This window comes from Selenomonas sp. oral taxon 478 (genome assembly GCF_001189555.1).
Classification (GTDB): domain Bacteria; phylum Bacillota; class Negativicutes; order Selenomonadales; family Selenomonadaceae; genus Centipeda; species Centipeda felix.
Genome location: NZ_CP012071.1, coordinates 1,604,007 through 1,834,692 on the forward strand (window position 1 = coordinate 1,604,007; position 230,686 = coordinate 1,834,692).

The 230,686-nt window shown below is 57.6% G+C and carries 216 protein-coding genes, 1 tRNA gene and 2 riboswitches (2 of these 219 only partly in view); of the genes, 204 read left to right on the forward strand and 13 right to left on the reverse strand.

Features of this window, described 5'->3' with window-relative positions; all coding sequences use genetic code 11:
- The 43 genes from infB to ADJ74_RS07695 all read left to right on the forward strand — a co-directional run.
- Window positions 1-2,536, forward strand: partial view of a translation initiation factor IF-2 gene (gene infB, locus ADJ74_RS07485; protein ID WP_050343158.1) — the 3' portion only. Its footprint begins 50 nt before the window's first position; only the last 2,536 of its 2,586 coding nucleotides appear in the window; the start codon falls outside the window, past its left edge; its stop codon occupies window positions 2,534-2,536.
- Between the two features lie 90 nt (window positions 2,537-2,626).
- Entirely contained in the window at window positions 2,627-2,998 is a 372-nt protein-coding gene (rbfA, locus tag ADJ74_RS07490; RefSeq protein WP_050343159.1) for a 30S ribosome-binding factor RbfA, read from the forward strand.
- Window positions 2,995-3,942: a bifunctional oligoribonuclease/PAP phosphatase NrnA gene (locus tag ADJ74_RS07495; RefSeq protein ID WP_050343161.1), complete on the forward strand. Its 948-nt coding sequence runs from the start codon at window positions 2,995-2,997 to the stop codon at window positions 3,940-3,942. Before rbfA ends, ADJ74_RS07495 begins: the two co-directional genes overlap by 4 nt.
- A 3-nt stretch (window positions 3,943-3,945) precedes the next feature.
- On the forward strand, window positions 3,946-4,818 hold the full coding sequence (gene truB, locus ADJ74_RS07500; RefSeq protein WP_050343163.1) for a tRNA pseudouridine(55) synthase TruB: 873 nt from the start codon (window positions 3,946-3,948) through the stop codon (window positions 4,816-4,818).
- A 120-nt stretch (window positions 4,819-4,938) separates the two neighbouring features.
- Entirely contained in the window at window positions 4,939-7,860 is a 2,922-nt protein-coding gene (locus ADJ74_RS07505; RefSeq protein WP_050343165.1) for an insulinase family protein, read from the forward strand.
- A gap of 78 nt (window positions 7,861-7,938) precedes the next feature.
- Window positions 7,939-8,826, forward strand: a complete 888-nt coding sequence (dapA, locus tag ADJ74_RS07510) for a 4-hydroxy-tetrahydrodipicolinate synthase (RefSeq protein WP_050343167.1) — start codon at window positions 7,939-7,941, stop codon at window positions 8,824-8,826.
- Between the two features lie 75 nt (window positions 8,827-8,901).
- Window positions 8,902-9,900, forward strand: coding sequence for a homocysteine S-methyltransferase (gene mmuM / locus ADJ74_RS07515; RefSeq protein WP_050343169.1), 999 nt, complete (start codon window positions 8,902-8,904; stop codon window positions 9,898-9,900).
- Window positions 9,848-10,468, forward strand: coding sequence for a GTP cyclohydrolase I (folE, locus tag ADJ74_RS07520; RefSeq protein ID WP_050343171.1), 621 nt, complete (start codon window positions 9,848-9,850; stop codon window positions 10,466-10,468). The genes mmuM and folE overlap by 53 nt, the downstream gene beginning before the upstream one ends.
- A complete protein-coding gene (folP, locus tag ADJ74_RS07525) occupies window positions 10,437-11,285 on the forward strand; it encodes a dihydropteroate synthase (protein ID WP_050343173.1) in 849 nt (282 codons plus the stop codon). The genes folE and folP overlap by 32 nt, the downstream gene beginning before the upstream one ends.
- A 1-nt stretch (window position 11,286) precedes the next feature.
- Window positions 11,287-11,652 (forward strand): dihydroneopterin aldolase, encoded by a 366-nt coding sequence (folB, locus tag ADJ74_RS07530; RefSeq protein ID WP_050343175.1) that lies wholly within the window; start codon window positions 11,287-11,289, stop codon window positions 11,650-11,652.
- The gene (folK, locus tag ADJ74_RS07535; RefSeq protein ID WP_050343177.1) at window positions 11,652-12,620 is read left to right on the forward strand and encodes a 2-amino-4-hydroxy-6-hydroxymethyldihydropteridine diphosphokinase; all 969 of its coding nucleotides are present in this window, start codon (window positions 11,652-11,654) and stop codon (window positions 12,618-12,620) included. Before folB ends, folK begins: the two co-directional genes overlap by 1 nt.
- Before the next feature lies 1 nt (window position 12,621).
- Window positions 12,622-13,317, forward strand: a complete 696-nt coding sequence (locus ADJ74_RS07540; RefSeq protein WP_050343179.1) for a uracil-DNA glycosylase — start codon at window positions 12,622-12,624, stop codon at window positions 13,315-13,317.
- A gap of 29 nt (window positions 13,318-13,346) precedes the next feature.
- Window positions 13,347-14,465 carry a peptide-methionine (R)-S-oxide reductase MsrB gene (msrB, locus tag ADJ74_RS07545; RefSeq protein WP_050343181.1) on the forward strand — a complete coding sequence of 373 codons (1,119 nt, stop codon included), beginning with the start codon at window positions 13,347-13,349 and terminating at the stop codon, window positions 14,463-14,465.
- 102 nt (window positions 14,466-14,567) lie between these two features.
- Window positions 14,568-14,808: riboswitch (cobalamin riboswitch) on the forward strand.
- Between the two features lie 200 nt (window positions 14,809-15,008).
- Entirely contained in the window at window positions 15,009-15,971 is a 963-nt protein-coding gene (locus ADJ74_RS07550; protein WP_050343183.1) for an ABC transporter substrate-binding protein, read from the forward strand.
- A complete protein-coding gene (locus tag ADJ74_RS07555) occupies window positions 15,961-17,010 on the forward strand; it encodes a radical SAM/SPASM domain-containing protein (RefSeq protein WP_172664523.1) in 1,050 nt (349 codons plus the stop codon). Before ADJ74_RS07550 ends, ADJ74_RS07555 begins: the two co-directional genes overlap by 11 nt.
- A gap of 24 nt (window positions 17,011-17,034) precedes the next feature.
- Window positions 17,035-18,039 carry an ABC transporter substrate-binding protein gene (locus ADJ74_RS07560; protein ID WP_050343185.1) on the forward strand — a complete coding sequence of 335 codons (1,005 nt, stop codon included), beginning with the start codon at window positions 17,035-17,037 and terminating at the stop codon, window positions 18,037-18,039.
- Window positions 18,040-18,199: 160 nt separating this feature from the next.
- A complete protein-coding gene (locus ADJ74_RS07565) occupies window positions 18,200-19,228 on the forward strand; it encodes an ATP-binding protein (RefSeq protein WP_050343187.1) in 1,029 nt (342 codons plus the stop codon).
- A gap of 22 nt (window positions 19,229-19,250) precedes the next feature.
- A complete protein-coding gene (locus ADJ74_RS07570; RefSeq protein WP_050343189.1) occupies window positions 19,251-21,161 on the forward strand; it encodes a VWA domain-containing protein in 1,911 nt (636 codons plus the stop codon).
- Between the two features lie 19 nt (window positions 21,162-21,180).
- A complete protein-coding gene (locus tag ADJ74_RS07575; protein WP_050343191.1) occupies window positions 21,181-22,284 on the forward strand; it encodes an adenosylcobinamide amidohydrolase in 1,104 nt (367 codons plus the stop codon).
- Entirely contained in the window at window positions 22,281-25,964 is a 3,684-nt protein-coding gene (gene cobN, locus ADJ74_RS07580; protein ID WP_050343193.1) for a cobaltochelatase subunit CobN, read from the forward strand. Before ADJ74_RS07575 ends, cobN begins: the two co-directional genes overlap by 4 nt.
- Window positions 25,965-25,982: 18 nt before the next feature.
- Window positions 25,983-26,795: an AAA family ATPase gene (locus ADJ74_RS07585; protein ID WP_050343195.1), complete on the forward strand. Its 813-nt coding sequence runs from the start codon at window positions 25,983-25,985 to the stop codon at window positions 26,793-26,795.
- Window positions 26,785-28,089 carry a nitrogenase component 1 gene (locus tag ADJ74_RS07590; protein WP_050343197.1) on the forward strand — a complete coding sequence of 435 codons (1,305 nt, stop codon included), beginning with the start codon at window positions 26,785-26,787 and terminating at the stop codon, window positions 28,087-28,089. The genes ADJ74_RS07585 and ADJ74_RS07590 overlap by 11 nt, the downstream gene beginning before the upstream one ends.
- Window positions 28,082-29,359 (forward strand): nitrogenase component 1, encoded by a 1,278-nt coding sequence (locus tag ADJ74_RS07595; protein WP_050343199.1) that lies wholly within the window; start codon window positions 28,082-28,084, stop codon window positions 29,357-29,359. The genes ADJ74_RS07590 and ADJ74_RS07595 overlap by 8 nt, the downstream gene beginning before the upstream one ends.
- A 93-nt stretch (window positions 29,360-29,452) precedes the next feature.
- A complete protein-coding gene (locus ADJ74_RS07600) occupies window positions 29,453-30,418 on the forward strand; it encodes an ABC transporter substrate-binding protein (protein WP_157040616.1) in 966 nt (321 codons plus the stop codon).
- Between the two features lie 15 nt (window positions 30,419-30,433).
- Entirely contained in the window at window positions 30,434-31,288 is an 855-nt protein-coding gene (locus tag ADJ74_RS07605) for an ABC transporter ATP-binding protein (RefSeq protein WP_050343203.1), read from the forward strand.
- Window positions 31,285-32,307 (forward strand): iron ABC transporter permease, encoded by a 1,023-nt coding sequence (locus ADJ74_RS07610; protein WP_050343205.1) that lies wholly within the window; start codon window positions 31,285-31,287, stop codon window positions 32,305-32,307. Before ADJ74_RS07605 ends, ADJ74_RS07610 begins: the two co-directional genes overlap by 4 nt.
- 1 nt (window position 32,308) lies before the next feature.
- Window positions 32,309-33,040 carry an energy transducer TonB gene (locus ADJ74_RS07615; RefSeq protein ID WP_050343207.1) on the forward strand — a complete coding sequence of 244 codons (732 nt, stop codon included), beginning with the start codon at window positions 32,309-32,311 and terminating at the stop codon, window positions 33,038-33,040.
- A gap of 44 nt (window positions 33,041-33,084) precedes the next feature.
- A complete protein-coding gene (locus tag ADJ74_RS07620; RefSeq protein ID WP_084708970.1) occupies window positions 33,085-35,061 on the forward strand; it encodes a TonB-dependent siderophore receptor in 1,977 nt (658 codons plus the stop codon).
- A gap of 204 nt (window positions 35,062-35,265) precedes the next feature.
- Complete coding sequence (locus ADJ74_RS07625) at window positions 35,266-37,290, forward strand: TonB-dependent siderophore receptor (protein WP_157040601.1); 2,025 nt, start codon at window positions 35,266-35,268, stop codon at window positions 37,288-37,290.
- Window positions 37,291-37,292: 2 nt separating this feature from the next.
- Window positions 37,293-38,264: a TIM barrel protein gene (locus tag ADJ74_RS07630; RefSeq protein ID WP_050343211.1), complete on the forward strand. Its 972-nt coding sequence runs from the start codon at window positions 37,293-37,295 to the stop codon at window positions 38,262-38,264.
- A 159-nt stretch (window positions 38,265-38,423) separates the two neighbouring features.
- A riboswitch (cobalamin riboswitch) is annotated at window positions 38,424-38,660 on the forward strand.
- A 286-nt stretch (window positions 38,661-38,946) separates the two neighbouring features.
- Window positions 38,947-40,869: a TonB-dependent siderophore receptor gene (locus ADJ74_RS07635; RefSeq protein ID WP_050343214.1), complete on the forward strand. Its 1,923-nt coding sequence runs from the start codon at window positions 38,947-38,949 to the stop codon at window positions 40,867-40,869.
- Between the two features lie 160 nt (window positions 40,870-41,029).
- Window positions 41,030-42,016 carry an ABC transporter substrate-binding protein gene (locus ADJ74_RS07640; protein WP_371257515.1) on the forward strand — a complete coding sequence of 329 codons (987 nt, stop codon included), beginning with the start codon at window positions 41,030-41,032 and terminating at the stop codon, window positions 42,014-42,016.
- A gap of 265 nt (window positions 42,017-42,281) precedes the next feature.
- Window positions 42,282-43,385, forward strand: coding sequence for a methyl-accepting chemotaxis protein (locus ADJ74_RS07645; protein WP_050343216.1), 1,104 nt, complete (start codon window positions 42,282-42,284; stop codon window positions 43,383-43,385).
- 119 nt (window positions 43,386-43,504) lie between these two features.
- Window positions 43,505-43,993: a GNAT family N-acetyltransferase gene (locus ADJ74_RS07650; RefSeq protein ID WP_050343218.1), complete on the forward strand. Its 489-nt coding sequence runs from the start codon at window positions 43,505-43,507 to the stop codon at window positions 43,991-43,993.
- Window positions 43,994-44,263: 270 nt separating this feature from the next.
- The gene (locus tag ADJ74_RS07655) at window positions 44,264-44,923 is read left to right on the forward strand and encodes an amino acid ABC transporter permease (RefSeq protein WP_172664524.1); all 660 of its coding nucleotides are present in this window, start codon (window positions 44,264-44,266) and stop codon (window positions 44,921-44,923) included.
- On the forward strand, window positions 44,916-45,635 hold the full coding sequence (locus ADJ74_RS07660) for an amino acid ABC transporter ATP-binding protein (protein ID WP_009442794.1): 720 nt from the start codon (window positions 44,916-44,918) through the stop codon (window positions 45,633-45,635). The genes ADJ74_RS07655 and ADJ74_RS07660 overlap by 8 nt, the downstream gene beginning before the upstream one ends.
- Window position 45,636: 1 nt before the next feature.
- Window positions 45,637-46,515, forward strand: coding sequence for a DMT family transporter (locus tag ADJ74_RS07665; protein ID WP_050343221.1), 879 nt, complete (start codon window positions 45,637-45,639; stop codon window positions 46,513-46,515).
- A gap of 11 nt (window positions 46,516-46,526) precedes the next feature.
- A complete protein-coding gene (locus ADJ74_RS07670) occupies window positions 46,527-47,507 on the forward strand; it encodes a cell division protein FtsZ (protein ID WP_009442792.1) in 981 nt (326 codons plus the stop codon).
- 32 nt (window positions 47,508-47,539) lie between these two features.
- Entirely contained in the window at window positions 47,540-48,325 is a 786-nt protein-coding gene (locus ADJ74_RS07675) for an HD domain-containing protein (protein WP_039981596.1), read from the forward strand.
- 31 nt (window positions 48,326-48,356) lie between these two features.
- Window positions 48,357-50,024 (forward strand): glutamine--tRNA ligase/YqeY domain fusion protein, encoded by a 1,668-nt coding sequence (locus ADJ74_RS07680; protein WP_050343223.1) that lies wholly within the window; start codon window positions 48,357-48,359, stop codon window positions 50,022-50,024.
- Window positions 50,025-50,078: 54 nt separating this feature from the next.
- Window positions 50,079-50,375, forward strand: coding sequence for a hypothetical protein (locus ADJ74_RS07685; RefSeq protein WP_050343225.1), 297 nt, complete (start codon window positions 50,079-50,081; stop codon window positions 50,373-50,375).
- Between the two features lie 33 nt (window positions 50,376-50,408).
- Window positions 50,409-51,695: an ArsB/NhaD family transporter gene (locus tag ADJ74_RS07690; RefSeq protein ID WP_050343227.1), complete on the forward strand. Its 1,287-nt coding sequence runs from the start codon at window positions 50,409-50,411 to the stop codon at window positions 51,693-51,695.
- A 158-nt stretch (window positions 51,696-51,853) separates the two neighbouring features.
- Window positions 51,854-52,780 carry a DUF1848 domain-containing protein gene (locus ADJ74_RS07695; protein WP_050343229.1) on the forward strand — a complete coding sequence of 309 codons (927 nt, stop codon included), beginning with the start codon at window positions 51,854-51,856 and terminating at the stop codon, window positions 52,778-52,780.
- Between the two features lie 77 nt (window positions 52,781-52,857).
- Here ADJ74_RS07695 and ADJ74_RS07700 read toward each other — a convergent pair whose 3' ends face one another.
- Window positions 52,858-53,439 carry a peptidase gene (locus tag ADJ74_RS07700; RefSeq protein WP_050343231.1) on the reverse strand — a complete coding sequence of 194 codons (582 nt, stop codon included), beginning with the start codon at window positions 53,437-53,439 and terminating at the stop codon, window positions 52,858-52,860.
- A gap of 166 nt (window positions 53,440-53,605) precedes the next feature.
- Here ADJ74_RS07700 and ADJ74_RS07705 point away from each other — a divergent pair, with 166 nt between their 5' ends.
- The 4 genes from ADJ74_RS07705 to ADJ74_RS07720 all read left to right on the forward strand — a co-directional run bounded on the left by ADJ74_RS07705 (window position 53,606) and on the right by ADJ74_RS07720 (window position 57,243).
- Window positions 53,606-55,120 carry a HAMP domain-containing sensor histidine kinase gene (locus ADJ74_RS07705; protein WP_050343234.1) on the forward strand — a complete coding sequence of 505 codons (1,515 nt, stop codon included), beginning with the start codon at window positions 53,606-53,608 and terminating at the stop codon, window positions 55,118-55,120.
- Window positions 55,092-55,784 (forward strand): response regulator transcription factor, encoded by a 693-nt coding sequence (locus tag ADJ74_RS07710; RefSeq protein ID WP_050343235.1) that lies wholly within the window; start codon window positions 55,092-55,094, stop codon window positions 55,782-55,784. The genes ADJ74_RS07705 and ADJ74_RS07710 overlap by 29 nt, the downstream gene beginning before the upstream one ends.
- Before the next feature lie 244 nt (window positions 55,785-56,028).
- Entirely contained in the window at window positions 56,029-56,325 is a 297-nt protein-coding gene (locus ADJ74_RS07715) for a zinc-ribbon domain containing protein (RefSeq protein WP_006689817.1), read from the forward strand.
- Between the two features lie 147 nt (window positions 56,326-56,472).
- On the forward strand, window positions 56,473-57,243 hold the full coding sequence (locus ADJ74_RS07720) for a basic amino acid ABC transporter substrate-binding protein (protein WP_050343238.1): 771 nt from the start codon (window positions 56,473-56,475) through the stop codon (window positions 57,241-57,243).
- A 62-nt stretch (window positions 57,244-57,305) separates the two neighbouring features.
- Here the strand turns inward: ADJ74_RS07720 and ADJ74_RS07725 are convergent, their stop codons facing one another.
- Together ADJ74_RS07725 and uraA are read right to left on the reverse strand one after the other, a co-directional pair.
- On the reverse strand, window positions 57,306-58,184 hold the full coding sequence (locus tag ADJ74_RS07725; protein ID WP_050343241.1) for an RluA family pseudouridine synthase: 879 nt from the start codon (window positions 58,182-58,184) through the stop codon (window positions 57,306-57,308).
- Complete coding sequence (gene uraA / locus ADJ74_RS07730) at window positions 58,181-59,440, reverse strand: uracil permease (RefSeq protein ID WP_050343243.1); 1,260 nt, start codon at window positions 59,438-59,440, stop codon at window positions 58,181-58,183. Before uraA ends, ADJ74_RS07725 begins: the two co-directional genes overlap by 4 nt.
- 347 nt (window positions 59,441-59,787) lie before the next feature.
- Between uraA and ADJ74_RS07735 the strand changes: the two genes are divergently transcribed.
- The 84 genes from ADJ74_RS07735 to ADJ74_RS08145 all read left to right on the forward strand — a co-directional run bounded on the left by ADJ74_RS07735 (window position 59,788) and on the right by ADJ74_RS08145 (window position 147,944).
- Complete coding sequence (locus tag ADJ74_RS07735) at window positions 59,788-60,753, forward strand: type I phosphomannose isomerase catalytic subunit (protein ID WP_050343245.1); 966 nt, start codon at window positions 59,788-59,790, stop codon at window positions 60,751-60,753.
- A gap of 106 nt (window positions 60,754-60,859) precedes the next feature.
- Complete coding sequence (locus tag ADJ74_RS07740) at window positions 60,860-61,762, forward strand: phosphatidylglycerol lysyltransferase domain-containing protein (protein WP_337956950.1); 903 nt, start codon at window positions 60,860-60,862, stop codon at window positions 61,760-61,762.
- A 31-nt stretch (window positions 61,763-61,793) separates the two neighbouring features.
- Window positions 61,794-63,461 carry a 2-isopropylmalate synthase gene (locus ADJ74_RS07745; protein WP_050344252.1) on the forward strand — a complete coding sequence of 556 codons (1,668 nt, stop codon included), beginning with the start codon at window positions 61,794-61,796 and terminating at the stop codon, window positions 63,459-63,461.
- Between the two features lies 1 nt (window position 63,462).
- Window positions 63,463-65,292, forward strand: a complete 1,830-nt coding sequence (uvrC, locus tag ADJ74_RS07750) for an excinuclease ABC subunit UvrC (protein ID WP_050343247.1) — start codon at window positions 63,463-63,465, stop codon at window positions 65,290-65,292.
- 118 nt (window positions 65,293-65,410) lie between these two features.
- Window positions 65,411-66,424 carry an extracellular solute-binding protein gene (locus ADJ74_RS07755; protein WP_050343249.1) on the forward strand — a complete coding sequence of 338 codons (1,014 nt, stop codon included), beginning with the start codon at window positions 65,411-65,413 and terminating at the stop codon, window positions 66,422-66,424.
- 268 nt (window positions 66,425-66,692) lie between these two features.
- Entirely contained in the window at window positions 66,693-68,387 is a 1,695-nt protein-coding gene (locus tag ADJ74_RS07760; protein ID WP_050343250.1) for a histidine kinase, read from the forward strand.
- Window positions 68,380-69,144: a response regulator gene (locus ADJ74_RS07765; protein ID WP_050343252.1), complete on the forward strand. Its 765-nt coding sequence runs from the start codon at window positions 68,380-68,382 to the stop codon at window positions 69,142-69,144. The genes ADJ74_RS07760 and ADJ74_RS07765 overlap by 8 nt, the downstream gene beginning before the upstream one ends.
- 124 nt (window positions 69,145-69,268) lie before the next feature.
- The gene (locus ADJ74_RS07770) at window positions 69,269-69,430 is read left to right on the forward strand and encodes a rubredoxin (protein ID WP_009442777.1); all 162 of its coding nucleotides are present in this window, start codon (window positions 69,269-69,271) and stop codon (window positions 69,428-69,430) included.
- A 341-nt stretch (window positions 69,431-69,771) separates the two neighbouring features.
- Complete coding sequence (gene putP, locus ADJ74_RS07775) at window positions 69,772-71,244, forward strand: sodium/proline symporter PutP (protein ID WP_050343254.1); 1,473 nt, start codon at window positions 69,772-69,774, stop codon at window positions 71,242-71,244.
- Window positions 71,245-71,338: 94 nt separating this feature from the next.
- Window positions 71,339-71,704: a VOC family protein gene (locus ADJ74_RS07780; RefSeq protein ID WP_050343257.1), complete on the forward strand. Its 366-nt coding sequence runs from the start codon at window positions 71,339-71,341 to the stop codon at window positions 71,702-71,704.
- A 64-nt stretch (window positions 71,705-71,768) separates the two neighbouring features.
- Window positions 71,769-72,632, forward strand: coding sequence for a response regulator (locus ADJ74_RS07785; protein ID WP_050343258.1), 864 nt, complete (start codon window positions 71,769-71,771; stop codon window positions 72,630-72,632).
- A gap of 3 nt (window positions 72,633-72,635) precedes the next feature.
- On the forward strand, window positions 72,636-73,100 hold the full coding sequence (locus tag ADJ74_RS07790; protein WP_050343260.1) for a chemotaxis protein CheX: 465 nt from the start codon (window positions 72,636-72,638) through the stop codon (window positions 73,098-73,100).
- Window positions 73,101-73,280: 180 nt separating this feature from the next.
- Window positions 73,281-73,751, forward strand: coding sequence for a DUF1934 domain-containing protein (locus ADJ74_RS07795; protein ID WP_009442772.1), 471 nt, complete (start codon window positions 73,281-73,283; stop codon window positions 73,749-73,751).
- Entirely contained in the window at window positions 73,729-75,387 is a 1,659-nt protein-coding gene (gene argS, locus ADJ74_RS07800; RefSeq protein ID WP_050343261.1) for an arginine--tRNA ligase, read from the forward strand. Before ADJ74_RS07795 ends, argS begins: the two co-directional genes overlap by 23 nt.
- 128 nt (window positions 75,388-75,515) lie before the next feature.
- Window positions 75,516-75,845: a DNA-directed RNA polymerase subunit delta gene (gene rpoE / locus ADJ74_RS07805; protein ID WP_009442770.1), complete on the forward strand. Its 330-nt coding sequence runs from the start codon at window positions 75,516-75,518 to the stop codon at window positions 75,843-75,845.
- 22 nt (window positions 75,846-75,867) lie between these two features.
- Window positions 75,868-77,475, forward strand: a complete 1,608-nt coding sequence (locus ADJ74_RS07810) for a CTP synthase (protein WP_050343263.1) — start codon at window positions 75,868-75,870, stop codon at window positions 77,473-77,475.
- On the forward strand, window positions 77,472-80,765 hold the full coding sequence (gene mfd, locus ADJ74_RS07815; RefSeq protein ID WP_050343265.1) for a transcription-repair coupling factor: 3,294 nt from the start codon (window positions 77,472-77,474) through the stop codon (window positions 80,763-80,765). The genes ADJ74_RS07810 and mfd overlap by 4 nt, the downstream gene beginning before the upstream one ends.
- Complete coding sequence (locus ADJ74_RS07820; protein WP_050343267.1) at window positions 80,758-81,453, forward strand: SAM-dependent methyltransferase; 696 nt, start codon at window positions 80,758-80,760, stop codon at window positions 81,451-81,453. Before mfd ends, ADJ74_RS07820 begins: the two co-directional genes overlap by 8 nt.
- Before the next feature lie 145 nt (window positions 81,454-81,598).
- Window positions 81,599-81,871 (forward strand): HU family DNA-binding protein, encoded by a 273-nt coding sequence (locus ADJ74_RS07825; RefSeq protein ID WP_050343269.1) that lies wholly within the window; start codon window positions 81,599-81,601, stop codon window positions 81,869-81,871.
- Between the two features lie 59 nt (window positions 81,872-81,930).
- Window positions 81,931-82,707, forward strand: coding sequence for an SDR family NAD(P)-dependent oxidoreductase (locus ADJ74_RS07830; protein WP_050343271.1), 777 nt, complete (start codon window positions 81,931-81,933; stop codon window positions 82,705-82,707).
- Between the two features lie 77 nt (window positions 82,708-82,784).
- Complete coding sequence (locus ADJ74_RS07835) at window positions 82,785-83,909, forward strand: glycosyltransferase (RefSeq protein ID WP_050343273.1); 1,125 nt, start codon at window positions 82,785-82,787, stop codon at window positions 83,907-83,909.
- A 9-nt stretch (window positions 83,910-83,918) separates the two neighbouring features.
- Entirely contained in the window at window positions 83,919-84,218 is a 300-nt protein-coding gene (locus tag ADJ74_RS07840) for a septum formation initiator family protein (RefSeq protein ID WP_050343275.1), read from the forward strand.
- Window positions 84,219-84,323: 105 nt separating this feature from the next.
- A complete protein-coding gene (locus tag ADJ74_RS07845; protein WP_039980977.1) occupies window positions 84,324-84,767 on the forward strand; it encodes a S1 domain-containing RNA-binding protein in 444 nt (147 codons plus the stop codon).
- A gap of 195 nt (window positions 84,768-84,962) precedes the next feature.
- On the forward strand, window positions 84,963-86,357 hold the full coding sequence (tilS, locus tag ADJ74_RS07850; protein ID WP_253271685.1) for a tRNA lysidine(34) synthetase TilS: 1,395 nt from the start codon (window positions 84,963-84,965) through the stop codon (window positions 86,355-86,357).
- The gene (gene hpt, locus ADJ74_RS07855; protein WP_050343282.1) at window positions 86,354-86,899 is read left to right on the forward strand and encodes a hypoxanthine phosphoribosyltransferase; all 546 of its coding nucleotides are present in this window, start codon (window positions 86,354-86,356) and stop codon (window positions 86,897-86,899) included. The genes tilS and hpt overlap by 4 nt, the downstream gene beginning before the upstream one ends.
- A gap of 11 nt (window positions 86,900-86,910) precedes the next feature.
- Window positions 86,911-88,905 carry an ATP-dependent zinc metalloprotease FtsH gene (gene ftsH, locus ADJ74_RS07860; RefSeq protein ID WP_050343284.1) on the forward strand — a complete coding sequence of 665 codons (1,995 nt, stop codon included), beginning with the start codon at window positions 86,911-86,913 and terminating at the stop codon, window positions 88,903-88,905.
- A 123-nt stretch (window positions 88,906-89,028) separates the two neighbouring features.
- Window positions 89,029-90,879 carry a glycosyltransferase family 2 protein gene (locus tag ADJ74_RS07865; RefSeq protein WP_050343286.1) on the forward strand — a complete coding sequence of 617 codons (1,851 nt, stop codon included), beginning with the start codon at window positions 89,029-89,031 and terminating at the stop codon, window positions 90,877-90,879.
- A gap of 46 nt (window positions 90,880-90,925) precedes the next feature.
- Window positions 90,926-92,491 (forward strand): glycosyltransferase, encoded by a 1,566-nt coding sequence (locus ADJ74_RS07870; RefSeq protein ID WP_253271686.1) that lies wholly within the window; start codon window positions 90,926-90,928, stop codon window positions 92,489-92,491.
- The gene (locus ADJ74_RS07875) at window positions 92,488-93,639 is read left to right on the forward strand and encodes an FkbM family methyltransferase (protein ID WP_157040602.1); all 1,152 of its coding nucleotides are present in this window, start codon (window positions 92,488-92,490) and stop codon (window positions 93,637-93,639) included. Before ADJ74_RS07870 ends, ADJ74_RS07875 begins: the two co-directional genes overlap by 4 nt.
- A 39-nt stretch (window positions 93,640-93,678) precedes the next feature.
- A complete protein-coding gene (locus tag ADJ74_RS07880; protein ID WP_050343290.1) occupies window positions 93,679-94,707 on the forward strand; it encodes a radical SAM/SPASM domain-containing protein in 1,029 nt (342 codons plus the stop codon).
- 12 nt (window positions 94,708-94,719) lie between these two features.
- Window positions 94,720-95,739, forward strand: a complete 1,020-nt coding sequence (locus ADJ74_RS07885; protein ID WP_050343292.1) for a radical SAM/SPASM domain-containing protein — start codon at window positions 94,720-94,722, stop codon at window positions 95,737-95,739.
- Window positions 95,736-96,746 (forward strand): radical SAM/SPASM domain-containing protein, encoded by a 1,011-nt coding sequence (locus ADJ74_RS07890; protein WP_050343293.1) that lies wholly within the window; start codon window positions 95,736-95,738, stop codon window positions 96,744-96,746. The genes ADJ74_RS07885 and ADJ74_RS07890 overlap by 4 nt, the downstream gene beginning before the upstream one ends.
- A gap of 297 nt (window positions 96,747-97,043) precedes the next feature.
- Complete coding sequence (locus ADJ74_RS07895) at window positions 97,044-98,108, forward strand: FkbM family methyltransferase (RefSeq protein ID WP_050343295.1); 1,065 nt, start codon at window positions 97,044-97,046, stop codon at window positions 98,106-98,108.
- Window positions 98,109-98,301: 193 nt separating this feature from the next.
- A complete protein-coding gene (locus tag ADJ74_RS07900) occupies window positions 98,302-98,898 on the forward strand; it encodes an HD domain-containing protein (RefSeq protein WP_172664525.1) in 597 nt (198 codons plus the stop codon).
- Window positions 98,899-98,910: 12 nt separating this feature from the next.
- Complete coding sequence (gene rfbC / locus ADJ74_RS07905; protein ID WP_050343298.1) at window positions 98,911-99,459, forward strand: dTDP-4-dehydrorhamnose 3,5-epimerase; 549 nt, start codon at window positions 98,911-98,913, stop codon at window positions 99,457-99,459.
- Window positions 99,460-99,470: 11 nt separating this feature from the next.
- Complete coding sequence (locus ADJ74_RS07910) at window positions 99,471-100,766, forward strand: glycosyltransferase (protein WP_050343300.1); 1,296 nt, start codon at window positions 99,471-99,473, stop codon at window positions 100,764-100,766.
- Window positions 100,763-101,629: an NAD(P)-dependent oxidoreductase gene (locus tag ADJ74_RS07915; protein WP_050343302.1), complete on the forward strand. Its 867-nt coding sequence runs from the start codon at window positions 100,763-100,765 to the stop codon at window positions 101,627-101,629. Before ADJ74_RS07910 ends, ADJ74_RS07915 begins: the two co-directional genes overlap by 4 nt.
- A gap of 52 nt (window positions 101,630-101,681) precedes the next feature.
- Window positions 101,682-102,470, forward strand: coding sequence for a glucose-1-phosphate cytidylyltransferase (gene rfbF / locus ADJ74_RS07920; protein ID WP_050343304.1), 789 nt, complete (start codon window positions 101,682-101,684; stop codon window positions 102,468-102,470).
- Between the two features lie 21 nt (window positions 102,471-102,491).
- The gene (locus ADJ74_RS07925) at window positions 102,492-103,847 is read left to right on the forward strand and encodes a glycosyltransferase (RefSeq protein WP_050343305.1); all 1,356 of its coding nucleotides are present in this window, start codon (window positions 102,492-102,494) and stop codon (window positions 103,845-103,847) included.
- 90 nt (window positions 103,848-103,937) lie between these two features.
- Window positions 103,938-104,909, forward strand: a complete 972-nt coding sequence (locus ADJ74_RS07930; protein WP_050343307.1) for a biotin--[acetyl-CoA-carboxylase] ligase — start codon at window positions 103,938-103,940, stop codon at window positions 104,907-104,909.
- A 58-nt stretch (window positions 104,910-104,967) separates the two neighbouring features.
- On the forward strand, window positions 104,968-105,735 hold the full coding sequence (locus ADJ74_RS07935; protein ID WP_009442753.1) for a type III pantothenate kinase: 768 nt from the start codon (window positions 104,968-104,970) through the stop codon (window positions 105,733-105,735).
- A gap of 5 nt (window positions 105,736-105,740) precedes the next feature.
- Entirely contained in the window at window positions 105,741-106,703 is a 963-nt protein-coding gene (dusB, locus tag ADJ74_RS07940) for a tRNA dihydrouridine synthase DusB (RefSeq protein ID WP_172664541.1), read from the forward strand.
- A 16-nt stretch (window positions 106,704-106,719) separates the two neighbouring features.
- The gene (locus ADJ74_RS07945) at window positions 106,720-108,108 is read left to right on the forward strand and encodes an aminopeptidase (protein ID WP_050343311.1); all 1,389 of its coding nucleotides are present in this window, start codon (window positions 106,720-106,722) and stop codon (window positions 108,106-108,108) included.
- A 159-nt stretch (window positions 108,109-108,267) separates the two neighbouring features.
- Window positions 108,268-109,464, forward strand: coding sequence for a pyridoxal phosphate-dependent aminotransferase (locus tag ADJ74_RS07950; RefSeq protein WP_050343313.1), 1,197 nt, complete (start codon window positions 108,268-108,270; stop codon window positions 109,462-109,464).
- A gap of 194 nt (window positions 109,465-109,658) precedes the next feature.
- Window positions 109,659-110,246, forward strand: a complete 588-nt coding sequence (locus tag ADJ74_RS07955) for a MotA/TolQ/ExbB proton channel family protein (RefSeq protein ID WP_050344256.1) — start codon at window positions 109,659-109,661, stop codon at window positions 110,244-110,246.
- On the forward strand, window positions 110,236-110,646 hold the full coding sequence (locus tag ADJ74_RS07960; protein WP_006691439.1) for a biopolymer transporter ExbD: 411 nt from the start codon (window positions 110,236-110,238) through the stop codon (window positions 110,644-110,646). Before ADJ74_RS07955 ends, ADJ74_RS07960 begins: the two co-directional genes overlap by 11 nt.
- Window positions 110,646-111,299, forward strand: coding sequence for an energy transducer TonB (locus ADJ74_RS07965; RefSeq protein WP_050343315.1), 654 nt, complete (start codon window positions 110,646-110,648; stop codon window positions 111,297-111,299). Before ADJ74_RS07960 ends, ADJ74_RS07965 begins: the two co-directional genes overlap by 1 nt.
- A 28-nt stretch (window positions 111,300-111,327) precedes the next feature.
- Complete coding sequence (locus ADJ74_RS07970) at window positions 111,328-112,524, forward strand: FTR1 family protein (protein WP_009442746.1); 1,197 nt, start codon at window positions 111,328-111,330, stop codon at window positions 112,522-112,524.
- A gap of 32 nt (window positions 112,525-112,556) precedes the next feature.
- Window positions 112,557-113,126, forward strand: coding sequence for an iron transporter (locus ADJ74_RS07975; RefSeq protein WP_009442745.1), 570 nt, complete (start codon window positions 112,557-112,559; stop codon window positions 113,124-113,126).
- Window positions 113,127-113,240: 114 nt separating this feature from the next.
- A complete protein-coding gene (locus ADJ74_RS07980; RefSeq protein ID WP_050343318.1) occupies window positions 113,241-114,506 on the forward strand; it encodes a DUF2318 domain-containing protein in 1,266 nt (421 codons plus the stop codon).
- 30 nt (window positions 114,507-114,536) lie between these two features.
- The gene (locus ADJ74_RS07985) at window positions 114,537-115,820 is read left to right on the forward strand and encodes an ABC transporter permease (protein ID WP_006691433.1); all 1,284 of its coding nucleotides are present in this window, start codon (window positions 114,537-114,539) and stop codon (window positions 115,818-115,820) included.
- A 3-nt stretch (window positions 115,821-115,823) separates the two neighbouring features.
- On the forward strand, window positions 115,824-116,957 hold the full coding sequence (locus tag ADJ74_RS07990) for an FtsX-like permease family protein (protein WP_050343320.1): 1,134 nt from the start codon (window positions 115,824-115,826) through the stop codon (window positions 116,955-116,957).
- 15 nt (window positions 116,958-116,972) lie between these two features.
- Window positions 116,973-117,632: an ABC transporter ATP-binding protein gene (locus tag ADJ74_RS07995; RefSeq protein ID WP_050343322.1), complete on the forward strand. Its 660-nt coding sequence runs from the start codon at window positions 116,973-116,975 to the stop codon at window positions 117,630-117,632.
- 2 nt (window positions 117,633-117,634) lie between these two features.
- Complete coding sequence (locus ADJ74_RS08000) at window positions 117,635-118,096, forward strand: FMN-binding protein (protein ID WP_006691430.1); 462 nt, start codon at window positions 117,635-117,637, stop codon at window positions 118,094-118,096.
- Window positions 118,097-118,207: 111 nt separating this feature from the next.
- Window positions 118,208-119,653, forward strand: coding sequence for a beta-Ala-His dipeptidase (gene pepD, locus ADJ74_RS08005; RefSeq protein ID WP_050343324.1), 1,446 nt, complete (start codon window positions 118,208-118,210; stop codon window positions 119,651-119,653).
- 166 nt (window positions 119,654-119,819) lie between these two features.
- Window positions 119,820-120,302 (forward strand): Fur family transcriptional regulator, encoded by a 483-nt coding sequence (locus ADJ74_RS08010; protein ID WP_006691428.1) that lies wholly within the window; start codon window positions 119,820-119,822, stop codon window positions 120,300-120,302.
- Window positions 120,299-121,804: a coproporphyrinogen dehydrogenase HemZ gene (hemZ, locus tag ADJ74_RS08015; RefSeq protein WP_050344257.1), complete on the forward strand. Its 1,506-nt coding sequence runs from the start codon at window positions 120,299-120,301 to the stop codon at window positions 121,802-121,804. The genes ADJ74_RS08010 and hemZ overlap by 4 nt, the downstream gene beginning before the upstream one ends.
- On the forward strand, window positions 121,804-123,069 hold the full coding sequence (hisS, locus tag ADJ74_RS08020; protein ID WP_050343326.1) for a histidine--tRNA ligase: 1,266 nt from the start codon (window positions 121,804-121,806) through the stop codon (window positions 123,067-123,069). The genes hemZ and hisS overlap by 1 nt, the downstream gene beginning before the upstream one ends.
- Before the next feature lies 1 nt (window position 123,070).
- Window positions 123,071-124,879 carry an aspartate--tRNA ligase gene (gene aspS, locus ADJ74_RS08025; RefSeq protein ID WP_050343327.1) on the forward strand — a complete coding sequence of 603 codons (1,809 nt, stop codon included), beginning with the start codon at window positions 123,071-123,073 and terminating at the stop codon, window positions 124,877-124,879.
- Between the two features lie 75 nt (window positions 124,880-124,954).
- Window positions 124,955-125,680 (forward strand): WecB/TagA/CpsF family glycosyltransferase, encoded by a 726-nt coding sequence (locus ADJ74_RS08030; protein WP_050343331.1) that lies wholly within the window; start codon window positions 124,955-124,957, stop codon window positions 125,678-125,680.
- A 67-nt stretch (window positions 125,681-125,747) separates the two neighbouring features.
- The gene (locus ADJ74_RS08035; protein ID WP_009442736.1) at window positions 125,748-126,380 is read left to right on the forward strand and encodes a phosphatidylserine decarboxylase; all 633 of its coding nucleotides are present in this window, start codon (window positions 125,748-125,750) and stop codon (window positions 126,378-126,380) included.
- The gene (pssA, locus tag ADJ74_RS08040) at window positions 126,377-127,090 is read left to right on the forward strand and encodes a CDP-diacylglycerol--serine O-phosphatidyltransferase (RefSeq protein ID WP_050343333.1); all 714 of its coding nucleotides are present in this window, start codon (window positions 126,377-126,379) and stop codon (window positions 127,088-127,090) included. The genes ADJ74_RS08035 and pssA overlap by 4 nt, the downstream gene beginning before the upstream one ends.
- 1 nt (window position 127,091) lies before the next feature.
- Complete coding sequence (locus ADJ74_RS08045) at window positions 127,092-128,366, forward strand: glycosyltransferase family 2 protein (RefSeq protein WP_050343338.1); 1,275 nt, start codon at window positions 127,092-127,094, stop codon at window positions 128,364-128,366.
- A 61-nt stretch (window positions 128,367-128,427) separates the two neighbouring features.
- Window positions 128,428-128,808 (forward strand): 6-carboxytetrahydropterin synthase QueD, encoded by a 381-nt coding sequence (gene queD, locus ADJ74_RS08050; RefSeq protein WP_050343340.1) that lies wholly within the window; start codon window positions 128,428-128,430, stop codon window positions 128,806-128,808.
- Window position 128,809: 1 nt separating this feature from the next.
- A complete protein-coding gene (locus tag ADJ74_RS08055) occupies window positions 128,810-129,541 on the forward strand; it encodes a 7-carboxy-7-deazaguanine synthase QueE (RefSeq protein ID WP_050343342.1) in 732 nt (243 codons plus the stop codon).
- 138 nt (window positions 129,542-129,679) lie between these two features.
- Window positions 129,680-130,507, forward strand: coding sequence for an amidohydrolase family protein (locus ADJ74_RS08060; RefSeq protein WP_050343344.1), 828 nt, complete (start codon window positions 129,680-129,682; stop codon window positions 130,505-130,507).
- A gap of 8 nt (window positions 130,508-130,515) precedes the next feature.
- Window positions 130,516-130,986: a peptide deformylase gene (gene def, locus ADJ74_RS08065; protein ID WP_039980968.1), complete on the forward strand. Its 471-nt coding sequence runs from the start codon at window positions 130,516-130,518 to the stop codon at window positions 130,984-130,986.
- Window positions 130,987-130,991: 5 nt separating this feature from the next.
- Entirely contained in the window at window positions 130,992-131,930 is a 939-nt protein-coding gene (gene fmt / locus ADJ74_RS08070; protein ID WP_172664542.1) for a methionyl-tRNA formyltransferase, read from the forward strand.
- Window positions 131,927-132,757: a DUF116 domain-containing protein gene (locus ADJ74_RS08075; protein ID WP_050343349.1), complete on the forward strand. Its 831-nt coding sequence runs from the start codon at window positions 131,927-131,929 to the stop codon at window positions 132,755-132,757. The genes fmt and ADJ74_RS08075 overlap by 4 nt, the downstream gene beginning before the upstream one ends.
- Window positions 132,758-134,107 carry a 16S rRNA (cytosine(967)-C(5))-methyltransferase RsmB gene (gene rsmB, locus ADJ74_RS08080; protein ID WP_050343351.1) on the forward strand — a complete coding sequence of 450 codons (1,350 nt, stop codon included), beginning with the start codon at window positions 132,758-132,760 and terminating at the stop codon, window positions 134,105-134,107.
- Entirely contained in the window at window positions 134,104-135,144 is a 1,041-nt protein-coding gene (gene rlmN / locus ADJ74_RS08085; RefSeq protein ID WP_050343354.1) for a 23S rRNA (adenine(2503)-C(2))-methyltransferase RlmN, read from the forward strand. The genes rsmB and rlmN overlap by 4 nt, the downstream gene beginning before the upstream one ends.
- Before the next feature lie 42 nt (window positions 135,145-135,186).
- Window positions 135,187-135,360 (forward strand): secretion protein HlyD, encoded by a 174-nt coding sequence (locus ADJ74_RS11605; protein ID WP_071844306.1) that lies wholly within the window; start codon window positions 135,187-135,189, stop codon window positions 135,358-135,360.
- A 48-nt stretch (window positions 135,361-135,408) separates the two neighbouring features.
- Window positions 135,409-136,152 (forward strand): FhaA domain-containing protein, encoded by a 744-nt coding sequence (locus tag ADJ74_RS08090; RefSeq protein WP_050343357.1) that lies wholly within the window; start codon window positions 135,409-135,411, stop codon window positions 136,150-136,152.
- Window positions 136,152-136,592 carry an FHA domain-containing protein gene (locus ADJ74_RS08095; protein WP_050343359.1) on the forward strand — a complete coding sequence of 147 codons (441 nt, stop codon included), beginning with the start codon at window positions 136,152-136,154 and terminating at the stop codon, window positions 136,590-136,592. Before ADJ74_RS08090 ends, ADJ74_RS08095 begins: the two co-directional genes overlap by 1 nt.
- 4 nt (window positions 136,593-136,596) lie before the next feature.
- Window positions 136,597-137,310, forward strand: a complete 714-nt coding sequence (locus tag ADJ74_RS08100) for a Stp1/IreP family PP2C-type Ser/Thr phosphatase (protein WP_050343361.1) — start codon at window positions 136,597-136,599, stop codon at window positions 137,308-137,310.
- A complete protein-coding gene (locus ADJ74_RS08105) occupies window positions 137,307-138,578 on the forward strand; it encodes an FtsW/RodA/SpoVE family cell cycle protein (RefSeq protein WP_050343364.1) in 1,272 nt (423 codons plus the stop codon). The genes ADJ74_RS08100 and ADJ74_RS08105 overlap by 4 nt, the downstream gene beginning before the upstream one ends.
- Window positions 138,575-139,978, forward strand: coding sequence for a penicillin-binding protein 2 (locus ADJ74_RS08110; protein WP_050343365.1), 1,404 nt, complete (start codon window positions 138,575-138,577; stop codon window positions 139,976-139,978). Before ADJ74_RS08105 ends, ADJ74_RS08110 begins: the two co-directional genes overlap by 4 nt.
- Window positions 139,979-140,031: 53 nt before the next feature.
- Window positions 140,032-141,789, forward strand: coding sequence for a Stk1 family PASTA domain-containing Ser/Thr kinase (gene pknB / locus ADJ74_RS08115; protein WP_050343367.1), 1,758 nt, complete (start codon window positions 140,032-140,034; stop codon window positions 141,787-141,789).
- Between the two features lie 10 nt (window positions 141,790-141,799).
- Complete coding sequence (gene rsgA / locus ADJ74_RS08120; protein ID WP_050343369.1) at window positions 141,800-142,669, forward strand: ribosome small subunit-dependent GTPase A; 870 nt, start codon at window positions 141,800-141,802, stop codon at window positions 142,667-142,669.
- A gap of 11 nt (window positions 142,670-142,680) precedes the next feature.
- Window positions 142,681-143,391 carry a ribulose-phosphate 3-epimerase gene (rpe, locus tag ADJ74_RS08125; RefSeq protein WP_050343371.1) on the forward strand — a complete coding sequence of 237 codons (711 nt, stop codon included), beginning with the start codon at window positions 142,681-142,683 and terminating at the stop codon, window positions 143,389-143,391.
- A gap of 20 nt (window positions 143,392-143,411) precedes the next feature.
- Entirely contained in the window at window positions 143,412-144,098 is a 687-nt protein-coding gene (gene queC, locus ADJ74_RS08130) for a 7-cyano-7-deazaguanine synthase QueC (RefSeq protein ID WP_050343373.1), read from the forward strand.
- Window positions 144,098-144,886, forward strand: a complete 789-nt coding sequence (folE2, locus tag ADJ74_RS08135; protein WP_050343376.1) for a GTP cyclohydrolase FolE2 — start codon at window positions 144,098-144,100, stop codon at window positions 144,884-144,886. The genes queC and folE2 overlap by 1 nt, the downstream gene beginning before the upstream one ends.
- Window positions 144,887-144,910: 24 nt before the next feature.
- Window positions 144,911-145,891 carry a lysylphosphatidylglycerol synthase transmembrane domain-containing protein gene (locus ADJ74_RS08140; protein ID WP_050343379.1) on the forward strand — a complete coding sequence of 327 codons (981 nt, stop codon included), beginning with the start codon at window positions 144,911-144,913 and terminating at the stop codon, window positions 145,889-145,891.
- A 409-nt stretch (window positions 145,892-146,300) separates the two neighbouring features.
- Window positions 146,301-147,944 (forward strand): methyl-accepting chemotaxis protein, encoded by a 1,644-nt coding sequence (locus ADJ74_RS08145; protein ID WP_253271687.1) that lies wholly within the window; start codon window positions 146,301-146,303, stop codon window positions 147,942-147,944.
- 68 nt (window positions 147,945-148,012) lie between these two features.
- Here ADJ74_RS08145 and ADJ74_RS11610 read toward each other — a convergent pair whose 3' ends face one another.
- Complete coding sequence (locus tag ADJ74_RS11610) at window positions 148,013-148,147, reverse strand: secretion protein HlyD (protein WP_071844307.1); 135 nt, start codon at window positions 148,145-148,147, stop codon at window positions 148,013-148,015.
- A gap of 106 nt (window positions 148,148-148,253) precedes the next feature.
- Here ADJ74_RS11610 and ADJ74_RS08150 point away from each other — a divergent pair, with 106 nt between their 5' ends.
- From ADJ74_RS08150 to ADJ74_RS08250, 22 genes are all read left to right on the forward strand, one after another.
- On the forward strand, window positions 148,254-148,706 hold the full coding sequence (locus ADJ74_RS08150) for a CtsR family transcriptional regulator (RefSeq protein ID WP_050343383.1): 453 nt from the start codon (window positions 148,254-148,256) through the stop codon (window positions 148,704-148,706).
- Window positions 148,707-148,759: 53 nt separating this feature from the next.
- Window positions 148,760-149,290, forward strand: coding sequence for a UvrB/UvrC motif-containing protein (locus tag ADJ74_RS08155; protein ID WP_009442711.1), 531 nt, complete (start codon window positions 148,760-148,762; stop codon window positions 149,288-149,290).
- The gene (locus ADJ74_RS08160) at window positions 149,280-150,350 is read left to right on the forward strand and encodes an ATP--guanido phosphotransferase (RefSeq protein WP_050343385.1); all 1,071 of its coding nucleotides are present in this window, start codon (window positions 149,280-149,282) and stop codon (window positions 150,348-150,350) included. The genes ADJ74_RS08155 and ADJ74_RS08160 overlap by 11 nt, the downstream gene beginning before the upstream one ends.
- A gap of 13 nt (window positions 150,351-150,363) precedes the next feature.
- On the forward strand, window positions 150,364-152,868 hold the full coding sequence (locus ADJ74_RS08165) for an ATP-dependent Clp protease ATP-binding subunit (protein ID WP_050343388.1): 2,505 nt from the start codon (window positions 150,364-150,366) through the stop codon (window positions 152,866-152,868).
- A complete protein-coding gene (locus ADJ74_RS11665) occupies window positions 152,858-152,989 on the forward strand; it encodes a hypothetical protein (RefSeq protein ID WP_009442708.1) in 132 nt (43 codons plus the stop codon). The genes ADJ74_RS08165 and ADJ74_RS11665 overlap by 11 nt, the downstream gene beginning before the upstream one ends.
- A 321-nt stretch (window positions 152,990-153,310) precedes the next feature.
- The gene (gene radA / locus ADJ74_RS08170) at window positions 153,311-154,684 is read left to right on the forward strand and encodes a DNA repair protein RadA (RefSeq protein ID WP_050343390.1); all 1,374 of its coding nucleotides are present in this window, start codon (window positions 153,311-153,313) and stop codon (window positions 154,682-154,684) included.
- Window positions 154,685-154,732: 48 nt separating this feature from the next.
- On the forward strand, window positions 154,733-156,436 hold the full coding sequence (locus ADJ74_RS08175) for a flagellar hook-length control protein FliK (RefSeq protein ID WP_050343391.1): 1,704 nt from the start codon (window positions 154,733-154,735) through the stop codon (window positions 156,434-156,436).
- Between the two features lie 20 nt (window positions 156,437-156,456).
- Window positions 156,457-156,981: a flagellar hook assembly protein FlgD gene (locus ADJ74_RS08180; RefSeq protein ID WP_009442705.1), complete on the forward strand. Its 525-nt coding sequence runs from the start codon at window positions 156,457-156,459 to the stop codon at window positions 156,979-156,981.
- 140 nt (window positions 156,982-157,121) lie between these two features.
- Entirely contained in the window at window positions 157,122-157,769 is a 648-nt protein-coding gene (locus tag ADJ74_RS08185) for a hypothetical protein (RefSeq protein ID WP_253271688.1), read from the forward strand.
- 129 nt (window positions 157,770-157,898) lie between these two features.
- Window positions 157,899-157,989: transfer RNA gene (locus ADJ74_RS08190), tRNA-Ser, on the forward strand.
- Between the two features lie 52 nt (window positions 157,990-158,041).
- Window positions 158,042-159,376: an NCS2 family permease gene (locus ADJ74_RS08195; protein ID WP_050343395.1), complete on the forward strand. Its 1,335-nt coding sequence runs from the start codon at window positions 158,042-158,044 to the stop codon at window positions 159,374-159,376.
- Between the two features lie 15 nt (window positions 159,377-159,391).
- Complete coding sequence (locus ADJ74_RS08200; RefSeq protein WP_050343397.1) at window positions 159,392-160,303, forward strand: ComEC/Rec2 family competence protein; 912 nt, start codon at window positions 159,392-159,394, stop codon at window positions 160,301-160,303.
- Window positions 160,300-160,500 (forward strand): DUF3006 domain-containing protein, encoded by a 201-nt coding sequence (locus ADJ74_RS08205; protein ID WP_050343399.1) that lies wholly within the window; start codon window positions 160,300-160,302, stop codon window positions 160,498-160,500. The genes ADJ74_RS08200 and ADJ74_RS08205 overlap by 4 nt, the downstream gene beginning before the upstream one ends.
- Window positions 160,501-160,548: 48 nt before the next feature.
- The gene (locus tag ADJ74_RS08210; protein WP_050343401.1) at window positions 160,549-161,589 is read left to right on the forward strand and encodes an N-acetylmuramoyl-L-alanine amidase; all 1,041 of its coding nucleotides are present in this window, start codon (window positions 160,549-160,551) and stop codon (window positions 161,587-161,589) included.
- 14 nt (window positions 161,590-161,603) lie between these two features.
- A complete protein-coding gene (locus ADJ74_RS08215) occupies window positions 161,604-162,185 on the forward strand; it encodes a GerMN domain-containing protein (protein WP_050343403.1) in 582 nt (193 codons plus the stop codon).
- A gap of 131 nt (window positions 162,186-162,316) precedes the next feature.
- Entirely contained in the window at window positions 162,317-163,606 is a 1,290-nt protein-coding gene (tig, locus tag ADJ74_RS08220; protein WP_050343405.1) for a trigger factor, read from the forward strand.
- Window positions 163,607-163,630: 24 nt separating this feature from the next.
- Entirely contained in the window at window positions 163,631-164,242 is a 612-nt protein-coding gene (clpP, locus tag ADJ74_RS08225; RefSeq protein WP_009442697.1) for an ATP-dependent Clp endopeptidase proteolytic subunit ClpP, read from the forward strand.
- Between the two features lie 14 nt (window positions 164,243-164,256).
- Window positions 164,257-165,522, forward strand: coding sequence for an ATP-dependent Clp protease ATP-binding subunit ClpX (gene clpX, locus ADJ74_RS08230; protein WP_050343407.1), 1,266 nt, complete (start codon window positions 164,257-164,259; stop codon window positions 165,520-165,522).
- 97 nt (window positions 165,523-165,619) lie between these two features.
- Window positions 165,620-167,938, forward strand: a complete 2,319-nt coding sequence (gene lon, locus ADJ74_RS08235; protein WP_050343409.1) for an endopeptidase La — start codon at window positions 165,620-165,622, stop codon at window positions 167,936-167,938.
- Between the two features lie 10 nt (window positions 167,939-167,948).
- Complete coding sequence (yihA, locus tag ADJ74_RS08240) at window positions 167,949-168,572, forward strand: ribosome biogenesis GTP-binding protein YihA/YsxC (RefSeq protein ID WP_009442694.1); 624 nt, start codon at window positions 167,949-167,951, stop codon at window positions 168,570-168,572.
- Window positions 168,573-168,693: 121 nt separating this feature from the next.
- Window positions 168,694-169,152 (forward strand): AsnC family transcriptional regulator, encoded by a 459-nt coding sequence (locus tag ADJ74_RS08245; protein WP_039980954.1) that lies wholly within the window; start codon window positions 168,694-168,696, stop codon window positions 169,150-169,152.
- Window positions 169,153-169,173: 21 nt separating this feature from the next.
- Window positions 169,174-169,662 carry an AsnC family transcriptional regulator gene (locus ADJ74_RS08250; protein ID WP_009442692.1) on the forward strand — a complete coding sequence of 163 codons (489 nt, stop codon included), beginning with the start codon at window positions 169,174-169,176 and terminating at the stop codon, window positions 169,660-169,662.
- A 222-nt stretch (window positions 169,663-169,884) separates the two neighbouring features.
- Here ADJ74_RS08250 and ADJ74_RS08255 read toward each other — a convergent pair whose 3' ends face one another.
- Window positions 169,885-171,045 (reverse strand): FprA family A-type flavoprotein, encoded by a 1,161-nt coding sequence (locus ADJ74_RS08255; protein ID WP_050343412.1) that lies wholly within the window; start codon window positions 171,043-171,045, stop codon window positions 169,885-169,887.
- Window positions 171,046-171,292: 247 nt separating this feature from the next.
- Between ADJ74_RS08255 and ADJ74_RS08260 the strand changes: the two genes are divergently transcribed.
- From ADJ74_RS08260 to ADJ74_RS08300, 9 genes are all read left to right on the forward strand, one after another.
- Complete coding sequence (locus ADJ74_RS08260; protein WP_050343414.1) at window positions 171,293-171,835, forward strand: 3'-5' exonuclease; 543 nt, start codon at window positions 171,293-171,295, stop codon at window positions 171,833-171,835.
- A gap of 29 nt (window positions 171,836-171,864) precedes the next feature.
- Complete coding sequence (locus ADJ74_RS08265; protein ID WP_102493724.1) at window positions 171,865-172,137, forward strand: cell-division initiation protein; 273 nt, start codon at window positions 171,865-171,867, stop codon at window positions 172,135-172,137.
- A 72-nt stretch (window positions 172,138-172,209) separates the two neighbouring features.
- Entirely contained in the window at window positions 172,210-173,091 is an 882-nt protein-coding gene (glyQ, locus tag ADJ74_RS08270) for a glycine--tRNA ligase subunit alpha (RefSeq protein WP_006691372.1), read from the forward strand.
- Window positions 173,088-175,133, forward strand: coding sequence for a glycine--tRNA ligase subunit beta (gene glyS, locus ADJ74_RS08275; RefSeq protein WP_050343417.1), 2,046 nt, complete (start codon window positions 173,088-173,090; stop codon window positions 175,131-175,133). The genes glyQ and glyS overlap by 4 nt, the downstream gene beginning before the upstream one ends.
- Before the next feature lie 236 nt (window positions 175,134-175,369).
- On the forward strand, window positions 175,370-175,981 hold the full coding sequence (locus ADJ74_RS08280) for a phosphoribosylanthranilate isomerase (RefSeq protein ID WP_050343419.1): 612 nt from the start codon (window positions 175,370-175,372) through the stop codon (window positions 175,979-175,981).
- A 133-nt stretch (window positions 175,982-176,114) separates the two neighbouring features.
- On the forward strand, window positions 176,115-176,900 hold the full coding sequence (gene trpC, locus ADJ74_RS08285; RefSeq protein ID WP_050343421.1) for an indole-3-glycerol phosphate synthase TrpC: 786 nt from the start codon (window positions 176,115-176,117) through the stop codon (window positions 176,898-176,900).
- 3 nt (window positions 176,901-176,903) lie between these two features.
- A complete protein-coding gene (gene trpB / locus ADJ74_RS08290; RefSeq protein WP_009442685.1) occupies window positions 176,904-178,091 on the forward strand; it encodes a tryptophan synthase subunit beta in 1,188 nt (395 codons plus the stop codon).
- Window positions 178,088-178,873, forward strand: a complete 786-nt coding sequence (gene trpA, locus ADJ74_RS08295) for a tryptophan synthase subunit alpha (RefSeq protein ID WP_050343424.1) — start codon at window positions 178,088-178,090, stop codon at window positions 178,871-178,873. The genes trpB and trpA overlap by 4 nt, the downstream gene beginning before the upstream one ends.
- Window positions 178,874-178,938: 65 nt before the next feature.
- Entirely contained in the window at window positions 178,939-179,625 is a 687-nt protein-coding gene (locus tag ADJ74_RS08300) for a fructose-6-phosphate aldolase (protein WP_009442683.1), read from the forward strand.
- 200 nt (window positions 179,626-179,825) lie between these two features.
- On the opposite strand, the gene ADJ74_RS08305 is transcribed toward ADJ74_RS08300, so the two are convergent.
- Together ADJ74_RS08305 and ADJ74_RS08310 are read right to left on the reverse strand one after the other, a co-directional pair.
- On the reverse strand, window positions 179,826-180,035 hold the full coding sequence (locus ADJ74_RS08305; RefSeq protein ID WP_009442682.1) for a hypothetical protein: 210 nt from the start codon (window positions 180,033-180,035) through the stop codon (window positions 179,826-179,828).
- Window positions 180,036-180,064: 29 nt separating this feature from the next.
- A complete protein-coding gene (locus ADJ74_RS08310; protein ID WP_050343426.1) occupies window positions 180,065-181,582 on the reverse strand; it encodes a type VI secretion protein ImpB in 1,518 nt (505 codons plus the stop codon).
- Window positions 181,583-181,703: 121 nt separating this feature from the next.
- Here ADJ74_RS08310 and rfbB point away from each other — a divergent pair, with 121 nt between their 5' ends.
- From rfbB to ADJ74_RS08455, 29 genes are all read left to right on the forward strand, one after another.
- Window positions 181,704-182,711: a dTDP-glucose 4,6-dehydratase gene (gene rfbB, locus ADJ74_RS08315; RefSeq protein WP_050343428.1), complete on the forward strand. Its 1,008-nt coding sequence runs from the start codon at window positions 181,704-181,706 to the stop codon at window positions 182,709-182,711.
- Between the two features lie 24 nt (window positions 182,712-182,735).
- Window positions 182,736-183,524, forward strand: a complete 789-nt coding sequence (locus ADJ74_RS08320; RefSeq protein WP_050343430.1) for an ABC transporter ATP-binding protein — start codon at window positions 182,736-182,738, stop codon at window positions 183,522-183,524.
- A complete protein-coding gene (locus tag ADJ74_RS08325; protein ID WP_050343432.1) occupies window positions 183,521-184,267 on the forward strand; it encodes an ABC transporter permease in 747 nt (248 codons plus the stop codon). The genes ADJ74_RS08320 and ADJ74_RS08325 overlap by 4 nt, the downstream gene beginning before the upstream one ends.
- A gap of 146 nt (window positions 184,268-184,413) precedes the next feature.
- Window positions 184,414-186,303 (forward strand): glutamine synthetase, encoded by a 1,890-nt coding sequence (locus ADJ74_RS08330; protein WP_050344261.1) that lies wholly within the window; start codon window positions 184,414-184,416, stop codon window positions 186,301-186,303.
- A 134-nt stretch (window positions 186,304-186,437) separates the two neighbouring features.
- Window positions 186,438-189,011 carry an ATP-dependent chaperone ClpB gene (clpB, locus tag ADJ74_RS08335; protein WP_050343434.1) on the forward strand — a complete coding sequence of 858 codons (2,574 nt, stop codon included), beginning with the start codon at window positions 186,438-186,440 and terminating at the stop codon, window positions 189,009-189,011.
- A gap of 265 nt (window positions 189,012-189,276) precedes the next feature.
- Entirely contained in the window at window positions 189,277-190,722 is a 1,446-nt protein-coding gene (locus tag ADJ74_RS08340) for a DUF438 domain-containing protein (protein WP_050343436.1), read from the forward strand.
- A 155-nt stretch (window positions 190,723-190,877) separates the two neighbouring features.
- Window positions 190,878-191,627, forward strand: a complete 750-nt coding sequence (locus ADJ74_RS08345) for a hypothetical protein (protein ID WP_050343438.1) — start codon at window positions 190,878-190,880, stop codon at window positions 191,625-191,627.
- 20 nt (window positions 191,628-191,647) lie between these two features.
- Window positions 191,648-193,048, forward strand: a complete 1,401-nt coding sequence (locus tag ADJ74_RS08350) for a TIGR02452 family protein (RefSeq protein ID WP_050343439.1) — start codon at window positions 191,648-191,650, stop codon at window positions 193,046-193,048.
- Between the two features lie 166 nt (window positions 193,049-193,214).
- Window positions 193,215-193,565: a YlxM family DNA-binding protein gene (gene ylxM, locus ADJ74_RS08355; RefSeq protein ID WP_050343441.1), complete on the forward strand. Its 351-nt coding sequence runs from the start codon at window positions 193,215-193,217 to the stop codon at window positions 193,563-193,565.
- 27 nt (window positions 193,566-193,592) lie between these two features.
- Window positions 193,593-194,969: a signal recognition particle protein gene (gene ffh, locus ADJ74_RS08360; protein WP_050343443.1), complete on the forward strand. Its 1,377-nt coding sequence runs from the start codon at window positions 193,593-193,595 to the stop codon at window positions 194,967-194,969.
- Window positions 194,970-195,001: 32 nt separating this feature from the next.
- A complete protein-coding gene (rpsP, locus tag ADJ74_RS08365) occupies window positions 195,002-195,277 on the forward strand; it encodes a 30S ribosomal protein S16 (protein ID WP_006691291.1) in 276 nt (91 codons plus the stop codon).
- A 90-nt stretch (window positions 195,278-195,367) separates the two neighbouring features.
- Window positions 195,368-195,595 (forward strand): KH domain-containing protein, encoded by a 228-nt coding sequence (locus ADJ74_RS08370; RefSeq protein ID WP_006306836.1) that lies wholly within the window; start codon window positions 195,368-195,370, stop codon window positions 195,593-195,595.
- A gap of 80 nt (window positions 195,596-195,675) precedes the next feature.
- Window positions 195,676-196,086 (forward strand): YlqD family protein, encoded by a 411-nt coding sequence (locus ADJ74_RS08375; protein ID WP_006691290.1) that lies wholly within the window; start codon window positions 195,676-195,678, stop codon window positions 196,084-196,086.
- The gene (gene rimM / locus ADJ74_RS08380; RefSeq protein WP_050343446.1) at window positions 196,058-196,567 is read left to right on the forward strand and encodes a ribosome maturation factor RimM; all 510 of its coding nucleotides are present in this window, start codon (window positions 196,058-196,060) and stop codon (window positions 196,565-196,567) included. The genes ADJ74_RS08375 and rimM overlap by 29 nt, the downstream gene beginning before the upstream one ends.
- Before the next feature lie 133 nt (window positions 196,568-196,700).
- Window positions 196,701-197,177 carry a tRNA (adenosine(37)-N6)-threonylcarbamoyltransferase complex ATPase subunit type 1 TsaE gene (gene tsaE, locus ADJ74_RS08385; RefSeq protein WP_006691286.1) on the forward strand — a complete coding sequence of 159 codons (477 nt, stop codon included), beginning with the start codon at window positions 196,701-196,703 and terminating at the stop codon, window positions 197,175-197,177.
- The gene (gene tsaB / locus ADJ74_RS08390) at window positions 197,158-197,880 is read left to right on the forward strand and encodes a tRNA (adenosine(37)-N6)-threonylcarbamoyltransferase complex dimerization subunit type 1 TsaB (RefSeq protein WP_050343448.1); all 723 of its coding nucleotides are present in this window, start codon (window positions 197,158-197,160) and stop codon (window positions 197,878-197,880) included. Before tsaE ends, tsaB begins: the two co-directional genes overlap by 20 nt.
- Entirely contained in the window at window positions 197,877-198,368 is a 492-nt protein-coding gene (rimI, locus tag ADJ74_RS08395; protein WP_050343450.1) for a ribosomal protein S18-alanine N-acetyltransferase, read from the forward strand. Before tsaB ends, rimI begins: the two co-directional genes overlap by 4 nt.
- Window positions 198,331-199,368 carry a tRNA (adenosine(37)-N6)-threonylcarbamoyltransferase complex transferase subunit TsaD gene (tsaD, locus tag ADJ74_RS08400; protein ID WP_050343452.1) on the forward strand — a complete coding sequence of 346 codons (1,038 nt, stop codon included), beginning with the start codon at window positions 198,331-198,333 and terminating at the stop codon, window positions 199,366-199,368. The genes rimI and tsaD overlap by 38 nt, the downstream gene beginning before the upstream one ends.
- Window positions 199,369-199,500: 132 nt before the next feature.
- Window positions 199,501-201,570: a transcription antiterminator gene (locus ADJ74_RS08405; RefSeq protein ID WP_050343455.1), complete on the forward strand. Its 2,070-nt coding sequence runs from the start codon at window positions 199,501-199,503 to the stop codon at window positions 201,568-201,570.
- An 84-nt stretch (window positions 201,571-201,654) separates the two neighbouring features.
- Window positions 201,655-203,553: a PTS mannitol transporter subunit IICBA gene (locus ADJ74_RS08410; RefSeq protein WP_050343457.1), complete on the forward strand. Its 1,899-nt coding sequence runs from the start codon at window positions 201,655-201,657 to the stop codon at window positions 203,551-203,553.
- A 12-nt stretch (window positions 203,554-203,565) separates the two neighbouring features.
- Window positions 203,566-204,717: a mannitol-1-phosphate 5-dehydrogenase gene (locus tag ADJ74_RS08415; RefSeq protein WP_050343459.1), complete on the forward strand. Its 1,152-nt coding sequence runs from the start codon at window positions 203,566-203,568 to the stop codon at window positions 204,715-204,717.
- Between the two features lie 262 nt (window positions 204,718-204,979).
- Window positions 204,980-205,999 (forward strand): aldo/keto reductase, encoded by a 1,020-nt coding sequence (locus ADJ74_RS08420; RefSeq protein ID WP_050343461.1) that lies wholly within the window; start codon window positions 204,980-204,982, stop codon window positions 205,997-205,999.
- A 216-nt stretch (window positions 206,000-206,215) separates the two neighbouring features.
- Complete coding sequence (locus tag ADJ74_RS08425; RefSeq protein ID WP_172664543.1) at window positions 206,216-206,857, forward strand: ATP-binding cassette domain-containing protein; 642 nt, start codon at window positions 206,216-206,218, stop codon at window positions 206,855-206,857.
- Window positions 206,814-207,470, forward strand: coding sequence for a heme exporter protein CcmB (locus ADJ74_RS08430; RefSeq protein WP_050343465.1), 657 nt, complete (start codon window positions 206,814-206,816; stop codon window positions 207,468-207,470). The genes ADJ74_RS08425 and ADJ74_RS08430 overlap by 44 nt, the downstream gene beginning before the upstream one ends.
- 12 nt (window positions 207,471-207,482) lie before the next feature.
- Entirely contained in the window at window positions 207,483-208,100 is a 618-nt protein-coding gene (ccsA, locus tag ADJ74_RS08435; RefSeq protein WP_050343468.1) for a cytochrome c biogenesis protein CcsA, read from the forward strand.
- A complete protein-coding gene (locus ADJ74_RS08440) occupies window positions 208,093-208,467 on the forward strand; it encodes a cytochrome c maturation protein CcmE (RefSeq protein ID WP_050343470.1) in 375 nt (124 codons plus the stop codon). The genes ccsA (ADJ74_RS08435) and ADJ74_RS08440 overlap by 8 nt, the downstream gene beginning before the upstream one ends.
- Complete coding sequence (ccsA, locus tag ADJ74_RS08445) at window positions 208,464-210,605, forward strand: cytochrome c biogenesis protein CcsA (RefSeq protein WP_050343472.1); 2,142 nt, start codon at window positions 208,464-208,466, stop codon at window positions 210,603-210,605. Before ADJ74_RS08440 ends, ccsA (ADJ74_RS08445) begins: the two co-directional genes overlap by 4 nt.
- Window positions 210,606-210,621: 16 nt before the next feature.
- Window positions 210,622-211,104: a NapC/NirT family cytochrome c gene (locus ADJ74_RS08450; protein ID WP_009442660.1), complete on the forward strand. Its 483-nt coding sequence runs from the start codon at window positions 210,622-210,624 to the stop codon at window positions 211,102-211,104.
- Complete coding sequence (locus ADJ74_RS08455; RefSeq protein ID WP_050343474.1) at window positions 211,097-212,401, forward strand: ammonia-forming cytochrome c nitrite reductase subunit c552; 1,305 nt, start codon at window positions 211,097-211,099, stop codon at window positions 212,399-212,401. Before ADJ74_RS08450 ends, ADJ74_RS08455 begins: the two co-directional genes overlap by 8 nt.
- Window positions 212,402-212,466: 65 nt before the next feature.
- On the opposite strand, the gene ADJ74_RS08460 is transcribed toward ADJ74_RS08455, so the two are convergent.
- Window positions 212,467-213,264, reverse strand: coding sequence for a sulfite exporter TauE/SafE family protein (locus ADJ74_RS08460; protein ID WP_009442659.1), 798 nt, complete (start codon window positions 213,262-213,264; stop codon window positions 212,467-212,469).
- A 236-nt stretch (window positions 213,265-213,500) separates the two neighbouring features.
- Here ADJ74_RS08460 and ADJ74_RS08465 point away from each other — a divergent pair, with 236 nt between their 5' ends.
- From ADJ74_RS08465 to ADJ74_RS08475, 3 genes are all read left to right on the forward strand, one after another.
- Window positions 213,501-214,937, forward strand: a complete 1,437-nt coding sequence (locus ADJ74_RS08465; protein WP_050343476.1) for a carbon starvation protein A — start codon at window positions 213,501-213,503, stop codon at window positions 214,935-214,937.
- A gap of 135 nt (window positions 214,938-215,072) precedes the next feature.
- The gene (locus ADJ74_RS08470; protein WP_050343478.1) at window positions 215,073-215,588 is read left to right on the forward strand and encodes a hypothetical protein; all 516 of its coding nucleotides are present in this window, start codon (window positions 215,073-215,075) and stop codon (window positions 215,586-215,588) included.
- A gap of 168 nt (window positions 215,589-215,756) precedes the next feature.
- Window positions 215,757-216,590 (forward strand): polysaccharide deacetylase family protein, encoded by an 834-nt coding sequence (locus tag ADJ74_RS08475; protein WP_050343480.1) that lies wholly within the window; start codon window positions 215,757-215,759, stop codon window positions 216,588-216,590.
- 120 nt (window positions 216,591-216,710) lie between these two features.
- Here ADJ74_RS08475 and ADJ74_RS08480 read toward each other — a convergent pair whose 3' ends face one another.
- Window positions 216,711-217,907, reverse strand: a complete 1,197-nt coding sequence (locus tag ADJ74_RS08480) for an acetyl-CoA carboxylase biotin carboxylase subunit family protein (protein WP_050343481.1) — start codon at window positions 217,905-217,907, stop codon at window positions 216,711-216,713.
- 123 nt (window positions 217,908-218,030) lie between these two features.
- A complete protein-coding gene (locus ADJ74_RS08485) occupies window positions 218,031-218,399 on the reverse strand; it encodes a YbaN family protein (RefSeq protein ID WP_009442652.1) in 369 nt (122 codons plus the stop codon).
- Window positions 218,400-218,576: 177 nt separating this feature from the next.
- Between ADJ74_RS08485 and ftsE the strand changes: the two genes are divergently transcribed.
- The 8 genes from ftsE (at window position 218,577) to ADJ74_RS08525 (ending at window position 227,080) form a co-directional block, all read left to right on the forward strand.
- Window positions 218,577-219,263 carry a cell division ATP-binding protein FtsE gene (gene ftsE / locus ADJ74_RS08490; protein WP_039980925.1) on the forward strand — a complete coding sequence of 229 codons (687 nt, stop codon included), beginning with the start codon at window positions 218,577-218,579 and terminating at the stop codon, window positions 219,261-219,263.
- A complete protein-coding gene (gene ftsX, locus ADJ74_RS08495; RefSeq protein ID WP_009442650.1) occupies window positions 219,253-220,140 on the forward strand; it encodes a permease-like cell division protein FtsX in 888 nt (295 codons plus the stop codon). The genes ftsE and ftsX overlap by 11 nt, the downstream gene beginning before the upstream one ends.
- A 3-nt stretch (window positions 220,141-220,143) precedes the next feature.
- A complete protein-coding gene (locus ADJ74_RS08500) occupies window positions 220,144-221,259 on the forward strand; it encodes a murein hydrolase activator EnvC (protein WP_050343483.1) in 1,116 nt (371 codons plus the stop codon).
- A gap of 38 nt (window positions 221,260-221,297) precedes the next feature.
- Window positions 221,298-222,443 carry a S41 family peptidase gene (locus ADJ74_RS08505; RefSeq protein WP_050343485.1) on the forward strand — a complete coding sequence of 382 codons (1,146 nt, stop codon included), beginning with the start codon at window positions 221,298-221,300 and terminating at the stop codon, window positions 222,441-222,443.
- A gap of 206 nt (window positions 222,444-222,649) precedes the next feature.
- Entirely contained in the window at window positions 222,650-224,038 is a 1,389-nt protein-coding gene (locus ADJ74_RS08510; RefSeq protein ID WP_157040603.1) for a TolC family protein, read from the forward strand.
- The gene (locus tag ADJ74_RS08515; RefSeq protein WP_050343487.1) at window positions 224,035-225,147 is read left to right on the forward strand and encodes an efflux RND transporter periplasmic adaptor subunit; all 1,113 of its coding nucleotides are present in this window, start codon (window positions 224,035-224,037) and stop codon (window positions 225,145-225,147) included. The genes ADJ74_RS08510 and ADJ74_RS08515 overlap by 4 nt, the downstream gene beginning before the upstream one ends.
- A gap of 12 nt (window positions 225,148-225,159) precedes the next feature.
- Window positions 225,160-225,876 (forward strand): ABC transporter ATP-binding protein, encoded by a 717-nt coding sequence (locus tag ADJ74_RS08520; RefSeq protein WP_050343489.1) that lies wholly within the window; start codon window positions 225,160-225,162, stop codon window positions 225,874-225,876.
- Window positions 225,866-227,080 carry an ABC transporter permease gene (locus tag ADJ74_RS08525; RefSeq protein WP_050343491.1) on the forward strand — a complete coding sequence of 405 codons (1,215 nt, stop codon included), beginning with the start codon at window positions 225,866-225,868 and terminating at the stop codon, window positions 227,078-227,080. Before ADJ74_RS08520 ends, ADJ74_RS08525 begins: the two co-directional genes overlap by 11 nt.
- Window positions 227,081-227,149: 69 nt before the next feature.
- Here the strand turns inward: ADJ74_RS08525 and ADJ74_RS08530 are convergent, their stop codons facing one another.
- Window positions 227,150-227,494, reverse strand: a complete 345-nt coding sequence (locus tag ADJ74_RS08530) for a cupin domain-containing protein (protein WP_050343492.1) — start codon at window positions 227,492-227,494, stop codon at window positions 227,150-227,152.
- Between the two features lie 113 nt (window positions 227,495-227,607).
- On the opposite strand from ADJ74_RS08530, the gene ADJ74_RS08535 reads away from it, so the two are divergent.
- Complete coding sequence (locus ADJ74_RS08535; RefSeq protein ID WP_050343494.1) at window positions 227,608-228,366, forward strand: YdcF family protein; 759 nt, start codon at window positions 227,608-227,610, stop codon at window positions 228,364-228,366.
- Window positions 228,363-229,703 (forward strand): MATE family efflux transporter, encoded by a 1,341-nt coding sequence (locus tag ADJ74_RS08540; RefSeq protein WP_050343496.1) that lies wholly within the window; start codon window positions 228,363-228,365, stop codon window positions 229,701-229,703. Before ADJ74_RS08535 ends, ADJ74_RS08540 begins: the two co-directional genes overlap by 4 nt.
- Window positions 229,704-229,769: 66 nt before the next feature.
- Here ADJ74_RS08540 and ADJ74_RS08545 read toward each other — a convergent pair whose 3' ends face one another.
- Window positions 229,770-230,582: an HAD hydrolase family protein gene (locus ADJ74_RS08545; protein ID WP_050343498.1), complete on the reverse strand. Its 813-nt coding sequence runs from the start codon at window positions 230,580-230,582 to the stop codon at window positions 229,770-229,772.
- Window positions 230,579-230,686 carry the end of an aminodeoxychorismate/anthranilate synthase component II gene (locus tag ADJ74_RS08550; protein WP_050343500.1) on the reverse strand. 468 nt of this gene lie beyond the right edge of the window, so the window shows 108 of its 576 coding nt (coding positions 469-576); the start codon falls outside the window, past its right edge — the gene reads right to left on this strand; its stop codon occupies window positions 230,579-230,581. The genes ADJ74_RS08545 and ADJ74_RS08550 overlap by 4 nt, the downstream gene beginning before the upstream one ends.

The window sequence follows — 230,686 nt, forward strand, 5'->3', positions numbered from 1 at the left end:
GGACAAAGGTACCATTATTGACATCCTGAAGAGCAAGAACTACAAAGTAAAAAATATGTTCAGTGCCGTCGGTGAGGAGGAGCGCGCAGCCGTCAAGGCGGAGCTCGGACGTACGGCGAAGCCCGTGCGTAAGGAGGCGCTGCCGAGCAAGGCAGCAGCGAAATCTGCGGCACCGAAGACGACTGCGCCAAAGAAGCCTGCTGAGAAGGCTGACGACGCGGAAAAGCCGGCAGAACAGCCGGAGGTAAAGGCTCCGAGTGCGCCCGCTGAGGAGAAGGAGCGCCCTGTTCTTCGTGCGCGTACGAAGGCGCCCGGCATCGTCATCGTTCGGCAGGCACCTGCCAAGACTGCGGCCGAGACGCCGCAGCGTCGGAGCAGCTCAGGGGCAGCAGGCAGCTCTGCGAGCCGCAGCTCTCGTCCGGCAGGGCGCCCCGGTGGTGCACGCCCGGCAGCGCCGGCAATGCCTGCGATGCCGCCGACGGAGGGCCGCGGTGAGAGCCGCAGACGCGGCGGCGGTCGCAGCAATGAAGGCGGTGCGGGCTCGGATCGCGGCCGCGGCGGGCGTGGCGGCGCGCGACGCGATCGTGAGGAGCGCAGCGATCTGCGTCAGAACGACCGCAGCCGCGGCGGCGCACGCAAGGGGCGCAAGGGGGGACGCGGCACTGCAGCGCCTGCTCCCGCAGCAAAGGTGGAGATCGCGCGGCCGAAGCACATCAAACTGCCGGAGACGATTGCCGTCAAGGATCTCGCCTCCAAGATGAGCTACACTGCATCGGACATCATCAAAAAGCTCATGCTCATGGGCGTCATGGCGAGCATCAATCAGGAGATTGACTTCGATACGGCAACGCTTGTGGCAGGGGAGTTTGGTGTCACCACCGAGGAACTGCCGCCGGATATCGATCCGACGCTGATCCCCGAGATCGTGGATGATCCGAAGACGCTGAAGGAGCGTCCGCCCGTCGTTACGGTCATGGGCCACGTCGATCACGGCAAGACGTCGCTGCTCGACGCCATCCGCAATACCTCGGTCAGCACGCATGAGGCGGGCGGCATCACGCAGCACATTGGTGCCTATCAGGTCGTCTGCAAGGGGAAGAAGATTGTCTTCCTCGATACGCCGGGACATGAGGCGTTCACGGCAATGCGTGCGCGCGGTGCACAGATCACGGACGTTGCGATCCTCGTGGTCGCGGCGGATGACGGCGTGATGCCGCAGACGGTCGAGGCAATCGACCACGCGAAGTCGGCGAATGTGCCGATCATCATCGCCATCAACAAGATCGATAAGCCCGGGGCAAATCCCGAGCGCGTCAAGCAGGAGCTGATGGAGTACGGGCTCGTCGCCGAGGAGTACGGCGGAGATACCATCATGGTGCCCGTCTCGGCAAAGCAGCATACGGGCATTGACGATCTGCTTGAGAACATCCTTCTCGTCGCTGAAGTTGAGGAGCTGAAGGCAAACCCGAACCGTGAGGCGCGCGGCGTCATCATCGAGGCAAAGCTCGACAAGGGACGCGGCTCCGTGGCGACTGTGCTCGTCCAGAGTGGTACGCTGCGCATCGGAGACTCTATCGTCGTCGGTACGGCGTACGGACATGTCCGCGCGATGATCAACGACCGCGGCGACAACGTCAAGAAGGCGGGGCCGTCGATGCCGGTCGAGATCCTCGGTCTCAACGATGTGCCCTCGGCAGGTGACATCCTTGCCGCCGTCGATGAGAAGCAAGCACGCTCCATCGCCGAGGCACGCCTTGGAAATCAGCGCCGCGACCTCATCAAATCGAAGAGCGTTTCGCTCGATGCGCTCTTCCAGCAGATTCAGGAAGGCGACATCAAGGATCTCAACATCCTTGTCAAGGCGGACGTGCAGGGCTCGGTCGAGGCACTGAACTCGGCCCTCCTCGGTCTCAACAAGAACGACGAGGTGCGTGTGAGCATCGTGCATTCGGGCGTCGGTGCGGTCAGCGAGTCCGACATCATGCTCGCCTCCGCATCACAGGCAATCGTCATCGCGTTCAACGTGCGTCCCGATGCGAACGCACGCCGCCTTGCTGATACGGAGAACGTGGACATCCGCACCTACCGCGTCATCTACGATGCGCTCAACGATGTCAAGGATGCGATGAGCGGCATGCTGAAGCCGAAGTACAAGGAAGTGATCCAGGGACGGGTCGAGATCCGTCAGGTCATGCGCTTTTCCAAGGCATTGGTCGCTGGTTCGTACGTCCTTGAGGGCAAGATCAAGAGCAACTCCAAGATCCGTATCCTGCGCGACAATGTCGAGCTGTTCGACGGAGAGATCGACTCCCTGCGCCGCTTCAAGGATGAGGTGAAGGAGGTCGCCGCCGGCTATGAGTGCGGCATCTCGATTGTCGACTTCCGCGACTTTGCCGAGGGCGATATCATCGAGGCGTATACGATGGAGGAGATCGAGACCTCCATTGCCGAGGCGAACAAGGCGGCAGAGCAGAAGCGTGAGGAACAGGCTGCTGCAGCTGCGGCAAAGGCAGAAGAGCACGCCGAAGAAGAATAATAACCGGCAGTCTGCTGCCCGCCGATGATGGCGGACAGCGGGCTGTCTTTGTATGGATTTTCCTGCGTTTTACCGGAGAGGAGGCGCACCTTGAGCAAGGTTCGCGTAGAAAAGGTTCAGGAGCTGATGAAACAGGAAGTCAGCGATATTATTTTCAACGAGTTAAAAGACCCCCGCATCGGCTTCGTGACGGTCACCTCCGTTGCGTGTACAGAGGATCTGCGTGAGGCGAAGATCTACGTCAGCGTCATGGGGGATGAGAAGAAGGCGCGCGATACACTGAACGGACTAAATAGCTCGCTCGGCTTTGTACGGCGCGAAATCGGCAAGCGCATCCGTCTGCGTTTTACGCCTGAGATCAGCTTTGCGCTCGATACATCACTGAATTACAGCGACCACATCCAGCGCCTGCTCAACGAGATCCATGAGGAGCAGCCAAATGGGAAGAAGGAGGACGTATGAAGATCACTATGGACGATGCGGCGCAGATGCTCCGCGATGCACAGACCGTCATTCTCACATCACACATCCGCCCCGATGGGGATGCCATCGGCTCGGCGCTCGGTCTCATGCACGTTCTGCGTGCAGAGGGCAAGGATGTGCGCGTCCTGATCGACGATGAGATCCCGCGCATTTTTAACGTTCTGCCGGATGTGGATCAGATCGAACGCCCCGTCAAGGGACAGCGGTACACTGCCGACCTGCTCGTCGTCTGCGATGTCGAGCTCGGGCGTACGGGGGAGTCAGTGCCCTCTGTGGACGCCGTGCGGCTGCTCAACATCGACCATCATGTGACGAACGATGAGAAAGCGGACTATCTCTATCTGGATCCTGATGCTGCCGCCACCTGCGAGATCGCCTACGACATCACACGCACGCTCGGCGTTACACCAACGCTCGACGCGGCGATCTGCTTTTATACGGGGATTGCAATGGATACGGGCTTTTTCCGATTCTCTAATACGACGCCGCATACGATGCGCGCGGCGGCGGATCTCATCGAGATCGGTGTGAAGCCGAACGTCGTCTCCGTGGCGATGGAGATGAAGTCGTACGATGAGGTCATGGCACAGGTCAAAGCGATCCGAAACCTTGAGATGTTTTTCGACGGCAGGGTTGCCGCCGTCTTTATCGACGAGGAGCGGGCGCGCGCGGTCACAACGACGGAGGGGCTGCTCGACAAGCTGCGCGTGATCGAGGGGACACAGGTTGTGTTCTTTATGAAATGGCTGGAAAAGAATACCTACCGCATCAGCATGCGCTCAAAGGGGACGAATGTCTCGCGCATTGCACAGAAATTTGACGGCGGCGGGCACATCCGTGCGGCGGGATGCACGATCCACGCGCCCTTTGCCGAGGCTCGTACGGCGATCCTCGATGCCATCGGGGAGGAGCTGAACGCGTAAACCGTGGACGGATTCATCAATATACTGAAGCCGACGGGGATGTCCTCGCACGATGTCGTCGATGTCGTGCGGCGCATCTTTCATCAGAAGCGCGTCGGCCATGCGGGGACGCTGGATCCTGCTGCGGCAGGGATTCTCCCTGTTGCCCTTGGGCGTGCTGCGCGGCTTGTGGAGTATCTTGAGGGGGCGGATAAGTCCTACCGTGCCGAGATTGCCTTTGGCTATGCGACGGATACGGGGGATGTCTACGGGGAGGTAACGGAGTGCGCAGAGTACCCCGTTCTGCCGTCGGCGGAGGAGGTCGAGGCGGTACTCGCACACTTTCGCGGGTGCATCACCCAGCGTCCCCCCGTCTACTCGGCAATCAAGGTCGGCGGGAAGCGCGCCGCCGATCTCGTGCGGCAGGGACGGGCGGTGGAGATTCCGACGCGCACGGTCACCATTCACCGATTGGAACTCCTGCACATTGATGCTGAGCGGCGGCGTATCCGCATCGACGTGGACTGCTCCAAGGGAACCTATATCCGTTCCCTCTGCGCCGACATCGGTGCGGCACTGCATCTGCCCGCGACGATGCGCTTCCTCCTGCGCAGCCGTGTCGGTGCGTTCACCCTTGCGGATACCTATACCCCAGAGGAACTTGCAGAGGCGGGGGAGGATGCCGTCTGCGCGGCAGACCGCGCCCTGTCGCTCCCATGCTACGAGCTGACACAGCAGCGTGTCAAGGCGTTTTACAGCGGGCTCTCAACCACGGAACGGCGCCCTCTCGCTGCAGGGCTTTATCGTGTCTATGCGGACGGCGTTTTTCTCGGTATCGGACGCTATGATGCCGATGCACAGGAAATGTACCCGGAGAAGGCGTTTCCACCGGTTTGAGATTTAGAGGAATTTATTCATATTTCCCTTGTTGGGCTGTCGTATCGACAGTCCTTTTGTTTTGAGAATCTCCCTCTCTATGGTATAATGGCAGGCGTAACGATAAGGAGGATACGTTTGATGAAAATAGATGATGTGATTCACGGGTTTCGTTTGCTTCGCTCGGAGCAGATTACAGAGGCAGAGGGAACGGCACGCACGTTTGTGCATGAGAAGACGGGAGCGCAGCTGTTCTTTTTAGAGACGGCGGACGACAACAAGGTGTTTTCGATCAGCTTCCGTACGCCGCCGGTCGATGATACGGGGGTGGCGCATATCGTGGAGCACTCCGTGCTCTGCGGCTCGCGCAAGTATCCGCTGAAGGAGCCGTTCGTGGAGCTCGTGAAGGGCTCGCTCAATACGTTCCTCAATGCGATGACGTTCCCCGATAAGACGATGTACCCTGTGGCAAGCCGCAACGACCGCGATTTTCAAAATCTGATGGATGTCTATCTGGATGCGGTGTTTTACCCGGCGATGCGTGAGAATCCGCAGGTACTCATGCAGGAGGGGTGGCACTACGAGCTTGAAAATACAGATGCGCCGCTGACGTACAGCGGAGTGGTCTACAATGAGATGAAGGGCGCGCTCTCCGCGCCGGATGATCTCCTCGGCAGCCGCATCATGGCGGCACTCTATCCTGATACAACATATGGCTATGAGTCGGGCGGCGATCCCGAGGCGATTCCCGCGCTGACGCAGGAGCAGTTCCTCGCGTTCCATGCTCGCTACTATCATCCGTCCAACAGCTATATCTATCTCTATGGAAATCTCGACATCGAGGAGAAGCTGGCGTATCTCGACCGTGCCTACCTCTCGCATTTTGACCGCATTCCCGTGCCGTCGCGCATTGATCGTCAGTCTGCATTCCCGGCGTGCGTCCGCAAGAATCATTTCTATCCCATCGGCGCGGAGGAGCCACTCGCAGAGAATGCCTTTCTCTCGCTTAGCTGGGTGATCGGCGATACGTCGGATATGAAGCGTGTCATGGCACTGCAGATTCTCGACCATGCGCTGCTGCGGATGCAGGGTGCGCCGCTGCGGCAGGCGCTCATCGACGCGGGGCTCGGACGCGATGTGGATTCGAACTACGAGAGTGACATTCTTCAGCCGTTCTTCAGCATCGTGGTCAGCAAGTCGGAGACGGCGCGCGCGGAGGAGTTCGCACGGGTTGTGCGGGAGACGCTGACGCAGCTCGCGGATGGGGGACTCAATCATCAGCTCGTACAGGCATCGCTCAATACGCTCGAGTTCCGCCTGCGTGAGTCGGACTTCGGCTCGTCACCCAAGGGGCTGATCTACGGGATTCGCCTGATGAAGACGTGGCTCTACGGCGGTGCGCCCGAGGACTATCTGCGCTATGAGGATACCCTTGCTGCTCTCAAAAAGGGTCTTAAGGACGGCTACTTCGAGCAGCTGATTCGTGAGGCGTTCCTCGACAATCCGCACGCCGCTCTCGTGACACTCGCGCCGAGCCGTACACTCGGTGCGGAACGGGCGGCAGTCCAGGCGGCGGAGCTGGCGGAGAAGAAGGCTGCGATGAGTGCAGACGAGGTTGCGGAGGTTATGCGCTCCTGTGCGGCGCTGAAGGCGGCGCAGGAGGCTCCTGACACGGAGGAGGCACTGCGCTCGATCCCTATCCTTGCACGGTCGGACATTCGCAAGGATGCGGAGCGTCTGCCGCTCGAGGTGCGCGATCTCGCGGGGACGAAGATGCTCTTTTCGGATCTCGAGACGAACGGCATTGTCTATCTGAATTTCTACTTCCCGATGGCGGCGGTTGCACAGGAGGATCTGCCGTATGCGTATCTGCTCGCAGAGATGTTTGGTGCGGTCGATACGGCGGCGCACAGCTATGCAGAGCTGGCGATGCTGCGCAGTCTCTATACGGGCGGCATCGGGGCGGACATTGTCGCCTATACGCGTGCGGGTGAGGCGGACTCACTCATGCCGCGCTTCAAGCTGCGCGCCAAGGTGCTGCGTGAGAATCTGCCGCGTCTGTTTGAGCTTCTCACGGAGATCATCGGCACGAGCGACTTCTCGGGCAGCAAGCGTATCCGCGAGCTGGTCGATGAGGAGAAGACGGGCATGGAGCTCTCGCTCCAGCGTGCGGCGAATCAGGTTGTCGCCTCACGCATTGCTGCCTATCTGACACCGGCGGGCGCCTATGCGGAGGTCGGCGGACTGCCGTTTCACGATTTTCTCTCTGCATTCAAGGAGAACTTTGACGCGGATCATGCGAAGATGCAAGCGGCATTTGCACGCATCCTGCCGCAGATCTTTAACCGCAATGATCTGATTCTCAGTGTGACGGCACCCGCCTCCATGTATGATGAGACGGCAGAGCAACTCGCCGCGTTCAGGGACACGCTCTCTGCGGCAGTGTTCCCGCCTGCGCTGTACACGTGGAACATCTGCGCACGCAACGAGGGACTGACGACGCAGAGCCGCGTGCAGTACGTGGCAAAGGGGGCGAATTTCCTCAAGCTGGGCTATCGCTACACGGGGACGATGCGCGTGCTCGAAACACTGCTCCGCTACGACTATTTCTGGACACGCATCCGTGTGCAGGGCGGAGCCTACGGCGCGATGACGCAGTTCAACCGCAACGGTTTCATGGTGTTTTCTTCCTACCGTGACCCGAACCTCGCCGAGACGCTGGATGTGCTCGATGAGACGGCGGACTATGTGCGCACGTTCGATGTGTCCGACCGTGAGATGGATAAATTCATCATCGGCACGATGAGCGGCGTGGATGCGCCGATGACGCCGCAGATGAAGGGGGATATTGCCGCAACGTTCCATCTGCGCGGCATCACGCAGGGGGATCGCCAGCGTGCGCGCGATGAGATTCTCACAGCACAGCAGGCGGACATCCGTGCGCTTGCACCGCTCGTTGCGGATGCAATGCAGGCGAATGTGCGCTGTGTGCTTGGCGGAGAGGAGAAGATCCGCGAAAATGCCGCGCTTTTTGATGCGGTGCGGCCTGCGCTGCGGATGTGACAGAGATCAACAAAGCTTTTGACTTTTCGCGCGGCACGTGGGATAATGATGACAGAATAAATAAAGGGGGAGCTTGCCATGAGAAAAGAGATTTTTCGCGGTGCGGGCGTTGCCATTATTACGCCGTTTACGGAGACTGGGGTCAACTACAACGAGCTTGGACGCATCATTGAGGATCAGATTGCGGGCGGGACGGATGCCATCGTTATCACGGGGACGACAGGCGAGTCCGCGACGATGACGGATGCAGAACATCGCGAGGCAATCCGCTATACTGTGGAGAAGGTGGGCGGGCGCATTCCCGTTGTTGCAGGTACGGGCTCGAATGAGACGTCCTACGCGATCGAGCTGTCGCAGTATGCCGAAAAGGTCGGTGCCGATGCGCTCCTCCTCGTCACGCCGTACTACAACAAATGCACGCAGAATGGTCTCGTTGCCCACTATATGAAGATTGCGGACAGCGTCGGCATTCCGGCGATTCTCTACAATGTGCCGTCGCGTACGGGTGTCGGCATTAAGACGGAGACGTATGCAAAGCTTTCGCAGCATCCCCGCATCGTCGGCGTGAAGGAGGCGAGCGGCGATCTCACGGCGATCCTGCGTCTGCGCGCCGCGACGGGCGATGATTTTGCGGTCTACTCCGGCAACGATGACCAGATTGTGCCGATTCTGTCGCTCGGCGGTTCGGGTGTGATCTCCGTGCTGTCGAATGTTGCGCCGCGCGCGGCACACGATATATGTCAGCATTATTTTGACGGTGATGTGCGCACGGCGGCAAAGATGCAGATCGACTATGCAGATCTCATCGATGCGCTCTTCTGTGAGGTCAACCCCATCCCCGTCAAAACGGCGATGCGCCGCCTCGGCTATGATGCGGGGCCTCTGCGCATGCCGCTTTCGGAGATGGAGCCGGTCCATGCGGCACAGCTCGATGCGGCACTGCGTAAGCATGGCCTGCTGAAGTGACCACATCTCTCGCTCTCCTGCCGCATGGGCTGTGTCCCGCGTGCAGGGGGGCATTTTTTGGCCTGGAGGGATGGGATGAATGTCTTAGAGGCGCGGCTTGCGGCGCAGGATGTGCTCGTCCTTGACGGAGCACTGGCAACGGAGCTGGAGGCGCGCGGTTTCTCCGTAGATGATCCGCTCTGGTCGGCAAAGGCGCTCTTTGAACGCCCCGACCTCGTGCGTGAGATTCATCTGGATTATCTGCGTGCGGGTGCAGATGTCCTGACAAGCGCAAGCTATCAGGCGACCGTCGCCGGTTTTATGCGGCGCGGTTTTACAGCGGAGAAGGCAGCAGAACTGCTGCGCCGCTCCGTCCGACTGGCGCAGGAGGCGCGCGATCTCTATCGGGCAGAGCGCGGCGGAGATGCCGCTGTGCCGCTCGTGGCGGCGTCCGTCGGACCGTACGGAGCATATCTTGCCGACGGTTCGGAGTATCGCGGCGACTATGAGGTGGATGAGGAGGCGCTCACGGCGTTTCACGCACAGCGACTGCGGATTTTCGCCTCCGCAGCACCCGATCTTCTCGCCTGTGAGACCCTGCCGTGCCTCCATGAGGCATGCGCCATCGTCCGCGTACTACGTGCGGAGGGGATCCGCATCCCCGCGTATTTCTCGTTCTCCTGTCGGGACGGTGCGCACATCAGTGACGGGACGGAGGTTGCGGCATGTGCGCGCGTGCTCGATGCCATGCCCGAGGCAGCGGCCATCGGTGTAAACTGCACAGCACCGCAGTATGTGAGTGATTTGATCCACACGATGCGACAGGAGACCAATAAGCCCATCGTCGTCTATCCGAATTCTGGTGAGTACTATGATGCAGCGACACAGATGTGGCGCGGGACGGCGGAGGATTTTGGCGCACGGTCGCGGGAATACGCAGCGGCGGGGGCACGCATCATCGGCGGCTGCTGCCGTACGACGCCGCGCGATACGGCGGCGATTGCGGCGTGGGTAAAGGGCGGCAGGAAATGGGGGGACGGAGATGGAGACAGAGCACACGGCGGATCTTCCGCGCGCTGCACGAGCGATGCGTGAATTTCTCACGGCACTCGGCGTCGACATTGTAGCGCAGGGGATGGAGGAGACGCCGCAGCGTGTTGCACAGCTCTATGCAGAGCTCTTTGCGGGACAGCATGAAGATACAGCAGAACTTTGGGTGGATGTCCTGACGGAGGAGACGGACGGTCTCGTTGCCGTACGTGCCATTCCGTTTTATTCGATGTGTGAGCATCATTTGTTGCCGTTCTTCGGCACGGCGCACATCGTCTACCAGCCCCATGCGGGCTGCGTGGCGGGCTTTGGCGTATTTGCACGGCTGGTCGCGTCGATGGCGCGCCGTCCTCAGCTGCAGGAACGGCTGACGGCTGATATCGCGCGTGAGGTCGAGCGCGGACTCGGGGCGGAGGGCGTGCTTGTCGTTCTCGATGCGCAGCAGCTCTGCATGATGATGCGCGGTGCACGAGCACACGGTGCACAGACAACGACGTCGGCGTCCTGCGGCATATTTCGCACGGATGCAGCATCACGGATGCAGGCATGGACGATGCTTGGGATGGAGAGAGGAGCACAGGATGACGGCGAATCGACACTATCGCTTTGCTGACGGGAAGGAACTGACCCTTGGCGGGCGGACGCTTGTCATGGGGATTCTGAACGTGACGCCGGACTCGTTTTCTGACGGCGGCAAGTGGAACACGCGCGACGATGCGCTCCGCCACATGGAGGAGATGGTGCGGGACGGGGCGGACATCATCGACGTCGGGGCGGAGTCCAGCCGTCCCGGCTTTGTGCCGATGAGCGCGGCGGAGGAGACGGAGCGGCTGCTGCCGTTCCTCGAAGCCGTTTTGCCCGCATGCCCCGTGCCCGTTTCCGTGGATACGTTCAAGGCGGAGACGGCACGCGCGGCACTGCGTGCGGGCGCGCATCTCCTGAATGATATATGGGGGCTTCAGTATGCCGAGGAGCCGGGGGCGATGGCGCGTGCGGCGGCAGAGGTTCATGCGCCCGTCGTCGTGATGCACAATCAGAACGGAACGGCATACGCGGGAGACATCATCGAAGCAATGCGGGATTTTTTCGCGCGTTCCTTTGCAGCGGCGGATGCGGCAGGACTGGCACGGGACAATCTCATCCTCGACCCCGGCATCGGCTTCGGCAAGACGGCAGAGCAGAATATGCACGTTCTTCGGCGCATGGACGAGCTCATTTCCTATGATGGGACAGACTATCCTGTGTTGCTCGGTGCGAGCCGCAAAAGCTTTATCGGGGCAGCACTCGGGCTGCCCGTCACGGAGCGCATGGAGGCGACGGGGGCGGCGTGCGTCCTTGGTATTCTGCGCGGCGCATCCATTGTGCGCGTGCATGATGTGAAGCCGATTGCGCGAATGTGCCGCATGACGGATGCGATATTGGGGGCGTAGCATGGATCGTATTTTTCTGCACGGTATGCGCTTCATGGCGTGTCATGGTGCCCTCCCTCATGAGCGGGAGGTGCCGCAGGCATTCGAGGCGGATGCGGAACTGAGGCTTGATCTGTGTGAGGCAGGGGAGACGGACGATCTTCGGAACACCGTGAACTACGCTGAGGTCTATGAGCTGATACGTCGGGTGATCGAGGGAGTGCCAAAGGCGTTGATTGAGGCTCTCGCGGAGGAGGCTGCGGCGCAGATTCTTGCGACATTCCCCCGCATCCGTTCCGTTACGCTCACTGTGCATAAACCTGCCGCTCCGATCGCGGGCATCTTTGCGGATGTCGGCGTCTCTATTACGCGGGACAGGGGACAGTGATGGTACGGACAGCGTATATCGGGCTTGGGGCAAATCTTGGCGAACGCGGTGAGACGATGCGCGCGGCACTGCGGCGGCTGTCGGAACTGGATGGCATTCGTGTGGAACGCGTCTCTGCATTTTATGAGACACCGCCGTGGGGAAAGACGGATCAGCCGTCTTTTTTGAATGCCGCCGCGTGCATCACGTTTGACCGTACGCCCGAAGACCTCCTCGCGGCGATGCAGTGCATCGAACAGGAACTCGGACGCGTGCGGCATGAGCATTGGGGCGCACGTACGATAGATCTCGATCTGCTCTATGTGGACGGCGTCACGTCTGTACAGAAGCGGCTGACTCTGCCGCATCCCTATCTGACAGAGCGCGCCTTTGTGCTCGTTCCGCTGGCGGAGATTGCACCGACGCTCTGCGTTGACGGCAGACCAATTTCCGCATGGCGGGAGGAGGCGGATGCGTCGGGGATTGTGCGTGCCCCCGAAGTATTTGCCCCGTATCCGCTCGAACTCATCACAGCAGTGGATGATGCGGGCGGCATCGGACGGGCGGGGCATCTGCTCACCGACTGCCCCGAGGATATGGCACATTTTCGCCGTATGACGATGGGCAGCATCGTCGTCATGGGACGGCGTACAATGGAGAGTCTGCCGGGGAGGCGTCCGCTCGCAGGGCGTGCGAATATCGTCCTCTCACGAACGATGCAGAAGATAGACGGATTCTATGCAGCAGCCGACATCTTGGCACTCTGGCGTCTTCTGGGGCGCCTGACGGCGGAGGAGGCGCGTCCGATCTTTGTGATCGGCGGCGCAGCATGCTACCGCCTGCTTCTGCCGTATGTATGGCGGGCGCATGTGACACGCCTTTCGGGCAGCTACGATGCAGATGTCTTTTTTCCTTCGCTGGATGGATTTTCCATGACGAGCAGCAGCACAGGGCAAGACTGTATATTTGAAGTTTACGAGAGAGTTTAGCATGGCAAAGGCAATTTTCCAAAACGATTGGCAGGAACTCCTTGCGGATGAGATGGCGCAGCCCTACTATCGTGAGCTGCGCGCATTCCTCATTGAGGAGTACCGTACACGGCGTGTGTACCCCGATATGTATTCGATCTTTAATGCACTGCACTACACAAGCTTTGCTGATACGAAGGTCGTCATTCTTGGTCAGGATCCCTACCATGGAGACGGACAGGCTCATGGGCTGTCATTTTCCGTGCAGGTCGGCGTTGACCCGCCGCCGTCGTTGCTGAATATCTACAAGGAGATGCAGGACGATATCGGGATCGTCCCGCCCGATCACGGCTGTCTCATCCCGTGGGCGCGGCAGGGCGTGCTCCTCCTCAACACCGTTCTTACCGTACGCGCTCATGCGGCGGCATCGCACGCGGGACACGGGTGGGAGCGGTTCACTGATACCATCATTCGCCTCCTCGGAGCACGTGAGAAACCGCTCGCCTTCATCCTCTGGGGCAGTCCTGCACGGAAGAAACGCAGCCTCATCACGAATCCGCGCCATCTCATCGTCGAGTCGCCGCATCCAAGCCCCCTCTCAGCGCACCGCGGCTTCTTCGGCAGTCATCCATTCTCGCGTGTCAACGACTTCCTCACGCGTGTGGGGGAGACGCCCATCGACTGGCAGCTCCCTCCGGCAAGTGAGATCAAGCCGTAATCTTTGATTCTTGCTGAAAGGAGATTATCATGAATGCATTACTATTGCGCGGTATCTGTGCCCTTGGCCTGCTCAGCTGCATCGGCGGCTGCGGTGCACCCGCATCGTCGTCGAGTGAGATGCCGCATGAGATCGTGCAGGAGAACCAAGCTGCCGCAGGACAGAAGGAGATCTATCTCGCCGGCGGCTGCTTCTGGGGGACGGAACTCTACCTCAGTCTGGTGCCGGGCGTTGTCTCTGCAGAGTGCGGCTATGCAAACGGTATGAGTGCCCATCCTTCCTATGCGGAGGTATGCAGCGGGAGCGGGCATGCGGAGGCGGTTCATGTTATCTATGACCCGCACATCATTTCGCTCGATCAGCTTCTGACCGCATTTTACGACTCCATCGACCCGACGGCAGTCGATCGGCAGGGCAACGACGTCGGGCGGCAGTATCGTTCGGGCATTTACTATGTGAAGGCAGACGGCGGCAAGGATGCATCGATCATCCGTGCGTCGTTGGACGCACTGCAGAATCGTCTCGGTCAGAAGACGGCTGTCGAGATGGGACCGATCGTGAACTTTTATCGTGCAGAAGACGATCATCAGGAGTATCTCGAGAAGCATCCCAACGGTTACTGCCATATCTCCCCTGCGCTCATCGCTGCGATGCGTGAGAAACGTGCGGAAGCCGAACCGATGGGGGAGAAGAAAAACGTGCGTCATGATGAAAAGCCGACAAAGGCTGAACTCAGAGAACGTCTCACGGATCTGCAGTACGCCGTTACCCAGGAGAAGGCGACAGAGCCGCCCTTCCGCAACGAATACGATCACGAGTTTCGTGCGGGTATCTACTGTGACATCACGACGGGCGAGCCGCTTTTTGTCTCCACGGATAAATATGACTCGGGCTGCGGCTGGCCGGCGTTCTCACGTCCGATCGATGCGGCGCTGATTGCAGAGCAGGAAGATCGCTCGCACGGCATGGTGCGTACCGAGGTTACGGCGGCGAACAGCGGCGCGCATCTCGGGCACGTCTTTGACGATGGCCCCGCCGCAACGGGTGGGCTGCGCTACTGCATCAACAGTGCGTCCCTGCGGTTCATCCCGAAGGAGGACATGGAGGAGGAGGGCTATGGGGACTATCTCTATTTGCTGGAAAAATAGACTCGGAAAAATCCCAGCGTATTGAGATGATTCGTAAAATATCCCTTTGTCGTATTGACAAGCGATTCTTCCAATGTTACTATAAATGCGTTTTATGAAAACTTTATATGAAGTGGATCAGGTATCGGCGCGAACTGCCAGGTTGTTTGACAGTTTGCAGAGATATAATAGAGAATCCGGTAAGGAAACGTATTTTCCCATCAAGCCGGAGCGGTCACGCCACTGTATCAGTGAGCAACCCTGCATGGAGCCATTGTCTCCGTCACTGAGAGATTTCTCTCGGGAAGGCGCAGGTGCGCGAGGAACTGGAGCCAGGAGAACTGCCTGATTGACAATCGCCGTTTGACCTGCGAGTGATAGGGATGGGGATTTCTGCGCGTCTTCTGATGCCGTTGTGATCCTTTTTTTGTGTACCCCTTCTGCGCGTGCAGGAGGGGTCTTTTGATGCGCATCTTCTCGCTTTGCGCACAGGTTCATCGGTGCAGGATGAAGAAAGGTGACGAAGAGTGACACGAGAAAAGAAGCTGCAATACACCGATCCCCATGCGTTCTAAGGAACTGCTCTATGCACTCCTTGTCGCGGGATGCCTGCTCCTTCTTGCAGGCTGTGGGAACGGGGCACGGGTGGAGTCGGATGGGGATGCGTTCTATCGCGGTACGGATGATACCGGGGCGGAGGTCGTTGTTGAGGAGAAGCCGCATCGGATCGTGTCACTGGGACGAGGGATGGATGAGATCCTCCTTGGGATCGCACCGCCGGAGCAGATTGCGGGGCTTACCTCCACGGTGGATGATCCGGGAATATCCTGCATGACGGAAGAGGCACGCGCCGTATCCGTCAAACTCAAGGACAGAAGCCCTGAGCGCGTTGCGGCACTGGATCCCGACCTTGTCCTTGCGATTGACGGCCTACCAAAGGAGCTAGTGGATAGCCTGCGTGATTTGGGGATTCCCGTCTTTGTCTCACGTACGCCGAACAACCTCGAGGACATCTTTACGCGCATTGAGACGGTTGGACGCCTGATTGGACAGGAGGAAAATGCCGCCGCGCTCATCGCTCAAAAGCGTGCTCTTCTCGCTGATGTGGAGCGGCGCGTTGGAGATATCCCAGAGGAGGAGCGGCCCATCGTTGTTGCATTTGCATTCAGTGGTGTGTTTGGACGCAAGGATGGGCTCTTTGACGATATGTGCCGCCGTGCCTCCCTGCGCAATGGCGTGGCGATGGCGGGGCTGACGGCGACGACTGCAGTCTCGATGGAGCAGGTCGTCGCACTTAATCCCGATGTATTCCTTCTGCCGACGTGGAGTACGGAGGGGAAAACGACGGAGGAATTTCGCGAAAAACTCTGCAGCGACCCCTTGTTTATCCATGTGAAGGCCGTGCAGGAAAACCACCTCTATGCAGTTCCCGATCGGTATCGTTACAATACTTCACAGAATGCGGCAGATGCTGTCTACGCACTGGCGCGCGCGGTCTATCCGGAGCGCTTTGCCGATGAAAAGTGAGGAGATCGGGGCAGTGCCGCTGCGCATGCTCATCATGAGCCTTACCGGAAACTGTAATCTCGCGTGTCGCTACTGCTATGCCGCAGCACAGGACAGGCACACGATGACATGGGAGACGGCGCGGCGTGCCATCGACCTCGCGGCGGCGGGAAAAATGCCCTTTATCCTGCAGTTCTCGGGCGGAGAACCTCTCCTTGCACTGCCGCTGTTGCGTCAGATGGCAGACTACGTGCGCCGCAATCGTATCCCGGCACGCATGGATTTGCAGACCAACGGGACATTGTTGACCGAGGAGACGGTGACGTTTCTGCGCAATGCGCACATTGGGATCGGCGTCAGTCTTGACGGCAGACCTGCTGTGCACGACGCGCTTCGCTGTTATCCTGACGGCAGAGGAACGGCAGCGGATGTTGTCGCGGGCATTCGCCAGCTTGCACAGTGCGGCATAGAGATCGGCCTGACCACGGTCGTCACAGCGGATAATGTTGCAGAGCTTTTCGGTGTTGTCGAGATGGCGTACTATCTCGGCAATGTGCGCCGTGTGGGCTTTGATCTCCTGCGGCCGCAGGGGCGGGGCTCTGCCGTCCGTAGCGCACGGGCGGAGGACATGGCGCAGGCGATGGAAACGGTTTTTGCACTGAACCGCAAACTCGGGCGAATGACCGGGCGCACGATGGCGATCACCCAGATGGAGCAGGCGACGTGTCTTGCCCGGCGCACAGGCGGCGGGTTTTCCCACTGCCACGCGATGAACGGGGCGGGGGTGCACGTTGACGCGCTCGGGAATATCTACGCCTGTTCCTCCTTCGTCGGCGATGCGCACTTTCTGCTCGGCAATGTGGAACGCGGCATTGACGTGCAGCGCCAGAAAGAGGTGGCACAGGAGATGCAGAATGCCATGGCGTTCTGCAGGACGTGTGCGGATTTTTCCGCCTGCGGCGGCGCGTGCTATGCGCGCAGAACTGGGCAGGGATCTCCCGCCGTCTCCGCTGCCGAATGTGCACTGAAGCGTGCGGCGATGAGGGCGGCAGGATCCTGAGCAGTGGATTGGAAGGGGAATTCTATGGGAGTCGCAAAGCGTATACCGGCGATCGTTTCAGTCGTGCTCCTCCTCTGTGCTGTGCAGCTGCTTACCGCCTGCGGCAGAGCAGAGACGGGGCAGACGGCAGCGACGGAGGGGTACTCGGTTACGGATATTACGGGGCGCACCGTGCACTTCGACACGTCGCCACAGCGTATCGTTACGCTGTCTTCGACGCTCGATCAGATCGTTCTTTCCGTTGCTCCGCCGGAGCGCATGGTCGCCGTCAACATGAGCATGAAGGATCCGATCAACTCGAATATGGTTGAGGTTGCGGAGCAGGTTGAGAAAACGATACAGCGCCCCAGCGTGGAGTACATCGTCTCCCTCCATCCGGACATTGTCTTGATAGCGGACTGGCAGTATCTCGAACTCGCCGATCCTCTGCGTGATTCGGGGCTCAACGTCGTGGTCGGACGCGGACCGCACAATCTGGCGGAGGTACGGGATCTCGTCCGTCTCACAACGGATGCAATCGGAGAGCATCGACGCGGCGATATTTTACTGCGCAAAATGGATGAAAAACTGGCCGAGATTGCGGAGAAGGTGCAGGCCATTCCGGAAAGCGAGCGCAAGAGCGTCGTCTTTCTCTCCCTCATGAGCACGTATGGGGGCATTGGATCCAGCTTTGATGATGCCTGTCACCATGCGGGCGTTATCAATGGCGTTTCGGCCTATGGACTGCGCAACGGGCAAGAGGTGACGAAAGAAGTCATCCTCGCCATCAATCCCGATATTCTGTTCCTGCCGGATTATCCGTGGAAGGGACAGGCGTGGCTGGATGACTATATCCGCAGCTACACGGAGGACCCGGCACTGCAGCCACTCAAGGCACTGCGCGAGGGGCATCTCGTTACGCCGCGCTCATGCTTCCTCTACAACTGCTCACAGGATTTTGTCTACGGCGTGCAGGAGATCGCCTATCGGGTCTATGGGGATGCTTTTTATCTGCCGAATGATGCGCACATCACGGCTGTTGATGAGTAATAAATGCTGTTGTGTCTGGAATTCGAAGCGTTTCAAAAAGACAGTGTCAACGTGATGGCAACGCTTACCTCGGGCCTTTTTGTCTAGCGCCAGAGGACCTGCGCCTACAGCCGATGTGAATGGTACTGCGGATGAATATCTCCTATGAAAGGAAATACGAATGAAGAAGAGGGCAACCTACCCGTTTACTGCCATCGTTGGGCAGGAAGAGATGAAGACGGCACTTCTCCTCAGTATTGTCATGCCGTCTCTCGGCGGTGTGCTCATCAAGGGGGAGAAGGGAACGGCAAAATCCACTGCCGTACGCGCTGCCGCTGCACTCCTGCCGGATCTGCACGCCGTGCGTGGTTGTGCCTGTCACTGCGATCCCGCGCGCCCCGAGCTCTACTGCGATGCCTGTCAAGAGAGGAGCGCGGAGGGAAAGCTGCCGCAGGAAGAAGTTCCAATGTGCGTGGTGGAGCTGCCCGTCAGTGCGACGGAGGATCGCGTGGTCGGGACGCTCGACATGGAGGCGGCGATCCAGCATGGACGCAAGGCGTTCGAGCCCGGTATTCTGGCGGCGGCGAACCGCAATATCCTCTATGTGGATGAGATCAACCTGCTTGAGGATCATATCGTCGATATCCTGCTCGACTCGGCTGCAATGGGCGTCAACACCGTGGAGCGCGAGGGGATTTCCTATGCGCATCCGGCACGGTTTGTCCTCATCGGTACGATGAATCCGGAGGAGGGGGATATCCGTCCGCAGCTTCTCGATCGCTTTGCGCTCTCGGTGACTGTTGCGGGGGAGCAGGATGCCGAAAGCCGCGTGGAGGTGATCCGCCGTCGGATTGCCTACGAGCGGGATGCAGATGCCTTTGCCGCGATATACGCAGCAGAGCAGGAGCAGCTGCGTACGCAGATTGTCACGGCACGTCAGCGCGTTGCCGCTGTGGCAGTGTCCGACGACATTCTCGGGCAGACGGCGCAGGTCTCGTTGACGCTTGGCGTTGATGGGCATCGTGCCGATATTACCCTCATCAAGGCAGGGATTGCGCACGCGGCACTTGCCGGACGAACGGCTGTCACGGCAGAGGATTTGCTGCGCGTCAGCCGACTGGTCCTCGCACACCGTATGCGTCGCCGTCCCTTCGAGGAAGAGGCGGTCGACTGGAGCGCGGTGGATGCGATCTTAGGAGAATCTGCGTAAACCGCATTTCGGAGGCAAGAGCTTGAATATCCCGCATTATCCACTGACGGCTGTGGTCGGGCAGGAGCACGCGAAGCGCGCACTTGCGGCTGTACTGGTGAACCCGCGTGCCGGCGCCCTCCTGATCTCCGGTACGAGCGGAACGGCAAAATCCGTTCTTGTTCGTGCGGCAGCCCCCTTTACGGTGACGGGACGCATGGCGGAACTGCCGCTCGGTGCGTCGGAGGATATGATTTTCGGCACAATCGACATGGAGGCTGCCCTGCAGCAGGGAGAACGACGCCTGCGGCACGGGCTTCTTCATCGTGCACGCAATACCTTCCTCTATATGGACGAGGTGAATCTCCTGCGCGAGGACATTCTGTCCACGGTTCTGAAATGTGCGGAGGATCGATTCTTTCGCCTTGAGCGAGACGGGCTTTCATTTACCGAAGAAGTTTCCTATACCCCTGTCGGTACGATGGATCCCGCAGAGGGGACGCTCCGCCCCACGTTGCTGGATGCCTTCGGGCTTTTTGTGTCGATGGAGGATGTGACTGACCCTGCACAGCGCAGGGAGATCGCCGCACGGGTGCTCGCCTTTGAGCGCGACTCGGCGGCGTTTCGTGCGTCCTATGCCGCGCAGGAGGAGGAATTTGCAGCCTCGATTTGCCGTGCACGTGAGCTCCTGCCGCGCGTGGCGGTGCCGTCTGCCATTCTGCACTTTGCGGCCGCCTGCGTCCTGCGTGCGCACTGTGTCGGAAACCATGCGGAGATCTATCTCATCGAGGCGTCGCGTGCGCTTGCGGCGCTCGCGGGCAGAGCATTCGTTATGCCCGTGGATGTGGAGGAGGCAGCGGAGTTCGTACTCGTGCATCGGATGAGCCGTCCGCAGGAGGAACAGCAGCCACCACCTGACAACGCGAATGTGGCGGAGCAGGGCAATAGCGATGTACCAGATGGCGCGCAGGATCCGCTTCTGCCGCAGGATGAGGGTGCAGCGGATGAGCGGCAGGAGTCCATGCAGTGCGATGAACAGCAGGACGCCTCGCAGGATGAGACGGATGATGCATCACCGTCGGAGGACTCTCCTCGTGCTGATGAGGAAGATCGCATTTCTGCCCCGCTCGAAGGCGTCATGGCGCGGCTCTCGCTTCTCTCCATGACGATGCGTACACAGGGCGGAAAGAGCGGCAAGCGTGACATCCTCCAAACGCATACAGCAGACGGGCGCGGCCTGCGAACGGAGATGCCGCGTGCCGGCCGCCGCCCCGATCTCGCGCTCTCTGCGACACTGCGCGCAGCCGCGCCCCATCAGCACATCCGTCAGGGCAGTCCGGCGGTTGTCATTCGCCCTGAGGATGTGCGCGTCTGGGTGCGGGCAAAGCGCACAGCAGCGAACATCCTCTTCCTCGTCGATGCCAGCGGCTCGATGGGCGCACGTGAGCGTATGCGCATGGTGAAGGGCGCGATTCTTTCCCTCTTGCAGGAGGCGTATCAAAAGCGGGACTGTGTGGGGCTCATTGCTTTTCGGCGCGATCGCGCGGAGACTCTCCTGCCGATGACGCGCAGCGTGGAGCTGGCGGAAAAGCAGCTGCGCGCGCTGCCGACGGGCGGACGAACCCCGCTTGCCGAGGGGCTTGCCCACGCCCTGCAGATGCTGCATGAGCTGGAGCGCAGGGGCGGCGGGAAAAATGTTCTCGTGCTGGTCACGGATGGTCGGGCGAACGCCAAAGAGGGGGATGCGGGCGTGCAGCGCGCCCTGCGGGCGGCGGAGGAAGTTGCCGGGACACAGGCGCTCAGTCTTGTCCTTGATACGGAGCGCACCGTCCCGCGCGTCGGTATTGCGCCGGAGCTCGCCCGCCGCATGGACGCACGATATTACACCTTGGAGCAGCTCTCGGCGGAGGGCGTGCTTGAGATTGTCTGCGCATCCCGCGGCGTGTCGATGTGACTAGGAGGTTGGCAACATCGTGGAACTGGTAAAGCTGACAACGGGGGACATCGCCTACCGATACGACAAGAGCATCGCACTGTTTTTTGCCGGTGCGCGCAAGGTACTCAGCACGTCACTATACAACGGGGGGTACCACGAGGATTTTACAGCAGTGTTCAACCGCGATATGACACAGGGCGCAGGGATGCCCTGTGAGAGCTTTGCAGACACCTATGTGGAGAGTATGCGCATTGTTGCACAGCGCATCGGTCTGGATCCGGATCGCAGCACGGGGATGGGGACGGCGGCACAGATGGAGAACGTCTCCGTACAGTCGCGCAGCTATAAGGAGCTCACGGTCACGGCCATTGTCACGGGCGGTGTGGAGACCAACGGCGGGCGTGTTGGCGATCCGGCATCGTACTACAAGACGGTTCCGAAGAAATGCGGAACGATCAACATCATCCTCGTGATCGACGCCGATCTGCCACCGGGCATTCTCGCGCGGGCACTCGTTACCTGCACGGAGGCAAAGACAGCCGCACTGCAGGAGCTCATGGCGGAGAGCCGTTACTCCTGCGGGCTTGCCACAGGATCGGGCACCGATCAGACCATCGTCGTCGCCAATACGGAATCGCCGCTGTACTTCGAGGGGGCGGGCAAGCACTCCAAACTCGGCGAGCTGATCGGACAGGCGGTCATAGCTGCGGTCAAGGAGACGCTCGGCAAGCAGTCGGGGCTGACCCCTGCGCGCCAACACAATCTCCTGCGTCGACTGCGCCGCTTCGGCATCACCGGAGATTCTCTCTGGCGTGACTATGAGGCACGGGAGCAGACGGTACACCTCATCAAGCCGCGTTTTTTGCAGATTCTCCACGAAATCGGGGAATGTCCGGGCGTCTTTGCCCTCGGTGTGAGCTATATCCATCTTTGCGATGAGTTTCTGTGGGGGCTGCTCACGGAGGAGGAGACGCGTGCGATGGGGACGCATTTTCTCATGGAGATGGCACGCTGTGCAGACGTCCCATCGCCTGCTGAGGGGCAGGATGAAGAGGATAACATGAGAAGAATGACACGATTTCTTGTGGATTCTGTTTGTGCAAGGGCAGAAAAGCTCTCGGAAGAAAGCGGTACGATATGAGGATTGCAGTCTACACCAACATCCTGCGCGTGCGCGTGCTCGCACGCCGCTGTGCAGCGGATATGGAAAAGCCGGAGGTACGTGTGTGCGCCGTCGACGGCATGGATCGCTGGGAGGAAATGCGCGCGGCAGCGGATCTCCATCTCTTTCTCTGGATGGGCACAGGGCTGGACAACGACTTTTTGAAGCAGGCGTCGCGCGATTTGCAGAAACGTCGGATGCTGCATCTGATTGTCGTGGACAATGCGGAGCATGACAAGGTGACGTATGGCTTCTCAGAGGAGCAGATTCAACTGACGTGGGCGTATTTTCGCTATGACGGCGAGGAGAATATGTGCAACCTCTTCCGCTGGCTCGGCAGAGTGTTCGGAGGGCTTTCCTGCACGGCAGAGCCGCCCAAACCGCTCGCATGGAACGGTGTCTATCATCCGGCATGGGCGGGAGATCCCGAGGACATCGCGGGCTATCTCGGCGCGCATTACGTGGAGGGACGCCCGACGGTCGGCGTGATCTTCTATCGCTCGGAGTGGATTACGGGAGATTTTACCTATCACACGGCACTCATCCGTGCGATTGAGGCGGAGGGGATGAACGCCGTCGCCGTGTTCTCGAACGCCTATCGTGATGAGCGCGTGGAATCTCCGACCCTGATGGAAGCAATCGAAAAATATTTTTGCAGGGATGGAACGCCCTACGTCGATGTTATCATCAGCACGATGAAGTTCTCTCTCAAGGCAGGCGGTACGCGTCCCGAGGATCTCTATGCGCTCGGTGTGCCCGTTCTTGAGGCGTATACCGTTCTCGCGCCAAAGGAGGAGTGGGAGCGCTCTCCGGCGGGGCTCGATCCGATGGAGGTCTCGATGAGCGTCGCCATGCCGGAGTTTGACGGTGTGATCCACGCCGTTCCGATTGCGGCGAAGGTGCGCGATGAGGCCGGCGAGGTCAGTTATGCGCCATTGGATGAGCGCGTGGAGCGGATGGCACGCAAGGCGCGGAAATGGGTGGCATTGCGCCATAAGCCGAACGCGGAGAAGAAAGTCGCGATTGTCTTTCACAACTATCCCGCGACGAATGCAAACATCGGCAGCGCCGCGGGGCTGGACTCGCCCGAGAGCGTCCTCTCTTTGCTGAGGGCAATGCGGACGGCGGGCTACGTCATGGAGGAGATCCCGGAGAGCAGTAAGGCGTTCATGAAGCTGCTGACGGATCACGCGACCAATGATCGCCGCTTTATGACGATGGAGCAGGCAAAGTCTGCCGATGGGCAGCTGACGGCAGCGCAGTACGGCGCCTTTTTCACGGAGCTGCCGGAACAGGTGCGTACACAGCTCGAGCGAGACTGGGGCGATGCGCCCGGTGATGTGTTCAATCACGATGGGACACTGCTCATCCCGGGCACGCTGAACGGGAATCTCTTCATCACGGTGCAGCCCCCGCGCGGCTTTGGCGAGGATCCCGGCAAGCTGCTCCACTCGCCGGACGCCGCTCCCACACACCACTACATCGGGTACTATCATTGGCTGCGCGACATCTGGCAGGCGGATGCGGTCATTCACGTCGGGACGCACGGCTCCCTCGAGTGGCTGCCGGGCAAGAGCACGGCGCTCTCGAACCGCTGCTGGCCGGATGTGTCGCTTGGCGATCTGCCGGATATCTATCCCTACTGGATCACGATTGTCGGGGAGGGGATTCAGGCAAAGCGGCGCGGTGCGGCATGCCTCATCAGTCACCTCTCGCCGCCGATGGAGCTCGCGGGGGAGTTTGAGGAGATCGGAGAACTGGAACAGGCGCTCGATGAGTATGTCCATTTTCGCGCAGCACAGCCGGACAATATCGAGGCGGCGCAGGAGCTTGTCCGTGAGAAAGCTGCCGCCTGCCACTTCGAGGGGGAAATCGACGAAGGCGATTCCTTTGACGACTATGCCGATGCCCTCCACAACTATGTGACCGACCTCAAGAATATGCAGATTCGCACGGGGCTGCACATCCTCGGACGTGCGCCTGCGGGCGAAGCGCTGATCGATTTCCTGTGTGCGCTCGCGCGCATGGAGCATGGCGGGGAGAAATCCCTCGTCCGTCTCGTGGCCGAGCAGTCGGGGTACGACTATGAGGAGCTGCTCACACACAGCGAGCGCATGACGACGGATGGCATGACCTATGGGCGAAAGCTGGATGCTGTCGAGGCAGAGATGCGTGCGCTTATCTCCTTCCTTGCGGCGCATGACTATGCACCGGAGGCCGTCGCGCGGGCGATGGAGCTGTCCGTGATAGCCGGCTCCTCGGAGGAGATGCACGCCGCCTTTGCCCATGCGCTGCATGAGGTCGTGGAGGATATGGTGCCGCGCCTGCGCCGCACGGAGGGGGAGATCACGGAGACGCTGCGTGCTCTCACGGGGCGTTACATCGAGCCGAGCCCTGCGGGCGCGCCGACGACAAACGGCGTCGATGTACTGCCGACGGGGCGTAATTTCTACGGCCTCGATCCGCGCTGTATGCCGACGCCCGCTGCATGGGAGTATGGCAAACAGCTGGGGAACGCGCTCATCGAGCAGTACATCAGCGATGAGGGGCGCTATCCCGAGGCGGTCGGCATCGTCTTCTGGGCGGGCTCGAACATGCGCAGTCATGGACAGTGTATCGCGGAGCTCTTCTACCTCATGGGCGTGCGTCCTGTCTGGCGGCGTCCGTCGCAGCGTGTCTGCGGGCTTGAGATCATCCCCCTCGCAGAGCTCCAGCGGCCGCGCATCGACGTGACGGCACGCATCAGCGGGCTGTTCCGTGATGCAGTGCCGAACGCCATACGCTGGGTGGATCAGGCAGTGCGCATGGTGCGCGATCTCGACGAAAGCGATGAGGAGAACTATGTGCGCAAGCACGTCCTCTCCGATACGGCATGGCTTAAGGAGCAGGGCGAGACGCAGGAGAGTGCATGGGAACGCGCCTCCGTCCGCATCTTTGGCGATCCGCCGGGAGCGTATGGCGCAGGTGTCGGCGACCTGCTCGAGTCCAAGGCGTGGGAAACCCTCGATGACCTCGCTGCGGTCTATACGCGGTTCTCGGGAACAGCGTACGGCGGCGACGGAATGGCGCGTGCGTATGATCCGGAGGTCTTTCAGCGCCGCATGGCGGGGCTGGATGTCACGGTCAAGAATGAGGATACGCGCGAGACGCACATGTTCAGCTCGGATGACTACAACGCCTACCACGGCGGTATGATTGCGACCGTGCGGGCACTGACGGGCAAGGCACCGCGCTCCTATACGGGCGATTCGAGTGACCGGCAGCGCATTGTCCTGCGCAGCGTTGCGGAGGAGGCGGCGCGTCTGTTCCGTGGGGAGGCGATGAATCCAAAGTTCATCGAGGGGATGAAAAAGCACGGCTACAAGGGTGCCTCCGATCTCGCCAACTATCTGGCGCACAGCTATCAGTGGGACGCGACGAGTGCCGTGATGAAGGACTGGATGTACGAGGGCTACGCGCGCAAATATGTCCTCGACGCGGAGATGCAGGAGTGGATGCAGGAGGTCAATCCATGGGCGCTCCACCGCATGGCAGAGACCTTGCTTGAGGCACAGCAGCGTGGCCTGTGGAACGCCTCACAGGAAACGCTGGACGAGCTGCGCAGCCTCTACCTCTCCATTGAGGGTGATTTGGAGGAACGGGCAGAGGGCAGTATATGAGTAAGAATAGGTGAGCTTATGAAAAAAATTGCGTTCTATGGCAAGGGCGGCATCGGCAAATCCACGACAGCTGCGAATGTGTCTGCGGCATTTGCCCAGATGGGGCGGCGTGTCTGTCAGATCGGCTGCGATCCGAAAAACGACTCGACGCGTCTGCTGCTCGGGCGTATTGCCCCGTCCACGATCCTCGATCTCGAGCGTGAGAAGAAGGGCGCGGCACTCACGCTTGACGAAATCGTGCACGAGGGTGCCGGCGGCGTGCGCTGCATTGAGGCGGGCGGCCCCGATCCGGGGGTCGGCTGTGCCGGGCGCGGGATCATCGTGGCACTTGAGCGTCTGAAGGCACTGCATGCCTTTGACGATCTGGATGTCGTACTCTACGATGTCCTCGGCGATGTGGTCTGCGGCGGATTTGCCGTTCCCATCCGCGAGGGGTACGCTGAGGAGATCTACATCGTCTCCTCGGGCGAGCTCATGTCGCTGTATGCGGCGAACAATATTGCAAAGGGCGTGAGCCGCTTTGCTGCGCGTGGTGCGGTAAAGCTTGGCGGCATCATCGGCAACGGGCGCGACGTACACAACGAGCGCGAACTCCTTGCGGCGTTTGCCGCGCGTATCGGGACGCAGCTCATCACCTATATCCCGCGTTCGCGCGCTGTGCACGAGGCGGAGATCCATCGACAGACACTCATCGCCTACGCACCGGAGTCAGAGCAGGCGCAGTACTACAAGGCACTCGCGCATGCGATTGATACAAACGAAATGCTGACCGTGCCGACGCCGATGGCGTTCGAGGAGCTCGAGGAACTGGTGGAGAGCTATGGGGATTGAGGTCAAACGCGTCGGAGTGCGCCGTACGAACTGCAGCTGCAGCATGCCCGGTGTCTGGCGTGCGCTCTCCTTCGTGCGCGGTGCGCTCGTCGTCTTTCACAGTCCGCGTCCATGCGCCCACATCGCGCACGGGATGGACGTGAGCAGCTTTCATCGGCTGACAGCGGCGGGCACATCGGTGCGGCTCTCTCCTGTGCCGCTCCTGACGAGTGGGCTTAGCGAGAACGAGGCGGTCTTTGGCGGTGAGGAGCGTCTGCGCGAGTGCATTCGCTTTGCCGCACAGAAATATCATCCGCAGGCGGTGTTTATCGCCAACTCCTGTGTGAGCGGTGTGATCGGCGACGATACACAGGCGATCGCGGCGGAGATGGAGGAGGAACTGGGGCTTCCGGTCACGGCAGTCTCGGCACATGGCTTTCTCGACGGGGAGTACTATGCGGGCTATCTCGATGCTGCACGGACACTCGTGGATCGCTTTATGCAGCCCGCCGAACGAAAGGAAGGCACCGTGGTGCTCCTCGGCGACTGCGGGGGGATGCACGGTGAATATGTCAAGGAACTGCGGCGGCTGCTCTCCCTACTCGGTCTGCGCGTGACGGGACAGTTCCCATCCTATCTCGCGCTCGATGAACTGCAGGCGGTACCGGAGGCGGAGCTCGTCATCCTCCTTGGCCGTCGCATGGACAACGAAAAGCAGGCACAACTGGCGGCGCTCGCCGCGCATATCAGAGAGCGTCTCGGGACGCCCTATCTTGCCGATGTCTACGCCGTGGGGGCGGAGGAGACGACGCGGTGGCTGCGGCGCGTCGGTCAGATCTGTCATTGTGAGGAGACGGCGGAACGCGCCATTGTGGCGGAGGAGGCTTCCTTCGTCGCTGCCGTGGAAAAGGCACACAATGATCTTGCGGGACGCAGATGTGCGCTTGCCATCGGCCGCGACCTCACATGGTTCCAGCCGGAGATCATCCTGCGGCTCTTGGACAAGGCGGGGATTGAACTGGACGGCATCGTTCTGCTGGACTGCTTCATGCCCGAGCGGCGTGCGGTGATGGAGGAGGAGCTGCAGAGACAAACCGATGTCCCCATTCATCATGAGGGGGATGCTGCGGCAGAGGAACTGCTGCACCGTGTGGACTTTGTCCTCACGACACATGAACTTGTCGATACGAAGCTGCGCCAGCTCTTCCTTGCGCTGCTGCCGTCGGTCGGCTGGTCGATGGAGCGCCGCCTGCTGGATGATATGCGGCGGATTCTGCATCGGCACGAGAGCAGGGGAGGGCTGATCTATGGATGATCGTGAAAAATCCTTCGACGATGTCTGTATGTGCACGGATACCTGTGCGCTGGCAGGAGCAACGGCATTTTTTGCTGGGATCAAGGATGCGGTGATCGTCGTCAACGGTCCTCTCTGGTGTCATTTCTTTGCCATGCGCCACATTGAGCACAGTCAGGCGACAATCTCCCATCGTATGCTCTGTACGCAGCTTGACAACGATGCGATTGTCTTCGGTGCGGAGGAGTATCTGCGCGAGGCCCTTGCTCCCTATGTGGAGCAGCCGCCCGCACTGCTTGCAATTATTAGCAGCTGTGCGGCAGGGCTCATCGGCGACGATGTTGAGGCGATTGCGCGCGGCGCGGGGATCACCTGTCCGATCGTCGCCCTCGATACGAGCGGCCTTACCGGCAGCTTTGCCGACGGCTGGGACAAGGCAGCGTGCACCGCACTGCCGCTGCTTCTGGCAGGGCGGCAGGAGACTCGGGCGCATACGGTCAATTTGATCGGCATGACGAGTACCTACTGCAATGGCGGCAACGATGTGTGCGAACTCGTGCGACTGCTTGAGATGGCGGGCTATCATGTGAATGCCGTCCTCGGCAGCGATCTGTCCGCTGCCGGAATGGCCACTCTGACGCGTGCGGCACTAAATATCGTCGTGCACGATGAGCTCGGACTGGGGAGCGCTCGCCTGCTCAATGAGCTCTGCGGCATGCCCTATCTCGCACCGCTGCCGCCGTATGGGCGTGCAGGGACGCGGCACTGGCTGCAGGAGATCGCCCGTGTGCTGCCGCCCCTACATGGGGGCGCGGCAGAGGATGAGATTGTGCGCGTGATGCGTGAGGACTTTCTGCGCATCAACGAATGCAAGAGCCTCTGGGGGGAGCTCTGCTATGACACAACGCTGATCCGCGCTCCGCGCTCCGTTGCTTGGGGGCTTGCGCAGGCACTTCGGACGGAGTGGGCAGATGTCTGCCATCTCGCGGTTGCGGCAGATGCGGCAGGGGCACGGGAGGCCCTGCCCCTCGCGGATGAGATATTGGGCGAGACGGATGCCATGCGGATACGGGAACTCCTTGCGGAGATGGAGGACGGGCTGCTGCTCGGGAGCAGCAACGAGTCTGCCCATATTGATCCGCGTGGGACGCAGTATCTTCCCGTTGCCTATCCCGTGCAGGATGCGCTGTACTTGTCGGAGAGCTCGTTCATGGGACTGCGCGGCTCACGTCATATCGAGGAATTGCTGTGGAATGGAAATATTTTGCGGCGCAAGCAAATGATTCGATAAAAATAACACAAAGAACAATCAAAACACTAGAAAATTATGCTATAATTCATGTTTGTGTCTGAAGGGAAGGAGACTATATCATTGAGAAAATACATGGCACTCCTCCTCTGCGTGCTGAGCCTTCTGCTTGTGGCGTGCAGTCCGTCGGGACCCCGTTCGTCGGAGCCTGTCGCATATCAGGTGACAGATACGGAGGGGACGGTCACCGCATTTCCTGCGCCGCCCAAACGCATCATCACACTGTCGATGAGTACGGATGAGGTGATGCTGGGGCTGGTCGAGCCGGAACGCATAGCAGCGGTCAATGGTCTCCTTGACGATCCTGTGAGCTCCAATGTGACAGAGCTCGTAAAAGCGATTCCACACCGCATCGGAAATCCGACCGTGGAGGAGATCATGGCACTGCAGCCGGATCTCGTCGTTGTGCCGGACTGGGGGGATCTCTCCATCGTGCCGTCTCTGCGCGAGGCGGGGCTGAAGGTGGTCGTCTGCAAAGGGGCAAAGAACCTCACAGAAATCCGTGAGACGATCGCTCTGCTCGCGGCAGCGGCGGGCGAAGAGGAACGCGGCGCACGGCTGCAGTCTATGATGGATGAAAAACTGGCGGAGATTGAGGCAAAGGTGCAGCAGATTCCGCCGGAGCAGCGCAAGAGCGTCGTCCTCATCTCGCTCATGAGTGCCTACGGCGGCATTGGCAGCAGCTTTGACGAGGCCTGTTCTCTCGCAGGAGTTACGAACGGGCGCGCTGCATTTGGCATACGTGATGGACAGGTGATGACGAAAGAGCAGCTTGTCGCGATCAATCCCGACATCCTCTTCCTGCCGACGTACAACGATCACGGGAACTATGATGTGGACAAGTTCCGCAGGGAGTATCTGGGGGATCCCTCTCTGCAGACGATGAAGGCGATTCGGAATCAGGCGTTTGCCGAACCCTTCGAGGGGTATATCTACAACTGCTCGCAGGATTTTGTCTTCGGCGTGCAGGAGATTGCCTACCGCGTCTATGGCGACGTATTTCGGCAGCCTGCGGACGAGCATCTTTCGGCCGTGCACTGAGCACGAGGGGGGACGATGTTGGAGGAAATCATTCGCGTTGAGAAACTCTATGCCGGCTATCATGGCAAGGTGATCCTCGAGGACGTATCATTCTCCGTGGGGGCAGGGGAGATCATCGGGCTGATCGGACCGAACGGCGCGGGGAAGAGTACACTGCTCAAGACACTGCGCGGAATCCTGCCGCCGCTCGCTGGGCAGGTGACACTGATGGGGCTGCCGATACAGCTGCTCTCGCCGCGTGACTTTGCGCAGCGTGCGGCATACCTCCGCCAGGGCGGAGAGATCGCCTTTGACTACACGGCGCTGGATGTCGTTCTGGCGGGACGCTATCCCTACCTTTCGTGGTGGCAGCAGGAAACGGAATCAGATCGCGCCATTGCGGCAGCGTGTATGGCCTATACGGGGGTCTCGGAACTGGCTGACAAGCCCCTCCACGCCATGTCGGGCGGACAGCGGCAGCGTGTCCTGCTCGCAAAAGTGCTCGCACAGCAGACCCCCGTGCTCTTCCTCGACGAGCCGGCGACGGGACTGGACGTGATCTATCAGGAGGAAATCTTCCGTTTTTGCCGTGAGCTTTGCGCGGCGGGCAAGACCGTGCTTCTCGTCGCACATGAGCTGAGTCTGGCTGCGCGGTTCTGCTCGCGCCTCCTTCTCATCGGGGGCGGCGGGCTGCTCGCGGACGGGCGGCCGCAGGACGTACTGACGGACGCGCTCTTGACCCATGCGTACGGCGCACCTGTGCGGGTCACCGAAAATCCGATGACGCATCACATGGAGGTCTATACGGAGGCAGATGAAAGCCGCGCGGAGAAGGAGGCACTCCTCCGCGTGATCCTTGGGACTTCGGCAGAGGGAGGGACGGCACAATGAAACAGCGTGTTTTTTTCGCGGGGCTCGTTGGGGCGCTCGCTGCGGTTGTCGTCCTGTCTCTGTGCTCGGGGCAGTATGACATCAGCGCGGAGTACGTCGTCGCGTACTTCGCTCATGCCGTGGGACTGCCCATTCTCCCGCACGTCGTCCTCACACCGGAGCAGGAGGCCGTTCTTCTGCACATTCGCCTGCCGCGCACGCTCGTCGGCCTGATGGTCGGCGCCGGGCTGGGCATATCGGGCGCGGTGCTCCAGGGGATCTTCAGCAATCCGCTCGCCGATCCCGGCATCATCGGCGTGTCAAGCGGGGCATCGGTCGGTGCCGTGCTCGCCATCGGTCTCGGTGTCGGCGCATCGAGCGTGCTCCTGCTCCCTGCCTTCGCCTTTGTCGGGGCGATGCTCGCCGTGGGGCTGACCGTATCGCTCTCCATGCGCCACGGACGAATCCCGGTCATGACACTGCTCCTCTCGGGCGTTGTGGTGGGGATGTTCCTCGCCGCGTGTACGGCGGCCATTCTCACGGTTCTCAACGAACAGAAGATGCAGCAGTATCTCTTCTGGACGATCGGCGGTTTAGACTATCGCCGCTGGGATCATGTTCTCTTGGGGATTGGGCCAATCGGCGTCGGCGCATCGGTGATGCTGCTCCTCGCGCGCCATCTGAATCTCCTCGCCTTCGGCGAGGTGGAGGCGCGCACGGCGGGGATGTCTGTGACGCCGTTTCGCCTGCTGTTCCTCGTGCTTGCGGCACTCACTACGGCGACGGGGGTCTGCATCAGCGGCAACATCGGATTCGTTGGACTGGTTGTTCCGCACATGATGCGCTTGCTCGTTGGTCCCGATCATCGGCGGCTGCTTCCGGCGAGCCTTCTTGCGGGGGCGGTATTTCTCGTGCTCTGCGACTCCATCGGGCGCATCCTTCTCCACGGGATGGAGATACGCGTCGGCATCATGACGGCATTTATCGGTACGCCGTACTTCCTGTATCTGCTGCGGCGTCGTGTGAAATTGGAGGGGTGAAATGGATACGGTAATGGAGGAAAAACGGGGGACCTACACAGCACTCAGCCTGTCACTGGCGCTGCATGTGATTCTCCTCTTGGCGGCGGGGGCATTGGGACTGTTCTCGATTGCCGTGCCGCAGACGGGGGACACGCCCGTGGAGGTCACGCTCTACGATTCGGGATCGCCCGCCGCGGCTGCCGCAGGTGATTCGGCACCAGCTCCGGCAGTGAGTGCGGTGAGCGACGTTGTGATCGTCGACAAGACACTTCCGCCCGAAACACCGCAGGAGACATCGAAGCAGAAGAGCAATCCCCAAACATCTGCCACATCGTCAAAAACGTCAGACGGCACGCAGACGGGGACGACGGGCAGCAGCGGCAGCAACGGCGGCGGTGACACAGCGGGGACAGGGACGAAGGGCGGAACGTCCGGCACATCGGGCGGCGGAGATGCAGCTCCTGCCGCACCTCCCGCCCCGCCGGCAGAGCGCGTTGCAGCTAGCCTGCGGGCAGAGGCAACACCTGAGTACCCGCAGGAACTCATCGAGGATGATGTCGAGGGCTCGGTGACGGTCAAGATTCTCGTTGCCGCAGACGGCTCGGTCGAGTCCGTCAAGCTCATCTCCTCCTCTGGCTACAGTGCGATGGACCGCGCTGCGATTGCGGCGGGGTATCGCTTTCAGTTTAACCCGGGAGACAATGGACGAAAGGGTGTTTTTCCGTGGACATTTTACTTCCGTTTGGAATAAGGCTTGGAATATGAGAATTGCTATCTTTTTGGGGGGGTATTATCATGAGACGATGGAACAAGAAAATACTGACGACGGCGGTCCTGCTCTCCGCACTGACAGGTCAGGTCTATGCGGAAGAGTCCGCAGCGGTGACAGACGATCACACGCTCGGCGAGACCATTGTCACGGCGACGCGGACGACGAAGCGTGATGTTGATGTGCCGGCTGCGACGGTCACCATTACGGCAGAGGATATTGCACGGAGCGGCGCGGCAACGGCATCGGATGTGCTGGCAAAGGCGGATGGGTTTACGTATACCTCCTTTGGACCGAACGGTGCGGCGATGGCCAGCATGACAAACGAGCTGAACATCCGCGGCCTGAAGGGCGGTGCACTCGTTCTCATGAACGGCAATCCGATTGCATGGCGCGGCAAGTACAATCTGGATCAGATCCCTGCGAGCACGATCGAGCGCGTCGAGATCGTCAAGGGCAGCGGATCCGTTCTCTACGGCAGTGATGCAGTGAGCGGTGTCGTCAACATCATCACAAAAAAAACAATGCCCAACGAGGTGCATGTCGGCGTCGGCAACTATGGGCAGCGCAGCTATGGCGTGAGCGTCGGCGATGAGAAATTTGGTTTCTACTATAACTACGATAAGTGGGGACGGCAGAGCGGCGTCACCAATACAGACTATGCCGTCACGCATTTTCATGGGGCATCGCGGACGGACATCAGCAACGTCATCAAGCGCAATACGGGACTGACCTACCGCATCAATCCGCACTTGGATTTCCAGCTCGGCTATTACGAGACACAGGGGATGTATACGCGTACCTTTACCGCTGTTGATCCGGCGCATAACACCTATCACATCCATGTGGGTGATCCGATGAATCGGCGCAAGTACGAGACGAAGCAGTACATCACGCAGCTGAACTATCATGACCATGTATGGAAGGCGAATCTGTTCTTCAACACGGGGACGCTGGATTATGCCGGTGTCGTTCATTTCCCCGAGGCATTTTCCAGTGCCACACCAAATCAACGCTATCATACGCGTGAAAAGAATACGTCTTACGGGGTCGATGTGCAGCGTACGTGGGAGGTTCAGCCGAGAGCCACGGCGGTCGTCGGCATGGATCTCGGGCATGAGATCTATGCGAAGCTGCCGACACCTGCCAGCACGGAGGACAAGCGGTACGCACGCAATAACTGGGGACTGTTCGGACAGTGGGAGCAGCGCTTTGATGCAAAGAATACGGGGATATTCGGCCTGCGCGAGACGTGGACGACAGGGGCGGCACGGGGCCAGAACTACAGCAACCTCAGCGCCTCGGCACAGTGGCTGCATAAGCTCGACGCGCAGAGCAGCGCCTATCTGAACATCACGCAGTCCTTTGTCATGCCGACGTTCTCCCAGATGTATACGGATAACGGCCGACAGAAGGCAGCACCCGATCTGCGGCCTCAGAAGGGGATCAACTATGAGATCGGCTGGAAGAAGACGCACGGCGGTCATGCGTGGAAGGCGGCACTGTTTCACATGGACGTCACGGACAATATCTCTGCACGCCTACTTCGGTCGGGGCAGTATCAGTATACCAATGAGGACTTTCGCAATACAGGGATTGAACTCTCAGATCGCATCCAAGCCAAGAATGGGCTTTCCTATCGCTGGGGCGTGACACTGCAGAACCCTCAGGTGAAGAACACCATGAAGAATCGCGGCTGGGAACGAAGCTTCGGGCGGGTTCAGATCACAGGCGGGATCTCCTATCGGCGTGGGAAGTGGACGTCCGATCTCTCTGCGTCCTATCTGGCAGAGCGCGTCCAGCTGCCGTCCAAAGAGCCTGCCTATGAGACGAAGCCGTACCTGCTCACCACATGGAATACGGTCTATGCGCCCAATGAGAACAGTGAGATCCGTCTGCGCATCGACAACGTACTGGATCGGCATGACAGCACATCCCATGCTGGGTCGGAGTACTATACGGCACCGATTAACTACCTCCTGAGCTACAGCTACAAGTTCTGATGCCGCGGCGCGCTATGACAGGAACGGCGTGCAGGCATCGCAACAGCACAGCGGGAGACTGACGTAACAATCATGAAATCACTTCGCCCATGTATTTGGGCGGTGAACATAAATATAGTCACAATCTTATGGATGTACTGATAGATGCAGTTTATCACTGATTCCTTGATACTGCGTCGATCCGTACTCTTGCAGAGAAGGAGAATGGTAATGCAAATGTGGAACAAGCGACTTTTGGCAGCGGCGATTGTGCTTTCTGCCACGACGGGACAGGTCTATGCGGCGGAGACGGCGGATGCCGATGTGCCCGCTGGCGAGGAGGTAGCGACGCATGCCCTCGGTGAGACCGTGGTGACAGCGACGCGGACGAAGAAGCGGGATCTCGATGTACCTGCTGCGACGACAATTATCACGGCGCAGGAAATCAAGGACAGCGGGGCGGCAAACGCGTCGGATGTGCTTGCGAAGGTGAATGGCTTTGCCTATAAGTCCTATGGTCCTGCGGGTGCGTCGATGGGAACGATGTCGAATGAACTGAATGTACGCGGTGTAAGAAGCGGTGTGCTCGTGCTGATGAACGGCAACCCAATTGCATGGCGCGGCAAGTACAATCTCGATGCAATCCCCGCAGAGAGCATCGAGCGCATCGAGATCGTGAAGGGCAGCGGCTCCGTACTCTATGGCAGCGATGCGACGGCAGGCGTTGTCAATATCATCACAAAGAAGACGATGCCCAACGAGGTTCACGCGGGCTTCGGTAACTATGGACAGCGCAGCTATGGTGTCAGTATTGGAGATGAACGCTTCGGCTTCTATTACAATACCGACAAGTTTGGACGCAGGGATGCGCTCTATTATGGTGAAGAGAATCTAAAGAAAAAGATTGGCTCAGTTTATGTTCCGCAATTTAAAGGTAAGCAGCGTACAGATGTTCACGACATTAAGAAAGAAAGCATGGGATTGACCTACCATGTGAATCCTCGTCTCGATCTTCTTCTGGGTTATTATGAAAGTGAAGTGCGTTACACGCGCACATTCACACGAGTTGACTACACTACGTCGGGGGTTGTGGCAGGAGATCCGTACAATGCACGCAAATACATAACCAAACGATATACGACACAGCTAAACTATAAGGATCGAGCTTGGAAAGGCAGCCTGTATTTCAATACGGGGACAGTGGCATACAACGGTCCCGATTATATCAAATCGGACGGGACACCCAATGGACGAACGGATAAACGGGAGAAGAATGTGACATACGGCATGGATCTCCAGCGTACCTGGCATGTTGGTGGAAAGTCCACAGCAATTGCTGGATTCAGCATGGAACATGAGACATACGCGCTCCTCCCTGCATTCAGTACAAAGACAGGAGCACGTTATGTACGCAACAATTGGGGGCTGTATGGGCAATGGGAGCAACGCTTTGATGCAAAGAATACGGGTATCTTCGGTCTGCGCGAGACGTGGACGACTGGAGCAGCACGAGGGCAGAACTACAGCAACCTCAGTGCCTCGGCACAGTGGCTGCATAAGCTGAACCGTGACAGCAGCGTCTATCTGAATGTCAGTCAGTCCTTTGTGATGCCGACTTTCTCCCAGATGTACCCCAATAATGATATGCAAAGGCCTGCACCGAATCTGAAGCCGGAGAAGGGCATCAACTATGAGATCGGATGGAAGAAGAATCACGGCGGACATCATTGGAAGGCGGCGCTCTTCCATATTGATGTTAAGGACAATATTACAGCGTCTGTGAACAAAAGGAACAACACACAATATGCCTATGTCAATGAAGATTTTCGCAATACGGGCATCGAACTGTCCGACGAGATTCACGGGAAAAACGGATTTTCCTATCACTGGGGTGTCACATGGCAGAATCCCCAGATCAATAACTCTGATCGAAAGGGCGGTGGGTGGTACCGTACCTTTGGTAAGCTACAGTTGACGGGCGGCGTGACCTATCGAAAGGACAAGTGGACTTCCTCGCTCACGGCAAGCTATCTTGCAAGTCGCGTGGTTTTGCCGTCACAGCAGCTGCCTAGCCCGGTCAAACCTTATCTGCTCACAACATGGAACACATCCTATGCCCCCGATGAGAACAACGAGATCAGTCTGCGCATTGACAACGTGCTCGACCGCGATGACACGACGATGCACAGCGGTCTCCGTTACCACAGCGCACCGATCAACTACCTCCTGAGCTACAGCTACAAGTTCTAACCATGCTTACCTTAACCAATCTCTCTAATGCGGACTGCGATGTGGAGCATATCCTTCACGGCGATACTGATGCCCTTCCTGCCATTCTGCAGGAACTGGGGCTTGACGGCATCGAGTTCATGCTCTGTGCGACGTGGGATCGCACGCTGTTTTCGCCCACGTACATCAAGGGCGTACATCTCCTGTTTTGGCCGACGTGGGTTGATTTTTGGCGCGGGGACCGTTCTGCACTCATGGCAGAGTTCGGCAGCGAGGACAATATCCGAGGCTATTACGGCTCGTTGGATGTTGCCGACTGGGTGGAGGGCTGGCGGGAAAATCTGCGGCGGGCGGCAGAATGTCAGCCGCAGTATCTCGTCTTCCACGTCGCGCATAACTGCACGTCGGAGATGTATACGCGCATGTTTTCTGTCACAGATGAGGAAGTTATTCGCACGGCCATCGAGCTCGTCAATGCGATTGCCGACGAGATACCGAGGGGGTGTAAACTCCTCTTTGAAAATTTCTGGTGGCCGGGGCTGACCTTTCAGAAACCACAGCTTGCCGCTGAGCTATTGGAGTGCGTCAGCTATCCCGATACGGGCTTTATGCTCGACACGGGACATCTGATGAACACGAACTTGGATCTGCAGAGCGAGGCGGAGGGCGCGGCATACGTGCAAAAGATCTACCGCGAGCTTGGAGAATTGGGAAAGCGCGTCTATGGCATTCACCTGCACCAGTCCCTCTCAGGGACATATACGCGGGAGATGATGCGGCGGCATGCAGGATGGAAGACGCCGCTCGACTGGCAGACGGCGATGGACTACGTCATGCATGTCGATCAGCATCAGCCGTTTCATACCGACGCAGCATGCAGTATCGTAGATACTGTCCAGCCAATGTATCTCGTTCACGAGTTCCAGCATCGTTTCCGCGATGATCTGGTGAGTAAGCTGCGCATACAGCAGCGCGCCGCAGCGCACGACCGATAGATTCAGGTTCACTGCATGGTGTGTCTTCTCCCTTTTATCGAGCACTGCTTTGTCATGTATTCGTAGTGCCCTATATCGGGATTTAGTGTTGTTGGTATGTTTGCGCTTGACAAGATAATAAATTCGTATTATAGTACGATAGGTTGAATTACTGGAAAACCGAATATTGTCGAGTTAGGTGTCAAAGACTTAATAGAGAATTCGGTGAAGGCTGTATGGCAGTATGCCATGCAGACCGATGCCGAAGCGGTCCCGCCACTGTATCAGCGAGTGAGCCTGCAGGGCGCGCAGAGATGATCTGCCGTCCCAATTTGCCACTGGAGGAATGTCCTCTGGGAAGGCGCAGGTGAACGATGACCTGGAGCCAGGAGAACTGCCTAGTTATGAATCACTGCTTGTACCTGCGAGAGACGGGGAAGGGATTCTATCGCGAGCGTATATTGTTGCGCCCGAATCATGCCTTTTCGTGAGTCTATCCCCTTTCTGTATCGCAGGAAGGGGATTTTTATTTTCTATGATTCATGCCATGCATCAAGAAGATACGTCAAGATGCTTGTGCTGAATTTATCAGTGCTTCCTGAATATGCTTTTCTCTGACTGACGAAGTGCATCCCTTCGCAGCAGATGAATAGATGTATACAGCCTTGCAGTAATGTGTAATGTTTTAGGAGGAGATTACGAGATGAAGAGATTGTGTTCAAGGAAGAAGCTAGGAGCAGCGCTGACAGCAGCCCTCAGTGTAGGCGTTCTGTCTCTGGGCAGTCATGCATTCGCAGCCGATGCGAGTGATACGGCAGATGAACATGCTCTGGGGGAAACGGTCGTCACGGCGACAAGAACCCCGAACAAGGAACTCAAGACGGATGCAAATATCACGGTGATTACAGGCAAGGACCTCGAGCGCCGCCATTACACAGACCTCACGCAGGCGCTGCGCGATGTGCCGGGCGTTACGGTCAATGCGTATGCACCGGCGGGATATAACAACAGCAGCAAATTCTACATCAACGGGTCGGAGGACGTCGTCTTTCTGATCGATGGGGTCCGCCAGAACTATGCGGGGGGCTTTTCGGCCTCTTTGGCATCTGCGATGAAGGATCTTGGCGGCATCGACCGCATCGAGGTACTGCACGGCTCGGCGTCGACGCTCTACGGCTCGGATGCGAAGGGCGGCGTTATCGACATCATCACGAAGAAGGCATCGGGGATGAAGACGACGCTCGGCATCGGCTACGGCAGTTATGGACGTCAGCAGTACAGCATCGCGAATGCGGGCGGTGAGCACGGATGGGACTGGCGCATCAAGTACCAGAAGGATAAGAGCGGAGACTTTTCGGATGCGCACGGCAATACGGTGCCGTCTCATCTGGATGCGGACTCGGTCAATCTTCACCTCGGCAAGGATCTGAGCAAGGCATCCTATCTTGCCTTCAATCTGCGCTCATACAAGGACTCGGATCGCTATCAGGCACTCTATGAAAAGCAGCAGGGGCTCAATGTCAATCGCGGGAACTATGATTATTTGGATGGCGATTTGATTTGGAATGTGAAAATCAATGACACGACCAAGAATCAGATGAGCATCTCGCGCAGCAAATATGATTATGATATTTTCACCTATGGCATGTGGACTCCTGCGGGATCCAGTTATGATTTTAGTGATTCGACATGGAGATTCAGCGACCAATTCGACAAGAAGCTCGGCCACCATCTGCTGACGGCCGGCTTCGAGTTCACAAAGGATGATACGACGATCAAGAACGGCGGCATTGTGAGCATCGATGATCGTACGCTCATCAACCGCTCCTTCTATTTACAGGATCAGTGGAGCATCCTTCCGACGCTGAAACTCACAGCGGGTATTCGTCATGACAGCAACTCGTCCTTTGGCAGTCACAACAGCCCGAGTGTCAGCCTCGGCTATGACATTGATCCGATGACGCACGCCTATGCTTCTTACAGTGCGTACTTCATTACGCCGACGCCGAATCAGCTTTATGCACCGACATACGGCAATCCAAACCTCAAGCCCGAGTCCGGCAACACGAAGGAGATCGGTATTGCCCGTGACTTTGGCAGGGGGCTCAGCCTCACGGCGAGCTACTTCAAGCGCCACTCGAAGGATCGTATCGGTTACCATCCTGTGACATACGTGAACATCAATGTCGGCGATGAGGATGCCCATGGCTGGTCGCTGCAGCTTGCGAAGCGCGTTGACTCGCATCTGCGCGCGCGCCTTGGCTATACACGGACGCATGTCGGCAAGACGGAGCAGAGAGGCGTGAATGCAGACGGTTATCTGCCCGAGGATCAGTGGAACATCGGTGTCGACTACCGCAACCGTGCATTCGATGCGTCGCTGCTTGCGCGCGGGATCGTTGGACGCCCGGGACCGGTACGCGGTGCTTTCCCGACGGATAATTACTGGGTCGTCGATCTTGCAATGAACTACCAGATTGCCGACGCAACAAAGGTATATCTCAAGGCGAACAACATTTTCAACCAGTTCTATGCCGAGCATTCGAATGTAAAGTGGGGCGGCCCCGGAGAGTGGTGGACGGCACCCGGACGCAACTTCATGATCGGCGTGGAGCAGAGTTTCTAAGAACCATGTCATTTCCCTCCGGCAGCGTTCCCGTGTGGTGCGCCGTCGAGGGATATCATAACTTTATCACACTGTAACTCCCCTTTCTGCGCTGTAGAGAGGGGAGTTTCCAAAATAATGGGGAAAGTTTTGCGAGAGGGATAAAAGGAGTTGTGGAACTATGAGCAGATGGCTGCGTGCAGTGATGCTGCCGTGCATATTCATGCTGTTATTCTCTTTGACGGGCTGTGGTATTTCGGACAGGCAGAACCAGACCGCCTACCGTGTTACTGATGCGGACGGGACGGTTGTGTCTATTTTGCATAAGCCCCAACGGATCCTGACGATTGGTGCGAGCAGTGATGAGATGATGCTTGGCCTTGTGGAGCCGAAGCGCATGGCTGCCATCAACGAGACTCTTGCCAATACAGAGGATACGAATATTCCATGGGTACGTGAGAAAATCTCAAACGTTATTTCTCGCAACCCATCAGTGGAGGAAATCGCTGCTTTGCGGCCGGATCTCGTTGCTGTTCCGGAATGGCTGCCGAAAGAGAATGTCGATGCAATACGAGACCTGAATATACCTGTTGTTGTATTCAAGTCAGCAGCCACCATAGACGATATCCATGAAAATATACGCTTGCTTGCTGCGGCTGTTGGAGAATCGGAGCGCGGGGAGAAGCTCATTAAGAAAATGGAAGACAAACTTACTGAGCTCCAAGAGAAAATTGCCTTAGTGCCGGAGGAGAAGAAACACAAGAGTATTGCGCTTATTTCCATTATGCCAAATTATGGCGGCGCGGGGTCTACCTTTGATGAGCTCTGCCGTTATACGGAGTCCATCAATGCAAAGGCTGCCGCAGGGAATCATATGGGACAGGAGATGACCAAAGAACAGCTCATTGCTGCGAATCCTGACTACCTCTTCTTCCCAAGCCATGAAAACGCGGGTTCACGGGAAGAAGGGTTTGGCAAGCAGTACTTAGAAGACCCTTCGCTGGCGCAGATGACGGCCATACGGGAAAAGCACATTGGACATCCGTGGGCACGATATGCCTATAATATTTCTCAAGATATTGTATTTGGCATACAAGAGACTGCATGGATTCTTTATGGCGATGAATTCCGACTGTCGCGACAGGAGTTTTTGACGGCTGTAGAGTAAAGGAGGTTCTGATGCATTCGATGCTACCCCCGTGACGTAGTTTTTGCTGCTCGTACTTTGACGGAAAATTCTCCACAGAGCACCACGCTGCATTCGGAGTACCACACGTTCAGACGAAAAAACGACACCAATCTGGCGAATGTCATTTTATCGGCGGACATTTTAACTTAGGGCGGTGCATCAGGCCGAAGACTTTTTGCTTGCATATATAGGATGATATGGTACAATAAATCTAAGGTTGAGAAATGTTTTTGGAGGGAAGGCAATGTTTGACAAGAACAGTGCCGCTGCCGGTGATACACAGGATTTTGCAGGGAAGATTCAGGGAATTATTGCGGGGCATGAGAAGAATGAGCTGTTCTCAAAGCTGCATGACAGCGAGCCATACGCCGCAGAGCTGAATGCACTGATCGACTGTGTGAACGAGGAGCTTGAGTATCAGCGATTTCGTCTGCGTACGGTCAACGAGGCAATCAAATCCGGTATGTGGTACATGAAGATCAATCCGGATTTCAGCATTGCCTATGCAATCTGGTCGGATGAGTTCCGCCGTATGATCGGCTTCCGTGACGCATCGGACTTCCCAAACACAATCGAGTCGTGGAGCTCGCGTCTGCATCCGGACGATGTGGAGGGAACGTTTTCCTCCTTCAACGCCTGCATTCGGGATCTCACGGGCCATACGCAGTACAATGCAGACTATCGTCTCAAAGTTCATGACGGCAGCTATCGTTGGTACCATGCGTCCGGCAATGTTGTACGCGACAAGAGCGGGCATCCGGAGGAGATCATCGGTGTCTTTGTCGATATCGACGAGGAAAAGCGGAAATCGGAGGTGCTGGATCAGACCGCACAGAAGAAGGAAAAGTTCTACGGCGAGCTTGAGACGATGCTCAGCAGCCTATATGCGTCGATTGATGCGATCACGGAGAGCGTGAGCCAGACGATGGAGCGCACGATGGAGATCTCAAACGTACAGGAGGAGATCACGAAGGCTGCAGAGGATACGCGCGGACAGACGGAGAACACGCTCAAGATGTCCGAGCTCGTTATGACGATCTCGAAGCAGACGAACCTTCTCTCATTGAATGCCTCCATCGAGGCGGCACGCGCCGGTGAGGCAGGGCGCGGCTTCTCTGTTGTGGCGGAGGAGGTCAGAAAACTTGCCGACAGCAGCCGCGATGCTGCAAGCAAGATCTTCGAGGCACTCGAATCCATGGAGAAGGCCGCAAGTCATATCGCCGAGCGCATTAAGTCCATCAACGGACTGATTGAGAATCAGGCGGCGAACATGAAGGAGATCAGTGCTTCGGTTGAGGAGGCAAAGGCAATGTCGGACAACATCGAGGCATTGTCTAAGAAGCTGTAACCATATATCCATGGGTCAATATTGACTTGTAAACGACCGCAGTCCCCCATAAGCAGCATCTTTCGTGTGCTTATGGGGGAAATTTAGTTTATCTATTCAAATAAAAAGGGGATGAGAAGATGTCAAGTGACATCATACTTCGTACCTATCAGCCGGGAGATCCAAGCAAGGTCTGTTATTTTCAATACGAGCTCTATAAGCGTCAGTATGGCTTTAACGGATTTTATGAACAGGAGATGCTGCGCGGGATGGCGGAGCTTTACGATGACGTGGAGGGCAGTCAGATGTGGATTGCCGAACTGGATGGGAAGATGGTCGGTGATATCGCAGTCATCAAAAAGGGGACGAATCGGGCACAGCTGCGTTGGCTTGGTGTAGATATGGATGTGCAGGGACATGGGCTTGGAAATCGTCTGCTGGCGGAGGCGATTTCTTTTTGCCGCAGAAAAGGTTACCGCCGGCTCTTTCTGGGGACGCTCGATCTCTTAAAGCCTGCACGCCATCTTTATGATAAATTTGGATTTCATCGAACGAAGAGTGAACCTTACAATGAATGGGACAAAAACAGAGAAATGTGCCGTGAGATTTGGGAATGTGAATTAACGTAATACAACAGCTGTAAAGAGCGTGAATTTATTGACAGCACAGGGGGATTGAAATATAATATTAAGGAATCACTGAAAAAAAGAAGTTCGTCAGATTAGCATAGATTTTTCGTTCGAACGAGGTGGAAAACCGGAGGCAGAATGGTGTTCTGTGGAGAATTTCCCGCCGAAGTGCGGGCAAAAAGATGCATCAAGATGATGGCGCTGAATTGATCAGTGCTTCCTTAAGGCGGCTGTTTATGCCGTCGTACTATTGACGGAATGGATGAGTTTATGAATTTCGATATGAATCTCGTGGTTAATTCGTTCCCGCTCCTGCTTGTCGGTGCTGGAGTGACGATTCAGATCACGGTGCTCTCGACGGCGATCGGTTTTGTGATCGGTCTGGTCGTGGGCGTGGCGCGCATCTCGCATCTGCGCCCGCTGCGGATGCTGGCGGAGGTCTATGTGGAGTTCTTCCGCGGCACGCCGCTGCTCGTGCAGATTTTCCTCTTTTACTTTGCCCTTCCTGTGATCACGGGGCAGCGCATCGATCCGTTCATCGCAGCGATCTCCGCCTGCGGCATCAACTCCGGCGCGTACGTGGCGGAGATTTTTCGTGCGGGGATACAGTCGGTCGATGAGGGGCAGATGGAGGCTGGGCGCTCGCTTGGTATGACGTGGCTGCAGACCATGCGCTACATCATTGTGCCGCAGGCGTTCAAGCGCGTCATTCCGCCGCTCGGCAACGAGTTTATTGCGATGCTGAAGGATTCGTCCCTTGTCTCCGTCATCGGCTTTGAGGAGCTGACGCGGCGCGGTCAGCTCATCATCGCGAAGACTTACGGGTCGTTTGAAATCTGGATGAGCGTCGCCGTGATCTACCTCGTGATGACGCTGACGATCTCGCGCTTTGTCGCGTATCTGGAACGGAGGTGCCGCGTCCATGATTGAGATTAAAGAACTGCGTAAGTCGTTCGGCACGGATGAGGTGCTGAAGGGCATTGATCTCTCCATTGCGGAGAAGGAGGTCGTTGTCATCATTGGTCCGTCCGGCTCAGGCAAGAGCACGCTTTTACGCTGCATGAATCATCTCGAGGAGCCGACGGCGGGCGAGGTCACCATCGACGGCATCACACTTTCGGGCGAGGCAAACATCAATAAAGTGCGCGAAGAGGTCGGCATGGTGTTCCAGCGGTTCAACCTGTTCCCGCACATGACGGTGCTCGACAACATCATGCTCGCCCCGATGAAGGTAAAGCATATCGCACGCGCCGATGCTGAGAAAACGGCGCGTGAGCTGCTGGCACGCGTGGGGCTGGCGGAGAAGGCGGATGCCTATCCCGACAATCTCTCGGGCGGTCAGCAGCAGCGTGTTGCCATCGCGCGTGCTCTCGCGATGCACCCGAAGGTGATGCTCTTCGATGAGCCGACGTCGGCACTCGATCCCGAGATGGTCGGCGAGGTGCTCGATGTCATGCGTGCCCTCGCTAACGAGGGCATGACGATGGTTATTGTGACACATGAGATGGGCTTTGCCCGTGAGGTAGGCGACCGCCTGCTCTTCGTGGACGAGGGACGCATCATTGAGTCGGGGGCACCGCGCGAGGTGTTCGAGCATCCGCAGGAGGAGCGTACGCGCAGCTTCCTGTCAAAGGTGCTCTAGGATGCGCCTGCGTGGGAGTTTGATGCTGCTGGCGGCGGCTTTCTTCTGGGGGACGACGTTCGTCGCACAGATTCTCGGGATGGAGGGGCTTGGTCCCTATACCTATGCAGCAGCGCGCTTTGCCCTCGGGACACTGTTCATGACGGCGCTCTGGCTGCTCTATCGCGGACAGCGTAAGGCGCAGCGGCGCGCGGGCACGTTCCATTCGGGCTTTCGCGCCGGGATTCCCGTCGGGCTGGCGATGTTTGTCGGCGTGACGCTGCAGCAGGTGGCGCTCCTCTCGACGACAGCGGGTAAGACGGCGTTTATCACGACGCTCTACATCGTACTCGTGCCGCTTGCGGCAGTGCTGCTTGGTCACCGTATCCGAGCGGTGCAGTGGGGTGGTGCGCTCCTTGCCTTTCTGGGCGTCTACTTTCTCTCTGCCTACGGGGAAACGACGCTGAACCAAGGCGATGTGCTTGTCTTTATCTGTGCGTTCTTTTGGATGGCGCAGATTCTGCTCATTGACCGCTTTGCCCGCATGGTGGATGCCATCGAGCTGTGCCTTATGGAGATGCTGATCTGCACGCTCGGCAGCGCGTTGCTCGCTGTATGTTTTGAGACCTGCACGTGGGCGGCGCTCTCGGCCGCCGCGGTCCCGATCGGCTATGCGGGCATCCTCTCCTGCGGTGTCGCATACACCTGTCAGATTTTGGGGCAGGCGCATGTCGAGCCGACACAGGCGGCGATTCTCATGTCGATGGAGGCAGTATTTGCCGCCGTGGCAGGATGGGCGGTTCTGGGGGAGACGATGAGCGCAGTGCAGGTACTTGGCTGCGCTCTGCTGCTTGCGGGCGCGGTCATGGCACAGGCAGCACCGAAAGCGTGTAGAGAATAAGGAGGCGCGATATGCCGACTGAGGGAATTATTCAGGCGAAAATTACCATCAAGGTGGTCGGCGTGGGCGGCGGCGGCGGGAATATCCTGCGCAGTGTGCGTGAGAACTACGATCTCGATATGACACTTGTCGGGCTCAACTCGGATCTTCGTCAGCTGCATGCGCTCGAAAAACAGGGGATCACCGTGCTGCCCATCGGTGAAAAACTGACGCAGGGGCGCGGCACGGGCGGCAGAGTCGAGGTCGGTGAGGAGGCAGCGCGCAGCGAGGAAAAGGCGATTCGTCAGATGCTTGAGGGGACGGATCTCGTCATCATCACGGCGACGATGGGCGGCGGCCTTGGGACAGGGGCGGCACCTGTTGTGGCGGAGATCGCACGCGACATGGGGATCCTCTCCATCGGCGTGGTGACGAGCCCGTTCCACTTTGAGATGCCGCGCAAGATGCAGACGGCGCAGGCGGGGATCGCACGGATGCAGGGCATGACAGATGCCTTCATCACGATGCGCAACGACAACCTCCTGAAGATTGCCCCCGACCGCAAGATGTCGTTTGTCGATGCTTTTGCCCTTGCCGATGAGGTGCTGCGGCAGACGGTTGGCTGCGTGGCAGAACTGATTTTGACCACGGGGGTCATCAATGTTGATTTTGCCGATGTGACGACAATCTTTCGGCAGAGTGCATCGAGCGAAACCCTGCTCGCCATCGGTACCGATGAGACGCCGCAGAAGGCGGTGCGAAAGGCGATGGAGAGTCCGCTGCTCGACCGCAATACGGCGGGCGCACGCGGCGTCGTCCTCAATCTCACGGGAGGCCCCGCGATGAGTCTGCGTGATGTGGATGAGGCCGTACGCTATATCCATGGGCATGCACATCCTGCGGTCAATATCATTGCAGGACTGGTTGTGCAGGAGAGCATGGCAGACAAGGTGCAGGCGACGCTGGTCGCGACGGACTTTGACGAGAGCTATGTTCCGCCCGAGGAGGGATGATCGGGGCGATGTACGTGAAAGGAGGAACGCAGATGGAAAAACTCCTGCATGAAATGCACACATGGATGAATGCCTATATGCGCTCCTTTCGTACCAATGACCCCGAGGTCATGCGCGGCATTCAGCTCAAGGAGATTCATACAGGCTATGTGACGGCACATGCCCGCGCACTTGCCAAGCATCTTGGATGCCATGCGCACGATATGGCTATTGCTGAGATCATCGGACTCTTTCACGATGTTGGACGGTTTCGGCAGTATGCCCGCTATCGGACGTTCAACGATGCTGCGTCGGAGGATCATGCGGAACTCGGACTGAAGGTACTCGCAGAGGAGAATATCCTCGCGCCGCTTAGCGATGTGGATGCAGAGGCGGTGCGTTTTGCGATCAAATATCACAACAAAAAGGAAATTGCTCCGACCAGAGATGAGCGCAAGCTGTTTTTTGCCAAGGTAATCCGTGATGCGGACAAGCTTGACATCTATCGCGTTCTCCTCCCGTTCCTCACGCCGGAGGGCGCGGAGAAGGCACCGAACTTCGTCCCGTCGGACGCAGCGCAGGAGGTCAGCCCCGATTTCGTGGCGGACTTTGCCGCAGGACGACAGGCGGACTACTACCGTCTGCGTACGAATGGAGACCGCAAGATCGTACGTCTCATGTGGATTTACGATATCAACTTTATGTGGACGCTGCGCCGCATTGTAGAACGTGGCTATGTGGACACTTTTATTGCGAGCCTTCCTGCGCAGGCGGGGATTGCCGAGGGCGTAGCGAAGCTGCGCGCTTACATCGATCGGTACTGCGCACAGAACGATTGATATCGAATTATACGGATAGAGGGATAGGAACATGGCGGATGTAAAGACATCAAATTTTATCCGAAATATCATCGACGAAGATCTGCGTGCGGGACGACATGCGGAGGGGATCCATACGCGGTTTCCGCCCGAGCCGAACGGCTATCTGCACATCGGACACGCAAAGTCCATCTGCCTTAACTTCGGTGTTGCTGAGGATTACAATGGTCTCTGCAATCTGCGCTTTGACGATACGAACCCGACGAAGGAGGACGTCGAGTATGTGGATTCCATTCAGGAGGACATCCGCTGGCTCGGCTTCTCGTGGGGCGATCGGCGGTTCTATGCCTCGGACTATTTCGAGCGGCTGTATGAATATGCAGTCGAGCTGATTAAGAAGGGGCTTGCCTATGTGGATGATCTCACGGCGGAGGAGATCCGGGCCTATCGCGGTACGCTGACCGAGCCGGGCAAGGAAAGTTCGTGCCGCGGGCGCTCGATCGAGGAGAATCTGGATCTCTTCACGCGTATGCGTGCGGGTGAGTTTCCGGACGGAGCACGCGTTTTGCGCGCCAAGATCGACATGGCGTCGCCGAATCTCGTCATGCGTGACCCCGTGATCTACCGTATTGCCCATGTGCCGCATCATCGGACGGGCGATGCGTGGTGCATCTATCCGATGTATGACTTTGCCCATCCGCTCTCGGATGCGATTGAGGGCATTACGCACTCGCTCTGCACGCTGGAGTTCGAGGAGCATCGCCCGTTCTACGACTGGCTGCTCACGTCACTGGGTTTCCTTGCGGGGGAGCGGCCGCGTCAGATTGAGTTCGCACGTCTGAATCTCTCGGGCGCGATCACGAGCAAGCGCAAGCTGCGCCAGCTCGTTGAGGAGGGGCATGTGCGCGGGTGGGACGATCCGCGTATGCCGACCATCTCGGGGATGCGGCGGCGCGGTTATCCGCCTGCAGCCATCCGTGCGTTCTGTGAGGAGATCGGCGTCGCCAAGAGCAACAGCACGGTGGACAGCGCCATGCTCGAGCACTGTGTACGCGACGAGCTGAACCGCAACGCGCCGCGCATTATGGCGGTACTGCATCCGCTGAAACTCGTCATTACCAACTATCCCGAAGGCGAGACGGAGTATCTGCTCGCCGAGAACAGCCCGACGCACGGAGGACGGCGATATGTGCCCTTTGGGCGCGAACTCTACATCGACCGCGAAGACTTTATGGAGGATGCGCCGAAGAAATTCTTCCGCCTGAAGCCGGGCGGCGAGGTGCGCCTCAAGCACGCCTATATTATCCGCTGTGAGGAAGTCGTAAAGGATGCGGCGGGCGAGATCACGGAGCTGCGCTGTACCTATGATCCAGAGACGCGGAGCGGCGGTACGGCGGCGAACCGCAAGGTGAAGGGGACGATCCAGTGGGTCGCGGCAGAGCATGCGCTCACAGCGGAGGTGCGCCTCTATGACAGCCTGCTGCGTACGGCAGAGGAGGGCGAGGAGGAGCCGGCAGACTTCATTGCGGCGCTCAACCCGCACTCACTTGAGGTGCTGACAGACGCGAAGGTGGAGCCGAGCGTCCGTCTCACAGCGGCAGGGACGCGCTATCAGTTCCTGCGCGTTGGTTACTTTGTTGTTGACCCGGATACTACGCCGGATCATATAGTGTTCAACCGCATCGTCGGGCTGAAGGATACGTGGAGCAAAATCAAGTAGCGCATTCTTTTTCTCGATGTGTTATGTGCCACGGACGGCAGGAGGAGGTTTGCTGTGGCAAAGATACCAAAAGATTTGTCCGACAAGGATATGATGCAGGGGCACGAGGCAGAGGAAACTCTCGCCGAGACCATGCTGCGTCAGGAGCGGCAGGCAGAGGAACGCGCCCGTGCGGCAGCGGCAAAGGAGCCGCCCGCCGATCTCGCACGTGCGGGACTCAGCGCCGCGCAGGCAGAAGAACTCGGCAAGGCTCTGCTGGAGCTGAAGCTGGCACTCGCACAGGAGGGGGAGACGAACGCCAAGCTGAAGATCCGCCGCAGCGGCCGACAGGTGATTATCACGGCGACGTGATGGATTTCTCATAACGAGAAGTAAGGATGTGTAATGATGGAAACAGCAACGATTGTGGCGATTGTCATATTTGTCGTCGCATACGCGCTCATCATCTCCGAGAAGGTGCACCGCACCATCGTGGGACTTTTTGGCGCCATGCTCATGATACTCTTCGGGATCATCGATCAGGAGGTCGCAGTTCACCATATCGATTTCAATACGCTCGGACTGCTCATGGGCATGATGATCATCGTCAATATTACGAGTGAGACGGGACTATTCAACTTCCTCGCCATCTGGGCGGCGCAGAAGGTCAAGGCGCAGCCCATTGCGCTCCTCGTCGTTCTCTCGACCATTACGATGGTCTGCTCGGCTCTTCTGGACAACGTTACGACGGTTCTGCTTACCGTACCAATCACGTTCAGCATCACGTCACAGCTCAAGGTCGACGTCATGCCGTATCTCATTTCGCAGATTTTGGCATCGAACATCGGCGGAACGGCAACGCTCATCGGCGACCCGCCGAACATTATGATCGGCAGCGCGGTCGGGCTCGATTTCATGGCGTTCGTTGAGAACCTTACATTGATCTCGATAATTATCTTTATCTTGGTACAATTCATTCTTATTGGCCTCTACCATAAAGGCCTGCATACTCAGCCGGAGCTGCAGGATAAGATCATGCGTCTCCCTGCGGGCGCACAGATCACCGATCATGCTCTTCTGCGCAAGTGCCTTGCCGTTATCTTCCTCACGATTACGCTCTTTGTCCTGCACGGCAGTCTCGGCCTTGAGTCCGCGACGGTCGCACTCTCGGGCGCAGGTCTCCTCCTCCTTCTCACGGCGACGCGCGATGAGGGCGCGATCGTCAAGGTGCTCTCAAAGATTGAGTGGCCCGCGATCTTCTTCTTCGGCGGGCTCTTCATCCTTGTCGGTGCACTCGTAGAGACGGGCGTCATCCGTATGCTTGCGGCTGAGGCGATCAAGGCGACGGGCGGCAATGTCGAGGCAACCGCCATTCTCATTCTGTGGATGAGTGCCTTTGCCTCTGCCTTTATCGACAACATCCCGTTTGTCGCCACGCTGATTCCGCTGATTCAGGATATGGGACAGATGGGACTCAGCAACCTCGATCCGATGTGGTGGTCGCTTGCTCTCGGCGCGTGTCTCGGCGGCAACGGAACGCTGATCGGTGCAAGTGCGAATGTCGTCGTCGCGTCGATGTCGGCACAGCGCGGCCGTCCGATCTCCTTCCTTGGCTTCATGAAGGTCGCTATGCCTGTCATGATCTTTACGATCATCATCTCGAACATCTACGTCTATATCCGGTATCTCTAAGAGAATGTAAACTACAGTGGATCTGTTGTAGCCCCCCCTAAAGCCTTCCCCGTTATCACGGGGAAGGGGGACCGCGTAAGCGGTGGAAGGGGCACAACAGCCCCATTTTTCTTTTTCTCCGATTCGTGTTATCCTGTGAAAAGGGGAGGAGGTATGCGATGATACTCAACACGGGCATGCGTACGGATATTCCGGCGTTCTATGCGCCGTGGCTGGTGAATCGGCTGCGTGCGGGCGAGGTCTGTGTCCGTAATCCCTATGACACACAGCAGGTGACGCACTATCGCCTTGATCCGCGCGTGGTTGACCTCATCGGCTTCTGTACGAAGAATCCCGCACCGATGCTTCCCTATATGGAACTCCTCGCACCGTTCGGGCAGTTCTGGTACGTCACCATCACGCCCTACGGCAGGGATATTGAGCCCCATGTTCCGCCATGGGAGGAGGTTGTGCGTTCATTTCATCAGCTCTCGGCTGCTCTCGGAACGCGCGCCGTCGGGTGGCGCTACGATCCGATCATCCTTGACGAACATCATACGCTGGCGTGGCACAGAACGATGTTTGCCGCGATGGCAGAGCAGCTGGCGGGGCAGACGGAGGTGGTCGTCATCAGCTTTCTCACGCGCTATGCCAAGACGCGCCGCAACTTTCCCGAGGGACGTGATGTCACGCACGCAGAGCGCATGGAGCTCGGTGCATTTATCATTGAGACGGCACGGCGGTGCGGTATGACCGTCTATCCGTGCGGCGGCGGTGATGCACTCGCTCTATACGGGGCGGATACGGGCGGCTGCATGACCCCTCGCATCTATGAGCGGGCACTTGGGCGGCGCATTCACTTCCCGCGCTATCAGCCCCAGCGCAGGGAGTGTCGCTGCTATCTTGGCGCGGACATCGGCGCATACGACAGCTGCCCGCATCTCTGCCGCTACTGCTACGCCAATACGCATCCTGCACGTGTGCGCCGCAGCCGTCTCGCTCACGATCCCGCATCCCCCTTTCTCATCGGCCATGCGGAGGAGGGGGACCGTATCCATGAGGCGCGGCAGGAAAGCTGGCTCGAACGGCAGGAGAATTTATTTTAGCGGATATAAAAACGGGAGAGCCATGCGAGACGATTGGTCTGTGCATGACTCTCCCGTTGATGCGAGTCCTCTATTGTTTAGAAAATATGGTCGTCTGTATCAGCGTCACTCGCGAGGAGTGCGCCGGTCACGGCGTCGATGCGGAGCTTGTAGGTGATGTTGTTTGCCGTGCATTTCACCTTGTAGAATGGGCGGAAGTCTGTCTGTGCGGCAGGATCAGCAGGCACGGCAGGTGCCGCTGCGTCCTGCGCCGCTGCAGCAGGTGCGGACTGTGCCTGTTGTCCTCTGTGGTCTCGATTTCCGTGCTTCCCCTTCTTGTGCCCTTTGCGGTCGTGGTCACGATCACCGTCGTGATCTCTCATTTTCAGTTCGAGCGGACGGAAGGTCAGCTCTGCCTCGGATTTTCCGATGGATTCGGCGGCAATCGACCGCACCTTGTCCTCATCGAGCAGAACAATGTTTCGCTGTGCTGCCTGAGCAGCGATCATTTCCGAGCGAGCCTGCCGCTTCATGAGGGATTGTGCCTCGGCCTGCTGATAGTGGAAGTAGGCTGTGCCGGCGGTGGCGACGCCGACGAGAACAGCGAGAGCTGCTGCCTTCTTCAGATGTGCGGGACTGAATACGCTCTTGACCTGTTCTTTGATTTTCTGTGCTTCCATGATGAAATCCTCCTTTTGTTTGTCACATTTTTGCTGACAGGTATATCCTATCGGAGAAAGTTAAACAAAGTGTAAACACGCGTAAAACTTTTTCAAAAATCGACGGACAGCGCGGATTTTTTCCTCTGAATCCATTATAATGGCATCATGAAAGTGAGGTGTCGATATGCACCTGCGTGATTTGTCGCTGAAAACAAAGCTCCTGCTGACCAATGCGCTGATGGTCGTCATACCGATCTGCGTCCTTGTCGCCATCGGTGCAGCGCTTCTTGGCGGACTGCGCCATGCAGGAACGCTGCAGCAGCAGGCACTTGAACTGCTCTGGCCGGAGAAGGGGACAAATCTCTCTGTACCCTTTGCACTGAGTTCGCTGCGTGCTGCCGCAGAGAGGAAGCAGTTCAAATGGAATCATGCTGAGCGTGACGTTCATCTGCTGGAGTCGGCAGGCGTCCGCGTCTCTATCGTGCAGGATGGTCTCCTCTATCTGACCGATGGGGCAGATGCCGATGACATTCGGTATGCGGTCATGCGTGAATGCGGGGCGCGCGGCTCCGCACTGACATGGAACGATGCGGGACTTTTTTTTCGCTATGAGGGGGACCGCAGCGGCATTGTTTTCATGGGGGCAGGCGCTGTTCCTATGATGCGGCATCACGATGAGATGCGTATTTCGCCGCCGATGCGGGAGACGGTGATCAACGCTGTGTTTATTTTCTTCATCGTCATCACCTCGGCAGGGATTTTCCTGCTCGGGCGTTATCTTGCCCGCCTCCTTTCGGCGCAGATTCTTGCACCGCTTGCTGCGATACGTGATGCCGCCGGCGCGATGCAGCATGGCGATTTCGACCATGCCCTGCCCCCGATGGGCAGTGATGAGGTGGGGGCGACCTGCCGCGCCTTTGATGCTATGCGCAGCGATCTGCGGCGCGCACGCCTGCGGGAGGAACAGGAGGAGGCACGGCGGCGGGAGTTTCTCATCGGTGTACTTCATGACATCGCAACGCCGTTGACTGCCGTCAAGGGATATGCGAGCGGCCTGATCGACGGGATCGCTGCGACGCCGGAGAAGCAGCGTGCCTATGCCGAGCGCATCGCGCGTGCGGCGGCGACGATGGAGGGGCTGACCACACAGCTGCGCGCGTTTTTACGCACGGAGACAGGCGAGGTGCCGCTTACATGGGAGGTCGTTGAGGTGCGGACGTGGATCACAGCATTCATTGACGCGCATGCGGCGGACTTTCGCGAGCGGGGCATCGAGCTGTCGATGGCGGAAGGCGGGAGGCAGACGTATATCCGCATTGACCGCAGTGCATTTGCCCGCGTGCTCGAAAATCTGTGGGAAAACAGCGGGAAGTACCGCCGTGGGGAACGAGCACACGTCTGTATGTCGCTTTCCCATGAGGGGGATTTTCTCGCCATCTGCTGCGACGACGACGGCGTTGGCGTGCGCGAGGAGGAACGGGAGCGGCTGTTTGACCTCTTTTACCGCACGGATGCGGCGCGTACCCATGTCGCTGACGGCAGCGGGCTGGGGCTGGCGATCGTGCGCCGGATCATGACGACGTTCGGCGGCACGGTGCGCGCCGAGGAGTCCCCCGCAGGGGGGCTGCGCATCGTCCTGCTGCTGCCGGTTCAGAAAAAGGAGGACACGCATGAAGAAGATACTGCTGGTCGAGGATGACAGTGCTATTGCCGAGCTGGAGCGTGACTATCTCGAAGCGGATGGCTTTACTGCCGATATTTCTGCGGACGGCGATGCGGGGAAGCGTCTCGCCATGACGGGGGACTATGATCTTCTCCTGCTGGATGTGATGCTGCCGGGGGCGGATGGATTTGCCATCTGCCGCGATGTTCGGAAGGCATACGATATCCCCATCCTCATGGTCTCGGCGCGCCTTGAGGATGTCGATAAAATACGCGCACTCGGGCTGGGGGCGGATGATTATATCATCAAACCGTTCAGTCCGAGTGAGCTGGCGGCACGCGTCAAGGCACATCTCGCGCGCTATGAGCGCCTCAAAGGCAGTACGGGGGAGTCTGACGTCCTGCGTTTTGACGCGCTTGAGATTCAGCCGCAGACGCGGCGCGTATTTCTTGGGGGAAACGAGGTGATTCTTGCAGCACGCGAGTTTGATCTCCTGCTCTTTCTCGCGCAGCATCCGCAGGTCGTCTTCAGCAAGGAGACGCTGTATGACCGCGTCTGGGAGCTGGATGCCATGGGCAGTACGGCGACCGTCTCCGTCCATATCAATCGGCTGCGCGAAAAGATTGAATGCGATCCTGCCCATCCACAGTGGCTGCAAACGGTCTGGGGGGCAGGGTACCGCTTTAATGATGGAACGTAAAAGGGCGATGAAGGCATGGCAGCCCGACCATCCGAAGGACAATAAAAAATGCTTGCACTTCATGAAAAATGACTGTATAATACAGAGCGTTGAAATCCGTTCCTCAAGTCCTGATCGTCGTTCAATGAACGAGTGAAGCACTGCTTATATATGCAGCGCTTGCCCGAACCATAATCTCAGTGAACGCTTTCCGAGTGTGGCGAATGGAGAGTCAAAATTATTTTTCAAGGGAGATTGTGGAAGAATGGCTTTTGAAGACAAAACCCTCGTATGCAAAGAGTGCGGCAAGGACTTCGTGTTTACCGCAGGTGAGCAGGAGTTCTACGCTGAAAAAGGCTTTGAGAACGAGCCGGCGCGCTGCCGTGACTGCCGCGACAAGCGCCGCCGCAGCCGTGACGATCAGAATCATGGCGAGCGTCAGATGTTCCATGTGGTCTGCGCCGAGTGCGGCAAGGACACGGAAGTCCCGTTCGAGCCGAAGACGGATCGTCCGGTTTACTGCCGCGACTGCTTCAATGCAAAGCGCGCAGCACGTTTCTAAAACGATTTAGATTTCATGGGGGATAGCAGCACAGACGGTGCGGCATCCCCCTTTGTTTTTTGGAATCACGGATAAAACAGTCCGTCGGACTGGCAATCATGTGGCTGGGTTTATCCGTGTGGCCTTTATCTTTTGAGGAGGTTTCCCATGAAGCTGAAGAAATTGGCACTCATGCTGACGGGTGCACTCGTGAGCCTTTCCCTGCTCGGATGCGGCGCAGGCGGCGATCAGGCGAAGCAGGCAAGCAAGCTCCGCGTCGGCGCATCGATTGACTTTGCCCCGTTTGAGTTCCAGGATGAGGGACAGAAGGACTATCAGGGCTTTGATATGGATCTCATCCGTGCTGTTGCCAAGGAGATGGGCAGCGAGGCAGAGATCCAGAACATCGGCTTCGATGGTCTGATTCCTGCCCTGCAGGCGAAGAACATCGATGTGATTATCAGCGGTATGACGATCAACGACGAGCGCAAGGAGAAGGTCGCGTTCTCTGATCCCTACTATCAGTCCGGTCTGACGATGGTTGTGCGCAGCGATGAGGAGAACATCAAGTCGTTCAGCGATCTGAAGGGGCATAAGGTCGCCGCTCAGATCGGCACGACGGGTGCCAAGATGGCAAAGGAGATGGAGGGCGTCACCGTCAGCGAACTGAATACGCCGGCGGACTGCTTCATGGAGCTGAAAGCAGGCGGCGTAGATGCCGTGATCAACGACCGACCGGTCAATGACTACTACATCAATCAGTCACAGGCAACCGGTGTGAAGACACTCGCAGACCGCCTCTCTGCTGAGGACTATGGCATCGCTATGGCGAAGGACAACACCGAGCTTCAGCAGAAGATCAATGCAGCACTTAAGAAGCTGCATGATAACGGCGAGTACGATAAGATCTATCAGAAGTGGTTCGGCGCGAATAAGTAAGATTCGGATCGAGCATAGAGAAAACCCCGCAGATGCAAATTTTCATCTGCGGGGTTTTTGTCTCATGGATGGACGAGGCACGCAGCGATCTGTGCCATGTCCCTAGGGAGCGGGGCAGTCAAGATGAGCACTTCCTTGGTGCGCGGATGCACGAGGGTGAGATGCGCCGAGTGGAGCGCGTGCCGTGCGATTGGCTCCGTCGTTCCGCCATAGAGATCGTCGCCGAGAAGCGGATGTCCGCAATGGGCGAGATGGACGCGGATCTGATGCGTGCGCCCCGTGTCAAGCCACAGGCGCAGGAGACTGTATTTGCCGTTCGTCCGCTGCGTTTCATAATGGGTACGTGCGGGCTTGCCGCCCTCTGCCACGCAGCGGAGGATGATGCTCGGCAGGGCACGCGCAATCGGTGCATCAATACAGCCCGCAGGGGGGATGAGCGTGCCTTCGATCAGGGTGAGGTACTCGCGCCGCAGCGCGTTCTGGCGCATGATCTGGTACTGCACCTCGGGATGCTTTGCGATGAGGAGCAGCCCGCTCGTATTGCGGTCGAGGCGGTGGCAGGGGTGAACGTCGAGATGGACGCCGCAGGCGGCATAGTATCCGCGCACGGCGTTCGCGATGGTGCCGCGCGTTTCCTTTGTCGTCGGATGGACGAGCTGTCCTGCGGGCTTGTCGAGGACGAGCAGGTCATCGTCCTCATAGACGATCGAAAGCGGCAGCGCTTCGGGAACGACGGTGCTGACGATGGGCAGATCGTATGTGATGCGGTCGCCGTCCTTCACCATCGTGCGTGCAGCGATCGCGGGGCTGCCGTTCAGCGCGAATGCACCATGGTGTTTAATGCGTTTCCACAGGCTGCCCGAGATGCCGTGCACACGCATGAGGTATGCCTTGACGGGACACATTTCTCCTGCGGGGAGATCAACGCGGAGCTCTGTCATTTCGGCGCGGCGGCATCCTTGCGCCGCAGGGCGAGGATGATGCGGAAGGAGATGGAGAGGATGATGGCGATCACGGTGGCAAGCGACATTCCGCGCAGGGTCACCGTTCCGATGGTGATGCTGGCGGTCGATACGCCGACACCCATGACGATGGAGGTCAGGAGAAGGTTCATCGGATTGTTGTAGTCCACCTTTGCCTCGACGAGGATGCGGATGCCCGAGGCGGCGATGACGCCGAAGAGCAGCATGGAGACGCCGCCCATGACGGGGGTCGGGATGCTCTGGATGAGTGCGGCAAGTTTACCGAGGCAGGAGAGCAGGATGGCAAAGATCGCTGCGCCGCCGATGACCCATGTCGAGTAGACCTTGGTGATAGCGAGGACGCCGATGTTCTCGCCGTAGGTGGTGTTCGGCGTGGAACCGAAGAAGCCCGAGAAGATGGTCGAGATGCCGTTGCCGAGGAGGGAGCGGTCAAGCCCCGGATCCTTGGCGAGGTTGCGTCCGACGATGTTGCCCGTCACGATGAGGTGCCCGATGTGCTCGACGATGACGACGATGGCGGCAGGCAGGATGATGAGGACGGCATTCAGCTCGAAGGTCGGCGTGTAGATGGTCGGGAGGGCAAGCCACGGCGCAGCGGCGACGTTCGAGAGATCGACGATGCCGACGGCACAGGCAATGAGATAGCCTGCGATGACGCCGATGAGGATGGGGATGATGGAGAGGAAGCCACGAAATGCCATGGAGGCAAAGATCGTGATGGCGAGCGTTGCGATGGAGACAAAAACGACGGTCGGGTCGACCTTCTCCGCTGTCAGACCTGCCATCCCCGCCGCCGTCGGCATCAGCTCCAGTCCAATGACGGCGACGATTGCGCCCATTGATGCGGGTGGAAAGATCACGTCGATCCAGCTCGTTCCAATGGTATGAACAATGAGGCTGACCAGACAGAAGACGATGCCGACGATGATGAAGCCGCCGAGTGCCGCCTCATAGCTGTACTCGGACAGGACGATGAAGACGGGAGAGAGGAAGGCAAAGCTCGAGCCGAGATAGGCAGGGATTTTCCCTTTGCACAATATGAGGTAGAAGAGTGTGCCGATGCCGTTGAAGAGCAGCACGGTCGCAGGATTAACATGAAAGAGAATCGGAACAAGCACCGTTGAGCCGAACATAGCGAAGAGGTGCTGCAGGGAAAGCGGGATGGTTCGCCGAAGCGGCGGACGTTCATTGGTGTCGATCTTGGTTTGAGACATGGAAAAATCACTCCTTTAGAGGGAATCACTGATAAAATGAGGTCTGCCAGATTGACGTAGATTTTTTGTCCGAACGAGGTGGAAAACCGGACGCAGAGTGGTGTTCTGTGGAGGATTTTCCGCCGAAGTGCGGGCGAAAAAGATGCGTTAAGATGGTAGTGCTGAATTTATCAGTGTTCCCTTAACTTCCTATGATACCATAGAGGCGAATGGGGGACAATCGGGACTTTTGAAGGAGTAGGGAGTCACGGGGAAAATCAGGGAATCGATGGACAGCGAAATCTTTTCTTTGCTTCCTTAAAGATTTCAGAGGGATTCGGTAAGATATTATAAAGGAGGAATTGCCGATGAATGAGCCGATGAAGCTGACCGCGCCGCTGAAGGACTATCTCTGGGGCGGGACACGTCTGCGGGACGAATACGGCAAGCGCACGGAGCTGTCGAAGGTGGCAGAGAGCTGGGAGCTCGCCTGTCACCGTGACGGAAAGAGCGTGATTGCCAGCGGCACGGCGGCAGGGGAGACGCTCGAGGCGTGGCTGACACGCGCGGGGGCAGAGGCACTCGGCACACGAGCCGCGCAGTTTCCGTATTTCCCTCTCCTCATCAAGCTGATCGATGCACACGACAATCTCTCTGTGCAGGTGCATCCGAGCGATGACTATGCCCTGCGCGTGGAGGGGGAGTACGGCAAGACGGAGCTCTGGTACGTCGTCGATGCCGCCCCGGGCGCAGAGATTCTCTACGGTTTTGTGCATGCGATCGCAAAAGATGAATTTCGCAGGCGTATTGCGGACAACACACTCCTTGAGGTCGTGCGTCATGTACCGGTACAGAAGGGGGATGCGTTCTTCATTCCTGCGGGGACACTCCATGCCATCGGCAAGGGGCTGCTCATCTGTGAGATTCAGCAGAGCTCCAACGCGACGTATCGTGTCTACGACTATGGGCGCATCGGCGCCGATGGGAAGCCGCGCGACCTGCATGTCGAAAAGGCTCTCGATGTGACGTCGCTCGTGCCCGTTTCGCTGCGTGCAGAGCAGCTTCCTACGGCGGATGAATTTCGTGGCGCGGAGGTGCGCCTGCTCGCCGCATGCCCGTATTTTACCGCCTATCATCTGCGTATTGACGGCATGTGCGAGAGCACGGCGGGGGCAGACTCCTTTCACTGTCTGACGATTCTCGCAGGGACGTTGACGCTGACGTGGGCGGGCGGGGAGCTCTCCGCCGTCAAGGGGGAGAGTGTCTTTATCCCCGCGCATCTTGGACAATATATGCTGCACGGGATGGGGGAGCTGATCCTCAGCAGGGTGTGACTGCCGCAGACGGCTTTCATGGGACTTGACGCCTTTGTTATAATGAAAACACGATACTTTGGGAATCGCTGAGTTTATCAGTGCTTTCTTCATGGGGAGGTTTAGGATGATCGATTTTCGACCATTGAAAAAAGAAGACAAGCCATTGCTGGATCGATATTTTCATGCAAACTATTACGAGAACTCGCATTTTAATTTTACGAATCTCTATATGTGGCGCGCGCCGTTCTTCGTGCATATTGCCGAAGAGGATGATGTGCTCTATGTGGCGAGCGAGTGGAAGGGGATCCTTTCGCTGCTGCAGCCCTTCTGCGATCCATCGCGCTATCCCGAAGCGACGAAGAAGCTGATCGCCTACTTTGAGGAAGTGGAGCAGCCGCTGCACCTTTACGATATGGAGCGCGGTTATGCAGACTATCTGCGCAGCTGCGATTTTGCAGACTTTGACGTGGTCGCCGACCGCGACAACTACGACTATGTGTATCTCTCGGAGAAGCTCATCAGCCTTGCGGGGCGCAAGCTGCACTCGAAGAAGAACCATCTGAATGCGTTCCGCAAGGAGCACCCCGAGGCAGAGTATCTGCCCATCACAGAGGATGTCGTCACGCAGTGCAAGCTGGAGCTCAATAGCTGGTACAAGCAGCACATCCGCGAGGACGGGACGATCGACCCGTTCATTGAGTACGAGCGCACGGCAATCCTCGAGGTGCTGAACGATTTTGACTACTTTGGTCTGCAGGGCGGTGCCGTCCGCTTGGGCGGGCGTATCGTCGCCTTTACCTTCGGCGAGCAGCTCAACACGGATACGGCCGTCATCCATGTGGAGAAGGCGGATCCCGAGGTGCGCGGCGCATATCCCGCGATCAATCAGGGATTCGTGGAGCACGCATGGAGCCATCTCACCTACATCAACCGCGAGGAGGATATGGGCATCGAGGGGCTGCGCAAGGCGAAGGAGTCCTATAAACCCGAGAAGCTGATCGAGAAATTCAACGCGCGGCTGCGCTGAGAAAATACATGGATGCGGGGGAATCATCATGATGAATTATCAGAAATATACGAAGGGCTACTTTATGCCGCCGGAGATCCACATGGACTGGCTGAAAAAGGATGCACCCGATCATGCACCGATCTGGTGCTCGGTCGATCTGCGCGACGGCAATCAGGCACTCATCGTTCCGATGAGCCTCGATGAGAAGCTCGCTTTTTTTGATCTCCTCGTGCGCGTCGGGTTCAAGGAGATCGAGGTCGGCTTCCCTGCGGCCTCGGATACGGAGTATGAGTTCCTGCGCCGTTTGGTGGAGGACAACCTCATCCCCGATGATGTGACGGTACAGGTTCTGACGCAGGCGCGTGAACACATCATCCGCAAGACGTTCGATGCACTGCGCGGGGTGAAGAACGCCATCGTGCACGTCTACAATCCCACCTCGGCGGCTCAGCGCGAGCAGGTTTTTGCGCGCTCCAAGGAGGAGGTCCTGAAGATCGCCGTGGACGGTGCAAAGCTCCTCAAGGAACTGACGGAGGAGGCGGGCGCGAAGTACCGCTTTGAGTACTCGCCCGAGAGCTTTACGGGCACAGAGCCGGAGTATGCCCTCGAGGTCTGCAACGCCGTGCTCGACGTGTGGCAGCCGACGCCTGACCGCAAGGCGATCATCAATCTGCCCTCGACGGTGCAGATGTCGATGCCGCATGTCTACGGGATGCAGATTGCCTATATGAACGATCATCTGAAGTACCGCGATGCGGTTGTGCTCTCACTCCATCCGCACAACGACCGCGGCTGCGGCGTCTCGGATACGGAGATGGGCCTCTTGGCGGGGGCGGATCGCGTCGAGGGGACGCTCTTCGGCAACGGGGAGCGCACGGGCAACGTGGACATCATCACGGTGGCGATGAATATGTTCGCCCTCGGCGTGGATCCGCAGCTCGATTTCTCCAATCTGCCGCATCTCGTCGAGGTCTATGAGAAGGTGACGCGGATGCAGGTCAACCCGCGCCAGCCATATTCGGGCGCACTTGTCTTTGCAGCGTTCTCCGGCTCACATCAGGATGCAATCGCGAAGGGGATGCACTACTGGGCAGAGAAGCATCCGGAGCACTGGTGCCTGCCGTATCTCTACATCGATCCGAAGGACATCGGGCGTACCTACGACAGCGATGTGATCCGCATCAACAGCCAGTCGGGGCGCGGCGGCGTCGGCTTCGTCATGGAGCAGCAGTACGGCATCGATATGCCGAAGAAGATGCGTGAGGATCTCAGCTACCGCGTCAAGGCAGTCTCCGATGTTGGACACAGGGAACTGCAGCCGGATGAGATCTACAAGGTGTTTATGGACACCTATGTCAATGTCGTTTCCCCTTACGAACTGGCGGACTTCTGCCTGAACAAGCAGCCGGACGGCACGCGGCGCGGCGACCTGCATCTGCGCGTGGACGGCGAGGATCGCACCTACGAGGCGCACGGCAACGGACGTCTGGATGCCGTGTCGAATGCGCTGCAGGAAAACCTCGATCTCTCCTACTCGAATCTGACCTACAGCGAGCACGCCCTGGAGCTGGGGCAGAGCTCGCGCGCGATTTCCTATATCAGCATCACCGGCGAGGACGGAAAGGTGTACTGGGGCGCAGGGATGGATACGGATATCATCACCTCGTCCATTCTGGCACTCTTCTCTGCGATCAACCGCATGAAGGCAGGGCTCTGATGTGACCGATATTGTTGCAGAAAAACTGAAGCTGCTGCCGGACAGCCCGGGCGTCTATATCATGAAGGACGACCACGGGAAGATCATCTACGTGGGCAAGGCAATTGTCCTCAAGAACCGCGTCCGGCAGTATTTTCAGAGCAGCCGCAATCACACGCCGAAGGTGCGCGCGATGGTCTCGCATATCGCCGACTTTGAGACGATCATGACGGCGAACGAGGTGGAGTCGCTGATCCTTGAGGCGAACCTGATTAAGAAGCATCGGCCGCGTTATAATATACGGCTGAAGGACGATAAGAGTTACCCCTATGTCAAGGTGACGGTGCAGGAGGAATTTCCGCGCGTCTTTATCACGCGGCGTGTGCTGCGTGACGGCGCGCGCTACTTCGGCCCCTATACGAATGTGACGGCGCTGCGGGACAGCTTAAAGCTCCTGCGGCGTCTTTTTCCTCTGCGCACCTGCCGCACGATGCCAGAGCGTCCCTGTCTCGAGTATCATATCAAACGCTGCCTTGCCCCGTGCGTTGGCAAGGTGAAGGCGGAGGACTACCGTGCCATGATCCGCGCCGTGCTCCTCTTCCTTGAGGGCAGAACGGATGACGTCGAGCGCGAACTGGAGCAGCGCATGAATGCGGCGGCAGAGGCGTATCACTTTGAGACGGCGGCACGGCTTCGCAATCAGCTGAGTGCTGTGCGCACGGCGGCGGAGCGGCAGAACATCGTGACGGGGGCGGGCGATCAGGATGCCGTCGGCATGGCGCGCTCGGCGGTGGGCGTCTGCGTGCAGATCTTCTTCATCCGCGGCGGCAAGATGATCGGGCGCGAGCACTTTCTCCTGCGCGGCAGCGAGGAGGAGAGTGACGCGGATATCCTGCGCGCCTTTTTGGAGCAGTACTACAATCAGGCGACCTTTGTCCCGCGTGAGGTGCTGCTGCCGTGTGCGATTGACGCAGCGGCGCAGGCGACCATCGAGGCGTGGCTTGCCGCACGCAAGGGGGGCGGCAAGGTCGCACTCCTCACGCCGCAGCGCGGCACGAAGCACGATATTGTGCAGATGGCGACGGGCAACGCCGCGAAGTTCCTCGCAGACGAGGAGACGCGGCGCAGTCTCTTGGATGAGCAGACGCTTGGCGCCGTGGAGGAACTCGGGCGATACCTCGGGCTGAAGCATCCGCCGCGTCGCATGGAGTGCTTTGATATCTCGCACAATCAGGGGCAGGAGACCGTTGCCTCGATGGTCGTCTTTGAGGACGGCGCACCGAAGAAATCGGACTATCGCCGCTTTAAGATCCGCAGCACGGAGGGCAAGCCCGACGATTTCCTCTCTATGCGCGAGGTGACGACGCGCCGCTATGTAGGTTTGCCCGAGGAAGAGCTGCCCGATCTCATCATCATCGACGGCGGCAAGGGACAGCTCTCCTCCGCCCTTGAGATCATCCGCCACGCGGCAGGGCATAAGGATGTCCCCGTCGTCGGCCTCGCGAAACAGTTTGAGCTCGTCTTTACGGAGGGAAATTCAGAGCCGGTTGAACTGCCGCGCCGCAGTCAGGCCCTCTATCTCATCCAGCGTATTCGCGACGAGGCACACCGTTTTGCCATCACGTTTCATCGAAAACTGCGCGGCAAGCGCAACCTCGTCTCCGTACTCGACCATATCGTCGGCATCGGTCCCAAACGACGGCAGAGCCTGCGCACCCACTTCGGATCGCTGGAAAAAATCAAGGAGGCGTCTGTGGAGGAACTCGCTGCTGCTCCCGGCATGAATCGCACTTCTGCCGAGGCAGTGCGTCATTTCTTCGATGCACAGCAGGAACTACGTGGGAAACAATAACAGAATAGGATTATCACACCAAAATGATGAACTGTACGATTGAATTGCAGTTCTGATTATTGTAGAATTATCAAAAAGATTTGAAATTGATGACATCTCATTTAGGAGGTGTCGCACGATGCTCATCTTTCAACGTATGCAGATATTGTGTGCGGCACTTCTCCTCGGCGTTAGCTCTGTTCTCGTCGGATGTGGGTCTGCTCGTCAGGCTCCTACGGACGATGAGAATCTGGTCGTGGTCTATAACTGCGGTGCAGAGGATTGGACAGACCCCATTGCCAAGGAGTTTCAGGAGGAGACGGGAATCCGCGTCCAGTTGGTGGACGGTACATCCGATGCCCTCATGACACGCATTCGTACGGAACAGGAGAATCCGCGCGGCGATGTCCTGTGGGGCGGTGTGGAAGATGTCTACCTATCCCTCACGTCCTATCTGGCATCCTACGACTGCCCGGAGGAAGGTGCCCTGCGCAGTGACTATGTTGGCGGTGACAAGGCATATTACCTTATCACAGAGGATCCCTATGTGCTGGCTTACAACACGGATCTCATCGATGCCGAGGATGCGCCGACCGGATGGAGCGATCTTTTCAAATCACGTTTTCGCGGGCGCATTGCGCTTGCTGACCCGACCAAATCCTTGGTCTCATACGATGTAATTATGACGATGATGGATGTGCTCGGCGGTGATAACGCCCTGATCTCTCGCATGGAAGATCAGCTGGATGGGCACATGGTCTCTGCCTCGGCAGAGCAGGTCAAGGCCGTTGTGAGTGGTGCGTATGCGGTCACGGCGACAGCGGAGCAGCCAGTTCTGCGGTCTCGGTCGGCGGGGGCACACATCGAGGTCGTCTATCCACGGGAAGGGACACGCGTGTCCGCCACCGGGGTTGCGATCATAAAAAATGCTCCGCACATAGAGAATGCAAAAAAATTCCTTGATTTTGTTATGAGCCGTCGTGTTCATGAACGTCTCGGCGTATATGAACGACGCTCCACACGTGCCGATGTCACGGCACCGCCGAATCTCCCAACGCTCGCGGAGATTCATTCCACACGGTTTGATGCCCGGCATGCCGCCGCGTTCAGAGATGAGTTTTTGAGCGAATGGCGTGCTGCGGTTATCAAATAAATCCCCATTTCCCCCCATCCCCCCATTCCCATATTTTCCCCTTCCAAGACCGTCACTTCGTGTGGCGGTTTTCCTTTTTCTGTTTTCACAACATGGAATGAAAATCCCTACAAAATGATAATTTCACTTGACAGAAAAACGATTTATCCTTATTCTTTCTATATAGTCTGAAGATTGAGGAACATAATGTATTTTTATACATTCTTATGGTTGTTCTGACGCGGCGAGATCTTGTTTTTGATGTATGGGAAAGGCGGAGGATACAGAAATGGAGTGGTATACGATCAGTTATCAGAAGCGACTGTTCGCATACCTTCTCTTAGGCGGCGTCCTTCCTCTCCTGATCGTCTCGTCGATTATCCTCTACGCTGCGGATCGTGCCTATGAGAGTACACAGGAGAAAGCCGGGTACGCTGAGGTGCAGCGCATCTCCCGTGAGATCGACAATCTCGCACTTGCTTATCAGCGGCTGATGATGCCGTTTTTCATGCGGGATGATGTCATGGCGTATATGCACGGGGAGCCGACGGATACGACGCATCTCTATGCCGATCTCTATGGTGTCCTCTCCGGGCGTACGGGGGAGGCGGCCGTCTATCTGCTTCCAGCGGATGGGCGGCGTGCGATTGCCACGGACGATGTGCCGCGTGACCATCATCTCCCGACGAATCTCCACTGGGGCGTGATCGGTCAGGCGGTACAGCAAGATGGCTGGGCGTTGATTGCGGCTGACCGCACGGCTCCTGACCAGCAGAATACTGTTTTTTCGATGGCTCATGCCATTCGTCAAAATGGCAAGCTGCTCGGTGCCGTGGTTGTCGATATTCGCCGCGAGGCTCTCGTTCCGCTCATTCAGCGGGTGCAGGACGGCAACGAGGGGCAGATCATCCTGACGGATCGCTACCGCTACGTGATGATGGATTTGCTCGATCATCGCGGCGAAGGGTTCTCCGCCCTCTTTGCTTCGGCGGCGGAGGATGAAACGTCAGCGTCCGTTTTTCGTGACTTCGTGAACAGCTCTGCCGTGACGGGGATTGCCGTGCATCTCCGGCAGCGGACGGATGGGACACCGGTGGAGGAGCTGATACGTCTCATCCTTGCCGTAGACGCTGCCGCGCTTGCGGTGACGGCATACCTCGCGTGGCGGCTCAGCCGCCGTCTCTGGCATCCGCTCCACATTCTGACACAGGCAATGCGCCGTGCACGGAGCTCGGATGATTTTTCGACGCAGCTGGAGGCGCATCGCCGCGACGAGATCGGAGAGCTCGCACGGACGTTCAATGGCCTGATTGCGCACATACGGACGCTCCTAGCGGAGAACCGTGCGCGAGAGCGGCGCCTGCGCATTGCGGAGGTCAAGTCATTGACCGAAATGACGCGCCCGCATTTCATCTACAATACGCTGAACCTCATCAAGTGGAGTGCAAAGCTCGGCGACGCGGAGGGCGCGGCAGATATCGCCGTCCAGCTCGGCAAGATCCTGCGTGCTTCGGTGAGCATGAAGGAATTCGTGACGGTGGCAGAGGAACTATCCTTCCTGCGCACCTATCTGAAAATCCAACAACGGCGCTTCGAGGGACGTCTGAAGGTGACGCTGGATGTAGACAGCCGCATCATGGGATGCTATGTGCCGAAGCTCATCCTCCAGCCGCTGGTCGAGAACGCGATTCAACATGGACTTGAGAGTGTGGAGAGCGGCGGGCGCATCCTCATCGTCGGCAGGCGCGACGGCGATCATATTCTTCTCCGCGTGAAGGACGACGGGCAGGGGATGTCCGAAGCGCGCCAGCAGGAAGTGCTCGCGCAGCAGGATGATAATCACTTTGGCCTCTATAACGTCCACATGCGCGCTATGCTGAACGGTGATGCGGACTGCGGGATTGACCTCTCCAGTGCGGAGGGGAAGGGCACAGAGGTGCGGCTTACGTTGAAGTACATGGAGGAGGCTCCGCGCGATGATTAAAGTGCTTGTGATTGATGATGAGCCGCTGCAGCGGCAGGGCATCGTACAGCTGACCCCGTGGCAGGATTTTGGTGCAGAGGTAATCGGTGTGGCCTCTGGCGGGATGGAGGGCATCCTCATGGCGCGGGAACACCATCCAGATGTGCTGATCGTGGACATCAAGATGCCGGGGATGACGGGGCTCGATGTCATCGCCAGTCTGCGCGAGGAGATCGATGCCGAGTACATTATCCTGTCGGGATTCGGGGAGTTTGAGTATGCACAGCAGGCGATTGCCCTCGGTGTATGTGCCTACCTCCTCAAGCCGCTGGATGATGAGGAGCTTGCGGCCGCGATCAAACTCGCCGCTGGGCATATCATGAGCCGTCGTCATGGCGTACACTGTGATGATGATGATCCAGTGTACGGGAATTTAGCGCTTCCCGCGGAAGAGCCCGTGCGCGGCTATCTCCTGCATGCTGTACGGCACATAGAGGCACACATGGCAGAACCGATCACCGTCCGCGAGGTTGCAGGAGAGCTGGGGCTGAGCGTCAGCTATCTCCACAAACTTTTTGCGCGGTGCGGAACCTCCTTCAGCTCCTACCTGACGGAATGCCGCCTGCGTCATGCAGGACACATGCTGCGCGAGAGTGATGCCAAGATCTATGCGGTCGCTGCCGCCTGCGGCTATCAGGATACGCGCTACTTCAGCAAGGTCTTTCAGAAGCATATGGGCATGAAGCCGACGGAATATCGCTACGGAAAAAATGGATAAAATTTTGCGCAGGGGTATGGACAAAAAGAGAAAAATGCTATATTATAATAATAGTTATTGGTTAGTAAAAGAAAGAACCAGTATCATCTACTGAAACTGTGTATGATTATAGGAGGAATTTGTTATGAAGACATGGGTTTGCTCGGTTTGCGGCTGGGTGTATGACGAGGCAAAGGGAGATCCGGACTACGATCTCGCTCCGGGCGTGGCGTTTGACGATCTGCCCGACGATTTTGTCTGCCCGCTCTGTGGCGTGGATAAGAGTATGTTTGAGCTGCAGGAGTAACGTAAAGGAAGCACTGACGACACAGCCCCGCGTAAGCGGGGTTTTTATCTTTGTGGATAAAGGAAGCACTGATAAATTCGGCACAACCATCTTGACGCATCTTTTTTGCCCGCACTTCGGCGGAAAATCCTCCACAGAGCACCACTCTGCGTCCGGTTTTCCACCTCGTTCGGACGAAAAAATCTACGCCAATCTGGCAGACCTCATTTTATCAGTGATTCCTAAAATCTGCGCCAATCCGGCAGGCCACGTTTTATCGGCGATTCCTTGCAAATATTTTTGCTTTTCCGCCGAGAATCCCGTATAATAAACGACATATTATGGTGTTAGGAGATTTTTTGTTGGCAGAGCGGATTGAGATCAGTGTTATTTTTCTTGTTTATATGCTCCTGATGATGGGCATTGGCGTCTACTACTATCGACGGACGCGCAATATGAGCGATTACTTCCTCGGGAATCGAAAGCTCGGCGCATGGGTGACCTCGATGAGTGCCGAGGCGTCGGATATGTCGGGGTGGATGCTGATGGGGCTGCCCGGCTTTGCCTATACGGCGGGGCTCAACGCCGGCTGGATTGCACTCGGTCTGGCGCTCGGCACATGGGCGAACTGGCAGTTCATCGCGGCGCGCCTGCGCGTCTATACAGAGCTGGCACACAACTCACTGACGCTGCCGGATTTCTTTGAAAATCGTTTTTTTGCCACGTCGGGCGCACTGCGGATCGTACCTGCAATCTTCATTCTCATCTTTTTTATCCTCTATACGTCATCGGGATTCGTGGCGGCGGGGCGCCTCTTTGAGACAATTTTCCAGCTGCCGTATCTGACGGCGCTGCTCTTTGGTGCCGTGGTCGTGGTGTTCTACACGCTCGTCGGTGGTTTTCTCGCCGTGTCTCGAACGGATTTTATCCAAGGCGTGATGATGTTCTTTGCCATTCTCGTGGTTCCTGTGGGGGCGGCATTGATGCTGGGCGGCTTTTCGGCGACGGCGGATCTGATCCATGCACAGCATGCAGAATTTTTCGCGCCGCTGACCAAGCCCGACGGCAGTACACTCGGGTTCATCGAGTTCATTTCCCTCATGGGCTGGGGGCTCGGTTATTTCGGACAGCCGCATATTCTCGTGCGCTTTATGGCGATCCGCCATGCAGAGGAGCTGCCCCAGGCGACGCGCATCGCCATGTCATGGGTGGTGATCTCCCTCTCGGCGGCGATTCTCGTCGGCATGGTGGGGGCGGTGTATCTTAAGACACCGCTGGCGGGAACAGCAACGGAGACGGTGTTCCTCACGATGGCGGGTGAGCTTTTCCCGCCGGTCGTCGCGGGGCTGATCCTCGCGGCGGTGCTGGCAGCGATCATGAGCACGGCGTCGGCGCAGCTCCTCGTAGCCGCCTCGGCGTTTGCGCAGGATATCTATCGGCGCAGCTTCCGCCCCGAAGCGCAGCAGGGCGAGCTGGTCTGGGTGAGCCGTCTGTCCGTTCTCGTGATTGCAGCGGCGGCGATCTATCTCGGGCTCAGCCCCGACAACTTTATCCTCGATATGGTGGCGTATGCGTGGGCAGGCTTCGGTGCCGCCTTCGGCCCCGCACTCCTCATGTGCCTCTTTTGGCGGCGGACGACGGAGCGCGGCGTGCTCGCAGGGATTGTGACGGGCGGCGTAACGGTGCTCGTCTGGAAGCAGTTTGCGTTCTTTGGACTCTATGAGATCGTGCCGGGATTTCTGCTGGCACTCGCTGCCATCTATGTGGTGAGCCGGCTCGATGCAGAGCCGCCTGCGGCCGTGACGGAGCTCTTTGACCGCGCATCACGACAGTAGGGAGCTGTCGGTGATGCGCTTATGAGGAGGACGGCATTTTCCGATATACACAAAGTACGAAATTTATCAGCGATTCCTTAATGGGGAGGACATTATGGCATTTAATTTTACGCATGTGAATTTCAATGTGCTTGATCTGGCACGCAGCATGGCGTTCTATGAGAAGGCATTTGGCTTCCGTGAGAAGCGTCGCCTAGAGGCGGAGGGCTTTACCCTCGTCTATCTGACGGACGGCACGACGGACTTTGAGCTGGAGCTGACCTATCTGGACGCGCGAACTGAACCGTACAATCTCGGGGAAAAGGAGTTCCATCTCGCGCTCCATACGGACGACTATGCAGCAGCGCATGCGCTGCATACGGAGATGGGGGTCATCTGCTATGAGAATGCCGAAATGGGCATTTACTTCGTAGAGGATCCCGACGGCTATTGGATCGAAGTTCTCCCAAAAAATATGTGACGAACAGCTTTTTTTGTGTATAATAGAATTAGAATAGAGTGTTCGTGGCAGAGGGGGAGTAGGAATGGGAAAGCTGCGGGTACTGATCGTGGACGACTCCAAGATCAGCCGCGTGATGATTGCTGAACATCTAAGGGAAACGGATTTCGAGGTCTGCGGGATGGCGGCAGATGCCGTGGAGGCGCTGAAACTCTACGAAGAGCTGCGGCCGGACTTCGTGACGATGGATATGAACCTGCCGGACACAAACGGCCTTGAGTGCAGCAGACGTATCCTCGCGCTGGATGCGGATGCACGGATTCTGATGATCAGTGCGATGAAGGATCTGAAGCTCATCACACAAGGGAAGGCTGTCGGCGTGCGTGCGTTCCTTCAAAAGCCGGTTTCGCAGGCAGATCTGCTGGATACGCTGTACCTGATCGGGCAGGTATCCGCCACGCAGGAGACAGAGTTTCGGGAACTCTATGCAAAGCCGTTTGCACGTGCCCTCCAGCAGGGTGTGTCGGGGCTCCTCAATATGGAGGGAGAGCCGGAGATTGCACCCTATGAGTCGCGCACACTCGATGTGAGCGGTGCGGCAGTGATCATCGGCATCACGGGCTATACGACAGGACGCGTGATCCTCTACGCAGAGGAATCTGTGGTACAGCTCTTCGCCATGCACATGCTTGGATATTCGACCGTAGAAGAGCTCGCGGAGAACGAGGCACCAGATGCCGTGGAGGAAGCCGCAAATATCATTGCAGGGCGAGCCGTTTCCAAGATCAACAATGTCCTGGATGGGAAGGAACTGCGCCTGACGCCTCCGGGGACGATCTCGGGCACGCAGGTGCATATTGTAAGTCCCCGCATGACGACGTTCTGTATCAGCATGCAGTTGCCGATCGGAACCGTCCGGATCAATGTGGGCTTTGCAGAAGGAGAGTAATCGATGGATGCAAAACTGATCAATCCTTTTGTGGACGCCTTTACGACGGTGATGCCGATGCTGGGATTCCCCGAACCGACACGGACGAAGCTCTACGCAGCGAAGTCGCGCGTCAAGAGCCTCGGCGTTTCGATGCTGGTGGGCTTTACCAAGCAGATTCGCGGGAATGTCGTCTACAATATGAGTGAGGAGACGGCCAAGTTTATCGCGTCGCAGATGATGATGGGGATGCCGGTCGAGATGTTCGACGAGATGGCGCAGAGCGCGATCTCAGAGCTGAGCAATATGCTGACGGCTCACACGGCGACGAACATCACGGCCTTGGAGCTGGATGTCGATATCTCCACGCCGTCGTTGACGGTGGGGGCGGACTTCGAGGTGAAGGTCTGCGATGGCCAGTACCTCGTCGTCGCAATGGATCTGAGCGGTAAACTTGTGGAATTGGATATTGCCGTTGACCAGGTATAAAGGAATCTCCGATCAATACAGTGCGGCCATCTCAGCGCATCTTTTTTGTCGATGCGATGACGGGCAATCTGCGCTCATCCGAGGGGCTGCTTTATCGGTGATTTCAAGAATAACGCGTCGAGAGTATGATCGATGTCGTGCTCTCGCTGCACGGAACACTTTTTATCGGAGGAGGTTTCGATGAAGGGTGCGGAGCAGGTGCGTGTCTTTCTCAAGGGAAGACAGGTGGATGCTGCAGGCGAGGAGAGCCGCATTACGCTGTCCGTGATAGGACGGCGTTTTTTGCGTGGAGAGAGCCGCTATGTGAGCTATGACGATGCAGAGCTGATTGAGGGCGCGATTGTCCCGACGATTCTGCGCATCGGTGCGGACGATGTGCGTCTGCAGCGGCGTGGCGTCGTGCGCTGTACGCAGAACTTCGTCCCGGGGCAGGAACGGCGCGGCGACTACCGCACCCCGTACGGGCGGTTCTCGCTGTCCACGTTGACGCGGCGCCTGCGCGTGCGCAGCTTTCCGGACGGGGTGGAGGAAGCGTATATTTTCTATACGCTCTATGTGGACGGGATGCGTCAGAGCGACAACACGATGGAAATACGAATTGAGCCAATGCAAAGGAGATCAAATCAAGGTGGAGATCAAACAGCAGATTGAGCAGGCACTGCTTCGTGCCGTGGAGGCCGCCACGGCGGCGGGAGAGCTGCCGGAGGGCGGCGCACTTCCCCCCATTCTTCTGGAGGAGCCGCCGGATAAGGCGCTGGGCGATTTTGCCACGAACTTTGCGATGCAGTCGGCGCGCGTCTTTCGTCAGCAGCCGAAGAAGATCGCGGAGACGCTTCGTGCCCATTTTACGGGCGGATGGCTCGATCATGCGGAGGTGGCAGGACCGGGCTTCCTCAATTTCTATCTCAAAAAAGATGTGATGGCAGATACCCTGCGTGGGATTCTGCGTGCGGGGGAGACCTACGGTACACTGGCGCCGAAGGATGCGGCGCCGATTCAGGTGGAGTACGTCAGCGCGAATCCGACGGGACCGCTGCACGTCGGACACGGGCGCGGTGCGGCGGTCGGCTCGGCGCTGGTGACGCTGCTGCGGACGGCAGGCTATACGGTGGAGAGCGAGTACTATGTCAACGATGCGGGCAACCAGATGCATTTGCTCGCCGTGTCGGTGAATGCGCGCTATCTGGAGCTCCTCGGACGGGAGGTACTGTTCCCTGAGAACGGCTACCACGGTGCGGATATCGTGGAGACGGCACAGCGCATCATCGACCGTGACGGGGATCGCTATCTCGCTCTGTCCGAGGAGGAGCGTCTGGAACAGTTCAAGGACATTGCCTATCGCGAGAAACTCGCTGCGCTTCGCGAGGATCTCGCAGACTTCGGTGTGACGTTCGATGCGTGGTTCAGTGAGCGCACGCTCCATCCGGCGGCCGTGCGCCGCGTCGTCGATGTGCTGCTCGAACGCGGCGCCGCCTACGAGAAGGACGGTGCGGTATGGCTGCGCTCGACGGACTACGGGGATGACAAAGATCGCGTGATCTTCCGCGACAATGGCGTACCGACGTATCTTGCCGCGGATATCGCCTATCATGACAATAAGTACGCGCGCGGCTTCGGCAGGCTCGTCAACATCTGGGGGGCGGATCATCACGGCTATGTCGCCCGCGTCAAGGCTGCGATGGCGGCGCTCGGACACGATCCCCAGCAGCTTACGGTACTTCTCCTGCAGATGGTGAGCCTCTATCGCGACGGTGAGGTCGTAAAGCTGAGCAAGCGCACGGGCGAGACGGTGACGCTGCGGGAATTGATGGAGGAGGTCGGCGTCGATGCGGCGCGGTATTTCTTCCTGATGCGCTCCCTCGACAGCCAGCTGGATTTCGATCTCGATCTCGCGAAGAAGAGAACGAACGAAAACCCCGTCTACTACATCCAGTATGCGCATGCACGCATTTCCAGCATCTTCCGCCAGGCGGAGGAATCGAAAATTGTCCCCTCAGATGGGGCGGAGCTGGAACGCCTGACGGATGAGACGGAGACGGCACTCATCAAGAAGCTCGCTGCCTATCCTGAGGAGATCGAGCGCGCTGCAGCGGAATACGCTCCTCAGCGCATCGCACGCTACAGCCATGAGCTCGCGGCTGCATTTCATGCGTTTTACAATAAATGCCGCATTGTTGGACAGGAACCGGCACTTGCCTCTGCCCGCCTCGCCCTCGTCATGGCGACCGGGCGCGTGATTCGCCACAGTCTCGGTATTCTGGGTGTTTCCGCGCCGGAGAAGATGTAAGGCCTCACGGGAGACAGTCATCCGATTGGTGCAGATGTTCCGCCGGAGTGCGGGAAAATACACCAAGATGATGGTGTTGAATGGATCCGTGAACCATCATGCAACGTCCTATTGAAAGGAGTCTATCCATGGATTATACAAAGATGTCGGAAGTCGACGCCGCCTATCATATCCTCGCAGAGAAGAAAGAGACAATGAACTATAAGGATCTGATCCTTGAGGTCATCGAGGCGACGCATCGTCCCGTGCAGTCGCTCGCCATGGCGATCTCGGAGATCTATACGATGATCAATATGGACAGCCGTTTCCACTACGAGGGCGAGAGCCGCTGGGGGCTGACTGAGTGGGTGCCGCCCGAGGTCAAGCGCTCCTCGTCACGCGCGTCCTCCGGCACCTCGAAGACCGCGATTACGAAGGAAGCAGCACGCAAGAAGAAGCTCGAAAGCATTCAGAACTGATAGGATACGGCGGAGGCATAATATGGCAAAGTATATATTCGTTACGGGCGGCGTTGTTTCTTCCCTCGGCAAGGGCATAACTGCGGCTTCGCTCGGACGCCTGCTCAAGAACCGTGGCATCAAGGTGACGATTCAGAAGTTCGATCCGTACATCAATATTGATCCCGGCACGATGAGCCCCTATCAGCACGGTGAGGTATTCGTCACTGACGATGGCGCGGAGACGGATCTCGACCTCGGTCACTATGAGCGTTTCATTGATATCAATCTGACAAAGCGGTCGAACATCACAACGGGAAAGGTTTATGCATCCGTCCTGAACAAGGAGCGTCACGGCGACTACCTCGGCTCGACGGTACAGGTCATTCCGCATATCACAAACGAGATCAAGCAGCGCGTCTACGATGTGGCAAAGGCGGATAACGCCGATGTCGTCATCACGGAAATCGGCGGTACCGTCGGCGATATCGAGAGCCTTCCCTTCCTTGAGGCGATCCGCCAAGTCAAAAAGGAAGTGGGAAAGAATGATGCGCTCTACATCCATGTGACACTGCTCCCCTATATCACGGCGGCGGGGGAGCTCAAGACGAAGCCGACCCAGCACAGCGTCAAGGAACTGCGCGCCATCGGGATCCAGCCCGACATCCTCGTCTGCCGGACGGAGCAGCCGATTCCGCGCGAGATGAAGGAGAAAATTGCGCTCTTCTGCGATGTTGACGCCGATGCAGTCATCGAAAATCGTACGGCCTCGACGATCTATGAGGTGCCGCTGATGATGCAGCAGGAAGGCCTCGACCGCATTGTCCTCGAGAAAATGGCGATGGATTTTGACCCCTCCAACATGGAGGCATGGGGGAAGATGGTCTTTAAGATCAATCACCCCGCAAAGAAGGTAAAAATCGCCGTCGTCGGCAAGTACGTAGCGTTGCCCGATGCCTATATGTCGGTGACGGAGGCACTCAATCACGGCGGCATCGAAAACGATGCGCAGGTGAAGATCGCATGGATCAACGCCGAGGAACTGGAGGATCCGAACGCAGATCTCGACGAGATCTTCGTCGGCTGCAAGGGCATCCTCGTACCGGGCGGCTTTGGCGACCGTGGTGTTGAGGGAAAGATCCGCGCGATCCAGTATGCGCGTGAGAACAAGATCCCGTTCCTCGGGCTCTGTCTTGGCATGCAGTGCGCTGTCATCGAGTTTGCGCGCCATGCGGCGGGACTTTCCGGTGCACACAGCACGGAGTTCGTACCCGAGACACCGCATCCCGTCATTGCCCTGATGGAGGATCAGCAGGGCGTGGAGGAGAAGGGGGGTACGATGCGTCTGGGGGCGTATCCCTGCGTCCTCGCAGCGGATTCGCTCTCGCGTGAGGCGTATGGAACGCCTGAGATCAGCGAGCGGCACCGCCATCGCTTTGAGTTCAACAATGCCTATCGCGCTCAATTGGAGGAAAAGGGGCTGCGCATCGCAGGAACAAGCCCCGATGATCAGCTCGTGGAGATCGTGGAGATCGAGGATCATCCGTGGTTCGTCGCTTCGCAGTTTCATCCGGAGCTGAAGTCGCGGCCGAATCATCCGCACCCACTCTTTGCAGGCTTTATCCGCGCGGCTCTTGCCGCATCCAAATGAATACATTTTTTTCGCTTCTGCGGGATGATCCCGCCCTCCGTCAGCTGACGGAGGTATTTGCGCAGCCGGCAGCACAGACCATGCTGCACGGTGCCGCAGGGGCATTGAAGCACGCCGCCGTCGCCGCCGCCTATGATGCAGCACCGCGCCCGCTCGCCATTGTGACGGCGGGACGGGATGCGCTGCGCGCGTGGCAGGAGGATCTCACGGCACTCCTGCCCGAGGCGGATGTCTATGAGCTGCCCGAGCTGGACCGCATTGACTTTGCTGCACCCGGTGCGGCGAAGGGGCTGGAGCGCTCGGCACAGCGCATGAACATCATGGCGCGTCTCCTGCGTCATGAGCCGATCATCGTGTTGGCGGACATCAGTGCGGCGGCGCAGAAGGGGCTCAGCACGACGGAATTCTCCCGTGCCGCACTGTCGCTGCGCCTGGGACAAGACCTCCCGCGTGAGACCCTGATGGAGCGGCTGTCGGCGCTCGGCTATGAACATGTGCCGGAGGTGGAGAACGTCGGACAGTTCAGCGTGCGCGGCGGCATTGTGGATGTGTTTCCCATCAATGCGCTCTCGCCCATCCGTGTGGAGTTCTTCGATACGGAGATCGACTCCATGCGAGAGTACGATCCTCTGACCAAGCGCTCCATCAAAAATATCGGAACGGCCTCCATCATGCCTCTGCGTGCCGCAGACGACAATGGGGAGGCCTGTTTTTTGAGCTATCTCGGCGCAGCCGGAACAAGTGTCTTTGACGAGCCGTCACGCCTGATGGCGGCGCTGGAGGATGGCGTGCGGGAGGATGCCGTGCGTGCGGCGCGGTGTTTCTCGTGGGCAGAGATGACCGCCGCCGGTACGGAGGGGCATGAGGTGTTCATCTCACTCATGAATCGCGCTGTCCCGACGTGTACGCCGCAGACGCTCATCGGCGTACAGATGGTGCCCATGACGGCGTTTCAGCGGCAGTTTTCGCTCCTCGAGAGCGAGCTGCATCGCTATCTGGGAGAGGGGATGCGCGTCCTCATCCTAGCGGGCGGGGCGGAGCAGGCCGCGCGAATGCGCGAGATGCTCACGCTCTGGAAGCTCCCGACGGTCATTTCACGCGGCGCAGATGCACCGGCCGAACATGCCGTCACCATTTCGCCCGGCACCCTGCGTGCGGGCTTTGAGCTGAGCACGTCTCGCACTGCTGTCCTGACGGAGCAGGATATCTTCGGTCGTCATAAGGCACGGCTGCGCCGTACAGCGTCGGCGGGAGAGCGCATCCGCCACTTTCGCGAGATTGCGCCCGGCGACTACGTGGTGCACATCTCCCACGGCATCGGGAAGTATCTGGGCGTGGAGACCATCGAGGTCGCCGGTGTTCACCGCGACTATTTGCACATCCAGTACGGCGGGGATGACAAGCTCTTCGTCCCGACCGATCAGGTCAGTCTCCTGCAAAAGTATATCGGTGCAGAAGGCGCTGCGCCGCGCCTGCACCGCATGGGTACGGCAGACTGGGCACGCGCACAAGCCAAGGCGCAGAAATCGGTCGAGGATATCGCCGACCATCTGATTGAGCTCTACGCTGCGCGGCGCATGGCGAAGGGACATGCCTTTTCGCCGGATGATGCGGGACAGCGCGAGTTCGAGGAGGCGTTTCCGTATCAGGAGACGGACGATCAACTGCGCGCCATTGCAGAGATCAAGCACGATATGGAAAGCGAAAAGCCGATGGATCGCCTGCTCTGCGGCGATGTGGGCTTCGGCAAGACGGAGGTTGCGATTCGCGCGGCGTACAAGGCGGCGATGGACGGCTATCAGGTCGCCGTGCTCGTGCCGACAACAGTTCTCGCACAGCAGCACTATCAGACCTTTGCGGCGCGTTTTGCCGACTTCGCTCCGAAGGTGGACGTTGTCTGCCGCTTCCGCACGCTGCGGGAACAGGCGGCGACGCTGCGCGATGTGGCGCGTGGTCAAGTGGACATCCTCATCGGAACACATGCGATTCTTAATCGGAAGCGCGTGCGCTTTCAGAAGCTGGGCCTGCTCATCGTGGATGAGGAGCAGCGTTTCGGCGTGACGCAGAAGGAAAAGATCAAGGAGTTCGCGACGGGCGTCGATGTACTGACGCTCTCTGCGACGCCGATTCCGCGCACGCTGCACATGTCGCTCGCGGGTGCGCGTGATATGAGTGTCATCGAGACGCCGCCCGCCGAGCGCCTCCCTGTGCAGTCCTACGTCGTGGAGAGCAGTGATGCCATGATGCGCGGCGCGATCGAGCGTGAGCTGTCGCGCGGCGGGCAGATCTACTTTATCTACAACCGCGTGGAGAGCATCGACCGGATGCGCGAGCACCTGCAGCAGATTGTACCGCAGGCACGTATTGCCTCCGCGCACGGACAGATGAGCGAGGATATTTTGGAGCAGGTCATGATGGACTTTTACGAGGGACATTATGACATCCTGCTTGCAACGAGCATCATCGAGAACGGCATCGATGTCGCCAACGCGAATACGATCATCATCTACGATGCCGACCGCTTCGGCCTCTCGCAGCTCTATCAGATGCGCGGACGCGTCGGCCGCTCGGCGAAGATGGCGTTTGCCTACTTCACGTATCGGCGCGACAAGGTGCTCAGCGAGACGGCGGAGAAGCGCCTACAGGCGATGAAGGAGTTTGCACGCCTTGGCTCGGGCTTTAAGATCGCGATGCGTGATCTCGAGATCCGCGGCGCGGGGAGCCTTCTCGGTGCGCAGCAGCATGGGCATATCGCAGGCGTCGGCTTTGAGATGTATGTGAAGCTGCTCGAGGAGGCCGTGGCGCGCAAAAAGGGCGAGAAACCTGCGCCGCCGCCCGTACAGACCGTCATCGACCTCCCCGTGGAGGCGTATCTGGATGGCGGCTACATCGAGGACGCCATGCACAAGATCGAGGTCTATCAGAAGATCGCGGCGGTGCAGACGGATGAGGATCTCGATGCACTGCTCGACGAGCTGATCGACCGGTTCGGCGAGCCGACAGCGCCCGTCCTTGCTCTGCTCGATATCGCGCGCATCAAAAATGCGGCGCGGACCTTTCATGCACGGAGCATTGCGCTGAAGGAAAATGCGCTCGATATCGCCCTGCCGGCGGATGAAAAGCTGCCGCTCCCGGCACTCATGCGCCTCGACCGCGCCTTTGGGCGGCGCGTCGGGCCCCTGCCCGAGGGGAGCGGCTATCGCATCCGCCTCGCGGCACGTGAATGCAGGAATGTATTGGATACGGTGCTGGAGATTGTGCAGTTGATCACAGGAGAGCGGCATGAATGACTATCGATTGACCGTTGCGGGGCTCGGCCCCGGTGACGCGGGGCTGATTACGCGCGAGACATGGACGCAGATCGAGAGGGCGGAGCAGATCGTGCTGCGCACGCGCATCCACCCGAGTGTATCGGCACTGGATGATGTGCAGATTTCCTATGAGACATACGATCCCCTCTACGAGGAGATGGGGGACTTTGACGCGCTCTATGCCGCGATTGTCACGGATCTCTGTACGCGTGTCCGTACGGGCTCTGTGCTCTATCTCGTTCCCGGAAGCCCGCACGTCGCAGAGCGCACGGTACAGCTCCTGCGCCCTGCGGCAGAGCGCGAGGGGATACCGCTCGACATCCTGTCCGGGATGAGTTTTTTGGATCCGCTTTTTGCGGCGGTGGGCATCGATCCCGTGAACGGGCTCTCCATTCTCGACGCGCTGAATGAGGCGCAGATCCGTGCCGTGCCGACGCAGGACCGCATCATTACACAAATTTATTCGCGTGCGATTGCTTCCGATGTCAAACTGCTCCTGATGGAGCACTGCGACGATGTACAGGAGGTGCTCTATCTGCACCACCTCAGTCTGCCCGAACAGGACGTGCGGCGCATTCCGCTTTATGCACTCGATCGGCAGGAGGATGTGGATCATCTGACCTCCATTTTTGTCCCTTATATGCCGACTTTTTGGGAAAATCCGTAAAAAAAACGGGAGTTTTTGGGAAAAATCATCTTTTTTTAATATTTCCCCTTGATTTTTCGGGGTAATTCTGTTAAATTCTCTCATGTCAGTGCGACACTAAGCGGTCGCGAGGAAAATGGAAAATATCTTAAAGGAGGATGCTACTTTGAACAAGCAGGAATTGGTCGCAAACGTAGCAGAGCAGGCAAGTCTCACGAAGAAGGACGCGGAGAAGGCAGTCAATGCTGTTTTTGAGACGATCAAGGGCGCACTTTCCGAGGGTGACAAGATTCAGCTGATCGGATTCGGCACGTTCGAGGTGAAGGATCGTGCGGCACGCAAGGGGCGTAACCCCCAGACGGGCAAGGAAATCGAGATCGCGGCTTCGCGTAATCCTGTGTTCAAGGCCGGCAAGGCTCTGAAGGATGCTGTGAACTGATTTTGCAGTGTGACCGGACTTCCGACGGGAGTCCGGTTTTTCTGCGTTGTGGGGCGGATATGAGCAAAACGATCTTTGCACCGGATGCATTCACGGGAAAATCCGTGCTGATCTCAGGCGGCACCTCGGGCATCGGATACGCGGCGGCGGCAATGTTTCTGGCGGCCGGTGCGCGCGTTGTGCTCATGGGGCGTGACCAGATGCGGGGCAAGGGCGCAGAGGAGCAGCTCTCTGCCACAGGGCGTGTGCTGTTTTGTGCCGGCGATGTACGGTCTCTGTCCGACTGTGGCCGCGTTGTTGCGGAGGCAATCCGCTGCTGTGGGGCGCTAGACGTTCTCATCAATGCCGCAGGCATCTACCACGAGGGCGCGCTGGATGCGCTTTCGGCGGAGGAGCTCGACGCTCTGCTTGATACGAACATCAAGGGGACGATCCATCTGTCACAGGCGGCTCTGCCCTATTTGCGGCAGACGCATGGAAATATCGTGAATATCGCCTCTGATGCAGGGCTGCATGGGAATTATTTTTGTGCAGCGTATGCGGCGACGAAGGGCGCGGTTGTCGCGCTGACGCGCTCGCTTGCCCGCGAGACAGCCTGCGACGGCGTGCGCGTGAATGCCGTTGCACCTGCCGATATTCTCACGCCGATGACGGAGCGCCAGCTCGCGGCGCATCTGCCACGAGAGGATCAGCTGCGGGAGATGGCGTCGCTCTATCCGCTCGGGCGCATCGGCACGGCCGATGAGGCCGCTGCCGCTGTCGTCTTTCTCGCCTCTCCTGCGGCAGCATGGGTAACGGGCAGCATCTATATGGTGGATGGCGGGCTGATGGCATAGAAATCCACATCGTCCGTCAAAAAAATTTGCCATTGTCAAAAATTATGTTAAAATAAGATTGTATGAGGAGGTGGCTGATGGGACATGCCCGCATTCTCATTTTGACCGCCTCCATCGGTGCAGGGCATACGCGGGCGGCAGAGGCCATTCGTGCGGCACTGAAGGCGCAGCCGGGAGCGGCGGAGCAGCGGATCGATGTTGTGGACTTCATGTCGCGAGAGGTGTCCATCATCCACTATCTCATGAAACGTATTTATCTGACGATGCTGCGCTTTGTGCCGAATCTCTACGATGTCTTCTTCCACATTGCGGGAAAGAAGGCGGGCGGGGGTGCGGTGCGTGCTGCCTTTGCTTGGGTGATGGTGCGTACGATGGGACGGATCATTCGGACGTATCAGCCCGACCTTGTCGTCGCCACCCATCCCTTTCCCGAGGGGGCGGCAGCACTCTGGCGCGAGCAGCATGGCGGCTCCTTTGCGCTGGCGGCACTTCTCACGGACTACGCTCTCCACGCGATCTGGTTTGTGCGTAACGTGGATGCCTATTTCGTTGCGACAGAGACGATGGCGGATGAGATGGCGGCGTGTGGCTTTGATCGGAAGTGCATCCATGCGACGGGCATACCGATTACGCTCATGGCGAGCCGTTTGGCACGCCGCGAGGCACAGGTACAGGCAGGACTCTCTGGAGATCGGCCGACCGTTCTTCTCATGGGCGGTGGTCTGGGGCTTGGCGATATGGAGGCGACCCTTGCGGCTTTGGAGCAAGTACAGCTGCGCCTCTCCGTTCTCGTCGTGGCGGGACATAATGCTGCACTGGAGGAGCGTGCGCGTGCGCGCGCGGCACATTCACATCATGCGATCTCCGTGCGCGGCTATACCCACGATGTGCCGGTATTGATGCGCGCGGCAGATCTGCTCATCACGAAGCCCGGTGCGCTCACAATCAGCGAGGCATTCGCTGCAGGGCTGCCGCTCCTCCTGCATGACCCGATTCCGGGGCCGGAGACGGAGAACGCCGTCTATGCGACGCGATGTGGAGCGGCCGTATGGCTGCACCCGGGCGAGCGCATGGCGCCGGCGGTGGAGGACATACTTACGCATCGTCTGCCTGCCATGCGCAGGGCGGCACGCGACTGTGCCCGCGAGGAGGCGGCACAGCGCGTGGCGGAGATTCTGACAGAGATGCTTCAGCGAAAGTGAGGGAGACGGATGGCACGGAGAAAGAATGCACGGCGGCCGCGCTGGTTTGTTGTGACGGTTCTTCTGATCCTTGGTTACTTTGGTACGATGATCGTATCACAGGGAATCTATCTCTTTCACGTGCGTGCGGAGCAGCGTGCGGCATCCGAGCGGCTGACGGCTGCACAGGGGGAGAATGACCGTTTGCAGGCGGAGAAAACGCATCTTGGGGAATTGCCGTACATTGAGAAATTGGCGCGTGAGGAGCTCGGCATGACGGGGGAAGGGGAACTTCCCTATGCACCGGGAAAGCGTGGAAACGGCAACTGACTGGGCTGCGTATTTTCTTGACAGAACGGGCGTCCGCCCTGTATAATAATTATGTCTGACAGTGGGGGAGACCCCGATGGTTTATCGTTGAAGGGAAGATTTGTTTTGGCCATTGAAGTCGGCAGCGTAGTAGAGGGTGTTGTCACGGGTATCACGAATTTTGGTGCTTTTGTCGAACTCCCGGAAGGGAAGACGGGGCTGATCCACATCTCGGAGGTTGCCGACGTCTACGTGAGCGATGTGCATGATTTTCTAAAAGAGCATGACAAGGTCAAGGTCAAGGTACTGACCGTGGATGATCGTGGGAAGATCGGTCTGTCGATCAAGGCTCTGCAGGATAAATCGTCCGCTGCGCAGTCCGCTGCTGCGCCGGCACGTCCGCCGCGTCCACCGCGCGATATGCGCCGTACGGCGGCATCACGTCAGATCGGCTCGCCGTCCTTTGAGGACAAGTTGTCGCGCTTCCTCAAGGACAGCGATGAACGATTGACCGATCTGCGCCGCAAGACCGATTCCAAGCGCGGCGGACGCGGCTCACGCCGTGGCTGAGCACGTATGCTGCGATAGGATATGAGGAGAAATAGGACACTCCATGTGGAGTGCCTTTTTTGTGGAAAGCACTGATCACGTGATTTTCATCGAACCGGTGTATGATGGTCTGCGCGGAGATAATTCTGAGCGGGCAGTACGACGCGTGCACCACGCGATGGACGCATGGGTCAGTGCTTCCTTTATCGGGAGATCATGTTGAAACGACAGGTGGCAGACATTCTTCGGACGCATGGATTTTTTGCGCCCGATCGCCGCGTGCTCGCCGCCTGCTCGGGCGGGACGGATTCTCTGGTTCTGCTGGACATGCTCAGCGATTTACATGCGGAGGGCGGCCCGCAGATCATCTGTGCACACTACGAGCACGGCATTCGCGGAGCAGCGTCACGTGCGGACGCAGATGCCGTGGCGGCATACTGTGCGGCACGCGATATTCCCTGCATCATAGAGGCAGGTGACGTACCGCGCTATGCGCGGACGCATAAACTTTCGCTTGAGACGGCGGCGCGTGTCTGCCGCTATGATTTTCTCCATCGGCTGCAGGAGCAGGAACACTGCGATGCGATAGCGCTCGCCCATCATGCAGATGATTTGGCGGAGACCGTGCTCATGCGTATTCTGCGCGGTACGGGACCTGCAGGGCTTGCCGCCATGCGTGAGTGGGACGGCGTCCACCTGCGCCCGCTGCTCCATACGGCACGCACGGAGATTGAGAGATATATTCGGATGCATAAGCTTCACCCGTGCCATGACCGGACGAATGATCAGCAGGATGCGCAGCGCAATCGGATTCGCCACACGCTTTTGCCGACCCTCTGCACCTACGGTAATCGAAATATCCGTGATGCACTCGTGCGCCTCAGTGATCTCGCGGGTGAGGAGGATGATTTCCTCACGCAGTATGCTGCGGCAGAACTGGAGCGCGCATCCTCCGGCGGTGGCCTCTCCGTCGGCGTGCTGAATACGCTGCATACGGCCATGGTACGGCGCGTCCTGCGTCTCTTCTGGGAACGCGTGACGGATGGCCAGCAGGATCTTTCCTACGAGCATGAGGAACGGATGCGCTGTCTCCTCACACGGGCGGGAACGGCACAGTGCGAGCTGCCGCACGGATGGCGTGCGCATATGCGCTATGGCGTACTCAGACTTCAGCGCGAAGAAACACGGACAACACAGCAGGGAAAGGAAGAAGAAATTTTCCTTCCTTTGACCCACGAATATGATATAATAAATTTCCAAGGAAGATTATTTTCCATGCGTCGGATGGATGACGTGACGGATGAGGATTGGCAGAAGGCAGTGGACGGGAAGGCTGTCTATGCTGATGCGGCAGGGCTGCCGCCGCTTGTCCTGCGTACACGGCGTCCCGGAGACTATATGCGGCTCTCCATCGGACGCAAAAAAATCAAGGATATTATGATCGACGATAAGATCCCGCGTGAAGCGCGGGACAGCATTCCGCTGCTTGCCGTTGCCGGCAGCAGTGAGATTTTTTGGATGGTCGGGGGAAGGCGCAGCATCTTGGCACCGGTGACGGAACATTGTGTTGTTTTTGCCATTGCCTGGGAAAAGGAGAGTACAGCATCATGATGAGCGATGATATTGAGCACATATCGTTCTCGGCAGAGGAGATACGCGCGCGCGTGCAGGAGCTCGGCGCACAGATTACACAGGACTACCGCGATGCACAGGAGAAGGTATACTGCGTTGGTATTTTGAAGGGAGCTGCCGTCTTCTTTACGGACCTTGTGCGCGCCATTGATCGCCCGGTCAACTTCGATTTTATGATTGTCTCCAGCTATGGCGACGCGGCCGTCTCCAGCGGACAGGTTAAGATTTTGAAAGATCTTGATTTTTCCATCGAGAACCAACATGTCATCATCGTGGAGGACATCATCGACTCGGGGACGACCATGCACTATCTGAAAACGTTGCTGCAGGGGCGACATCCGAAGAGCATCCGCCTCTGTGCGTTCCTCTCCAAGCCTTCGCGCCGTGTGACGCCGGTCGAGATCGACTATCTCGGACATGAGGTTCCCGATGAGTTCCTCGTGGGCTATGGGCTGGACTATGCGGAGAAATATCGGAATCTGCCCTACATCGGGGTGCTGCGGCGTTCCGTTTATGAGTGAGGAGGCGCCTTTTGAATCATTCAATTCTGCGAAATCTCGCGTTCTATGCGCTCATGTTCTTCGTCGTCTGGACGGTCGCCGACTACATGTCGGGCAGCCATCAGACGGCACAGGCAACGGCGCTGGGATACAGTGATTTTACCGAAAAAGTAACGGCTGGGGACGTGGACAAGGTCGTCATTGTCCAGAACAACATCCGCGGTACGCTGAAGGATGGGACGGAGTTCACGACGATTGCGCCGGATGCCCCGAGCAACGACCGCGACCTCTATACGCGCCTCTCGGAAAAGGGCGTGACGATCTCGGCGGAAAACCCGCCCGAGCCACCGTGGTGGCAGACGCTCCTCACCTCGCTGATCCCGATTGCACTTCTGATTGGCTTCTGGTTCTTCATCATGCAGCAGTCCCAGATGGGCGGCGGGCGCATGATGAACTTCGGCAAGTCGCGCGTGCGCCTCATGGTGAGCGATAAGAAAAAGGTGACCTTTGCCGATGTGGCAGGGGCGGACGAAGCAAAACAGGAGCTCGAGGAAGTCGTCGAGTTCCTCAAGACCCCCGACAAGTTCAACGAGCTCGGCGCACGCATCCCCAAGGGGGTACTGCTCTTCGGCCCTCCGGGCACGGGCAAGACGCTTCTCGCCAAGGCGGTCGCCGGTGAGGCGGGCGTTCAGTTCTTCACGATCAGCGGCTCCGACTTCGTCGAGATGTTCGTCGGCGTCGGCGCATCCCGTGTGCGTGACCTCTTTGAGCAGGCAAAAAAGGCGGCTCCGTGCATCGTCTTTATCGACGAGATTGATGCCGTTGGGCGTCAGCGCGGCGCGGGGCTGGGCGGTGGACACGATGAGCGTGAACAGACGCTCAATCAGCTCCTTGTCGAGATGGATGGCTTTGCCTCAAATGAGGGGATCATCATCATCGCGGCGACCAACCGCCCCGATGTGCTTGACCCTGCGCTCCTGCGTCCCGGCCGCTTCGATCGTCAGATCGTGGTGGATAAGCCCGACGTGCGCGGACGTGAGGCCATCCTGAAGGTACATACAAAGGGCAAGCCGGTCGCTGACGACGTTGATCTGGACGTCCTCGCGCGGCGCACGCCCGGCTTTACGGGAGCGGATCTGAGCAACCTCGTCAACGAGGCGGCACTCCTTGCCGCGCGCCGTGACAAGAAGAAGATCACGATGGCGGAGATGGAGGAGGCGATCGAGCGTGTCCTCGCAGGTCCGGAGCGCAAGTCTCATGTCATGACGGATGAGGAAAAGCGCCTCACGGCATATCATGAGGGCGGACATACGCTCGTAGGACTTCTGCTCGAGCACGCCGATCCCGTGCACAAGGTAACGATTATCCCGCGCGGACGTGCGGGCGGCTATATGCTCTCCCTGCCGAAGGAAGATCGTTCCTATCGGACGCGCTCCGAGCTCATCGACCGCATCAAGGTCGCACTCGGCGGACGCGTGGCCGAGGAGGTCGTGCTCGGCGAGATCAGCACGGGCGCATCCAGCGACATCCAGCAGGCGACGCGTATCATCCGCAGCATGATCATGGAATACGGCATGAGTGATGCGATCGGTCCGATTGCCTATGGCGAGGAGAACCATCAGGTCTTCCTCGGGCGCGATCTCAATCGCGAGCGCAACTACTCCGAAGAGATTGCGGGTGAGATCGACCGTGAGGTGCGCCGCTACATCGAGGAAGCGTATGAGGCTTGCCGTACGATCATCGTGGAGAATCGCGACAAACTCGATCTGATCGCAAAAGAACTTCTCGAGCGCGAGACGCTGAGTGCGGCAGAGCTTGAGGAACTGATGACGCAGGGCGCGATCAGCGAAAAGGACAAGCAGAACGACGATACGGATGATACGGGGAAACCCGCACCGATTCCCGTCGATGTTGTGATCGACGACTCTACACAGACCAGTGAGGAGGCAGAGCGCGCCGCTGAAAAGCGTCCCGCACCTGTCGCTGCGCCGGAACCGAAGTTCAACGTAACCCAGTGGGATAAATGATGGAAAGGCATTGCCGCGAGGAAAGATGAGCGGCAGTGCCTTTTTTCTTTAGCTTATGTATGATTTTTCCGATAGTTATAATATAGGAAAAAGGGTTCAGCAGGGAGTCAGAGAGAGGTTTGTATGCAGTGGTATGAGGAGATCATGGACACAGCGCGGGAAGCTGTGGACTACATCGGCAGTATGCTTTCCACAGACGGCAGCATGGAAGAACCGACGCGTCAGGTGTTGACGGATTTTGCTGTGGCGATGAACGGTGTTGCGGAGCGTCTATCCCAGGAGAAGGGAACGCTCATGGAAAAGTGCCGTCGCTATGCGCTGAATGCTGCGTGGAGTGGACAGAAAGCGTTGACCGCGGAAGACGCACGAGATGCGTGGAAGTATTTTTTCTACGAACTGCGGCCACTCTTTTTGGATCTGCGCTATCAGTTGGATCTGGAATACCTTGTTCTGCAGCATCCGGAAGTACAGGATGCCTATCTGGCGCAGACGATTGCAGCATTTGAGGCGGCGCGGAAGAGGCCGCGCCGGACGGACTTCAAATACCGCGTGTCGATCATCGTCCCTGCCTACAACAAAGTGGAGTATTCGCGTTGTGCCATCGACAGCCTCCTTCGCCATACGGCCTTTTCACATGGAGATATTGAACTCATTACGATCAACGATGGATCATCGGATGGGACAGAGGCATATTTTAACAGCCTGCCTCACGAGAAGAAAATCAATCTGAAGTACAACGTATACAATCACCTCGGGTGGGGAATTGCCCGTCATATCGCAGAGGGCGAGTACGTCGTCTATTTCTCCAACGATGCCGTCGCCACACCGCATTGGCTGGAAAATCTCCTCGCCGTACACCAGGCGGAGAAGGATGTCTTTTGGGTCGTTCCCACATGCAATGAGAACTGCATTTCCAATCGCCAAGGAATTCCGGTAGACTATGAAAATCGCTTTGAAGCGATGCCGGAAATGGAGGCGTTTGCCGCCGTGCATAATGTGTCGAACCCACTCCTCTGGGAGGAACGGGCTGTTCTTATGCCCTTTGTGAGCGTTGTGCCGAATCTTTTTGATGTGCCCGAGATTCGTGCAGACTATCGCTATGTCCTCTGTGATTTTGAGGACGATGATTTTTCTGCAACACTACGCCGGTCAGGTTTCCGCCAAATTCTCGCCAAGGATACCTTTGTCCATCATTTCGGGGGCGTAACCTTAAACGAGGTGCGCACAAAGCGCGGGAATTATAAGAGCATTATAGCCATGCGTCCGGTCTTTCAAAGCAAATGGAGCGTCGATCCGTGGGAGTCACGCGGTCATCTGCCTTTTTTGGATCAATTGATCAAAAACATTCCTGCGGGTGAAGTTCCTGCGAGGATTCTTTTCGTCGAACCAATGTTTGGTGAGAGCCTTTTGACCATTCGCAACTACTTCCGTCGTATTCAGAAGAAGGTTGTGATCGATGCTGTTGTCTGCAATGAGAGGTGTTTGACCGAAGCGAAGTATATGGCAGACACAGTTCTGCGACTGACGGCTCTTGACAATCTGCCGGATGAAGTGAAAGAGACCTATGATGCCATCATCTTGGGAACATTTCTCAATGTGTTGCCCATTTCAGAGATTGTCCCATTCTTCGTACAAACACATGAGATCTTGAAATCTAATGGATTTATTTATGCAACTCTGCTCAATTACAACAGCTTTGAACATGTAATGGAGAATCTCCCAAATGATATACCACATTTCATCTATGACAGCATTCTGTCGTTAAATGGAGGACGCGTTTTTCCCATTCCGCGCCTTATCTATGCATTGAAAGAGCAGTTCTCCGCTGAACGTGTACGTGTCGGCTATTGGATGTGTGCTCATTATTTTGAGGCTATAACTAATTTTGAGCAGATGGTGACACAGATTCTCGGGGCATCAAGCGATCTGCATTATTTATTGGCAGGAGATGTCGTCGTGCTATATGTCCGATAATGTATAAGTGAGACGCATCAGGCATACGAGGGGAGTGTGAGGCGCTGTGAGAGCAGCTGCGGCCGATGGTATGGTTTGCATTGTAGACTCAGATGAGAAAGAGCCTATCGTTTATGGAGATGTATTAAATCCCTATGCGAACCGTGAGAAGAATATGGAGACGATCGCCGAAACGGATGATCCTCTTGTCAGTATTTATTTTCAGGCATACAATCATCTGGAGGACTATACAAAACCAGCGATTGAGGCGCTTTTTCGCTATACGAAGGATATTGATTATGAGCTGATCTTGGTGGATAACGGATCGACCGATGGAACCTTTGAATATTTCAAAAGTCTCGATCACCCAAGAAAACGCATCTATCGCATTACAAAAAATATTGGTGCTCTATACGGGTATTTTGGTGCAAAAAATGCGACATGCGGACGCTTTATCCGCGGAAAATATTTTGTCGGTGTGCCGAATGATATTTTGGTTACCGAAAACTGGCTGAAAAACATGCTGATCTGTGCGGAGTCTGATGAACGTATTGGATTTATTGTCCCCATGTCGGATCATGTATCAAACTTTCAGGATGTGGATTTGGGGTATACTGATTTTGAAGATATGCAAAAAAAGGCGGCGCAGTTCAATCAATCCGATCCATCCAAATGGTATGACCGTATACGTCTGATTCCGACGGTTTGTATGATTCGTGCATCTTTGCGTGAATTTTATGAAGCAGACTATGCCTTTTACTATAATTTTGCCGATGATGATATTTCGTTTGCCTATCGTCGGCTCGGCTACCGCAACGTGCTCTGCGGGGATGTGTTTGTTCATCATGAAGGGAGTACGGTTGTCGGTGCTGATCCTGTGAAGCAGGCAGAAGACCTGGCGAAAGGGCGCAGACTATTTCAGCAAAAGTATTGTGGGATTGACGCTTGGTCTGATGTAGTTAATTATGAAGAGTCTATGCTGGATGTACTCTTTCAAGAGTCGGAGCTGCTTCGACAGAATTCTCCACACATACTAGGGGTTGATGTGCGGTGCGGCACACCACTTCTCGAAGTGAAGAATATGCTGCGGTCACGAGGGATATCGGATGCTTCCTTAGCTGCCTATACAACCGCACCAAAGTATTGGCAGGATCTGTATTATGTCTGCGAAGGGAAAGTATTCTGCGGCGATGTGGATCGTGTGAAGAACAAAGCAGGCGGACACACATATGATGCCATTATTCTTGGAGAATTTCCGGATACCTATGAGAATCCGATTGCACTGATACGAGATCTTACGGATCTGCTTTCCGATGGTGGTGTTTTGGCATTAAAAGTCAGGTATTACGATGTATCGGATGATTTGCAGGAAATCGTAAATGCACTGCAGAACACTCCCTCCAAAGTTTCATGGAATGTGGATGCATTGATTCCCCTGTTGGAGCAGATGAACTACGAGATTCGTCTGTTTCCCTATATGGAATTTCCTGCCGAGGTGAAACAGGCTTTCTTTGATCAACTGGCATCGATAGAGGAATATCATACGGATGTACGTATGAGGGCACGGTATTCGGAAGAGCGGTTTGATACATTGATGACGAAGTATGTCATTCTGCTGAGGAAAACGCAATGAAGCATTTTGGAGACAGTGAGTCCTTGAACCCTTTCTTTGCAGAGAAGGCGAGAGCCGGCAGTGTTGGCGGATTTTCTGCATGGAAGGAATCCAAGATACTGCTCTATGGGGCGGGGAATCTTGGCAGGAAGCTGTATGCGTGTCTCATGGAAAATGGGGTGCAGCCGATCTGCTTTATTGATCGGAATGCTGCTGCTTGCAGTACGCCTGTATCGGCTTTTATTCCGACAGCAAAGGAACTGGAACCTTACCATGAGGATGCAATTGTCATCTTGGCAGGACTGTTCGGACGGACACAGGATGCCATGATACGGCACTGCCTCAGGGAGGAGGGGTTTCGCCATATATATGCCCTTCATGAGATCAACTGGCAGACCATCGAAAGTCAATCCTTTCTGTCTCATCTGTTTATCGGATCCTATGATCCTGCCAATCTCGCACGTGATGAACAGCAGATAAAGGCAGCATGCGAACTGTTCTCGACGGAGGAGGAGCGGGCGTTTTTTCTCGCCGTCCTCACAGCATACCGTGCAGGTGATGTCACACGATTTCCCATGCCGCTTCCTCTAGAGGGGCAGTATCTTGCGGAAGATGTCCCGGAACAGATGGACTATCGTCGTATGATTGACTGCGGTGCCTACGATGGTGATACTCTGCGAAGTCTGCTTCATCATGGGGAGAGCATCGAGGCATACGCCGCTTTTGAACCGCAGGGAGATCTTTGTGCGGGGATTCAGTCCTTTGTTCAGCAGCGAAATGATATTCCTGAGTCATATATTCTTCCGTTGGGAGTATCGGATTCTTATGAGCAGCTGCGCTTTATCGAGACGGCAGATGGACGCTCTGCAGCAAAGGCAGATCCATCCGGGACAGCCGTTCTCCAATGTGTGCCGCTCGACGGCGTATTGCGTGGTTTTGCCCCGACGATGATCAAGATGGATATCGAGGGGATGGAGCCGCGCGCGCTTGCAGGTGCTGCACAGCTGATACGTCAGTATCATCCCCAGCTTGCCATCTGTGTTTATCACGATATTTCGCATCTGTGGGAGATCCCTCTGCAGATCAAGTCGCTGTATGACGGATATCGCATTTATATCCGCAACTATCAATTTATGGGGCTGGAAACGGTCGTGTATGCCGTTCCATGACCGCGTGGCGAAGGATCGCCGCTAGGAGAGAGAAGAGCAATGGCAGAGATCAAACCAAACTACGATACGAAGAGGAAGAAGCTCGCGGAGATTATCCCGCTTGCACATCCGTTCACCGTTTATATTGAACAGACAAAGTACTGTAATTTCAAGTGCTTCTACTGTATCCACTCCACACGTGACGAGGCGGACGGGGAGTTCCGCGCACTCGGACACCGTATGCAGCACATCGACGAGGGCTTTTTCGAGAAGATTATCCGAGAATTGAAAGAATTCCCGCAGGGCGGGATCAAACGAATCGTATTTTCGGGGCTTGGTGAGCCGCTGACGAATCCACGTCTGCCGGACTATGTGCGTATGACCGTCGAAGCGGGGATCGCAGGGCGCGTCGAGGTGATCACCAATGGACTCCTCTTGACGCCGGAGAAGAGCCGTGCACTCGTCGAGGCGGGCATCACCAATATCAATATCTCTGTGCAGGGCCTAGACGCCGAGGGCTATCAGAAAACCTGCGGCGTCCTGATTGATTTTGATCGCTATTTGGAGAATTTGAAATATCTTTATGAACATAAGGGAAACGTACAAATCTACATCAAGGCGATTGACGCGACGCTCAAAACAAAAGAAAACGAGGAAAAATTCTTCCAGATTTTCAGTCCCTTTGCTGATCGTATTTACATTGAGCATCTCGTTGTCATGCAGCAGCAAATGGACGGACTGCGCGAGATCGTTGACGGCACAAAGAATTTCTATGGTGAAGAACTTGATGTCAACCGCAAGGTCTGTGCACAGTCCTTCTACTTTATGCAGATTGGCTGCGAGGGGGATATTTTTCCTTGTCCCGTCCCGGGGCTTGGCAAGAATCTCTCGATGGGAAATGCGAAGGAACATACCCTCATGGAGATATGGAACGGCAGCCGGCGCAGAGGATTTTTGCGCAAGATGCTGAAGAAGGAGAAAGATCAGATTCCGGACTGTGCAACGTGTACCTGCTTTAATGCGATCAACAATCCGATGGAACAGCTGGATGACGATGCAGAGCGGCTCTTGCCGCTTTTTGCCGACTAGGAAGGAGGAATTATGGCATCAGAGATTAAACCTATCTACGGGACGGATCGTGTCCAGCTTGCCTCTGTACTTCCTCTTGCTGCACCATACAGTGCTTTCGTCTTTCCAACGACTTTCTGCAATTTCAAATGTGCCTACTGCGGACACTCCCTTGGCTTTGCTGAGATGAAGAAACAGTATGACTTTACGCCTGAGCACATGACGATGGAGACCTATGTAAAGACCATCGATCAGCTTGCCGAGTTTCCTCATAAACTCAAGATGCTGTCCCTTACAGGCCAAGGGGAACCTCTGCTCAATCCTCATATTGCCGATATGGTGCGCATTGCCAAGGAGAAGAATGTCGTGGAGCGCATTGAGATCATCTCGAATGCATCGCTGCTTCGTCCTGCTCTTGCTGATGCGTTGATCGATGCAGGACTGGATACACTTCGTGTCTCTTTGCAGGGGCTCTCTTCGAAGAAATATGAAGATATCTGCCGGGCAAAGGTGGATTTTGATGAATTCGTCGAAAATATTCGTTACTTTTATGCACATAAGAAGCAGACCAATCTTTTCCTTAAGGTGATGGATGTCGCACTGGACGAAGGAGAGGAGGAGCAGTTCTATCGGCTCTTTGGTGACTGCACTGATCGGATGTATATCGAGCACATGCTGCCGGCCTACGACGGTGTCGAAATGACGAAGGACATGGTGATCGAAACAGACCGCAACGGTGTGAAGACAGACCGCATTTATCAGGTGTGCCCGCTTGCGTTCTATATGCTTGGGGTGTTTCCAAACGGCGATGTCGAACCATGCGATACCATCTATAAACCCATCGTGCTCGGCAACGTCCATCATGGGCGTATTCTGGATATGTGGCATGGTAAAAAGATGCATGAGTTTTGGCGGATGCAGCTGGAAGGCCGCCGCAGTGAGAATATACGCTGTGCGAACTGCTGTGCACCGAATGACGTAGCACACCCGGAGGATCATCTCGATGACGCAGCACAGGAGATCCTGTCACGTCTTGCGGAGGTGCGTCGATGAAAGCACAGCGAATCGACGGACAGACCCCGGGAGGAAAACGCACTCGTCTCGCTGACGTGCTGCCGCTTTCCACGCCTTTTTCTGTGCAAATATTTCCAGTGTATGGGTGCAATCTTGCCTGCGCATACTGCATTCACTCTGTTCCAACGGAGCAGCGCGGATTTGTTGCGGGCAAGGTTATGCTGGACTACGCGCTCTATCGGAAATGTATTGATGGGCTGATGGAGTTTCCACATCCATTGAAGATGCTCCGATTTGCCGGGACGGGCGAACCGCTGCTTCATCCTCGCATCGCGGATATGGTTGCTTATGCTGCGGAGCGGAGGGTTGCGGATACCGTCGATATCGTGACGAATGGCCTTGCCCTTACGGAGGAGCTTTCGCGTGCACTTATTGCAGCGAATCTAGGACGCATTCGCATCTCGATCCAGGGGCTTGATGACGAGGCGTATGCACATACACGCCGGCGCGGCGTCTTTCAAGATCTGGTGGAAAAAATTCGTTTTTTCTACGAGCATCGCAGAGAGACGAAGATCTATGTAAAAATCATCGACTGTGCACTCAAAGAGGGCGAGGAGAAGCGCTTTTTGGAGATATTCGGTGATATTTCGGACTTTATTGCCGTGGAGCATCTCATCCCTGCCGTATCACAGATCGACTATGACAGCCTCGGCGGTGCTGCAAACGTGACGCAGAATGGTGCCGCCGTCGGACACGCTGCTGTCTGTCCGCAGCCATTCTATATGATGCAGCTAAATCCGGACGGTATGATCGTGCCCTGCTGTTCGATGGAGACACCGTATATTCTGGGAGATCTTGCTAAAGAATCGATGCGGGATATATGGCGGGGGAAGAAGACAGAAGCGTTTCGGCGCGCACAACTGGAACTTCATAAGGAACAGTATCCGATTTGTGCGAAATGCCAACAGTATCAGTATGCCATGTTCGAGGAAGATGTCCTCGACGAGTATGCAGCAGAACTGTTGGTGCGTGGTGTGATCGCATAGGAGATATTCTGGACGGATCTGCTGATAATCTATTTGAGGAGCACTTTTGTTGAATTATTTACTGGTAATGCTTCGTTTTGTTGACAAAGCCGATGAATGGTATCAGCTCCCGCTGGGTATTCCCTATGTATCCTCCTGTATGAAGGCGACAGAGTTGAGAGTATATACGGTCAATATGAACCATGAGGAGGGAATGCTGCCGAGACGGTGTAGGCATACATAAAGAAGTACAACATAGGAATGGTTCTATATCATCAATATATTGGATCTGATTCAATCCACTGAGGAGTGAGGCGCATGTGTGCTGAAGGAATGGATGTCTTTGCTGAGCTGCGCGGGCGGGACTATGTGCTCTGGGGGACAGGGCGCGTGGCGCGTGCGTTTTATCGAAAATACTGCGCAGAGCGGAAAATGCTGCAGGAACCGCTTTATTACTGTGATAATGCAGAAGATAAGCAGGGAACAACGATTGACGGCATTGCAGTGCGGTCGTCGGAACAAATCTTCGAGCTTTGTCGTCGGTATTATTTAATGGATCAGCCGCTTGTCATCATTGTTGGGGTTACCGGCATCAATCTGCTGCAAATTATCTCTCAGTTGGAGAAACAGGAGGTAAAAGCAGATATACGCTCTGCTGTCCAGATTGATGCGTCATGTTACTTTGCAGAGCATGAGCAGGACGTTGATACGATCTGTGCCTCTTTTGCCGATGAGAAATCACGCCGACTCTATCGCAGCCTAATCGATAATATGGTTCATGGTCGACCAGTCGATTTCTCTCTTGTGGAAGTCAATCAATATTTTGCCAATGATGTGATTCCTGTGCTGCGTGATGATGATGTGCTTGTGGACGCGGGAGTATGCGGCGGTGAGGAGATCGACAAGGCACTCGCCATGAATCCAAAAGTCCGCGTGCATGCATTTGAGCCGGATGGGAAGAGCTGTGAGCTGCTCAAGAAAAAATATGTGGATCTTCCGCAGGTCGCCCTCTATCCCTATGCTCTTTGGAATGTGGAGGAGCGGCTCTCGTTTTCAGGAAATCAGGCAACCCCCTCTGCTTCTCGTTTGGGGATTGAGGGAGACGGAGATGGGGCGCAGATCACGGCAATGCCGCTCGATGCAGTGATGACCGAAGCGCCGACGCTGATTAAGATGGATATCGAGGGGGCAGAGTACAAAGCTCTCCATGGGGCAGAGCGGACAATCCGTGAGTCTCATCCAAAACTTGCCGTCTGCGTTTATCACAGCCTTGAAGATTATATTCGTATACCGCTGTTGATTCAGTCGTTTTATGGCGGATATCGCTTCTATTTCCGTCATCACAGTGTGACGAGCGGAGAGTCTGTATTTTATGCAGTTTGAATATAAGGAAGCACTGATAAATTCGGCACAACCATCTTGACGCATCTTTTTCGCCCGCTTATCGTTAGCAAATCCTCCACATAGCCTCCGCTCTGCGTCCGGTTTGCTGGCTAAATCGGACAAAAAATCTACGCCAATCTGGCAGACCGCATTTTATCAGTGATTCCATCATTGTGTGCGGAAGAGGTCAAATGTGAAAATCTCACGCAGGGACGCTTTGTGCCATCTGGATCAAGCGCGTGCTCTCAACAATGGCGGATGGATTTCTCATTCGCTTGCCGTAGGAACGGCGGCGGAGCGTATCGCTGTCCATATCGAAGAACTGGATGCGGAACGTGCCTTTGTTCTTGGCGCCCTGCACGATATTGGACGCAGATTTGGCGAGATGGGGATGAATCATGTGATCCTAGGCTATCGCTTTCTGCTGGCAGAGGGCGATGCAGAGGCTGCAGAGATATGTCTGACGCATTCTTTTCCCGTGCAGGACATCATGGGCGTTAACGGAGGATGGGATCTGAGCGATGAGGATTATGCGTTTTTGGATCATTTTCTGCAGAAGCGAACCTATACACTGTATGATCAGCTCATTCAGCTTTGCGACGCGATGGCGACCCATGAGGGGATTGTGGCGATTGAACGGCGTATGATGGATATCATGCTACGCTATGGCGTAGATCATACTTCGATGCCGCGCTGGCGGAAGCTGTTTGCGATGAAAGCAGAATTCGAGCGCAGGATGGGACGGTCGGTGGAGTCTGTGCTCGGGCTCTGTACTGTTGTGCCGCTGTGAGGAGGCGTAAGTATGTTTGATGCAGAGGAGACCTCGCTGCCCGGATGTCTGAGAATTCGTCCCGTTGTACGTGCAGATCAGCGCGGCATATTCATCAAGACCTTTCATGTTGAGGAGTTTCGGCGATTGGGGCTCCCCACGTCCTTTGCGGAAGAATATTTTTCCGTTTCCCATTGTGGTGTTTTGCGCGGACTTCACTTTCAGACCCCACCAATGGATCATGAAAAGATCGTTTATTGTGCACAGGGGGAAGTCCTGGACGCGGTTGTCGATCTGCGCTGCGGTTCGCCGACGTATGGACAGCACGAGCTCTTTCATCTGTGCGCGGGAGAGGGCACAATGATCTATATCCCGAAAGGGATGGCGCATGGCTTTTATGTGCTCAGTGAAAATGCATTGATGATGTATCAGGTAACGAGTGTCTATGCACCGGACTGTGATGCAGGTGTGCGATGGGATTCGGCAGGAATTCCGTGGAACGCTGCCCATCCTATTCTGTCGGCACGGGATGCGCTGTTTCCTCCGCTGGATGAGTTTGTCAGCCCGTTTGTGTTTGAGTGAAGGAGACTTCTATGCGCGAAGTACTGCATATTACGACGCATATGGGCGGCGGTGTCGGCAAGGTGCTCTCGGGCGCTGCATCGTATGCGGCACGCACAAACGCCCCGTATCGGCACCGCATTCTGCTGCTGGAGCAGCCGCAAAAAATGAACTTTATTGATGCCTGCCGTGCGAATGGGGTGGAGATTCTTTGCGCACCGGGCAGAAAGGAAATTGAGGCAGCCGTTCATGCTGCGGATGTTGTGCAGATCGAATGGTGGCACCATCCGAGCATGGCGGCTTTTTTGGCAGATTTCCCGCAGACACGGATGCATCTGACGGTCTGGGCACATGTCTCCGGCTGTTGGTATCCGTATATTTCGCCTGCATTCCTGCGTGTGCCGCAGCGTTTTATTTTTACATCGCCGTACTCACTGGATAATCCTTATTGGAGTGAAGCAGAGCGCACATGGGCGCGTGCGCATACGTCGATGATCCACAGTTCGGGCGGATTCGGTGCGATCCGTCCACATAAGCCGCGTGTGCGTAATGACCGATTCGTTGTCGGCTATGTTGGTACCCAGTCCTATGCGAAGATGAATCGGGACTTTGTGAGGTACTGTGCGGCCGTGTCGCATGTCCCTGGGATTGAGTTCGTTTTGGTCGGCGATCTGACCAACGTGGCGCAGATTCGCGCGGAAGCGCGCTCCTTTGGGATTGAGGAAAAGTTCCGCTTTGTTGACTATGTGCGGGATGTGAGTGCGGAGCTTGCGAAGATGGATGTATTCGGCTATCTGCTGAGCTCCCATCATTTTGGTACGACGGAGAATGCACTTCTGGAGGCCATGGCAGCAGGGCTTCCTGTGATTGCACTTGACCAGTGTGCGGAAAAGTATCTCATTACACATAATGAAACGGGCATGTTGATTAAAAACAGGGACGATTACCGCCGGGCCATTGAGTTCCTTTTTGCACATCCGGAGGAGCGTGTTCGTTTGGGGAATGCAGCGCGGGAAAAAGTCCGGCATGATTTCTCTGTTGCCAATACGGTGCGGCAGCTGCATGAGCTCTATGACGAAGTGCTCCAAGAGGATGAGCGGCAGTATTGTTTTTGTCATGCCGTTGGGCGCGTACCGCATGAGTTCTTTCTGTATGGACTGCCTGTTGAACTGCGTGATCTTTTTTGCAGACAAAAACCGATCATGCGTGAACTGCCGCCGATCCTCAGGGAAGAGAACAAAAGCTCACTGCCGCATTTTGCGCGTGTGTTTCCTGCGGATGTTCAGCTGCAGGAATGGCGGAATGAGTTTTGCGGAGGAGAACAATGAAGTACCGGGCATTGATTACAGGCGCCACAGGCTTTGTCGGAGGATATGTGGCGGAGTGCCTGCATGCGGAGGGGTGGCATGTTTCGGCCGTTGTACGCTCGACATCGCAGCGCGATGTGCTGCCGCCGACAGTGCGGGACGATATGCAGTTTTATGATGCAGATCAAATGCCTCTCTCGGAGATCGTGCGTACAGCTGCGCCGGATGTTGTCTTTCATCTCGCCACGTACTATACGACGGTACATTCTCCGGCGGAAATTGATGCACTGATTTCTGCCAATATTACCTTTGGGACAAAGCTGCTCGATGCCATGGCACAGCATGGCGTACAAAATTTCGTGTATGCGCGGTCTTCGTGGCAGTACTATCGTGGTGATGTATATGAGCCGGTGAATCTGTATGCGGCATCAAAAGAGGCGTTTGATGCGATGGTTCGATTCTATGAGTCGGCGCACGATCTGCACAGCATCCGTTTGACTCTGTTTGATACGTATGGAGAACATGATCGCAGGAATAAGCTTCTTGCCGTTTTGCCGACACTTGCTGCGCAGGGAAAACGGCTTGCTCTGTCAGAAGGAGAGCAGTACGTGGATTTTGTCCATGTAAAGGATGCCGCAAGAGCTTTTCTATTGGCAGGACAGTATCTTGCAGAAGGGCATATTGAACGATGCGGCAACTATGCTGTGTCATCAGGGCATGCCATTATGCTGAAGGAATTGGTTCGTCGCTATGAGCTCCTTTTGGGGGTAAAGTTTCCTGTGGACTGGGGGGCAAAGCCATATCGGGCGCGTGAAGTGATGATGCCGTGGCGCGGAGGCAGGATTCTGCCAGGTTGGGAGCGAATGTATAAAGAATTGATGTAAGCATCTCAGGCGTTGTTGATGCGGTCTGTTGGCAGCAGAGGGGAGAAACTGTATGAAGGTCGTGATTCTGGCAGGTGGACGTGGAACGCGCATCAGCGAGGAGTCTGTGTCCAGACCAAAGCCCATGATTGAAATCGGTGGGAAACCGATTCTCTGGCATATTATGAAGATTTACTCCCACTATGGGTTTCATGAGTTTGTCATTTGCCTTGGCTATAAAGGGTATATGATCAAGGAATACTTTGCAGACTACTATTTGCATACCTCAGATGTTACCTTCGACTTTACACAGGGCAATCGCATGACCGTGCACAACAATGTCTCTGAACCATGGAAGGTAACGCTTGTCGATACAGGGCTTGATGCGCAGACAGGCGCGCGTATTAAGCGCGTGCAGAAGTATATTGGAAATGAGGCCTTTATGCTGACCTATGGTGATGGGGTGAGCGATGTAGACCTTCATGATTTGCTTGACACACATAAAAAAAATCATGGAAAAGCCGTGGTGACGATGACAGCGATTCAGCCCGGCGGCAGATTTGGCGTGTTGGATATTGATTCTGGAACGAACGAAATTAACCGTTTTGTCGAAAAGGCGAAGGAAGACGGCGGATGGATCAACGGCGGCTTTATGGTTGCTGAGCCGACAGTATTTGACTATCTGCGGGATGATGATCTGTGCGTTTTTGAGACGACACCGCTTGAGAGCATTGCACGGGAGGGAGGGCTGCATGCCTATAAACACAACGGCTTTTGGCAGTGCATGGACACCCAGCGAGATAAGCTGCGGCTGAATGATATGTGGAATAAGAACAGTGCTCCGTGGAAGCTGTGGGCATAGCAGAGATTGTGAGGTAATCAGGTGGCAAAATTAAGCATTATCCTTCCAGTTTACAACATGCGGGAACATCTGGAACGCTGCCTCTTTTCTGTACGGAATACAGTGCGTATTCCGTATGAAGTGATCGTTGTCGATGATGGTTCGTCGGCAGATGAGCAGATTTTTACGTCTGATGCGATGGACCATGTTCGTATCCTTCGCAGTGAGGAGCATCACGGCTATGCACATGCGGTGAATGAGGGGATTCGAGCCTCAGAGGGGGAGGTTCTTCTCTTCCTTCATGCAGATGTGATGCTCGCTCAGCATACGGCGGAGGATATGTTGGATGTGCTCATTGCGGACCCAAACGTTGGGGCAGTGACCGCCGTTGCCCCTGTGGCATATCGGAGGGCGCAGCTGATCCCGCCGAACGACTATCTCTCGTGGAATGACTATGTGCATGTGGCGGAGGAGATTCGTGCGCAGGGGAATCCGCCTCGTCCAGAAATCTTTGCGGAGATGTTTGCGCTGATGGCACGGAGAGATGCCGTATCGGCGGCAGGAAATCTCGATGAGCGTTACTCTCTTCCTGCACTTGCGTCCTATGACTTTACGGTGAGCATGACGCGGGCAGGCTATGGGCTAGCGTCCTTGCCGAGCACCTATGTGCATCGTGATGGAGAAAATCCCGATACGACGTCGGACAGCTATCGACGGGAATGTGATTTCTTCCATGAAAAATGGGGCGTTTCACTGGACTATTCATTTTTCCCGCGCAGAGATCTTATGTCTTTGATGGACTTCTCAAAAGCTGGTTTGCGTGTCCTTGAGATCGGCTGTGCCTGTGGGGCGACCTTGCGGGAAATCGGTGCACAAAATCCATCAGTACGTCTTTATGGTGTGGAACTGAACGAAAAGGCAGCAGAAATTGCTGCGCCGTACGCGACGATTCTTTCGATGGATGTAGAGCGTCTTGATCCATCACAAGTTGCCGAACGCTTCGACTATATCGTCATGGGCGATGTCATTGAGCACTTACAGAATCCATGGAAAGCAATCGAGAATATGCGGGAACTGCTCGCTCCCGGCGGAGAAATTATCGCAAGCATTCCCAATGTGGCTCATATCAGCACGTTTTATGGTCTCCTCTCCGGCCGTTGGACCTACGAGGATATGGGGATTTTGGATCGGACGCACTTCCGGTTTTTTACGAAAAAAGAGATCATCAGGCTCTTTCAGGAAGCCCAATTTGGTATCCAGGACATGAGATACGTAACCGTTCCATCTCCTGAGATAGGGAAACGGCTGCGCGAGGAACTTCTGTCACTCCAAACGATCTCTGTGGATGCGGAGGACCTCGATGCCTATCAGTGGCTTGTTCGGGCGAAGCGGGTGTAGGGATCTGATGTATCGCTTAATGTTTTTGTAGCGTGGAAAAGTGATCTGCTGTATAATGGGGCAGATCACTTTTTGTTTGGAGGTGCGGCGATGCGGAGCGATGTATTGGAACTGCTGCGTGAGGCAGGGGGCTGTATTTCGGGCGAGAAGATTGCGGCACGGCTCGGTGTGACGCGGGCGGCGGTATGGAAGAAGATCGCGGCACTGCGTGAGGCAGGCTACGATATTGCAAGCGCACCGCGCAGCGGATACATCCTGCGGGCTGCTCCGGATCGGCTGATTGAGGCGGAGATCGCAAAGGATCTGGGAACGGCACTCGTTGGGAAAAAGATCATCTGCTATGATGCTGTGGATTCGACGAATCTTGTCCTGAAACAGCTGGCACATGAGGGCGCAGAGGACGGCACGGTCGTTGTTGCCGACAGCCAGGGGACGGGACGCGGGCGTATGGAGCGGCATTTTTTCTCACCGCCGGGCAAAGGAATTTGGGTAAGTATTCTCCTGCGCCCGACGTTTCTGCCGCAGGATGCACCAAAGTGTACACTGATGGCGGCGGTTGCCGTCGCACGTGCGATGGAGCATTTCGGCCTGCGTGCCGCCATCAAGTGGCCGAACGATATTCTCCATGAAGGACGCAAGCTGGTCGGCATCCTGACGGAGATGAGCGCGGAGATGGATCGCGTGGACTATGTCGTGATCGGAATCGGCATCAACGTGAATATTGCACGTGAGGATTTTCCCGAGGAACTGCGGGACACGGCGACATCGCTGATGCAGATGAAGGGGGAGCCGCTGCCGCGTGTGGCATTTTTGCAGGAGCTCCTGCGCGCGCTCGATGCACTCTACCGGGTGGTACAGAGCGACGGATTTGCTCCTGTGCTCGCGGCGTGGCGGACGTACGCCGTGACCCTTGGGCAGACGGTACGCGTCATCGGCCCTGCAGGTGAGGAGTTTGAGGGCGTTGCGGCGGATATTGACGCCGATGGTGCGCTCTTTGTCGATACGGCGACGGGACGGCGGCGCGTGCTCGCTGGGGATGTTTCGATTCGTCCGAAGAAATGAGTTTCGATATGGCTGCATGGAGCAGCCGATAATGAAATGACTGTATGGAGGAAAGAATTTGCTGCTTGTACTGGACATCGGAAACAGCAATATTGTGATGGGTGCCTATGAGGGGGCGAAGCTCCTGCGGCATTGGCGCATTTCGACAGATCGTCAGAAGACAGGAGATGAATATGGCATCCTGATCAATGAGCTCTTTCACTATCAGGGGCTCTCTCTGTCGGATATTCAGGCCGTCATTATCTCGTCGGTTGTACCGCCGCTGGTCGTCCCACTGCGCAAGATGTGCGAGCGATATTTCCACATCCGCCCGCTCATCGTCGGTCCCGGGATACGGACGGGGATTCGGCTGAACTACGAGAATCCGCGGTCCATCGGTGCAGACCGTATTGTGAATGTCATCGGTGCACATGAGCAGTACGGCGGCCCGCTGATCGTGATCGACATTGGAACGGCGACGACATTTGACATTGTGGCAGAGAACGGAGATTTTCTCGGCGGCGTGATTGCACCGGGACTTGGCTCAAGTGCCGAGGCGCTCTTTCAGCGGGCAGCGCAGCTCCCGCGCATCGAGCTCGTACCGCCCAAGACGGTGGTCTGCCACAGTACGATTCAGGGCATGCAGGCGGGCATCATCTATGGCTACGTGGGTCAGATTGATGCAATCGTGCGCCGCATCAAGGCGGAGCTCGCGATGGAGATGAAGGTCGTTGCCACGGGCGGGTTTGCTCGTATGGTAGCAAAGGAGTCCCAGACCATCGACAAGGTCGATCACTTTCTGACGCTGACGGGTCTGCGCGTCCTCTATGAGAGGAATCTGCCGTGAACCCGATGAAACTCGGCGCGTTTGCCTTTGACGATCCGATTTTTCTCGCGCCGATGGCGGGGGTCACGGATACTTCCTACCGCGTGATTGCGCATGGAATGGGCTGCCCGCTCGCCTTCGCGGAGATGGTCAGCAGTCAGGGGATCCACTATCGCAATGAGCACACGATGAATATGCTGCGTACGGAGCCGGATGAGCGTCCGATTGCGATGCAGATCTTTGCCAAGTCGGCGGCGATGGCAGCCGAGGCGGCGGCGTATATCGAGGAGCTTGGAACGGCGGATATCCTCGATTTCAATATGGGATGTCCCGCACCGAAGGTCGTCAGGAACGGCGAAGGATCAGCACTGATGTGTGACCCAAAGCGGGCGGAGGAGATTTTGACGGCGATCCGCCGTGCGACGCGTCTGCCGTTTACGGTGAAGATGCGGCTCGGCTGGGACGATGCCTCGCGCAACGCAGTGGAAATCGCACGCATGGCGGAGGCAGTCGGCGTGGATGCAGTTGCCGTGCACGGACGAACGCGCGAGCAGTTCTACAGCGGCAGCGCGGACTATGCAGCGATTGCTGAGGTGAAGCGTGCGGTCGGGATTCCCGTCATCGTGAGCGGGGATGTCCGCCGTCCTGCCGATCTCAAACGTGCACTTGAGATCACGGGGGCAGATGCAGTGATGATCGGGCGCGGTGCGCAGGGAAATCCATGGATTTTCCCGCAGCTGATTCACTGGCTGCATACGGGGGAGGAGCTGCCGCCGCCGACGCTGGCGGAGCGTGCGGCGGTGATTCTGCGCCATCTCGATCTCTTAGTCGGGTACAAGGGCGAGTACATCGGAACCCGCGAGATGCGCAAACATGCGGCATGGTATACGCGCGGTCTGAAGGGCAGCGCAGAGCTGCGTGAGCGATTTAACCGCGCGGCGTCGCGGACAGAGTTTGCAGAAATTCTCCATGGGGCATGGGGAGTATAGGTAGAAAGGAACCATTATGAGTGACGATAAGAAAAAGTCTGTTTGGACTGGCTATTCGGCAGAGGAACGCGCAGAGGTGGATGCGCTCGCACGCGGCTATATTGATTTCCTCTCGGACTGCAAGACGGAGCGTGAGAGTGTGCAGGAGGCGGTACGTGCTGCTGAGGCGGCGGGTTACCGCGATCTGGCGGACATTATCGCTGAGGGGACGCAGCTCCGCGCGGGGGACAAGGTCTACGCCGTCAATATGAAAAAGGCGATTGTGCTCTTTCATATCGGCACAGAGCCGATGGAACACGGCATGAATATCCTCGGTGCGCACATCGATACGTGCCGCCTCGATGTGAAGCAGAATCCGCTCTATGAGGACGGCGGACTGGCGTACTTTGATACGCATTACTACGGCGGCATCAAGAAGTATCAGTGGGTGACGATTCCGCTTGCCCTGCACGGTGTTGTCGTCAAGAAGGACGGCACAACGGTCACAATCACGCTCGGGGAGAAGGCGGACGACCCCGTGTTCTGCGTGACGGATCTGCTCGTCCATCTCTCGCAGGAGCAGCTGGAGAAAAAGGCGGCAAAGGTGATCGAGGGCGAGAAACTCGATGTGCTGATCGGCGGAATCCCTCTCGCAAAGGAGGAAAAGGAGTCCGTCAAGGATGGCGTGCTGGCTCTCATCCGGAAGACGTACGGCATTGATGAGGAGGATTTCCAGTCGGCAGAGCTGACCCTCGTTCCGGCAGGCCGTGCGCGTGAGCTGGGATTTGACCGCAGCATGGTGCTCGGCTACGGACAGGATGACCGCGTCTGCTCCTATACGGCACTCCGCTCCATGGTTGAGACGGCGGATGTGCGGCGTACGGCGTGCTGCCTCCTCGTTGACAAGGAGGAGATCGGCAGCGTCGGCGCGACAGGGATGCAGTCGCGCTTCTTTGAAAACATGGTCGCCGAGGTGCTCTCTGCCTGCGGCCAGTATACGGAGCTTGCCCTGCGCCGTACGCTCGCCTGTTCGCGGATGCTCTCCTCGGATGTTTCGAGCGCCTATGACGCGCTCTATGCGGATGCGTTTGAGAAGAAGAACGTTGCCTATCTTGGACGAGGAATGGTATTCAACAAGTTCACGGGATCACGCGGCAAGTCCGGCTCCAGTGATGCGAGTGCAGAGTATCTGGGCGAACTGCGCCGCATGATGGATGAAAACGGCGTCCGCTATCAGCTTGCAGAGCTTGGACGCGTCGATCTCGGCGGCGGCGGGACGATTGCCTACATTATGGCGCGCTACGGGATGAACGTGATCGACAACGGCGTTGCGGTGATGAGCATGCATGCGCCGTGGGAGGTTACGAGCAAGGCGGACATCTATGAGATGAAAAAGGGGTATGACGTATTCCTGCGGAATGCGTAACTATCGCATATCGAGGCTGCCGCAGCGTGGGGAGACCATACTGCGGCAGCTTTTTTGTTTCCATGAAAGCTTTGTGAGAGTGCAACTCAATGTGTAGTATTTTTTTTCACAATATGATAGAATAGCATCTGTTTTCACTCACATAGGGGGAGGAGTACGATGGTCTCAGAGGAAATGTATGTGCTCGGGACGAAAAAGTCCACGATTCGCACGATTTTTGAGTTTGGACAGAAGCGTGCGGCAGAGGTCGGCGCGGAAAATATCTTTGATTTCAGCCTTGGCAATCCGAATGTGCCTGCGCCGGACTTTATTCGGGATGCGGCGGTCGACATTCTCATGCACGGCGACCCAACCGAGGTGCACGGCTACACGATTGCACCGGGAAAGCCTGCCGTGCGCGAGGTGCTTGCCGCCGATCTGAAGCGGTGCTTCGGCATGGAGGTCACGGGGAAAAATCTGTTTATGACGGCAGGCGCGGCGGCATCGGTGACGATCACGTTCAAGGCACTCACCGAGCCGGGGGACGAGTTCGTCACCTTTGCGCCATTCTTCCCGGAGTATCGCGTCTTTGTCGAGGCGTGCGGCGGCAAGCTCGTCGTCGTCCCGGCCAAGACGGACGATTTTCAGATTGACCTTACGGCACTTGAGCGGGCAGTGACCCCACGGACCAAGGCGGTCATTGTCAACTCGCCGAACAATCCGAGCGGTGCAGTCTACAGTGAGACAACGATCCGCCGCCTTGCCGATCTCCTTCGCGCGAAGGAGCAGGAGTACGGGCGCCCGATCTTCATCGTCGCAGACGAACCGTATCGCGAGATCGTCTATGACGGTGCCGTCGTCCCCTGCATTCCTCTCTTTTATGACAATACGATTGTCTGCTATTCCTACAGCAAATCCTTCTCCCTTCCCGGCGAGCGCATCGGCTATATCGTCGTGCCGGACACGGCGGCGGACTTCGCTCGCATCTACGGCGCGATCGCGGGGGCAGCGCGTGTCCTCACCCACGTCAATGCGCCCTCACTCTGGCAGCTCGTTGTCGCACGCTGTGCCGGACGAGCCGCCGATCTCAGTACCTACGCGAGAAATGCGGCCCTCCTCTATGATGGCCTGACGGCACTCGGCTTTTCCTGCGTGCGCCCACAGGGGGCATTCTATCTCTTCCCGCAGGCGCTTGAGCCGGACGATGCGGCATTCTGCCGCCGCGCACAGGAGTATGATCTCCTGCTTGTGCCTGGGCGGGACTTCGGCTGTCCCGGCTACTTCCGTGCGGCGTACTGTGTTCACACAAAAATGATCGAGAAATCACTGCCACGATTTGAAGAACTTGCAAAATCATACAAATCAATAAGTGAATAAAATTCATTTAGATCACATTTATTGGAAAGAATATTGACAATCACTTTCCTTGGAGATATACTGAGAATCGATTCAAATATGGGATGGGTTTCATTCTCCATGTGGTATAAAGATGGGGGGTTCCCACGGCTTGAGAAGATAAGGATGGTGTTTTTGTGACCAGTGCAGAACTATTTGAAAAGGGCGGTCCGGTCATGTACCTGCTGCTCCTGTGCTCGTTGACAGTGGCGGCAATCGCGGTGGACCGCTTCCTGCTCTATCGGCGTGCATCGCAGGGCGCAAGGGAACTTGAGGCGACGGTTGCTGAGTCGCTCCGCAAGCACAAGATGGACGAGGTTGCCCCCGCCGTTGAGGGCAAGGACAACATGGTCGCCCATCTCGTGAAGAGTGCACTGGATGCCCGCAAGGCAGGGGAGGATGTCCCGATGACGCTCGAGGGGGCCTACGGTGAGGCGGCGATGCTCCTGCGTGCACGTCTCAACTATCTCTCGATGATCGTTACGCTCGCACCGCTCCTCGGACTTCTGGGAACGATCTCGGGCATGATCCAGTCGTTCAGCATCTTCAACCTGCAGGCCGGTCAGCCCATGGCGATCACGGGCGGCATCGGTGAGGCGCTGGTCGCAACAGCGACAGGACTTTTCGTCGCGATCTTCTCGCTCGTCGTGCACACCTACTTTGCACAGCGCCTGGATGTGATGCTGACGCTCCTCGAAAAGACGATGAATACCGTCTTGGCGGGGTTCGCGGCGGCGGATGGAGGGAAGGCTCATGCGTCGTAATTTTCATGATGTGCGCGAGCCGCTCGTCATGATCGTCCCGATGATCGACATCATGCTCTTCCTCTTGGTGTTCTTCATGCTGAGCACGATGTATATGGTGAACGCGAGCACGGTGCAGGTCAGCCTGCCGCAGGCGGCGAGCGCACAGCAGGACACACGTCCGCACATCGTCTCCATCACGGTGACGGAGGACGGCAAGGTGCTCTTCGACCGCGATGATGAGCCGACCCGTGAGCTGACCTCACGCGTCAAGGAACAGCTGGACAGCGATCCGGATACGGTGTTTGTCGTGCGCGGCGACAAGAAGGCGGACTATCAGTTCGTCGTCAGTGTCTTTGATGCACTGAAGGAAGCGGGGACACGTCACGTGTCCATCGCGACGGAGACGGGGGGCGTCTGATGCGCTATCAGACACATTGGCGGCTTGCCTTCCTCGTCGCATTCTTCTTCCACATCGTCGCATGGCTCTTTCTGATGGTGCTGATCCCACACGTCTTTAAGCACATCGAGCAGCCGCCGCCAGATGAGCCGATGGAGTGGGTGGAGCTCGCTGATGACGATGGGCCGCCCGAGGAGGAACAGCAGCCGGAGGAACCACCGCCTCCGCCGCCCCCACCACCGCCTGAGCCTGTGGAGGCAGAGGAAGAGCCCGCCGTCGTTGAGGCGGAGATTCCCGAGGAGGCGACGACGGCACTGCTGAAGGAAGCCGAGGATTCGGCGAATAAGCCCGAGGAAGAACATGTCCTGAAATCCGGCGACGGAAAGCAGATCGGGCAGCCCGGCAAGATCATCCATGCCGAGCAGCCTGCCTACGGTGTGATTCCGTTCACGGGGCGTATTGCCGTGTCAGCCCATATCGGCACGGACGGACGTGTCGTGTGGACGAAGATTCAGATCAGCTCGGGGAATCTCGTCTATGACCGTCTGGCGCGGCGTATTGTTGAGAAGCAGTGGAAGTTCGAACCGGCCAAGGACATGAATGGGCAGCCGATGGAATCGAATATGCAGTGCCCTGTGTATTTCAACATGAAACCGGCACGTAATATTAAATGATCGAGGAAAGGGGAACGCAGACAATCCAATGAGAAAGCTGTTTGCATTCATTACGGCACTCTTTCTGCTCCTGCCGGCGGCGTCGACGAACGCCGCACAGACATGGCAGCAGATTCACGACCATATCGCGACGGAGATGGACGGTGTCTATGCCATCTATCAGTCGGGGGATGCAGAAGGTGCAAAGGATGCCGTCAACAATATCTACTACGGCATCTACGAGAAAGACGGTCTGGAGAGCGCTGTGCGCAGCAGCATCTCCTCCAAGAGCGCGAACCTCACGGAGTATCAGTTCTACACGCTGAAAAAAGTCATCCGTTCGGGCGCTCCGCAGTCAGAGGTCGAGGCCGAGGGCGCAAAGCTCCTCGATATGGTTCAGACCGAGGTGACGCAGCTCGAGACGGCAGGTGCTCAGTCGGGCGGCTGGGGGATGTTCCTCCAGGCGTTCCTCATCCTCCTGCGTGAGGGTGTTGAGGCGATCCTCGTCCTTGTCGGCATCATTGCCTATCTCGGACGCGCCGGCCATGAGAAGGAGCTCTCGACCGTCTACAATTGGGCGATTGCAGGCATTATCTGCAGCTTTATCAGTGCCTATCTCTTTGCCGAGGTGCTCGACAGTACGACGACGACGGGCGCGAGCCGCGAGATGATCGAGGGCTTCACGGCGCTTTTCGCCGTCCTGGTCCTTCTCGGAACGTCGGCGTGGATGGGCGGCAAATCCAATGCAAAGGCATGGAAGAACTACATCGACAGCCAAGTCAAGATCACACTCTCGACGGGCAAGTCGCGTGCGCTCGGCTTTGCCGCATTCCTTGCGGTCTATCGCGAGGGCGCGGAGGTCATCCTCTTCTATCAGGCGCTCTTTAACAACGCCGTCGGCGATACCGACATGATCTGGGCGGGCTTCGTTGCCGCGTGTGCGGCACTCGCGGTTATCTTCTTCCTCATCCAGCGCGGTGCGCTGCGCATCCCCATCGGACCGTTCTTCAAGGTTACGAGTGCATTCATGTTTGTGCTTGCGGTTACCTTCCTTGGCGGCGGTCTGAAGGAGCTGCAGGAGTCAGATACCATCTCCACCACGATCATTGAGGCCATCCCCATTCCGAGCATCGATCTGCTCGGCCTTTATCCCACCTATGAAACCATTGTCCCGCAGATCCTCTTGGTTCTCGCGGCAGTTGCAATGGTATCATATAAAAAACGCTCTGCTGCGGCAGAAGCGTAAGTCAGGTTCATCTTTCAAAGGAGGATTTTCCCATGAAGAAATCTAGTCTCAGTATGCTCAAAAAGGCTCTCGCCGTCGGTGCAGTCGCGTTCTCTACGTTCGCGATCAACGCGCACGTCAGCGAAGCTGCGTTCGAGGAGTTCCCGATCGGCGATGAGATCGAGGATACGACGAACCACTTCAAGGCGGCGCTCGTCTACTTCCAGCCGGTGACGATGGAGCCTGCCGGTATGAGCCTTCCGGCAGACCAGGCAGATATCCACATCGAGACGGATATCCATGCAACCGAGGGCAATGAGTGCGGCTTCGGCGTCGGCGAGTGGATCCCGAACCTGACGGTGCACTACAAGTTCACGAAGCGTGAGACGGGCGAGAGCATCGAGGGTGTGTTCATGCCGATGAGCGCAGATGATGGCCCGCACTATGGCGCAAATGTCAAGATGCTTGGCGCAGGCACGTACGACTGCGACTTCTCGATCGACAGCCCTGCACGTCAGAACTACCTCCTCCACACGGACAAGGAGACGGGTGTCCGGGGTCATTTCTGGACGGAACCGGTCAAGCTGCACTGGGTATTCAACTACGTTCCGCGCAAGTGGTAATTTAATTCCGTATGGGCAGCAAGGGCATACGTTTGTTCTTCGTGCCCTCCCAATCACAGAATGGCTGCCGCCCCGGGGGGGACGGCGGCTTTTCTCATAGGAAAGGGTTCACACATGTTACAGGCATTTCTTCAACAGCTGGTGCCGGCACTGGAGGAGAGCATTAAGCTCGCCGTGCCGCTCGGTATTTTGCTTGCAATCATTTTGCCATTGCCCGATCAGAGCATACGGCGTACCTTTACGCGCGTGCTCAAATGGGGCTTTTTCCTCTCGCTCTTTATGACAGCGGTGCGTGTCGGCACGAAGTCGGCAGTCAACCGCGAGATCTTCGAGAGTATGGCAATCACCGTCGATATCATCGGCGCGATTCTTCTCTGTGCAATTCTTCTGCGCAGTCTCCATCGGGAATGGTCGCCGCAGGAGGAGCGTTTTTTCCGTTTCGGCACGGGGGCATTGACGCTGGGGCTGTGCCTTTATCACGGGCTGGAACTCTGGCTGATTCCTGTCGGTACCGTACAGGTAGCGATGGGGAACTATTTGACGTTGACATTTCTCGTCAAGATGCTCGGATTTTTCGGAGGGATTTTCCTCGGATTCCTCTCGGGCTATCTGGCGTATAAAGCGGCGGCGGCGCTCAATCATGGGCGCCTCGTCTTCGTGTTTACCGTGCAGGTCGTGGCGACCGCCATTCAGCAGGTGATCTTCGTTCTGACGGTGCTGATGGCGCGGCAGATGTTCGGTGCGGAAAACCTCATTCCGTACATGGCATGGTTTATTGACAATCAGGGCAAGGTCATCTATGCGATCTACTTTGTTTCTGTGCTCGTCCCTTTTACACTGTTTCTTCAGCCGCGGCCCGAGCGTCCTGTGTGGGCAAATCCTGCGCAGTACCGTCAGATCGTCTCGAGCGCGATCCGCCGCAAGCGTTGGGGCAGTGGGCTCCTTGCAATCCTCATTCTGACGATTTTCGTATCGAGTGTCGGCGGATGGTATGCGAATAAAAAAGAACAGCTTGTGCCGGCGGTTGACGTTAAGGCGGAGAACGGGCTCGTGCAGATCCCGCTCGAGCAGGTCTCCGACGGCCACCTCCATCGTTATGCATTCCACGCCTCAGACGGAACAACGGTGCGCGTTATCATTGTGCAGAAGGGCGGCTCCGCATTTGGTGTCGGTCTCGATGCCTGCGATATCTGCGGTGCAACGGGCTATTTTGAGCGTGATGGGCAGATCGTCTGCCGGCTCTGTGATGTCGTCATGAACAAGGCGACAATTGGTCTGCCGGGCGGCTGCAATCCGATCCCCGTGGAGTACCACGTGCAGAATGGTGCGGTGCAGATTTCTGCTGACACGCTTGAGGCAGCGCGGATTCATTTCCGCTGACGGACAGGATGGCATGAGAGGAGGTAAGCCATGTTTTGGCAAATGGTAAAAGGGGCGCTCATCCGCCAGCGCGGGAGGTTTATCCTCATCGCGCTGACGGTCGCCCTTGGCGTCTCGCTTGCGACTGCCATGCTGAACGTCATGTTTGACATCGGCGAAAAGGTGAATCAGGAGCTCAAGGCGTTTGGAGCAAATATTACAGTGACGCCGCGCAACTCGATGGTTCTGAAGGACCTTTACGGTGTGGAGACGTCGAAGAGCGGACATCGCGAGTATCTGGAAGAGGCAGATCTCGGCAATATCAAAACGATTTTCTGGACGAACAACATCGTCGCCTTTGCGCCGTCACTGACGACGCAGGTGACGCTCGGAGATGGTGAGAGTGTGCCGTTCTTTGGTACGTGGTTCGAGCATACGCTCAAACTGCCGACGGATGAGGTCTACACGACAGGCGTGAAGTTCATGAAGTCGTGGTGGCAGGTGGACGGCGACTGGGCAGACGATACGCACACGGATGAGGTGCTCGTCGGCATGAAGCTCGCACAGAAACTTGGCGTCTCAGCCGGCAGCACACTCACCTATCAGAAGCCGGACGGCACGCAGGGGGCACTGCACGTCACGGGCACAGTCTCGGGCGGCGGTGACGAGGAGAACCAGCTGGTCGGTTCTCTCGCGCTCGCACAGGAACTCGCAGGTGCACAGGGCAAGATCGACCAGGTGGAGGTCAGTGCCATGACGACACCGGAGAATGATCTTGCCCGCAGGGCGGCGGAGAATCCCAAGTCGCTCTCGCAGGCGGAGTATGATATCTGGTACTGCACGAGCTATGTTGGCTCAATCGCCTATCAGATTGAGGAGGTCATGCACAATGCGGCGGCGCATCCCGTGCGCCAGATCGCGGAGTCCGAGGGGAAGATCCTTGACAAGACGCAGCTCCTCATGCTGCTGATCACGGTGCTGTCCCTGCTCTCCTCGAGCCTTGGTGTCAGCAACCTCATCAGCGCAAACATCATGGAGCGCAGCCGTGAGATCGGCCTTTTGAAGGCGCTCGGCGCGACCAATCTCGCCGTCGTTCTCTCCGTCCTCGCGGAGATCTTTATCGCGGGCATTCTCGGCGGCATCCTTGGCTATGTCGTGGGAATTGGGTTCGCCCAACTCATTGGGGAGAACGTTTTCGGTTCCGGCATTGCGGTCAATCCGTATGTCATTCCGATTATTGCCGTTTTGATGTCGCTCGTGCTGATCATCGGGAGCGTGCCTGCGATTCGCATGCTGCTGTCGCTGCAGCCGGCAGAGGTTCTGTATGGCAGGTGATAAATGATGAGTCGCTATAAAATGTTTTTTATCATGGTCGCCAACTCTCTGCTGCGCCGCCGCGCACGCATGGCGATCGCTCTTCTCGCCGTCGCCGTCGGCGCGACGATTATTTCGGGGATGATTACCGTCTACAAGGAAGTCCCGGAGCAGATGGGACGTGCATTCCGTGCCTATGGGGCAAACCTTCTCATTTTGCCGGGGAAGGATGCAGGCGTGATTCACGAGGAGGATGTCAGTGCGGTCAGCAAGGCACTCTCGGACTACGAGGTAGTCGGCATTACACCGTTCCTCTACGACACCCTGCTCATCAATCATCAGACCGTCATGGCGGGCGGCACGGACTTTGATGTCCTGCAGGAGGTCAGCCCCTACTGGCAGGTGCGCGGTGCGTGGCCGACGCCGGGGGAGAAGGAGATCCTGCTCGGCGCGGAGTTCGCATCGAAACTGCGCGTGAATCCGGGGGATACAATCAGTGTCTCGGGCGGTGAAGGGTCGATTGTCAGCGATTATCGTGTCTCCGGCATTGTCCGCACGGGCGGCAACGAGGAGAATTTCGTCTTCGTCAGTCTGCCCGATCTGCAGCGTATCAAGGGGCGTGCCGGGGAACTGAGCCTCGCGCAGGTCTCCGTTGTGGCGGGACAGGATGAGCTGACGCGCGCAGAGACAAAGATCCGCGCACAGGTCCCGACGGTGGAGCCGCAGCTTGTCAAGCAGATCGCGAAGTCGGAGGGCACCGTGCTTGGAAAACTGCAGGCACTCGTCCTCATCGTGACCATTGTCGTCCTTGTATTGACGCTGATCTGCGTCTCAACCACGATGATGGCGATTGTGACGGAGCGCCGCCGTGAGATCGGGCTCAAGAAGGCTCTCGGTGCGGATAACCGCCACATTGTTGCAGAGTTCTTCGGCGAGGGCTGCCTCCTCGGTGCGCTTGGCGGCATTCTTGGGTCGGGATTCGGCTATCTCTTTGCCCAGAGCGTCAGTGTGAACGTTTTTGGACGCGGCATTGAGTTTTCGCCGACGATTGTCGTTGTCGCACTCGTCATGTCCATCTTTGTTACAGGTCTTGCGTCGCTGCTGCCTGTACGTATTGCGACCAATGTTGACCCCGCGATCATCCTGCGCGGCGAATGAGAGGAGAACGAAGCAATGAGTTTGCTTGAACTGAAGCACGTCTCCAAGGCGTACAACGAAAAGGTGCTCGCCCTGGATGACGTCAATCTGAACGTTGAAAAAGGCGAATGGCTTGCGGTTATGGGTCCCTCCGGCTCTGGCAAGTCAACACTGATGAACATTATCGGCTGTATGGACAGCCCGACGAGCGGCGAGGTCATTCTCGACGGCGACGTGCTGACGAACGCCACACGCGAGGAGCTGACACGCTTCCGCCGCGATAAGATCGGCATCGTGTTCCAGCAGTTCCACATGATTCCCTATCTGACGGCAGTCGAGAACATCATGGTCGCGCAGTATTACCACAGCATGCCCGACCGCGATGAAGCCATGGCGGCACTTGAGCGCGTCGGACTCGCTGACCGTGCGAGCCATCTTCCCAGTCAGCTTTCGGGCGGCGAGCAGCAGCGCGTCTGCATTGCGCGTGCACTCATCAACTATCCTGTCCTCATCCTTGCGGATGAGCCGACAGGCAACCTCGATGAGAAGAACCAGAACCTTGTCATGAAGATCTTCCATGAGCTGCACGATGAGGGCCACACGATTCTGACGGTCACACACTCCGCCGAAGTCGGCGACGAGGCGGAGCGCTGTGTCATCATTGAGCATGGACACATGCGGGAAAGGAAGGAATAACGATGAAGAAACAACTTAGCCTCGGGATTGCACTTCTGCTGGGGGTCAGTGTCCTTGCAGCGGGCTGCGGTGAGGAGAAGCAGGCACCGAAGGAGAAGCCGCAGCAGGCTGCCGCGCTTGATATGACGGGCGTGAAGGACGGCACCTATACGGCGGACAGTTCAGAGCACGAAAAGCTTGGGCATTCGCACGTGGAACTGACGATCAAGAACGGCGCGATCGAGAAGGTCGTTCACACGAGCATTGACAAAGAGGGCAAGCAGAAGGACGAGCACTACGGCGAGGGGAAGGAGCCGGGCGCGCAGAAGAAGGCACAGAACGCCTACAAGGCGATTGTGTCCTATGGTGAGCAGCTCACTGCGTCGAAGGATCTTGCGAAGGTGGATGCTGTCTCAGGGGCAACCGTCAGCTATGACCAGTTCAAGGAAGCGGTCACGAAAGCGGTAGAGCAGGCGAAGAAGTAAAAGAGCAGAATATGGCATGGGGGCTATTGCACGAAGTTTGTCACTTCATGCAGCAGCCCCATTTTTTGCATTCTGTGTTATAATGGGAAGGAATTTTGATGGGAGGAATTTATGATGGATGATGCAAAGCTGCTGGAAAAGGTCATTTCGGAGTTCGAGGCACTGACGCATATCCCGCGTCCTTCGGGGCACGAGAAGGCGGTCAGTGACTATCTGAAAAAACACTTTGAGGAGATTGGCTGCACGGTGACGCAGGATGAGCACTTCAATATTATCGCGGAGCTTCCTGCGACGAAGGGAAAGGAGAATGCGCCGCGCACGATCCTGCAGGGACACATGGATATGGTCTGCGTGGCTGAGCCGGGTGTTTCCTATGACCCGCTGACCGATCCGATCAAGATGCAGCGGACGGCGGAGTATCTCACGGCAGATGGGACAAGTCTCGGCGGAGACGACGGCATCGGCGTGGCGGAGATCCTGACGGCGATGCAGTGCACGGAGGCTCATGGTCCGCTGCGCGCCATCATCACGGTGGATGAGGAACAGGGCATGACGGGGGCACGGCATCTTTCGGCAGATCATCTGAAGAATGCACAGTACCTGATCAACTGCGACTCGGAGGACTATCACATCATGACGGTCGGCAGTGCGGGCAGTGTCAATCTCGACTATACGCGTGCGCTGACGCGAAGAGAATCCGATCTGCCCGCCTATCGCATTACGGCTGAGGGACTGCGCGGCGGTCACTCGGGCGAGCGCATCGGCGATGGGCGCGGCAATGCGATCCGCACGCTGGCACTGGCACTTCATGCGCTGGCGCAGGAGGGGGACGTGGAACTCGTTTCCCTCACGGGCGGGACGGCGCGCAACGCGATTCCGCCGACGGCAGAGGCAATCGTTCGCACGGCGATGGATGAGCGCAGCATTGCCCGTCTGCTGGCGGCGGAGGAAAAACGCTTTCATGCTATCTACGGCGAGGCCGATCCCGCGATGAAATTTACGCTGCATCCTGCACATGAGGCGGGGCGCGTCATCGGCGAGGAGGAACAGCGCGCCCTCATCGACCTCCTCGTCCTCCTTCGCACGGGGGTTCATGTCATGACACATACGCAGACGGGCGGGGTGGAGACCTCGGCAAACCTCGGCGTTGTCCGCATGGATGAGAACGAGGTGCACGTTGCGTTCTTCCCGCGCTCCTCGGTCAATGAGCGGCTGGACGAGATCGTCTGCGAGACAGAGACGCTGGCGGCACTGACGGGCTTTTCCCTCGTTGTTGGAACGGCATCTCCTGCATGGCGTGAGAACCCCAAGAGCAAACTGCGGACGATCATGGCGGAGGTCTATGCGGCGCAGAACGGCGGTACACCGATGAAGATCGAGAGCATCCATGCGGGGCTTGAGACGAGCTGGCACGCATCGAAAAATCCTGCGCTCGACATGGTGTCTGTCGGCGTGACGGCACACGGCATCCATACGCCCGAGGAGCGAATCGAAATCGCGGCGATCGTTCCCGAGGCAAAACTCCTCATGGAGACGCTGCGCCGCATCGCGGAGTGAGGGCAGATCTTCATCGTCTTGTCTGCGGCCATAGTCTTGTCTGCAACGTTTATCATAAAACCTTATCTTCATAAACTATGGTAAAAACTTGCGCACTGTGATATACTATTCTCATTGATTGTGATAATACATTGTGACCCACTTGGTGGATCGAGGGGGAAGAGATATGGCAGAGACATATACCATGGAAGATCTGAAGAAGCGTCTGCAGGCGACACAGCGCAAGATGACGCCGCAGCGGCAGATTGTGCTGCAGGTCATTTTGGATCATCCGAGCGAGCATCTGAGCGCGGAGAAGATCTATGACATTCTGCGCGGGACGGAGTCGGAGATCGGACTCGCGACGGTCTATCGCAGTCTGGAGATTCTGGTCTCGCTCGGCATTCTGCAGAAGATCGAGTTCGGCAAGGAGTTCGACAAGCGCAACAAGGGATCGTATTCCTATGAGCTGAATCCGATTGACCCGAACCAGCATTTCCACCATCATCTCATCTGCACGGAGTGCAAGGAGATCTCGGAGTTTGAGGAGGATATGCTCGATCATCTGGAGCAGGATATTCTCGAAAAGACGGGCTTCTTGGTGGAGAATCATCAGGCGAAGTTCTTCGGCATCTGCAAGAAATGCCGGGAGAAGCAGAAAAAAGCGTGAAAATACGATCGCTCACCATCAATCATCCCAGCGAGGTCATCGTCAAGGTTGTGCATGAGGTACTGAACCTCTTCAAGGTGGAGATCGTCGGAACAGCAGGAGAGGCGGATTACGCCCAGCTGTCGGTGGTGAACCGGCCGTCGGGCAGTGAGCCGCCTTCTGTTATGACGGAGGTCTGGCTCTATGCGCTGGATGGGCGCTGTGAGTGCCTTTCGTTCTCCTCTGCGGGGCGCACGGATGAACTGCCGCGTGCAGCGGTGCACCGCACGATCAAGCGGAATCTCTACGAGTTTTTCCGTGTCCGCTTTGCCCTGCCGCCTGCCCCGTGGGGCATCCTGCATGGGGTGCGCCCAACGAAGATCGTGCACCGCTGGCTGAGGGGCGGCATGACGCCCGACGCTGCCGTGCAGCGATTGCAGGAGGATTATTTCTGCAGTGCGGAGAAGGCACGTCTCATGACGGAGGTTGCCGTGCGTCAGCTGCCGTTTCTTGCGCATGAGGACGCGCGGACGGTGGGCATTTACGTCGGCATTCCGTTCTGTCTCTCGCGCTGCCTCTACTGTTCCTTTCCCTCGCATCTCCTGCCGGGGGAGAATACGCTGCGTGCATTTATGGATGTGCTCGCGCGTGATCTTGCCGCTGCTGCAGAGGATGTGCGCACATTGGGGCTGACCGTCGGGTGCATCTACATCGGGGGAGGGACGCCGACGAGCCTGCCCGATGTTTTTTTTGCCGAAATGCTCAAAATGGTATATAATGCTTTCTATAGATCTTCTGTCCGTGAGTTCACGGTGGAGGCAGGACGTCCCGACAGCATGAGCGCGGCGAAGATCACAGCGATGAAGGCATATCGGGTGACGCGCGTCAGTGTCAATCCGCAGTCGATGCAGGAGCGGACGCTCGAGCGCATCGGACGGCATCATACGCCGTCCGATATTGTGCGCATGGTGCAGGACATCCGTGCGTCGATGGACGTGCACATCAATATGGACGTGATCCTCGGTCTGCCGGGCGAAACGGCAGAGGATGTCCGTGCGACGATGGCGGCGGTGACAGCCCTCCGCCCGGACGACATCACCCTCCACGCACTTGCACTGAAGCGCGGCTCGCGGCTGCGCCTTATGATGGAGACGGAGCATGTCGCTCTGCCGTCTGATGCGGAGACGATGCGCATGAGTGCGGCGGCGACGGCTGCCGTCCGTGCGGCGGGCTACCATCCCTACTATCTCTATCGGCAGGGTTATATGAGCGGCGATCTGGAGAACGTCGGCTATGCCCGCCCCGGTGCGGAGAGCATCTACAACATCCGCATCATGGAGGAGCGGCAGACGATCATCGGCATCGGCGGCGCTGCCGCGACAAAGGTGATCGGCGTGCGCAGCGGACGCCTGCACTCTGCTTTTCATGCAAAGGATCTTGTGACCTATCTGCGCGATATTGACGTCTATATTGAAAAGCGCCGTGCGCTCCTGCGCGCGGAATACGAGGAGGAACAGCACTGATGCTGACGAATGCGCCGCGCGGCACGAAGGATATACTGCCTGACGCGGTCGGTGCGTGGACACATGTCGAGCATGTGATCCGCGATCTCTGTGCCCGCTATGGCTACGGTGAAATCCGCACGCCGATGTTCGAGCACACGGAGCTCTTTCAGCGTGGGATCGGCGACGGTACGGATGTCGTGGACAAGGAGATGTATACCTTCTCCGACCGCGGCGACCGCAGTCTGACGCTGCGTCCCGAGAACACGGCGTCTGCCGTACGCGCCTATCTGCAAAACAAACTCTATGCGGATGGCGGTCTGCAGAAGCTCTTCTACATCGGATCGATGTTTCGCTATGACCGCCCACAGGCAGGGCGGATGCGTGAGTTTCATCAGTTCGGCGTGGAGGCACTCGGCGAGGAGAGCCCTGCGCTCGATGCCGAGGTCATCCTCCTCGCGTATGATTTTCTGACGGCACTTGGCCTGACGGGGCTGACACTGAAGCTGAACTCCGTCGGCTGTCCCACCTGCCGCCCTGTCTATCGGGAGCGTTTGCAGGCGTACTTTAAGGAGTATCTGCCTACGCTCTGTGATGACTGCAAGGATCGCTATACACGCAGTCCGCTGCGGATCCTCGACTGCAAGCGGGATGCGGAGCAGCCGTTTATGGCGGGAGCTCCCGCAATTACAGACTGCCTGTGCCCTGCGTGCACCGAGCATTTTGAGCAGGTGCAGCAGCATTTGACGGCGGCAGGCGTTTCCTATGAGCTCGACCCGCGCCTTGTGCGGGGACTCGACTACTACACGCGGACGGCGTTCGAGATTGCCTATCCGCCGCTCGGTGCACAGAGTGCCGTGGCGGGGGGCGGACGCTATGACGGACTGGTCGAGGAGCTCGGAGGGAATCCCACCCCCGCCGTCGGTTTTGCGGCCGGATTGGAGCGCGTCCTGCTCGCACTGGAGCAGCAGAATCTCCTGCCGGTGCAGCCGCCTGCCGCGGATGTATTCCTCATCGCGCTCGGTGATGCGGCGGCAAAGGCGGCATTCCCCCTGCTGCATGAGCTGCGTCACGGCGGTGTGCGTGCCCTCATGGACTACGCGGGGCGCAGCATGAAGGCGCAGATGAAGCAGGCGAATCGATCCGGTGCGCGCTATGCCGTCATCCTCGGTGAGGATGAGCTGGCAGCGCATACGGCACTCGTGCGCGATATGGCGGAGAGTGCGCAGGAGACCTGTGCGCTTGACGATTTGGTAGAAAAGATGATTTCTGAGGTGAAGGTCTGAGATGGAAACGATGCAGGGAATGAAACGGACACATGGCTGCGGCATACTGCGCAAGGAGCAGGTGGGTGAAGAAGTAACGCTGTGCGGCTGGGTATCGCGCCGCCGTGACCACGGCGGGCTGATCTTTGTCGATATGCGTGACCGCTCGGGATTTGTGCAGATCGTCTTCGATGAGGCGGCAATGGCAGAGGGGACGTTCCACGAGGCGGAGACGCTGCGCTCGGAGTTCGTTCTCTGCGTGCGCGGCACGGTGCGCGCACGCAGTGCGGAGACGGTCAATCCGAACATGGCGACAGGGGAGATCGAGATCGTCGTCAGCGAGCTGCGGATTCTCAACAAGGCAAAGACGCCGCCGTTCTATATTCAGGATGGCGTCGATGTGGACGAGATGATTCGTTTGCGCTATCGCTACCTCGATCTGCGCCGCCCCGAAATGCAGGCGAATATGATCCTGCGTCATCGCGTGACGAAGATCATGCGCGATTTCTTTGACCGCAGCGGGTTCCTTGAGATCGAGACGCCGATGCTCTGCAAGAGCACGCCCGAGGGGGCACGCGACTTCCTCGTGCCGAGCCGTCTCAATCCGGGCGAGTTCTATGCGCTGCCGCAGTCCCCGCAGATCTTCAAGCAGCTGCTCATGGTCTCGGGCTTTGAGAAGTACTTCCAGATCGTGCGCTGCTTCCGCGATGAGGATCTGCGCGCCGATCGTCAGCCTGAGTTCACGCAGCTCGATATCGAGATGTCCTTTATGGATCAGGACAGCATCCTCACGCTCATGGAGGGGATGGTCAAAGAGCTGTTTGAAAAGAGCATCGGCGCGAAGATCGAGACGCCCTTCCAGCGCATGTCGTGGGATGAGGCAATGGATCGCTTCGGCTCGGACAAGCCCGATCTGCGCTTCGGCATGGAGCTGCAGGACATTACGGACTATGTCGGCGGCTCGGACTTCAAGGTATTCAACGCCGTCATGGAGGCAGGCGGCCGCGTGAAGGTCATCAACGTCGAGGGCTATGCGAATATTCCGCGCCGTGAGCTGGACGGTCTCGTCTCCTATGTGCAGGGCTACGGTGCAAAGGGACTAGCGTGGATTCAGTACACGGAGGAGGGGGTAAAGTCGCCCTTCAAGAAGTTCTACTCCGATGAGACCTTTGAGACGATCAAGAATGCCGTCGGGGCAAAGACGGGGGATCTGCTCCTCGTCGTCGCCGACCAGCCGCTCGTTGTGGCACAGGCACTCGGCGAGCTGCGCCTTGAGATGGGCCGTCGCCGTGGATTGATCGATCCCGATGCGCTGCGTTTCCTCTGGGTTGTGGACTTCCCAATGTTCGAGTACAGTGCGGAGGAGAAGCGCTACAAGGCGATGCACCATCCGTTCACCGCGCCGCGCGATGAGGACGTTCCGTTCCTGAAGTCCGACCCTGGCCGCGTCAAGGCAAATGCCTATGACATGGTGCTGAACGGCGTTGAGATCGGCGGCGGCAGTCTGCGTATCTACAGCAGTGATCTGCAGGAACAAGTCTTTGAGGCACTTGGCTTCACGCCGGAGGAGGCACGCGCACGCTTCGGCTTTATGATGAATGCCTTCGAGTACGGCACGCCGCCGCACGGCGGACTCGCCTTCGGCCTCGATCGTCTCGTGATGTTGATGGCAAAGCGCCGCTCCATCCGTGACGTGATTGCCTTCCCGAAGACGCAGAGCGCATCGGATGTGATGAGCGAAGCACCTGCGACCGTCGATGAGAAGCAGCTGCGTGAGCTCTATATCCGCACGGCTGTGCCGAAGAAGAAGGCAGACGAAGCTGCACGGTAAAACGGTACGACGAAGCATTTCGAGGGCGTCCCATGCGGACGCTCTCTTTTCGCGAGACAGAAGGAGGAATTGCGCTTGGCAGAGCGGGTGAATATCCTGGGGGTCGATGTCGATGCCGTCACGATGGCGGAGGCTGTCGATGTCGTGCGCCGTGCCATGGACACGCGTGCGGGCGTTATGGTTGCGACGGCGAATGCCGAGATGCTGATGCGTGCGACGCATGATGAGGAGCTGCGCCGTATCCTGAATGCGTCGGCACTCGTTGTGCCCGATGGGGCAGGGACGGTCTGGGCGGCACGTCACCTCGGGCACGCGATGCCCGAGCGCGTCGCGGGCTACGATCTGGCGCAGGAACTCCTGCGCTGTGCCCCTGCCGAGGGGCGGCGCGTCTACTTCTTCGGCTCTGCGCCCGGCGTTGCGGAGAAGGCAAAGGCAAAGGCGGAGCAGCTTTATCCCGGCATCGAGATCGTGGGGGTGCGCAACGGGTTCTTTTCCCCTGCGGACAATGCGGCGATCATCGCGGAGATTCGCGCAGCACGCCCTGACCTCCTGCTCGTCGCGCTCGGCGTGCCGAAGCAGGAGAAGTGGATCGCCGCGCATCTCGCAGAGCTTGACGTTCCCGTCGCCATCGGCGTCGGCGGGACGCTCGACGTCATGGCGGGCGTGATGAAGCGCGCACCGCACTGGATGCAGAAGGCAAAACTGGAATGGCTCTTCCGCGGGCTGATGCAGCCGAAACGTGCAGGTCGTCTGCTGGCGCTGCCGAAATTCGTCCTGAAAGTGCACGCATCGCGAAAATAAGAGCCGTATCTGTGGACAAAGAATAGGCTTTCCATTATAATGTGAGAGAAAAAGGAGGCGCGTCTGCGTGGTCATTGTCAGTGAAGGCTATAAGTTTATTGGCGCCGCACTCGTTTTGGCGGTTATTTTTGGATACTTTGCGCATCCGTATGCCGCGCTCCCGTTCGTCGTGCTGGCGTGCTATTTTGCCTATTTCTTTCGCAGCCCGACACGTACGATCGCCGCAAACGAACATCATATTCTGTCGCCTGCCGACGGCACGGTGACGGAGATCTCCTCTGTGGGCGTGGATGATTTCGTTGGAGAGCCGTGCAACAAGATCGTCATCTTCATGTCGGTCTTTAACGTGCACGTCAACCGCAGTCCGATCAATGGGGAAATCAAGCTGCAGAAATACTACTGCGGTCGTTTTCGTCCCGCTTACAAGGACGAGGTCGGCTTTGAAAATGAACACCATCTGATCGGCATTGACCGTGGTGATCTGCGCATCACGGTAAAGCAGATCGCGGGCATCCTCGCGCGGCGCATCGTCTCGTGGGTGACGCTCGACGACCGCATGAAGCAGGGAGACATCTACGGCATGATCCGCTTCGGCTCCTGCCTTGAGATCGTGATGCCTGAGCGGGCGCAGATCCTCGTGCGGGAAGGCGAAAAGGTGCAGGGCGGCAGGACTGTCCTGGGGAGGCTTGAAGGCGAATGAATTACAGACGATTTCTGCCGAATCTGTGTACGGCGATGAATCTGTTCTTTGGTATGTGTTCCATCCTGTCAACGGCAGAAGGCCATCTTGACTGGGCGGCGATCTTCATTCTGCTCGCGCTTGTCGCGGACGGCATGGACGGACGCGTGGCGCGTGCGCTCGGCGTCTCCAGTGAGTTCGGCAAGGAGATGGACTCCCTCTGCGACCTCGGCTCATTTGGCATCGCCCCCGCGCTGCTCGCGTGGAAACTGGCCCTCTTCTCCCACGGGCTCGTCGGTGCAGCGGCGGCGATCTGCTTTGCCCTCTGCGGAATGTGGCGCCTCACGCGATTCAATGTGAATGCCAATGTGGTGCACGGCTACTTTATGGGGCTCGCCATTCCTGCGGGCGGGAATCTCGTCGCCATGTCGGCGTGGCTCTTTCTCTCGCTCGGCATTAACCCTGCCGACTATGGGCTTCTTTATCCCGCCGCGGTCGCTGTGACGGGCTATCTCATGGTCAGTCACGTCCACTACCCGGATTTTAAGGGGGGCGGAGAGCGGATTTACTTTGTATCCAAGCTCGTCGCACTCATCGTGTTCGCCGGCATCCTCTATGTCGGACGGACGGCTGTTCTGCCCGCTGTCTTTACGGCGATTTTTGCGGCGTATGCGCTCTTTGGCATCGTCAACCATGTGACTGCGCTGACGATGCGGACGAGGGAAAGCTGATATGACAGAGATCTTTCATGCACTCTCGCCCTATCTGCCGGCACATGTCTTTGACATCATCATGGTGCCGATGCAGATCCTCCTCCTGCTCTTCACGCTGTATTTTTTCTTCATCGGCTTCTGCTGTCTATGGCGGCATGGGGAGAAAAAAATCCTGACGCCGGAGAAGACGTTTGCTGTCGTCGTCGCCGCGCACAACGAGGCGGCGGTCATCGGGCAGCTCATCGAAAATCTGCAGCGGCTCGACTATCCCAAGGAACTGTACGACATCTATGTCATTGCCGACAACTGTACGGACAATACGGGGGAGATCGCGGAGAAGGCGGGCGCCATTGTCTGCACGCGCACGCATCCGACGAAGAAGAGCAAGGGCTTTGCGCTTGAGTGGATGTTTGAGCAGCTCTTTGCGATGGACAAAGAGTACGATGCCGTCGCCATCTTCGATGCGGACAACCTCGTACACCCGAATTTCCTCAAGGAGATGAACAACCGCCTCCTCAAGGGAGACAAAGTCATTCAGGGCTATCTGGATGCGAAGAATCCATACGACACATGGGTGGCGGGGACATTTGCCATCGCGTTCTGGGTCATCGACCATATCTCGCATCTCGCAAAGACGAACATCGGTCTCTCGGCGTGCCTCGGCGGTACGGGCATGTGCATTACGACGGACGTGCTGAAGCGGCACGGCTGGCGCGCGACCTGCCTCACCGAGGACATGGAGTTCACGATGAAGCTGCTTGCTGAGGGCATCAAGACGACGTGGGCGCATGACGCCGTGGTCTACGATGAGAAGCCGCTCACGTTCAAGCAGGCGTGGAACCAGCGCAGACGCTGGGCACAAGGACAGTTTGACGTGGCGCACCGCTTCATCCCGATCATGATCCGCGAGGGATGGAAACGCCGCGACATACGCATCTGGGATGGCTGCATCTATCTTCTGCAGCCGCATTTCCTCATGATCTCGACGTTCTTCATCATCATCAGCTATGTGCAGCTGGCGTTCCCGCCGTTTTATACGAGTATCTACAAATTCCTGCCGTCGCAGCTGATGACGGCGATCATGATCGGGCAGTATCTTCTGCCCATGATTATCCTCATCAAGGTACGTGCCAAGCTGAAGGCGTGGTTCTATCTGCTCCTCTATCCTGTGTTCATCTATTCGTGGATACCGATCATCTTTCTCGGGTTCATCCATCGAAATGAGCATGAGTGGAGCCATACGAAGCATACGCGCGCCATGAGCATGGACGAAGTGATGAGCGATGTGAAATAATGGCATCGAGAGAGGCTGCTGCACGCGTGCGGCAGCCTTTTGACAAACGAAGGAGAACAGAATGTATACACTGCGCGTTGAAGGCGCATTCGAGGCGGCACACCGCGTTGTCGGGTATCCTGGGAAGTGCGACCGCCTGCACGGGCATAACTGGGTCGTTGAGGCGGTGTTTCGCGGCACGGAGCTCGACGATCTCGGAATGATGATCGACTTTAAGATGGCAAAGGCAGCGCTGATGGCGGTATTGGATGAGTTCGACCACCGCTATATCAATGAAATTCCGCCGTTTGATGCCGCGGCGAATCCGACGGCGGAGAATCTGGCACGGATTATTTTTGAGCGTCTTGCCGTGCGTCCTGAGGTTACGGCGACAGCGGTGCATCTCGCTGCGCTGACCGTCTGGGAGACGCCAAAATCATCTGTCACGTATGAGAGGGACTGAAATGAACGAGAATATCATCGAGATTTTCTCGACGGTTCAGGGCGAGGGGAAGTACGTCGGCTGCCGGCAGGTGTTCCTCCGCCTTGAGGGCTGCAATCTCCACTGCAGCTACTGCGATACGAACAGCGCGGTCGGAATGCACCCCGACTGTGTCGTGGAGGAGGGAGCGGGGACGTATCATCTCGTCCCTTACCCGAATCCCATCTCGCCGCAGCGTGCGGCGGAGCTGGTGGAGATCGCGGCGGCGGGCGTACCGCATCAGGCGCTCAGCATTACGGGCGGCGAGCCGCTGCTGCACGCTGCGTTCATCCGCGCCCTGGCGCTGCATGTGCATCTGCCGATTTATCTGGAGACGAACGGAACGCTCCATGAGGAACTGAAAAAGTGCGTTGACTGCGTGGCGGGCATCAGCATGGACATCAAGCTGCCCTCTGCGACGACACATCCCGTCTGGGATGCGCATGTGCGCTTTCTGGAGATCGCAAAGGCGAAGGATACGTGGGTCAAGATTGTCGTCGCGGGGGAGAGCCCTGACGGCGAAGTCGATACCGCCATTCGCCTCGTGGCGGATATCGCCCCGGAGACGATGCTGATTCTGCAGCCCGTGACGCCCTACGGCGGATGTACGAAGCCCTCACCCGAGCAGCTGCTCGCATGGCAGGAGAACGCGCTGCGGCGCCTTGCACATGTGCGTGTGATTCCGCAGACCCATCGGATGATGGATATGCTTTAGGGGCGCACGGATAAAGACCTCGGTGCATGATTCCCACAAAAACTATTGACGGATATGGTAAACTAAAACAAAACGATCACAGGAATTAAGGGATCGCTGAACGTATCAGCGATTTCTTTGAGGAAAGAACAACAGACGATGAAGATTATTGACGCCCATCTGCACTATGGCAGAGGGGAGTATTTTGATACCGTCGCACGTGCGGCGGGGCACGAGAACACAGAGGCGGCTCTGCGGCGCGACTGCCGTGCAGCGGGGATTGTCCACGGCGTTATCATGGGCAATCTCCCCGTGGAGGAGCTCGCGCCGAACTATCCCGATCTCTTTCACTACTGTGTCGGGATCGCGGGCGACGGCGGGCAGACGGAGATGAGCGCTGCGCGCATTGAGCAGCTCCTGCCTGCCCTCGAGCAGCATCTTCGGAGCGAGCGCTGCGTCGGCATCAAGCTCTATCCCGGCTACAATTATTTCTATATCTATGACGATATGCTTGCCCCCGTTTACGAACTGGCAGCACGGTACGGAAAGCCCGTCGCCGTACACACGGGACTGACTGCGACGGAAAAGGCGCTGCTGAAGTATGCGCATCCGAATGTCATGGATGAGGCGGCGACAAAGTTCCGTCAGGTGAATTTCGTCATGTGCCATCTGGGGGAGCCGTATTTCGTTGATGCCATTGCGGTGATGGAGAAGAATCCGAATGTCACCGCTGATCTCTCGGGGATGCTTGAGGGAAAGATTGTGGATTTCGAGCGCTTCTGTGCGCGGAAGCATTTCTATATCGAGCAGCTGCGCGGCTGGCTCGCGTACCTGAATGCGTACGATCGGCTGATGTTCGGCACGGATTGGCCGCTGGCAAACTTCGGCGACTATGTCGCATTCACGAAGCTCCTCATTCCCGAGGAGCACTGGGATGCTGTGTTTTATGAGAATGCGGTGCGGATCTATCATCTGCGCCTGACATGAGGAATACTATGGCGATACTTGACATCAAGAAGGCGGGGGATCCCGTCCTGAAACAGACGGCGGAGCCGATCGAACGCCTCACGAAGCGGCATCGACAGCTGCTCGACGATATGGCGGAAACGATGTATGCTGCTGACGGCGTGGGCCTTGCTGCGCCGCAGGTGGGGAAGTCTCTGCGCATCGTTGTGATCGACGTGCAGGATGAGCACGGGCTCTTGGAGCTCGTCAATCCCGTCATCACCATGCGTGAGGGCAGCGTGACGGAGTCGGAGGGGTGCCTCTCCGTGCCGAAGGTGTACGGTGATGTGGAGCGCGCGGAGCGCGTGACGGTGGAGTATACCGACCGCCGCAGCCGCCGCCGCACATTGACGGCGGAGGGGCTTTTGGCGCGCTGCATTCAGCATGAGTGCGATCATCTTGAGGGGCGCCTCTTCATCGATATTGCCGTGCGCCTGCGCAAGGGGGAGGAAGAGGAATGACGCCGATGCGTACCGTCTTTATGGGGACGCCGGATTTTGCCGTGGCGATTCTTGCGGCGATGGCAGAGCGGCGCGATCTCACGGATATCGTCGCCGTTGTTACGCAGCCGGATCGCCCGCGCGGGCGCGGGAAGAAACTCAGCCCCTCTCCGGTCAAGGCGTGGGCGCTGTCACATGACATTCCCGTCCTCCAGCCTGCGCGCGCACGTGATGCGGCATTTGCCGAAGAGCTGCGCGCCCTCCGTCCCGATGTGGCGGTGGTGGCGGCATTCGGGCAGATCCTGACGCAGGAGATTCTGGATATCCCCGTGCATGGCTGCATCAATGTGCACGCGTCCCTGCTCCCGCTGTATCGCGGTGCTGCACCGATTCAGCACGCGGTGATGGACGGTGCCGAAATGACGGGGATTACGACCATGCAGATGGATGCGGGGCTCGACACGGGGGATATGCTCCTGCGGCGCGAGGTTCCCATCCATAGGGATACGACGTACGGAACGCTCCACGATGCCCTGATGAAGACGGGAGCGGCGCTCCTCGTGGAGACGCTGGAGCAGCTTGCCGCAGGGGTGCTCACGCGTACGCCGCAGACGGGGGAGAGCAGCTATGCCGCACGCATTACGCGCGAGACGGCACAGATCGACTGGTCGCGTACGGCACGGGAGCTCGATGCTCTCGTGCGCGGGCTGAACCCTGTGCCCTACGCGGAGACGCATCTGGGGGACGCACGGTATAAGATCGGTATGCTGTCCCTCACAGGGGAGCGGACCGATGCGCCGCACGGCACCATTCTCACGGCAGATCGGCGGGCAGGCCTGCGCGTCGCAGCGGGCGATGAGATCGTGCAGGTGACAGAGATTCAGGCACCCGGGAAACGGATGATGGCGGCATCCGACTTTTTGAACGGCTTTGCACTGACCACAGGAGCACGTTTTACATCATGAGTACGGAGACATTGACGGTCAACGGCGGCAAGGCGGGGGAGAAGAAGACGATTCGCCTGCCCTCACGGCCAAAGAAGCGTCTCTTCATCGGGATGCTCCTGCTCGTGACATTGCTTGCTGCCGTACTTCTCTTTGGCATTTGGTACATCGGCGTGCCGGGGCTCGAGCGCATCCAGCCGCTTCTGCCGTGGGCGATCGGTGCTCTGCTGACGGGCGCGGTACTCCTGTCCTTTTTCGGCATCTTCAACATGGTGCTTGCCGTCGCGGGGCTGCCGTACCTCCCGTGGATGAAGCGACAGACTTATGAGCTGATCAATCTGCTCTTTCCTGCTGCCGTACGCCTTGGAGCGCTCTTTGGCGTCAAGCGTCGTCGGCTGGAGGGCTCGTTTATCGCGGTCAGCAATCTGCTCTTTCACCGCATGCACATCCGCGTGCCCGCCAACCGCCTGCTCGTCGTAACACCGCACTGCCTGCAGCTCGCGAGCTGCCCGCACAAGGTGACGCGCGACCCGAACAACTGCAAGCGCTGCGGCGGCTGCAACATTGGCGATCTCGTCACGCTCTCTGAGGAGATGGGGTTCCATTTCTTTGTCGCGACAGGCGGGACACTGGCACGGCAGGTCGTCTACAACACGCGGCCGAAGGCGGTGCTTGCGATTGCGTGCGAGCGTGATCTGATGAGCGGCATCCAGGATGTCTTTCCGCTTCCCGCCGTCGGGGTGCTCAACATCCGCCCGAATGGTCCCTGCTACAATACGAGCGTGGATATGGCGGAGGTGCGCCGTCAACTGGAAGAAATCATCGAATCGAAGAAAAAGGACGTATAGATGCCAAAGCCGTACGATGCGAATAAAATCGACCGCATACGCGAGCAGGCCATGCAGGTGCTCCTGCGTATTCACAGTGAGGGGGCCTATGCTAATGTGGCGCTGGCAGAGGAACTGCGCATCGCACAGATGACGGAGCGCGACCGCCGTTTTCTGACAGAGCTGGTCTACGGCACGGTGAAGGCGGGCGAGACGCTCGACGTCATGATCCGCCGCTATGTCGCCGACCTAAAAAAGGCACAGCCGCCCATACGAGAGCTTCTGCGCCTTGGCTTTTACCAGATCTTCTTCATGGATAAAATTCCGTCGTCCGCCGTTTGTCATACAGCGGTGGAGCTCGCGAAAAAACACGGCGGAAAGGGTGCGGCGTCCTTTGTCAACGGCGTCCTGCGGACGGCGCTGCGCGAGCCGAAGCGTGCAGCACTCCCTCAGGGGCATGATGCACGCTCGCTTGCCCTGCGGATGCAGCATCCCGTGTGGATGGTGGAGCGGTGGCTGCGCGACTACGGCTATGAAGAGGCAGAGCGGCTGTGTCGCTGTGACAATGAGAGTGCACCGCTCACGCTGCGGACGAATACCCTGCGCACGAGCCGCACTGCCCTCATGGAGCGACTGACGGCGGCAGGCGTTCGCGCCGAGGCGTCGCTGCACGTTCCCGAGGGCATCCTCCTGCGCACGCATGGGGCGCTCGATGCGCTCGCGCCGCTGCGTGAGGGGCTGGCGCAGGTGCAGGACGAGAGCTCGATGCTCGTGGCGCATGTCCTTGGGGCAGAGCCCGGCATGACGGTGATCGATGCCTGTGCCGCCCCCGGCGGCAAGACAACGCATATCGCTCAGCAGATGGAAAATCGCGGGCGCATTTTAGCGTTTGATATCTATGAGGAAAAGCTGGGGCGCATCATGCGCAACGCGGAGCGGCTCGGCATCTCCATCATCGAGACGCAGCTCCTCGATGCGCGTGAGATTGGTGCGCACTATGGTGTATGTGCTGACCGTGTTCTCGTGGATGCGCCGTGCTCAGGGCTCGGCGTCCTGCGTCGCAAACCCGATGCACGCTGGCGCAAAAGCCCGTCGGACGCGAAGACCTTGCCGCCGCTGCAGCTTGCGATTTTGGCGAGTGCGGCACAGACAGTGAAGCGGGGCGGTGTCCTCGTCTACAGTACCTGCACGATGGAGCGCGGCGAGAATGCCGCCGTGGTAGAGGCGTTTCTGCGCGGGCATGAGGACTTCGTCCTCGAGGAGACGGGGGCATTTTTGCCGGAGCAAAAAACAGCAGATCGCATGGTACAGATCATGCCGGAGACGGGCGGGCCGGACGGCTTCTTTATCGCCCGTATGAGACGCCGATGAATATTTTTGGATGGATGAAGACAGAGCTTGCCGATGCCCTCCGCGAGGAGGGGATTCCCCGCTTCCGTGCCGATCAGATCATCCGCTGGATGTATCAGCGCGGCGCGGTCTCTTTTGATGTCATGGACAATCTGCCGAAGCTGCTGCGCGCGCAGCTGGCGGAACGCTTTTCAATCGAGCGGCCGCAGGTCGGTGCGCGCCTGACGTCGGCAGACGGCGCGACGATCAAGCTGCTCTATGCGTTTGCCGATGGGCAGACGGCGGAGACGGTGCTTATGCGCCATCCCTATGGCAACAGTGTCTGTGTCTCGACGCAGGCGGGCTGCCGCATGGGCTGTGCATTCTGCGCGTCGACGTTGCACGGCCTGGCGCGTAATTTGACCGTGGGGGAGATCGCCGCGCAGGTGATTGGCATGGCGGATTACCTGCGGCAGGAGGGCGCGCGCGTCGATACCATTGTCGTCATGGGCTCGGGCGAGCCGATGGAGAACTACGATAACGTAATCGGCGCGCTGCGCCTTTTGCATGCGGAGGAGACCATCGGGCTCAGCTATCGCGGGATGACGCTCTCGACCTCGGGGATTGTTCCGGGAATTTTGCGCCTTGCGGAGGAGGGGCTTCCGATCTCGCTCTCCATTTCGCTTCACGCGCCGACGGAGGAACTGCGTTCCTCGCTGATGCCTGTCAACCGCATGTACCCCATGGCGGAGGTGCTGCGGGCGGCACAGACCTATGCCGCGCGGACGAAGCGGCGTGTGACCTACGAGTACATCCTCATCCGTGATGTGAATGACGGCGTGCGCGAGGCAGAGCAGCTCGCACGCCTCCTGCGCGGACAGCTGGCAAGCGTCAATCTCATCCCGATCAACCCCGTTGCCGAGCGGCATCTCTTTCGTCCGCCGCGCGAGACGGTGCTTCGCTTTCAGCGGATTCTCGAGGCGCATCATGTCACGGCGACCGTGCGCCGCGAGATGGGGACGGATATTCAAGCGGCCTGCGGACAGCTGCGCAGCCGCCTCATGGAAGCAGGACTATAATTTTTTCAAGATTTATGCTATGATATAGGAATCGCTGATAAAATGAAGTCCGTCGGATTGGTGCAGATTTTTTGTCCTGTCAAGGAGACAAACCGGACGCATAGCAGGGGCTATGTGGAGGATTTGTCGACACAGACAGGGCGGAAAAGATGTACTAAGACGGCGGTGCTGAATTCATCAGTGCTTCCTATTAGAAGTTGTTTTGTATTTGTATGAAGCATGTGGATTTTCCTGTGCTTTGCGACCAAAGGAGAGCGATGCACGATGATGGATCGCGTGGAATCGTTTCTGGGGGATCACATCGAAGGTTTTTTTAACCGCAAGTTCAGCAGTCATCTGGAACCCGTGGAACTGATCAAGGGGCTGGAAAAAGAGGCGAAGCGTCAGAACAGCGCCTCTCTTGCCAATGCGTATATCATCTCTCTCGGGACGGAGGACTATCAGCGGCTCTGCTCCCACCGTGTGGTGGATGAGCTGGGAACGGCACTCAAGCGCTGTATCATCCGTGAGGATCTCTATATGGAAGGGCGGCTCAGCATTTCGTTTGACGTTGACGCGTCCCTGCGCGCGGGCTCATACCGTCTGGTGGGGCGGATGCAGCAGGATCACGTACCGGAGCCGAGCGACGCCGTTCCGCATGACACGCTCGCGCAGACCATCGTGCTTGAGCGGCCATCCCTGCGTGATGGACGTTGTCTCGATCTGCCGCCCGAGCATGAGCTCGCGGAGCTCACGGTACTCAGCGGGGCGGATGAGGGCGTTGTGATGCCGCTCGGCGAGCGCAAGATCTATATGGGGCGGATGCCGCGCAATGAGTTCATCCTGACGGACAGCAATATTTCCCGCGTGCATGCGTGGGTTTCCTACGAGCGGCATCGGCATGTTCTCTACGATGCGCAGAGCCGCAACGGTACATTTATCAACGGAGAGCGGAGAGAGATGCAGTGTCTGAGGAATGGAGATGAGATCTGCCTCGGGACGACGGCGCTCCGCTATGAGGTGCGCTGATGCCAGCACTGGTTCTGAAAGCACTGCGCGTTGTCCTAGAATACGGCGCGCTGCTCTGGCTCGCCTATGCCGTCCTGCATCTTGGGCGGCAGATGTTCACGGCGCTGCGTGCCGATATACGAGCACCGCACACGCCGGCGCAGACCGCCGGGGCGGCGGCACTTGTCGTGCTTGCCGGCGAGGGGCTGGAGGGGCGGCGTTATCCCGTGGGGCATGAGCTGTCCATCGGGCGCAGTCCGGACAATGACATCGTTCTTGACGACAGCTTCGTCTCGCATCATCATGTCCTGATTTATCAGCGCGAGAACGCGTATATCGCAGAGGATCTCGGCAGTCGGAATCACACGTATCTGAACGACGGTCAGCTCAGCGGGCGCGCCTATCTGCGCGCGGGTGATGTCCTGCGCATCGGTGCTGTGTCGCTGCGGTTTGAGAGGTAAATACATGATCGAGGTTTCAAGCGCATCGGACATCGGACGCGTGCGCACATCGAACGAGGACAGCTGCGGCGTGTTTTCGCCCGCTGTTTACGTCGTGGCGGATGGGCTCGGCGGACACGCGGCAGGCGAGGTGGCAAGCCGCATCGTCGTCGCCGCTGTGCATGATATGGCAAATGCCGGAGAGCCCATTGACACGGCAGCGCTCAAGAGTGCCGTCCTGCGCGCCAATCAGCAGGTGCTGGATGCTGCCGCCAAGAACTCCGCCTATGAGGGGATGGGCTCGACGGCGACGGTGCTTCATATCGACGAGGAGTCGCAGACGGCGTGCTATGCGCACGTCGGTGACAGCCGTCTCTATCTCCTGCGCGCCGGGGCGCTGCGCAGGATTTCGCGCGACCACTCCTACGTGGAGGAATTGGTTGCCCGTGGGGAACTGAGCGAGGCGGAGGCGCAGCATCATCCGCGCAAGAACTATCTGCTGCGTGCCGTCGGGGTCGAGGAGCGCCTGCACGTAGATGGAGATACGTTCCCCGTCATGGCAGGAGACCGCTTCCTCCTCGCCACGGACGGTCTGACCAATATGGTGGAGGATGCGGATCTGTGTGCGCTGCTCGGCGGGAATCCAGATGATGCAGCGCGGCAGATGGTGGAGCGTGCCCTCGATGCGGGCGGGACGGACAATGTGACGGCGATTGTCATCGCCTGTGATCCGTCATGATGCTCAAGACGAGACTCGCCCCGCTGGGCATTCTCCTCTGCGGACTCGGTGTTCTCCTGCTGAAGCATGGGGCGGGACAGCCGGGGTGGCATTTTGACTGGCAGCGAGATCTGCCCTATCTGCCCGATCTCGGCGTCCTCGTGCTCTGCGGTGCGGCGGGGTACATCTTGGCGGCGCGGCGTCATCTGGACACGGTACCACTTGCCCTTGCCTATACACTTCTCGCTGTGGGGCTCATCGAGGTGGCGCGGCTGAAGCCCGATCTCTTTGCCGCACAGCTGCGCTGGGCATGTGTCGGCACTGCCGCGTGGATGCTGGTGCTCCTCTTTTGGGCACGGCTGCGTCGGATGCTCGCCTATCCCTATGTGCTCGGTGCAGCGACGACCATCGTTCTGCTCCTGCCGCTGCTCTTTGGCGTCTCCATTGGCGGCAATAAGAACTGGCTGGCATTCGGCGCGTTCTCTGTGCAGCCCTCGGAGTTTGGAAAAATCCTTCTCGTATTCTTCCTCGCGGCGTATCTTGCCGATCATCATGCCGTGCTGACCCTGCCGGCGCGCCGCGTTGCCTTTCTTCATCTGCCGCCCGTGCGCTTTATCGCGCCGCTCGTGGCGCTCTGGGGGCTCTCGGTGCTGATGTTTGTCATTGCACATGACCTCGGCGCGGCGCTCTTCTTCTTTGGCATGGCGGTGGTCATGACCTATATGGGGACGGGGCGCAAGTCGTATGTGTTCCTCGCCGGCGTATTCATTCTGGCTGCGGCGGCACTCAGCTATATGCTCTTTGGGCACGTGCGCGTGCGCTTTGATATCTGGATGCACCCATGGGCAGATCCCAACGGGATGTCGTATCAGATCGTCCAATCCCTCTTTGCCATCGGCAGCGGCGGCGTCTGGGGGACAGGGCTCTCCGAAGGTCATCCCGGGCTCATCCCCGAGGTGCACACCGATTTTATCTTTTCGGCGATTGCCGAGGAATTTGGGCTGATCGGTGCCGTTTTTGTCCTCATGGCGTATGCGCTGCTCTTTTGGCGCGGCATTCAGATCGCGCTGCGGCAGGCGCGGATGGAGGAGACGCTGCTCGCTGCGGGGGCTGCGGTCGCGCTCCTGCTGCAGGCGTTCATCATCGTGGCGGGCGTCACGAAACTCCTGCCCCTGACGGGCATTACCCTGCCGTTTGTTAGTTACGGGGGCAGCTCGATGGCGGCGAGTTTTGTCTTCCTCGGGATTCTGACTGCGCTCTCTGCCCCACGCAAGGAGGCGGCATCATGACGGATGGAAAAATGCGCCGCCACATCGCAGCGGCGGCAGCCTGCCTCCTCGTCCTCATCGCCGTCCAGATCCTCTATCTGGTCAAGATTTCCGTGTGGGACGGCGCATCGCTCGCTGCGCATCCGCTCAATATGCGCTCTGCCCTCATGGAGGAGGATATACGGCGCGGGCGCATCCTCGATCATACGGGGCGCGTTCTTGCGGGGAGCGATGCCGCAGGAAACCGCTCCTATCCCTATGGTGCTGTACTCGCCCCCGTGACGGGGTACCGCACGGATCGCCATGGGGCGACAGGCATCGAACAGACGGAGGGGACGCCGCTCAGCGGCGTGACGAACGATGTCGCGGGCATGGGGCCGCTGCGCACCCTGCTCCGCGCCGATGCGGGCTATGATGTCCGCCTCACCGTCGATGCGGAGCTCTCACAGACTGCGTATCGTGCCCTCGGTGAACACCGTGGTGCCGTCGTCGTGATGGATGCGGAGACGGGCGCACTCCTAGCGATGGTGAGTACGCCGTCCTTTGACCCGTCCGTGACCGAGCGCTCATGGGATACGCTCTCGTCGCGTGCGGACAGCCCGCTCGTCAATCGCGCCGCGCAAGGACTCTACCCGCCCGGCTCGACCTTCAAGACCTTGGTCGCCGATGCGGCACTTGCCACGGGCGTCACGACGACGGACGAGATCTTCGACTGCACGGGTGAGCTCGCGATCGGCAGGGACTATGTCCTGCATGAGCCGCATGGCGAGGTACACGGGCGTCTGCGTCTGGCGGATGCCCTGCGCGAATCGTGCAACATCACCTTTGCGACCCTCGCTATGCGCATGGGGGACAAGGGACTCAGCGATGCCTTTGACCGCTTCGGGATCGGGGCAGAGCTGAACGCGCCGGAGGTTTCCATGGCGGCTGCACATGTACCCGCACTGCACGGGCTGAGCGATGGGGAGATCGCTCAGCTCGGCTTCGGGCAGGGACAGCTGCTCGTCACGCCGCTGCAGATGGCACTCGTTGCCGATGCGTTCGCAAACGGCGGGCGCATCATGCAGCCCTACCTCGTGGACGCCGTCCTGACGACGGGCGGCATCGCACTTGAGACATCCAGCCCAAAGGTTTGGCGGACGGCGACGACCCCCGAGCGTGCGGGCATCATCGACGGGGACATGGCGGGGGTTGTCGCCTCCGGGACAGGTACGGCGGCGGATGTCGCGGGCGTGCGCGTGACGGGCAAGACCGGTACGGCGGAGAACGCCACCGGTACGGATCACGCATGGTTCATCGGGTCGGCCGAGCGCGGCGGGCGCAAGATCGTCCTCTCCGTCCTCGTGGAGGAGGGCGGATTCGGCGGCAGAGCCGCGGCGGGCATCGCCCGTCAGATCATACGTACATATTTCGAGGGCTGACGCCCTCACGAATCGAGCCTCCCATACAGGCAGAGGCGATAGGAGGAACAAACATGGTCGAGCGTGTCTTGGATGGACGCTACGCACTGGAGATGCTCGTAGGCAGCGGCGGCATGGCAGATGTCTATCGGGCGAAAGATCAGCTCCTGGAGCGCACTGTCGCCGTAAAGATTCTGCATCAGCAGTATGAGCACGACACGGAGTTCATCGGACGCTTCCAGCGCGAGGCAAAGGCAGCGGCGCGCATTACGCATCCCAACATCGTCAATGTCTACGATGTCGGTGTCGCCGAAGGGCGTCACTACATCGTCATGGAATATGTGCCGGGGCGTACGCTGAAGGAACGCATCAAGGAAGAGGGCGCGCTGCCTGTGGCACAGGCACTCCACATAGCAAAACAGATTGCCGGTGCACTGGCACAGGCGCACGCGAACAATCTCGTGCACTGCGACATCAAGCCGCACAACATCCTCGTCATGCCCGACGGGAATGTCAAGGTGGCGGATTTCGGCATCGCGCGCGCGGTCACCGAGTCCACCATGACCTACAACGACAACATCATGGGCTCAGTGCACTACTTCTCCCCGGAACAGGCGCGCGGCACGATCATCACGCCGAAGTCCGACGTGTACTCCCTCGGCGTTGTCCTCTACGAGATGCTCTCGGGGCATATTCCCTTTGACGGCAATACGGCGGTGAGCATTGCGCGCAAGCATCTCGAGGAGGAGCCGCAGCCGCTTCGCCGCCTCGTGCCCGGCATTCCTCCCGTCGTTGAGGCCCTCGTGGCCCGCATGATGGCAAAGGATCCCGCCCAGCGGCCGGACAGCAGCACCCTTGCGGCGGATATCGCCCATACGGAGCAGCTGCTGCGCGGCGATCAGACGACCGCCGTCCCCGCCTTTGATCCGGATGCGACGCGCGTCCTCAGCCCGCAGGAGGCACAGGAGATTCACGCCGCCGTGCCGGTGGAGGATAATACGAAACCCGTACCGGTGAATGAGCGGCCGTTCTATCAGAAAAAGAAGTTTAAGTTCGGCATTGTCCTCGTTCTTCTCTTGGGTTTTTTCACCGGATTTTTCCTCAGTTTCGGCAAGTTCTGGAGCTCAGTCGAGGTCACTGTGCCCGATGTGACGGGAAAACAGCTGACGCTCGCACGTCAGATCCTCGAGGATCAGCATCTGCGTGTCACCGTGGCGGAGACCTATGATGCGTCTGTGCCCGTCGGCATCGTCGTTTCACAGACACCCGAGGCGGGCATGACGGTCAAGGAAGAGCGCACAGTCACCATCTACGTCAGCAAGGGCGGCGAAGAGATTGAGATGCCGAACCTGCGCGGACTGAAAAAGGAAGACGCCATCAGCAAGCTCGAAAAGATGGGGCTGCGCCTCGGCTCGGCATACGAGACGTATTCGGATGAGGACAGTGGTACAGTCATTTCGCAGGATCCGCGCAGCGGGTCGCGCATCAGCAAGGGGCAGAGTGTTGATATCACCGTCAGCAAGGGGCAGAAGGTCAAGAAGGTTGCTGTTCCCGATGTACAGGGCGTCCCGCTTGACCGCGCACGCGCGATGCTGGAGGGCAGCGGCCTGAAGGTCGGCGGCACGTCGGAGGAAACGAGCACACAGGCAGAGGGGACGGTCATCCGTCAGTCGCCTGCGGCGGGGGCCGAGACAGAGGCCGGCACAGCCGTGCGCCTGACCGTTTCAAGCGGCAAGGGTGCTGAGACGAAGAACAGCGGGAAAAACAGCGAACCGAAGAAGGGCGATAAAGACCCTGCGGGACGACGCATCCAGACGGAAAAGACAGAGTAGGGAGGCGGCTGTGCATCAGTACGGACGGATTCTGAAGGTCTACAACAGTGTCGTCCACGTCTCTGTGGATGGTACGGAGATGCTCTGTAAGCTGCGCGGCAAGAGTATGCGCGGGCGGGATGCTCTGCTTCCCGGCGATGTTGTGCGCGTAGTGTGCGGCACAGACGGTGAAGGCGTGATCGAGGGGGCTGAGCCGCGTACGTCCCTCCTCGCGCGCCCGCGCGTGGCGAACCTCACGCAGATCGTCATCACTGTGGCGGCGGCGTCACCCGACCCGCATCCGCTCGTCGTCAGTCGCTTTCTCGTGCTCGCCGAGCACAGCGGCATACGGAACATCGTGCTCTGCATCAATAAGATTGACCTGATCGACGGGGAGGCAGCAGCGCAGCTCTGTGCACCGTACGAAGCGGCGGGGTATCCTGTCCTTCCTGTTTCGGCTGCGGAGGGGACGGGCATTGCGGCACTGCGGGAAAGATTGAGTGGTGAGATCACCGTCTTTGCGGGACCGTCGGGTGCAGGAAAATCCTCTCTGCTCAATGCGATGGATTCGTCCCTCGGTCTGGCGGTGGGAGCGGTCAGTGAGAAAATCAGACGCGGGCGGCATACGACGCGCCGCGCCGAACTCCTTCCCTTTGTGGGCGGCTATGTCGTCGATACGCCGGGCTTTACGCAGCAGGAACTGACGGGCGTCGCAGCGGACGACCTCGCGGACTGCTTTCCTGAGTTCCTGCATTTTCCAGGCTGCCGCTTTACGCCGTGCAGCCACAGTCATGAGCCGGACTGTGCCGTCAAGGTGGCGGCAGAGGAGGGGCGGCTCGCGTGTGAGCGGTACGATGCCTACATCGCACTGCTCAAAGAAATTCGGTCGGCTAGAAAATAGGAGACAGATCCATGGCACATGAACACGAATACGAAGAAGAGATCATGGAGGAAGAGGAGCATATCCACGTTGCGCGTCCAACGATTGTTGCGCCGTCCATCCTCTCGGCGGATTTTGCGAATCTCGGGGCAGAGGTGCGCCGCGTCGAGGAGGCGGGGGCGGAGTACATCCACATTGACGTGATGGATGGGACGTTTGTACCGAATATCACGATGGGTGCATGTGTGGTCGAGAGTCTGCGCAAGGTGTCCAAGGCGGTCTTTGACGTGCATCTGATGGTCGAGCACCCCGAGACACACATCGAGAGCTTTGCGCGCGCGGGGGCGGACATCATCACCTTTCATGTCGAGGCGACGCGTCACGCGCACCGCGTCATCCAGCAGATCAAGGCGGCGGGCTGCCGTGCGGGCATCGCGCTGAATCCCGGCACCTCCATCTACACGCTCGAGGAGCTGATCGACGATGTCGACATGGTGCTCCTCATGACGGTGAACCCCGGCTTTGGCGGGCAAAAGTTTATCGAGAACACGCTCGGGAAGATACATGCCCTCTACCATACGATTGAGGGGAATGAGCTGGATGTCGACATCGAGGTCGATGGCGGAATCAATGCAGAGACGGCGGAGTCCGTCCGCTCTGCGGGAGCGAATGTGCTCGTCGCCGGATCGTATATCTACGGTGCGGCAGATGTATCTGCCGCCATCGCGTCGCTGCGCGGCTGATTGAGAGAGGGGAGGACAGTATGGGAGAACGCGCGGTCATTCTGCTCTCGGGTGGACTGGACAGCTGCACCTGCATGGCGATCGCCCATGCGGCGGGACAGGAGCTCTATCCGATCAGCTTTAACTATCATCAGCGCCACAGTCGTGAGCTGGATGCGGCAAAGAGCATTGCCGCTCACTACCATGTGGCAGAGCATCTCCTCATCGAAACGAATATGGACGCCATCGGCGGCTCGGCGCTGACCGACAGCGCCATTGATGTCCCGCAGGGCGACGCGGAGCGGACGGACATACCCGTTACGTATGTGCCCGCCCGCAACCTCATCTTCCTCAGCTATGCCGTCGGCTATGCGGAGCGCATCGGTGCAACGCATGTCTACATCGGCGTGAACTCTGTGGACTACTCGGGCTATCCCGACTGCCGTCCCGCATTTATTGCGGCGTTTCAGCGCGCGGCTGATGCGGCGACGGCGGCATCGGCAGAGGACGGACGGCGCATTGTCATCGAGACGCCGCTCCAGCATCTCTCCAAGGGGGAGATCATCCGCCGCGGCGATGCGCTCGACGCACCCTACGCCCTGACGACGAGCTGCTATCAGGGCGGCTCCGTGGCGTGCGGCGTCTGTGACAGCTGCCTTCTGCGGCTGCGCGGCTTTGCTGAGGCAGGTCTGCATGATCCCATCCCGTATGCTGAGGGGAAGAACTGATGCAGGACGTACAGAGCAGGGAGGACGGGCGCGGCATCGCCATTCAGCGCGTCGGGGTCAAGGACGTACGCCTTCCCTTTCTCATCAAAAAACAGGCGGGCGGCTATCAGCAGGTGCTGGCAACGATTACCTTCACCGTCTCCCTGCCGATGGAGTTCAAGGGAACGCACATGAGCCGTTTCCTCGAGATTCTGCTTCCGTGGAGCGAGAAGCCTCTCGCCGAGGAGGAGATGGATGCGATGCTCACGGAGGCACTTGATCGTCTCCATGCTGAGGCGGCAGAGGTGCGGCTCGCATTTACCTACTTCGTCGAAAAGAGTGCGCCCGTCAGCAGACGCACCTCCCTCCTCGATGTCGATGCGTCCTTTACGGGACGCAAGCGGCGCGGGATGCCGATGGAGTTTGAGCTGGGGCTGTCCATGCCGTTCACCTCGCTCTGCCCGTGCAGCAAGGAGATCTCCTCCTATGGGGCACACAATCAGCGCTCGCGGGCACGCGTGCACCTTCGCTTCCATGCGGGCGTGCCGTGCATCTACATCGAGGATCTGGCGAAGCTTCTCGAGCAGCAGGGCTCTGCGCCCATCTATCCGCTGCTGAAGCGCGCCGATGAGAAATACGTCACAGAGGAAGCCTACGAGCATCCGAAATTCGTCGAGGATATCCTGCGCGATACGGTCCTTGCTCTGCGGGAGCTGCCGGGGCTTGCGTACTTCTCGCTCGCCTGCGAGAATGAGGAGTCCATCCACAGCCACAATGCCTTTGCGGCACATGAAGAGTATTTGAGTTAGGGAGAAGGGGAGGAGAGGCAGACGATGCGCAAATTCATACGACGCTTTCTCCTCCTTTTCATTCTTGTCGTCGGCATTTCCACCGCCGTCATCTACACGACGGTGGACATCAATACGCTGCAGAATCTGAACCAATTCCAGCCGTGGTCGCTCGCCCTTGCGCTCTGCGCCATCGCACTCGGGATGTTCTTTGACGGCAGCCGCCTGATGCACCTCGTCCGCATCTCAAACGAACGGATTACACTCTATCAGGCGGTGCAGGTGATCTTCGGCAACTATTTTCTCGCCCTTCTGACCCCCGGTGCAACGGGCGGCGCCGTGGCACAGGTCATGTTCCTGCGCCATGCGGGTGTGCCTACGGGGAAGGCGGCCGTGCTCGTCATCGTGCGCACGCTGCTCTCGATCTTCTTTTTGGCCCTCTGCATGCCGCTGATCTTCCTGCACGATGAGGGCATTGTCCCGGGGATATCGAACGATGTTCTCATGGCGATTACCCTCACCGCGTTTGTCGGCATCATTCTCATCGTCGTCAGCGCACGGCGCGGCTATCTGGACTATCTCGTCGTGCGGATCGCGCGCCGCCTGCGCGACCATCGGCGACGCAAGCTCTTTGCCTTCTACCGCGACACGAAGAGCGCCATCTCCCTTCTGCTCGACGCGCCGCGTCAGATGCTCGTGGTATTCGTTGAGTCCGGGCTGAACCTCCTTTGTATCTACGCCGTTGTGCCATGTCTCTTGCTGGGGCTCGGCGTCACGGATGCCGATTGGTACACCGTCATGGGGCGTATGATCTTTCTCAATATGCTCCTCTACTTTAGTCCAACGCCGGGCGGCTCGGGCATCGCTGAGGGCGGATTCGTCCTCCTCTTTTCCTCCGTCGTCCCTGCGGGGACGGTTGGCATCGTTGCCGTTTGCTGGCGGCTCATCGCCGAGTATCTTCCATTTCTCATCGGTTTTTACTACACCGTTACCGTCTTTGGCCGTGAGTTTTTACGGCGGTATTGAGCTATCTCCGACTGCACGACATCCGCTCGTGCAGATTTTTTGTGTTGTGAAATATGTGGGGGGATTCAGCTCGTGACGACCTCTTTTCTCCTATTCCTTTACGATTGCTTCAATAAAGTTGACGAATCGCATCCCTTTCGTTTCAATCACAAAAATTGCGTCAATCCAGAGACGGAGTTTCGATCTGTAATTCCATAAGAATAAAAATAAACATCTTTATAGCAGTATGAAATATGGATATACTATACTTAACTTACTATGTCGGCCATGGGAACTGATATGGAAATCGACGGCTTCGGTGCTCTGGCCGGAGAATGCTGCATCATTCCATTAAGGGGGAAGTGTAAGAAATGGGACTTAGAACCAAATCTGTCTTGTTTTTTGATCTGTGTGTGGTGCTGATCTGTGTGTGGTGCTGATCTGTGTCTGCATGGCACTGATCGGATGGGAGAGTGCCAACAGCGGCTTTAACTCTGCCCTGCAGACACAGGCAGTATTAAATGTCAAGCTGATCTTTGAAAACATGGATGTCCGCTACCCGGGGGATTGGTCGCTGCAGGACGGAAAGCTCTATAAGGGCGATCACCGTTTCGGCGACAATCATGAGGTTGCCGACAAACTCGGCGAGATCTGTCAGGGCTACGTCACCTTCTTTGCAGAGGATGTCGGTGTCTCGACGAACCTCAAGAAGGCAAACGGAGAACGCAATGTCGGCACAAAGGCGAGTGCAGAGGTGACCGATATTGTCATCAAAGGGAATAAGGAACACAGCGGTATGGTAGCGATTGACGGCATCGACTATCTGGGGGCGTACGCACCTTTGCGAAATGCGAGCGGTCAGGCGATTGGCATGCTCTTCGTCGGTATCGGCTCGTATGTCATGGATGATGTGCGCCATCAGTTCCTCATGGTTACGGTCGTCGCCTCTATCCTCGTCATTCTCATTCTGAGTGTGCTCTCCTATGTGGCAATCGGCAGATCACTGAAGCCTATTGAGGAACTCACCGAGAGCCTGGGAAGGATTGCAAAGGGCGATCTTCGCGTTGCTGATCTGGACGAATCCCGCGAAGACGAGATCGGTATACTTGCACACAGTGCAAACGCGATGAAGAATCGTCTGCGTGAGGTCATGTCGAATGTCTCCCGCTCGGCAGAGACTGTTGCGGCGTCGTCGGAGCAGCTGACGGCGAGCACACAGGAGCCCCTCGAATCCATTACGCATGTCGCACAGAACACCACCTCGCTTGCAGAGGGAGCAGCGGAACAGACAGATATGATCGATCGCCTCGCTGCTAATGCCGATGAAATGTCGGATAAAATGAATCAGCTTGCCGAGCAGACGGACAGTGTCTACAAGCTTTCACAGAATGGACAGGAGAGTACGGCAAACGGGCAGAACCAGGTAAACGATGCCGTGCATCGGATTCAGGGCAGCGCAGAGCAGGTCAGCGCTGCAGCAGGACTTGTTGAGGCCCTTGGCAGGCGCTCCGATGAGATCGGATCGATCGTTGACACCATATCGGGGATCTCCGAGCAGACGAATCTCCTCGCGCTCAACGCTGCCATCGAGGCGGCACGCGCTGGTGAGGCAGGACGCGGCTTTGCTGTCGTCGCGGAGGAAGTCCGCAAGCTCGCAGAGCAGTCGGGCGAGTCGGCAAAGAACATCGCCGACCTCATCCGCCTCATTCAGAAAGATACGGCAGATGCTGTTGCCGCCATCCGTCAGGGGAATGAGAACGTCGATGAGGGGGCCTCTGTCGTTGCGTCCTCGGGTGAGGCGTTCCGTACTGTGGCGGAGAATTTTACGGAACTTGGCAGGAACATTCGCCTTGCTTCGGACGCAGTTGATGTTGTCAGCAAGGCAAGGGATGACATGATCGAATCGCTGAAGCGCGTCGAAGACATCTCGCGCAAGGCAGCGGATGATACGCAGACCATCTCGGCAGCTGCGGAGGAGCAGGCTGCTGCGATGCACGAGATGGCAGATGCAAGCAATACGCTTGCGACGCTTGCACAGGAACTCCAGAACGAGGTGCATAAGTTCCACCTGTAAAAACTGATCGAGAGAGAAATTTGAATGCCGCAGGGCGTCAACGCTGACGCCCTGCGGCATTCGTGTTTTTAAGGAAGCACTGATAAATTCAGCACCACCGTCTTAGTACATCTTTTTCGCCCTGTCTGTGCCCTAGAATCCTCCACATAGCCTCTGCTATGCGTCCGGTTTGTCTCCTTGACAGGACAAAAAATCCGCACCAATCCAAGGGACTGTTTTATCAGCGATTCCTTGAGATATATTTGACAAAAATCAAAAAGTCAAATATAATAATATCAAATATGCAAAGAACACAAAGAAGGTGGTATGATGAGCAACATTGCCGATATGATAGAATCCTATATCCTGCGCCAGCTGGCCGCCCGTCAGGACGGGAAGGTCGAACTGCGCAGGACGGATATTGCCGATGAGATTTCGTGTGCACCGTCTCAGATCAGCTATGTGCTCTCAACGCGGTTTACGCAGGATAAGGGCTTCGTGGTGGAGTCACGGCGTGGCCTAGGCGGGTTCATCCGCATTGTGCAGGTGCCGCTCCATGATCTGGTTTACCGCGATATGATGTCGAAGATCGACGAGAATACGGACTGCGAGTCCGTACAGTCCATGCTGCGCTATCTCATGCAGCATGGGATGATTGAGACGCGTGAAGCAGCATTGATGCTGCAGATGGTAACAGGGCTCTTTCATGCGGAGTCACTCGATGCGAAGGAGCGCGTCCAAATGTTAAAGACGATGTTTTTGACACTGGAGAAATTTACGTAGCCGTTCGATAACATAGATAGAAGACGGCGGAGACTATTGGGAAGGACACATTGATGATCTGTGAGGAATGCGGCCGCAATGAGGCGATTGTGCACATCGTGCAGATCGGGCCGGGCGGCAAGAGTGAAAAGAATATATGTATGAGCTGCGCCGCGCGCTACGGTGCGTCGATCCTTCGCGCGCAGCAGGAGAATGTTTCGGCGGATGACTTCCTGAAGGGACTGTTTGGCAGCAATCAGGAGGAGAACGCAGAGGAGGAGGATGCACCGCGCATTACCTGTCCGAACTGCGGGATGCATTTTGACGATCTCTCGAAGACGGGGCAGATCGGCTGCTCGGTCTGCTATGAGACATTTCATCATGAGCTCGCGCCGCTCCTGCGGCGCATCCATGGAGCGAGTATTCACCGTGGAAAGATTCCGCGCCGCTCAGGCAGCGGGATCATGCTGCGCCGTGAGGCGGAGCAGCTCCGCACGCGCCTAAAGGAAGCCGTCGCCCATGAGGAGTATGAAAAGGCGGCAGAGCTGCGCGACCGGATTCGCTCGCTGGAGCAGCGGATGGAGGAGAGCAGTCATGGCGCTTGAGGATCTCCTGCGTGCGGAGCGGCTTCCGTGGTTTGCTGCGGGGGGACAGGATGCCGATGTCGTGCTCTCGAGCCGCGTACGCCTTGCCCGCAATCTTCTGCGCCTGCCGTTTCCGGGACGTGCTGATGAGGATCAGCTGGCGGAGATACGGCGCATCCTGGATGAGGCACTGGCGGATATCAGCACAGTGTTCGGGCAGCCGTTTGAGCGCATCGCTGTCGACGCGCTGACGGATGTAGAACGGGCGGTGCTGATTGAAAAGCGGCTCATCAGTGAGAAGTTCGCTGCGGGGCAGCCGCAGCGCGCAGCCTACATCAGTGCCGATCTGGGGATCAGCATTCTCATCAATGAAGACGATCATCTCAAGATACAGGTGATGACGCCCGGTCTGTCCGTTGCGCAGGCATTTCGCACGGCGGCGAAGGTGGACGACTTTATTGAGGCAAAGCTGGATCTTGCCTTCGACGAGCGCATGGGCTATCTGACGGCACAGCCGACAAATCTCGGCACGGGACTGCGCGCCTCGGTCGTCGTCCATCTGCCGGGGCTGGTCTATACGCGCAACATCGAGAACATCAGTCATTCGTTTCCGCAGCTTGGCCTTGCCGTTCAGCCGCTTTATGGGGGCGGCGAGGGCGCGCATCTCTATAAAATTTCCAATCAGCTCACCCTCGGTTATGCAGAGGCAGAGATCATCGAGAACCTGCGCGCTGCCGTGGGAGAGATCACCGCACATGAGCGGCGTGCACGCAAGGCACTTTCCTACGTCGGAAAGGACAGTGTTGAGGATGGCGTTTGGCGTGCATTCGGAATTCTTTCGTATGCAAGGTCACTGACAGAGGAGGAAACACTTGACCTGCTCTCGCGTGTGCGTTATGGTATAGACCGTGGGATCGTCACCGGGGTGTCGGGGGACTGCTACGGTGAGATCATGGTTGCGGCGCGCGATGCCTATCTTCGGTATATGGCAGGCGGGGCGGAACAGTCCGCGGGGGAGATCGCTGGCATGCGCGCAGCGCGTGTGCGCGCGATTTTAGATCGATACAGAACACAGGGGTAAGGAGGGGAACAGCTTGAACTACCGTCAATTTTTTACGCAGACGGCGATTAAGGCCGTGGAGTTTTCGCAGTATATTGCACAGCGGCGCGGCAAGGGGTATATCGGTACCGGCCAGCTGCTGCTCGGTATTCTGCACATGCGCGATACGATTGCCGCCGAGACGCTGGATAAATTCGGCGTGGACTACGACAGCGCAGAGCAGGTGATTCGGGAGGGGGACGGTTTTCAAGACGTCCTGACCCCAGAGGAGACGCCCTACTACACGCGGCGCGCACAGCGCGTCATGCAGGGGGCGATTGATATGGCGCGTGAAGCGCGTTCCTTCGTGACAACGGAGCATATTTTGCTCAGCCTGCTCTCCGAAGGTGAGGGGACGGCTGTCCGTACACTGGAGGATCTCGACGTCGATATCGAGGCTCTGCAGAGCGAGGTGAGTGCCAAGATGGACGACACGGAGGACGAGGTCAAAGAGAAATTCGCGCGCCGCAAGAGCGGCAAGGACACGCGCAAGGGGTTGCCCGCCTCACTGAAAAAGTTTGGCACGGATCTGACCGCAGCGGCCGGGGCAGGAAGTCTTGACCCCGTGATTGGCCGTACGGCGGAGATTGATCGCGTGATTCAGATTCTGGCACGGCGGACGAAGAACAATCCGCTCCTGCTCGGTGAGGCGGGGGTCGGCAAGACGGCCATCGCCGAGGGACTGGCACGGCGCATTGCCGCCGGAGAGGTGCCCTTTCTGCTTGAGGACAAGCACATTGTGACGCTGTCGATGACGGCACTCGTCGCGGGCACGAAGTACCGCGGTGAGTTTGAGGAGCGTCTGAAAAATGTGGTGGATGATGTCATCAAGGCGAAGAACATCATTCTCTTCATCGATGAGATTCACACGCTCATCCGTGCGGGCGGTGCCGAGGGCGCACTCGATGCGGCAAACATCCTGAAGCCCGCTCTTGCGCGCGGTCAGATGCAGATTATCGGGGCAACGACGCTCAGCGAGTACAAGAAGTACTTTGCGAAAGACGGCGCGCTCGCACGGCGGTTTCAGTCGGTGACGGTCGATGAGCCGGATGCTGCGGATGCGGAGCAGATTCTCTTCGGTCTGCGCAGTCGCTATGAGGAGTTTCATCATGCGCGCATCGAGGATACGGCGATTACGGCGGCCGTGCGACTCTCAAAGCGGTACCTGACGGATCGCTTCCTGCCGGACAAGGCGATTGATCTGATGGATGAGGCATCCTCCCATGTGCGCATGAAGAGTGCGGGCGGGACGGATCGTCTGGTCGGCCTGCGCCGTGAGATCGCAGGGGTGGTCAAGGAGAAGGATGCCGCTGTCAGCAAGCAGGACTATGAGGCGGCAGCGCACCTGCGCGACCGCGAGAAGGATCTGCGCGCGAAGCTCGATGCATCCCGCAAGGGCGAGGATGCACGCATGGAGATCCGCGTGACGGAGGACGATATTGCGGCTGTGGTGGCACAGTGGACGGGCATTCCCGTGCAGCGCATCGCGGTCAAGGAATCCGACCGCCTGTTGGCACTTGAGTCGCAGATCGGCCGCCGCGTTATCGGGCAGGACGAAGCGGTGCATGCCGTGGCGCGTGCTGTCCGCCGCGCGCGTGCCGGTGTCAAGGATCCGCGTCGTCCGATCGGCTCGTTCCTCTTCCTCGGGGCGACGGGCGTCGGCAAGACGGAACTGGCGCGGGCACTCGCTGAGTCGGTGTTCGGCACCGAGGATGCGATCATCCGCTTCGATATGTCTGAATACATGGAAAAGCATACGACGGCACGTCTGGTCGGCGCGCCTCCGGGCTATGTCGGCTACGAGGAGGGCGGCCAGCTGACCGACGCCGTGCGGCGCAAGCCTTTTTCCATCATTCTCTTCGATGAGGTGGAGAAAGCTCACCCCGATGTCTTCCACATGCTGCTGCAGGTACTGGAAGACGGCCGCCTGACGGACGGACAGGGGCGCGTTACGGATTTCCGCAATACCATCATCATTATGACCTCGAATGCGGGCGCAGATCATCTGCGCTCGACCCGCGGCACCATCGGCTTTGCCGTCGGCGGGACGGCAGGATCTGACGAGGAGCAGGCGAAAAAGCGCGTCCTCGATGAGGTGCGACAGATCTTCCGCCCCGAGTTCCTCAACCGCGTGGACGATATGATTGTATTCAATGCGCTCGGTGAGCCGGAACTGACGAAGATTGTGGACATTCTCCTACGCGATGTGAAGCTGCGTCTTGCGGAGCAGGAGATCAACATGGAGGTCAGCCCGTCGGCGAAGCGCGTACTCATCACAAAGGGGACGGATGTCAAGTTCGGCGCGCGTCCGCTGCGGCGCGCCATCCAGAAGAACCTCGAGGATGCACTGGCAGAGCGTTTGCTCGCCCGTGACTTTGCGGCGGGGGATGTCATCTCCGTGCGAAAGCTCGGTGATGGATTGGACTTCGTGAAGAAGGACAAGACGCACAATCGACGGACGAAGAAGAATAATAAGAAGGAACCATGCCATGAAACGTGAGGGACGCAACGTACTTGCGCCGCACTCGCGGATGGGATGTTGGGGGGACTTTCTCGTCAACTTCGCATGGTCGCTGTTCTGGCTCGCACGGTCAGTGCGGCGAATGATTTTGCTGCGGTGAATGGGGGCTGTTGCACGAAGCGAGAGACTTCGTGCAACAGCCCCGTCTTTGTGCCCTTCCACCGCTTGCGCGGTCCCCCTTGCTGACCTGTCCAAGAAGCAAGTCTACAGGACGAAGCTGATTGGGTAACAGGTCGTATGGGAAAACGTCCCAAGAACACGAGCGACAGCGATGTGTGATTGGCTGACGTTGACCGCTCCCCGTGATAACGGGGAAGGCTGGGATAACGCCATAGTAGCTCCCCCGCTTGCGGGGGAAGTGGCGAGCATAGCGAGCGATGGGGGAACAGTCCCTTTTTCGTGTTCTTTCGATGGAGATCTTATGGCAAAGAAGAAAAAGACGATGTACGTTTGTCAGAACTGCGGCTACGACAATACGCGATGGATGGGCAAATGTCCGGGCTGCGGCGCATGGAATACGATGGTGGAGGAGGTCGTTGCTCCGCCGGCGGAGGAGCGGCGCGGTACCGCCTCGTCAGGTGAGCCGCCGCAGCCGATTGCGGAGATCCGCGCAGAGGATCTGCCGCGCTTTTCGACGGGCTCGGGGGAGCTCGACCGCGTTCTCGGCGGCGGTGTGATACCGGGAGCGATGGTGCTCGTCGTCGGTGATCCCGGCGTCGGGAAATCGAGCCTTACCCTGCGCGCATCGGCGGATATAGCGCGGGCAGGACGCCGTGTCCTCTACGTGACGGGCGAGGAAAGCGCACGGCAGATCCGCATGCGTGCCGATCGTCTGCAGGCCGTTGCCGATGAGCTGTTCGTCGTCAGCGAGACGAATCTTGATGCAATCTGCGCACACGTAGAAAATGTTAAGCCCGCGCTCTTTATCATCGACTCCATCCAGACGATGTACCGTCCCGACATCGAGAGTGCGCCCGGCAGCGTCTCGCAGGTGCGCGAGTGCGCCATGGAGCTGATGCGCGTCGCAAAGACGGCGGGGATTGCCGTCTTTGTTATCGGCCATGTAACGAAGGAGGGAAGCCTGGCGGGCCCGCGTGTCCTCGAGCATATCGTCGATACGGTGCTCTATTTTGAGGGAGAGCGCAATGCGGAGTATCGCGTACTGCGCGCCGTGAAAAATCGCTTTGGCAGCACGAACGAGCTGGGGCTCTTTGAAATGCGGGATGTCGGACTGGTCGATGTCCCCGATGCGTCGAAGCTGTTTCTCTCCGAGCGCGCCCCCGAGAGCGGCTCGGTCATTGTGCCGACGGTGGAGGGGACGCGTCCTCTGCTCGTCGAGGTGCAGGCGCTGGTCGCCCCGACACCCTATCAGCCGCCGCGTCGTACGGCGGACTCCGTGGATGTCAAGCGGATCCAGCTGCTGCTCGCCGTCCTCGAAAAGCGCGTACGTCTGCCGATCGGCGCCGCGGACGTCTATGTGAAAGTCGCGGGCGGTATCCGTCTCGATGAGCCGGCGGCGGATCTTGCCCTCTGTGTTGCCATGGCATCGAGCTTTGCAGGACGTCTGCCGCGCCCGCAGATGGTCGTCTGCGGTGAGGTGGGGCTTTCAGGGGAGGTGCGCGCCGTCTCACAGGCGGAGCAGAGAATCATCGAGGCGCAGCGGCTCGGTTTTCACGCCGCCGTGATCCCCATGAAGAACTACCGTCAGCTAAAAGGCAAGTTCGCAGGGATGGAACTCTTCGGTGCAGAGACGATTGGCGATGCCTTAAAGTGTGCGATGCCAAAAAATATTTAAGAAAAGATAAGATTTCCACGATAAAGAGATTGAAGAGGTGATGTGTAGATGAATGCCGGAAATCTTATGGCGGTATCGACCACGGACGGCGCATCGACGGCAGCGGGCGTGCAGGGAGCGCGCAGCGCAGCGGCGGGCAGTCGTACGCAGACAACCTCAGGGAAGAATACGTTCAGCGATACGATGGGCGCACTGCAGAAAAAGGGTATGAGTGCAGATGCGACCAAGATCCAGACCGGTGATTCCTCGCTGTCTGCCGTACAGGATAAGCCTGCGGCGACGGGGACGGACGGGACGGCGCAGAACGCACAGGATGTGAAAAAAACAGCGTCCATGCCTGCGGCAAAAGGGCAAAGCGACGCCTTGAAGGACGTGTCCGCCGAGGACACAGCCATAGCCTCCGCAGCGGCGGCAACCGTGCTCACAGCACTCCTGCCGGCAGATGTGGAGCAGGTTCCCGTGGAGAGCACCCCGGCGGAGGGGGAGCTGCCGCAGGCTCTGGCGGATATTCTCGAACGCTATGGGCTGACCGCTGAGCAGCTGCGTGATACGAAGCTGCAGACGGCGGTCGAGCATCTGCTGCAGCAGATGCCGCAGACCGATGAGAAGGGAAACGCGCTTCTCCGCGCCCTAGCCGGTGAACCGCTGACGCAGGAGACGGCGAATACCGCTGTCATGCTGGCACAGACGGATGCACCTGCCGCTGCGGCGGCGCGTCTCGCAGCGCTCGATGCGGCGATGCCCGCACAGCTGCGTGCGGCACTTCAGGCAGCAGCATTGCCGTCTGCGGAGGATGCAGCGACGGTACCGGCCGCGGTGACGGATGAGACCCCTGTATCGCAGCTCGTCGTGCAGGAGGACCCCGTTCCCGCAGCACCTGCGGAGCAGCCGACGGTTGTGCAGCAGCCCGCGGTACAGGCAGCGGTCGTTTCCGCGATGCAGGAGCAACAGACTCTGCCGCGGGAGAAGAGTGCGGCGGCGCTGGTCGGTGAGCATCTGACCGAGGAAACGCAGCCTGCACCGAGCCCGCTCGATGTTCTCGCACAGCGTACGATGCGCCACGATGCAATGCAGCGTGACATGAGCGGAGAAAACGCGGAGCAGAACCAGCAGCCGATGCAGAGCGGCATCCCCCAGCCAGCACCGACGCATGAGAACGTCTCCTTTGAGACGACGGTGCGCACGGCGGAGACGCCCGTTCAGCTGGCCTCTGTGCAGACGGGGACGCCTCCCGTCCAGACGGAGCAGGCAGCACCCGCCGCAGAAGTGCCGCAGCGCCCGCAGACCGACTACGAGATCCCGCGTCAGATTGTCGAGCAGGCACGGCTTCTGCGTACCCTGAACGACACGCAGATGATCATTCGCCTGAAGCCGGAGCATCTCGGCGAGCTGACACTGCGTGTTGCCGTTGGCTCGGACGGTGCGGTACAGGCGTCCTTCCACAGCGACAACGCCCACGTGCGCAGCGTGATCGAGAACTCGCTCGTCCAGTTGCGGCAGGAGCTGAACACGCAGGGGATCAAGGTGGATCGCGTCGGCGTCTATACGGGACTTGCCGATGGGCAGATGCCCCAGGGACAAGGGCAGGAAGCATGGCAGCATCAGGCAGGGCACAGTGAGACACAGGTCTACGCACGCGGTGATGCCGACGACTATCTCGACGGGGAAATCGTCGATGATGGCGTTACCACCGCATCGACACAGGAAAGCGTTGGCGGCGTAACGGCAGACGGTGTGGACTATCGCGTCTGACCATGTGAGGAGGAAAAAAAGTGGCAAGTACAAACCCACTGAATACCATCAATGTCGGCGGCGTCATCCAGAAGGTCTCCGACTATGAGGCGGCCCAGAACCAGGCAAAGGCCGGAAAGAAGGACAACAGCGCTCTCGGCAAGGATGCGTTCCTGCAGCTGCTCGTAACGCAGATGCGCTATCAGGATCCGCTTAATCCGCAGGACAATGCGGAGTATCTCTCGCAGCTGGCACAGTTCTCCGCGCTCGAGCAGATGACGAATGTCTCCAAGGGGCTGGAGAAGGTCAGCAAGATTGTTGACAATATCGATTCTTCGGTATTGATCGGACAGCTCAGTTCGATGATTGGACAGCCAATCCAGTGGATTACAGAGACGAAGGGAAAAGATGGTGCTGTAACGAAGCAGAACTTTGAAGGCAAGGTCATCGGGGTCAGTATCACAGACGGTGCACCGAGCATTATCGCCGATGTCAATGGACAGTCGCATAAGGTGCAGATCTCTGAAGTGGTGCGCGTCGGCCGTGTCACAGCCTCAGCAACGTAACCGGAAATATAGGGCAGTTGGCCGAAAAATCGGTATCGTACCGCCCTTTTCTTGTTGCATAATGCGTATCCGTCGCTTATAATGGGGACGTAGTATCCCAAGGGAATATGGGATGCAGAGAGGAAATGGAGGGATCCAATATGGCTCTATCAGCCATCGGAGGGGGCTTTGGTTCAAGTCTTTTCCAACAGTCAAACCGTGAGATCCATCAGCTCGGCGGACAGGCGACGCAGGCCAAGATGGACGAGGTTAAGGCGGTTATAGGCGACTCGAAGTTCGGTTCGAGCACGAAGGCAGGGACGAGTGAGTTCCAGCAAACGCAGCGGACCGTCATCCGCACGGGCGAGCAGAGCGCGTCGCGCGCCACACATCAGGCTGCACAGAACATGGATCCTGCAATGCTGGGCACGAGTGCATTCCAGAAGTCGAATCGCTCGGCACAGCAGATGGGTGCCCATGCGACGCAGGCCAAGATGGACGAGGTCAAGGCGGTTATAGGCGACTCGAAGTTCGGTTCGGGCACGAAGGCAGGGACGAGTGAGTTCCAGCAGACGCAGCGGACGGTTATCCGCACGGCGGAGCAGGTTACTTCACGCGCCACGCAGCAGGCGGCGCAGAATATGGATCCTGCGCTGCTGGGCACGAGCCGCTTCCAGAAGTCCCTTCGTGAAGCACAGCAGTATGGCGCCCAGGCAACGAGCCAGCGCATGGAGCAGGCAAAGGCGGCCTATGCAATCAGCCCGCGTGCGCCACAGCATGTCGGAAGCAATCTCGACATCAAAGCATAAAATGATAAATGATAATGGACTGCCTACGGAATCCTGCGGTTTTGTATGGCAGTCCTTATTTTTGCCTTGACAAGCGTGAATCCATCTGTTAATATAACATCTGTCGCAGAGAAAGCGTGAAGTGAATATGGAGTGGTACTCAAGAGGCTGAAGAGGACGGTTTGCTAAATCGTTAGAGTGGGTAACCGCTGCGAGAGTTCGAATCTCTCCCACTCCGCCATTTTTTATTACCCGGTCTGCGTCGGGTTTTTTTAATTTAAGGAGATGCTTCTATGGAGATGCAGAGCACACCGCCGTCCTTTGTCGAACGATTTTTTAAAGTGCGGGAAAAGGGCTCGACTGTGCGCACGGAATTACTCGCTGGCATGACGACGTTCATTGCCATGGCGTATATTCTCTTTGTCAATCCCAATATACTTGCGGATGCCGGCATCCCGAAGGAGGCGGCGATTGCCTCGACGATTTGGATTGCCGCACTCGCGTCGCTCGCAATGGGCATTTTTGCGAACTATCCCGTCGCGCTCGCACCGGGCATGGGGCTGAATGCGTTCTTTGCCTACTATGTCTGCGGTGTTCTCGGACTGCACTGGACCGTGGCACTCGGTGCCGTGTTCTTCTCGGGTGTACTCTTCCTGATTTTGACGGTTGGCGGAATCCGACAGGCAATCATCAATGCTGTCCCACGTGATCTGAAATACGCCATCAGTGTGGGCATCGGACTCTTTATCGCGTTCATCGGCCTGAAGGGGACAGGGCTGATCGTCGAGAATTCCGCAACCTATGTCTCCCTTGGTCACGTCACCGCGCCGACGACGCTGCTCTCTCTCTTCGGACTGCTTCTCACGGCGGCGCTGATGGCGCGCAACGTGCATGGCTCGATCCTCATCGGCATCTTTGTGACGACCATCCTCGCCATGATCCTCGGGATGACGCCGGCACCGAAGGGAATCACGGATATCGTGACCACCTCGCTCCCACACATGGGGGAGACGTTCGGTCAGCTCGATCTCGCGGGCGCATGGCACTACGGCCTCATTTCGATCATTTTCACGTTCACCGTGGTGGAACTATTCGATAATATGGGCACCTTGATCGGTCTGACGACAAAGGCAAAGATGGTGCGCCCCGATGGACACATCGAGAACATCGACAAGGCACTGACCACGGATGCAGTCGGGACGATGGTCTCCGCCATGTTCGGTACGTCGACGGTCACCTCCTATATCGAGAGTGCGGCTGGTATTGCCGCCGGCGGGCGGACGGGGCTGACTGCCGTTGCGGCGGGCGTGCTCTTCTTGGCGGCACTGCTCTTTACGCCGCTGATCGGGCTCGTGCCGGCATTTGCTACCGCGCCTGCCCTCATCCTGGTCGGAGCGCTGCTCATGTCCGAGGTCGGAAAAATTGACTTCTCCGACTTCACAAACGCTCTGCCGGTTTTCCTTACGATCATCATGATGCCGCTCACGTCGAGTATTGCCAACGGCTTTGCCTTTGGCTTTATCAGCTACACGGTCATGAAGCTCTGTGCGGGGCAGTATAAGAAGGTCAGCTGGATCATGTATCTCGTCTCGATTGCCTTCCTGATCAATCTGGCACTTCGTTCGTAGGAGGCTGACGTGCAGATGAAACACCGCATGGCATTTCTCGTGAGTCTTTTGTTGCTGCTCTCTGCGCTCTTTGGTGGGTGTGCAGGAGGAGCATCGCATGAGACATCCACGACAGCACCCGTGCAGCAGGCACTCACGGTCAAGATGCTCGATGTCGGGCAGGGGGACGCCATCCTCATTCAGACCGCAGAGCAGAACGTCCTCATTGATACGGGCGATCTGGACGAGCGGGATAAGCTTCGCGCCGAACTGGACAAGGCAGGGGTCAAAAAACTCGATGCAGTGATCCTGACCCATCCCCATGCCGATCACATCGGCGGGATGGAGATGCTGATCGATAAATATCCGATCGGCATGGTCTATGACAACGGGATGCCGTCAACGTCGCGTGTCTACATCGGCTATATGAAACAGCTGAAGGCGAAGGGGATTGCGCGCAAGGGGCTCTGTACGGGGGATCGCGTGGATCTCGGCGGCGGGGCAGTCTTTGAGGTGCTCGCCCCGTCGGCGGCACTTGTCCAGCAGGGCAGCGTCAAGGGCTACAAGCACGATCCGAACAACGAGTCCGTCGTCGGACGGCTGGTCTTTGGCGATTTCTCCATGATGTTTACGGGCGACGCAGAAAAGAAAGAGGAGCAGGATATCCTTGCGGGGGCGCAGGGCGCGGTGCAGAGCACCGTCCTCAAGGCAGGCCATCATGGCAGCAAGACCTCCTCTTCGGCAGATTTCCTGCGTGCCGTCCATCCTGCGGCGGCTCTCATCTCCTGCGGTGTGAACAACGACTATGGACATCCGCATAAGGAGACGATGAAGAAGTACCATGCCATGAATCTGGACATCTATGTGACGGCGGAGAATGGCACGATTACTCTTACGAGTGATGGAAAGGACTACCATATTACACCGGAGAGAGGGGAGAAACAATGATTTCTGCATATCTGGATCGATTTGAAGGAGATCTTGCTGTGCTTCTCCTCGGAGAAGCCATGGTCAAGGTGAATTTTCCGCGCGCATTCCTGCCCAAAGATGTGGCAGAGGGCGACTATCTGAAGCTGACGATAGAGCGCGATGCGGCGGCGACGGATGCCGCTGAGGATGAGGCACTGGCGCTGCTGAAAGGCTGAATGGGGGCGAGATTGGCATTGACGATCAAGAACAGGGGGCATCTGTGGATGCGACCGCTGCTTGCTGCAGCGGTTTTTGTCTGCCTGCTGCTTCTCCTCGGTGGAGCAGGAGAAGCAGCAGGCAGCCTCCATCGCATTACGGGCATTGACAGCCATGCGGTGGAGGTGGACGGGCGCGCGGCGCAGCGCATAGAGATCACCGTCAAGAAGGCGGGGCTGCACTACGCTCTGTCGGAGCGCTACCATGCGGACAATCAGCTGCTGGTCGAGCTGGAGGATGTTGCGCTGGATGAGCATCTTCCCCATGAGATTGCTCTCGATGGAGCGGTGCTGCAGCGGCTTGTTGTTATCCCACGCGAGAATCATCGTGCGGCACTGCGAATCTATGCAGGGCATGATCTTCGCAGTGCGGATGCCTATCGCATGTATACTGTCCCGGGGACGGGACGTGAGAAGAACACCGAGCGGCTCGTGATTGAGATTTTTGCGGATGGCGGAGACGCACTCAGCAAGGCGGTCATGGGGCATACGGTGGTCATTGATCCCGGGCATGGAGGCAGTGATACGGGGGCGATCGGTCCATCGGGCGCATGCGAAAAGGATGTCGCTCTTGCCGTCTCCCTGCGCACGTGTGACCTCCTGACCAAGGCGGGGGCGCATGTCGTCATGACGCGGACGGACGATGTGGACGTCGCGTATGCGGGCAGTTCGGCTTCCCGCGAACTGCAGGCGCGTGTGGATGCTGCGGCGGCACATGGGGAGGCGGAACTCTTCCTCTCCGTGCACTGCAATTCCTTTAGCAATCCGGATGCACACGGGATGGAGACCTACTATTATCCCAAGACGGATGCGGATGAACGCTTCGCCACGCTGCTGAACGAGGAACTTGCTGCGGCGGGCGGACTCTATAATCGCGGAGTCAAGTATGCGCGCTTCTACGTCCTGAAGCATTCGGATATCCCCGCTTCCCTTGCGGAACTGGGGTTTATCTCGAATCCCGAGGAGGAGCAGATGCTCACGGATCCTGCCTATCAGGAGATACTGGCACAGGCACTCTTTCGTGCGATTGCACGCTATTTTGAGGAATGAGGAGAGAATCGGAAATGTTCCAACACGCGCAACATATCACACGTCTGCTGGGCGCACCGCTCTGCGCAGCACTTCTGCTTACGGCGGGCTGTGCAGAGGAAAAGACGTCTGCCCCGCCTGCCGCAGAGTCACAGCAGACACAGACGAAGGCTGCGGCTGCGGATGACACAGCGGCAAAGGACAAAGAGGTCAAGGTGAATGTCTACTATCCGAAGAATGACGGCATGGGTCTTGTGGCGGACAGCCGTACGGTAAAACTCGGCGGCGAGGATAAGTATACGGCAGCGCTGAAGTCCCTGCTCGCAGGCACGACGGAGAAGGGGCAGACGAATGTTTTCCCGAAACACGTGAAGCTGCGCAGCGTCAAGGTTCAGGACGGTGTCGCCACGGTGGATTTCTCCAAGGAGCTGCAGAAGAATTTCAACGGCGGGTCGACGGGGGAAGAGATGCTCGTCGGATCAATCGTCAACACGCTCACGGATTTCCCCGAGGTGAAAAAGGTGCGCATCCGCATTGAGGGAGAGGATGTGGAAACTCTCTCGGGGCACATGGATCTCTCTGAGCCGCTGCCGCGCATGACAGAGTTGCTGAAATAGCCGTGCTTGTCATTTTGGCTGTTTTGTGATAGGATACAAGTAGAATGGCGGGAATGCTCTCTTTGTATGCCCGCAAATCGGAGGGTGCAGCGCGCCCTCCAATGGAAAGAAGCAGGAGGTTGTTTCATACAATGAAGGTTACGGCAGAGCATGGGGAGAACCGTGAGGTCACTCTGACGATTGAAGTGGATCAGGACAAGCTGGAGCAGGCGACGGACGGCGCGGCAAAGCGTCTTGCGGGACGCGTGAATATCCCGGGCTTCCGCAAGGGAAAGGCACCGCGCAAGATTGTCGAGAATTTTGTCGGCAAGGAGGCCATTCTTCAGGAGGCATTCGAGAGCGTTGCACAGAAGGCGTTTGATGAAGCGCTGACCGAGCAGAACATGGAGCCTGTGACGCGCCCCGAGATCGACATCGTGACCCTCGAGGAGGGCAAGAATGTCGTATTTACGGCAAAGTTCACGCAGCGTCCCGAGGTCACCCTCGGCGAATATAAGGGGCTCAAGGTCGAGAAGCCTGCCGTCTCGGTTTCCGAGGAGGACATCGATCGTCAGATCGAGGGGATGCGCCAGCATCAGGGCACGCTCATCGACGCCCCTGCCGATGCCGCGGTCAAGAAGGACGACTTCATTACGCTTGATTTTGAGGGCTTTGTGGACGGGACACCGTTCGAGGGCGGCAAGGGCGAAGACTATCCGCTCCAGATCGGCTCGGGCTCGTTCATTCCGGGCTTTGAAGATCAGCTCATCGGTGCGAAGGTCGGCGAGGAGCGCGAGGTGAACGTCACGTTCCCCGAGGACTACCATGCGGAGAATCTCAAGGGCAAGGCGGCTGTCTTCAAGTGCACGGTGCGCAGTATCAAGTCGCGCGAGCTGCCTGAGCTGGACGATGCGTTTGCCAAGAAGGCAAGCAAGTTCGAGACGCTCGCAGAGCTGCGCGAGGACATCCGCAAGAACCTCCAGGAGGGGGCGGAGCGTCAGGCAGAGAATGAGCGCCGCACAAAGGCAATCGACATGGCGACGGACAACTGCACGATGGAGATTCCGCCCGTGATGGTCGAGAACCGCATTACGGCGATGATCCAGGAAATGGCGATGCGTCTTGAGCAGCAGGGAATGAGCCTTGAGCAGTACCTTCAGTACGCCGGGCTCGACATGGCGCGCATCCGCGACGAGTACCGCGAGACGGCGGAAAAGAACGTGCGCACCGATCTCATGCTCGAGGAGGTTGCCAAGGCAGAGGACATCAAGGTCGAGGGAAGGGATCTCGATCAGGAAGTCTACGCAATGGCTCTGTCCTATGGTGCGACGCCGAAGCAGGTTCAGAAGATCATCAAGGAGCAGGGGCGCGTCAGCGATCTTGCAGCGACGGTGTTGCGCAAGAAGACGGCGCAGTTCATCGTGGACAATATCACGGAGTAAGAAAGCTCCTGCGGGGAGGAACGTATGAGTTACTATGTACCGATGGTGGTGGAGACCTCCGGACGCGGGGAGCGTGCCTATGACATTTACTCCCGCCTGCTGAAAGAGCGCATCATCTTCCTCGGTGGACCGATTGACGACAGCGTCGCCAACGTCATTGTTGCGCAGATGCTCTTTTTGGAGTCAGAGGATCCCGATAAGGATATCCACCTCTATATCAACAGCCCCGGCGGTGTTGTGACGGCAGGACTTGCCATCTATGATACCATGCAGTACATCAAGCCGGATGTCTCCACGATCTGTGTTGGACAGGCGGCGAGCATGGGTTCGATTCTTTTGACGGCGGGTGCAAAGGGAAAACGCTATGCCCTCCCGCATGCCCGTATTATGATTCATCAGCCGCTTGGCGGCGCACAGGGACAGTCGACCGACATCCAGATCCAGGCGAAGGAGATCCTGCGCCTGCGTGAGGTCGGCAACGAAATCCTCGCGCATCACACGGGGCAGGATACAGAGAAGATCAACGTTGATACGGAACGCGACAACTTCATGTCGGCGGAGGAGGCAAAAGAATACGGCCTCATTGATGAGGTTGTCCTCCGACCAAAGGATACATCTGCTGACAGCAAGGCCTGAGGGGGGGTCATGCGATGAAATTTGGGGCGGACGACAAGGGTCAGCTCAAGTGCTCGTTCTGCGGTAAGACGCAGGAGCAGGTAAGGAAGCTCGTGGCGGGGCCCGGCGTCTATATCTGCGATGAGTGCATCGAACTCTGCAATGAGATCATTGCGGAGGAACTTGGCGACGATATTGATGTCGGACTCAAGGATATTCCGAAGCCAAAGGAGATCCGCCGCATTCTCGACCAATATGTCATTGGTCAGGATGAGGCGAAAAAATCGCTTTCCGTGGCGGTCTACAATCACTACAAGCGTATTCATGCCGGTCAGGGAAAGAACGAGGATGTGGAGCTGCGCAAGTCGAACGTCCTCATGATCGGTCCGACGGGCAGCGGCAAGACTCTGCTGGCGCAGACGCTGGCACGCATCCTGAATGTGCCGTTTGCCATCGCCGATGCGACCTCTCTCACGGAGGCCGGCTATGTCGGCGAGGATGTCGAGAACATCCTGCTGAAGCTGATTCAGGCGGCAGACTACGACATCGAGAAGGCACAGCGCGGCATCATCTACATCGACGAGATCGATAAGATTGCGCGCAAATCGGAGAACCCCTCCATCACGCGAGATGTCTCGGGAGAGGGCGTTCAGCAGGGACTGCTCAAGATCCTTGAGGGGACGACGGCCTCCGTACCGCCGCAGGGCGGGCGCAAGCATCCGCAGCAGGAACTCCTGCAGATCGATACGACGAACATTCTCTTTATCTGCGGCGGTTCGTTTGATGGCCTTGAGGAGATCATCGAATCGCGCCTCGGAAAGAAGCAGATGGGCTTCGGTGCCGAGGTGCGCTCAAAGCGCCGCGTTACCGTGGGGGCGTCGCTCAGCAAGATCATTCCCGAGGATTTGATGAAGAATGGGCTGATTCCCGAGTTCATCGGGCGTCTGCCTGTCGTAGTCACGCTGAACTCCCTCGATGAGGAGGCACTCGTTCGCATTCTGACAGAGCCGAAGAACGCTCTTGTCAAGCAGTTCCAAAAGCTGCTCGAACTGGACGGTGTGCGTCTGACGTTTGAGGAGGATGCACTGCACCTGATCGCGAAGGAAGCGCTGACGCATAAGACGGGCGCGCGTGGTCTGCGTGCCATCGTCGAGGGGATCATGCGCAACGTCATGTATGAGGTGCCGTCGATCCATGGCGTGACAGCATGTCAGGTCACGAAGGACGTCATTGTCAACCACAGTGACCCGATCCTCACCATCGACGGTGCGGGCGCACAGAAGATGGCAGCCGCCAATTAAAGGTCTCTGTGTTTCCTTTGACACATATCGACATACCAATGAAAGGAGCCTGCAGCGTGCGGTGCTCCTTTTTTCTATAGATGGAAGGAACGCGACCATGTCTGAAAAACAAACACTGCCGCTGCTTCCCCTGCGGGGACTTGTGGTCTATCCCCACATGATGGTCAACATCGACGTGGGACGCGATCGCTCCGTTGCCGCCATCGAGGCTGCGATTGCAGGAGACAGTCGGATTCTCGTCGTCTCACAGAAGGATCCGGAACTGGATGACCCGACGGCGGCAGACCTCTATGATGTCGGTGCAGTTGCGGAGATCCGTCAGTTTCTGCGCCTGCCCGAGGGCGTGCTGCGGATTCTCGTGGATGGTCAGCAGCGTGCGGAGATCATGGAGATCCGCGAGGGGGAGACGTATGCGGAGGCGGATGTCCATGTGATTGACGAGGAGAGTGTGGAAACGCCCTCCACAAAGGGTATGGAGGCACTCGTTCACGGGGTAACGAGCAAATTCGAGGAGTGGGTGAAGCTCTCTCATAAGATTCCGCCCGAGGCGCTGGTGTCGATCTCAATCATGGAGGACATGGGACGTCTGGCGGATATTATCGCGAGCCATTTGAGCCTGAAGCATGAGGTGCGGCAGGATATCCTTGCCACCATTGATGTGCGCGCACGCCTGCATCGTCTCTATGAGGTGCTCGTCTATGAGCTGGACATCATGGGGATCGAGCAGAAGATCAACCGTCGTGTACGTAAGCAGATGGACAAGGTTCAGCGCGATTTTTATCTGCGTGAGCAGATCAAGGCAATCCATAAGGAGCTCGGCGACGATGCGGATAAGTCCGCTGATGTGGATTGTTATCGCACGGCTCTCGCGGAGGGGGCGTACCCCGATGCCGTACGCGAGACCATCGAGCGTGAGATTCACCGCCTCGACGTCAGCCCTGCGATGAGTGCCGAGGTCGGTGTGATCCGCAGCTATCTGGACTGTCTGATCGAACTGCCGTGGATGCACACGACCAAAGAGACGGTCGATATGAATGCTGCGCGCGCTGTGCTCGAACGCGATCACTACGGACTCGAAAAGATCAAGGAGCGCATCCTCGACTATCTTGCCGTGCGTCAGCTGGCACCGGAGCAGAATGCCCCCATCCTCTGCCTCGTCGGTGCACCCGGTGTCGGCAAGACGTCGCTCGGAGCGTCGATTGCCCGTGCGATGGGGCGGGAGTTCATCCGTATCTCGCTCGGCGGCATCCGTGATGAGGCGGAGATACGCGGGCATCGCCGCACCTATGTCGGCGCGATGCCGGGCCGCATCATCGAGGGGATTCGCCGTGCCGGTACGAAGAACCCCGTTTTTCTCCTCGATGAGGTAGACAAGATTGCCATGGACTTTCATGGCGATCCTTCCGCTGCGCTTCTTGAGGTTCTTGACCCTGCACAGAACTGCACGTTCAGCGATCACTTCGTGGAGCTGCCGTTTGACCTCTCGCAGGTGTTCTGGATCGTCACGGCAAATCACCCCGCGCGCATTCCTGCGCCGCTGCGTGACCGCATGGAGATCCTGAACCTCTCGAGCTATACGGAGATGGAGAAGGTCGAGATCGCACGGCGGCATCTCCTGCCGCGTCAGCGCATACAGAACGGGCTGAAGGCAAAGGACATCCGCATCAGTGCAGGCGTCTATCCTGTGCTCATCCGCTCCTATACGCGCGAGGCGGGGGTGCGCGAGCTGGAGCGCGTCGTGGGTCAGCTCTGCCGCAAGACAGCACGGCGCATCGTCGAAGGGGAGACGCCGCCCATCGCCGTGACGAAGGCGAATCTTACGGAGTTTCTGGAACGTCCGAAGTACCATCCGGCGCGGCAGGAGAAGAAGCCCCTCGTCGGTGTCGTCACGGGGCTTGCGTGGACGGAGGTCGGCGGCGACGTGCTGCGGACGGAGGTCAACATCCTGCGCGGGAAGGGCAAACTCATCCTCACGGGGCAGCTCGGCGACGTGATGCAGGAATCGGCACAGGCGGCACTCTCCTACGTGCGCAGCCGTGCGGATGCGCTCCATCTGGCAGAGAACTTCTACGAGACGGACGACATACACATCCATCTGCCCGAGGGGGCGATTCCGAAGGACGGCCCCTCGGCGGGCATCACCATGGCGACGGCGATGATCTCAGCACTCACGGGGCGCAAGGTGCGCGCCGATGTCGCTATGACGGGGGAGATCACGCTGCGCGGAAATGTGCTGCCGATCGGCGGGCTGAAGGAGAAGACGCTCGCTGCCTATCGCGAGGGTGTGCATACCATCGTCCTGCCGCAGGAAAACGAACGCGATATCGAGGATATTCCCGATGCGGTGCGTGCGTCACTTGAGTTTGTACCCGTAGCGCACATGGACGAGGTACTGAAGGTCGCGCTGTATAATTAGGAGGTGCAGCATGTCTGAGCCGGTTGTCATTACAAAGGCTGCCTATCTTGCCTCTGCGGTACGGCGCGATCAGTACCCCGAGGAACAGCGTCCCGCGGTCGCCTTCATCGGACGCTCCAATGTCGGGAAGTCGTCTCTCATCAACTCCCTGACACGCATTCGCCAACTCGCCCATGTCTCGGGGAAACCGGGGAAGACACAGACGATCAACTTCTATGAGCTGCTCATGCGCATCGACGGTGGGGAAGAGCGGCATCCTGTACACCTGGTCGATCTGCCGGGCTATGGTTATGCCAAGGCGGCGCGTGAGAGCCGAAAGACATGGGCAAAGTTTATCGAGGAGTACTTTCTCCATGCAGAGAATCTGCACTTTGTCTGTCTCCTGCTCGATATTCGTCATGCCCCCATGCCCTCCGACAGAAAGATGTTTGAGTGGCTCGTATCGCATGATATACCTGTGCTGGTCATCGCCACGAAGGCGGATAAGCTTGGGCGCACGGCACGGCAAAAACAGCTGTCCCTGATGCGCAGGACGCTCGACGTTCCCGATCTTTCGATTCTGCCATATTCCGTGCCGAAAAACGAAGGGCGTACGGAACTCCTTGACGTGATGAAGGAATATCTGTTAGAATAGGCACGTAAAGAAGTGAATCGCATTCATTTTTGTGCCTGTGTCCTATGATACGATTGTCCATGAGCAAGACGATCCGATACCGGTGCATGAAGATGGTGCACGGTATATGGGAGAGACTTCAATGGCAGAACTGACAGAATTTGACAAACGGCTGCTGAACCTCCTGCAGGGCAACCTGCCGGTGTGTTCGCGGCCGTTTGCGCGTCTCGCCGAGATGCTCGGAACGACGGAGGAGCATGTGCTTGAGCGGCTGGACGCCCTGAAGGCGGACGGATTTTTGCGGCGCATTGGGACATTTTTCAACTCGGAACGCCTTGGCTATCAGGGGACACTGATCGCGTTGTGTGTGACACCGGAGCAGCTTTCGTCCGTCGCACAGGCGGTCAATCGCTATACGGGCGTGACGCATAACTATGAGCGCGAGGGTAGGTATAACCTATGGTTTACGCTCATGACACCGTCGCAGGCGACGGAGGAGAAGATCATCGGAGAGATCAAGGCGCTGCCCGGGGTGGAGCGTCTGATGGACCTGAAAGCGAATAAGAAATATAAGATCAACGTGCAGTTTAAGCTGAACTGATGCAGGAAGGAAGGCATATCTATGAGCGAAGCAATCGAGGTCGATGCTCTCGACCGTAAGATCATCCGCCTCCTGCAGGGGCAGTTTCCTCTTGTCGCCGAGCCGTACAAGGCACTCGCGGCGGAAATCGGCATCAGCGAGGAGGAGTTTCTGCAGCGTGTGGAGCGTATGATTGCAGAAAAGAAGATCCGGAAGATGGGCGCGGTTCTCCGTCACCGCGAGGTCGGCTTTACGTCCAACTGCCTCTGTGTTTGGAATGTCCCCGACGCGCGCGTGGACGAAGTGGCGCGGCGGATGGCGCAGCACGAGCGCGTCTCCCATTGCTATGACCGCAATCGTACGGCGGATTGGCGCTATAATGTCTATACGATGATCCATGGTTTCAGCCGTGAGGAGTGCGAGAAGATTGCAGAAGAACTCGCAGCCGCGACGGGCATCGAGGATCGCGCGATGCTCTACACCAAGAAAGAATGGAAGAAGACATCGATGCAGTACTTTGTGGAAGAGTGATATGGATAGAAAAACCCCGAAGGCTTTCCTCTTGCGCCTTCGGGGGTTCTATGTTTTTTAGGGAAACACTGATAAAATGAGGTCTGCCAGATTGGCGTAGATTTTTTCGTCCGAACGAGGTGGAAAACCGGACGCAGAGTGGTGCTCTGTGGAGGATTTTCCGCCGAAGTGCGGGCAAAAAAGATGCGTCAAGATGGTTGTACCGAATTTATCAGTGCTTCCTTAGAGTGCAATCACCTGATCGTGGAGTGACTTGAGCTGCTCCTCGGAGGGGACGTAGAGGATACGCACCTTGTCCATGGCGATCTCGCAGCCGCCCGCCTTCAGCTCGTCCTCGATCTGCTGGATGCTCTGCCCGCCCCAGCCATAGGAGCCAAAGGCGAAAGCCTTACGTCCCTTCGGTGCGAGCCCCCGCATATAGCAGAGGAAACCGCCGATGGTCGGGAGCATCGTATTGTTGAGCGTCGGCGAACCAACGGCGAGATAGCGGCTCGTGAGGATATCCGTCATGATGTCCGCATGGGAGTTCTTCTTGATGTCGTAGTAGCCGACGGAGTAACCCTTGTCGATGAACGCCTCAGCAATCGTATGCGCCATCGCCTCGGTGGAGTGCCACATGCTGTCGAAAACGATGACGGCGCGCTCCTCTGTCTCGCCGCTCGACCACTGCTTATAGCGCTCGATGATCTCAGGGATATGGGAACGCCAGATAATGCCATGTCCCGTGGCGATCATCTCCATGTCGAGCCCGTGCAGTGCCTTGAGTGCCGCCTTTGCCTGTGCCCCGTACGGGAAGAGAATGTTGGCGTAGTATTTTTTTGCCTCCTCACAGAGGATAGCGAGGTCATTCTCGTCGTCGAAGCGCTTGCCCGATGCCAGATGCTGTCCGAACGCGTCGTTCGAGAAGAGAATCTTCTCCTCAGGGCAGTAGGTGACCATGCTGTCGGGCCAGTGCAGCATCGGGGTCGGGATGAACTGCAGGGTGCGCTTGCCGAGCGAGATGCTGTCGCCTGCCTTGACGGTCTCATAGGGGAGCTCTCCATAGTAGGCGCGCAGCCCCTTCAGTCCGTTCGGCGCACTCGTGACGATCTTTGCGCTCGGCGCGAGGGAGGAGATGAGGGAGACACCGTAGGAGTGATCTGGCTCCACGTGATTGGAGATGACGCAGTTGATCTGCGACGGATCGATCACGGAGGAAATGCGCGCGAGCATCTCCTCCTCAAAGCCGTGTTTGACCGTATCAATCAGAGTGATCGTATCGTCGATGATGAGGTAGGCGTTGTATGATGAGCCGCGCTGCGTATCGTAGCCGTGGAAGCTGCGCATGGACCAGTCGATGGCGCCGACCCAGTAGATATTGTCACGGAGTTTGATGGCGTTCATAAAAGACTCCTTTCAACCATAGGATGGATTAACAGAGAATAGACTTAAGCTATAGAAATAATCTATATATTATAAAAGTATTCTAGCGTAAAACCCATTCTTTTGCAACCGCAAATTGCCCTCAACCCTGTGATGATGGGCGTCTTGTGACGCGTTTTCTTGACAGATGATTCCGTCTGTTGTATAATAATCATGACGAAAGCTGTGTATAATTGGGATAAAACAACCAGAAGAAAGAGGACTTTTGATGCAAGAAAAGGTTCTAGTCTTTGATACGGAGACGACCGGCTTTCGCAGTGATGATGAAGTACTGACCCTCGCTGTTGTGAATGGCGTGGGTGAGACGATGGTCGACGGTATGTATGCGCCGGCGCGTAAGGCAGAGTGGCCGGATGCCGAGCGCATCAATCGCATATCGCCGGCGATGGTCGCGGGCTGTGACCCCATTCTCGCACATCGTGAGGAGCTGGAACGTCTCTTCAATGCGCCGGACACACTCCTTGTCGGCTATAACATCGAGTTCGATATTCGCCTTCTGGCGCAGTCGGGGATCCGCATTACGAACCCGAACCGTCATGATGTGATGCTTGCTTTTTCGGCGTTCCGCAAAGTCCCCGATGCACGGCGCGGCGGCTACCGATGGTGGAAGCTGACGGAGTGTGCGGACTACTACCGCTACGACTGGGGAAACACGGTGGCGCACGGCGCACTCGCGGACACACTCGCGACGCTCTTCTGCTACCAAAAGATGAAAGAGCCGGTCTATGAGGAACAGAGCCTGTTTGATTAATTTGATTAATATGCAGGGAGGCATGCTGTATGGCAAAGAAAAAGAGCCAAACGGAGACGCCGATGCAGTCGATGCGCGAGCGCAAACAGCAGGAGTTCGAGGCACGGCTTCAGCGCGTACGAAAAGCGCGCAGCACCTATCAGCGTAAGATCATCGGCGGTATCGTCGTTGCCTTTATCCTCCTCATCATTGTGTGTGCTCTGCTTCCGTCCGGCGATCGAGCCTATGATGGCCGATGGAATAAGGATATCAATGAAGGACAGGCGGGTATTTTGCAGAGTTTGCGGAACAGTTTTAAATAGGTCTTGCTATTTTCTCAAAACCGCGTATTCTTATAGGGTATACGCGGTTTTTTTGTTGGAGGGGTTGTTTGCATGAAATTTCAAGAGGTTATCCTCACACTGCAGGAGTTCTGGTCGGGGCAGGGCTGTATCCTCGCCCAGCCCTATGATGTAGAAAAGGGCGCAGGGACGATGAGCCCGTGGACGTTCCTGCGCGTTCTTGGGCCAGAGCCGTGGAATGTCGCCTATGTGGAGCCCTCGCGCCGCCCGGCGGACGGACGCTATGGAGACAACCCGAATCGTCTCTATCAGCATCATCAGTTCCAGGTGATCATGAAGCCGTCGCCGGACAATATCCAGGAACTTTACCTTGAGAGCCTTGCCCGCCTCGGCATTCACGCGGAGGAGCATGACATCCGCTTTGTCGAGGACAACTGGGAGTCGCCGACGCTGGGCGCGTGGGGACTTGGCTGGGAGGTCTGGCTGGACGGGATGGAGATCACGCAGTTCACGTACTTCCAGCAGGTTGGCGGTCAGGATGTAAAGCCCGTCTCCGTGGAGATCACCTATGGGCTTGAGCGTCTTGCCATGTATATTCAGGGCGTAGAGAACGTCTATGACATCGCGTGGACGGATGATGTGACCTATGGCGATGTGTTCCACCAGAATGAGTTTGAGCAGTCTTCGTATGCGTTCGATCTCTCGGACGAGAAGCTGCTCTTTGACCTGTTCGACAAGTACGAGGCGGAGGCGGTGCGCGTCATCGAGGCAGGCTATGTGCATCCGGCGCATGACTACGTGCTGAAATGCTCGCATACGTTCAATCTGCTCGACGCGCGCGGGGCGATCAGTGTCTCCCAGCGGACGGCGTTCATCGGGCGCGTGCGCAAACTCGCGCGTCTCTGCGCGGAGGCGTATCTCGCCCAGCGTGAGGAACTGGGGTATCCGCTGTTGAAAAAGGAGGGGAAGGCATGAAGCGGGATCTGTTATTTGAAATTGGAACGGAGGAGATTCCGGCACACGTGATGCCGCACCTCCTGGAGGATTTGGCACAGCTGGCGGAGACGATGCTGAAGGAGCACCGCCTTTCCTATGAGAAGGTGCGCACGCTCGGCACGCCGCGCCGTGCCGCCCTCATTGTGACGGGGCTCGCAGAGCGGCAGGAAGACGTCAATACGGAGACGCGCGGCCCATCCGTCGCCATTGCCTTTGATGCGGACGGAAACCCGACGAAGGCGGGCGCGGGGTTTGCGCGCGGACAGGGCGTCGATCCGTCCGCCCTCATTCAGCGTGACGGCTATGTCTATGCCTCCGTGCATGAGAGCGGTGCAGCGACGGCCGAGCTTCTGACCTCGCTCCTGCCTGACCTTGTGCGTGCGATTCCGCTGCCAAACAGTATGCGCTGGGGGGATCTGGACTTCCGATTCATCCGCCCGATTCGCTGGTTCGTGGCACTCTACGGGACAGAGATCGTGCCCTTTACCCTTGCCGGAGTGACGAGCGGGAATCACTCGCGCGGGCATCGGACGCTCGCACCGGCGGACTTCGTGATCACGTCGGCGGCGGACTACGAGGCGGCGTGCGAGAAGGCGTATATCATCGTCGATCCCGAGCGGCGGCGCGCCATGATCTGCGAACAGATCACAGAGACGGCAAAGGCGTGCGGCGGCACGGCGGAGATCACGCCCGACCTCCTCGAGGAGGTGCTCTATCTCGTGGAGTATCCGACGGCGCTCAGCGGCTCGTTCGAGGAGAAGTATCTGGCGCTCCCCTCCGAGGCGGTGATTACGCCGATGCGCGACCATCAACGCTATTTCCCCGTCAAGGCGGCGGACGGCAGCCTACTGCCCGCTTTTATCACGGTGCGCAACGGTGGGAAGGCACATCTTGATGTCGTGGCACACGGCAACGAGCGCGTGCTGCGGGCACGTCTTGCCGATGCGCAGTTCTTCTTCGATGAGGATCGCAGAAAATCCCTTGCAGAGCATCGGGAAAAGCTCAAGACGGTCGTGTTCCAGCGGGGGCTCGGATCGATGTACGAAAAGACGGAGCGTCTCACGGCGCTCACGACGGCGATTGTCGAGGAGATGGCGGCGGGTGATGCGGATGGCACCGCTCTCGCCGATGCGCGGCGTGCCGCCGAGCTCTCGAAGGCCGATCTCGTGACGGGCATGGTGACGGAGTTCACGGAGCTGCAGGGGATCATGGGACGTGAGTACGCCCTGCTCGATGGGGAGAGCCCTGCTGTTGCGTGTGCCATTGACGAGCAGTATATGCCGCGTTTTGCGGGGGACGAGCTGCCGCAGACGCCGCTCGGCGTTGCCCTCAGTGTAGCAGATAAGATCGACAATATTGTCGGGACGTTCAGCCAAGGCAGGATTCCGACGGGCTCGCAGGACCCCTTCGGGCTGCGCCGTCAGGCGCTCGGGCTCGTTCTCATGTTGATCGAGCAGGAGAGCACGATGCTCCTCTCCGACCTTGTCGATGAGGCGTGTGATCTCTACGACCTTGAAGAATTTCGGGATAAGATGCAGGTCTATGTGGCGGACTTTATCCGTCTGCGCCTGAAGAACGTCCTCAGTGAGCGCGGTGTGCGCTACGATGTGCAGGAGGCGGTGCTGGGCGATGTGGATCTTGTCGCAGATGTCCCCGTGCGCGCCGCCTATGTGGAGCGTCTGCTCGCATCGGAGGGGGGCGATGCGCTCGTGCAGTCCTTTGTCCGTGTCGGGAACATCGCCCGCGGCGTGACGGGCGGCGCAGTGGATCCCGCGCTGTTCCAGGCAGAGGAAGAGGGCGCGCTGCTCTCCGCCTATCAGGCCGCGGCGGCTGCACGCGCGGAGGGCGAGGACACGCTTCCCGCCGAGCAGGCACTCGGGAGGGCGATCGACACATTCTTCGATGCGGTCATGGTCATGGACAAGGATGTGCGCATCAAGGAAAATCGTCTGTCGCTCCTCAAGATGATCGACGACTATCTGCTGGAGACGGCAGATTACAGCAAAATTGTGCTGAACTAGGGAAGCACTGATAAATTCGGTACAACCATCTTGACGCATCTTTTTTGTCCGCACTTCGGCGGAAAATCCTCCACAGAGCACCACTCTGCGTCCGGTTTTCCACCTCGTTCAGACGAAAAAATCTACGCCAATCTGGCAGACCTCATTTTATCAGTGATTCCCTAACAAATAACGCTGCTGTACGAAGGTCTTTCTATCTTCGTACAGCAGTTTTTTATCGGAGGGGTGATGATGGTATGCGGGTGAAGATGTGCGGCATGCAGACCGCAGCAGCGGCACGCGCGGCAGAGGAGGCGGGAGCGGACTACATCGGGTTCATCTTCGCGCAGGGCAGTCGGCGTTATGCTGCGCCGGAGACGGCACATGAGATTGCGCGGGAGATGCAGCGCGTGAAGAAGGTCGGCGTCTTTGTCGATGCACCGATGGCGGAGGTGAACCAGATTGCCGATGCCGTTGGGCTGGACTATGTGCAGCTGCACGGGCACGAGACGGCAGAGATGGCACGCATGGCAGAGCGCCCCGTGATCAAGGCGTACCGCTATGGAGACGACTTCGATGCAGAGGCAGCGAACGTCTATCCTGCGGAGATCATTCTCGTTGACAGCTACGTCAAAGGCGCAGCAGGCGGCACGGGACTGGCGTTCCATTGGCAGGAAGCGGCACGGGAGATTGCGCGCGTTACGAAGCCCGTGCTGATCGCAGGCGGCATCACGGCCGCGAATGTCAGGGAGGCCGTCGAGACCTTTCATCCATTCGGCATTGATGTATCGGGAGGTCTTGAGGAGGACGGCGTGAAATCCAAGGCGAAAATCACAGCGTTTATGGAGGCGGTGTGTGCGCTTCGGTAATCCGTTTGTCCCGCACGAACACGAACGGTACAAGTGATCGTGTGCGTCCTCGCATTGACAAATGCCGCATTCTCCTCTAAGATAGACAAATACGCCGAAAGGCGCAGAATGAATCATCTGAAGGAGGTGCACAATGCGCGACATACTTGCTGAAATCGTGGCGAAGAAGCGCGGCATTGTCGCGGCGGCGAAGGAGGCCATGCCGCTCGATGTACTGAAACGGGACCTGTCCTGTGGGACGTTCCGTATGGCGGAGCACTTCCGATGGCATGGGTGGGGGCTGATCGCTGAGTGCAAGCTGCAGTCGCCCGCCAAGGGACGGCTGACAACGGCGCACACGGTCACGGAGCTCGCCGATATCTATACGGCGGCAGGCGCAGCCGTGCTCTCCGTGCATACCGATCCGCATTTTCTCGGCAGCAACGCGGATTTTTCCGCCGTACGTGCACGTGTGGATACACCTCTCCTGCGCAAGGATTTTATCATCGATCCCTATCAGGTCTACGAGGCGCGTGCGTTGGGCGCGGATGCCGTTCTGCTGATTGTGCGCATCCTCACGCCGGAGCAGCTGAAGCAGCTGCTTTACCTGACGTGGAGTCTTGGGATGGACGCTCTTGTAGAGGTGCACGACCGCCGTGATTTGGAAACTGCACAGGAAACGCCGGCAGAATTCATCGGCATCAACAACCGCAATCTCGTGACCTTTGAGACGAGCGTGGAGACGACGCTCGCCCTCCTGCCCTACGCAGACAAGAATCGTACGCTCATCAGCGAGAGCGGCATCTTTGCCCGTGCGGATGCGGAACGCGTTCGTGCGGCAGGGTGCAAAGGCGTGCTGGTCGGAGAGGGATTGGTGCGTGCGGCGGATGTCGGGGCGTTTGCAAGAGAACTGGTTGATGTTGAGACGAAGGAGCAATAATATATGAGCAAGAAGGGACGATTCGGCGACTATGGCGGGCAGTATGTGCCCGAGATTGTGATGCCGGCACTGAATGAGCTGGAAGAGGCATATCTGAAATACCGTGACGATGCGGCGTTTCAGGCGGAGTACCGCAGCTACCTCAAGGAGTATGCAGGGCGTCCGACGAATCTTTATTTTGCCGAGCGGCTGACGAAGCACTACGGCAAGGCGGACATCTATCTCAAGCGCGAGGATCTTCTTCATACGGGGGCGCATAAGATCAACAATGCGCTCGGCCAGGCACTCCTTGCACACCGCATGGGCAAGAAGCGCATTATCGCAGAGACGGGCGCGGGGCAGCATGGTGTGGCGACGGCGACGGTGGCGGCACTCTTTGGAATGGAATGCCGCATCTTCATGGGTGCACTTGACGTGGAGCGGCAGAAGCTCAACGTGTTCCGTATGCGTCTGCTCGGCGCGACGGTCGTCCCCGTATCGAGCGGTACAGGAACGCTGAAGGATGCAACGAGCGAGGCGATCCGTTACTGGGCGACAAACATCACGGATACTTACTACGTCATTGGCTCCGCTGTCGGGCCTCATCCCTATCCGATGATGGTGCGCGACTTCCAGAAGGTTATCGGTGAGGAGATTCGCGCACAGGCAGAGGAGAAATTCCACGCGAAACCCGACTATCTCGTCGCCTGTATCGGCGGCGGGAGCAACGCCATCGGTACGATCTATGATTTTCGCAATGATGCCGACGTGAAGAAGTTCTGCGTCGAGGGCGGCGGGCGCAGCGATGCGGACGGCGACAATGCCAAGACGCTCAGCGGCGGCGGTACGCCGGGCATCCTGCACGGAGCGTACAGCAACCTCCTGCAGAATGAGGACGGGCAGGTCATTGAGGCGTACAGCATCTCAGCAGGGCTCGACTACCCCGGCGTTGGTCCGGAGCATTCCTACTTTAAGGACGAGGGCATCGTCACCTATGTCTCCGTGACGGACAGAGAGGCACTCGACGCATTCCAGCGTCTCTCGCGCATCGAGGGGATCATTCCCGCGCTCGAGAGCTCGCATGCACTGGCGTATCTGGAGACGCTGATGCCCAAGACCAAGGCGGGCGAGCGCGTTGTCGTCTGTCTCTCAGGACGCGGCGACAAGGACGTGCAGATGGTGGCAAAGGAGCTGGGGGAGGACATCGCATGAGCAAGCGGATGAATGAAAAACTCGCAAAGCTCCGCGCCGACGGGCGGACAGGGCTTTACATCTACGTGACGGCAGGGTGCCCCAGCGCGGAGGCAACCGTGGACATCGTACGCCGTGCCGAGGAGGCGGGCGCCGATCTCATCGAGCTCGGCCTGCCGTTCTCCGATCCCATGGCGGATGGCCCCGTGATTCAGGCGGCAAGTGTCGAGGCACTGAAGAACGGCATGACGATGAAGAAGGCACTTGAGATCGTCAAGGAGATCCGCAGACACTCGGAGATCCCCATCGTCGGCATGGGCTACATCAACATGGTGAACCACTATGGGTTTGAGCGTTTTGTCACGGACTTCAAGGCAGCGGGGATGGACGGCGTGATCCTGCCCGATGTTCCGCACGAAGAGTCGGAGGAAATGCGCCGCATCTGCGGTGCGCATGACTTTACACTGACGGAGTTCATCACGCCGGGAACGACGGAGGCGCGCATGGCGGAGACGTGCCGTCATGCGGCGGGCTTCGTCTACTGCGTCTCGAACTATGGTGTCACAGGCGTCAAGGAGATCGACTACAGCATCATCGGGAAGGTCTGCTCTGCCGCACGCCGCTATACGAATATCCCGCTTGCCATCGGCTTCGGCATCGGTACGCCCGAGGCTGCCGCACGCGCCGCAAAGCAGGCAGATGGTGTGATCGTCGGCAGTGCAGTCGTCAAGCACATTCTCGACGGTGATATCGACGGCGGCATCCAGCTGATCGCTGCGATGCGCAAGGCACTCGATGCTTAAGGGAACAATATTGCCCACCGCTGTGAAGTCGGTGGGCTTTGCCATGTGAAGGGAGATCCTATACCATGAAGTATCTGATTGATTCGGCAAATCTCGATGAGATTCGTGCGCTTTCGGAATATCTGCCGATCGCCGGTGTAACCAGCAACCCGAGCATCGTCAAGAAGGAGGGGAGTGTCCCGTTCTTTGCCCACATGCGTGAGATTCGCTCCATCATCGGAAAGCTTCGCCCCCTGCATATTCAAGTGACGGCGACGGACTATGACGGGATGATGCGCGACGCAGAGGCGGTGTTTCGCCATGTTGATGAGAAGGTATTCATCAAGGTTCCCGTCGACTTTGAAGGGGTCAAGGTCATCAAAGCCCTTCGCCGTCAGGGGGCAAACGTGACGGCGACGGCCGTCTACGGGATGGATCAGGCATTCATGGCTCTGGAGGCTGGCGCGGACTGCATTGCCCCGTACTATAACCGCATGGAGGCGCTTGGCGTCGATGCAGCGTCTGTGATCGGGAACATTGCCGGCATTATTGCCCACTATGGCTATGAGACAGAGATTCTTGCGGCGAGCTTCAAGCAGCCCGCCCAGATCGATCGTGCAATTCTCGCAGGTGCGCATTCCGTCACCGTGGCGCCTGATGTTCTGCGCGGCATCTTTGTCAAGCAGGTCGTTGCAGATGCGGTGCAGGCATTCTCCGACGATTGGACGGGGCTCTATGGCGGGAAGACACTCGCGGAGCTGGCAGACGAATGAGATCGTACCAATAAGGCAAAGAAGAGCGGCTGCACGCCCCCATCGGCTCGCTATGCTCGCCGCTCCCTCAAAGTGCGGGGGAAGCTATATGCTGTTATTCCCAAAAGCCTTCCCCGTTATCACGGAGAAGGGGCACAAAGAATGGGCTGTTGTACGAAGTTTTCAGCTTCGTGCAACAGCCCATTGTCAAATTTGCCTGCTTACGCAGGCGGTTCATCGTATTTCTCATACTCCTCATACTGTGCCGCATGACGCAGCTCTGCGCGCGCGGTGGCGGCATGGAGGGTATTGAGCGCCGCAAATGGGGCGAACTGCCCCGCACGGTCGTGCCGTGACATGGGCGGATGGGTGCGGGAGATCGGCCGCGCAAGATGGATGATGTCATCGTAGTCATGGATATTTCGCTGCATGGTCGTGCCTCCTTTTATCCGTGCGTACGCTATGCTTTGTGTCCGCCGATCTGTCCGTTGCGCTGGCGCATGGTTGCCCCGTCGATAAAGTTTGCCCCGCGCAGGATGGCATTCTTCCCATAGGCCTGCTTGATGGCAACAACGGCGGCATGAAGTGCCTTTTCCTTTTCCTGTGCACGACGCTCCTTCGCCGTCAACACAGTGCCTGCGGCCTCGTCGGCAGAGAATAGATCCAGCTGCTCCGCATCAGTACTGTCCTGCTCAAGCGTCCGAAGGTGCTGCGCAGAAATCGTGATGCGTCGGATGAGCAAATGCGGGTTCACAATCGTATCGTAGAGATGGGTCAATGCGTTCATCAATGCACGCGGCGGCGCACCGCGCTCCACGGTGCAGTGCCCATGTGACGGCCACGGGACACTGCGGCCGTATCGATCTGTCCGAATACGGCCGTGGTAGAGAGAACGGATCTCCGGGCGGGTGAGGGACTCCACATCGTAGCCGATGGTCAGCTCAATGCGGTCACAGGTGAGGTGCTTTACGGCGAGATCGTGCGCGAGCGCATCCGTCATCTCCCACACGACGAGACGCGCCTTGTCGGTGGCGTATGGCATTTGCAGCACCTGTCCGTGGTGGATGCTGCGCGACTTGGGGCGATAGTGCTTGATGTCCTCCATGCGCGTCGTCTCGATACCCCAAGCGTGGTCGATGAGTAGCTCTGCCTGTACCCCAAAGAGACGATAGAGCAGATCCTCGTTATAGTGCTCAGACGCCTTGCCGAGGGAACAGCGTGCAATATCGCCCATGGTATAGAGGCCGTTTGCCTCGAGCTTTGCAGCGTAGCCCCTGCCGATGCGCCAGAAGTCCGTGAGCGGGCGATGCGCCCAGAGCGCCTGCCGATAGCTCAGTTCATCCAGCTGTGCCACACGTACCCCGTCCGCATCGGGTTTCATGCGCTTGGCGACGATGTCCATGGCGATCTTTGCTAGGTAGAGATTCGTCCCGATGCCGGCGGTCGCGGTAACACCGGTCTCCTGCAGTACCTCGCGGATGAGGCGCAGGGCAAAGTCGTGTGCGGAGATATGCAGGGTGTCCAGATAGCTCGTCGCGTCGATGAACACCTCGTCGATGGAGTAGATGTGGATGTCCGCCGGCGCGATATGCCGCAGATAGACCTCATAGACGCGCACGCTGTATGCGACGTAGAGTGCCATGCGCGGCGGGGCGATGTGGTAGGCGATGCCGAGGTGCGGAGATGCGGCGAGCTCTGTCGCATCCGTTGTCTCACCCGTGAGCCTGTGCTGCGGCGCACGGTATTTCCGCTTGGCGTTTGCGTCCCGCACGGCGCGGACGACCTCAAAGAGGCGCGGGCGTCCGCCGATGCCGTGCATTTTGAGCGCAGGGGATACGGCAAGGCAGATCGTTTTCGTCGTGCGGCTTTCATCTGCGACGACGAGATGCGTCGTCAGCGGATTCAGACCGCGCTCGATGCATTCCACCGAGGCATAGAAGGATTTTAGATCGATTGCGATGTAGGTGCGGTTCGTCATGCGGTATCCCTCCTTAGTTCTATCATAGCACATGTGTTTGCTTCCTGTAAATCAGAAAAAGGGAAAACGTGAGGCGCGTCGAAAATAAAAGAGGATATAGAACGATGCGGAGGAATCAGCCATGAAGATGATCGTTACGGGCGGCGCAGGATTTATCGGCGCCAATTTTGTCTACTATGAACTGCGTGAGCATCCAGAGGATCAGATCGTCTGCTATGACGCTCTGACCTATGCGGGGAATATTGCGACTCTTGCCGAGGCAAGGAAGTCCTCGCAGTTCACCTTTGTGCGCGGCGACATTGCCGACCGCGCGGCGGTCTATGCACTCTTTGCGCGCGAGAAGCCCGATGTGGTCGTGAACTTCGCGGCGGAATCACATGTGGATCGCTCGATTGAGACGCCCGAGATTTTCCTTCAGACGAATATCATCGGCACGAGCATCCTGCTCGACGCATGCCGCAAATATGGCATCAAACGCTATCATCAGGTATCGACGGACGAGGTATATGGCGATCTTCCGCTGGATCGTCCCGATCTCCTCTTTACAGAGGAGACGCCGCTGCACACGTCCAGTCCCTACTCCTCCTCCAAGGCGTCGGCTGATCTGCTCGTGCAGGCGTATGCGCGTACCTATGGCGTTCCCGTGACGATCTCGCGCTGCTCCAATAACTACGGTGCGTTCCAGTTCCCCGAAAAATTGATTCCGCTCATGGTCATCCGCGCCATGAAGGGGGAACAGCTCCCTGTCTACGGCGATGGAAAGAACGTCCGTGACTGGCTGCATGTGGACGATCACTGCAGTGCCATTGATGCGATTGTGCGCCGTGGGGCAGAAGGCTCTGTCTATAACGTTGGCGGGCACAATGAGCGCTCCAATATCGATGTCGTCCGTACGATCCTGCGCGTTCTGGGCAGGGGAGAGGAACAGATCTCCTACGTCACGGATCGCAAGGGGCACGATCGCCGCTATGCCATCGATCCGACCAAGATCGGACGGGAACTCGGCTGGCAGCCGCAGACGAAGTTCGATGACGGCATTGAGGCGGTTGTTGCGTGGTATCGTGACCATACGTCGTGGTGGGAGGACATCCTCAGCGGTGTCTATGAGAAACGAAATGCCGAGGCATGACGCAGTGGCAGCTCCTCTGTGTGGATGCAGGTGTCATGCACGGCGTGCATAGGAGGAAAATGCGTGCTCTGTTTTAAGGATGTCTCTGTGGACTACGGGTGCGGAGACGATAAGGTCCATGCGCTCGCGGATGTGTCCGTACAGCTGGAGCGCAGCACGGTGCTCGCACTGATCGGGGCATCGGGCTGCGGCAAGTCGACGCTCCTGCGCGTTGGGGCAGGACTTCTTCATCCGACATCGGGGCAGGTGACCTGCGGCGGTGCACCCCTTGATCCGCGTGCCCTGCGGATCGGATTTCTCCCACAGAACTATGGGCTCCTTGCATGGAAAACCGTGCGCGAGAATATCCTGCTTGCGGCAGAGATCAAGGGCATTCGCCGCGATGAAGATGCGGAGCGGCTGGACGCATTGGTCGATGAGCTGGGCCTTAAAGACTTGCTGACGCGCTATCCACATGAGCTGTCGGGCGGACAGCAGCAGCGCGTCGGACTGGCGCGCGTATTCTTTCTCGCCCCCGACCTGCTCCTGATGGATGAGCCATTCTCCGCGCTCGACGCGATTACGCGCGAGGCGATGCAGGAGGTGTTCCTCTCCCTCCGCAGGAAGTATGCGGTGACAACCCTGCTCGTGACGCATTACGTGGAGGAAGCACTGATGCTGGCCGACCGCATTGCCGTCATGTGCGGAAAACCCGGCCGTATCGTCGAGGTGATCGACAACGCGCTTGTCGGTGATACCGCACGCCGTGGGTCTCCGGCGTTCTCCGCCATGGGGCAGACACTGCGCGAAAAGATCGCTGGGGAGGGGGCATGATGGAGAAACTCTCACTGCGGATGATCGCCGTCGGGATGCTCGCCTGTATTCTCCTTTGGGCGGGCGCGGCGGAGCTCTTTCAAAAGCCGGTGATCCCATCGCCCGTGCAGGTGTTTTTCCGATTGACAGCGACATTCACAGGGACGATTGCCATTCACGCGGCGTACAGCCTGATGCGGATTGCTGTGGGCGTGCTTGCCGCCGTTGCCGTCGGCTATCTGCTTGGCATTCTGATGGGCTATTTTCGGCGCGTCAATCATCTCCTTGCCCCGATCCTCTATCTGACCTACCCCATCCCGAAGATCGCACTCCTGCCCGTCGTCATGCTGCTCTTTGGCGTCGGGGAGACGAGCAAGCTGCTGCTGGTCTTTCTCATCATCGTCTTTCAGGTGATCGTCACGGTGCGCGATGCCGTTGCCGCGATTCCGCCGGCCACGTATTTCCCGCTGCGCGTGCTCGGCGCGTCATTCGGACAGATGGTGCGCCACATCATCGTGCCCGCCTCGCTGCCGAAGTTCATCACGGCTGTGCGCGTGGCGATGGCAACGGCGATCTCCGTCCTCTTCTTTACGGAGACATTCGGCACACAGTACGGCATCGGCTACTACATCATGGACGCGTGGCTGCGCGTGAACTACCTCGATATGTACGCCGGCATCGTCGTGCTGAGTGCAATCGGACTGCTGCTCTTCATCCTGCTCGATCTGGCAGAGCGTCGGCTGTGTGCGTGGAATCGGCAGTAGACGGTATTAGGGAATTATTAATCGTGTGAATACATTTCTCAATCGCTTTACAATCCACGCTGAAAAATGGTAAGATGGGCGCGTGGTTTTACTGCGTGGACGGGAGAACCCCTTCGATATCTTCTAGGAAAAGGATGGTATGCATGATGAATGAACTTCTCTACAAAATTCCTGCCCATACGCCGCGTGAGGAAATTGTCGCCCAAATGAAAGCACATCCCGAGGTGCGATTCGTCTCACTCGTCGGCATTGATATGGCGGGAAATGATACGGATGAGAAGATTCCGGTACAGATTTTTCTCGACGATATCGACGCTTTCTACAATGGTACGGCCGTGCAGACGGACGGCTCCTCGGTTGTTCTGCCGAAGATTGCAACGATCGAAAACGCCAAGGTGGATCTCCCTGTTGACCCCTCTGTCAATTGGTTTGTGGACTATAATCCTGAGAGCTCGGATGAGGATACGGGGCTGCCGATCGGCACGCTGCGCATCCCGTCCTTCGTCGTGCATGAGGGAAAGCGCGTCGATCCCCGCGCGGTGCTCACGGATACGCTTGTCTATGTAAAGAAGGAACTGCTGAAGTTCTTCCATGAGAATCCGAAGATCTCTGCGGCGCCGAGCCTGAACGGTGCGGACATTGAGGATATCGTATTCACCTCCGCGACAGAGCTCGAGTTCTGGGTCAAAACGCCGCTCGACGACAATGCCTCGATTGAGGAGATGTCGGCGTCGCAGGTGATGAACGAGCAGTACTGGGAGCGGACGCACGGTGCCGTGCGCTCGGCGCTTGAGGAGTGCCTGATCCAGCTCGAAAAATATGGGTTCCACATGGAGATGGGGCATAAAGAGGTCGGCGGCGTGAAGGCGCAGATCGACGATACCGGCCGCATGACCCATGTCTGCGAGCAGATCGAGATCGACTGGAAATATGACGATGCGGTACAGGCGGCGGACAACGAGCTCTTCATCCGTACCTTTGTCCGCGAGATCTTCCGTCTCTACGGGCTTGAGGTGAACTTCAAGGCAAAGCCGCTCATCGGTCTGGCGGGAAATGGCGAGCATACCCATCTGAGCCTCGCGGCCATCACGAAGGACGGCAAACGCCACAACCTCTTTGCAGCAGACGACCAGAATGCACACTATATGAGCGCCGTCGGCTATGGCGCACTCATGGGACTCCTGCGCAACTACGAGGTCATCAATCCGTTCGTATCGGCGACCAATGACGCATTCAACCGCCTGAAGCCGGGCTTTGAGGCGCCGGTCTGCATCGTTACGTCCTTTGGCGCGACGCCTGCGATCCCCGCGCGTAACCGCACGGTGCTCGTGAGCCTCATCCGCGATATCAAGAATCCACTGGCTACGCGCTTTGAGCTGCGTGCGACGAATCCGTACTCGAATACGTACTTCGTCCTCGCCGCCTCGTATCTCGCCATCCTCGACGGCGTTTTGCACACGAAGGGGCGCACGGCAGAGGAACTGCTCGCCGAGCTCTCCAAGCAGCCGGGTGAGCAGGGGCTCTACCTCGAGACAGACCGCGCCTATCGGAGCGAGGAGGATGTCTTTGAGCACTATACGGCGGAGGAGCGCGATGCACGCTTTGGTAAGCCGCCCGCGACGGTCTGGGAGAACATGCTCGGCTTTGAGCACAACGAGAAGAAGCTCGCGGTCATCACGGCGGGCGGAACGCTGACGCCGCGCATCATTGACTCGTTCCGTACCGGTGCTCTCCTGCGCTGGAAGATCGAGCTGATCAGCCGCATCATTCCGGAGAACCGCGATATCGTTCGCCGTATGACGGAGATCAAGAGCGATTTCGTGACGGATCAGGATGCCTATATGTGGAACAAAATTCGTGACCTGCGCGTCTACCTCGCAAAGGATACGATTGACGACAAGGCACTCTTTACCCTGCTGATCAAGGCACTGAATGACGGCGATGATGCAACGGCATCGGCGCTGCAGCTCGAGATGTACGCGAAGATGGAGGAACTGAAGAGCCTCTACGACATCTACAAGAAGAATATGATCTGATATGAAAAAGGTTCTGCCGCGTATGCGGCAGATTTTTTTGCATTAAATGTCAAAAAATCAAAATCTCTATTTGACTTTTTGACTTTATCTGTTATAATAGAACCATCAAACAGGAAAACAGTGGAGGGATACCTATGGAACAGGATAAATATACTGCGCGGACGCTGGCTGCGCTCCAATCGGCACAGCAGATTGCGGCGATGCGCTATCATCAGGAAATCACGTCGGCACATGTGCTGCTCGCACTTGCCAAAGAGCCCGAGGGACTGCTCGCAACGATCTTTGAGGCCTGCGGCGTGGATCTGCCGATGCTCAAGGCTCGTCTGGAGAAGGAGCTCGCCTCTATCCCGAGCGTGCACGGATCAAACCGTCTCGGCATGGGGATGGATATGGTGCGCGTGCTCGGTCGTGCCGAGGAGCTCGCAAAGTCCATGAAGGACGACTACGTATCGACAGAGCATCTGCTGCTCGCCATCGTGACGGACGGCAGTGAGGAGGTGCAGGCGATTGCGCGTGAGTTCGGTCTGACGAAGAGCAGCGTGCAGGATGCCATCCAGAAGAACCGCAAGCAAAACGTGACGAGTGACAACCCCGAGGAGGGCTATCAGTCGCTCGAGAAATACGGGCGCGACCTCACGGCAGCAGCGCGTGCGAACAAGCTCGACCCCGTGATCGGCCGCGACGAGGAGATTCGCCGCACGATCGAGATTCTCTCGCGCCGTACCAAGAACAACCCCGTACTCATCGGTGAGCCGGGCGTCGGTAAGACGGCGATTGTCGAAGGACTGGCACGCCGCATTGTGGCAGGCGATGTTCCCGAGTCGCTGAAGAACAAGACGCTCTACTCGCTCGACATGGGCGCACTGGTCGCGGGAGCGAAATTTCGCGGCGAGTTCGAGGAACGCCTGAAGGGCGTCCTCAACGAGATCGCAAAGTCTGAGGGGCAGATTCTGCTCTTCATCGACGAGGTGCATACGGTTGTCGGTGCGGGCGCAGCCGAGGGTGCGATGGATGCGGGCAACCTGCTGAAGCCTCTTCTCGCGCGTGGTGAACTGCGCTGCATCGGTGCTACGACACTGAACGAGTACCGCAAGTACATCGAGAAGGATACGGCACTTGAGCGCCGCTTCCAGCCCGTTATGGTCGGCGAGCCGACGGTGGAGGACACCATCTCCATCCTGCGTGGACTGAAGGATCGCTACGAGGTGCATCACGGCGTGCGCATCCGCGACGCGGCCCTCGTCGCTGCGGCGACGCTCTCTGACCGCTATATTTCCGATCGATTCCTGCCCGACAAGGCGATTGACCTCGTCGATGAGGCAGCGGCAAAGCTGCGCACGGAGATTGAGTCCATGCCCGCACCGCTCGATGAGATTCGGCGCAAAATCCTCCAGCTCGACATCGAGGAAGAAGCACTGAAGAAAGAGACAGACGAGGACTCGAAGGAAAAGCTTGCGGCACTTGTCACCGAGAAGGAAGGACTTCACGCGGAGGAGCAGAAGCTCCAAGAGAAGTGGGAAGGAGAGAAACAGGCGATTCTGCGCGTACGTGCCATCAAAAAGGAGATGGACGAGGTGCGCGGCGAGATGGAGGCGGCAGAACGTGCCCAGAATCTCGCCCGTGCGTCGGAGCTGAAATACGGCAAGATGCCGGAGCTTGAGAAGAAGCTCGCCGACGAGGAAGCGGCACTCGCTGCAAAGGCGGACGGTGAACAGATGCTCAAGGAGGAAGTCGGCGAGGAGGATATTGCCCGCGTCGTCAGCCGCTGGACCGGCATCCCCGTCACGAAGATGATGACGGGCGAGCGCGAGAAGCTGCTCCGTTTGGAGGATGTACTCCATGAGCGCGTTGTCGGACAGGATGAGGCGGTGACTGCTGTCAGCGAGGCGATTCTGCGTGCACGTGCCGGAATCAAGGATCCGAACCGTCCGATCGGCTCGTTTATCTTCCTTGGCCCGACGGGTGTTGGCAAGACAGAGCTTGCCAAGACCCTTGCGGAGTCGCTCTTTGACGATGAGAGGAGCATGATCCGCATCGATATGAGCGAGTACATGGAGAAGCACAGTGTCTCGCGTCTCATCGGCGCGCCTCCGGGATACGTCGGCTATGACGAGGGCGGTCAGCTCACCGAGGCAGTGCGCCGTCGTCCGTACAGCGTCATTCTGCTCGATGAGATCGAAAAGGCGCATCGCGACGTGTTCAACGTGCTGCTTCAGATCCTCGACGACGGACGCCTGACGGACGGCAAGGGACGTGTGGTGAACTTCAAGAACACTGTCATTATCATGACGAGCAATCTCGGCTCGCATGAGATCCTCAGCAAGGACTATGCGGAGGCAACGGCGGCAGTGAAGGCGTTGATCAAGGAATACTTCCGCCCCGAGTTCCTGAATCGCGTCGACGACACCATCGTCTTTAAGGGGCTCACGCAGGAGGATGTCAAGCGCATCGCGGCGATCATGCTGAAATCGCTCAGCAAACGCCTTGAGCGTCAGGTGGACATCGCACTCGCGTGGACGGATGATGCTCTGGAGGCACTCGCGAAGGAGGGCTTTGATCCTGACTTTGGCGCGCGTCCGCTGCGGCGTCTCCTCACACATAAGATCGAGACGGCACTCTCGAAGAAGATCATCGCAGGCGACGTGCGCGGCGGTGACACGGTCGAGCTTGGCTTTGACGGCACGGCGTTTACGTTTAAGACGCTGTAAGCGAGAGCTGCAATCGGCTCGCTGCTTTCTTCGTTGCGACGGGGGAAGCGAATATGCCATAATCCAAAAGCCTGCCCCGCTTGCGGGGAAGTGGGACCGCGAAGCGGTGGAAGGGGCACAACAGGGAGCAACGTGAAGGAGTGTTTTCCTTCATGTTGCTCCCTATTTAATTTCCGTACCAACGGTTACAGCATTTCTTCACCGTCCTGCGTTATAATTGTCACATCAAGGTGAAAATTATAATTGGTATAAAGGGGCTTTCATTATGGAAAAGATACTGGATCTGAAGAAGAGCGTTGCCGAACTGGTGGAGGAGTATCCCGAGGTACGGGAGATCATGGCGGAGGTCGGCTTCAAGGAGATCACGAATCCCGTTGCGCTCAATGTGATGGGGCGCATCATGACGATCCCGCGCGGTGCGGCGGTGAAGGGAATTGATCTCGCAAAGGTGATTGCCGCCTTCGAGGAGCACGGCTATACCGTGCTCACTGACGACGCACAGTCGCGGCAGGGACGTCTGCGCGGCTTTATCGAGCGCCTGTCGGATGGGGAGGAACTGGACTCCGTCCGCAAGGATTTTGTCAAGGAGTTCAGCCACGTCGAGGCCCATGAGATCATGGATGCAGAGCAGTCCCTCATCAAGGAGGGCATGCCGGTCAGCGAGGTGCAGCGTCTCTGTGACGTGCATTCGGCACTCTTTCATGGGACGGCGTCTGCTCCGCCCGCAGGTGCGCTTTCGCATGATGAGATTCACGCGCAGGCGGCATCGGTCGATCCGAATGATATGGACGCACTGCCCGCGGGACACCCGCTGACGATTTTGCGCGCGGAGAATCACGCCCTTGAACAGCTGCTCGATACGATTACAGCGGAGCTGGACGGCGCGAAGCGCATGGATGTCATGCTGACGCACATGCTTTCCCTCGGCGATCTGCGGATGCACTACATCAAGAAGGAAGAGCTGCTGATGCCGGTGCTCTATGACTATGGCGTTACCGGGCCGTCGCAGGTGATGTGGGGCATTGACGATGAGATGAAGCGCGAGCTCAGCATGATCATCAAGGCACTCAAGGCGGATGCAGAGACACTGCCGCTCTACGAGTCGCGCATTCGTGATCTCGTACAGCGCGTGCACGAGATGACCTTCAAGGAGGAGCGCATCCTGTTCCCGCTCAGTCTGCGGTACTTCACACAGATGGAATGGTACCGCGCCTACCACGATCTCGTGACGATGGGATCGTCCTTCGGCGTTGATCTTCCCACATGGACGGAGGCACAGGCATGGCTCGAGCAGGAAGCGGCGCGCGTGGCTGACGCGCCGTCCGAGGGAGTGCTTCAATTCCCCACGGGTACGCTTACGATGGAACAGCTGACGGCGATCTTTAAACTCCTGCCCGTTGACATCACCTTCATCGACAAGGACGACGTCGTCCGCTTCTTTACCAACGAGGGGCAGGTCTTCACGCGTCCCATGTCCGCGCTCGGGCGTGACGTGATCAACTGCCACCCGCCCGAGATCATTCCCGTCGTGCGTAATCTGATCGCGGACTTCAAGGCGAAGAAGCGCACGCAGATGATTGTCTATCGCCGCATCCGCGAGCAGCCCATCCGCGTACAGTATCAGGCGATGTACGACGCGGCCGGCGAATATCTCGGCACGGTCGAGTTTGTGACCGATCACGCCGAGGCGCTCGAGAAATTTCGCCGCTGAAATGTGACAAAAGGATATGACAATATAATAATGGAATCTTAGGCATGAACGGGAACGAAGCCGCTTCATGCCTTTTTTTTGATGGAACTTTCATTCTTGACATTGTTTGTCGAAGTAGATAATATTATGTTAGAATCAAATGAGGAGGGGCAGAAATGAACAAACGTGAAGCCTATGGAAAGCTTGTAAAAGATGCGCGGAAGTTCTATCAGGAACAGGATGGATCTTCTTTTCTGATGCCGCTTGATGAGACGTTTGGTGTTTGTAAAGAAATCAATCTTTATACCTATTGGCAGGGCAGAGGATATGCCGAAACGACACCGGAAATCAAATACCTATTGGTTGGACAGGACTGGGGCAACCCACATTCTGCGCCGAAGACGTTTCAAGATAGGATCAGAGAGATTATCAGCGGAAAAGACTTACCGTATATCAGTGACGAAAAGAAAATGGACAGTGGGTTTCAAACGGATAAAAACTTGATTGAGCTCTTTCGTCATTTGGGGTATGAAATTGCACAACAGCGGTACGATGAGCTTTTCTTTACGAATTTTTGCTTGGGCTATAGGCGTAAAGAAAGCAGCAGGGGCATGAAGAAGGAGGTCATGAATAAGGACAGGGAACGTTTTCGGGAGTTATGTATCATATTGCAGCCGAAGAATATTTTGTGCTTGGGACGCATGAGCTTTGAATGTGTTTATAAGGCACTTGTAAAAGGATCCAGAATACCATATAAGGGCTATATGAAATATATCGAAGAACATCCACAGATCAAAGCGGATCCTGCATATGGGGGCGGGGTGATCTATCCGCTGGCACATTGCGGCAGTCTTGGGATAAGGAATCGACCATTGGAGCAGCAAATTAAAGATTGGAAGTGGGTCAGGGAGAAATCCATGCAATGAGATGAAAAGGAGGGGCTGCGATGTCTCGGCAGGAACGCAGACGAATTGCGGAAGAAACCATACAGATTACGCACCAAGGCAGGTATCAAAAGCATGGCAAAACAATACTTCTTCCCAAAGAGGACTATAGCGCAGCAATTCTCATAGATGCCAAAGAGGCAAGACGTTGTGGAGAAGTTGTAAAAAGTGGCTGCTCTATATCAGATACTCCTGATATCTATGTCTTGGAGGCAGATTCTTTTGCCTGTGCCGAGGGAATGGAGAATGTACTCGTAATGAATTTCGCCAATGCACATGTACCCGGCGGCGGGTTTCGGAACGGCGCAAATGCACAGGAAGAATGCTTGTGCAGAGAGAGTACGCTTTATCACTCCATAGGCAGCGATGCGGCATACGAGATGTATGACTATAACAATCGTCGGAAAAATTCCTGTGATTCCGACTACATGATACTATCTCCCCATGTATGCGTCTTTCGGGATCTTCATGATGCTTTTTTGGATGAGCCGTTTCTGACCTCTGTCATTACGATTCCTGCGCCGAACCGCAACGGTGCGGCGCGGGAGGTTTCTCCCGATGTGCTGTCCCGTGTAATGAAATCAAGGCTAAGGAAAATGTTTGCCGTTGCCGCAGCGCATGGGTATTCGTCACTCGTTCTTGGCGCATGGGGATGCGGGGCATTTGGGCACGATCCGCACAGTGTTGCAAAGTATTTTTATGATATTCTTATGGATGAAGGATATCATAAATACTTTCAAACGATAGCATTTGCAATTATTGATAGAGGTGAAAAGAAAAATTTTCACGCATTTGCAGATGTATTTCAGAATGTTGGAACAATATGCACCAATGATACATCTAAAGCTGTGACAGCAGTGCCGGGATTTTATCAAGCAAATCATCCGTTCATCACATACAACTTTTCGCAGGAAAACATTTCGCCTGAGAATAAAGGTTATTCTTATGGCACAACCAAGAACGGAATTCCCTTTATGGCAGAAATCTGGGAGCAGACCGATGGCGATCGGGCTGTGGCATTCTATCTTCCTGTTACGGAAGACTTCATGAAGCTAGAGTGCGTGCCGCTTGTCAATGAAGCAACCGATACGAAGACCTTTTTTATTCAAAAGCCGGTCAAGGCGTTTCATGCTTTGTGTGTCGGCATGGCAGACGGCGGCATGGTGGACGATTTAAGCGTTCTGTTTGCTTATGTCAGGTTTTTGGAAGAATGTAATTTGCTTGCATTTTCAACCGACCTCCAAAATGCATATGCATTTCTCTTGACAGATGTGACAGGGCATGATCTGATTGCGATTACGATATCGCTCACAATAGAGGGGGAGACAGTGGCATCTACACCGCTTTCCTGGATTCCGTTTCACCATCCGTCCCCAAAGAGAACACATCTGCGTTTGGTGTAGTGCATTCAAAAAGGCTCATGGAAGTATATTGAGCGAAGCCTGTCAAGAAAAATACTTGACAGGTTCTTTGTTTCCCGCTATACTTGCACAAGTGTCTCCCACAATAGCCTGCCTCGCCTGCGGGGAAGGGGGACCACGCAGCGCGTGGTGGGAGGGGAGGAACGGATTGGATCAGCTCTACTATCGCGCAAAGCTATACGATCTCTATGGAGGCCTTCTGACGGGGAAGCAGAGGGAGTGCCTGCATTTACATATTGCAGAGGACTTCTCGCTCGCGGAGATTGGTGAGGAGCTCGGCATCACGCGGCAGGCGGCGCATGACAATATTCGCCGCGCAGAGCGCGCACTGGCGGAGATGGAGGAGACGCTGGGGCTCTTTGCTCGTCAACAGGAGCAGGAGCGGGCGATCGCCGCCATCTGTACGGCGCTGCGTGCGCTCCGCGAGCCGATTGGACGCGCGGATGTCCGACGCATCGCGGATGAACTGGAGCGATATACATCACAGAATGAGATATAAAGACCATGGATAAAAGGAGGTGAGGAAATGCTCTTTGAGAATCTGTCCGACCGCCTGCAGGGGATCTTCAAAAAGCTGCGCGGGCACGGAAAGCTGACCGAGGACGACGTGAACGAGGCGATGCGCGAGGTGCGCATGGCGCTGCTGGAAGCGGACGTCAACTTCAAGGTCGTCAAGGACTTCGTGAAGCGCGTCAAGGAGCGTGCCGTCGGGCAGGAGGTGCTCGACACACTCACGGCGGCACAGGCCGTTGTCAAGATCGTTGACGAGGAACTCACCGCACTGATGGGCGGGACGGAGAGCCGCCTCAACATCAGTCCGAACCCGCCGACTGTCATTATGCTCGTCGGCCTCCAAGGCTCGGGTAAGACCACATCGGCGGGCAAGCTCGCGCTCATGCTCAAGAAACAGGGCAAGCGTCCGCTGCTCGTTGCTGACGACATCTATCGTCCCGCTGCCATCAAGCAGCTTGAGGTCATTGGCGGCAAGGTCGATGTGCCCGTCTTTTCGCAGGGGCAGAAGGATGCCGTCGCCATTGCGCGTGCGGCAATCGCACATTCTTCCTCCCACGCCAACGACGTTGTCATCATTGATACAGCGGGGCGCCTGCAGATTGATGAGACGCTCATGCAGGAGCTGCGCGACATCAAGGCGGAAGTAAAGCCGCATGAAATCCTCCTCGTCGTGGATGCCATGACAGGACAGGAAGCCGTAAACGTCGCCGAGGCGTTTGACGCCTCGCTCGGCCTGGACGGCGTCATCATGACGAAGCTGGACGGTGATGCGCGCGGCGGCGCGGCGCTCTCCATCAAGGCGGTAACGGGCTGTCCCCTGAAATTCGTCGGTATGGGCGAAAAGCTCGAGCCGCTTGAGGTGTTTCATCCCGACCGTATGGCGTCGCGTATCCTCGGCATGGGCGATGTGCTCTCTCTTGTGGAGAAGGCACAGGAGAACTTCGATCTCGAGAACGCGAAGAAGATGGAGGAGAAACTCCGCCGCAACGACTTCACGCTCGATGATTTCCTCGATCAGATGCAGCAGGTTAAAAAACTTGGTTCGCTCAGCAACATCCTCGGCATGATCCCGGGAATGGGCGGTCTGAAGAAGAAACTCGGTGATCAGGAGTTTGACCTCGATGGGAAAGAGATGCGTCGGCTTGAAGCGATCATCCGCGCGATGACGCCGAAGGAGCGCGCAGACATCACGATCATCAACGGCAGTCGGCGCAAGCGCATTGCCGCCGGCAGCGGGACGCGCGTGCAGGACGTCAACAAACTGCTCAAGCAGTTCGGCGAAATGCGCAAGATGATGAAGAAGATGAAGAAAATGAAGGGGAAGGGCGGGATGCCCGCCATGCCGTCCATGGGCGGCATGGGACTCCCCAAGATGCCGTTCTTTAGGTAGTGCGGCAGAGTCCAACGAAAGGTGGTGAAATTATGGCAGTCAAGATTCGTTTGAACCGTATGGGCGCGAAGAAGAATCCCTTCTATCGCATTGTAGTCGCTGATTCGCGTGCACCGCGCGACGGGCGATTCATCGAGATCCTTGGAAATTACGATCCGTCGAAGCAGCCCGCACTCGTCAATATCGACGAGGAGAAGGCGATCGATTGGATGAAGAAGGGCGCACAGCCGACAGACACCGTCAAGAACATTCTGAGCAAGAATGGCACGATGGCGAAGTTCGCTGAGGCAAAGCGTCAGAAGGACTGATGCGTGACGCGCGATTCGATGGGGGGATATCCTCTCCTGCAGAGGACTTCCCGTCGCGTGCGCACACGGCGATGAGGAGAGACGACGCGCATGAAAGAGATAGTCGAGGTTATTGCGAAATCCTTGGTAGATCATCCGGAAGCTGTCGTCGTTGACGAAACACAGGATGATCAGGAGATCATTTTAAGACTTCGTGTGGCGGAGGATGACATGGGAAAGGTCATCGGCAAACAGGGGCGGATCGCAAAGGCGCTTCGCAGTGTTGTCAAGGCCGCTGCCACGAAGGAGAATAAGCGGGCGACAGTCGAGATCGGCTGAGCCGGGCGGAGTGCCGATAAGGTGCACCCCTGTAAAACGGCGGCATATATTCCGTCGTTTTTTCATAAGGAGAGATTAGAGTGGATTCTATTTCAATCAAGGTACCCGTTACCGTTAAGGCGAAGCTGACGGAAAAATTGCGTGCGAAGATGCTCAAGGAGATGGAGGAAGGACTCAGCCGTGCGGAGCTCGAACTCCAGCAGCTTGGCATTCAGGAAAAGCGTGTGATGCAGGAAGCCGAGCAGGGCGAACTCACCCCGCAGGCAATCCAGAACATCAATAACATTCGTCAGGAGCGTCAGCGGCGCATGGACTACGTTGAGGAGACGCGCGCTCATCAGGAGGAATTGCAGAAGTTTGCCGAGGGAGCGGAGATTGTGCAGGGGACACTTGAACGTCAAGTCGAAGCCAAGGTCGGCGACGATATGCGTGAGCTGATGAACGTCGAGATTCTGGTGGAGGATGACAAGATTGTCGCAATCCGTTCCTGATGAGCGCATCGTCATCGGCCGCATCGGCGCACCGCACGGCGTGCGCGGCGATCTGCGCATTATCCCCCTGACGGATTTCCCCGGGCGCTTTGCACAGATGCGGGAGGTGATGGCAGGGGATGAGCTCCTTCATATCACTGCCGTCAAGCCGCAGGGGCGGAATATTCTCATGCATTTTCGGGAATACGATGTGCGTGAGACGGCGCAGCGCCTCACGGGACGTGTGCTGACGGTGCCGCGTGCGGAAGCGGCACCGCTTGACGAGGGCGAGTATTATGTGTTCGACATCGTCGGCCTCACGGTGCGCGATGAGGATGGAAATGAACTCGGTACGGTGACGGATGTTCTGCGGACGGGCAGCAACGATGTCTATGCGGTACGGGATGCCGAGGGGCACGAACTCCTTGTACCCGCACTGCGTACCGTGGTGCAGAACATTGACACAGCGGGCGGCTGTATGACCGTGCGCCTGCCGGAATAGCGGACGGAGATGATCTCTGTCCGCGTTTTCTTTGCGCAAATTTCTGTGTCATGCTATAATAGTAAGAACTATGGGAGTACTGATACATTCAGCGATTCCCTAGGTCGCTATTTTTTTCATAAGGGGACGAACTATGCTCACTTGTGTTACGCATTCACCGGAAGAGACAGCGCATTTAGCGGGGACAATCGGCAAAATCATCCGTGAGGGGACGGTCATCTGCCTCGATGGAGAACTCGGCGTAGGCAAGACCCTCTTTGTGCGGGCTCTCGCCCGCACTCTCGGCGTGGAGAGCGATGTGACCAGCCCTACCTTCAACCTTATGAACATCTATGAGGCGGCGTGCCCGATCGTGCACTTTGATCTCTATCGTATCGCTTCCGAGGAGGAGTTGGAGGATATCGGCTTCTTTGAATATGCAGAGGCGACGGAGGGAATTGTGCTGATCGAGTGGGCAGAGAAGTTTCCCAATGCCATCCCCGCAGATCATCTCTCGGTACGGATTGATGCACTCGATGCTGAGAAGCGGAAGTTTACCTTTATTGCCGCTGGGGAAAAGAGCGAGGCGCTCTTGGAGGAGTTGAAACGCATTGTTGATCGTGAGCCTTGATACGTCCTCGCAGGTATCGAGCGTAGCGGTGCTCTCTGAGGAGCGTGTCGCCGCCGAGGTGAGTATGCAGGGCGCATTGACGCATTCCGAGACACTCATGCCGCATATCAAGATGGCTCTGCAGATGGCGCGTGCCAAGAAAACGGAACTCGATGGGATTGCCGTCAGTATCGGGCCGGGGTCCTTCACGGGGCTGCGCATTGGTCTTGCGGCGGCAAAGATGATGGCGTACGCACTGAACATCCCCATGATCTGCGTGCCGACACTGGAGGCGCTCGCCTGTCACTATATGGGTTCTGTAGGGCTGCGCATTCTCCCGATGATGGATGCACAGAAAGGAAATGTCTACGTGCAGGAATTCAGGTGGTGTCCCGAGGGGGAAGGCGTGCGCCTTTCTGAGGAGCATTCACTCTCCATCCTGCCGCTGACCGAGGTGCTCGACGCACTCGCGGGAACGGAGCTGCCCGCCGTTTTGCTTGGCGATGCCACGCGGCGGAACGATTTCCCTGCGCTTCCTGCCAATGTCGGGATTGCTCCCCTGCATCTGCGCATGCCGCGTGCGGCGTGTGTGGGGCTGGCAGGACTTGCCAGGTTGCAGCGGGGGGAGACGGACGACCCCGTGACAGCGGCACCGCTCTATCTGCGCCGCAGTGAGGCAGAGGTGCTGTGGGAGCAGCGGCATGGCGGAGCGGCGGCATCATGATCTCCTTTCGTCCGCTTGCTCCGGAGGATGCGGACGCCGTGGCTTGCATTGAGCGAGAGAGTTTTCCGACACCGTGGTCGCGCGAGGATTTTTGGCGCGAGGCGTTGAATGACTTTGCCTGTTATATCGTTGCACTTGAGGGCACGGCAGTGATCGGCTTTGCCGGCTGCTGGATTTCCTTTGAGGAAGCACAGGTCACAAATATCGCGCTGACAGCGATGCAGCGCGGCAGGGGCTATGGACATCTGCTCATGTGTGCGCTGATGCGCGCGGCAGCGGAGCGCGGCGTCGAGCGTATGACCCTCGAGGTGCGCCCGTCGAATCTGCCCGCCCGCCGTCTTTATGAGCGGCTGGGATTTGTGGAGATCGGTATCCGCAAGGGCTACTATCAGGACAACAACGAAGATGCCATTCTCATGTGGAATACGAAATTAAGGGATACACTGTCTGATGAAAGATGTGCAAGAGAGACTGACGCTCGGGATTGAGACAAGCTGCGATGAGACATCGGCAGCCGTACTTCGTGGGACACGTGAACTCCTGTCCTGCGTGATTTCAACGCAGATACCGATTCATCAGAAATACGGCGGCGTTGTTCCTGAGATTGCTTCGCGCAACCATATCCTGAGCATTCTGCCCGTCGTACAGCAGGCACTCGACGAGGCGAAAGCGGAGCTTGCGGCGATGGATCAGATCGCTGTCACGTATGGCCCTGGACTCGTGGGGGCGCTGCTTGTTGGTGTGTCGGCGGCAAAGGCGTTGGCGTTTTCGCTCGACGTGCCGCTCATCGGTGTGAATCATCTTGAGGGGCATATCTTTGCGAATTTCATCGAGACCCCCGATCTCACGCCGCCCTTTATCGCGCTTGTCGTCTCGGGCGGGCATACGGCACTCGTCGATGTGGCGAACTATGAGACGTTCCGTCTGATGGGCAGTACGCGTGATGATGCGGCAGGCGAGGCGTTTGATAAGGTCGCGCGCGTGCTCGGCCTTCCCTATCCGGGCGGTCCTGAGATCGATCGACTCGCCCGCGAGGGGGATCCGCAGGCGATTGACTTTCCGCGCGCGCTTGCGCAGGAGGGAAACTATGAGTTCAGCTTCAGCGGTCTGAAATCCGCCGTGTTGAACTACATCAACGGTCAGCGCATGAAGGGACGGGAACTCCGCGCGGCAGATATTGCGGCATCGTTTCAGGTTGCCGTCACTGAGGTGCTCGTTCACAAGGCGTTCGAGGCGATTCATGCGGCGGGGCGGGATACCCTCGTCCTTGCCGGCGGCGTTGCGGCAAATGCCGCCCTCGAGCAGCAGCTCCGTATGAGGGCAGAGCAGGAGGGCATCCGCTATCTCTATCCTTCGCTGCGCCTCTGTACGGACAACGCAGCCATGATTGCCTGCCGCGGTGCCTATCAGGCGGCAGCAGGCAAGTACAGCGATCTCTATCTGAATGCTGTGCCGGGACTGGATTTTGTTTGCAATTGTAAGAGCTGATGTGCCATGGTGCATCGGCTCTTTTTATTTGTCCATAGCCCTTCATGACAAAGGGCAAGGTCTTTTCATTGCAATGATGAATCCCATTCGTTATAATGAGGCCTGTCAGGGGGGCGAGAGGGGGGCGGTCACATGGAACTGACGGCACGTATGCGGACGATACTGTCTCTGCTTCTTGCCGCATACGGCTATGTGACTGCCGAACATATCGCCGCAGAGCTCGGTGTCAGCGCACGTACTGTGACGCGCGAGATGCACGGGATCGAAACGGCACTGAAGTCCTATGGCGTGATGCTCCTTCGGCGCACGGGTGCGGGATTCATGCTCAGTGGGGATGCCGCAGCGCTTGGACATCTGCGCACGGAGCTCTCTTTGGCGGATGTGCACAGCACACTGACCCCCGATCAGCGGCGTTCCATCCTGATCGCGCGTCTCCTCATGGCGGATGAGCCGCTCAAGCTATTTGCTCTGGCGCATCTTCTGCACGTGACCGACAGTACCGTCAGTCACGATCTCGATCGCCTGCAGCCGTGGCTCGCCGCACAGCAGATCACACTCGTGCGCCGTCCCGGACTCGGCGTCTACGTTGAAGGGGCGGAGCAAGATATCCGCCGCGCACTGGTTCGCATCATCCACGACTATGTGGATGAAAAGGAACTCCTTGCCCTCATCGGGGACGATGCGGCTGAGGAGGGGCCGGCGTACGCGGCGGATCGTGCCCTGCTCGGTCTCGTTGATCCCGCGCAGATCCGTCGCATTGATGATGCTGTTGCAGCGGAGACGCAGAATCGGCACATCCCAGACAGTGCACGCGTCGGACTTGTTGTCCACCTCGCGCTCGCCGTGCGGCGGCTGCAGCAGGGCGATACGATTGCGATGGATGCGGGGACGCTGGAGGAGCTGCAGGATACCGAAGAATTTTCTGTGGCAGAGACGATTGCGGTGCGGATGGGGGAGGTATTCTCCATTTCCATCCCCGCAGCGGAGATCGGCTATATCACCATGCATCTGCTCGGTGCGCGCGGCATGACCCTCCCCTCGGGGGGCGGGCGCGTGGATAATTTCAGGTTGGTGCAGATCGCGCAGTCGATCATGCGGCGCGCCTCTGAAAAGAGCGGTGCGCCGCTCATGCGCAGCCGTACGCTGCTCACGGGGCTCGTGAATCACCTTGCTCCGGCACTGCATCGTCTGAAACTCCACATGGATATCCGCAATCCTCTGCTCGCGCAGATGGAGGAAGAACATCCGGAGCTCATGGAGATTGCACGGCATGCGATTCCCATGATGGAGGAGGAGGCAGGGATGCCGGTGCCCGATGATGAGGTTGCCTATATTGCAATTCACATCGGTGCGGCACTGACGGAGGCGGGCGGGGATCACCCCGCCGCACGTGTTCTGGTCGCCTGTCCGACAGGGCTTGGGACGAGCCGCCTGCTTGCGAGCCGTCTGCGCCGATCTTACGAGCGGATTCGTGTGGTCGGTGTCGTCTCCTCGCTTGCCCTTACTGCGCAGGAGATCCTGCGGCGTTCAGCGGACTTCGTGGTCTCTACGGTGCCGCTTTCGCCGCTTCCTGTTCCGGTCGTTGTTGTCAGTGTATTTTTGACGGCAGCAGATCGGGCACAGATCGATGCCGTCCTTGCCGGCTGCAGCGTACATCATGCGGAGGTGCCGGCGGCTCCCGCGCCGCTGCCGTTCCCTGCAGTGATAGCAGAGATTCATCGCCGCAGCGGATTGATCTGCGATCTGCTCACGGACTTTCACCTGCAGGAAAATGTATCGGCGGCGTCCATTGAGCAGCTTGCCAATGCGGCGGCGCATCTTCTCCTCGCAGAGGATGCGGCGGCGAAAGATTTTGCCGACGAACTCCTGCGGCGGGAGCGCATCGCTCCGACGTGGGCTGCGCCGCAGATGATTCTTCTCCATGGGTGTTTTGCACGGCAGGAGAGAGCGCGCTTCGGCGTTATGCATCTTGAGCATCCGCTCCCTTACGGAGGGGGTGCCGTACAGACCGCATTGGTCATGCTCGTGCCGGCGGGAGAGACGGAGATGGAACGGCAGATACTCGGGCATGTTGCAGCACAGATTGCAGACCGCCCGGCGTTTGCCGACATCCTCGCGCGCGGGGATGCGGCGGGGATACGCCGCGAGCTCGAATACGTTTTGGAAGAGCATTTTCGGGAACATCTCGAACAACTCTTGTAAAGAATCACTGATAAATTCAGTGATTCAACAAATAACGGGGCTGAAATGCTCCATATCGTTCTGCTTTTACAAAGGGGGATTTTTATGAGTCAGCAAGGCGGAGGGGCACAGGAGGCCATGCAGAAGTTTGGCCGCTTCCTGTCCGGCATGGTGATGCCGAACATTGGCGCATTTATCGCATGGGGCTTTCTAACGGCACTCTTTATTCCGACGGGCTGGATGCCGAATGAGTATCTGGCACAGGTCGGCGCACCGATGAGCAAGTGGCTCATCCCGCTGCTGATCGGCTACAGCGGCGGTGCAGCAGTCTACGGACACCGCGGCGGCGTCATGGCAGCGATTGCCACATCGGGCATCATCGCGGGCTCGGAGATTCCGATGTTCCTCGGCGCCATGATTATGGGACCTCTGGGCGGCTATCTGATCAAGAAGTTTGACAATGCCGTGCGTGACAGCATCCCGGGCGGATTCGAGATGCTCGTCAACAACTTCTCGCTCGGCATCTTCGGCGGCATCCTCGCAATGATCGCCTTTGCTGTAGTCGGCCCAGTGGTCAGCGGCGCAAACAACATCCTGCGCAGCGGCGTGGAGGCGATTGTCGCGGCAGGACTTCTGCCGCTGGCATCCATCATCATTGAGCCCGCAAAGGTGCTCTTCCTCAACAATGCACTGAATCATGGCGTGCTCAGCCCGCTCGGTATTCAGCAGGCACAGGAATACGGCAAGTCCATGTTCTTCCTGCTCGAGGCGAACCCCGGGCCCGGCTTTGGTATTCTGCTTGCCTACTGGATGTTCGGCAAGGGCATGGCTAAGTCGTCCTCGCCGGGAGCCATGATTATCCACGTACTCGGCGGTATTCACGAGATTTACTTCCCGTACATCCTTATGAAGCCGATCCTCATCATCGCCGCGATTGCGGGCGGCATGTCCGGCGTCTTTACGCTTGGCCTCCTCGGCGGCGGTCTGATTGCTCCGTCCTCTCCGGGCTCGATCTTCGCGATTATCGCGATGACCCCGAACACCTCGGCACTTGTTGCAAATCTTTCGGCATTTGCCGTAGCGACGGCGGTGTCCTGCGCGGTTGCTTCTGTCTTTATCAAGATGTCGAAGGACGTCGAAGATGAATCGCTCGAGTCGGCGCGTGAGGATATGGCAGAGCGCAAGAATCGCGGCAAGGAGCTGCCCGCAGAGAAGAAGGTTGCGGGCAAGGATCTGAAGGTCATCGTCTACGCCTGCGATGCGGGCATGGGCTCGTCAGCACTCGGTGCGGCAGCACTGCGCAAGAAACTCAAGAAGGACGGCTATAAGGATATCTCTGTGACGAACTGCGCCATCGGTGCAATCCCGCAGGAAGCACAGCTGGTCATCTCGCATGAAAAACTCGCCGAGCGTGCCCTTGCGGATTCGCCGCAGGCAGAGCATATCTGGGTGCGCGACTTTACGCAGAACAACGTCTATGAGATCGTTACGGCTCGCCTGAAAGAGGCGGCAGTGGAGACCTCTGCACCGACCACAGACGCACAGGAAGAGACAGCAGAGACGGTGAGCGCAGATGTTCTGCGTCAGGAAAACGTGAAGATCGGACTCCCGTCGGTCAGCCGTGAGGAAGCAATCACGGCGGCAGGCAAGATGCTCGTTGCGAGCGGCTACGTCGATGAGGGCTATGTACAGGGCATGCTCAACCGCGAGCATGATCTTTCCACCTACATTGGCAAGGGCATTGCCATCCCGCACGGAGAAAACGCAGTCAAGGATACGATCAAGAAGACGGGCATTGTCGTCTGTCAGTATCCCGACGGTGTGAAGTTCGGCGATGAGACGGCATATCTTGTGATCGGCATCGCGGGCGTCGGCAACGATCATCTTGCGATCCTTGCCAATATCGCAACGATGGTCGGCGACTACACGGATGAGCAGCTCGAGCAGCTCTTCAAGACGAAGAGTGCCGATGAACTCTATCACGTCTTTACGAAAGCGGATTGAAAGGACATGACCATGAAACAGGCAATCCATTTCGGCGGCGGCAACATCGGCCGCGGCTTTATCGGGGAACTGCTCGTGCGCTCGGGCTATGAGGTCACCTTCGTCGATGTGTCGGATGCACTGGTGGATGAGATCAATGCACGCCGTTCCTACGATATCGAGGTGGTCGGCGATACGCCGAAAAAAATCCACGTCGAGCATGTCAAGGCGATCAACAGCAACAAAGATCTTGAGGCACTGCTCGATGCGTTCGTCACGGCGGACATTGTCACCACGGCGATCGGGCCGAATATCCTGAAATTCATTGCGCCGAACATTGCCAAGGGGATTGTGCGGCGCCTTGAAAAGACGGATGCACCGCTGAACATTATCGCGTGTGAGAATATGGTCGGCGGCTCGACGGTGCTGAAGAATTTTGTCTACGAGCACCTCGCTGACGATATCAAGGAGAAAGCCGCGCGCTGCATCGGATTCCCCGATGCGGCGGTTGACCGCATCGTGCCGATTCAGCACAACGAGGACCCGCTGCTTGTCAAGGTTGAGCCGTTCTGTGAATGGGACGTCGACCGCACGGGTGTCGTCGGTGCAGAGCCGCAGATCGAGGGGCTGACGTGGGTCGATAACCTCGAAGCCTACATCGAGCGCAAGTTGTTCTCCGTCAATACGGGACACGCCTCCATTGCCTACATGGCATACCTCAACGGGATTGAGGACATCGCATCGGCGATGAAGAACGAGGAGATCGTCGCGTTCGTCCGCCGCGTCTGGGCAGAGACGAGTGAACTCCTGATCGAGAAATACGGCTTTGACCGTGAAGCGCATACGAAATACATCCATACGGCAGAGGAGCGGTTCAAGAATCCGCATCTCTCCGATGCTGTGACGCGCGTTGCACGCGGGCCGAAGCGCAAGCTCGGCGCGAAGGACCGCCTCGTCTCGCCCGCCAATCAGCTTGTCGCACGCGGGAAAAAACCCGAGGCGCTTGCGACGGTCATCGCCGCCGCCCTCCATTTCGACTACGCGGAGGATCCTGAGGCAGTCGAGGTGCAGACGTATCTCAAGGAGCACGGCTTCGAGAAAGCACTCACGTACTTCACGGAGATTCCGGCGGGCTCAGAGCTGTTCAAGCTCGTCGCAGAGAAGAATGCAGCGCTGAAAAAGTAAATTCCAAGGAGGGGCTGTTGCATGAAGTTGCAAACTTCGTGCAACAGCCCCTCCTTTGTGCCCCTTCCACCGCTTGCGCGGTCCCCCTTCCCCGTGATAACGGGGAAGGCTTAGGATAACGGCATATTAGGATGGGAGGGATATGCAACACCCCCTTTCTCATAGGGATGACGGTACAATCGACGTATCGTCATCCTTTTTTATATCCTGATTCCTGTGTTATAATGAAAGAAGTACTTCTTTTGCGATAGGGAGGATTTACATGAATTACCGTAAATTAGGGAATCTCACGGTCTCATCCGTTGGGCTCGGGTGTATGGGGATGAGTCAGGGCTATGGTGCACCTGCCGACAAAAAGGAGATGCGCGAGCTGATCGCCGCCGCTGTGGATATGGGCATCACGCTCTTTGATACGGCGGAGGTATACGGTACGCCCGATGATCCGCATGACAACGAGCGGTTGGTCGGCGCAGCCCTTGCGCCATATCGGGATAAGGTCGTCCTCGCGACGAAGTTCGGGATCCATTTCGATATGAGACTGCTGAAAGAGGGCAAAAGCCCCATCGTCCCAGACGCACGGCCAGCGGTGATCCGAGCATCGGTGGATGCCTCTCTGCAGCGGCTTGGGACAGATCACATCGACCTCTTCTATCAGCATCGCGTCGATCCAAAGATTCCTGCTGAGGAGGTCGCGGGTGTGATGGCAGAGCTGATAAAGGAAGGAAAAATTCTTCACTGGGGGATCTCGGAGGCCTCGGAGGAGGATATTCGCCGTGCGTACGCCGTTTGTCCGTTGACTGCCGTGCAGAATCGTTACTCCATGATGGCGCGCACGCATGAGCGGATTTTCCCCGTTCTCGAGGAACTGGGAATCGGCTTTGTCGCGTTTTCGCCCTTTGCCAACGGCGTGCTGACCGGTGCGTATGACAGGACGTCGGCCTTTGCAGAGGGGGATATGCGTGCGCGTATGCCCCAGTTCAGCGCAGCGGCGATGGCGGAGAATGCAGAGCTTCTCGCTCTCCTGCGTACGCTCGCGGAGGAAAAGGGAGCGACGAGCGGACAGATTGCGCTCGCGTGGATGCTCTGCAAAAAGCCATACATTGTGCCGATCCCAGGAACGCGCAAGCGTGCGCGGCTGACGGAGAATGCAGGAGCCGCCGATATCCTGCTTTCGGCAGGAGAGGTCGCCGCCATTGATGCGGAGCTTGACGGGATGCCAATGTCTGCCGTCTTTGGAGAAATTCGTATGAAAAAGCAAGGAAGTGTAAGGAATGTCACATAGACGTGATAAATGTTATATATCGTTAAAAATGAGAAGAAGTATTCGGAACGTGACGAGAAGCGTTCAGATACTTCTTTTTCTTCAATAATCACACGATATAAAGTGAATTCATTTTTGAAATAGTCTACACACATAAAAATATTTTATACAAAAAAAGTATTTTATATTCTATTCAGATACGTGTTAAAATAAATCAAAGTTATGGAAGGAATGAATATGGTTGAAATCTCCTTTAATCAAGTCAGTCACAGCTTCGGATCCCATGAAATCCTGCGGCAGCTGACATATTCCTTTCGTAGCGGCGTCATTACCTCCGTTGCGGGGGGGAACGGGAGCGGCAAATCGACGCTGCTCCGTCTCGCAGGTCGTCTGATCCTTCCGACGAAAGGAAAGATTGAGACGGCACTGGATGGCAGCTTGATCTGCGGAGCGGACTATCGCCGCATCCTCGCTATGGCGACACCCGAGATGGAGCTATATACCCGCCTTTCCGTACGTGAGAATCTGACCTTCTTTCTCTCCGCACGCGGGATCTGCCCAGCGGATGGATTGCTGGAAGGACTCTTGGAGCGTGTGGGACTGTCGTCTGAGGTGCTGCCGCGCATGGCGGGGGAACTCTCGACGGGTATGCGTCAGCGTGTACGACTCGCCGTTCTCCTCGGAGCAGACGCACCCATCTGGCTCCTCGACGAGCCGGGACTTGCCCTCGATGTGCACGGACGGGAACTGCTCACCGCGGAGGCGCGGCATGCAGCTGAGCGCGGACGCCTCATCCTGTGGGCGACGAATGAACCGGAGGAAAGGAAGGCGGCGGATGCGTGCATCGATCTTACCGATAGTTCTGCACGTTGCTGCTAAGGAACTGCGTGACGGCGTACGCCACCGTGCGGGCTATGTCACGATGGGGATGTTCGCACTCACGGTGATCGCGTTCATGAGTATGTCGCTTGCGTGGGGGACGATGGATGTCCGTCTTGCCGCAACGCTGTTCTGGATTGTCCTGTTCTTTGCAGCGACGCTGCAGGGAGAACGGCTTTTTGCTGAGGAGGAGGCCGCGGGAACACTGCTTTTCCTTCGGATCTACGTTCCGGCGCAGGCCGTGCTCTTCGGCAAGATGGCAGCACATCTCGTCACACTCATCGTTCTCGCTGTCATTACATTGCCCCTTGTGATCATTTTGATGGATGCACCGCTCGTCCTCAATGCCGTTTTTCTCGGGACACTGCTTCTGGGACTTTGGGGCATGGCAGCGGCGGATACGCTCCTCGCGGCGGTCGCCGCAGGAGCGAGCGTACGCGGCGGGCTCGTTCCCGTGCTCCTGCTTCCGTCGATGCTGCCGATTCTCCTGCCTGCGATCTCTCTCTCGGCGGGTGGAGGAGAGCCGGCGCTCCTTGGCGGTATGGCCCTCTACGATATGATGCTCACAGTGGGGGCATCGATACTGTTTGATTCTCTCTGGATCGAGAGTTAGATAGGAGTCTTAATGCTTGTCGGAGTGATTGCCGTGCTGACACTCGCATCGCTCGGTGCCGTGTTCTTCATCGTTCCGCCCGCGGAAGGGCTGGGGAACTATGTGCGCATCGCATTCTTTCACATTCCAACGGCATGGGTCGCCGTCGTCGCATTCTTCGGTGCTGCCTACTGGGGCGCACGCTATCTGAAGACGAGGGAGCTGCACTATGACGCAAAGAGCGCCCGCTCTGCCATCCTCGGTCTGATCTTCACCCTCATGGCGACGGTGAGCGGGGCTGTCTTCTCCAAGCTGACATGGGGCGCCTACTGGAACTGGGATCCCCGGCAGACGACGATCTTCGTCCTCCTGCTGATCTATGCCGCATACGTGACACTGCGCATGACGATGCGGGACGAACGCGCCCGTGCCTCCTCCTCTGCCGTGTATGCGCTCTTCTCCTTTATCGCTGTTCCTTTTCTGGTCTTTATCCTGCCGCGAATGTTCTTCTCTCTCCATCCATCCCCCGTCCTCAATGAGACAGGACGCATCGATATGGATGCAGTGATGCTCGGGACACTCGTGCTTGCATTGATTGATATGACACTGATCTACATTTGGCTGATGAAACGGGGGGAACCCAATGCGTAAATATTTTTTCCTCATTCTGATTCTGGGATTTATCGGCTATGCCGGCTACTTCTTTGCCGACTCGGTCACACCGTACGTCAGTGTAGCAGACGCGCGCGCCGCACAGCGCAATGTGCAGGTCAAGGGCGTCCCCGACGGCACGGTTGCCCCGCACATGGAGGACGGACATTTTGTCTTTTCCATCGCCGATGAGGATACGGGAGAGACGATGCTCGTACGGTACAAGGGAGCAAAGCCGGATACGTTCGACGACGCATATCACGTTGTCGCCATTGGGAAATATACGGGCGATGCCTTTGCAGCGGATAAGCTGCTCATCAAATGCCCGTCCAAATATGAGGAAGAAAAAGGAAAGGCTCGTGTATGATCGGTACGGTACTGTTGGGGTTTGTTCTTCTCTTTGCACTCAGTGCAGTGTTCTTTGATGCCAAGGACAGTGATCGCGGCAGCCGCATCTCTGCCATCCTCGCAGGGCTTGCTGCCATCGGTGCATCAGCCGTTCTCTTTGCCATCATCCTGTCCAATGATTTCAGCTACTCGTATGTGGCGAGCTACTCCTCCATCGATCTGCCGCTGGTCTACAAGATCTCGGCATTCTGGGCAGGGCAGCAGGGCTCGTTCCTCCTCTGGCTCCTCATTCACGCACTTGTTGGTACGTACATGGTCTGCACCAACCGTCTGACGGCGACGGGGCGGATCATCTATCATCTCCTGACGGCGATGCTCGTCATTCTCGTATTCATCAAGAGTCCCTTTGCTCCCGCCGAGCATATTATGCCCGACGGGTACGGGATGAACCCGCTGCTGCAGGATCCGTGGATGGCCGTGCATCCGCCGATCATCTTTATCGGCTATGCACTCCTCGCCGTTCCCTTTGTTTACTCGCTTGAGAGTATGATGCGCAGCCCCGCAGACGGGAACTTTCTCGCACCGATGCGCCGCTGGACGCTTATCGCGTGGTCGTTTCTCGGCGCAGGCATCTTTATCGGCGGCTACTGGGCATACAAGGTGCTCGGCTGGGGCGGTTACTGGGGCTGGGATCCCGTGGAGAACTCCTCGCTCGTACCGTGGCTGCTCTCCTGTATCCTGCTCCATCTGATTGCCGTCGCACGTACGCGGCGCGGCGCGTTCTATCTCGTCCATCTCGCTGCGGTATTCTCCTACGCGTTCGTCCTCTATGGGACGTTCCTGACGCGCAGCGGTATTCTCGGAGACTTCTCCGTACACTCCTTTGCGGGGTCGGACATCGGCTTTTACATCGCCCTTGCGAATGGCATCATCCTGCTCTTTGGACTCATCGTCCTTGTGCGTCAGATGGATCGTCTTCCACAGGGAGCAATCTACAGCGAACACCGCAGCCGCAGCTTCCTCATCCTGCTCGGCATGCTGCTCCTCGTATTCATCACGGTTCTCGTGTTCTTCGGTATGTCGATGCCGCTGATCTCGGGGCTCATGGGCGAGAGTGCGGCGGTGGATACGAGCTACTACGTGCGGACGACCCTGCCGATTGCCATCGTACTTGCCCTCTTGATGGGGCTCGGCACACTCATGTCGTGGAGCGGAACAATGGGGAAGCGTCCCTACTGGATCTTCGCACTCACCGTGCTCGGCGGCGTTGCAGCGGGGGCGGTCGGCGTCACGGATATCCCCTCCGTCCTTCTCGCATCCTTTGCGCTCTTTGCTGCAGCTGCGGCTGCTGAGACCTATCGTCGGCATCAGATCGGTGTCGGCGGACTGCTTGCCCACGTCGGCACAGGCACAGCGCTCCTTGCCTTTATCCTTTCGGGCAGCGGCAGTCAGACGACATCCGTCGATCTGACGCCGGATGTTCCGCAGGAGGTCTACGGACACACAGTGGTCTATCGCGGACAGAACTTTGCCGACAGCGGCAAGGAAAAGTCCTATCGCTACGAGGTGGACGGAACGCCTGCTGAAGCAGTCACGAAACTGCGCGGGAGCGGCGAGGATGCGGCACGTGAGCCCGCGATTGCCAGAAGTCTTGCGGGGGATCTCTACATCGCTCCAACGCCGACGACGGCAGAACACGATGAGATGATCCTGCGGCGCGGCAGGACGGTCATGGGCATCAACGACTATGCCTACCGCTATGAGGGCGTATCCTTTGAACCGCAGGGCGGCGGAAAGACCCTCGTCACCGCACAGATTGCGCTGACGGACGGGGAGGCAGTGGATACGGCCGAACCAACGATACTTGCCACCGATACGGGAGGGACATCCCGCCCGGTCGATGTGATGAATGGCAAATTCCGCATACGCCTTACGGGTGTATCTGCGGATGAGCGTGATATACGTCTGGAGATTCTGCCCTCCTTGGCGGAGGAGATGGCGATGCCGGTGACGGCTTCCATCAGTACGAAGCCCGGTATATCGCTCCTGTGGCTCGCCTGTGTGCTCGTGACAATCGGCGGTCTCGTCGCGGCACGGCAGACGGTAAGTCCAGCCAAAGGGGGTGACGCGGAAGATCCGCTCGGTAAGAAATCATAGAAGGGAGGAAGGACACATGAATTTGAAGGAGTTCGTGCAGCAGAACACACTCCGCTGCGTCATCGGCGCATTTGTTCTGGGCATCATCGTCGTTGCGGGCGGTATGGTCATGGACAAGGCGTCGGCATCACCGAAATTCTGCGGAACCTGTCACGCCATGAAGCACGAAGCGGCGACACATGCCATGTCGACCCATGCGGACGTTGCCTGTGTGGAGTGCCATCTGCCGCACGAGAATGTTGCCATTTACTATATGGAAAAAGGGCAGACCGGTATGCACGATACGCTGCATCAGGTGCTGAACGACTACCCCGTGCACATCAAGATCTCGGATCATGGGCGGGATATCGTCAACAGCAACTGCCTGCGCTGTCACAGCTCGACAATGGGCAATGTATGCGTGGATAAGGGCAAGGACGGAAGTGCGACCTGCACGAAGTGTCACAGCCGGATTCCACATGGTTCCAATCCTTTAGAAGGGGGGATAAGAGTTGAGTAACAGAAAGAAAATCATTGCGGGTGTTGCCGGCGTCTGTGCCCTGTTCTTTGGATTCGTTGCCGTTCGCATCGGTGCGCAGCCGAATGACGACAGCGTGAAGCTGGTCGCCATCCAAGGCGGGACGGAAGCCAAGATCGGCAAAGAGGCGTACAAGGATGCCTATCCGCTCCAGTACAATTCCTTCATGAAGAACAATGAGGAAGCCCCGTCGCCCACGGGCTACGGCGGCAGCATGGAGGGCAACTCCAATCTCGAACACCAGCCCGAGATGCTCGAGAACTTCAAGGGATACAAGTTCGCCATCCAGTATGACGATGACCGCGGGCATACGTATGCGGGCTACGATCTCCTGCATACGAAGAGGCTTCCGGGACAGAAGGGGAGTTGTCTACAGTGCAAGGGTTCGTATGTTTATGATGTGTACTTCAAAGAAGGTGGATGGGCGTATGCATCGAAGCCGTTTGATGAAGTTGCGGCTCCCATCACCGACGATGAGTGGTTCGGCTGCTCGACATGCCACGATCCCGATACGATGCAGCTGCGCGTCTATCAGCAGGGCTTCATCGAGGCAATGGCACGCCGTGGTGTCGATGTGAATGCCGCACCACATAATGATATGCGCGCCTATGTCTGTGCGCAGTGCCATACGGAGTACTACTTCACTGCTGAGGACGGACGTGTGAACCACCCGTACGACAACGGCCTCGATGCCGAGTCCGAGTACAAGTTCTATCAGACCGGGCAGGCGGGCGGATTCAAGGGCGACTGGGTGCACCCCGACTCCAAGACGATGATGCTCAAGGCGCAGCATCCGGAATTCGAGACGTGGGCGACGAGCGTCCATGCCGATGCCGGTGTTACCTGCGTGGACTGCCACATGCCCTATATGCGTGACGGCGGAAAGAAGTACACATCGCACTGGATGTCGAGTCCGCTGAAGTACACGAAGGAAGCATGTCTGAAGTGTCATGATGAGAGCGAGGAGACTCTGGTCGCCCGCGTCAAGACCATCCATGACAATACCTTTAAGGTTCAGCGCATCGCGGGACAGTCGGTCGCAAAGGCACATCTTACGGTCAAGGCTGCAATGGAGGCAGGCGTGCCCGACGCATCGCTCGAAGATGCCCGTGCAAAGCTCCGCGAAGCACAGTGGTATTGGGATTGGGTCGCTGCCGAGAACGGCATGGGCTTCCACAACCCCGACAAGATCATGCGCACCCTCGGGCTCTCGATTGACCTGGCACATCAGGCAGTCGAGTCCGCACAGGCTGCACAGTATGGAATCAAGCCAATCTGATCGAAATAGACAGAGCGGAAAAAAGAATCGCCTCACACCGAGGCGATTCTTTTTTGATGGATCGATCAGAGCATGCCGCTCATCCAGATCAAACGAAGTCCGAGTCCGAACATGGCGAGCGCAAGGAGAACGAGGATGACCTTGGATTTTGTCTTTTTCGAGAGGGCGGCTCCGATCTGCGCACCGATGGCAGCACCGATGGAGATGCAGATGGCGGGCGTCCAGATGACATGACCGAGCCAGACATGGCTGATGACGCCGAAAGTCGCCGAGCAGGCGAGGACGAAATGCGAGGTCGCTGTTGCGACGTGGACGGGGAAGCCAAGCAGGTAGACCATGAGGGGAACGTGAATCACGCCGCCGCCGATGCCGAAGATGCTCGAGATAAATCCAACACCTGCGCTTGCTCCAACGCCCAGAGAACGGTTGAAGGTGAAGTCTGCGGGCAGGGTGTGCACATCCGCGTGCTTCTTATTCATGGCGTTCCAGTACATCATAAGAGCCATGAGCAGGAGGAACGAGCCATAGGATATGTAGAGCATCGGACCTGTGAAGTCGTCGACGATGTATGAGCCGAGAAACGCGCCGGGCAGTGTCGCAAGAGCAAAAGGGACTGCTGCGGCGAAGTAGACGCGTTTTTGACGGATGTAGGCAAATGTCCCCGAGAGCGCATTGGCGCAGACGATGACGAGCGATGTGCCCGTGATCTGAGCCGCCGTGTGAAAGTATGGATAGATTCCACCGTCCGACAGAAAGAAGATGAAGATCGGCACGCAGATCAGTCCGCCGCCGATGCCGACCAGCGTGCCGAACGTGCCCACGAAGAGCCCCAGCAGAAGGAATAGAAGAATATCAAGTCCCATAGAAACCCCTCCCCTATAAGTAGAAACACATACACAGTGTATTCTTGATTATAGCACATCGAAAGGATTAGACAAGAGAAGAGAGTTATGATATGATAATTGTCAAGAAGCCGATAATTCTTTGGGACTGATTTTAAGGGGCTTCTTTATCATTGTACGGAAGGAGGGCAGACATGGGGGGGGGGCCGGTGCACACCGGCATATCATGTATTTATTTTAGGAAGAAGTGACAAGCAATGGTTACATTTCTTGGCGCGCTCGCAACGCTTATCGTTGGATACCTCGTCTATGGAGCAATCGTCGATCGGGCATTCGGGCGTACGGGGGAGGTAGCGCCTGCGATTCGTTTGGAGGACGGTGTGGACTATATCCCGCTGCCGACGTGGAAGGTGTTCCTCATCCAGCTCCTCAATATTGCAGGACTTGGTCCAATTTTCGGTGCGCTTGCAGGAGCGCTCTGGGGACCCAGCGTCTACCTCTGGATCGTCTTCGGTACGATCTTTGCGGGCGGTGTGCATGACTATCTTTCGGGCATGATTTCGTTCCGTGAGGACGGCAAGAGCCTTTCGGAGATTGTCGGTAAGAATCTGGGGCATATCATGCTTCAGATCATGCGTATCTTTTCGATTGTCCTCCTTGTTCTCGTCGGTGTTGTATTCATGACGGGACCCGCGATGCTGCTTTCCAAGCTGACGGGGCAGGCGGTGCTCTTCTGGCTCGCGGTCGTCTTCATCTATTATACGCTGGCAACCCTGCTCCCGATTGACAAGATCATCGCTCGGTTCTACCCACTTTTTGGCATTTGCCTTATCGTCATGGCACTCGGCATCATGGGCGGAATGCTCTTCGGAGTCGGCGGACATACGATGCCCGAGATGACGCTGGAGAACCTGCATCCGCAGCACCTCCCGATTTGGCCGCTGCTCTTCATCACCGTTGCCTGCGGTGCGGTTTCGGGATTCCACGCGACGCAGTCGCCGATTATGTCACGGTGTCTGAAGGACGAGCGAATGGGACGCCCCGTGTTTTACGGTGCAATGGTTGCTGAGGGCATCATCGCGCTCTGCTGGGCGGCGGCAGGTGCGACGTTCTACGATGGTACACCGGGACTTGGCGCGGCACTCAAGGAGGCCGGCCCCGGCGGCGTTGTCTACGAGGTCTGCAACGGCTTCATGGGGGCAATCGGTGTCGGCGGGGTCAGCATCGGGGCCATTCTTGCCATGCTGGGCGTTATTGCCTGTCCGATTACCTCGGGGGACACGGCCTTCCGCTCGGCACGTCTGACGCTTGCCGACTGGATGGATATTCCACAGAAGAAAGCGTCGAAGCGTCTCGTGATCGCTGTGCCGATGCTCGCCATCGGCTTGATTCTTTCGCAGATGGACTTCTCCATCATCTGGCGTTACTTCTCGTGGGCAAACCAGACACTCGCGATGATTATGCTTTGGACGGGCACGGCATACCTCTACCTCAATAAACCGGGCTCATATGCATACGTGATTGCACTCGTGCCTGCGATCTTTATGTCGGCGGTGACGACAACATACCTCCTGCAGGCACCGGAGGGGTTTGGTCTGCCGACGAACATTACCTATCCGGCGGGCATCGGCTTCGCTATACTCTTTACGGCACTCTTCGTGCGTGCGTTCATTCTGCGCAAAAGAACGGCCTGACATGAACGATACCGCTGCACACGGCTTTTGAAGAAATACCGCGTGGCAGCGGTTTTTTCTTGCAAATAGATGAAAAACTATGGTAAAATAGTCACGGGATTATTTACTCATAACGGATAAGGGAGGCATATTTACATGGCAAAGAGCACGGAGAAAGAGCCGAAGCTCGAAAAGCAGGCAGAGAAGCTGATTGAGAAGAAGGAAGCCGCTGCCGCAGAGGGTGCGACAAAGGCGGAGAAGTTCCAAGCATTCCTCAAGGAGAATGACATCAATTTCTTTGAGTCGCAGGCACTTTCCGATGAGTTCCACACGACGATCTTCCGCTCGCGCATCGAGGCGAAGGGGCAGACCTTGCCGATGGCAATCTTCATCGACGACAGCATCTTTACGATTATCCGCACACAGGTTGCGACAGGCATCAACGAGAAGAATATCGACAGCATCAAGAGCCACCTCAATATGCTCAATGCGGAGTACAAGATGTTCAAGTATTATCTCCGCGAAGATGGCAATATCTATCTCGATATTTGTGTCCCGTTCGTCGATGAGACCTTTGACAGCCGTATGATTCGGACCCTCCTGCCGATTCTCGTGCAGCAGCTCGAGACTGTGTATGAGGATCTCATGGCAGTGGTCTGGGCAAAAAAATAAATTTCAGTCATGCTGACTCGATACGTTTCCCGCATTTCGGCGGTATTGTGATTCTGAGCGACAATATGAAGGCTGCCGGTCTGGCAGTCTTTTTTTTGTGCCCGTGTTGATTTCCCGTCAAAATCCAAGTAAAATATCAAGAGAATAATTTTCTGACGGAGGGATGGCGTGAACATAAAACAGATGATCGGCGGACGGCAGTTCTGGTCGCTGCTTGCTGTCCTTGCCATTCTTCTCGGCGTCCTGCTCATTATTGGACATCCGAAGGAAACGCCTGCGCCCTCACCTCCGCCGCCCCCCGAGGACGATGTGAAGGTGACCGTGCTCAACTACCACATGATCAACTCGCGGTTCCTCTCTCTTGCGGTTGAGCCATCGGATTTTGACTGGCAGATGAAGTATCTCGTCGATCATGGCTATCACACGATCAGCCCCGATGAGCTCTACGACTATCTGGCAGGCACGGGGGCTCTGCCCGAGCGTCCTGTGCTCATCACGTTTGACGATGGCTACGTCGATAACTATACCAATGCGTTTCCCATTCTGAAAAAGTATCACCTTAAGGCGACGGTCTTTGTCGTCACGGGTTTCCTGAGCAAGCGCAAGGGCTATCTTACATGGGATCAGGTGCGTGAGATGGAAAAGAGCGGTGTCACGATTGAGTCGCATACGGTGACGCACGCGGCTTTGCCGGAGCTGTCAGATGATCGTATTCGTGCGGAGCTTGTGGAGTCCAAGCGGCAGGCGGAGAGCGAATTGGGACATCCCGTCGAGTTCATCGCCTATCCGACGGGCGCCCACGATCTGCATATCGCAGAGCTTGCGAAGGAGGCAGGATACAAGGCAGGCTTTACGGTCAAGTACAGCAATGTGGACCGCAACAGCAATGTATTCGCCCTTGAGCGCGTGCCGATCTTCCGCACGGGTGCGACAAACGAGGATTTTGTCGACCGCCTGCACTATACCTCAAATCTCACGCAGTACGGCTGGGTGCGAAATTGAATGAGAAATAAATAGCCTATTGCACGAAACAATAAACTTCGTACCATAGGCTATTTTTGTGATTCTTTTGCTGCTTAGGGGGAAGGGGCGCTGCGAAGCGATAGGGAGACGTGCAGCAGTTCATTTTCTCACGCGTTCCTGCACGAATCGGATGAACGCATCCGTTTCCTCCTGATCGCGGAGTTTTGCCATATACATCTGATTGCCCATCTGTGGCCACATGACCTCGGGCAGACGCTCGCACATGACGATGCTGTCCGCGTAGCGGCTGAGGATTTCCTCGTGTGTGTGTACGTAGCGGTGGAAATCACGCCGTCCCGCGTAGGCACAGCAGCAGTGTACGCCGCAGTCGGGGAGGAGGCGGCGGTTTGCCGTAATCATGTCTGCCCAGATTTCATAGACATCGGTGGAGTGTGCGAAATTCGTCATATCCGTCGTGTAGCCGCCCGCCGGGCGCATATTGACTTCGAGCCCGACGTAGTCGCCGACGGCGCCGAGCCCTGCTTTTGCCTCGGTCAGGCGGAAGAACTCAAAGTGGACGAAGCGGCTGTGTACGCGGAACGCCTTCAGTGCGGCGCGTCCCATCCGCTTTACCGTGTCTGGGACAGAGGGTACCGTATAGTAGGAGAGGTCGAGCTGATAGAGAACGATGTCCATGACGGTCGGCGGCCAGACGGTCATGGACTCGAAGATCGGGTTCGCATCCGCATCGACGATGGCGTCGTAGGAGCAGATATCGCCTGCGACAAATTCCTCGATGACATAGGGGACGTCGGGCTTTGACGCGAAGAAATGCCGCAGCTCGTCATGCGTGTCGATGCGGTAAGCGCCCGTCGCATCTGCACCGATATCCGGCTTGACGATGACGGGGTATCCGACAGTATCGAGAAACTCCTCGGCGGCAGAAAGGGTGGTCACACGAACGAGGCGTGCCGTCGGGATGCCCGCTTTTTGGTAGTATGCCTTCATGGCGGACTTGCTCTTGATGTGCTCCATGTCTGCACTCTGCCAGCCCGTGCGGATGTTGAAGTCCGTGCGCAGACGGGCGTCATTCATGAGCCAGTGCTCATTGTTGGACTCGAGCCAGTCAATGCGTCCGTACTTGAACGTGAAGAAGCCGACGGCGCGCAGCATCTGGTCATAGTCGTCGAGTGCGGGGACAAAGTAGTACTCGGTCAGTGCCTCGCGCATCTCACGCGTGAGCTGGTCGTAGGGCGTGTCGCCGATGCCGAGAACGTTTACCCCTTTTTTCTTTAAGCGGTCACAGAAGTTCCAGTAGACGTGTGGGAACTGCGGAGATACAAAGATAAAATTCATACCGTTACCCTCGTCCAATCACTGAAAAAATTATTATATGATAAGTATAGGCTATCGAATCTTTGACTTTTTGTCAAGTATATATTAGAAAAAGATAAAAATTATCACAATAAATGAAGGTCACTATCTGTTCGGCACGCGAAAGAGGAAGAAGAGAACGTGCGCCGTCCATACAACGCCGATGGCGATGCGTGCGTGCAGGTGATCGGTGAGAAGAAAGGAGATCCCCATGAGGGTGGTGACGGGGAGCATGATGCGGAGTTTTTCCATCGGCGTCATGCCGCGCCGCCCTTGGCGCATGAGAAGGAGTGTTGTGCGGTAGATGCGCGTCGTAGGCAGCCAGTTCTCGAGGCGGCGGGAGCTGCGCGCGAAGCAGTACGCAGCGAGCAGTATGAAAGGAACGGTCGGGAGAATGGGGAGAAATGCCCCGAGAATGCCGAGTCCAAAGCTGAGAAATCCGAGAATGGAGAAAAAGATTTTTTTCAGGATCATGGTGTAGTATCCCTATCAATGAAATGAATTCTCATGAGCAAGAGGATATCATGTGCGCGAGAAAAAGACAACGCAATATTTTGTGGTTTCTTCAATTTGTGCTATAATAAAAGATGTTTTTTTAGCGTATATGCTGGGATGCATGCGCTGGCATTGGAGAGGAATGAGACGAACCGCATGATTCGAATGAAAAATGTCTCGAAGGTATATGAGAATGGTGCTGTGGCACTGGACCATGTGAACATTGAGATTGTCAAGGGGGAGTTTGTCTTTGTCGTCGGGGTGAGCGGTGCGGGGAAATCCACGTTCATCAAGATGCTGTTTCGTGAGGAGCTGCCGACGGAGGGGGAGCTCTTCGTCAACGGGCACGATGTCGTGCACATGGATATGACTGACGTACCGTATCTGCGGCGCGGTCTGGGAGTCATCTTTCAGGACTACCGCCTTTTGTCGGATAAGACGGTCTATGAGAATGTGGCCTTCGCCATGCGTGTTATCGAGGCGCCGCGCCAGATGATCCAGCGGCGCGTCAACGCTGTGCTCGACGTGGTCGGACTGCGTGACAAGTATCGCGATTTCCCCTCACAGCTCTCGGGCGGTGAGCAGCAGCGCGTGGCGATTGCCCGCGCTATCGTCAACGATCCTGCAATCCTCATTGCCGATGAGCCAACAGGAAATCTTGACCCGGAGACGAGTTGGGATATTATGGATATTTTCAAGCGCATCAATGCGGCAGGGACGACGATTGTCATGGCAACGCACGATAAGAACATTGTCGATACGATGCAGCGCCGTGTTGTCGCCATTGAGGACGGCAAGATCGTGCGCGATGAGCAGCGCGGGGGGTACGGATATGAAAATTAGGACGGCGGAGTACTATGTGCAGGAGGTTCTGCGCTCCCTGCGCCGCAACAACTGGATGACGTTTGCGGCGGTCGGTACGGTCGCTGTCTCTCTTTTTATCCTAGGCGTATTCCTCATCCTTGCCCTCAATATGAACCGTGCGGCGTCGATGCTCGAGTCGCAGGTGCAGATCAGCGTCTATCTAAAGGACGATCTGAGCGAGGACGCAGAGCAGGATGTCGGTGCCAAGATCAAGGCGCTCCAGGGCATCGAGTCCGTGAAGTACGTCGGACGTGACGAGGCAAAGGAGCGTCTCTCCGAGCGGCTGGGAGAGCAGAAGTATCTGCTCGATGCGCTCGGTGACAAGAACCCGCTGCCGAATGCCTACGAGGTGACTGTGCGTCAGCCGGATATGGTAGAGACGGCGGCAAAGCAGATTGAGCGCATGGGTGGCGTCGAGTCCGCGAAATACGGGCAGGATGTGGTGGAGCATCTCTTTGATATCACGCGTCTGGTGCGTCTCTTCGGCGTTCTCCTGATCCTCCTGCTCGGCGGTGCGACGATCTTTATCATCGCGAATACGATCCGCCTGACGGTCTTTGCGCGGCGGCGCGAAATCGCCATCATGAAGTATGTCGGTGCGACGGATGAGTTCATCCGCTGGCCGTTCGTATTGGAGGGCATTGTGCTTGGCTTCATCGGCGGTGTGATTTCCGCTCTTGTCCTGCGCAGTTTCTACGCAGGCGTCGTCAACAAGGTATACGATACACTGGCGTTCTTCCCGCTCATTCCGCAGTCGCCGTTTATGACGTATGTGGGGATTGTGATCGTCCTGCTCGGCATGGCGATCGGCGCGGCAGGTGCGTGGGTGTCGCTGAAGCGTTTCCTGAAGGTGTAAGCGATGAATGCAGTGACAAAACGTATCCTCTGTGCATCTCTTGCTGTCTCCGTCCTTACGGCGGGGCAGGGGTGGGCGGCGAGCCTCGAGGAGGAGCGCGACAGCTACGATGCACAGGCAGAGGATCTGGGACGCCAGAGCGATGAGCTGGCGGGAAAGATCAACTCGCTCTCGGAGCAGAAGCGAATTTTGGATGAGGAAGCAAATGCGGCAATCGCGACGCATAAAGAACGTCGTGCGGAGCTGAATAAGACGCTTGAACGCCTTGAGGAGAACGAGGAGAAGCTCGCTGTCACAGAACGCGAGTATGACCGCAAGAGTGCGGCACTTGGGAAGCGTGTCCGCGATATCTACATCAACGGGCAGATTTCCTATATCGATGTGCTGTTCGGGGCAAAGGACTTCTCCGATTTCCTCACGCGCATGGATCTTCTGAAGCGTGTCATCAAGCAGGATTATGATCTCGTTCATGCCGTGCTTGCCGACCGCGATGCGATGCGTGCGCTCAAGGAGGAGCTGGAGAAGGATCGGGCGGCACAGGAGCCGCTCGAGAAGGAGGCGCGCGAGGCACGTCTCGCGATGGAGGAGAAGGTCGAGAAGCAGCGTGCAATCATCGAGCAGATGAAGTACGATAAAGCGACCATCGAGCGCAAGCAGGACGAGGCACGCGCGGCGTCAGAACGCATCACGCGGATGCTGCAGCGCAGCGGTCTGCGTAACCTCCCCGTGCAGGGCTCGGGCGCGATGATCTGGCCGCTGGGCGGACCGATCACGTCGGATTTTGGCTGGCGGGTTCATCCGATCACGGGCGCACAGCGCTTCCACAGCGGCATCGACATCGGCGGTGATTACGGCGATGCAATCTGTGCGGCACAGGCGGGAACAGTGGAATATGCGGGCTGGATCTCGGGCTATGGCAACGCCGTCATCATCAATCACGGCGGCGGCATATCAACGCTGTATGGACACTGTCAGTCACTGAATGTCAGTGTGGGTGAAAGCGTTTCGCAGGGCGACGTGATCGCCTACTGCGGGTCTACGGGCAACTCGACGGGTCCGCACTGCCACTTTGAGGTACGTGAAAACGGCGAGCCGGTCAATCCGCTGTCGTATTTGTAAGCGGGCGGAACGCCGCTCATCAATGAATTGAAGAGGATATGAGCAAAAAAAAGATTGTCTTGACCGCCATGATCTCGGTTTTGTGCGGCAGTATGTTGACGGTGCTTGCGGCGGGGGTATTCCTGCGCTCGATGGGCATCTACGGCGATGATGTTATCCGCCTGTTCGGCGTGATGAAGTTCATCCAGTCGCGTTACGTGGATGCGCCTGACACCAGTACACTCGTGGATGGTGCAATCGATGGAATGGTCGCCTCTCTCGGCGATCCGCATTCGGTCTATATGCCGCCCGAGATGTTTCGCACGCTGCGTCAGCAGACGGAGGGCTCGTTTGGCGGGATCGGCGTGACGATGGGCTTTAAGGATGGGACGGTAAAGATCATCTCCGTGCTTGACGGGACGCCCGGTGAGGCGGCCGGACTGCGCGCGGGCGATGAGATCCTCGCTGTGGACGGTGTGCCGACGAGCGAGCTGCCGAGCGAGGAGGTCGCGCTGCGTATCCGCGGTGAGGTTGGGACGCAGGTGACACTGCGCATCCTGCATGACGGCGCAGAGCAGGATGTGACGATCACGCGCAATGTGATACAGGTACACTCCGTGCGCGGTGTGATGCTCGACGGGACGACGATTGGCTACATCCGCATCGCTTCATTTGCAGAGCACACGGGCGATGAGTTCGCCGCAGAGATGGCGCGTCTCGGTGAGGCGGGCATGACCTCGCTCATCATCGATCTGCGTGAGAATCCGGGCGGATTGATTACGAGCTGTGTTGCCGTCGCCGAGCAGATTGTACCGGCAGGGCCGATTGTCTCCGTCATCAACCGTGACGGAGATACGGAGGTTTACCGCTCGCATCTCGAAGCACGCAAGTATCCGATTGTTGTGCTCATCGATGAGAACAGTGCGAGCGCATCGGAGATTCTGGCGGGGGCACTGCAGGATACGGGCGCGGCGACCATCATCGGCACGACTTCCTATGGGAAAGGGTCAGTGCAGGCGGTGATGCCGCTCTTCCACGACGATGGGCTGAAACTGACGATTGCCAAATACATTACACCGAACGGCCGCTCCATCGACGGCACGGGCATTACGCCGGATATCGTCGTTGAGCGTTCGCCGCAGGACACGACGGATGTCCAGTTCGAGGCGGCAAAGAAGTATCTGGAGGAGCATCCGAGTTTTTAATGAAGCACAAATAAATTCATCGTTATCATCTTGACGTATTTTTGCCCGCACTTCGGCGAAAAAGCTACGTCAATTCGATAGAGTTCATTTTATCTGTGATTCCTTAAGAAAAAACTAACCGTATGCTAAGCAGAATATAGCGCCCTTGCTGTAGCATGGGCGCATTCTTATCGGGATGAAAAGGAATTCCATACGTTGAGGTGGTTATGATGAAGAACAGGCGCCAGCGTGCTCTTGCTGCGCTTCTCGTGGGCGCAGTGCTGACATTTCCGCTGTCTGCAGATGCGATGCGGCTCAGCCTCGAAGATGCGATTGATACAGCACTTTCGGCGAATACGGGGCTGCGCATCACGCGTGAGGGAGAGCGCTCTGCCGATGCCGTCCTGCGTCAGGCGCGCGGGAAGAACAGCATTTCGGTTGGAGCGAGTGATAGTCTGCGTACGTCGAAGGCGAGCGACGCGAGTGAGCAGGTGAGCAACGGGATCAGCCTCTCGGCAAGTCTGCCGCTCTACAGCGGCGGAGCAAATGAGACGCGGATTCGTTCGGGTGAGATTGGCGCACATGCGGCACAACTGACGACCGAGCGTGCGCGCGAGGAGCTGAAATACGAGGTGATTGCCGCCTACTGGAACGCGGCAGAGGCGGAAAAAAAGATCGAGGTCCAACGCGACAGCGTGGACAAGTACGACGCCCATCTGAGGAATGTCAATGCACTCTACGAAGCAGGAGCACAGGCAAAAATCGACGTGATTCGCTCCTCGGTGGAGCTGTCAAATGCACGGCAGGAGCTCATCCGTGCTGAGAGTAGCTACGAGGTGAATCTCGCGGCCCTGCGCAATCTGCTGAACATTGACCGAACAGAACCGCTGCAGCTGACGACAGAGGTCCCCTATGAGCCGTTTGGCACGGCACTGACGGACTGCATTTCTTACGCACAGCGCACGCGGCTGGATCTCGCGGCACAGCGTGAGACTCTGCAGCAGCGCGAGCTGGCGGTGGATATCGCGCGTGCGGGGAAGAAACCGACGGTAAATCTGACCCTCGGTACGGGACTGACAAGTCAGTTTCGCCCGCACAGCGATACATCCTCCGATGTGTCTGCCTCGGTCGGTGTGAACTGGAACATCTTTGACAGCGGTGTGACGCGCAGTGCCATTGAGGCGGCGGAGGCAGAGCGTGACATCGCCCTCCTGAATGTCAAGAAAACTGAGGAGAGTATCGACCTGAATCTGCGGCAGGCGTACCTCAATATGCGCGAGGCAGAGCAGCGTTTTACTTCAACAGGAGACGCCGTACGTCAGGCGGAGGAGGACTACCGCATTGCATCGGAGCGTTACCGTGCGGGCGAGGGCATCCTTCTTGATATTCTTGACGCACAGACGGCCCTCACAACAGCACGGCAGAATGCGCTTAGTGCACGATATGACTATGCGCGTTATCGTGCGCAGGTGGAAAGCCTGATGGGGAAGGAGCTCACAGCAGAGGAGCACAAAGCGGCAGAGGGACTGCCTGCTGTGACGGATGAGGAGCGTACGGCGGCACAGGCGGCTTACGCTGAGGGGACGGATGCGGCAGCGAGGGGAGCACAGCCATGAGGAAACGAACGATCATCGGCATCGGTGCTTTGACAATGGCGTTGATTGCCGGCGGCAGTTACTGGTATTACACGCAGAGTGCAGCACAGGAAGCGGCGAAGGCGGTCTCGACCGTCGATGCCGCACGCATGAACATCAAGTCCACCGTCGAGGCGACAGGAACGATCCGCCCCGTGGACTCCGTTGAGGTCAGCTCGAAAATCACGGCGCGCATCAGCTCCGTTCTCGTCAAGGAGAATGATACCGTAACAGCGGGACAGATCGTCGCCACTCTCGACGGCAAAGACTATGAGGCAAAGCGCGATCAGGCACAGTATCGCGTGACGAATACGCGCGCGAAGTACAACCGCATGAGCTATCTTGAGAGCATCGGCGCAAAGTCGAAATCCGATCTTGAGGATGCAGAGTACAACTACGATACGGCGCAGTCCACGCTCGAGGAGGCAAACTCCGACGCGAATGAGACCATCATCACTGCGCCGATCTCGGGCGTGGTCGTCGGCGAGCCGAAGAACGCAGGGACGATGGCGGTGCAGGGCTCGGATAATCCGACGGTCATCATGCGCATCGCAGACCTCTCAAAGAAGCAGATCAAGGCGAAGGTGGACGAGACGGACATCGGCAATATTCGCATCGGCCAAAGCGCGACATTCAGTGTGGACGCCTTTACGGATAAGACCTTTACGGCACGCGTCTCCAAAATCTCTCAGACGGATGTGACGAACAGCTGGGATACCAGCTCATCGAGTTCTTCCTCCGCATCATCGAGTGCGAGCGTCATCTACTACTATGTCACGCTCGATGTGGATGATCCGGACAACCTGCTCCTCCCGGCAATGACGGCGCGTGTCGTCATTGACACGGCGGACAAAGATGATGCCCTTGTCGTGCCGCTCTCTGCGCTTAAGACGGACACGGCAGGTGCGTATGTGTTCGTGCTGAACGACGATGGGACACAGGAACAGCGCTATGTCGAAACCGGAATTTACAGCGATGAATACGTTGAGATCCTGTCGGGGCTGAGCGAGGGCGAGCACGTCGTGAACAGTTATACGGCGAAGAAGTCGACGGGCGGAAGCCAAGATCACGGCGGACCTCCGCCGATGTGATCGGAGGTCATGATGCAGAGCAAAGAGACAAGTACGATTCGTCTGCGCGGCATCCGCAAGGTCTACCGTATCGGCGGTGAGATGCTGGCCGCACTGGACGGCATCGACCTCGATATCCGACGCGGGGAATTCGCTGCGCTCATGGGACCCTCCGGCTCGGGGAAATCCACGCTCATGAACATTCTCGGCTGCCTTGACCGTCCCTCGGAGGGGTCGTATCGGCTTGACGGCGATGAGGTAGCGGGCCTCGACGACGATGCGCTTGCCATGACACGCAACAAGAAGATCGGTTTTGTCTTTCAGAATTTCAATCTTCTTCCGCGCATCTCGGCGCTCGACAACGTCGCTCTGCCGCTCGTTTATGCGGGGTGGGGACGGCACGAGCGGACGGCGCGTGCACAGGAGATGCTCGCTGCCGTGGGGCTTGGCGATCGCGGACAGCATCTGCCGAACGAGCTCTCGGGCGGACAGCGGCAGCGTGTCGCCATAGCCCGTGCCCTCGTCAACGACCCGCATATCATCATGGCGGACGAGCCGACGGGCAACCTCGATACGAAGTCCACGACGGAGATCATGGATATCTTTGAGCGGATGCACGAAAAGGGACACACGATCATCCTCGTCACCCATGAGCCGGAGATCGCCCTGCGCGCGAGTCGTCAGCTTCTCGTGCGTGACGGGAAGATCACGCGCGATGAGGGAAAGGGGGTCGTGATGGATGTTGTTTAAGGAATGCTTCGGCATGGCGGTGAATGCACTGCTCGCCAACAAGCTGCGCTCCCTCCTCACGATGCTCGGCATCATCATCGGCGTGGGCGCGGTCATCGCGATGGTCTCTATCGGCATGGGCGTGCGCACGAGTGTCTCGGACTCCTTCGCGAGTCTCGGGTCGAATATGCTCATCGTCATGCCGGGCTCGTCCAATCAGGGCGGTGTGCGCGGCAAGGCGGGCACGCGAAAGTCTCTGAAATACGACGATGCGAAGGCGATTCGGAGCAAGATCAAAGGCATTGACTATGTATCGCCCACCGTCTCGAGCTCCTATCAGGTCGTGAACGGCAACCTCAACTGGAATACGCAGGTGGAAGGCGTGACGCCGGAACTGATGCAGATCCGTTCCCTGAAGGTGGAGAACGGGACATTCATTACGACGAGCGATATGCAGAAACGCAGCCGCGTTGCCGTGATCGGCCCGACGGTCGCGTCCAACCTCTTTGGCACGGAGAATCCCGTCGGAAAAAATATCCGCATCAACAATCAGCCGTTCAAGGTCATCGGCATTACGGCGAGCAAGGGCCAGTCCATCGGACAGGATCAGGACGATGTGATCTACATCCCTCTGACGACGGCGCAGGAGCGTATGCTCGCCATCACGCACGTGCACTCCATCAACATACAGGTCTCCTCGCCTGAGAAAATGGATGAGGTACAGGCGGAAATTGAGACACTCCTGCGTCAGCGGCATCACATCCGCACGGGCGCGGAGGACGACTTCAACGTCCGCAACATGACCAGCCTCATGGAGAGCTTTACCGAAAACACGAATATGCTGACGCTCCTTCTCGGCTCGATTGCGGGCATCTCGCTGCTCGTCGGCGGCATTGGCATCATGAACATCATGATGGTCTCCGTCACGGAGCGCACGCGTGAGATCGGCATCCGCAAGGCACTCGGCGCAACCTCATCGAACGTGCTCATGCAGTTCATGATTGAGTCCATGGTCATCGGCATCGTCGGCGGCGTAATCGGCATTACGCTCGGCATTTCTCTCTCGAAGCTCATTGGCAGCTTTGGTGAACTCAAGACCTCCATTGAGATACTGCCGATCCTCGTCTCCTTTTCCTTTGCCGTCGGGATCGGCCTCTTCTTCGGCATCTATCCTGCCCGCAAAGCTGCCCGCCTTGACCCGATCGATGCACTGCGGTATGAGTGAATCCATACAATACAAAAGCGACTGCTGTACGAAGGGAAACTACGTACAGCAGTCGCTTTTCTACGGAAATTATTTATTGATAATCAGCGCCATAAAGACGAGATCCTCGGTTTCGGAGGCGTTGGCGATAGCGTGTATCTCACCGTCGCCGCAGAACGTCGTCGTGCCTGCGCCGATCTCGATCTCCTTGCCATTGTCGTTGTAGCGGGCACGCCCCGAGAGGATGTGATATGTCTCCGTATTGCCCTCGTGCTTGTGTGCGCCCATCGATGCATGGGGCGGGATCGTCACACGCGCGAACATGGCGCACTTGCCGTCCAGTTCCTTCGGCGTGAGGAGCTTCTGAATGTGGATCGTACCGTTGCCGCCAAAGCGCTTCTCGGCATCAATGTGCTCTGATTCGATGATTGCCATGAGTGAATCTCTCCTTTGTCATTACACATAAAATTTGATACAATGAACGATAAAGCACGCAGAAGAACGTGCTATATTCTAAATATTCGCGGTGGAGGCGTGTTTTCCTTTTTATGATTTACATTTTAAAATTTGGGGCGGCGTGGATTTTGCCGCCGGGGATTTTTGTTCTTGCTATGCTAGGGCTTGCCGTCTATCTATGGAAGAGGCGACATCAATCTCGTGCAGCTGTGCTGCTCTGTGCTCTGGCTGCTATGCTCTATCTCCTCTCCATCGGAGCCATATCGGATCGCCTGATGGGGGAGCTTGAGCGGACGTATCCCGTGCCCGAGGCGCCGCAGGGCGATGTCATCATCATGCTTGGCGGCGGGGCAATCGCGGATGTGCAGGATGTGGACGGCATGGGGATGCTCGCGCAGAGCCCGTCCTCGCGCCTTCTCGCGGTGTATCGCCTTCACCTGCGCACACATCTGCCGATCCTGCTCTCGGGCGGGCAGGTGTTCAGTGATACGGGCTCTGAGGCGGAGATCGCGCGGCGCGTCCTGCGCTCACTCGGCGTGCCGGACGATATGATCTATGTGGAGACGCGCAGCCTCACGACGGGGCAGAACGCACGCTATACGGCGGAGATCCTGCGGCGTGAGGGCTTTGTGCATCCGATTCTCGTGACCTCGGCGTTCCACCTGCCGCGCGCCGTGCTCAACTTTGAAAAACAGGGCATCACGGTGACCCCGTACCCCACGGACTTCTGGGTGAGCGGTGATCCGCAGCTCTATCTCATCAAGTTTGCGCCAAACGCAGGGGTGCTCTATACGAATACTGTGTACTTTCAAGAGAAACTGCGTACCATTGTGACGAGGTATCTCGAATGACGAAGAATATGACAGCGGGTGACCCCGCACGGCTGATCTTTTTCTTTGCGCTGCCTCTGATTGCAGGAAATATGATGCAGCAGCTCTATTCCTTTGTCGATACGCTCATCGTTGGACGATTCCTTGGGGTGAATGCACTTGCCGCCGTTGGCTGTACGGGCAGTCTCATGTTCCTCGCGCTCGGCTTCATTATGGGATTCTGCACGGGGATCACCATCTATACGGGACAGCGGTTCGGCGCGGACGATGCGGCGGGCGTGCGCCGCAGTGCGGCGACGTGTATCCTGCTCGGCATATTGACAGCGCTTCTCCTGACCGCATTCGTCTTTCCGCTGACGCGGCCGCTGCTCATCCTTATGGAGACTCCGCCTGAGATTTTAGACGGAGCGGTGGACTTTCTCTCCATCATCTTTGCCGGGCTGATGATATTTCTCCTGCTCTATTTGCAGAACTGCCTTATCCGTGCCCTCGGGGACAGTACGACACCGACAGTTATTCTGGGCATCACCCTTGCCATCAATGTCGTCCTCGAGCCGATTGCCATACTGGTACTGGATTTGGGCATCCCAGGCGCGGCGGGTGCGACGGTTGCCGCACAGGCGATCGGCATGATCGTCTTTTTCCTCTACATACGGCGGCGTATCCCTGCACTCTGCCCCGCCTGGCAGGACTGGAAACCAGATGCCTCGCTCCTCGCTGCGCATCTGCGGCTGGGGCTTCCGATGGGGCTGCAGTCCTCCGTGATTGCCCTCGGAGCGATCATCCTCCAAGTTGCCCTCAACAACCTCGGTGCACTGCCCGTGGCGGCATACGCGGCAACGCAGAAAATCGACGCCGTCGCCGTCATGCCCATGCTCTCCTTCGGCTATGCCATGGCGGCGTATACGGCACAGAACTACGGCGCACAGCAGTATGCGCGCATTCGCGCGGGTGTGCACGCCTGTCTCAAGATGTCTGCCGCCTTTGCCGTCGCCATCGGTATTCTGCTTATCGTCTTTGGGACGCATCTGCTCGCACTCTTTGTCGGCGCAGATGCACAGGGGGCAGAGGCGGTCATCGCCTATGGGCAAACCTTCCTCACTGTCAACGGTTCGACGTACATTATTCTCGCCGTCCTGCTCGTCTACCGCAACGTCCTGCAGGGGCTCGGCCAGAGCGTTGTCCCGACGATCGCGGGGGCGATGGAGCTCGTCATGCGTGCCGGTGCGGCGATCTTCCTCTGCGCCCATCTCGGCTTTCTCGGCGCGTGTCTCGCCAATCCCCTCGCATGGATCGGTGCCGGTATTCCCGTCGCGATCGCGTACTTCTGGACGGAGAAGACGCTGCGAAGCACATAAGAGCAAAAGAATGGGACAGGTGCAGGAGTCCTTTCTGCATCTGTCCCATTCTTTTCCTCTTAATTTTTATAGTACTTCGCGCAGAATCCACGGAATGAGCGGTATGCGGCAGGGGGGAGCGATGCGGTCTGCTGCCTCCTTTGCCGCGTCGGCTGCGTCCTCGGGGGCGATGCCGATATCTGCCATGCGCAGCAGTTCGACGTCGTTCTCGTAGTCACCACAGGCGATAATGCGGCGTCCCGCATACTGCGGCATCGTCCGCAGCACCTCTGCCATCGCGCCCTTACTCGTACCGGGCGGGACAAATTCGAGGTAGTTCGCCTCCGAGTAGAACGATGTGGAGCATTTGTCAATGCCGAGCTCCGCGGCGAGCCGCTCGACGAATTTGAGATTGATGGGCGCGTCACAGATGAAGAACTTCAGCCATGTCTCGCCTTCCACGGCGCGGAGTTCCGTATGGTTGACGTTGTAGAACTCATCCGTGAGGCGCGGATCGTCGTTTTCCTCGGGGCTGATGATGTGGCAGCGCCCCTCCGTGTAGACTTCGACGCAGGCACGCGGAAACTGGTAGAGGACGCGTGCGGCGAATGTGCGCCAGAGGTCACCGTCCAGTGTGCGCACCTCGAGCACGCGGTCTTCCGTCAAATCCTTCAGCATTGCCCCGTTGAAAAAGATGCTCGGGGCGTTGACGGTAATGCCGTCCAGATAGGGGAGTGCTGCCTCGGGCGTGCGTCCCGTTGCGGCGGCAAAGGCTCCGCCCGCCGCCGTAAATGCGTTGAGTGCCGCAAGATTCTCGTCGGCGATTGCCTCGTGACGCGGAATCAGTGTTCCGTCAAGGTCGCTGATGAGGAGGATGTCGTCATATCGTTTTTCGCTCATATTGCACCGATGTCCGTCAGATAGTTCTGCATCATCCTGCGCCCCTCGGGCGTCAATATGGATTCGGGATGAAACTGGATGCCCTCGATGGGGAGCGTCTTGTG

Bases quoted from the DNA above. Each gene is read 5' to 3' on its own strand.
- ADJ74_RS07630 (WP_050343211.1), top strand. From the start codon at position 37,293: ATGCTTACCTTAACCAATCTCTCTAATGCGGACTGCGATGTGGAGCAT.
- ADJ74_RS07955 (WP_050344256.1), top strand. From the start codon at position 109,659: ATGTACCTGCTGCTCCTGTGCTCGTTGACAGTGGCGGCAATCGCGGTG.
- ADJ74_RS08010 (WP_006691428.1), top strand. From the start codon at position 119,820: ATGGCAGAGACATATACCATGGAAGATCTGAAGAAGCGTCTGCAGGCG.
- ADJ74_RS07965 (WP_050343315.1), top strand. From the start codon at position 110,646: ATGCGCTATCAGACACATTGGCGGCTTGCCTTCCTCGTCGCATTCTTC.
- ADJ74_RS08175 (WP_050343391.1), top strand. From the start codon at position 154,733: ATGAATGCCGGAAATCTTATGGCGGTATCGACCACGGACGGCGCATCG.
- trpB (WP_009442685.1), top strand. From the start codon at position 176,904: ATGAGCAAGAAGGGACGATTCGGCGACTATGGCGGGCAGTATGTGCCC.
- ADJ74_RS07910 (WP_050343300.1), top strand. From the start codon at position 99,471: ATGCGCGAAGTACTGCATATTACGACGCATATGGGCGGCGGTGTCGGC.
- ADJ74_RS08000 (WP_006691430.1), top strand. From the start codon at position 117,635: ATGAAGAAACAACTTAGCCTCGGGATTGCACTTCTGCTGGGGGTCAGT.
- ADJ74_RS08200 (WP_050343397.1), top strand. From the start codon at position 159,392: ATGAAACACCGCATGGCATTTCTCGTGAGTCTTTTGTTGCTGCTCTCT.
- ADJ74_RS08535 (WP_050343494.1), top strand. From the start codon at position 227,608: ATGATTTACATTTTAAAATTTGGGGCGGCGTGGATTTTGCCGCCGGGG.
- pepD (WP_050343324.1), top strand. From the start codon at position 118,208: ATGATGGATGATGCAAAGCTGCTGGAAAAGGTCATTTCGGAGTTCGAG.
- ADJ74_RS07710 (WP_050343235.1), top strand. From the start codon at position 55,092: ATGAAGAAGATACTGCTGGTCGAGGATGACAGTGCTATTGCCGAGCTG.
- ADJ74_RS08505 (WP_050343485.1), top strand. From the start codon at position 221,298: ATGAGCAAAAAAAAGATTGTCTTGACCGCCATGATCTCGGTTTTGTGC.
- ADJ74_RS07790 (WP_050343260.1), top strand. From the start codon at position 72,636: ATGGATGCAAAACTGATCAATCCTTTTGTGGACGCCTTTACGACGGTG.
- ADJ74_RS07885 (WP_050343292.1), top strand. From the start codon at position 94,720: ATGGCATCAGAGATTAAACCTATCTACGGGACGGATCGTGTCCAGCTT.
- rimI (WP_050343450.1), top strand. From the start codon at position 197,877: ATGATCTCCTTTCGTCCGCTTGCTCCGGAGGATGCGGACGCCGTGGCT.
- ADJ74_RS07840 (WP_050343275.1), top strand. From the start codon at position 83,919: ATGGCACGGAGAAAGAATGCACGGCGGCCGCGCTGGTTTGTTGTGACG.
- ADJ74_RS08415 (WP_050343459.1), top strand. From the start codon at position 203,566: ATGAAACAGGCAATCCATTTCGGCGGCGGCAACATCGGCCGCGGCTTT.
- pknB (WP_050343367.1), top strand. From the start codon at position 140,032: ATGGTCGAGCGTGTCTTGGATGGACGCTACGCACTGGAGATGCTCGTA.
- ADJ74_RS08255 (WP_050343412.1), bottom strand. From the start codon at position 171,045: ATGAACGCCATCAAACTCCGTGACAATATCTACTGGGTCGGCGCCATC.
- ADJ74_RS11665 (WP_009442708.1), top strand. From the start codon at position 152,858: ATGAAACGTGAGGGACGCAACGTACTTGCGCCGCACTCGCGGATGGGA.
- ADJ74_RS07720 (WP_050343238.1), top strand. From the start codon at position 56,473: ATGAAGCTGAAGAAATTGGCACTCATGCTGACGGGTGCACTCGTGAGC.
- uraA (WP_050343243.1), bottom strand. From the start codon at position 59,440: ATGTCTCAAACCAAGATCGACACCAATGAACGTCCGCCGCTTCGGCGA.
- mmuM (WP_050343169.1), top strand. From the start codon at position 8,902: ATGAATGTCTTAGAGGCGCGGCTTGCGGCGCAGGATGTGCTCGTCCTT.
- ADJ74_RS08060 (WP_050343344.1), top strand. From the start codon at position 129,680: ATGAAGATTATTGACGCCCATCTGCACTATGGCAGAGGGGAGTATTTT.
- glyS (WP_050343417.1), top strand. From the start codon at position 173,088: ATGAAGCGGGATCTGTTATTTGAAATTGGAACGGAGGAGATTCCGGCA.
- ccsA (WP_050343468.1), top strand. From the start codon at position 207,483: ATGCTTGTCGGAGTGATTGCCGTGCTGACACTCGCATCGCTCGGTGCC.
- ADJ74_RS08515 (WP_050343487.1), top strand. From the start codon at position 224,035: ATGAGGAAACGAACGATCATCGGCATCGGTGCTTTGACAATGGCGTTG.
- ADJ74_RS07645 (WP_050343216.1), top strand. From the start codon at position 42,282: ATGTTTGACAAGAACAGTGCCGCTGCCGGTGATACACAGGATTTTGCA.
- ADJ74_RS07550 (WP_050343183.1), top strand. From the start codon at position 15,009: ATGCGTTCTAAGGAACTGCTCTATGCACTCCTTGTCGCGGGATGCCTG.
- ADJ74_RS07960 (WP_006691439.1), top strand. From the start codon at position 110,236: ATGCGTCGTAATTTTCATGATGTGCGCGAGCCGCTCGTCATGATCGTC.
- ADJ74_RS07820 (WP_050343267.1), top strand. From the start codon at position 80,758: ATGAATGACTATCGATTGACCGTTGCGGGGCTCGGCCCCGGTGACGCG.
- ADJ74_RS07765 (WP_050343252.1), top strand. From the start codon at position 68,380: ATGATTAAAGTGCTTGTGATTGATGATGAGCCGCTGCAGCGGCAGGGC.
- ADJ74_RS08350 (WP_050343439.1), top strand. From the start codon at position 191,648: ATGTCTCGGCAGGAACGCAGACGAATTGCGGAAGAAACCATACAGATT.
- ADJ74_RS08245 (WP_039980954.1), top strand. From the start codon at position 168,694: ATGGCAGAACTGACAGAATTTGACAAACGGCTGCTGAACCTCCTGCAG.
- trpA (WP_050343424.1), top strand. From the start codon at position 178,088: ATGAGCAAGCGGATGAATGAAAAACTCGCAAAGCTCCGCGCCGACGGG.
- ADJ74_RS08280 (WP_050343419.1), top strand. From the start codon at position 175,370: ATGCGGGTGAAGATGTGCGGCATGCAGACCGCAGCAGCGGCACGCGCG.
- ADJ74_RS08150 (WP_050343383.1), top strand. From the start codon at position 148,254: ATGAGCAACATTGCCGATATGATAGAATCCTATATCCTGCGCCAGCTG.
- ADJ74_RS08205 (WP_050343399.1), top strand. From the start codon at position 160,300: ATGATTTCTGCATATCTGGATCGATTTGAAGGAGATCTTGCTGTGCTT.
- tsaE (WP_006691286.1), top strand. From the start codon at position 196,701: ATGCTCACTTGTGTTACGCATTCACCGGAAGAGACAGCGCATTTAGCG.
- ADJ74_RS08310 (WP_050343426.1), bottom strand. From the start codon at position 181,582: ATGACGAACCGCACCTACATCGCAATCGATCTAAAATCCTTCTATGCC.
- ADJ74_RS08500 (WP_050343483.1), top strand. From the start codon at position 220,144: ATGAATGCAGTGACAAAACGTATCCTCTGTGCATCTCTTGCTGTCTCC.
- ADJ74_RS07950 (WP_050343313.1), top strand. From the start codon at position 108,268: ATGGTCTCAGAGGAAATGTATGTGCTCGGGACGAAAAAGTCCACGATT.
- ADJ74_RS07760 (WP_050343250.1), top strand. From the start codon at position 66,693: ATGGAGTGGTATACGATCAGTTATCAGAAGCGACTGTTCGCATACCTT.
- ADJ74_RS07735 (WP_050343245.1), top strand. From the start codon at position 59,788: ATGAATGAGCCGATGAAGCTGACCGCGCCGCTGAAGGACTATCTCTGG.
- ADJ74_RS07700 (WP_050343231.1), bottom strand. From the start codon at position 53,439: ATGGAAGCACAGAAAATCAAAGAACAGGTCAAGAGCGTATTCAGTCCC.
- ftsE (WP_039980925.1), top strand. From the start codon at position 218,577: ATGATTCGAATGAAAAATGTCTCGAAGGTATATGAGAATGGTGCTGTG.
- ADJ74_RS08300 (WP_009442683.1), top strand. From the start codon at position 178,939: ATGAAGTATCTGATTGATTCGGCAAATCTCGATGAGATTCGTGCGCTT.
- ADJ74_RS07755 (WP_050343249.1), top strand. From the start codon at position 65,411: ATGCTCATCTTTCAACGTATGCAGATATTGTGTGCGGCACTTCTCCTC.
- def (WP_039980968.1), top strand. From the start codon at position 130,516: ATGGCGATACTTGACATCAAGAAGGCGGGGGATCCCGTCCTGAAACAG.
- ADJ74_RS07895 (WP_050343295.1), top strand. From the start codon at position 97,044: ATGTGTGCTGAAGGAATGGATGTCTTTGCTGAGCTGCGCGGGCGGGAC.
- ADJ74_RS08480 (WP_050343481.1), bottom strand. From the start codon at position 217,907: ATGAATTTTATCTTTGTATCTCCGCAGTTCCCACACGTCTACTGGAAC.
- ADJ74_RS07605 (WP_050343203.1), top strand. From the start codon at position 30,434: ATGTTGGAGGAAATCATTCGCGTTGAGAAACTCTATGCCGGCTATCAT.
- ADJ74_RS07655 (WP_172664524.1), top strand. From the start codon at position 44,264: ATGAATTTCGATATGAATCTCGTGGTTAATTCGTTCCCGCTCCTGCTT.
- tilS (WP_253271685.1), top strand. From the start codon at position 84,963: ATGTTGAAACGACAGGTGGCAGACATTCTTCGGACGCATGGATTTTTT.
- ADJ74_RS07995 (WP_050343322.1), top strand. From the start codon at position 116,973: ATGAGTTTGCTTGAACTGAAGCACGTCTCCAAGGCGTACAACGAAAAG.
- ADJ74_RS08325 (WP_050343432.1), top strand. From the start codon at position 183,521: ATGATGGAGAAACTCTCACTGCGGATGATCGCCGTCGGGATGCTCGCC.
- ADJ74_RS07915 (WP_050343302.1), top strand. From the start codon at position 100,763: ATGAAGTACCGGGCATTGATTACAGGCGCCACAGGCTTTGTCGGAGGA.
- yihA (WP_009442694.1), top strand. From the start codon at position 167,949: ATGTCTGAGCCGGTTGTCATTACAAAGGCTGCCTATCTTGCCTCTGCG.
- ADJ74_RS07635 (WP_050343214.1), top strand. From the start codon at position 38,947: ATGAAGAGATTGTGTTCAAGGAAGAAGCTAGGAGCAGCGCTGACAGCA.
- ADJ74_RS08090 (WP_050343357.1), top strand. From the start codon at position 135,409: ATGATGGATCGCGTGGAATCGTTTCTGGGGGATCACATCGAAGGTTTT.
- clpX (WP_050343407.1), top strand. From the start codon at position 164,257: ATGAAATTTGGGGCGGACGACAAGGGTCAGCTCAAGTGCTCGTTCTGC.
- ADJ74_RS07830 (WP_050343271.1), top strand. From the start codon at position 81,931: ATGAGCAAAACGATCTTTGCACCGGATGCATTCACGGGAAAATCCGTG.
- ADJ74_RS07560 (WP_050343185.1), top strand. From the start codon at position 17,035: ATGGGAGTCGCAAAGCGTATACCGGCGATCGTTTCAGTCGTGCTCCTC.
- ADJ74_RS08055 (WP_050343342.1), top strand. From the start codon at position 128,810: ATGAACGAGAATATCATCGAGATTTTCTCGACGGTTCAGGGCGAGGGG.
- dapA (WP_050343167.1), top strand. From the start codon at position 7,939: ATGAGAAAAGAGATTTTTCGCGGTGCGGGCGTTGCCATTATTACGCCG.
- dusB (WP_172664541.1), top strand. From the start codon at position 105,741: ATGAAACTCGGCGCGTTTGCCTTTGACGATCCGATTTTTCTCGCGCCG.
- ADJ74_RS08425 (WP_172664543.1), top strand. From the start codon at position 206,216: ATGGTTGAAATCTCCTTTAATCAAGTCAGTCACAGCTTCGGATCCCAT.
- ADJ74_RS07785 (WP_050343258.1), top strand. From the start codon at position 71,769: ATGGGAAAGCTGCGGGTACTGATCGTGGACGACTCCAAGATCAGCCGC.
- pssA (WP_050343333.1), top strand. From the start codon at position 126,377: ATGAATTACAGACGATTTCTGCCGAATCTGTGTACGGCGATGAATCTG.
- trpC (WP_050343421.1), top strand. From the start codon at position 176,115: ATGCGCGACATACTTGCTGAAATCGTGGCGAAGAAGCGCGGCATTGTC.
- ADJ74_RS08405 (WP_050343455.1), top strand. From the start codon at position 199,501: ATGGAACTGACGGCACGTATGCGGACGATACTGTCTCTGCTTCTTGCC.
- ADJ74_RS08320 (WP_050343430.1), top strand. From the start codon at position 182,736: ATGCAGGTGTCATGCACGGCGTGCATAGGAGGAAAATGCGTGCTCTGT.
- ADJ74_RS07495 (WP_050343161.1), top strand. From the start codon at position 2,995: ATGAAGATCACTATGGACGATGCGGCGCAGATGCTCCGCGATGCACAG.
- ADJ74_RS07665 (WP_050343221.1), top strand. From the start codon at position 45,637: ATGCGCCTGCGTGGGAGTTTGATGCTGCTGGCGGCGGCTTTCTTCTGG.
- ADJ74_RS07970 (WP_009442746.1), top strand. From the start codon at position 111,328: ATGAGAAAGCTGTTTGCATTCATTACGGCACTCTTTCTGCTCCTGCCG.
- ADJ74_RS07610 (WP_050343205.1), top strand. From the start codon at position 31,285: ATGAAACAGCGTGTTTTTTTCGCGGGGCTCGTTGGGGCGCTCGCTGCG.
- queD (WP_050343340.1), top strand. From the start codon at position 128,428: ATGTATACACTGCGCGTTGAAGGCGCATTCGAGGCGGCACACCGCGTT.
- tig (WP_050343405.1), top strand. From the start codon at position 162,317: ATGAAGGTTACGGCAGAGCATGGGGAGAACCGTGAGGTCACTCTGACG.
- ADJ74_RS07715 (WP_006689817.1), top strand. From the start codon at position 56,029: ATGGCTTTTGAAGACAAAACCCTCGTATGCAAAGAGTGCGGCAAGGAC.
- ADJ74_RS08410 (WP_050343457.1), top strand. From the start codon at position 201,655: ATGAGTCAGCAAGGCGGAGGGGCACAGGAGGCCATGCAGAAGTTTGGC.
- rfbB (WP_050343428.1), top strand. From the start codon at position 181,704: ATGAAGATGATCGTTACGGGCGGCGCAGGATTTATCGGCGCCAATTTT.
- ADJ74_RS11605 (WP_071844306.1), top strand. From the start codon at position 135,187: ATGAAGTCCGTCGGATTGGTGCAGATTTTTTGTCCTGTCAAGGAGACA.
- ADJ74_RS07690 (WP_050343227.1), top strand. From the start codon at position 50,409: ATGATGGAAACAGCAACGATTGTGGCGATTGTCATATTTGTCGTCGCA.
- ADJ74_RS07980 (WP_050343318.1), top strand. From the start codon at position 113,241: ATGTTACAGGCATTTCTTCAACAGCTGGTGCCGGCACTGGAGGAGAGC.
- ADJ74_RS08430 (WP_050343465.1), top strand. From the start codon at position 206,814: ATGCGTGCATCGATCTTACCGATAGTTCTGCACGTTGCTGCTAAGGAA.
- ADJ74_RS07985 (WP_006691433.1), top strand. From the start codon at position 114,537: ATGTTTTGGCAAATGGTAAAAGGGGCGCTCATCCGCCAGCGCGGGAGG.
- ADJ74_RS08460 (WP_009442659.1), bottom strand. From the start codon at position 213,264: ATGGGACTTGATATTCTTCTATTCCTTCTGCTGGGGCTCTTCGTGGGC.
- ADJ74_RS08485 (WP_009442652.1), bottom strand. From the start codon at position 218,399: ATGATCCTGAAAAAAATCTTTTTCTCCATTCTCGGATTTCTCAGCTTT.
- ADJ74_RS07590 (WP_050343197.1), top strand. From the start codon at position 26,785: ATGGGGATTGAGGTCAAACGCGTCGGAGTGCGCCGTACGAACTGCAGC.
- ADJ74_RS07875 (WP_157040602.1), top strand. From the start codon at position 92,488: ATGAAGCATTTTGGAGACAGTGAGTCCTTGAACCCTTTCTTTGCAGAG.
- queC (WP_050343373.1), top strand. From the start codon at position 143,412: ATGGGAGAACGCGCGGTCATTCTGCTCTCGGGTGGACTGGACAGCTGC.
- ADJ74_RS07890 (WP_050343293.1), top strand. From the start codon at position 95,736: ATGAAAGCACAGCGAATCGACGGACAGACCCCGGGAGGAAAACGCACT.
- ADJ74_RS07585 (WP_050343195.1), top strand. From the start codon at position 25,983: ATGAAAAAAATTGCGTTCTATGGCAAGGGCGGCATCGGCAAATCCACG.
- mfd (WP_050343265.1), top strand. From the start codon at position 77,472: ATGAATACATTTTTTTCGCTTCTGCGGGATGATCCCGCCCTCCGTCAG.
- ADJ74_RS08045 (WP_050343338.1), top strand. From the start codon at position 127,092: ATGACAGAGATCTTTCATGCACTCTCGCCCTATCTGCCGGCACATGTC.
- clpP (WP_009442697.1), top strand. From the start codon at position 163,631: ATGAGTTACTATGTACCGATGGTGGTGGAGACCTCCGGACGCGGGGAG.
- ADJ74_RS08540 (WP_050343496.1), top strand. From the start codon at position 228,363: ATGACGAAGAATATGACAGCGGGTGACCCCGCACGGCTGATCTTTTTC.
- rpe (WP_050343371.1), top strand. From the start codon at position 142,681: ATGGCACATGAACACGAATACGAAGAAGAGATCATGGAGGAAGAGGAG.
- ADJ74_RS08340 (WP_050343436.1), top strand. From the start codon at position 189,277: ATGGAAAAGATACTGGATCTGAAGAAGAGCGTTGCCGAACTGGTGGAG.
- folE2 (WP_050343376.1), top strand. From the start codon at position 144,098: ATGCAGGACGTACAGAGCAGGGAGGACGGGCGCGGCATCGCCATTCAG.
- ADJ74_RS08140 (WP_050343379.1), top strand. From the start codon at position 144,911: ATGCGCAAATTCATACGACGCTTTCTCCTCCTTTTCATTCTTGTCGTC.
- ADJ74_RS07810 (WP_050343263.1), top strand. From the start codon at position 75,868: ATGGCAAAGTATATATTCGTTACGGGCGGCGTTGTTTCTTCCCTCGGC.
- ADJ74_RS08110 (WP_050343365.1), top strand. From the start codon at position 138,575: ATGACGGATGGAAAAATGCGCCGCCACATCGCAGCGGCGGCAGCCTGC.
- ADJ74_RS07770 (WP_009442777.1), top strand. From the start codon at position 69,269: ATGAAGACATGGGTTTGCTCGGTTTGCGGCTGGGTGTATGACGAGGCA.
- ADJ74_RS08195 (WP_050343395.1), top strand. From the start codon at position 158,042: ATGGAGATGCAGAGCACACCGCCGTCCTTTGTCGAACGATTTTTTAAA.
- ADJ74_RS07565 (WP_050343187.1), top strand. From the start codon at position 18,200: ATGAAGAAGAGGGCAACCTACCCGTTTACTGCCATCGTTGGGCAGGAA.
- ADJ74_RS08185 (WP_253271688.1), top strand. From the start codon at position 157,122: ATGGCTCTATCAGCCATCGGAGGGGGCTTTGGTTCAAGTCTTTTCCAA.
- ADJ74_RS08265 (WP_102493724.1), top strand. From the start codon at position 171,865: ATGGCAAAGAAAAAGAGCCAAACGGAGACGCCGATGCAGTCGATGCGC.
- ADJ74_RS08330 (WP_050344261.1), top strand. From the start codon at position 184,414: ATGAATGAACTTCTCTACAAAATTCCTGCCCATACGCCGCGTGAGGAA.
- ADJ74_RS07865 (WP_050343286.1), top strand. From the start codon at position 89,029: ATGCAGTGGTATGAGGAGATCATGGACACAGCGCGGGAAGCTGTGGAC.
- ADJ74_RS08160 (WP_050343385.1), top strand. From the start codon at position 149,280: ATGGCGCTTGAGGATCTCCTGCGTGCGGAGCGGCTTCCGTGGTTTGCT.
- ADJ74_RS07670 (WP_009442792.1), top strand. From the start codon at position 46,527: ATGCCGACTGAGGGAATTATTCAGGCGAAAATTACCATCAAGGTGGTC.
- lon (WP_050343409.1), top strand. From the start codon at position 165,620: ATGTCTGAAAAACAAACACTGCCGCTGCTTCCCCTGCGGGGACTTGTG.
- ADJ74_RS07740 (WP_337956950.1), top strand. From the start codon at position 60,860: ATGATCGATTTTCGACCATTGAAAAAAGAAGACAAGCCATTGCTGGAT.
- ADJ74_RS08155 (WP_009442711.1), top strand. From the start codon at position 148,760: ATGATCTGTGAGGAATGCGGCCGCAATGAGGCGATTGTGCACATCGTG.
- rfbF (WP_050343304.1), top strand. From the start codon at position 101,682: ATGAAGGTCGTGATTCTGGCAGGTGGACGTGGAACGCGCATCAGCGAG.
- rimM (WP_050343446.1), top strand. From the start codon at position 196,058: ATGACAAGATTGTCGCAATCCGTTCCTGATGAGCGCATCGTCATCGGC.
- folP (WP_050343173.1), top strand. From the start codon at position 10,437: ATGACGGCGAATCGACACTATCGCTTTGCTGACGGGAAGGAACTGACC.
- clpB (WP_050343434.1), top strand. From the start codon at position 186,438: ATGGAACAGGATAAATATACTGCGCGGACGCTGGCTGCGCTCCAATCG.
- ADJ74_RS07620 (WP_084708970.1), top strand. From the start codon at position 33,085: ATGAGACGATGGAACAAGAAAATACTGACGACGGCGGTCCTGCTCTCC.
- ADJ74_RS08210 (WP_050343401.1), top strand. From the start codon at position 160,549: ATGCGACCGCTGCTTGCTGCAGCGGTTTTTGTCTGCCTGCTGCTTCTC.
- folK (WP_050343177.1), top strand. From the start codon at position 11,652: ATGGTACGGACAGCGTATATCGGGCTTGGGGCAAATCTTGGCGAACGC.
- ADJ74_RS08465 (WP_050343476.1), top strand. From the start codon at position 213,501: ATGGTTACATTTCTTGGCGCGCTCGCAACGCTTATCGTTGGATACCTC.
- ADJ74_RS08440 (WP_050343470.1), top strand. From the start codon at position 208,093: ATGCGTAAATATTTTTTCCTCATTCTGATTCTGGGATTTATCGGCTAT.
- ADJ74_RS07880 (WP_050343290.1), top strand. From the start codon at position 93,679: ATGGCAGAGATCAAACCAAACTACGATACGAAGAGGAAGAAGCTCGCG.
- ADJ74_RS08510 (WP_157040603.1), top strand. From the start codon at position 222,650: ATGATGAAGAACAGGCGCCAGCGTGCTCTTGCTGCGCTTCTCGTGGGC.
- ADJ74_RS07625 (WP_157040601.1), top strand. From the start codon at position 35,266: ATGGTAATGCAAATGTGGAACAAGCGACTTTTGGCAGCGGCGATTGTG.
- ADJ74_RS08370 (WP_006306836.1), top strand. From the start codon at position 195,368: ATGAAAGAGATAGTCGAGGTTATTGCGAAATCCTTGGTAGATCATCCG.
- folB (WP_050343175.1), top strand. From the start codon at position 11,287: ATGGATCGTATTTTTCTGCACGGTATGCGCTTCATGGCGTGTCATGGT.
- rsmB (WP_050343351.1), top strand. From the start codon at position 132,758: ATGCCAAAGCCGTACGATGCGAATAAAATCGACCGCATACGCGAGCAG.
- ADJ74_RS07505 (WP_050343165.1), top strand. From the start codon at position 4,939: ATGAAAATAGATGATGTGATTCACGGGTTTCGTTTGCTTCGCTCGGAG.
- rpoE (WP_009442770.1), top strand. From the start codon at position 75,516: ATGGATTATACAAAGATGTCGGAAGTCGACGCCGCCTATCATATCCTC.
- cobN (WP_050343193.1), top strand. From the start codon at position 22,281: ATGAGGATTGCAGTCTACACCAACATCCTGCGCGTGCGCGTGCTCGCA.
- radA (WP_050343390.1), top strand. From the start codon at position 153,311: ATGGCAAAGAAGAAAAAGACGATGTACGTTTGTCAGAACTGCGGCTAC.
- ADJ74_RS07680 (WP_050343223.1), top strand. From the start codon at position 48,357: ATGGCGGATGTAAAGACATCAAATTTTATCCGAAATATCATCGACGAA.
- ADJ74_RS07835 (WP_050343273.1), top strand. From the start codon at position 82,785: ATGGGACATGCCCGCATTCTCATTTTGACCGCCTCCATCGGTGCAGGG.
- ADJ74_RS07725 (WP_050343241.1), bottom strand. From the start codon at position 58,184: ATGACAGAGCTCCGCGTTGATCTCCCCGCAGGAGAAATGTGTCCCGTC.
- rlmN (WP_050343354.1), top strand. From the start codon at position 134,104: ATGAATATTTTTGGATGGATGAAGACAGAGCTTGCCGATGCCCTCCGC.
- ADJ74_RS08075 (WP_050343349.1), top strand. From the start codon at position 131,927: ATGAGTACGGAGACATTGACGGTCAACGGCGGCAAGGCGGGGGAGAAG.
- ADJ74_RS07795 (WP_009442772.1), top strand. From the start codon at position 73,281: ATGAAGGGTGCGGAGCAGGTGCGTGTCTTTCTCAAGGGAAGACAGGTG.
- ADJ74_RS07615 (WP_050343207.1), top strand. From the start codon at position 32,309: ATGGATACGGTAATGGAGGAAAAACGGGGGACCTACACAGCACTCAGC.
- ADJ74_RS08095 (WP_050343359.1), top strand. From the start codon at position 136,152: ATGCCAGCACTGGTTCTGAAAGCACTGCGCGTTGTCCTAGAATACGGC.
- ADJ74_RS07695 (WP_050343229.1), top strand. From the start codon at position 51,854: ATGATACTCAACACGGGCATGCGTACGGATATTCCGGCGTTCTATGCG.
- ftsX (WP_009442650.1), top strand. From the start codon at position 219,253: ATGAAAATTAGGACGGCGGAGTACTATGTGCAGGAGGTTCTGCGCTCC.
- ADJ74_RS08260 (WP_050343414.1), top strand. From the start codon at position 171,293: ATGCAAGAAAAGGTTCTAGTCTTTGATACGGAGACGACCGGCTTTCGC.
- ADJ74_RS07945 (WP_050343311.1), top strand. From the start codon at position 106,720: ATGAGTGACGATAAGAAAAAGTCTGTTTGGACTGGCTATTCGGCAGAG.
- ADJ74_RS08215 (WP_050343403.1), top strand. From the start codon at position 161,604: ATGTTCCAACACGCGCAACATATCACACGTCTGCTGGGCGCACCGCTC.
- ADJ74_RS07990 (WP_050343320.1), top strand. From the start codon at position 115,824: ATGATGAGTCGCTATAAAATGTTTTTTATCATGGTCGCCAACTCTCTG.
- ADJ74_RS08525 (WP_050343491.1), top strand. From the start codon at position 225,866: ATGTTGTTTAAGGAATGCTTCGGCATGGCGGTGAATGCACTGCTCGCC.
- ccsA (WP_050343472.1), top strand. From the start codon at position 208,464: ATGATCGGTACGGTACTGTTGGGGTTTGTTCTTCTCTTTGCACTCAGT.
- ADJ74_RS07675 (WP_039981596.1), top strand. From the start codon at position 47,540: ATGGAAAAACTCCTGCATGAAATGCACACATGGATGAATGCCTATATG.
- ADJ74_RS08420 (WP_050343461.1), top strand. From the start codon at position 204,980: ATGAATTACCGTAAATTAGGGAATCTCACGGTCTCATCCGTTGGGCTC.
- ADJ74_RS07600 (WP_157040616.1), top strand. From the start codon at position 29,453: ATGGCACTCCTCCTCTGCGTGCTGAGCCTTCTGCTTGTGGCGTGCAGT.
- ADJ74_RS07660 (WP_009442794.1), top strand. From the start codon at position 44,916: ATGATTGAGATTAAAGAACTGCGTAAGTCGTTCGGCACGGATGAGGTG.
- ADJ74_RS08250 (WP_009442692.1), top strand. From the start codon at position 169,174: ATGAGCGAAGCAATCGAGGTCGATGCTCTCGACCGTAAGATCATCCGC.
- ADJ74_RS07555 (WP_172664523.1), top strand. From the start codon at position 15,961: ATGAAAAGTGAGGAGATCGGGGCAGTGCCGCTGCGCATGCTCATCATG.
- aspS (WP_050343327.1), top strand. From the start codon at position 123,071: ATGGAAACGATGCAGGGAATGAAACGGACACATGGCTGCGGCATACTG.
- ADJ74_RS07745 (WP_050344252.1), top strand. From the start codon at position 61,794: ATGAATTATCAGAAATATACGAAGGGCTACTTTATGCCGCCGGAGATC.
- fmt (WP_172664542.1), top strand. From the start codon at position 130,992: ATGCGTACCGTCTTTATGGGGACGCCGGATTTTGCCGTGGCGATTCTT.
- ADJ74_RS07780 (WP_050343257.1), top strand. From the start codon at position 71,339: ATGGCATTTAATTTTACGCATGTGAATTTCAATGTGCTTGATCTGGCA.
- ADJ74_RS08305 (WP_009442682.1), bottom strand. From the start codon at position 180,035: ATGCAGCGAAATATCCATGACTACGATGACATCATCCATCTTGCGCGG.
- ADJ74_RS08470 (WP_050343478.1), top strand. From the start codon at position 215,073: ATGGCAAAGAGCACGGAGAAAGAGCCGAAGCTCGAAAAGCAGGCAGAG.
- ADJ74_RS07540 (WP_050343179.1), top strand. From the start codon at position 12,622: ATGGCAAAGGCAATTTTCCAAAACGATTGGCAGGAACTCCTTGCGGAT.
- glyQ (WP_006691372.1), top strand. From the start codon at position 172,210: ATGAAATTTCAAGAGGTTATCCTCACACTGCAGGAGTTCTGGTCGGGG.
- ADJ74_RS08530 (WP_050343492.1), bottom strand. From the start codon at position 227,494: ATGGCAATCATCGAATCAGAGCACATTGATGCCGAGAAGCGCTTTGGC.
- ADJ74_RS08520 (WP_050343489.1), top strand. From the start codon at position 225,160: ATGCAGAGCAAAGAGACAAGTACGATTCGTCTGCGCGGCATCCGCAAG.
- rfbC (WP_050343298.1), top strand. From the start codon at position 98,911: ATGTTTGATGCAGAGGAGACCTCGCTGCCCGGATGTCTGAGAATTCGT.
- tsaD (WP_050343452.1), top strand. From the start codon at position 198,331: ATGAAAGATGTGCAAGAGAGACTGACGCTCGGGATTGAGACAAGCTGC.
- ADJ74_RS07650 (WP_050343218.1), top strand. From the start codon at position 43,505: ATGTCAAGTGACATCATACTTCGTACCTATCAGCCGGGAGATCCAAGC.
- folE (WP_050343171.1), top strand. From the start codon at position 9,848: ATGGAGACAGAGCACACGGCGGATCTTCCGCGCGCTGCACGAGCGATG.
- ffh (WP_050343443.1), top strand. From the start codon at position 193,593: ATGCTCTTTGAGAATCTGTCCGACCGCCTGCAGGGGATCTTCAAAAAG.
- ADJ74_RS08450 (WP_009442660.1), top strand. From the start codon at position 210,622: ATGAATTTGAAGGAGTTCGTGCAGCAGAACACACTCCGCTGCGTCATC.
- ADJ74_RS08100 (WP_050343361.1), top strand. From the start codon at position 136,597: ATGATCGAGGTTTCAAGCGCATCGGACATCGGACGCGTGCGCACATCG.
- ADJ74_RS08105 (WP_050343364.1), top strand. From the start codon at position 137,307: ATGATGCTCAAGACGAGACTCGCCCCGCTGGGCATTCTCCTCTGCGGA.
- ADJ74_RS07930 (WP_050343307.1), top strand. From the start codon at position 103,938: ATGCGGAGCGATGTATTGGAACTGCTGCGTGAGGCAGGGGGCTGTATT.
- ADJ74_RS07595 (WP_050343199.1), top strand. From the start codon at position 28,082: ATGGATGATCGTGAAAAATCCTTCGACGATGTCTGTATGTGCACGGAT.
- ADJ74_RS07975 (WP_009442745.1), top strand. From the start codon at position 112,557: ATGAAGAAATCTAGTCTCAGTATGCTCAAAAAGGCTCTCGCCGTCGGT.
- ADJ74_RS07640 (WP_371257515.1), top strand. From the start codon at position 41,030: ATGAGCAGATGGCTGCGTGCAGTGATGCTGCCGTGCATATTCATGCTG.
- ADJ74_RS07705 (WP_050343234.1), top strand. From the start codon at position 53,606: ATGCACCTGCGTGATTTGTCGCTGAAAACAAAGCTCCTGCTGACCAAT.
- ADJ74_RS08545 (WP_050343498.1), bottom strand. From the start codon at position 230,582: ATGAGCGAAAAACGATATGACGACATCCTCCTCATCAGCGACCTTGAC.
- ADJ74_RS08345 (WP_050343438.1), top strand. From the start codon at position 190,878: ATGAACAAACGTGAAGCCTATGGAAAGCTTGTAAAAGATGCGCGGAAG.
- msrB (WP_050343181.1), top strand. From the start codon at position 13,347: ATGAATGCATTACTATTGCGCGGTATCTGTGCCCTTGGCCTGCTCAGC.
- hpt (WP_050343282.1), top strand. From the start codon at position 86,354: ATGATGAGCGATGATATTGAGCACATATCGTTCTCGGCAGAGGAGATA.
- rpsP (WP_006691291.1), top strand. From the start codon at position 195,002: ATGGCAGTCAAGATTCGTTTGAACCGTATGGGCGCGAAGAAGAATCCC.
- hisS (WP_050343326.1), top strand. From the start codon at position 121,804: ATGCTGACGAATGCGCCGCGCGGCACGAAGGATATACTGCCTGACGCG.